We start from the raw sequence: 230,686 nt of genomic DNA on the forward strand, positions 1-230,686 counted from the left end.
TTATCCACTAGTTATTAACAGAGTTATTAACAATATAAATTTTAGTATTAATTTGGGAGTAAGTTTATAAAAAACATTTTATCTCCTTTAAAAATAACTATAAATTTATGAATTGAGCTGTGTGAATTGCGTGGAAAAAATCACTTTTTAATAAATAATTAATGTCATTCTATGGTGTGGATAATTATTATCCACAATGGGATAGATTTGTGCAATGAATAGGGTAACTTTTAAGCAATCTCTAATTTAGTATCAATTATGTTTGACTTATCCCCATATTTAAAAAATTTTCCACAGCCTTCTGTGAATAACTGTGTCTAATCCTCTTTGCCTACATTTAGTATCTGACGCTACTGGAGAAACTAATTATCAAATAGTCAGATCTTGTTTGGTTCAGTTTGAAAATATTAAAGTAAAAGAATATGTTTGGTCGCTTGTGCGTACTCATAATCATCTTGAGAAAGTAATTGCTGCAGTTAAAGAAAATCCTGGTCCTGTCTTATTTACTTTAGTAGATTCTTTTTTACGAGAACGGTTAGAGGGAGTTTGCCAAGCGCTTGATATACCTTGTTTGCCAGTGCTTGACCCAACGGTTAACGCTTTAGCTAAATATATAGGTAGAGATTTTCACCCTCGGCCTGGCCTTCAGCATAAAACGGATGCTGCATACTTTAATCGTATAGAAGCTATTAATTACACATTAGCTCATGATGACGGCAGAAATATTTACGATCTTGATAATGCAGATATAGTAATTATTGGTGTGTCGCGGACTTCTAAAACTCCGACTTCGTTATATCTTGCTAACCGTGGTTATAAAATTGCAAATATACCTATCGTTCCTAACGTTCCTCCGCCAGATGAATTGTTTCATTTGAAACAATCTTTTATAGTTGCTTTTACTGCCGATCCAATTCGTTTAGTGGAAATACGTCGCAATCGTATTTTAAGAACGAAGCATTGCAAGGAAATTGATTATTTAGCAATGGAGGAGGTTCGTAAAGAGGTTGCTTTAGTTCGACGAATGTTGGCAAGGAATAATTGGCCTATCATAGATATTACTCGGCGTTCGATAGAAGAGACTTCTGCAGCTGTATTGCAGCACTTAGATGCTTGGAAGAATAATCATGTTTAACACTAGAGCTATTTATCCTTTAGCTAATGAAAATTGTTTAGGATCAGTCATTTTAGCATCTAGTAGCAAGTCACGTGCAAGATTGTTATGTAATGCTGGTGTGCCTTTTAGTATAAAAGCACCAAATATTTCTGAAGAATCTTTGCTGAAATCTTTGCGAACAAAAGGGACAAAAACAGAAGAAGCTGCTATATTTTTAGCAGAAGTAAAGGCTATTCATGTTTCATATAAATATCCTAATGCTTTGGTTATTGGTTCTGATCAGATCTTGGATTGCCTTGGTTCGTGGTTTAGTAAACCACTTGATAGGGTTAATGCACGGGAAACTTTAAGATATTTGTCGGGTAAGAGCCATCGTTTAGTTACATCTGTTGTTGTTGCTAAAGCCGGTAAGAAAATTTGGCAAACGATTGATGTTGTTACTATGTCAATGCGAGAGATGTCAGAATCATTTATCGATACATACTTGGATGCTGTAGGCAATGAGATTTACAATTTTGTTGGCGTTTACAAGCTTGAGAGTTCTGGAATTCAACTTTTTACTAAATTGGATGGCGACTATTTTACGGCACTTGGCTTACCTTTGTTTCAAGTATTAGAGTTTTTGCGCGTTCAGGGGTTGCTGTTACGATGATCATTATTGGTTTAACCGGTTCCATAGGGATGGGAAAGACTACAACAGCTAGAATGTTTCGTCGATTTCGCATTCCAATACATGACTCCGATTTTGCAGTTCATAGTATGATGGGTCAGGATGGAGAGGCGGTAGCTTGTATTGAGCGAGCATTTCCTGGAGTGGTGAAAAATGGTGTTGTAAATCGCAATGTCTTAAGTTCTATTGTCTTTAAAAATCCTGAAGCTTTATTTTTGCTTGAATCTATAGTTCATCCAATAGTTGCCAATCAAATTATTCTCTTTTTAAGAAATTGTCAGCGTCTTCGTTGCCCGATTGTTGTGTTAGATGTTCCACTATTGTTGGAAAAAGATCTTCACTTCATTTGTGACTTGGTTGTAGTAGTTAGCGCACCTAGTTTTATTCAGCGGCAGCGTGTGTTGGCGCGTCCAGAGATTACACAGGAGCTTTTAGTAAAAATTTTATCGAAACAAATATCGGACTATAAAAAGCGTCAATTCTCTGATCAAATTATTTATACTGGACTTGGTAAAGCTTATGCTATGCGTTTAGTTAAGCAAAAATTGATTAGGATTTCGCAAAATAAGCGTAAAAGACAGCTTAGTAATTATAAGAGAAGTAAATGCGAGAAATTGTACTTGATACGGAAACAACGGGGTTAAACCCAGAAATTGGGGATCGAATCGTTGAGATAGGTTGTTTGGAGCTGATTAATCATATTCCTAGTGGACATACTTTACATTATTACTTTAATCCAGAACGTGATATTCCGGAGGAAACGTTTCGCGTTCATGGTTTATCTTCTGAATTTTTAATCGGATATCCAGTCTTTGCGGAATTAGCCGATAAAATTCTTGATTTTTTAGGTGATTCACCATTGATCATTCACAATGCAAGTTTTGATATGAAATTTTTAAACAATGAGTTACGGCTTATTGGTATTCCAGAAATACCAATAAGCCGAGCATTGGATACTTGTGCCATGGCTAGAAAAAAATATCCTGGAGCTCATGTTAGTTTAGATGCTTTGTGTCGTCGTTTTGACATCGATAATTCAAATCGTGATTTTCATGGCGCTTTAATTGATGCAAATCTTTTAGCTTCTATTTATTTAGAATTGATTGGTGGATGTCAGCCAGATTTAATTGAAAACTTATCTAATAAATCTAATAATTTATCTACCACTTCTAGTATTTCAGAAATTATTGAAAAAACGAACTTTGTGTATAGAAGTCCTCGTCCTCATACACCGAGTTCTGATGAGATAGCAGCGCATGATGCATTCTTACAGAAAATCAAAAATCCTATCTGGAAAAATTCATATCGTGATTAATAATTTGTTGATTTCAGGGAGATTGTATTTTTTGTTGATACATTGCACTAAAATCTATTGGTTGTATTACTAGCGGCGGAAAGCCACCATTAATTGTAGTATTAGCTAGGATTTCCCTTGCAAATGGGAACAGTAAACGAGGGCATTCTGTCAAGAGTAATGTTTTAGTATCCGTTTTCTCAATTTTTTGAAGTTTAAATATTCCAGCGTAAGATAGGTCAGCTAAAAATAAAGGACTTTCTAACGTTTTAGCGTTAGCTCTTATTTTTAAGATAACCTCAAATATTTCTTCATTATTGTAAATTTTATTAGCTTCTACATCAACATTTACTTTAATGCTCGGTTGTAAGTGTTGTAATTTTAAGCTAGTTGGCGCTCTGGGATTTTCAAAAGAAAAGTCTTTAATGTATTGTGCACTAATATTTAATTGTACTCCTTGATTAAGATGGATGAATGATTCAGACATTAAAAAATCCTTTTATATTAAAAAAATTATATAAATATTATTATTTCAAATAATTTTTTATTTAATGATTACTAGATAGTAAGTGTATAGTATGTGTTAAAAATTATGATCTATAATGGTAAGATTTAGTAGAATAAGGATCTATAGTATTTGCTAATGTTGTTTGGGATTTTATGCGATGAAGTAGGTTTATTATCGCTGACTCTGCTTTGATTACATTGGATCTAGCCTTTTATGAATAGGCATACTGTAATAATATTAGGAATAATTTTTATAAAAATATTTTTTTCCTTCAATATGCTATTAACCAATAGAGCATCATTGTTTTATACTTAAAAGCTATTAATGCTATACATTGTATATATAAATTATTTATTTTAATTTGCGAATAAAGTATCTTATGTTTTTAAAATAATTAGAGTATATTTTCATGTACTTTTTATTAATTTTTAATTCTTTTATAAAAGAATATTTTTAAGGGGATGAATTATCTAATGATTATTAGTCTTTGCTATACTAGTCTAATTTATTGTATATTCTATTGTTTTTTTATACCTGTATTTTACAAAAAGAATTTTTATATTAAAAGGTAGTATGTGCTTAATTTATAATGTTATTATTAATAGTGCAGTTTTATTGTGTAATATATACTTATGTTTTGTTTTTGCTTATAGAATTAGATCATTAAAATGATTTTTATTAATTATATGTTTTATTAACTAGGTTTTAATAAATAATACCTGATTAAACATTTAAAAATGTTTCAATTGAAAAAATCAAAGAAATTCAGTTTTGTAAAATGGATTATCCTAGCCTACGGATACAATATTTATTTTTAATCAATAACTAAGTTGATTAAGTACGACTTAGTCTTGTATAGGAGATTACGCTTGTAAGTATTATTACTATAACGATAAAAGTAATTTTCAGTAGTTTTATTTAAGCGATATTAGTTTTTATGGTATTTATTATTAAATATCAGGTTATTTTTTTTTAAAAGCAACAATAAAGTTAAAGTAGTTTTTTACTTTTTTTTAATTTAAATTAACATTGGTAATATCAGAGAAGAGGAAGTATTATGTTTATATCTAATTTAATATATAAAGTCGATAATATTTAAATATTATAAATTTTACTAAGATTATGCTTATGTGCTTAATATTACTTTTCGATTAATGTAAAAAGAATACTTTTTATTAATTGATTGATAATAAAGATTAGAAGGCATATAGCTTAGTGTATATAATATTTAGCAAAGCTTTGCTTTTTCTTTTTAGCTTATAGTACTCTTATTTCCTAATAATACAGCGGTATAGCACTGTATACAAGTATTGCATATTTAAATTTTACAAAGAATATCTTAATTATTCCTCTTAAAAATTAAATAAAATATTACTTAAGCAATATTTTATTTTTGCATAATAGTATTTTTATTTGTTAAATATTAAAGATATGCTTATATAACTTGGATTTAACTAATAATTTGTAAACAGTTAGATTGTAATCTTTGACTTCGGTGGATTGTTCATTTATTTGCCAATTATTGTTGTTAGGATATTCAACTAGAGTTACTGTTAAGGAGGGTAGATATTTCGGATTTTATTACGTCAGCAATTAGCCCTAGCAAAGGTTTATTGATCACAGCCTTAGCGGTAAAATTAGGCACCCCATTTTGGCTTTACGATGTATCTATCATAAAGCGTCAAATTCAACGTTTGCGAGGATTTGATATTATTCGTTATGCTCAAAAGGCTAATGGTAATATTAGTTTGCTACGAATTATTCGTCGCAGTGGAGTAAAAATTGATGCGGTCTCTGATGGAGAAATTGCTCGTGCTTTAGCTGCTGGTTATCGAGCAGGAGGTAACGATCTTGTTTTTGTATCTGATGTATTTGATAGAACAACTTTGGAGCGAGTGGTAGACCTCTGTATTCCGGTTAATTGCGGTTCAATTGACATGATAGATCAGCTTGCTAAGCTTAGCCCTGGTCATAAAATATGGTTAAGGATTAATCCTGGTTTTGGTCATGGGCATAGTAAAAAAACTAATACTGGTGGACCATTATCTAAGCATGGTATTTGGCACGACCAACTTTCAGAACTTGGTCCTAAAATTAAGGCAACTGAACTTAATTTAGTTGGATTACATATGCATATTGGGTCTGATGTAGAATATAAACATTTGGGGAAAGTATGTGATGCTATGATTGAGTCTTATATGAAGCTTGGTATGCAGGTTAGGGCAATATCTGCTGGTGGAGGCTTGTCAGTTCCTTATCAAAATGATTATCAAAATGCTGCCATAAATCACTATGTCCAGCAATGGAATGCTGCTCGTTTAAAAATTCAGGAAAGTCAAATGATACCGGTGCAAATTGAGATTGAGCCAGGGCGATTTTTAGTTGCTGCAGCAGGATGTTTGATTGCTGAAGTGCGAGCCGTTAAAAAAGTAGCAGAAAGGTATTTTGTTATAGTAGATGCTGGATTTAATGATTTAGTTCGCCCTGTGATGTACGGCAGTCATCATCACATTTGCTTCATTGATTCTGCTTCTAAGCTAGTTACTGGTGCGTCGCATCAGGTAGCAGTTGCTGGTCCTCTTTGTGAAGCTGGTGATGTTTTTACGCAAAACAAAAATGGCACGATTGAATTTGAAGCTTTACCACTGCCTAAGGTTGGTGATTTTTGCGTCTTTGCTGACGCTGGTGCCTATGGTTCAACAATGTCATCTAATTACAACTCTCGTACGCTAATTCCTGAAGTTATTATTGATGGTTCGGATGTTCATCTTGCTCGGCGACGACAAACTATTAAAGAAATGTTGTGCCTTGAAAATGATAATCATAGATATTTTTTAAATATTCACAAGGATAGCTAATAATTTATTATTTAAAAAAATAATAAATTATATAAAAGATCGTGTAATTAATTATTGATATAGGATATAGGTTATACTAATTTGTATTTTTGATATAAAATCTAGCAGTTAGTTAAAAGTACCAGGTAAAGTAATTAAAAAAACATACTATTCTATATCTTTATTTTGATAACTTTCAATCGGAGGACAGCAACAAGAAACGTTGCGATCACCATATACGTTATCAATTCGCGATACTGGTGGCCAATATTTAGAAACTTCCATTCCTTTTAACGGAAAGGCTGCTTCATGACGACTGTATGGTCTATTCCAGATATTATTCATCAAACTATAGCTAGTATGTGGTGCATGGCGTAAGGCTGAGGATTCTATATCCATAACACCTGCCTCGATTGCTTGAATTTCTTTACGTATTGCAATCATCGCATCACAGAAACGATCAATTTCTTCTTGGCTTTCGCTTTCAGTTGGTTCTATCATTAATGTGCCTTCTACCGGAAATTCTATAGTCGGAGCATGAAATCCGTAATCCATGAGTCTTTTAGCAACGTCATCAACGCTGACACCGCAGGTATTTTTAAAAGGACGCAAGTCTATAATACATTCATGGGCTACGAGTCCGTTAGGCCCAGAATAAAGTATTCTGTAATAATTAGATAGCACTTTTTTTATATAATTAGCGTTCAGAATAGCTACTTGAGTTGCTTTTTTTAACCCGTAAGCTCCCATCATGCGTATATATGCCCAACTGATTGGAAGAATACCAGCACTACCATACGGAGCAGATGAAACAGCACCGATAGATTCATCATTATGGTTATATTCTTTTGTAGTAGGCAAAAATTTGATTAGATGTTGAGCTACGCCAATTGGCCCAACCCCAGGCCCTCCTCCACCGTGCGGAATACAAAAAGTTTTGTGTAAGTTCATGTGACTAATATCAGAGCCAAATTCATGTGGCTTGCATAGCCCGAGAAGGGCATTTAGATTGGCACCGTCGGTATATACTTGACCTCCGTTTTCGTGAATAATTTGACAAATTTCCTTAATCTTAATTTCGAATACACCGTGAGTAGAGGGGTATGTTATCATTAAAGCAGCTAAATTGCTTGCATTGGCTTCTGCCTTATTTGTAAGATCATTAAGGTCGACATTCCCTTTATCATCACATGCAACTACAACTATACTCATGCCTGCCATTGCGGCTGAAGCGGGGTTAGTGCCGTGAGCAGAGGATGGTATTAAACATATGTTACGATGTGCTTCACCTCGCGAACGATGATAGGCGCGAATTACTAGCATGCCAGCATATTCTCCTTGAGCACCAGAATTAGGCTGAACGGAGACGCTTGAATATCCGGTTGCATTTGCAAGCATTTGCTCAAGTTCACCGATCAAACGCAAATATCCTTGTGTTTGATCGGAAGGAGCAAAAGGATGAATATTAGCAAATTCTGGCCAAGTAATTGCTGTCATTTCTGTGCTAGCATTTAGCTTCATGGTGCATGATCCGAGCGGAATCATTGAGCGATCGAGTGCAATGTCTTTATCTGATAGTTGACGCAAATAGCGCAACATCTTGGTTTCAGATCTGTATTTTTTAAATACCGAATGTGTCAAAAAATCTGATTCTCGGCGTAGTTCAACAGGAAGAGTATCTTTGCTAGTTGCATCGAGTTCATCAAACGTGAATTTAGTTTTGTAATTTTGATAAAAACAAGACCATATATGTTCGACTGTGTTTTGGTTTGAGGTTTCGTCTAAGCTAATTCCGATGGCGTTTTTCAATAAGCGTAGATTTAAAGCTTCAGATTTAGCCTTTTTCCAGATAGTAGTTGCTTGATGTTCTGTCGTATTAACTGCTACAGTGTCAAATAAATTATTGCTATCTAGTTTGCAGTCTAGCTGTTCAAGTCCTGCGACTAAAATTGCAGCAAGTCGATTTACTCGCTTAGCAATTCGAGTTAGACCTTCGGCACCATGATAAACCGCGTACATAGACGAAATAATTGCTAACAGCACTTGAGAGGTGCATATATTAGAGGTGGCCTTTTCTCGGCGTATGTGCTGCTCACGAGTTTGTAGAGTGAGGCGATATGCAGGATGACTAGTGGCATCTAGCGATACACCAACGAGACGTCCAGGCATTTTACGTTTATGAATATTCCGAGTAGCAAAATAAGCTGCATGCGGACCTCCAAAGCACATTGGTATTCCAAAACGCTGAGTGGTGCCGATTGTTATGTCGGCATGCCATTCCCCCGGCGGAGTAATTAAAGTTAAAGCTAGAAGATCGGCAGCAACTACTACAATAGCTTTTTGAGCATGAACTTGTTGGACAAATTCTCGGTAGTCTTCTATTACTCCACGTGTCGTCGGATATTGTAGCAAATAACCAAAGGCTTTAGAAGGTAATTCAGCGAATTCATTCCCAACTTCTATATTGATTCCGATTGGCTCAGCACGATTGCGAAGCACGGCAATAGTTTGTGGATGCACCCCGCTAGAGACAAAAAATACCTTGCTATGATGATTTATTGTTATTTTGCGTGCAAGCACCATGGCCTCTGCTGCTGCCGTACCTTCGTCGAGCAGAGAAGCATTCGCAATATCCATACCAGTAAGATCGGTTATCATGGTTTGGAAGTTTAGCAATGCTTCAAGTCGACCTTGGCTAATCTCTGCTTGGTATGGTGTATATGCAGTATACCAAGATGGATTTTCTAATACATTTCTCTTGATCACCTCGGGCATAATCGTATTGTAATATCCCATTCCGATCAATGAGGTCGAGATTTTGTTAAGCGATGCTATTTCGGCCAATTCGTTAATAGTTTCATACTCTCCCTTAGGTGAATCAAGGTCAAGAGATTTTGTTAAATGTATTGATTGAGGTAGAGCAGCAGCAGTCAATGAGTCCAGGCTATCATATCCTAGGAGTGCTAGCATCGTAGAGATCTCTTTTTTGCTCAGGCCGATATGCCGTCTAATGAAAGCATTGTGCTCATATAAATGGTCAATCTTTTCTCTGTAATGGTTCATGGTGCTCTTTGCGTTAATTTAGCTTGATGGAAGCAGATTAGCTTGTAAAATTTTTATAGGCAATTTCGTCCATTAGAGTGTTGATTTCTTCTGTATTGGATATTTTAATCTTAAATATCCAACCCTCGCAGAGCGGATCCGTGTTAATTACGCTTGGCGTATTGGTTAATAGATCATTGATCTGAATGATTTCACCGCTAAGTGGAGCATAGATTTCGCTAGCCGCTTTTACAGATTCAACCACGCAAGCTTCATCCCCCTTGCTAATTATCTTGTATAAATTAGGTAACTCTACAAAAACTACATCTCCCAAATGTTTTTGGGCATGATCAGTAATACCAACAGTGCCAATATCATTATTAATAGAAACCCACTCGTGGTCTTTACTATATTTTATAAACATAATACTTTGTCCTAAAAGGAATTTGTTTTAGCGTTTATATCCAGGAGTGATAAAAGGCATTTCAACTATAATTGCTGGAATTAAATTGTCTCGTATCATTAAGAATACGACTGTATTTATTGTCGCATATTCTCTAATAACATAACCCATGGCTATAGAGCTTTGGACGCTTGGGCCAAAGCAGCCGCTAGTTATTTTTCCTATAAGCTTGCCATTTTGATCAAGAATTTTGCAACCTCGACGAGCTAATGCACGGCCTTTCGTTTTTATACCAACTCTTTGGCGCGAGATACCTTCAGTAATTTCTTTTTGGATGCGATTTGCTCCAGGAAAATCAGCATTCTTGCGCCGACGTTTACTAATAGACCAAAGTAAAGCCGCTTCTACTGGCGAGGTGCTAATGTCGATATCTTGACCATAAAGACATAATCCTGCTTCCAGGCGTAAGGAATCTCGTGCGCCAAGCCCAACAGCTTCCACTTCGTGAGAAGTGAGTAATTTGCGCGCTAAGCATTCTGCATTTTCTGCCGGAACTGAGATTTCATATCCATCCTCTCCAGTATATCCTGAACGTGTTACAAAGCAATGAAATCCCCCTACCTCCATTGCTGCACCGGTCATAAATGTTAGGTTAGCAGCGCTTGGTGCTAACCTAACAAGCACATTGACAGCTACAGGTCCTTGAAGGGCTAATAACGCACGATCATCGAGTATTCTGAGCTCATTACCGAAAGCGGATTTCATAATTGCAATATCCTGTTCCTTACAGGCTGCATTAACTACAACGAATAGATGATCAACTGCATTGGTTACTATTAAATCATCAAGAATGCCTCCATCATCATTAGTAAATTGAGTATAACGCATACATCCTGTATCTAATCCTCTAATGTTACCTGGTACTAATCTCTCAAAAATTTTTGCTCCATCTTTTCCATAGATCTGCAGTTGTCCCATATGAGATACGTCAAACAAGCCAGCTTTTGTACGTGTGTGTCTATGCTCCTTAAGTATTCCCAGAGGAAATTGTATAGGCATATCATAGCCGACGAATGGCACCATTGTAGCACCAAGCTCATGATGGAGAGCGTTAAGGGGGGTGGTTTTTAGTGTAGCGTCGCTCATTCGATATTCCGTAAAGTAAGATTATGTGTTAGGCTTAGAAATTAGACTAAACCTCCATTTGCTATCTTTTAAGGTTTAAATTACTAAATCTGGATATAATGTCATTTTTTTAATCTTAGTGAAAGTAATTATTAAAAGCAATAGCAAGATTAGAGACATTTTCTGATAGTTTTTTTAATTTTAATATATAGAGTGTATAAAATACCTAAAGCAAATATTATTGTAAGCAAATCTGATTTATTTAAAATAATTCTTAAACATGAAAATAACATTATCGACTAGGGGCTCATTAAAACGTAATTTTTACTACTTAGGGGTCGTTATTTATAAAAAATCGCTATATACATCAAGAAGCTAGCTATATACACAAGAATAATTTCTTTTAATTGGGGTTGATTGCTTGATAGTCATTAATGGAGGTAGTTTTTTAGTGAGCAATGTAATTATTAATAGTTGCCATAGTTGGATTTTTTTACTAATTAGGTAATGGCTACAATTATTATTTTTTAAATAAGTTTTCTTTTTACTCGGGCGTGTGTAATTTCTGAGAATTAAGAATACCCTAATGTTACCGAAGTAATTTTTATTGTTTAAGCCTACAACACACTTAACTAGCGCGAAAATTATAGAGGAGCTTATTTTTGTTATTTAGAAAACTTGATGATACTACAGGAAAGACCAAACATGCTTACAGTATGTCCAAAACAACCAATAACTGTAGTGCTTGCGTCTCCCAGGGGTTTCTGTGCTGGTGTTGAGCGTGCGATTAATATTGTTCAGCAAGCTTTAGCTAAATGGGGTTCTCCGATCTATGTCCGCCATTGGATTGTGCATAATCAATGTGTGGTAGAAAGTCTAGAAGCTCAAGGAGCTGTCTTTGTTGAAGACCTGGATGAATGTCCTGTCGATCGACCAGTTATGTTTAGTGCTCACGGTGTACCGCAGTCGGTAATTTTTGAAGCAGAGCGTCGCCAGATCACATATATTGACGCTACTTGCCCGTTGGTAAGTAAGGTGCATCTAAAGGCCAAGCGCTATCATCGTTTAGGTAGTCACGTAATTTTAATTGGACATGCCGGGCACCCGGAGGTCATCGGAACCATCGGTCAGCTTCCTGACGGAGCAATTAGCTTACTAGAAAACGAAACACAAGCAAAGGCTTTTATTAAACCAAAGGGTAGTGATAGTCTCGCCTTAGTTACCCAAACTACTCTTTCGGTAGACCATACCGCTCGTCTTATCAGGATATTGCAGCAGCGTTTTCCAGAAATCGCTCTTCCTAAGAATGAAGATATTTGCTACGCAACCACCAATCGGCAGAATGTCGTGAAGTTAATCGCATCGACTTGTGATGCGGTTGTAGTAATCGGTGCGCAAAGCTCATCTAATTCTAGACGCTTAGTTGAAGTTGCTAAAGCATGCGGCTGTGAAAAATCTTTGTTGATTCAGAGAGCATCGGATTTAGACATAGGATGGTTGATTGGAGTGCGTCGACTTGGTCTTACTGCCGGTGCTTCCGCACCAGAGCATCTAGTGGATCAGCTGATTGCTGTTTGTCGTTTGCATTTTACCGTAACTTTGGAGGAGGTAGAGCTTGTGCGAGAAGACGTTCACTTTAGACTACCATCTTTGGTTGCTTAATGCTGCAAAATATATTACTTTAGCGTAATTTAGAGTTTATTGTATATAAATTAACAGCGTTTTTAACATAAACATATTAACTTGGAACATTGACTAATTTTAGCTTTTATAAAGCATTAATTTGATTGTTCTTGTTATTATAAAAATAGCAATATTCTTATTGTGGCATAACTTAATCAAGTTCATGCAACTTATAAAATATTTATAATATACCGCGGTTTATTTTCTTTGATTACCTTATATTGATATTTTCTTATTTTAAATTAGAATATTAACAATTCCTGCTGCTTTTTAATTTAAAACTAAACTTATTTAAAGATAAGTTTAGTTTTAAATTAAATGAGGTTTGTTTTTGTTTGTATTATCCTTATGTCCATGCGCTAATGATTCTTTGATGCTTTACAGATTTTTACGATTTACGATCCTGTATCATACAATATTGTAATCTGCTATTTTACAAAATAGCAGATTACAAATCTATGCTATATCATATAATAAAATTGAAGTTTATATTATTTTTTTTTGTAACTATAAATTTTTATTTATAAATACAAATCTTTATGACTTATCATTTTTTTTAATCAGTTGTTTTTAGATTTGAATTGAACGATTTCTTTAAGCGTTTCTTTCTTTCAGGTTAATTAAAAAATAATTAATTTTATAGATAAATTGTTTCTTTTAGTTATAAGAAATACAAGTATTCCCCAACTGTAGAATAAGCAGGATGATATTTATATTATTGCTGGTCTAATTGACTTCATATTGCCCTGAATGAGTATTCAAATAATAATGTAAATAATTTTTTAGTAGATGACAATGAGTTTTATTTTTATTTGAGGAATAAATATTTTGCTCGTTAGAGGCTTGTAATGAATGGAGAATAAAGTTGAAATGTTTACGGATGGCGCTTGTATTGGCAACCCAGGACCAGGAGGGTGGGCTGCTATTTTACGCTGGCGGGGCAAAGTAAAAGAGTTATCTGGGGCTGAAGTTAAAACTACTAACAATCGCATGGAATTGATGGCAGTAATTTCTGCTCTGGCAGCATTGAATAGGTGTATGGCAGTAGAACTAACTACAGATAGCATCTATGTCCGTGATGGAATTACTAAATGGATAAATCTTTGGAAACTTGGTGGTTGGAAAACGGTAAACCAAAGACCTGTAAAAAATCGTGATTTGTGGGAAATGCTCGATCTTGCCGTTCATCGTCACGCTATAAAATGGCATTGGGTTAAGGGTCATACTGGTTGTACGGAGAACGAACGTTGTGATGAGCTTGCTCGTGCAGCAATAAAGGATATAAGTTAGGAATAATCTTTAAAACAAAGCTTAACAGAGTTTTTGATATTTCTATAGTAAATAGAATAAAATTTAACAATTTTGTGCAACAAAATATAAATTAACGAATTGATTATTTTTTTTATTTGGAAATTTTGAATTTTGCTGTGTAGATTGTTTCCCACTATATTAGATGGAAAATTTTTCTGATGAAGAAAATAGTATTTTATTACATCTAGTAGTATACTAGTAATCTTATCTTAATTAAAAGTTTATTTTGTTCTAATTTGAATGCAGAGTACTCCTTAAATTCAAGGAAAAATTTTCTTGAAAAAATCTTTATAATAAAATGTATAAGCATTAGTTAAGTATTTCTTTTGTCGTTATATTTGCTTATTTATTGCGTTTTTATTAGTATCTTTAGGGTAACGAGATTTTTCTATACGATTAATCAAATTTTATACCAAATTCAATAAATGAATATGTAAGAAAATACATCTCGTTTTTTACAATTTGATGGCTTTGTAAGAGTAGATATCGCCGTAAATAGCAGTTTATATGTTTTAAGCTGCTTAAATTATGTGATTTCATTAAGATCCTTGGTTACATTTAGCATCTATGCTAAGAAGAAGTATTTCACCTCAATGTTAATTGATCGCATTGTTATGAATTATCAGTATGGAGTTAAGTTGATTATTTTTTAATTTCTATGTGCTAATAAATAGCCTAAATAATTTTTATTATGACATATTGAGAAAACAACAATGTTTGTTAGCTGTAAATTCTTAGCAAGAGATTAGGATAATATCGCATCTCTTGCTATAAAAATAATTATACTAACTATTTTAATTAATTTCTTGAGGCAATGAAGAGAGGAAGAATTGTCTATGTATGAAATTTTAATACGTCAATTTTTAAAAACTAATATTTACTTAAGTAAAAGATTAGCTCGCGGTAAACAATGCTGTTATGCTTTATCATAAAAGAGCGTTTGTGTATTTGTAATTAATTCTTAGTGTTTTTAACGAAAATTAACTAAGATTTTAACAATTAGGCTTTATCTCTTTTGCATTGTAGTGTATAATTGCTTTATTATTTAAAGTATTTCGCATAAAATAAAAATTTAATTACTAATGTATATCTTAACCATTATGTGACTCATTTGTTTTTTATGGTTGAGATTATATTCATTTGTATATTTAGGCTAATTTTATCTAATTATTTACTAATATTTTCAAAGCTACTTTTTATTTTATGTTAGTGGAGCATGAACTTTGTCAATATAATATATGAGATCAATATGAGAATAAAATCTCGCTTTATAAAAGTATTGTTACTAATTAACAATACTTTTGGTAGAATTAATTCTGAGATTAATTTTTCTGAGCCTTAATTTGATCATCTATAATAACAGTTGTTTTTATAGCTCCTTTCCATTTAGTAGCCTAGGGAGGGTACTAATGATACCCATAGCATGCAACATAGTAATATTTTTTAGTGGTTTAATATGATTCATAGCAGACAATCCAAAACAACGAATTCTTTTTAATGGAATAAAATCATTAGAGAATAGCCGAGTTAATAAATCAGTGGCAGCTCCCATGCTCATAATGTCAATTCGTCGATTACGCTGGTATTTTTCTAGAACTGGAATGCTACCGATGTCTAGTCCTAACCTTGCTGCATCCACAATTACTTCTGCGATTACAGCAATATCTCGTACGCTTATGTTGAAGCCTTGGCCTGCTATAGGATGTAAACAATGGAATGAATCACCAATGAGCGCTAATCTTTTGGAAATTCCTGACTGCGCTATAGTTATTGCTAGCGGATATACAGCTCTGGGTCCTATTGACTTTAAAATTCCTCTAGAATCACCTAATCGCTCTTTTAGCGCCAAAGAAAAAAATTCATCATCTAGATTAGCAATTTTTTCAGCTACGGCATTACGCTCAGACCAAACCATAGCAGAGTGATTTTCTTGTAACGGCAGCAAGGCTAAAGGGCCACCTGGAAGGAAACGTTCGTATGCTACATTATGATGTCTTTTTGAATGTTGGATGGTATCCACTATGGCGCTTTGATGGTAATCCAAAGTGGTATATCTTATCTCGGCTAAAGTTCTTACTCGTGAATTACGTCCGTCTGCAGCAATTACAAGCTTAGATGCAATGACTTTCCCGCCCTCAAGGGTGAGTAACACTTGTTCTTTTTTTATCTCTAATGCTATAACTGATCGGTTATCAACAAAACTCACAAAACTTGAGTGGTTTTCTAATTGAGTTAATAACGATTCTTTTAGAGTGCTATTATTAACGATATGACCCATTGGTTCGGAGCCGATAGTACGGTAATCGTAATGTAGAGTACTGCTCGATCCCGCTTCAGAAACCAATATATCATATATAGGGTAAGCACTATCGGCGATCTTTTGCCATACGTCTAGTACAGTGAATAAGCGTCGTGAAGATAAAGAGATAGCTGTGGTACGTATGTCGTTTTTGCTTGCTAGAGCTTCGTATGGATTAATTTTGTCAACTAGCAAGCTAGGCAATCCGGCTTTAGCTAAAGCTAAAGCCAAAGTTAGCCCGGACAACCCAGCTCCAACAATAGTTATATCCATAGTTTATTAATTTTGGTTGCTTAAATAGCAATTCATGACTGTTTCTATAAGATAAAGTTACATGTAAGCTTTCAAAAAAAATTTTTCTCTTAAAATTAAACATCTAAGCCGAGCTTCTATTTCTTGCATAGACTATAAATTATTATTTAATATTAGTTGATAGATTATTACCAGTATTCTGGTCTATAACTTTCATCGATGGTTTAACTTTGCCGCGATCCTCAAAGCAAATAACTTCAACTTGATTATTTCTTTAATTATTTCGAAAATAGTTTTATTTCTTTGAAATTTAAATTTCTATTATTATAAAAATCAAACAACAAATTATTTACATTTATTGTTATAATTAACTTTTCAAATTAATTAAAAATTAAGTGATATTCTATCAATAATCAATTTATAATCCCAAATTGGTTATATGTGTATTCTTTATAGAGAAAAGGTATAATTTTGCTATTGCAAAACTTTAACTTAACTAGTAAGTAACTTTAAGATCTAAATGCACTTTTATTATTTATTTTTTAATCTAATCAATAATTAATTATGAGCAATAAGGCTACTTTGTTATGAGATTAATTAACTAAAATATACTCGTAGATATATTCACATCTTCTTAAGATAACTCTAGATCAAAATCTGATTATTTGTTTTTTTTGATTATAAAAAGTGATCATTTTAATTTTTATATCATATAATCTTTCTTGCATCTTCTACTAGCATAATTGGAATACCATTCCGAATTGGAAAGGCAAGGCCTGCATGTTCGCTTATGAGTTCTTGCTTTGCTTTATCATATACTAAAGCTCGTTTTGTGACAGGGCATACAAGAATATCTAATAGCTTGTGATCAAGTTCTATGGTATCGTATTCATTGATTGATACTGGCATATCTGAGTTTTGCATAAATTTCTCCCCTCAAAAACTACACAGCAACTATAACGTAGTTAATTACCATAGGTCATGTTTACTATGATAATTCGTAATAATTTTCTTTTGACATAGTTTAATTAAATTATTATGTCATTAATTAATTATTATGTCATTAATTAAAAATATGTTTATGTATTCAGAATACATATATTATCGAGAAACTTTAAGTAGATAAATATTATAACTTTAGTCCAATCAGAAGCCATACCCTTTTGCGGAAAAGCATGGCCATTGTAGTGTAATCTTTACAATATTTATAAACGCATCACTCGTAAAAATTTTTTATTTACTAAATATCCTTGAATCAAAATATACTCGATAAATTTTTAATTTTTATTCTATAAAGTTATAGATTATTAAAAATCTCTCTATAAAGTTATAGATTATTAAATAATCTCATAGATTTGTATTATAGTACATAATTTAATGCATTAATTCAGGATTGTTAATTTAACAAATTAATATGTAAAAGAATTTAGCATTATTTGTATAATCTTAATTGTAGAATTATCTACTACTTATGAATTTTGCACGAAATGTTGTTGCTGTTGCTGGCTATACCATGATAAGCAGAGCAACAGGTTTTTTGCGCGACATGCTAATCGCTTCTATTGGAGGCGCTGGCCCGGCTGCGGACGCTTTCTTTGTAGCCTTTCAAATTCCAAATTTCTTTCGTCGTCTGACTGGCGAAGGTGCTTTAACAGTTGCTTTTGTCCCGATGTTTGCCGAAATGATTGAATCTCGAAACAACCAATTAGCTATTGCCTTTGCAGCTCAAGTACAATCTATATTGCTACTCTTTCTTTTAATTTTATTGGCATTGGCTGAATTTACTACGCCTAATCTGATTATTTTACTTGCTCCTGGTTTTGTTGGAGATGATAATCGTTGTGGCATGGCCATCGAATTAACTAAAATCATTTTTCCTTATTTGCTGTTAATTTCACTTGTGGCCTTGTGGGGTGGGATGTTGAACAGTATAGGTAAATTTTCAGTGATGGCAGCAGCACCTATACTACTAAATCTAATTATGATAGCTTCCCTAATATTTCCGCCTGGAATTTTGGAAACGCCAAACCATTCATTGGCTTGGTCTGTTACGATTGCTGGTTTTGTCCAAGCATTTTTTTTAGCTCTAGCCTGTCATCGAGAGAGTATATTACCACCATTGTTGCTTCCGCGCTTGACGCCTGAGGTAAAGCGATTATTAGTATTGATTATACCAGCTGCTCTTGGTGCGGGTATAGTCCAATTAAACGCTTTTATTGGCATCTGGCTAGCTTCATTATTACCAACTGGTTCCATTTCTTACATCTATTACGCAGATCGAGTTATGCAGCTTCCTTTGGGCGTTGTTGGTGTAGCGATTGGTACCGCCATATTGCCTATGCTGGCTCGCCAGGTACGTACCGAGAACACCCGGGGAGCTTTGCTAACTCAGAATAAAGCCATAGAAGTTGGACTACTCTTGACTGTACCCGTCGCTATGTTTCTCTATTTGCTCGCTGATCCATTAATAGCTTTACTATTTCAACGTGGTGCTTTTTCAGTCGTGGATAGCGATAAAACTGCTAGCATTCTTGCGATTTATGTGGCTGGTTTACCTGCTTTCGTACTAATCAAAATACTTCAACCAGGTTTTTTTGCTCGTCAAGATACTTCTACTCCTGTTAGGATCGGAATTGCGATTACATTTGTTAATGTTTTTTGTAACATTATGTTTATACGAATATTTAATCAAATTAGCATTGCTCTTGCGAGCGTAATATCTTCCTGGATAAACGTGATTATGCTTGCTACTTTGCTTTATAGGCGTAGACACATTTTGATAGATAAGTGTTTGTTTGTTAGGACGCTGCAAATATTACTATCATCTGTGACGACTGCTTCTATAGTTAGTTTTTTGATAAACAAAATTGATCATCTACTTATTGGCACTAAACTTGAGCAGGCCATAGCTATTATCAGTTTATTTCTATCTGGTACCGTAATATATATTATCCTTTGTCTGATGATGCATATAATCTATATAAGAAATTATTCTCTTATATGGCGTAATTGCAGATAATATGACTTATTTTGTGCCATGCTTGTTATCGAGCAAGAGTGTTTACTTTAAGTAAGTACAATAATATTAATTTTTATCTAAATTTTTTCATAAAGTTAGCCTATATCATTAATCACCACTCATGGGTGAATAATTAGTATAAACATTGCACTACTTAGTTGTACGCGCTAATAAACTATCTTTAATTTATATATTTGGTTTAATATCGATAGAGTCATAATTTTATTGATATTTTATTACTATACTAGGGAAGCTGCTAATCTTCTTAGGCGCCATAATAATAGATTATTATGGGATTATTATGGCTAATTTTTTAAAAAATTATTAGTTTTATACTTAGTAATTATCTTTAAAAATTCTCTTTGAGATTTTAGTTATGCTGAAATTTAAGTGATTAATTTCTATACGATTATAGTAAGCGAGGATTGCAAATAGGATCGCAAAGTCTAATATGTACTATTAGACTATTTTCAGCCAGTAAGCTTATTTTATTAACCAATAAACTAAATATAAATATTTGGAAAGCACAAGGGTAATTTGTAGATCAGTGTATTTTTAATTGCTTGTGCCTAAAATCCATAAACGCAGTATTTCTTATTGATGTTATTATTTTTTTATAATAGTAGAGGATTTTTTATATTTAGTTAATATAAATCCTAAGCTTAATTAGAATGACTAAGTAACATTTAATTAATTTATTAATATGTTGACAATTCAATTAACCATTTCCGGTTAGCTTGCTAAACATTTTTCTTAACTATTGGCATTTTAAGTAGATAGTTTTTACTTTCTTTCTTATTAAGCTAGTTAAAAATTTTGTCCGTTTGTTTTGTATGAGTGATTTTAATAATAATTTTCTATTATATAGCTCCATCAAGTTTATTTTGGTAAGTATATAAATCAATATTGGCATTTTAATTAGTTTATTATAGATTATTACGATTAATAGATTATTACGATTAATTGATAATTTTTATATGATTTAATAGGTTCAACAAATTCGTAAAAGCAATTTACGTCTTGTGCAGCTGATGTAGATTTAAACATTAATATTTTGCTTATGTATCTTTTTGTTAAGAGTGGAGATAAATTCAGTTTTAAAACTAATACAATGTAATCTCAATTACCTTAAAATTTTCGATTAATTATTATAAGTAATTTCAGTAAATTTTACGCTTATATTTGCTTAGATTAATTGCAAATTTTTCTTTTTTGTTGTTATATAGCGATTATGTTAAGAGTAGTGCTTTTTGAGTACAGTTTTGCCATTTAGTCAACAAATTCAATATACATTATTTTATAATGTATATTGAATTTGTTAGCGAGTAACGCTTTAGTTTATGAAACGTATATTCTCTGGTATCCAACCGACTGGAAATATAACTTTAGGCAATTATCTTGGGGCTATTCAAAACTGTGTAAAGCTCCAAAATGAGGCATCGTGTGACTGTATTTTTTGTGTGGTTGATCAGCATGCAATTACTGTTCGGCGTAATACAGGTGCATTAAAACGATCAACGCAGGAGACAGCAGCTTGCTTGATATCAGCCGGTATAGATCCAAAAAACAGTATTTTATTTAACCAATCGCAAGTTGAAGAGCATATAAAGCTTGCTTGGGTGCTTGGCTGCTTAACCAGAGTTGGTTGGTTGAATCGCATGATTCAGTTCAAAGATAAGGTTGGTAAGAGTAAGGATAACGCAAGTGCTGGTTTGTGGTGTTATCCTATTCTGATGGCTGCTGATATTTTGGCCTATAAAGCTACACATGTGCCAGTTGGCGATGACCAGAAACAGCACATAGAGCTTGCTAGAGATATAGCTCATTCTTATAACTTTGAGTTTGGCACTGAGTTTTTTCCTTTACCGAAAGCAGAAATTTTAAGTAAATCATTTCGTATAATGAGCTTGTGTGATGGGAGGAAGAAAATGAGTAAATCAGATTCTTCTGATATGTCACGCATTAATATAACTGATAATGTTGATACGATTGCTTATAAGATTAAAAAAGCTAAGACTGATTCATATTCCTTGCCAAGCGAGGCATCGGGCTTAACTGGAAGAGCTGAGGCGCAAAACTTGATTACTATTTACGCTGCTCTATCAAACAAAAGCTTGGATGCAGCCATATTAGAATATGGTGGGTGTGGTTTTGGCCGGTTGAAGCAGGACCTAACTGAATTAGCAATAGAGGTGATAAGACCGATAGGCCTGGAAATAAGTAGGCTTATGTCTAATACTGATTATATAGATAATGTACTTGAAAAGGGGAGCGTACGTGCTCGCGCACTTTCCAAACCAATTGTTAGGGAAGTTTATGATACTATTGGTTTTTTATCTACTTAGTTTTATCTATTTGCTTCGATGATTCTAGCATATACTGATCATTTTTAAATTTGAATAAAATTCCAGATTTATTTTTACTTAATTCTTTTTGAAGAAGCTTGTTTTATTATTAATGGACCGTACAAGCAACGCTTATATTTAACACTATTGCTGAGTGTATAACATGCATGTTGATCTGTCAAACAAAATCTTCCATGCTGACTAATGTAAACTTGTACCATCTGTGTATATATTATAAATTTCTAGTATGGAGAAATACGAGTATGATTTTTGTCCTCTAATAATAGGAAAATTACAAACAGCCCTAGTCTGTCAAATATTATTGATCAGTGATTGAGTATGGATAAGCGTCATTTTTATTGGTTTATGGTTGCTTCTACATTTATATTCGCTATAGTTTAGCATGTTTTAATTATTTAGGTTAATATCGGATCAGATTCACTTGATTACAAATCTGCGTTATTATACTAAGTTCAACTGCATGCTATAATTTTTTAAGTGTACATGGTAAATACTTGACTGAGTAGCAAATTTCTCTTGTTAGATGATACCACATTCTAAATAAATTATCTTAATTTTGATCAAACTTATGATGTTATTAACTTAATGAGATTAAGTTAAGGATATTAATGATGAGATAATGAATGGACAGAGATGGAACTTTAGAGTAAAAATATTATTTTACTTATTCTTTAATGTTTGATTGCTTTAAATGCTTCATTTAATACATTAAATATCATAGCTTTTGTTACGCAGTCTAGCTTTTTACTCAACATAATCTTATCGTTTCTAGACTACAGTTAATTTTATTAAATTTGTGGTTTTCAAATCAAAACGCTATCACTCATAAAAAGCTTAAAGCTCAGGCAAGTAATGATAATTGTAAGCTATTTTAATTTGCTTGCGCGAGTAATTAACGTTTAATTAAACATAGCACAAAGCATGCTTGTTAATATAAAAGTTATATATTAATTGTGATATTGATCAGCAAGTTAAAGTTTACTTTTTGTTGTAAGCAATCTCAAGATAATTAATGGTAGTTTGATAAAAATTTTTACAAATGAAGACCAAATAAAGTTATTTATACATTATTACTAAAGTATAAGCTTGGAGCGGTAATCTTTATTTAGTTTAAAGCGTTGTCAATATTGTATGTAAGTTATTATATTTGATTACATAATTATAATAGCCTCGAAGTGCTATATTTCGCTATATATGAGATATTAAAGAATATTCAAATATATTATTTATTATAGTTGATAATATAAACACGAGTAAAGCTAAACTAGTATTTATAAAAACTTAGTGTGTATTTAGTAACTTTTCATTAATTCGATAGATGTCATAATTACTCGATACTTATCTACAAACTTATTCTTGAAGAGCAATCCATATTATATGATGATTATAATAAGCATAACTTCATTATAGTTAATTAGGTGTGATGCCTGTAATTCATAGTTTTGCTTTTGTCATTAATAAGGGTTATTAATTAATTGAAATTATTGTGTATATAGTTAGGTATGCGAGGTTTTATGAACCATATACTCAATCTCCTCTCCGGGGAAGAGATTACTATTATCGTTTTTGCGATTGTTCTTATTGTTTTAGTAATTAAAGGTATTAGAATTGTACCGCAAGGCGAGCAGTGGACGGTAGAGAGGTTTGGTCGGTATGTATATACTTTAGAACCAGGGCTGAGTTTAATCAATCCATTGTTTAGTCGAATCGGTAATAAAGTTAATATGATGGAAAATGTACTTGACATTCCTGAACAAGATGTAATTACTCAAGACAACGCACCTTGTCGGGTTGATGCTATTGTTTTCTATCAAGTAATAGAGGCTCGTAGGGCAGTTTATGAAGTCAGGCATTTAGAATCAGCGTTGGTAAATTTAGCTCTGACTAACATCCGATCAGTGCTCGGAAGCACTGATCTTGATGCGGCTTTGTCTTCGCGCGATGAGATTAATAGTCATATTTTGAAGGTGATGGATGCGGCTACCGATCCTTGGGGGACAAAGATAACAAGAGTAGAAATTAAAGATATTGCTCCACCCAAGGATTTGCTAGATGCAATGGCTAGTCAGATGAAAGCAGAACGTGAGAAAAGAGCACAGATATTAGACGCGGAGGGCTATCGAGCTGCTGCTATTCAACGCGCTGAGGGTAAAAAGCAGTCTGAAATTTTGAATGCTGAAGGTGAACTAGTTGCTGCTCAGCGACAAGCAGAAGCGAGAGAGAGATTAGCTAGAGCTGAAGCTGAAGCTACTAAATTTGTGGCTGAAGCAATTGGTTCAACTGGCACTAATGCCGTAAAATATTTTATCGCTCAGAAATATATTGAGGCTTTGTCTAATTTTGCTAATTCACCAAATCAAAAAACTGTCTTTGTTCCTATCGAAATGTCTTCAATCGTTGCTTCTATTGGCGGTATTAAGGAATTGTTAAATACAGTTTCTACTGGAACTGAATTGTCAGCTACTCCTCCTATATCTAACGAACTCCACCCAAAATGAGTAGTTAATCTTTGGATCATGTGTGCTCGATGATAAATCCGGAAGCGTGGCATTGGACTACCTTAGGCTTTTTGCTAATGGCTTTAGAGATGCTTCTGCCAGGTAGTTTACTTTTATGGTTTGGTTTGTCAGGTCTTGTTCTAGGGTTTGTTCTGTCTGCAGTTGATATGATTTTTTCTTATCAGGTTGCTTTGTTTGCTTTGTTTGCTTTGTTTGCTTATTGGCCAATAAGAGTTTTTACTACTGCTCACCGATCGTGTAGTGAATTGGCAACGGTTGCAGAACTAAATCAGCGTGGTTATTCCTTGATTGGTCATCGTATAACTGTAACCGAAGCAGTGATTAATGGTTTTGGTGCTGCTAGAGTAGGTGATTTACGTTGGCGAATTGCTTGTGAAGAAAATCTTGAAGTTGGATCATTCGTTAAGGTGATCGCAGTTATTGGTATAACTTTACAAGTACATCGACTTTCTTCTGTAATTGATGAATCTTTTAAGGCTCGATGAATTTATGTTGCAAAAGAATCTTTGATTGTTTTGATTTTATAGATTAATTTGATTTTATTTACGCTCTTTCTTGATGTGAATTAATTCTATTAAGCATAAAAAAATAATATTAAATTGTTTATGTCAATTTAATATTATGAATCTTAGACTATCTTTGTTTAATTTTTGATTATTAATCTATAAAATTAATAGTAAACAAACTTAATCTATAAATATAAGCCTTTTCATTTAGATCCGATAGATCAATCTATTCTATTTCCTCGTCTGGTTTAGCTAGGCTATAAAGATCAAACTTGCTAGAAAAATATATTTCATACAAACTTTAGCAAATAATTTATTCTAAAAATCTTAATTTATTTTTTTAACATATGAACTTGTTGCATTAATGCTCGGCTAAGATATAATAAATTGATTATCTATGTAATATTATTTTGTAATTAATATTGAAATCAGAGTAAGACGCTGACTAATGTAGATATATTTTTAATCTTATAGATGTTTAAGCATGAGATATTAAATAAATCGGCTGAATCCTGTAGGCAATAGGCAGTATTATTTAATATTTATAAAAATCAACAATTTATAATATTATTACTGCTTATTTAAGCAATAAGAAAAATGAGTTATCGCACTGCTTGCCCTCCTTCTGATATACTTAATCATCCTACTTTTAAGATAGGTCTTATTGGGGTTCTATTAGTTAATCTTGGTACTCCAGAATCAACTGACATCATTGATGTGCGCCGCTATTTAGCTCAATTTTTGTCAGATCGTCGTGTAATTGAACTTAACCCTATTTTATGGCAGATGATTTTGTATTGCTTTATTCTTCGCACACGTCCACAGAAAACTTCTAAAGCTTATCGCGCTATTTGGATGAAGGAAAGCAATGAATCTCCCTTACGTCATTATACTCGTAAAGGGGCACTTAGGTTAAAACAACGACTTGATCCGACAGAAACAACGTTAATTGTTGATTGGGCTATGCGTTACGGAAAACCTTCTATCGGGGATCGTATGCGTGCCTTACAGGAAGAAGGATGTGATCGAATGTTGATTGTGCCGCTTTATCCACAGTATTCTGCTTCCACAACTGGAACAGTTATTGATGAAGTTGCTCGTGAGTTACTAACCATGCGATGGCAGCCAGCAATTCGTACTCAACCTGCTTTTTATGATGATCCAGCTTATGTCGAAGCAATTGCTATGTGTATTGAAAAACATTTATCTACTTTAGACTGGCAACCTGAGGTCATTCTAGCTTCTTTTCATGGATTACCTAAAAGGTATCTGCTATCTGGTGATCCGTATCATTGTCATTGTTTAAAAACTGGGCGCTTATTGCGAGAAAGATTAGGATTAAACACAAATACATTCCGTCTGGCATTTCAGTCCAGGTTTGGCAAAGAAGAATGGTTACAACCCTATACCGACGAGGTCATTGCTGCTCTATCACACAATGATGGATTTAAACGTCTTGTCGTAGTTATGCCAGGTTTTGTTGCAGATTGTGTTGAGACTTTAGAGGAGATTGGTATGCAGGGTTGCGAAACTTTTAAAAGAGCTGGCGGTACTCATTTTTCTGTTGTTCCTTGTGTTAATTATAGTGAAGCTGCGATCAATATGTTAGAAACTCTCATTATTAGAGAATTATGCGGCTGGTGGAATAAATGTTAAATATATTAGCTTAGATAAACTGATATCTTAGATATCAGTTTATCTTTAATTGATATAAAAAACAATTTTAAAAGTAATACCATGATACTTTAGGATCTAAGTGATTCTTTGTGTATTTAAATCTGCTATTACGCTAGAATAAGAGAATGACTTGTTCGTCTTGAACATTGTAATACTCTGAAGTTTATTACAAATATAGTTTGCTGATGAAATATTTTATTTTCGTTACAATCTGATCTTAGTTAAATCGCAAAAACACCTTAGTATACATTACAATCGTTATAAGCTTAGTATGATATTAAGTATACTTAATATCAATTTTTCTTATTGAACAAATCAAAAATATCATGGTTGATAAGTGCTAGGAATATTAAGTAAACATCTAGCTACTTATAGTATCGCTGTATTTTATTTATAAAACAAGGTGGTTAATTGATGCTAATTCTAAAAAACACATGAATTTTACTCAGCTAAACTTGAATAAAATTCATGTGTTTTTTATTTATTGAAATGTTTAATAGCAAATTGCTCAAGAAACACTAATTTTAAGTAATTATCTAACAACGTTTATAGATGGAAAGAGCATGTTTGTTATTCAAAATATATTATTGATTAGTGGATGCTATATTTTAATTAAAAAAACTATAATAAACTTCTTCTAAAAAGAGATAATCTGCTGTCTGTTTATTTTCAATAAACAGACATTGTATATTTTTATTCTTTAGCCTGAAATAAAGTAAGAGCTACTTAATTAATAGCTTTGACAAGTAGTTTGGGTTTTTAAATAAATTTAACCTGCATTAAGAAAATACGAGAATGATTTTATGACTAACTAAGTGATTAGCTTTTTTATTTAAGCTGTTTTATTTTTGCATTTATTGCGCCTGCAAGTAAGCATTAATATTAGTTATATGCAACAATATAATTATCTTTTATTTGTATCTTTGTTTGATTAAAGCGTTAATTAATTTGAGGATAAATGCAACGAGTAATGAATCCTCTTATTAATGATAATCAAGCTAGATTGAATAATCTTTATTGATAATTGGAACTTAAGTACAAATTATTTTTACATTAGATTTATTTTTTGCTCGTATAATTAACGTAAATTAATTCAAAAATATTAATATATTTTATCAAAAGATTTCTTTTACTCAAAATTAGATTAATAATATTTAAATTACTAAACTAATTTTTAATGATCTGTAATAGCAGAAATGGTTGTGTATTATAATTTATTATTCAGTTAATATTTAATGATTTTGCTATTTAACCAATGAACTTTATTCATTGGTACTTCTAGCTTATAACTATTTACACCTATAAAAGACAATTAGTTTCTAGAACAGGGATAGTTTAATTGTCAAGTGACTTTTGATACAATTTACATTTGCTTCTTAATAGGAATAAAGAAAATTCATAGACTATATTACTAGTGTTATTACAATTAACATAGAAGTTTTAGTTTAGTTTTGTATATCGTTGTGTCATTAATTTTTTTACTGTTATTAATGTTTTGATTGTTGTTTACCAAGCAAATGGTGCTTGTGTCTAATTAGGTTATTTTTAATAAAACTGTTGAATTTGATTTTATAAGAATTTTTATTAAATTACTTATGCTGTTGCGTTGATTTTTTTAAATATCCTAATTTACTTTTTAGGTAAATTAGGATATTTATTATTGTTTTTCTCTTAACAATTCCAAACAATTAATAACTTTGAATGCAAAGAATTGCTCAAGTTAAACGTATTACAAATGAGACCAGTATTTTTGTATGTGTAAATTTAGAAGGTTCTGGGTCTTATGATGTGTCAACGGGAATTGGGCTACTTGATCACATGCTAGAGCAGCTATCTTGTCATTCTTTGATTGATTTAACTGTGAATGGATGTGGCGATCTACATGTTGATGATCATCATACGATTGAGGATTCTGGTTATGCAGTCGGCTCTGCTGTTTCTCAAGCACTTGGGGAACGACGCGGTATTACTCGTTATGGTTATTGTATATTACCAATGGATGATGCGCTAACTCGTGTAGCTATCGACTTATCGGGTCGATCTTTCTTATCTTGGAATGTTAAATTACCAACACAAAAAATTGGTACTTTAGATACAGAACTGTTTAAAGAGTGGTTTCGAGCATTTACGCAAAATGTTGGCGCTACTGTACACATAGACAATCTTAAAGGCGAAAACAGCCATCATATAGTGGAAACTTGTTTTAAAGGTCTTGCTTACGCTATGCGAGCTGCAGTAGAAATTAATTTACGCAAGTCTAATTCTTTGGCATCGACCAAGGGTAACTTAAAGATAGGTTAAAGAATTTAATGCATACTGTTGCTATCATTGATTATGGTGCTGGTAATTTGCATTCAGTAGCTAAAGCTTTTGAACGATCTTCTCGAGATTGCGGTATATTAATTAATATTCAAGTGACTAGCGATGTTGATATCATTGCTAAAGCTGATCGGATTGTTTTGCCTGGTGTAGGAGCGTTTCCGGAGTGTAGGGCAGGGATTGACCAAGTGCATGGATTGTATGATGTCTTAGAGAGGCGAGTAATTCACGATGCAATACCATTTCTTGGTATTTGTGTGGGTATGCAGCTGATGGCTAAAGTTGGATTTGAACATACAATTACTAAGGGATTGTCATGGATTGACGGGGAGGTATATCGGATAATTCCGGTAGGCGAAGAAAGAAATCAACTTTACAAACTACCATTTATGGGTTGGAGTGCGCTTAAATTTTGTACTAGTTGTCACCCAGTTCTATTAGGGTTAAGAGATGGAGATCATGCATATTTTCTTCACTCTTATGCTATAAGCCTGCAAGCTGCTGATCAGCAGCTTGCAATTACTCATTATGGGGGCCCTGTATCTGCAATTGTTGGCCGGAACAACATGATCGGGACGCAGTTTCATCCGGAAAAAAGCCAGGTAATTGGGCTACGTCTTCTCGCTAACTTTATCAAATGGTCTCCATAAAAGATAATTTTATGTGGTTTATAATATTTAATCAATATATTAATATGCTGAATTTGGTAATTCATAGAATGATTTGCTAGCTTTGAAAATTATATAAAAGTTATAGCAGAAATTCAATAATTATTACGATTAGCATATTTAGAGCATATTAAGTAAAAGTATGGTTTTTTATTTGATTACTAGTTTATTTTTAATTATTAAATTTAATTAGGTCCTTGGATTTTATCCAAGTAAGAAATAACGGTGAAATGATTTGGTTTAATCTGTCACTAGAATAGATAGTTTTTTTTGTTTATTAAAGTAATTACATATCGTCTATTGATCAATAATCCCTTTATATTGCTTCTATTTTAGTGCAACTCAATTCAGCAAGCATTATTCTTAGTTAATGTTTCTAACAATAGCAAATAATCTGTAACTTATTAGTCATAGGATATATTATTTATATAATATTTAATCTATGATTTACATAACAGCTTTTAACTTGGCTTGATAATGTTTAATCATAGCTTGATTTTGGCTTTTAAGCTGTAAAACTTTAAGAAGTGCTTTGACTACGCAGGATAAAAACGATACATGTTATTCTTTTAGAATAATAAAATAATAGGGGGTGTGATTACTTAGTGCGTTATTATTACTTAAATTTTCTAGTATTTTATTGGTGATTATTAGCTTTATGTCAATCAAGCTATTCTTGTATTTTGCTATTTTAGTATTAAATTGTATTGTAAGATAATAGATGGATTTTAATTAAGTTATCGTAATTGCATTTGCAGTCTAGATAAACTAATTAATAAGGCTGATAATTATTTAGATAATATCCTTGTCAGGTATATTCCACCCTCGATTGGAGGGGTGGCCGAGAGGCTGAAGGCGACGGTTTGCTAAACCGTTTTAGGATTTAACTCCTAACGTGGGTTCGAATCCCATCCCCTCCGCCATCTTTGATGGGTTGTATACTAATAAATCTTTTTGTTTTGATTTTAGATTGTTTCATGCTATACATCAACCATTGCTATTAGATTTATTCTAATAGCAATGGTTGATGTATAGCATCATTGATAATACAGCATATAATATAGTTTTAGGCAATTTGTTTATTTTTTGATTATATTTTAAAATAAACTAGAAGATATTTCTCAACACTGTCTCCAATACTAAATATTGATTTCAACTAAAATTGAAATTGATCTATTGTAATAAAAATAAGGATAATAGATCAAACTATATTTTAAGTTAAGCATAATTGTAGATTCAAACAATATAAAATCATCATAATTGTTTTGCGTAAACAGCAAATCTGCCATAAGTTTCGATTGAAATAATCTGAAGGAAGTATTTTATACTATATGCTGTATTCTTGTTGTTTATTAGCGCATAAGCCTTTACTCATATATTAAACCGAAAATAAAATATATCCCCTTCTTGTACGATGTATTCAAAACCTTCAATTCGCATTTTTCCTGCTTCTTTAGCCGCTCGTTCTCCACCTGTTTCTACGAAGTCAGCGAAAGATATTGTTTCTGCACGGATAAAACCACGCCGGAAATCGCTATGAATTTTACCAGCTGCTTCTGATACATTAGTACCTTGTCTTAGAGTCCATGCACGTACTTCTTTAGATCCTACCGTAAAGAATGTTAGCAAATTTAACAGCTTATAACAACTGCGAATTACCTTAGTTAAACGAAATTCATCGAGATTTAGACTATATAAAAAGTCTTTTTTTTCCTCTGCATTAGAGATCTGTGCAATCTCCGCTTCAATAGCAGCCGAAATTACGAGAGATTTAACATTTTCATCTGCAGCCTTATCTGCCATTCTAGTCGATAGTAGATTACCAGATACAGCATTATCCTCTTCTACATTACATAAGTAAAGCATTGGCTTAGCAGTAAGAAGCTGCAATTGTTTAAGGAGGATGCTTTCTTCATTGTTTAGTGTGGAAAGGATTGATCTAATTGCTTTTCCCTCACGGATGATATTGAGCAATTTTTGCATAAGTGCCATCATTTGAATACTATTCTTATCTTTGCTTCGCATGGCAGATTCAAGTATTAAAATGCGTTTTTCCAGGTTGTTTAGATCAGCTAGCATTAGCTCAGTGTTCACTATTTCTGCATCCCGAATAGGATCAACTGATCCATCAACATGAGTAATTTCACCTTCAAAACATCGCAGTACGTGAATAATCGCATGAGTATTACGAATATTATCAAGAAACTGGTTGCCAAGACCTGCACCACGAAAAGCACCTTTGACTAACCCAGCTATGTCAATAAATTCAACCCTGGCAGGTAAAATTTTAGAAGAATTTGCAATATTAGCCAGGATATCTAAACGTGGGTCGCTTATGGCTATGCTAGCTGTGTTAGGTTTGATCGTACAGAATGGGTAATTTGCAACTTCTGCAGCAGCAGTGGAGGTTAGCGCATTAAACAGCGTTGACTTACCAACATTTGGCAATCCAATTATGCCACAGCTAAATCCCATTTTTATGCTCAATTTATTAAATCAAATGTCTTTTTGGTTAATTACTAACTTACTTGATTCTAAAATCAGTTAGCTTTATTAGCCGAGAAAATACTGCATTAGAGACTTTATTCATAAAGTTAATTTCTTCATCACGCATAAGCATGTCTATTTCATTAGCCACAGTATCAACAAGGGTAGTTAACCAGGCATTTTTTTCTTCTTTGGAGAAGTTCGATAAAACATAATTGTTAACTTTGTTCTTATCACCAGGATGTCCAATACCAAGCCGAATTCGGCGATAGTTGTTTTTAATGTGCTGATTTATATTACTAATGCCCTTGTGCCCGCCGCTGCCACCTCCGCGCTTTAGTCGTACTTTTCCTGGGGATAAATCTAATTCGTCATAAAAAACTGAAACGTCCTCTGAAAATAAATTAAAGTACCTAACAGCCTTGCTAAGTGAATAGCCGCTTTGATTCATAAATGTCATTGGTTTTAAAATTATTATCTGTTTACCGGCAATTATACCTTCGCTGATAATACTTGGGTAATGCGTTTCCCATGGACTAAAGTGATAGAGATCGAAAATCTTGTCAATTACCATAAACCCAATGTTATGGCGATTGCACTGAAACTGTAAACCAGGATTGCCTAAACCTACAAATAGCATCATTGTTAATAGCATATTTTAAATACATGGTATAAATTGTATACGATAGACTAAACATTCTTGTCAATGATTGATGATTATGGGCATATGTCTGTAAATTTTTATCTTACTAGGAGAGTCCAATTTAGCTTTTTTTATTTTCTTCTTGAAGATCTTCTACATTAATATCAGTGAGTAAGATTGGTGGAACAATGGTTGCGATGCTAAAGTAGGGATCGTTGATCGTGTGCTTTACGTTATTAGGGAGAGAAATTAAGGAAATATGTATAGAATCACCAAGTTTAACATTACCTAAGTCAACGGTAAGCTTATCTGGGATATTTTCTGCCTGGCAGCAAACTTCAATTGAATGGCGCGTAATGTTTAGCACTCCACCACTTTTTATACCAGGAGATATGTTTTTATTGATAAATTCTATCGGCACTGCAACTGTTAGAACAGCGGTAGCTGAGACGCGTAAAAAATCTATATTCCATGGCAAATCGCTGACTGGATGTCTTTGCAGATCACGTAGCAAAACACGATAATCTTCTGCACCAACTTTTAAGCAAATCAAGCGCGAAAAAAATCCAGGCTTATTCAAAATTTTATCAAGCTCCTTCCGAAGCACTTGGACTGCAATTGGATTTTTTTTTTCACCATAAATAATAGCTGGTACAAATCCTTGGCGACGTGCTGCACGAGCTGATCCTGTACCGACTCTTTCTCGTAAGCTAGCATTTAAAATGGCTACTTTTCTCATTTGCTGTTCCTCTAAGTAAAAGAATTCAATTTCTAAATAAAGCACGCTAAAACTAAAATTAAATTTATAAAAATTATTCTTCTATTGCCATAGAATTTTAGGTGGTCAACGACTTCATACTACTTGAATAAGCTGGATACTGAGCGTTCTTCGCTAATACGATGGATTGCTTCACCAAGCAGTGGAGCAATTGTCAATTGGCGTATGTTTTGCGTTACTCGAATTACTTCAGTAGCTTGTATAGAATCTGTGGTGAGAAGAGATCTTAGTGGTGATGATGTTACGCGTGCTATAGCACCACCAGACAGCACACCATGAGTAATGTACGCGTCGACGGAGATTGCACCTGCATCCATTAGCGCTTCTGCCGCTTTGCAAAGTGTGCAACCGCTATCGACAATGTCATCAACCAGTAGGCAGCGGCGATTATTCACTTTCCCTATAATCTGTATAACCTCAGATATGCCAGCGCGTTCGCGGCGTTTGTCTATAATAGCAAGATCTGCATGGATTTGTTGAGCGATTGCGCGCGCACGTACCACACCACCGACATCTGGAGATACGACGATTAAAGGATCATTCTTTTCGTAGCGTGTCTTAATGTTATCGATAAATACTGGAGCTGCGAATAGATTATCTGTTGGGATATCAAAGAAGCCTTGTATTTGCCCAGCATGTAGGTCGATAGTGAGGATGCGATCAGAGCCCGCTCTAGTAATAAGGTTTGCAACTAGTTTAGCTGAGATAGGTGTACGAGAACCAGACTTGCGATCTTGACGGGCGTAACCATAATAAGGAATGACTGAAGTGATACGACGAGCTGAGCTACGGCGCAAAGCGTCTAAAGTAACTAACAATTCCATTAAGTTATCATTAGCTGGATAACTAGTAGACTGTATTACAAATACATCCTTACCACGTATATTCTCTTGAATTTCAACAAAAACTTCCATATCGGGGAAGCGTAATATGTTAGCTTTAATTAAAGGTAGATTTAAATAAACAGAAATTGCTTCAGCTAGTGGTAGATTAGAGTTACAGGCTAAGATTTTCATAGAAGATTTAGACATGAAATCACCCAAAATAACAAACAAACAACCATAAGGTTAAAAAGTTCTAGTATAGATAATAATTTTATTATCTATACTGGTTTAAGTTTTTATTAAACTAGCATTTTAATTTTTTTTGTAAGAATAATAATTGATTTGTTAAACTATTTAGATTAATTAGCTATCCAAAATTTCAAATGCTGGAGCAATAACTAACCTTAATTCTAATATCTTGAAACCTCTGTCAATCAACAAAAAGATTTTTAATAATTAATTTTAAAACTAAACATGAATTGCCATGTAGTATTAAGGCAACGATTGCTGCTAGTTTAAATTATCGCATTATATCAGAATCAATATATAACTTAAAATCAAGAGGCCGACGTATCCAAGATAAAAAACTTAACATATTATCCTAATAATCAAGAATTTTTGAGCGTGCAGTAGCTGCAGCGATAGCAGTGTTGAAAATGGGCTGAATGCCTGTGAGATCGGCCATTAATATTTTTAAGGCTTCTGCTGTCGTGCCGCCTGGACTAGTGACGTTAAGACGTAATTGTGAAACTTCTTGAGAGGACTCTCGTATCAATAACTCACAAGAGCCGATAACTGTCGTGCGCGCTAATTGCATAGCCATTTTCTCTGGTAAGCCTGATTTCACACCGGCTTTTGCAAGGGTTTCGATTAACAAAAAGACATAGGCTGGTCCACCACCCGAAAGAGCAGTGACAGCATTAATTTGCTCTTCGTTATTAACTTCGATCGCTTCACCGACTGTTTCAAGCAATTGTCTTATTTGGATTTTTTGATTACTTGCGACATTACAATTAGCAAAATAGGCTGTTATTCCACGCCCAATCGTAGACGCAATATTTGGCATTGCACGCACAATCGGTATAGTATTGCCAAGTTTATTTTCAAAATAACTGATGGTTTTACCTGCTGCTACGGAAAGAAAACAGGCTCCTAAATGGGTAAATTTCACCAATGACACTATTGCTTTGTTCATCATTTGTGGTTTCACGGCCATGATCACGAGAGCTGGTACAAAATGTTCCGGTATTTCTTCAACTCGAGGATAAATTTTGACGCTGTAGCGCTGAGATAGAATCTCTAAATCTTGAGTATTAGGATCCACGATATGAATATTATCAGCTGTTAGACCTTTTTCTAGCAATCCAGTCAACAATGCTTTACCCATTCTGCCGCAGCCTATTAGTAATAGTGAATTAAATATTTTATTTATTGAGCGCATAAGTAAAACTATTTTGTAATAGACTTAAATATATAAAAAGCAATAAAGCTATCAGTTTATTTTGATTAAAATTAGTAAATTATAGTTCTTTTAGTTGCCTTTTGTTACTTTGCAATCTTGATAAATTTGATTTAGTTAAATATTTAATTTGTAGGCTAGATTGGATTTTAACAAAAAAACTATGAGTTTAGTAATTAACGTGACTAGTGAGAATAGTTTGTGGATTATTAGCGCTATATTTCAATGTATTGCAAGTAAAAATCATTTTGGTGATTTAACTCTGATTGTCGGTAAAAGAACAAGGTTAGCCTTCTATAAATAAAAAACCGTAAAATTAATTTTAGCGCGACGTTACTATAAATATCGATTTAGATTCAATAAAGTGCTTCTTGCATCATATTGTTTTATATTACTAATTGGCGATAGCTTAAAGTATCTCTTAACACTTTAAGCAAAATGCTGTAATCATCACCGTGAGTTTAAGGACAGCTAGATATTTCTAGCTAATTAATAGTTTATTTGGATAAACTATTAGGATTTAATTTGGATTCTACTATAGTCGTAGAATTACAATTGCAGATTCTTTATTAAACACAAAAGAAAATGAATTATGCAACAAATTATTAATTAAACTTAATTCTATTATACAAAATTATGATGTTTTTATGTAATGTTACCGATAAAAGTGTAATGTCTTATGCAAGTAGGGCTTTTTAATCGTGAGAATAAATAGCAATTTTAATGAGTGTATCGGCAGTAAAGTTAATCAGCGTTGAGCCATGGTTGCTTATCAAACTGATGGTTATTCTAACATTAAGATAAAATCTTCTTTATGAGCTTCCTCAAAAACCAATTTATTTGTTCGCTTGCTGATCGATTGCGTCCAAAACAACTAGATGAAGTGGTCGGTCAGGATCATCTACTGGGTCAATCAGGCCTAATTAGCGGTATGCTAGCCAAAGGACGTTTGGCCTCAATGATTATGTGGGGTCCGCCCGGATGTGGAAAAACCACAATCGGTTTGTTGCTTTCAAAAGAAGTTGGATTGGAATTTATGTCACTGTCAGCTGTGTTTTCTGGTATTTCCGACATAAAGAAAGTGTTTACAAAAGCTCGAGATTTGCGTGCTTCTGGGAACAAAGGTATTTTGTTATTTATTGATGAGATTCACCGTTTTAATAGAGTTCAGCAGGACTCTTTGCTTCCCGTAATAGAGGATGGTGTAGTTACCCTAGTTGGGGCTACAACAGAAAATCCTAGTTTTGAACTCAGCGCAGCGCTTCTTTCTCGCGTTCAAGTTTTTGTACTTCATCAACTTGATGATGCTGCTTTAGATTTATTGCTCAGTCGTGCTGTTCAAGACGAGGGAAGAAAACTACCTGTAACTGAGGATGGTAAAGCCGCTTTGCGAGCAATCTCTAATGGCGATGGCCGTTGTTTATTGAACATGATTGAAGAAGTATTTGAGCTTTCTCCGAATCAGCCGTTAGATTCCTCTGGAATTATATCAAGGCTACAATCTCATGTTTCAGTCGGCTGTAAAAAAAACCGAGAAGAGCGGTACAATTTGATCAGCGCGTTGCATAAGTCAATGCGTGGATCAGATCCAAATGCGGCATTGTATTGGTTAGCACGTATGCTTAGAAATGGCAAGGATGCAGCATATATTTTGCGTAGACTTACGCGCTTTGCTGTGGAGGATGTAGGTATGGCCGATCCCACAGCTATCACCACTGCTATTGCTTGCTGGGATGCCTATAATCGACTTGGTTCACCAGAAGGTGATCTAGTGATTAGTTATCTTGTTGTACATCTTGCGACCGCAATTAAATCAAATGCTACGTATAAAGCTCACGAAGCTGCTAAGCACTCAGCACAACAAACACATTCGCTAATGCCTCCAAAGCATATTCTTAATTCATCTACTAGATTAAAGAGAGAATTGTCGTATGGGGTAGGTTGCTCTTACGATCATGACGTAGAGAATGCTTTTTCTGGTCAGAATTACTTTCCAGATGGAATGGTTCGTCAGCGTTTTTATAATCCTGTAAAAGTTGGCTTCGAGCTAGAGATCAGCAATAGATTAGCTTATTTTGATAACTTGCGTTGCAAACGCCAGAATAAGTGACCTTAATAACCTGTTACTTTAAACAAACAGACTAATACTATTAAACCCCTCCTTTTGGAGGGGTTTAATAGTATTAGTAATGACTAGAAGCTGCATAGTCAATGAAGTCAATAGCGCAAGATCTATCTAGATATACAAGTGGAATATATGATTGCTTTGTTGCTTTTATGGCCTAATCGGTCTGCTACTGTTCTAATTATTTATGTTTTGTCATTGATAATATTCAGAATTCCTTGCAAAAAATCATTTTATTAAAAACATTAAATTTATAGATTAATTAATATTATTGCGTGTTAATTAAACTTATTACTTCATGTGAACAATTTAGCGATAAAACTTTTATCGGGTTAAGTTGTTGTAGAAATAATTGTCGATTAAAATAAAAAATTATAAGATAAAGTTACTGTATCTTAGCAGACTAGATAAATACAACTCTTGTATCTAAAATATTAAAATACGTAAAGTAGCGCTACTGAATAATAATGGTAGTTATTCTTGCGTTCTGCGTGATTTTTTATGCAATAGCATTTTGTGTTAAGTAAGCCAATCTAATGTATTAGTTATTTTACACCTTGATAAATTAACTTTTAAGTTAAGCATAGTAAAGCGAAACATTTTTATGAGTTGGTATATAGAAATTCGTACGGTGACGATTGATGAAGTCGATCAGCGGTTAGACCGCTGGTTTAGTAAACATTTTCCCACTATTCCACACGGTAAAATCTCTAAACTATTGCGTACAGGTCAAATCCGTGTTGATGGCAGGCGCGCGAAAGTAAACTATCGCTTGATGCTAGGCCAAACAATACGTATACCTTCATTATTTAATGGAGTAATATATGAAAGTCACTCTACTAAACCATTTCAACAAGATGTTATGACTGGAGATAAACTAGTTAAATCTGTGCTGTATCGTGATGAAGAAATAATTGCAATTAATAAACCAGCCGGGCTTGCAGTGCAGGGTGGTTCAGGGCTTACTAAGCATGTGGATGGAGCACTTGACATGCTTCGTTTCGAAGCAAATGAAAGGCCAAGACTAGTGCATCGTTTAGATAAGTACACCTCAGGTGTACTTATCTTAGCTCGTCAACGCAGTGCTGCTCGACGCTTGATTAATGTTTTTCGTGCCAAATCGGCGATAAAGATTTATTTAGCATTAGTAATGGGAGAGCCCCAGCCTACATTTGGTCGGATCAATCTGCCTATTGCTAAAGTACTTAACAAGGTACGTGAAAAGATGATGATAGTTCAAGAGAATGGCAAATCCGCCTTTACTCGTTATGTTACTCTAGAAAAGTTATCCTGCCACGTAACTCTTGTCGCTCTTTTCCCTGTTACAGGTCGCACTCATCAGCTTAGAGTGCATATGGCGGCTATAGGCACACCTATTCTTGGAGATCGTAAGTATGGAGGTGCAAAAGCTTTCTTGAGGAATGACTTAGTTAGTAAAAATATACACCTACATGCCTGGGCTATTCGTATTCCGAGTTATGGTGGAGGTAAGCTAGAAGTAACTGCTCCTTTGCGAGATCACATGATGAGGTCTTTGCACTTTTTTGGGGTAAAACCAGAGAGATATAAATTACCATTCAGCTTTTTTGGTTGTTGATTGTATTTGGTTTATAGGTTTGTGTTTTTTATTAACATAGCATGAATATATAGTTATTAGTATTGTGATATTGTTTCGATCAATCTGAGATTTCATATCAGATTGATAATATTTGTCAATGAATAGAAATATTATGCTAAACTCATAGTCTTTCATCCTTAATAATAATTTAAGCTTGTTGTTATATAACAATATTCAAGTTTTGAATCTGAGTAGTGTCGAATACTTACACGCTTATTAAACGGAGTTATTGTTCAGATATTACAATGATATAAAATGTTTTTATAGTATCTTATACTCATAAGTTTAATGAATGCTAAAATAATTATTTGGGTTATTTCAAAATACAATTACTGAGTGTAAATAATTAATACAAGTGATGGGGTATATTTTACAATAATGTTAATAAGCAAATATATATAATAATAATAAAATATTTTTTGTTTATTGTAAGTAAGAATTTTAATATTTTTTAGATGATTTTTATCTTTAGCTTTAGACAACTTTAATTACTACTAAGTAATTTTTAGTAATGTACTTCAGCAAGGGTTAACACAGAATATTAATACTTACCGAATACGCTTTGTTAGACTCAATATATGTAGTTTCTATATGGTGCCTTTAAAATAAAGTATTTTATTTTCCTCTAGTAATAATCGTGCCGTAGCTACCTATTCAAGGCAATGAGCGTTTGTTAAGATTTAAAAGGTGATTTTAAAAATTTACATTAAAAATTGCTATTAGCTATATATTCATTAGTTATAAATTATATATTTTAATAGCTATCATTTAAGCTATAAATTTAGTTGTAGAATATAGCAAGAATTACTATAAGTTTATTTTAGCGAAGATTGGTAGAAATATCTTTATAGTAATTAGTGAATACAAAATGATTATTTTGATTGGTGGATTAATTATTACTATTATGCTGTTTATTGGACTTATAAAAATGATAACGAAAAATTGAAGGTATCGTTGTGCTATTAATTCAATAAGATTTGGTTTATTTGAATAAAAAATACCGCAATAATTGATTCGATGAATAATCCTAGGCTATATTAGAATATAGCCTAGGATTATTATTTGCAGAGTTGCAAGCTTTTCTAAAACTTAGATTTTCTTCACAAAGAAGAAGAATTAAATTAGCAGATATTTAATATCACTGCTATCTTGCTAATTATAGCAAGATAGCAGTGATATTTTTTGGAGTTAGCATGATTGCACTTAGTGTTAATCTTAACAAGGTAGCTACTCTTCGTAATACTCGTACATATAATTACCCATCTGTAGTGCGTGCAGCTCGTACAGTGCTAGATGCAGGGGCTGCTGGTATTACTATCCATCCACGGCCTGATGCACGCCATATTCGTGAGCAAGATGTGTTAGATTTGGCTGAGTTAATGGAAGAAGCAAACTACAACAAAAAGGAGTTTAACATAGAGGGATATCCGAATGCACGTTTTTTAAGTCTTGTTAAACGAATTAAACCAAATCAGGTAACTTTGGTGCCTGATTCACCAGATCAACTAACATCAGATCATGGCTGGAATTTACTAAATCAAAATAGTTTTCTCTTTCCTATAGTTACTGAGCTAAAAAATATAGGTTGTCGAGTTTCATTATTTTCTGATGCTGTGCCAAATTTTGTTGAGGAAATAGCTAAAATAGGTTCTGATCGGATCGAGATTTATACTGGTTATTATTTTAATACGTTTCGTACGCCACAAAATGCATCAGTTCTTAAGACAATTGTCGATACTGCCAAGGCTGCGCGTAATTGCGGTCTTGGTGTTAATGCTGGGCATGATCTAACGCTAAAAAATTTGCCTACTTTAGTAAAATCTGTACCCTGGCTAGACGAAGTTTCTATAGGGCACCACTTTATTGGTGAAGCATTATGGATGGGTCTAGAAGAGGTTGTACAAGCTTATAAGGATAGACTTGTACTAGCAAATACCATATCGTAAAGCTATTTAATTAAATATATTTTAAGTAAGTCATTTATTTGATGAATATCATCAGGACTATTTTATTCTAAATTATTATCAAGAGATCCTCTTAAAGCAATAATTGTAAATTCAAAAAAAACATGTTTCAGTTCGTGTACGCTTTATTTACTTTAGATTATTTTTCGTTGTAATTCTAACAGAATAGTTCTATGCAAAAAAAAAATCATAGCAAAATTGCTATATTGACTAATTTCCAGTAAAGAAATTAGATTTCATCGTAGTGTTTTTATAGAGATACTCAACTTTTATAAATATAATAAAATCATTTTTAGTATTGATTATAACTATCATTAAATTCAAAAACTATTTGACCGATCGCCGAAGAGCTACTTTGATCTTTGTTGTTTATTTAGGAATAAATATCCAGAAAAACAAAAATATCTGAAGATAGAGCAAAACAGCTAACTAATGTCAATGTTATATAGTAGAAAAATTAAATAATATATAATTTTTTAGATGTACTTAAATTATTGTTCACCCACTGTTCTGTTTTTGCTAAAGTGTAAGAGTATATTTTTGCGTAAATTATGAAACTATATCTAGATTTTTTTAGATTAAATTCGTGCTAATTATATTGTAGATAATAGCAAAGTTATTGGATATGTTTGTTAATCTAACATTATAGCACCTTAATAATTTGATCTCTTGGGTATTGCATACACGGATGAGATCACATATTAGTAAATAAAACATAAATAACTTGCTTTTTAATTAAAGCTACTGAAGGTTAAGTGGATTGTTCTATATTAATCATAATATGTTTTTATTTTATCTACAATTTTCCCTTTATGGGCGAAGCATTTCAAATACTTCAGTGATTGTAGCATAATCGTAGTAACCTAGTCGCGAAATTGGTTGCCACAAAGTTACATCTGCTTTGCCATTGACGATTACCTCCTCAGAAACATGAATACCGATTACTGTCCCGATCAACGCGTAGTTTTTTTGCGTACTATCCCAGCTTTCCATGTCAATTGTTTGGCGATAAACGCACTCAAATGCGATCGGCGCTTTAGCAACCCAAAGCGGCTTTACAAGGTGCGAAGCTGCACCCTCTATTCCAATCGATTCAAATTCGCTTTCGCCGTAAGGCAGGGCAATAGAAGTAGCATTCATGTCTTCTTTAAGTGCATGGCCAACAATACTAAGAGTAAACTGACCTGTATCTTCTATATTGCGCTGACTGTCTTTTTTACTTCCATCCCGCCGACTACCACTTCCAAATATTATTTGAGGAGGATTCGAAGCCATAGCATTAAAAAAGCTGTATGGGGCAAGATTTGTACGACGATGATTATCGATCGAACCAATCCATCCAATTGGTCGTGGACTGCAGAAAGCTTTAAATGGATCTTGACTAAATCCGTGTTCTTTGTGTTGTCCGGGTTCGTAAAAAATCATGTTTTTTCCTAGCGTAATCTATACTGACGGTTTGCTGGCTATTCACTATATCTTATTCGATAATGAGAGAGTAAAAATAATTTTTAAATATATTGAGTGATCATCATAAATGTGATACAAACTACTTATAGCTAAGGAGTGGCTATTATATACACTTAAAAGTCATTTTATTTCTAGTTTGTGTATGTCAAGAATTCTTTATTTATTCTCTTTTTATGCGCTAGTATAATTCATCCCATCATTCAATAAGCTTACTAGTGTAGTACGAATTGAGTGGTATGTGCCTGTGTATAATGAAGTTAAGGCAAAATACCTTGATTTTTAAGGTGTTTATCTCATAGATTTTTTTTATATACATCGACTTTCCTGCTACTCTAATCGCTGATTTATAATAACAAATATTGCTCTTACATTAAGAGCAATATTTGTTATTATCGTAGCGAAGATATAGCTTTTATAAACTAGATGGATCTTACGTGCCGCGATTATTATATAAGTATATTACCGAAGAACAATTAGCATAAGTATATTACCGAAGAACAATTAGTTTACCACTGTAAATTTATTTTTATTCATCTTCTTGATAAACCTATTAACTTATAGACAAAATTAAACTAATGATCTGATAAAGATAATTAAAAACCGTTAAAATTTAATACAATCAAATCAGATAATATCTTTTGATATAATGAATATTTTTCATAATTCTAAATTTTATTTACCTGACAGGTCTTAACTTCGTAAGTAGTGGTAGGTAACTAATTATTTGTATACTTATTTTTATAGTAAAAATGCTAGCCTAGGTTTATGAATTTAGAAAGCTATACATGCTAGCTCTAAGATAAAACACATCATATGAGAGTAATATTAGGAAGCCTCCTAATTACTAAAAAGTTTAATTTAGCTCTTTTGTAGAGTAAATCAACTAAGATATTAATGAAAACGATGTGACAGATGTAATTGCAGAAGAATCATTAGTGTTGTATATTAATACTAATGGATTTTGCATTGTTTAGTCTTGTTGAACTCTAAGAGAATAATTAGTAATCTATGCTAAATCTAAATAGCACTTTCTAGTTAGCTATAATCATGGGTTTAAAAATTATATTAATGTATTACAGTGCAGTTCATCTAGGTGTATTTGTTACTTATTAAGTGAGTCGTTTTAAATTATCGCATCGTTATTTTTACGCCACTATAAAACTTAATTTCAGCAATTTCGTTCCGCTTTATGTTCTGCAATAGAAGCGACCGAACGCAATTTGAGGAGAATTGCTTATGCTCATCTCGACAGCTTACGCGCATTCTTTCGACGGTAGTATTGCATATGTTATCCAAATTCTACCTCTAATTCTTATTTTTGCGGTATTTTATTTCCTATTGATTCGTCCGCAGCAAAAACGCATTAAACAGCATAAGGCAATGGTCGCGAATGTACATCGAGGAGATCAAGTGATTAGTAACGGTGGTTTGATTGGTATAGTTACTAAGGCTAATATCACAAGTGATATGTTAACTGTTGAGATTGCTCATGGTGTGCGTGTACAGATTTTACGTTCAATGCTGGCAGAAGTTAGAGGAAGAAACGAGTTGGCGGATGTTTATCCTAATAAAGATGAAATCAATGCTAGAACTACAACAAAAATAACTGAAGCTGATTCACTTTCGGCAATGATTGATGGAAATAAAATTTAAAATTTTTTGATTTGCCAGGTGTTGTACATCAATAAAAGATTATCGTAGAATTTACTCATGATGCAGTTTAAAGCTTGGAATGCGATCATTGCTATGTTTGTTTGCTTGATTGGGATCGTGTATGCAATGCCTAACCTCATGGATAGAAAAATTGGTGCTGGATTGCCAATAGGTTTTCCAGGCAAGCAGATTAACCTTGGACTTGATCTTCGGGGTGGAGTCCACTTGTTATTGGAGGTTGATGCTAATGTTCTCATTCAAGAGCGATTAGAATCTATCTTGGGATCTGTTCGTCAAGTTTTACGTGATGCAAAAGTTGGCTATGTTGGTTTAGGAATACGTGACAATGTTATTAGGTTCACTTTGCTTAGTCAGATAGATAAAACAGTTGTGCAAAAAATTACCAATAGTCTTAGTAGTGACTTGATAATTGATAAGAATAGTAATAACATTTTACTATCGATACAGAAGAAAACAATTCGCCAAATTAAGATTAACGCGACGCAGAAATCCATCGAGATTTTGCGTCGTCGAATAGATGAAACAGGTACGCGTGAGCCTTTAATCCAGCGTCAGGGCATCAATAGAATACTTATTCAAGTTCCTGGTGTCAATGAACCAGAAACGGTCAAGAACTTAATCGGTAAAACTGCTAAACTGACTTTTCATTTAGTTGCTATCGGCCGTGAAGCTAATCAGCAATTTTCGAGTATACTTACTCTGCCTATGTTAAAGGGTGGTAATATTGCGATAGATCGTCGAGTGTTGGTTAGCGGTGAAAATTTACTAGATGCTAAACCTTCCTTTGATCAAAATCATCAGTCCACAGTTACTATCCGTTTTGATAGTTCTGGCAGTTATAATTTTGCAAGGGCAACCACAGAAAATGTAGGAAAGCCATTTGCTATAGTACTAGATCGAAAAGTGATTTCTGCTCCGGTGATACGCGAACCGATTCTTGGTGGTTCTGCCCAAATCAGTGGAGATTTTACTGTTCAGGAAGCAAATGAACTTGCCTTGTTGTTACGTGCGGGTGCGTTACCTGCACCACTAAAAGTATTAGAAGAGCGCTCGATCGGTCCTGGCTTGGGTCTGGATTCAGTTAATGCAGGTAGGACAGCAGCTGTAATTAGTCTAATTTTAATTGTTACTTTTATGATAGGTTTTTACGGTTTGTTTGGACTATTTGCTAATGTTGCTCTATTTTTTAATATTATTTTAATTTTTGGTGCATTGTCAGCTTTACAGTCTACTCTGACGCTGCCTGGTATAGTAGGTATTGTGTTGACTATTGGCATGGCAGTAGATGCTAATGTGCTTATTTTTGAGCGAATGCGCGATGAAAATAAAGCTGGTAGCCAGCATCTTCTCCAAGTTTTAGATGCTGGCTACAGGCGTGCTTTAAAAGCTATTGTAGACAGCAATGTAACAACTTTATTGGCTGCTCTGTTTCTTTTTGCACTTGGATCAGGTACAATAAGGGGATTTGCCGTAACTTTAAGTATCGGTATCGTTACATCTATGTTTACAGCTATTATGATTACGCGAATGTTCATTGTTGGCTGGGTGCGATATTGTAGGCCGACTAGGCTACCTATTTAACTCTAGATGAAGCTGCTTCGTATCGTTCCTTCGAACTCAAATATTCCATTTATTAAATACCATTTAGTCACTTTTTTACTGTCGGCTATGATGTTAATAGGCTCGATTTTTGCGATATTTAGCATTGGGCTGAGTTTTGGCATCGACTTCAAGGGTGGATTAGTAGTCGAAGTAGAAATTAACGATTCAACTGATATCGCTCAGCTTCGTTCAGACTTAAATAAACTTGGATTAGGTGGAGTTATTTTGCAGGAGTTCAGTGCAGAGCGCGCGATATTGATTCGTGTCCCTTATCAAGGAAGCGATAAAAATGAACAAACCAATACTATTAAGAAGATACGGCAGGTGATGCCGTCCAATATTAAGTTTCGCAGAACTGAGTTTGTCGGTCCAACTGTTGGCAGAGAGATGATTAATGCTGCTGTATTGGCTATAGTCTTGGCTTTATTGTCAATCATGATTTATATATGGTTTTGCTTTGAATGGCAATTTGGCTTATGCGCTATTTTAGCACTGGTTCATGATATAATTTTGACTATAGGTTTATTTTCTCTGATCGAACACGAATTTAATACATCAACGGTTGCTGCATTGTTGGCGATAGCTGGTTCATCTATCAATGATACTGTAGTGATCTATGACCGAGTGCGAGAAAACCTACAGCTGTACAAAAATATGTCACTATCTAAGCTGTTAGAATTATCTATTAATGAAACATTATCGCGAACTACTACAACTTCATTTACTACATTATTAGCGCTAGCCAGCGTGTATTTTTTTGGAGGTGCTGGATTAACAGATTTTGCACTTGCAATGATTTGGGGGATATCTGTAGGTACTTATTCATCCATCTTCATAGCCGCGCCACTACTTTTATACACTGGTGTGTGTGATAAAAGGATAGCCAGTAGCTAGAGCTAATAGTAAAAGGAAAGAAGATAATGATTAACGTCACGCCCATGCTAACTGATAACATGCACATTATTCATTGTTGTGCTGAAGATAAGTTCACTATTAAAAATACTAACTACACTGGACCTATCCTAGTATCTCGGGAGAATATTCAGCAATGGGACATAGAAAGTGATGTTTTATGGTCAAAGTTTGATCTTTTAACTTTGGCTCCAGTTTTTGCGGTTGAACAAAAATATGATATTCTTCTCATCGGTACTGGAAGCAGACAGGTTTTTTTCCCACCTTCTTTGCTCTGGCGTATTCGAGAGCAAGGTCCTGTTGCGGAAGTGATGAGCACGGATGCAGCTTGTCGTACTTTTTCATTATTGTTGGCTGAAGGCCGACGAGTGGCGGCAGCTTTATTGCCAATTGGTTGGCTAACAAAGGTTTAAGCATTTAAAGTCATTAGCGATTTGTTCATAGCTAGATGAATTTTTAATTTACTTACTAATTGATTTAACTAAATAAATAGTTATTAGTTTATAGATTAATAACTGTAATCTTGGCAGATTATCCTTTTTATAGTCTTTTTTTTGGGAAAATGGTAACTTTCAATGTAACTACAATCAATCATAATTTAACCTCACAAATTTTTACGTGCTAGGAAACTTGACCAAGTATAATTATCAGACTCACTTCTGCTGGAGCAAACCAACAAGCGGTATTATGCCATATCAGGAGATTAAGCGAATGATTAAAGGCGGTCAAATCAAGTGCGCTATCCCTTTTGATTCTTCACAAATTCAGCCAGCTAGCTTAGATTTACGTCTTGGCAGATTAGCCTATCAAGTACGTGCAAGCTTTTTGCCCGGTTTAAGCGCTGCGGTCATGGACAAAATTGCTCAACTAGACGGAGGAGATCCAGTACTGGATTTGCTTAAGGGCGCTGTGCTAAAACGTGGTTGTGTTTATATTATTGAAATATTAGAAACGCTCAATTTGCCACATGATGTGGAGGCGTTGGCTAATACCAAAAGCTCGATTGGCCGCCTTGACATATTGACACGCTTAATTACTGATGGATGTATAGCTTTTGATCGAATTGATAAAGGCTATAAAGGTAGGCTATTTTTGGAGATACTATCATTATCATTCAATGTAGTTGTTAGTTATGGATCTCGCTTAAATCAGCTACGTTTTCAGCGTGGTGTAAGCAAGATTTCCTCTAAGGAGGTGCGCAAGCGTCACGCTCTTGGTCATTTTGCTAAGGTTGATGCTGGAGATATACTAATATCGCCGCGCGGTACACTATTGCCATGTTCGATCGACTTGCAAGGAGCGGGGAAAGGAACGATAGTAGGATATAAAGCTAGGAAAAATACTTGTGTCATTGATGTTGATCGTAAGTATACTTATCCCGCTAGTAAATTTTGGGAGCAGCTTTATTGGGATCATGGGCAATTGATATTAGAAAAGGATGAGTTTTATATTCTTGGTACACGTGAAGAATTAGCTGTACCGCCTGATTTAGCTGCTGAAATGCTTCCCTTTAACAATCAATTTGGCGAGTTTCGTGTTCATTACGCCGGCTTTTTTGACCCCGGTTTTGGTTGGGCCAATGGTCAAGCTCAAGGAAGTCGAGCTGTACTTGAGGTTCGATCTTATGGTGCACCTTTTGCATTAGAGCATGGACAAATCGTTAGCTGCTTAGATTATCGTCGTATTGCTAGCGGTAAAACTAAAATCATTTATGGTACAGCATTGAAGTCTAATTATCAAGGTCAAAAAATGACGCTTGCTAAACATTTTGTCATCGATATTTAAAGATTAATTTTGATTTAATATTTTAAAGGACTGTCGAGTTTATCGTGAGGCAGAGTACAGAATGTGCAAGAATTGTGCGATGCTATGACCGCGAGCGGTATCTTGTATCTCTTTTCGCCCAACCGGAGATGTGTGAAGATTTATTTACTTTACTCGCTGTTAATCATGAGATAGCTAAAATTGCTGATATAGTAAGTGATCCAGCAATTGGCTTTATTCGTTTGCAGTGGTGGCAAGAATCATTTGACGCGATTGAATCGGGTATTCCTAGTTCTTATGGAGTACTCTTGTCATTAGCTAGATTAGCTGAACGCTATCCGATCGTCTTGGATGATTTGCGTAGAGTTGTTAGTGCGTATGAAGAAGATTTATCAGAAAGATTAATACCAGATCTGGAATCACTTGAACATTATGCTGCTATGACGGGAGGAGAAATAACTAATGCCATGGCGCGTATTCTTGGAGTTAAATTAGAAAATGCTAAAGAGCTTGGTACTTCTTGGTCTCTTATTAATTTAGTGCGCGCGATGCCAACAAAAAATAAAGTAAGAAAAGTTATGATACCAGAATCGATCCTTGATAAAAACCGCATTAAAGCCTGCAGTTTAACAGATCATCCTTTATCAGTTAATTTTATCTCGCTATGTCAGCCAATCATTGAATGTAGCAAAATTCATTTGAATGCTGCATTGTCAGGTACTGCGTTAATGCACAAATCAGCACTTGTAATGTGGCTGCTAGCAGCACGAGCAGATGATATATCGCGTGCCATTGAACGTGCATACTATAATCCGCGAATTTTTCCTGTCGCTAAGATTCCTACAGGTCTTATTTGGCGCCATGTTTTGCGATCAGTTTGGTTTTGTTTGCGTTCGCAGTTTTAATAATCGATATAGGATATTCTGCTTTAATCAGCAATTATTTAAGCAAACAACATAATAATTATAACTATAGGTAAGTATTTTGTGCTTATCTTAACTTAGCCAATTATTTTTATATTTATTAATATGGCTTTATTTTGTAAGCAATTGTTTTATTAAGCATAATTAAATTATTAACAAAAATTAATCTAGCGTATAAAGCTCTATATCTTTATTTTGTTTGCTAAAAATAAAGATATAGAGCTTTATCGAAGGCAATCATAATTTTGGTAACTTAAATACTTTTATCAAAGTAAATATCTGTATGTATAAACATAATGTAGATATTCTTCTAATAGAATAGTCTTTTTATATGATATTTAAAAGCCGAATTCAGCTGCGAATGTAAATTTTACTACTTATGCTAAAGGTTAAATTTAGTTGTAGAACTTACTATGTCTGTTTAAGCTTTAATAACGATAAAGTCTCTATTTTGCATCTCGAGCGGATAATATTTTGAGTGAATCGAGATTTGACTTAACTTGAATTTGCGGATAGAACACTTGTTATTCCTATTATACAGCGAATGATTTTGTTACTTTTATATTTATTAATATAAGGGCATTTTAGCTGATTATGTATGTTAGATGAAGTCTTAATTGCTTGATTAATAATACTGTCTAGTGCTTTTACATGACGCTCATCATTAACTTACCTTTAAGGTAAACGAGGAAATTATTTTTATAAAATTTCTTCCTAATCTTATTAATCTTTTAAGTAGTCGCAAAATTCAGCAATAATAGCGTTGGTTTTATTTAGAGCAATCATTAGTATTTTTATTCTAACAAAATGGATGGTAGTAAAATTAGCACATACAATATAAGAGCTTTAGTATGCGGACTATTTCGTGTTAATCATAAAATATTCTATGTTTTATAACAAGCGCAATAATTCAGTATATTCTCATACTGGAGGGCATAGTCTATAACACGCAAGAAAATCTTTAAATTATATATAGATAACCTAGCAGATTTGCTATTGTAGTGTATTATGTAGTTTATAAAATTCATTATTAATTGAATCCGATTTTGTTTATAAATTATCCCTGCACAATAGCTATAAAGCAAAATTCTTTTATTTCTCGTGTACTAGTAACTCTACTTCTACTGCAGAGATCGGTATTGCTATCTCATAGCAGGCTATCTCTACGTGTTTTGTAGTGTTAAGTTGTTTAAACTTTGCTCATTTACGAATTTTTAAATTAAATATCTTTAACGATTAATATACAATATTTTGGGCAATAAATTATTATCTTTTATTTATTATTCGTCAATACTAATCTTGGGAAAATTTTTTAATAAGTAAACTTAGTCTGTTGCTGAATTGATTTATGTGATGGTATATTTATTGTACTAAAATTAAATTAAGAATTATTATTCATCAATTTTGCGTTTTTATTTAGTAGAATATACTAATAAATGTTTTTTATCTTTATTAGAAGATTTTTAATCTTTTTAAATTTCATTACTAAAAGTTTATTTTTATCTAAATTTGTATTTATTTTCTAAATCATGCTCTTGATCAAAAAATTATTGGTTTTAAGCTAGGAGTTGCTCGTTTATATTTTATATATATTTGTAATATTTTAGAGGATTAAAGTGCATGGCATGTGTGTCTTGCAACAATAGTAAAGCAATATTTTGCGTTTTACATTGTAAGGTACAGTGCTATATACATGCGAAGAGCAAGTCTGCAATTTGAATTTGACTGATGAGCTAGGTATTATTACCACTGTAATAATACCTAGCTCATCAGTCAACAATACTAATCGAGCTGAGAAGATTTATCAGCATCGTGATTATACTACTCCTATAGATAAGTAGATTAACGGACCTACTATCTATGAAGTAGCAAGTGCTTACCTTTTGTCATTTCTCCCTTCTACTGCACGGTATCGTATCTTTTAGATTAAGTATGTGAAAGAAAAATATTGATTTTAGTTTGCTAATACGTTGTAAAAGCGTACTAGAAGTAAAGTAGATGAAGAATAATCTTTACTTCTAAGAAAGGAGAACAAAATACACGCTCTGGTTGATCAAGTCTCTCAATTTGTCATATCCGCTTAATTGATTAGAAAAAATATCAAATATTTTTTAGCACTTATAAGGTGAAGCAGATAACTTGTTAATGCTTCTCAAAATTTATCACAAATAAGAAAATAAAGTATGAAAATAATGTAATTTTGCTGAGTCCTTATTGGTTGATTCTTGTATCAATTGTACTACGATAAAGTAGGCTTTGGAGCAGTTTTTATCATTTCATATAAAGTAAATCTACTATTGTACGAAACTATCGCGTATTATAGAGCTATCTAAATTATATTACTCACTTCGTAAGCTTGGTTTCATTTAGCGTTGATGTAATTGCAGACTGCAAGATAGTGGTATTAAAATACTAAACCTTCAACGTAAAAATATATATATTTTCAATATGTTATAGAATCCAGGCTATGCAATCATCAGCATACAACTTGCCTATCGCGCTTGGTAAGGATATAGAATGGAGCTAATAGTATTTGCTCTTATTACTATACCAGATCTTTTTATGTGTAGACTACCGGATCAAAAAAATCTATATTATTTTCTCAGAATGATATTTGCACTACTTTACAAATTTATCTCTTGAGTGCTACCGTTGATCATGATTGATTCAAAAATGCTGGAATTATTAGTCTATGAAGGTATGCCTTATCTTTTATAATGGGTTCTTTATGAAGTCTCATAAAAAGGAATTGTTAGATTAAAATGGGGGATTTAAAAGATAAAGAATCGATAAGTTATTATGCTCCAATCTTGATATTAGGAACATCGAGGTTATAATGCCTTAATTAATTGAGGATAAAAAGATTATGCATTAAAGCGTTTTACGTAAGCACGATTGGACGTAGATAGTAATAAATCAAACCTACCGCCTTGGTAACGCTCTCTTAATATTGTTCTCATTTTCACAAAGATCACTCATCTACTGATAATTGCTGGGAAAGCGATTAAGGTTGCTGTTTAACGCCTTACTCAAACGATAGCATGATTTTCTTAGTGTATTTAGCTTATTAGAGCAAATTAAGTTCCATCGTTTGATGTAATTATCGTTTTTATTAAAAATAAGGATAATTTTTTTGTTCGTATTTTATTTTCTTTTGCTTAAAAATTGATAGCCGGAACATTTTTGTGATATGAGGCAATAACAGCTTTTGTGAATAAGCGATATGCTTGACATCTAGTGTGTGGATAAATTACTTAAAGTGGATGGTGCATTTTGTTCCGATAAAGAATATAAAAGAGATAGTGCGTTAGGTAAAGCTGATGCTGGTAGTTTTTAGATACGCAAAAATTTATCAATTAGTATAGTTTATCATAGGATGTATAGACTTATTTGAAGATAGAGAATTTAATTGGATGAATACTATTGTATGTTTAGGTTATTGCCATTGTTTTAGGTAATAGTGAATTATAGAATAGCTTAATACAACGCTGCCTAAAAATTATTTATTGTCGAGCAACTGTATTTATCAAATAAATGAAGTATAAAGGAGTAATCAACACAAGTAATCATGTAGGCAAACTTGAGTTTTTAGTTGATAAAGCATTGCCTTATTAAAATTAGAGATACTGAGTAGTATACGCTCTGTGTTGTAAATAGTAAATTTGTTATAAACATTCTTAGTTAGAGTTCACCGTTGGGGTAAAATTTAATAAATTTTTATGCTAAATAAATTTTATTGGTTTTTTGTTATTTTTTTTATTGCATTGACAAGAACTGCTGCTTCTGCTCTTGGTGAAACTATGACGGCAAAACAGACGCAGGAGATTAAGCGTATCGAAAATTATTTTAATCAGCTTACTACTATGCATTCAGATTTTTTACAAATTAACTCTAGCGGTTCAATTGCTCGTGGCGTGGTATGGATTGAGCGGCCAGGTAAAATGCGTCTTGAATATGATCCGCCCTCTCCAGTACTGATTACCTCTGATGGTGGTTGGGTCAATTACCAAGATAATGAACTGAAACAAAGCACTCAAATTCCTTTAATAAGTTCACCACTCTCTGTTTTACTTTCTAAATACATTAGCTTTGCAGACGATTTGGTGATAGAAGATGTGCACAAAAGTTGTAATATGATTTCTTTACAGCTTTATCAACGGGGTGATTCAGGACAAGTTAAGATAATATTTGCCTTTCAAGCTAATCCTTTATTGTTGAAACAATGGAGTATCATTGATAATAACGGTTCAGAAATTAGAATTGTGTTGCTTAATCCTGTCTTTGGTATAAGTTTACCTTCTAAGCTTTGGCTTCCGAAAGATTTTGGTCAAAAATTTGGTAGACCGGAAGACTGAAAGATAAATATGTTATTTTAATTTAACGTTTATATATTTAAATATAAAATAATACTCACAATATTCCACTATACTATTTTTATAGATTATCATTTTATTTATTAGCTTGAATATAAAATTTTGTAGTATTTATCTTGTGGCTAAATTAATGATTATAAATAAAATATTTAATGCATTATATTCATACAAATCAAAGCCTAACACTAAAACAACGCACTAAAATTATTTTTATTGACTTTACTTAAGTAAAAATATTATTTCTGCTACATTTAATTAGAATGTATCCTACATATAAATCTTTATATTGTTTTTTATTTTAATTTACTATTATCTAATCTTAGTGGATATTTAGAATTAAGTTTAAAATTCATCTTAACATAATATTTCATTATATTTTATATTCTTTTCAATTAAAAATGAAATCAATCTATTATAAAAATTAGTCTATGATATCTAACGGATGATTATATAACATTATAATCTATTGATATTATACGAAAATATATTGACAAAATTTTTGATGATAATCGATCAATAGTTGATTGATACAATTTGTGTTATATGTAAAGTATAAATTCTTATTACAGCAAATCGTTAGTTGTCTTTATTAATTTTTATAACATATTTATTAAATAATATTTGAGTTATGCATAACTCAAATAGCTGTTTGAGGAGTTTTTGCGGATAATTAGTTTGTTGATAGATGCTCTTAGCTTTCGTTGGTAGGGATTATAGCATATCATTTAACTCAATAATATTTGTTATGCAGATGATTGCATTTTTGATTACGTGCCCGTAATAATAAAAATTTTTATTATTACGTACTGCTTTAATTATTATTTTGATGAAGCACTTTGCATTTTATTATCATGGTATTAAAATACCAGTAGTATTTTAATTAATATTTTAATTAGGCTATTTTTTACTTATCGTATTATTTTATATAATAATAATTTATTTTCTTATGCTTATTGCTAATAAATATAAGCAAGATTCATTGTAAAATATTACAGCATCTTTGAGTAAAACCTAAAAATTACGGCGAGTATTTTTAATTATTGTACAGATAATATATTGCAAAATAGATGATGCACTTAAGTACTCAATGGCTATTTCTGATAGCTGTTTATTGCATAATAATTTGTTTTATAGGCTAACATAGATAAGGATTACCTGCATGATAGATTCTTTTAATCGCTTACTACAGATTTGTAAGTATTATATAGTTAAGATCATTGATCTGCTCTTTAGTTAGATTGATCTATTGCGTGTGGCTTTAATTGGTAAATGATAAATGTTTGATTGCTTATGAACTTAAGCGGCTAGCTGAATTATTCTTAACATTTAATAGGATAGCATAAAATTTAGCTCAGTCGTTGAACAAATATTATCCTAAGCATTTTCCCTCTGACTGAGGAGGCAGTGTTTTTAACAGTCGATGTTAATAGCTAATAATGCTATAGCATATTCTGATATATATTCGTTTACATTTTAGGTTTTATAAATTAAAACTAAGATAATAGTAATTTATTGACTATAGATTATCTAAATTATTATTATCTTAGTGGGCAATTTAATTGATCTAAACGCTATATTCTGTTTTTTATTTTTATAAAATATTATACTGAGAAAATGTTGTCTATGCAGAATAGATCTTCTACAACATTAATTGTGTGTTATTTGCGTATTGATTATTAGCAAGATATTATTTTATCTAATTAAAAAATTATATGAAGTGCAAAGACTTACCTGATTTTAGTTTATTGGCTTGCTATTAGTTTTTAAGCTATTTCTTGGCTTAATCAAAGAATAATAAATCTCATTTATCCTCTATATAAGCTAAAAATTAATTCTTCTCTTTCGTTATGCGATCATACAATCTATACTGCGCTAATATTGTTATTTGTTTTATATTTAATGTACAGAAAATATTAATTTTTTGCATAGTCTGTTTGATATAAACTTATAACCTCTTCGAGTTATATTCGATGTTTTTAAGATAGTATATATGAAATATAGTGTATTTTATATGATTTTGGTCTAAAGTAGTTATTTTTCGCTTATATACGTACAATGAGTTTAATGAATGGATTAAGATAATGCGCTAATGTGGTTACTTACTAGACTAATCATACTATTAATATAGTACTTATATAATTAGAGTCGTAGATAGGTTCATCTTGAACCATTGAGTGCGTTTTGCTGTTGTGATGTTTAAATTAAGCGTTGGGTAGGATAGCATTTTGAGTAAACTTTCTTTACCAAGCATGCATGTAACTACACTTGATAACAAACTGACTGTAGCTACCGATTCTATGGTATCTGTAGATACTGCGTCTGTCGGTTTATGGATTGGTGTAGGCACTCGTCATGAGAAATCTTCCGAAAATGGCTTAGCTCATTTAATTGAGCATATGTTATTTAAGGGTACAGTCAAGCGCGATGCGGTGACTATTGCTCGTGAGATTGAAAATGTTGGTGGTCATATAAACGCTTATACTTCGCGCGAGCAAACTGCCTACTATGCAAAAGTACTATCTGGTGATGTTCCGTTAGCAGTAGAGTTACTAGCCGATATAGTACAGAATTCTGTTTTTGATATATCGGAACTTGATTGCGAGCGATCAGTTGTTGTGCGGGAAATAGCTCAGATTAACGATACTCCTGATGATGTTATTTTTGATTATTTTCAGGCTGCAGCATTCCCCAATCAAAGTTTAGGACGTCCTGTGCTTGGTAGCGTGGAAGTAGTACGTTCAATAAAACGCCAATTGCTCCTAAATTACATAGCACGGATGTATGGGTCGGAATCTTGTGTTTTAGCGGTGGCTGGTCTAGTTGATCATGAAAGATTGGTTGATATAGCAGCAGAATGCTTTACTGCTTTACCAAAAATAACGACGAAAGCACTAGATTTTTGCCATTATGTTGGTGGCGAAATAAGAGTAGAACGTGAATTAGAACAGCTTCACATTATTCTTGGATTTAGAGGAACTTCTTTTTTTGATCCAGATTTTTATACTATTCAGCTTTTATCAGTAATTTATGGCGGTGGTATGTCTTCTCGTTTGTTTCAAGAAGTGAGAGAGAGGAGGGGTCTTGCCTACTCTATTTATTCTTTTACTTCTGCGTATTTAGACGATGGCTTACTTGGTGTTTATCTTGGGACTGGTGTTAAGGAAGTGGTTGATGCAATTCCAATAGTTTGTGATCAGCTTATGTCAATTCCAGATACTTTAAATGAAAGCGAGCTTGCTAGAGCAAAGGTTCAAATCAAGTCATCATTGCTAATGAGTCGGGAAAGTACTAACTCACGTAGTGAGCATTTAGCAAACTATTTTATTATACATGGCAAAGCTCCTAATTTAACAAATATTATAGATAATATTGAGGCGGTAGATCAATCTTCAATACGTCGAATGGTAAGGAGGTTGCTTAAAAATCCCCCAACGCTTACTTCAATTGGTCTTACAAAGACGCTTGAAAATTACGATAAGATTTGTGCGCGACTAAGTTAGTTTTTATATATGACATATTGTTTGTTTTATTATAATACGTTAAAGCTAATCTAGTAGTAGAAGCACGATTTATTTTGCTCTTTAATACAATTTTAGTGATTTATTAAAAATAATTCATCTGTTATGCCTAAAAGCTGATTTTTAAGTAATAGTGGTATTGTCATCTATTAAGCAATTTGTTTTTATGCATAGATAGTTATGCTATAATTATTTATGTTTTTTGATTACCTAAATAAACTAAATAGCCGAGCATTAGTGCTCGGTTAAAAATTAAAGCCGTAATAGTTTAAAATTTCTGCTATAATTAGTTTTTATGCAGTTAAATATAGGCTAGGGTTTTTATCTATTTCTTGACTATAGATCTTAGCCCAAGAAATAGTTGTTATTATTATCGATAATACCTGATAATTTGCTTATTTTATTATTGAGATAACTAATTCTAACTTGTTTTAGTCGACATATTAATCTACCTATTTATATTTCTTTAACGTAAAACTTACAATTAAGTTGGTAAATAGGGAAATATCTGATCTGTTGTTTCCTAGATTAATTTCTCTAAATGTTACATCTATAAAACTTTTGTACAATAGCGGTAGTTATTATATTCTTTAATTGCTAAATTATTCCTCTAAGGAAGGCTTAATTGAAACGAACTAAGGATTTTTTTTTAAAAAGTTAGCTGCCAGATTTTCAGCAATCTGAACGGCGTTTAGTGCAGCACCCTTTCGGAGGTTATCACTAACGCACCACAGCACTAAGCCATTATTTACAGTAGGATCTTTACGCAAGCGACTGACATAAACTGCATCCTTGCCTGCGCTATCTAGCGGCGTAGAATAGCTCGCTTCTGATGGGTTGTCAACTACTACTAAGCCAGGAAAAGATTGCATAGCTTGACGAGCTGATTCAGGATTAATTGGCTTTTTGGTTTCAATGAAAATTGCTTCGGAATGGCCAATAAAAACTGGAACACGTACGCAGTGAGCAACAACTTCAATATCTTGATCAAGGATTTTTTTTGTCTCAAACGTCATTTTCCATTCTTCTTTAGTGAATCCGTCATCCATAAAATTATCGATGTGAGGAATGACGTTGAAAGCAATTTTTTTAGTGAAAGTTTTGGATTTAATTGGGTTATTTAGATAGATTGAGTGAGATTGTTTAAATAATTCATCTATTCCGTCATTACCAGCGCCTGAGACTGATTGGTAAGTGGCAACAAGTACTCGTTTTACGCAAAAAGAGTCGTGTATTGGTTTGAGCGCCACGACCATTTGAGCTGTAGAACAATTTGGATTAGCTATTATATTCTTCTTGTCATAGTAAGACATTGCTTCCAAGTTTACTTCTGGTACTATTAGTGGTACTTCTGGGTCCGTGCGAAATGCAGAGCTGTTGTCAATTACAACGCAACCAGATTGACTAGCCTTTGGTGCATACTCAAGAGAAATGTTCTTACCTGCAGAGAACAATGCAATATCTATTTTAGAAAAGTCAAATTTTGCTAATTTTTCGACAACTAAAGTTTTATTCTCTCCATAGGATACTAGATTTCCAGCAGAATAGTCCGAAGCTAGGGCAATAACTTTGTTAGTGGGAAAATTACGCCTAGCTAGCGTGCTTAACATTTCACGACCAACAGCGCCCGTGGCCCCTACAACAGCAATTGTATAGTTCATTTTATTTCCTTTGGAATATCTGGTGCTGCTATTACGCAATGGTATTAGCTTTTTTTTGATTAACATACCTTGCAGCTGACATTGAAGCGGAGGAAAAATATTTTATTATTATAGGTGTTTCAGAACGGTAAGCGTAAAAATGTTGTTTGTTGAAATAAATAACACAAGAATTGAGTCATAAAAATTATTGTTTTAAATTAAGGAAATTGTAAGTAATATTTTACTACTTTAAAAGATTAATTTAATGAATAAATAACACGTTGTTTTAGTATTTACCTGTTAAAAATTACTAGCTAATACTTTTGATCTGAATTTGCTTACTTACTAAATGTGGTATATTGTAAAAGCCTAAATAGCTTAAATTAAACAAATATAAAGAATATTTTGTGACGCTAGTTTTTTGTTTAAGATATCTTAACATTAATCTTAATTGGGATTCATTATACACCTCTAATCAAACTGTTTATAAATACTGATAATGAATTATATTTCTGTGCACTAATTGACTAAGAAGATATTCTTCTTTGGTAAAAATACTACTTTAGCCTTTTTAAGTTGGAGGTGTTAGGATAATAGAATGGCGATATTCATAATCAGTCCATCGACTTATCAATCAAAAATGGATAGTGTCATATGTCATAGTTTATGCGATCAGTAAGTTAATGGTTAAATTAATTAATATTTTGTAACTTCTGATAAAGTTATCTTAAAACGTAGTAATTAGCATAATTTTTTTGATTAAATTTGTTAAAAGTTTTATTCAAATTAGCGAATTTTCAGTAATCTAATAGACGTGCGAAATAAATAAAGTTTTTTACTAATAAAATTAGCAAGAGGAACATTGCTAAATGTATGTTCTAAGCTAATACTAATCATTATGGTCAATTGTTAATAGTACAATATACTATTAAATTCAAGCTTACCGCCGTAGAAATTGGATTATTTAATGCCCTTTGATATTAATAATTTTATTTATTATTAATATCAATTTTTTCCTAAAAATATCCATAGATCTCATGGAGAGTTTTTATTGCTAGCAGATTTAATTCCATCGCTTATAAATTTAAAAGCCTCTTCTACTCCTTTCCAGCGATCGATGCGTACCCATTTCTCAGGTTCAAGATCTTTGTAGTGAGTAAAAAAATGCTTTATTTGTTCTGTTAAAATCGTTGGCAAGTCTGTCCATGAAATTACATTCGTGTAATAAGGATGTAATTTATCAGTCGGTACAGCAAGGATTTTTTCGTCCATGCCTTCCTGATCTTCCATGATTAATAGACCAATCGGGCGAACGTTAACTATTGCTTTTGGCATAATCGGGCTGTTAGTTACCACCATCACATCTATAGGATCTTTATCATTAGCCAGAGTGTGGGGTATAAAGCCATAATTACAAGGATAGGTCATTGCTGTGTGTAGGAAACGGTCAACGAATAAAGCTTGGCTTTCTTTATTAAATTCATATTTTATGGGATAGGAACCAAGAGATATCTCGATTAGTACATTTATGTCGTGAGGCGGGTTTTTACCAATAGGAATTTGAGATATACGCATAATTTAATTCTCCAAAATAAATCAGGATAGCTAGTAAAATATAGTACATAAAAACTATTGATCTGTTGGTCTAGAAAAGTATCCTCTCTCTTGTAGAGAGAACTATATAAATATAAATAGTCAATATACGTATAAGCTATAATGCATATTATTTTACTATAATTAATTTTTTGTAAAGACTGCAATGATAAAGATTAAAATAGTTGTTGTTATTTAATATCTTAAGAATTAATAATAAATTAGAAATTCAGTTATATTAAATCTTTTGATTTATATTGATATTAACGAGAATTATAGATTACAGAAAAATGTAGTTGCATTTTTATGCGACCATAGTAACTAGTAATATATTATAGATTGCAGCCCAAAATACCTAAAATCCGTAAAACACATTTTAGGTATTTACTAAAAACATGGATTAATAAGATGTATATATCTTAATATATAGGCAAATAAGCATATGCAAGCTATTCTTTGTATTATCTTTTGCCAGCGCATTTAACAATAGATTAAGCGACAAACTCAGTAAAATTAAACTACGATTAAGCTATAAGGGCTACTTTTGTAAAAATGATGCTTTACTACCACAGTGGGGCAATGTCCTATTATTTTAATGTCGCGCTTTCATTTCTTGTTATATTATAAATGATTATTTAATATTATCTGCTAAATCATTACCAGTATCCTGGTCTATAATTTTCATAGAAAGTTTAACTTTGCCGCGATCATCAAAGCCAATGACCTTAACTTTAACTTTGTCACCTTCTTTAACTACTTCGGAAACAGTCTCAGGACGCTTCCCTCGCGTTAGCTGACTGATATGAACAAGACCATCCTTTGAGCCAAAAAAGTTTACAAAAGCACCAAAATCAAGTGTTTTAACTACTTTACCGTCATAGACTTTACCTATCTCTGGCTCAGAGATGAGTGAATAAATCCAGTTATGCGCAGCCTCCAGTGCGATCTTATCTACTGCAACAATTTTAACGTTGCCATCGTCTTCAACATCAATTTTAGCACCGGTAGTTTCGCAAATTTCGCGAATTACTTTACCACGTGAACCAATGACATCGCGTATTTTATTTACTGGAATTTTAATCGATCTCATCTTTGGTGCCGTTTTTGATACATGTTCACGAGCAATCGGTAAAATCTTATTCATCTCGTTGAGGATGTCCAGCCTACCGTTCTTTGCCTGCTCTAGCGCAATCTTAATGATTTCGATTGTTATAGAGGTGATTTTGATGTCCATTTGTAGAGCAGTTATACCTTTGTTAGTGCCGGCAACTTTTAAATCCATATCACCCAATTCGTCTTCGTCACCTAATATGTCAGATAAAACAACGAATTCTTCACCTTTTTTTATTAGTCCCATAGCTATGCCAGCTACAGGACGAACTAAAGGCACACCAGCATCCATAAGAGATAAGGATGCGCCGCAGACAGTTGCCATCGAAGAAGAGCCGTTTGCTTCAGTAATTTCAGATACCACTCGTAAGGTGTACGGAAAATGCTCTTTGCTAGGTAATAAAGGTTTTAGAGAACGCCAGGCTAGTTTACCGTGACCAACTTCACGACGCCCAGGAGGGCCCATGCGCCCGACTTCGTTTACTGAAAACGCTGAGAAATTATAATGAAGTAAAAAGTGTTCTCGATATTCTCCTTCTAAGGCATCGACTATCTGTTCATCATGACTACTACCCAGGGTGGTAATCACCATAGCTTGTGTTTCACCGCGAGTAAAAAGAGCGGATCCATGAAGTCGTGGAAACAGCCCAATTTCAGCAGCTATTGGGCGAATAGTGGAGGTATTGCGCTCATCGATACGTTTACCGGTATTTAATATGCGACTGCGCACAATATCAGATTCTATATTTTTCAATAAAGTATTTGCTACTTCTTCTTCTAGCAAATCATCAATTGACTCAATAGCTTTTTTCTTAGCGTCTATAATTTTATTTTGTCGTTTAATCTTGTTAGGCTCGTCATAGGCAGTTTCCATCATAGCTTTACCAGAAGCTTCTAGTTTTCTTCGTATTGCCTTGATATCTAACTTAGTTTCTGGTAGATCCATAGGATCTTTTGCGCAAGCTTCAGCAAGTTCTATTATTGCGTCGATCATTGGCTGAAAACTTTTATGCCCAAAATTAATAGCATCGAGCATTACTTTTTCAGACAACTCATATGCCATAGATTCTACCATAAGCAGCCCTTCTTGAGTGCCGGCAAGTACTAAATCAAGCTCGCTTTTCTTAGCAGTATCTATCGTTGGGTTTAAAATATATTGACCATCACTGTAGCCGACACGGGCAGCTCCAATCGGGCCTAAAAACGGCGCGCCAGACAAACACAAAGCGGCAGAAGTGCCGAGCATTGCAACAATATCTGGATCATTTTTTAGATCATGAGCAAGCACTGTACAGATAACTTGCACTTCATTTTTAAATTCATTGACAAATAATGGACGTATCGGTCGGTCAATTAAGCGTGATGTGAGTGTTTCTTTCTCGTTTGGACGTGATTCTCGCTTGAAGAAGCCACCAGGAACTTTACCTGCGGCATAAGTTTTTTCCTGGTAATGCACTGATAACGGGAAAAAATCTATATCATGGCGTTGAGTTTTATTTATGACCACAGTGCATAGAACGGCAGTATTTCCATAGCGAGCAAGAACTGCACCATCTGCTTGGCGTGCAATTTTACCTGTCTCAAAGGAGAAGGTTCGATTACCCCATTCAATTTCCTTACGGTATACTTCAAACATATTTATTATCCTTTAGTTTCAAATATGAATATACAATATTTTTACCTCTTCTTACTAGTAAAACCGTATCGGAGGAATGCTAGTAAACGAAGTAGGCAACAAAATTTCACTGCATGCTACACATAGGTTAGCTAAAGGAAACTCGAGACTAAATTTGCGATGAAGAAAAAAGATAAACGCTTCTTGCACCATAATCCAGAAATTACAGATACGATTCTTGTATTTTAATTTATGCATGCGTATTTTGCAATGGATAGTAATTTAGTCAAGCGCATGCTAGGCTAGATAACAGCATAAATTTTTAATCATTATATGTTAGCCCAGACCTTAACTTTCTTGTGCTTTTAACCAACCCATCCACCTTAACATATCCCTTGTTGTATTAGCGTCTGAGGCCTAAGTTATTAATTAATGTTGAGTAACGATTCTTAGATTTTTCTTTCAGATAATTCAGCAGACGGCGACGCTTACCTACCATCATCATCAACCCACGGCGTGAGTGAAAATCGTGTTTATTCATTTTTATATGTTCGGTAAGATTAGGAATACGTTCACTTAGAATAGCTACTTGCACTTCCGGTGATCCGCTATCACCTTCTTTTTGTGCATATTTTTTGATCAGTTCGGCTTTACGTTCAGCTGTAATTGACAATCTCTTGCTCCTAAACCAGTTAGTATTTTTATAAATTTTTATCTAAATGCGATGTAATATTTTCCATATTTATCGCTAGATATTTATTGTTTTGTAATTAATTAGCTAATTAAATTTTAACGTATCTATTGGCCGCTAACCTGATCTATTGAATGTTTGCTGAGACAAGAGAGCACTATTAATAATTGAAGATCATGACGTAAGACGTCATACATCTTAAGATTAATTATTAGATTGATAATGAAATTAATGCAATGTAGTCCTTATTTTTTTTTAGAAAAAACTATTTAAAAACTAATTGTCTACAATATACTCTATCAAATTATATCAACAGTTTCGCCATACTATTAAATATTGACAATAAATGCAAGGCTATAGTTTGCGAATGTTATTAGAAATACGAACTTAATAGGGATTTAATAATATAAGTACATCATTATCAATGATTTAATAATATAAGTACATCTTTATCAATATTGATAAAGATGTACTTATATTATTAAAAATTATTTGAAATAATTTGTATTTTTAGTATTAAGCGATATTAGCTATCATTTATTCAATTATCATTTGGCGTACTCAAAACGCGTTTTGTGATATAGATATTTGCTGCTATTTACTACGTAGAATATTAGATTAAATTGGATTTTAGGTTGAAGATCTGTTTTCATTTTTTAATGATAAACTAATTTCCCTGCAATTATTTCTTTGTTAATATGAAAAACTCAAAAATATAATATAAAAATTTAGCTATGGCTTTAATAAGTTTGATTGAGAAATATTGCTGATGTTATTCAAGTTAATTTTAAATTACAGTAAAACTATTTATCTGCATACAACCTACTTTAAAAAAGAGTCCTGTTATTATAACACGGAGAAAAATAATTACTGTAAATCCTACTTTTTTTAAAGTAGGTTGTATGCAGAAGATAATATTACTTGCTTTATCATGATTTTTAACATATGACTAAAGTTTTAGTACTCTCACCGGGCGAACAGTACCGTCTTTAATTCGCGCTATAGCTATCGGTATTGTGTTGCTGATAACGTAAATTAGATCATTTTCCTGTAATTGATATAATTTGGAATAATCGGTCAAGGTATGAATTGGGATACCTTGACCGTTGCTTAGTCTTATAGCTTCAGCTGCTTGCAAAGCAAGCGACGGCATATTTTTTAAGGCAGTTTCAATTGGTAATAAATAATTGGAAGGGTGGATTTTGTTGATTGAATTTTTTATTTGATCGAGAGTGATCGCGTGATTCATGCAAAACGGCCCTACGCGTAGTCTGCGCAGATTGCGCATGTGTCCAACTGTTCCAAGAGCTTGAGCTAAATTACGTGCAAGTGAACGCATATATGCACCATTGCCCGAAGTGACTTGAAAACTAGCCTCATCACGAGTAGGTATGTCTAGTAAAACTAGGTCAATAATATTGATTGATCGGCATTTTAGATTAAATTCTTTGCCGGAACGAGCTAACTTGTATGCACGCTCTCCGTTTATCTTTATAGCAGAAAATTTCGGTGGCACTTGCTCTATGACACCAATAAAACGATTCATAATTTTTAATATAGCTGTAACATCTGGCCTTAATTCATTAGTTTCTACAATTTCGCCATCAGCATCATCCGTAGTGGTCGCTTCACCCCAGCGAACAGTTAAGGTATAGTCTTTGCTACTATTCATTGCGTAGGAAACAGTTTTAGTAGCTTCGCCTAGAGCTATAGGTAAGATTCCAGTTGCTAGAGGATCAAGAGTACCAGCATGGCCCGCTTTAACTCCGTTGAAGATTTCACGTACTGCGTACACTGCTTTTGCAGAAGTGATGTGGGTAGGTTTATCAAGCACCAACCAACCATGAAATGGTTCACCCCGTTTCTTATATGGCATAAATCGCTTTATCCGTTATTTCATTTAATAGCATTCTCCACATCTTGTCGAATTACTGGATCTTTTAGGATATCTGCCATACGCTGAGATGAGTCAAAAGCTGTGTCGCGTTTAAAGATCAATCTTGGAGTAAATTTCATGCGTACCGCACGAGCTACTTCACTAGAAAGTTGTCCAGAAGCTCGCTTAAGTATAGGTAAAATTTTTTCCGTCTGTTCATTGACTGATGGTATCACCCAAACCGTAGCATTGCGCATATCAGATGAGAGACTAACTTCAGAAAGTGTAATAGGTACGTTGGACAAAATCGGATCGTATAATTTACCGCTTTTTAAAACACTTGAAAGGACCCTACGAATACACTCACCAACACGCAATTGTCGGTAGTTTTGGCCATTGTAGTGATTGAGCTTGTAGTGATTGAGCATATAACTCCCCACGTTAATATTATCGGTTAAAGCATTATCAAGCAGATGTTTGCTGTTGAACTTGCTCCAAGGTTCGAGCAACCTCCTTTAAATCAAGGCATTGAATTTGATCGCCCTCTCGTATATCATCGTAACTCTCAAAAGCTATACCGCACTCATAGCCCTCACGAACCTCGCGAACTTCTTCTTTAAATCGCTTTAGCGTTTTCATAGATCCCTCGTGAATCACCACGTTATCACGGATCAGACGAACTATTTTACAGGCTCGTTTAATTACACCTTCTCTAACCATACAGCCTGCTACCTTACCGACTTTGGTAATGTCAAAAATTTGGCGAATCTCAGCATACCCTAAAAACTCTTCATTTAATTCTGGCGCCAACATGCCAGTTAACAGGGTTTTCATATCGTCAATCAAATCATAAATAATAGAGTAGTAGCGAAGCTCCATCCCGTCAAGACGCGCCATCTCTCTTGCTTGAGGATTAGCGCAGACGTTAAAGCCTACTACAATAGCACTTGAAGCACGAGCTAAAGACACGTCAGATTCGCTAATACCACCAACGGCGGCATGTAGAATTCTCGGCTTGACCAAGCGGTTTTCCATTTTTTCTATACTTGCCCGGATAGCTTCTAGTGATCCGTGTACATCAGCTTTGAGCACTAGTGGCAATTCCGCAGCTTCACTCGATTTAATAGCCGATAACATTTGCTCTACTGTGCTACGATTACCAACTGTAGCGCTTTTTTCACGCAGTCGCCGTCGTCGATAATTAGCAATCTCTCGAGCGCGATTTTCGTTTTCAACCACAACAAAATCATCACCAGCTATTGGGGTACCTTGTAATCCGAGAACTTCAACAGGATCGCTTGGAATAGCAATCTCTGCACTCTTACCACGATCGTTTATTAAGGCACGAACGCGACCCCATTCTGCACCAGCCACAAAAACATTCCCTGTTCTTAATGTACCACGTTGAACTAGTACAGTAGCGACGGAACCACGACCACGCTCTACCTTAGCTTCAATTACTATACCCGATGCAGCTCTGTTTGGGTTAGCCTTTAGTTCGAGTATTTCTGCTTGAACGATTATAGCCTCTAATAATACGCTTAGTCCATGTTTTGTCTGTGCTGAAACATCAACTGCTTGAACATCACCTCCCATATCCTCGACCACAATCGCATGTTGTAGCAGATCAGTACGCACACGTTCTGGATCAGCTTCTGGTTTGTCAATTTTATTAACTGCAACTATAATTGGAACATTGGCAGCTTTAGCGTGGCGTATTGCCTCGATAGTTTGAGCCATAATGCCGTCATCAGCTGCTACTACTAGCAAAACGATATCGGTTACATTAGCACCGCGGGCTCGCATCTCAGTAAAAGATTCATGTCCTGGTGTATCTATCCAAGTAATTTTATCTCTTGACGGTAGTTCAATTTGATGAGCGCCAATGTGCTGGGTGATACCTCCAGCCTCGCTGGAGGCTACATCCGCTTGACGAATAGCATCCAGTAAAGAGGTTTTGCCGTGATCAACGTGACCCATAACAGTTACTACAGGCGGACGTGGTTGCAGATCTGCGTAACTATCTTCTTCGCCAGCCATGCCAAGCTCTACGTCAGATTCTGCCACTCGGCGTACCTTATGTCCTAATGTTTGAGCCACTAGTTCCGCAGTATCGGCATCAAGCATCTGGTTAATAGTTGCTAAAAAGCCCATTTTCATAAGCGTTTTGATTACATCACCTCCGCGCTCAGCCATACGATTAGCTAATTCCTGGACTGTGATTGTTTCTGGTACGATTACATCACGTGACTGTCTGATCGATTCTCCCGGATTGCTACGGCCACGTTTACGCTCACGTTCGCGTGCACGACGAACTGAGGCAAGTGACCTCATACGCCAACTATCTTCGCTCAATGCATCAGTTATAGTAAGCTTACCCTGGCGTCGTCGAGATCGTTCAGCACCACCACTACGTGTTCGAGATGAAGAACGCTTGGTAGAGGATTCTTTATTACTACCACCACGTTTACGTTTGCTCTCATCATCTATCTCAGTAGCTACTGTAGTCTCGCGGTTTAGACGGGCAGTTGCACGTTCAGCTGCTGCTTTAGCTTGGCGATTAGCTTCCCCTTCTGCAATACGTGAAGTTTCAATAGCTCTTATTGCAGCTTCAGTGTCTTTAATCTTACGTAGTTCATCCATCTCAGTTTGACGACGACTTATCGGAGCAATATCTGACTGTGCTGTTACAATTTTTGAAGGCTTAGTTAGAATATTTACGTCTGGCTCTGTTGGCAATTTCACCTTGTTCACGACATCTAGTTGATTTTCTGGACGTTTTATTGTCGCTTGTTCAAGGATGCGAGATCTAACCTCGCGTTCCTCAGCAGTTAACTCGCGATCGCTTTGCCTACCTATTCTCGATTTACCCTTGTGAGGTGATGCAGAAGGTGTATTAAACATTCGACGTCGACGTACTTCAACTTGTACTGTCTTAGAGCGACCATGAGAGAAACTTTGCTTAACCTGAGCAGTTTCCATCGATTTGCCTATAGAGAGCGTTTCTTTGTTAGAAGCAAGGCTAAGCTTTTTGCGATCTTCTTCTTTGCTGCTAGACATATTGTCTTTTCGCACATCATCCATCCATCAACGAGTAGGCTATCATTACCTAAGAAACTTTCTATAAAAGTCTAAATATTACTTAAATTTTTATATTACTTAGATTTTTTTAAACGTACACCTTCAAGTCTCATAGTATCCCGGAGCAATTTGTTTGCTAAACAATTAACTGACGGAGTTGATTGAACGAAAGTGTATAGCACATGCTTTCGTCCAAATGTTTCAGTAATGTCTGCTTTCGTTAAGCAGGAAACTAGAGAATGTGAAGCAACTATAGCCCTTAGAGGTCTTCTAGCACACTCTGTACCATCCATTGCTTCTAACAACAAGCCTGGCGCTCCAGCTTCAATAATATCTCGTATTTTAGGATAACTAGTTATAGTCAAGCCCAAACGTTTGGCAAGGGATAAAGTCTTTAAGCAAAGTCGCTTAAGCGAAGATTCGACCATATTTAGCAGATTACTATCTACCTTCACTGGTTTTTTAGCAGCCCATGCAAAAAGCTTTTTTTCTATTGCACAACTAATCATCTCACGATCAGCAAAAATCCACATTCCTCGTCCGGGTAGCTTCTCTTCAATGTCCGGTAATATAAATTCACCGTATCCTATGACAAAGCGAATCATCGCATAACGTGACTGACATTTACGACTAACAAAACAAAAGCGGTTACTATACATCTTTCTGTTTTTGAATTTAACTTCTGGAATCAGAGCCATTATCCTTAACTACGACTTGCATCCCATTATTATGCACGCGTGTTAAATTTATCATTTTTCTTCATAAAACCAATGAGCGCGAGCGCTCATTATAATTTGATTAGCTGTGTTCTCATCAAATTCTGCATCAGGCAGAATTTCACGTAATTCGTCACTTGCTAGGTCACCAACATCATCCAGTGTTTTTATCCCATTTTCACCCAAGACTACTAGCATAGTCGGGGTAAACGCATTTAATTCTACAAGTTGATCAGTTACACCTAACTCACGACGGCGCTCATCATAACGACGACGTTCGGCTTCGATAAAATTAGATGCACGAGTATGCAGTTCTCTAGCAATATCTGCTTCAAATCCTTCTATTTCGGCAAGATTTTTTACTTCAGTAAAAGCAATTTCTTCTACTGAAGTAAATCCCTCAGTGACAAGCAAGCCAGCGATAACCTCATCAACATCTAGAGCACTAACGAAAGCTTCCGAGCGTTGACGAAATTCTTCTCGGCGCCGATCAGATTCTTCTTGATCAGTTAGGATGTCAATATCCCACCCAGTTAGCATGAATGCAAGACGAACGTTTTGGCCTCGACGACCAATGGCCAAAGAGAGTTGTTCATTTGGGACTACAACTTCGATACGGCCTTGATCTTCGTCAAGTACAACCTTAGATACTTCCGCCGGCGCTAAAGCATTTACCACAAACGTTGCAGGATCTTCAGAAAATGGAATAATATCAATTTTTTCACCATGTAGTTCTCCTACAACTGCTTGAACACGGGAGCCACGCATCCCTACACAAGCACCAACTGGATCGATTGAAGTATCATATGATTGTACCGCAATCTTAGCACGAGAACCAGGATCTCGTGCTACTGCCTTGATTTCAATAATACCATCGTATACTTCTGGTACTTCTTGACGAAATAGTTTACGCATGAATTCCGGATGGGTACGAGATAGGAAGATCTGTGGGCCTCTCTGCTCTTCTCTTACATTTTCAATATAAGCACGTATCCGATCTCCTTGACGAAAATTTTCTCTTGGCAACAGCCTATCGCGGCGTACCACAGCTTCAGCGCGTGGTATTTCAACTGTGACATTGCCATATTCTACACGTTTAACAACGCCGTTTATAATTTCACCAGCTTTGCTATTATATTCCTGAAATTGGCGCTTACGTTCAAACTCACGAACCTTTTGGACTATAACTTGTTTAGCAGTTTGAGCTGCTATACGACCAAAATCAATTGGCGGCAGCTGTTCTTCAATCACTGAGCCAATTTTTAATTCAGGATCAATCTTTTTAGCTTGATCTAGTGTTATCTCAGCTGATTCATCCTCGACCCCTCCATCTACTACCGTGGTACAGCGCTTCAGGGTTATGTCTCCAGTACGTCTGTCTATAGTTGCACGGATATCATGATCAGGGCCATATTTCGATCTACCGGCTTTTTGGGTTGCTTGCTCCATGGCGATTAAAACTTCTTCGCGATCAATTCCTTTGTCCCTGGCAACTACATCGGCGACTTGAATTAGTTCTAACTTGGGTGTCGTGGAGATATCCATAAGCTTGTCAATCCTTTGTCAACCCAGGAAACAATTAGCATATTTCAGGTTGCCCTAATTACACACTATACCTAAACACTATAAAAACTAGCCTTGCTTAGATGGGCAACTTGACTCGATGAGCTCATCTGTCAAAACCAGCTTAGCTCGTGCAATTTCTTCGAATGGTAGATCTACTGTGTGAGTATTATCTTTCAACTCAACTTGTACCCGACTGTAATTATCTATACCTTTTATTCGACCACTAAACCGCTTACATCCCTCGATTGAAGTCGACATATTAAAACAAGCATCAAATCCAATCCAGCGTTGAAAGTCTTTAAGCCTAGTCAGTGGTCGATCGATACCAGGTGAAGAAACTTCTAATCGATATTTTCCAGTGATCGGATCTTCCACATCAAGCAGAAGAGATAATGTGCGAATAATTGTAGTACAGTCATCGAGAGAAATCAATGTACCTTCATTGTGGTCTACCATGATCTGTAAAGTTGGTGTTTTACCACTTATAATAACTACTTGTAAAACATCAAAGCCCATGGCCTTGACAGAAGGAGTTATAATATCTTTTATGCGCTTAATATCTGCATTCACCTGAATATACTCAATAAATAAAATACTAACCAACTAATAAGTAAAACCGTTACTCCACTCATCCATTAGCTGGTTAAAAAACTCCTTAATGTATATCCAATTTATCCAAGTTGCAAGGTTAGCGTGGCATTGCACCTAAGCAAGCTTAGTGGTTTATTCAATTTGCTTCAACTGGTTTACAAAATTCGATATAAGTAGGAATACGTTTTTCTTTACGTCCTTTTGCTTCATAGCGGGTTTCTGGCCAGTCTTTTCGGCTTTGAGTAAAATCATCTATAGATCTTCCAGTCCAACGAAAATCTGCATGAGCAGTTATACGAGCTAAAATCCAAATAACATAGTCTGGCTGATCGGTTGACATGCGTAAAACTCCGCCAGGCTTTAATAAATTGTACAACTGATCAATAGTCTTATGTTGGATGATACGGCGATAGTGATGGCGTCGCTTTGGCCATGGGTCTGAGTGGAGAATAAAGATACGCTCCAGGCATTGATCTGGTAATAGGTCAAGCATATCACGGGCATCATCCGGATAGATACGTACCCTATCACCTTCAATTTTGCTAAGGTGACGTAGCAAGGATGCAATACCATTTAAAAATGGCTCACATCCGACCAAAGCAACAGTCGGATTTTTCATCGCTTGCCAAGCTAAATGCTCACCACCTCCAAAACCAATCTCTAACCAAACCGCGCTAGGTTTATTGGGGAACCATTCGCTAGGTTCAACAATAGCGACTGATGACTCGAAAACCGGAACCAAGCGACAAGGTAATTCTTGCTCAATTAGAAGCTTCATACTTGCACTCAAATTACGACCCTTACGTCTCCCAAATAACTGATGCCGTTTTTTAGACACAACATTTAACTCAAACATCGGTATGCTTTCAGCATAGCCAACAACCTAAAATCTAACTAACAAAAAACGATTTCCGTATTTTTAAAAAGCTCTTTTTAGTTCATCCACTAAATCAAGCTTTTCCCAAGTAAAGTGACCATCATTATCTGGATAACGGCCGAAGTGTCCGTACGCGGCAGTTGGTGAGTAAATCGGATTATTCAAGGCTAATCGCTCTCTGATTCCTCGTGGCGATAAGTCAATTATCTCTCTGATAACCTTAGAGAGCTTCTTTTCATCGACATTACTGGTACCGTATGTATCGATGAAAAGTGATAGCGGATGAGATACTCCGATTGCATAAGAAGCCTGTAGCACACATCTCTCTGCCAGTCCAGCAGCAACAACATTTTTTGCGATCCAACGAGCTGCATAAGCTGCTGAGCGGTCTACCTTAGTTGGATCTTTGCCAGAGAAAGCACCACCACCATGCGGTGCAGCACCGCCGTACGTGTCAACGATAATCTTGCGCCCAGTAATACCACAATCACCATCTGGGCCACCAATAACAAAACGTCCAGTGGGGTTTATATAGTATGATGTTTCATCGTTAATCCATTTATCTGGCATAACTTCTTTCACAAAAGGTAAAACCAAATTACTCACATCTTCTTGGGAAAGGTCAGGATCATGCTGGGTTGAAACAACGATTGAGGTGCAGTGCACAGGCTTGCCATTTTCGTATTGCAGTGTGACTTGGCTTTTACTGTCTGGACGGAGACCATTCATCAAGCCGTTTTTTCGGGCGATCGCCATTCTGTGTAATATTTCATGACTAAAATGGATTGGAGCAGGCATTAACACTTCCGTTTCAGTACAAGCATAACCAAACATAATACCCTGGTCACCGGCACCTTCTTCTTTATTGCTATCTGCATCAACTCCCACAGCGATGTCAACTGATTGTTCGTGCAATATGTTATCTAACCTAGCGTTTTTCCAGTGAAAGCCTTCTTGCTCATAACCTATATCTTTTACCGCAGCGCGTACAGCATCCTCAATAAGTGTAGGAGTGACGCTTGCTGGCCCCCGGACTTCACCAGCTAGTATAATTCTGTTTGTAGTTGCCATAGCTTCGCAGGCAACGCGACTGCATGAGTCGGCTTTTAGGTAAAGATCGACTACTGTGTCGGATACCCGATCACATACCTTATCAGGGTGCCCATCTGAGACGGACTCACTTGTGAATAGATATCTAGCCTTAGTCAACACATCCTCCAGTCATAGTCGATAATATTTTTGACAATTATTTATGTATAAATTTTTAATGCATTGGCGTCTAAGTATATGCCGTCTATAAAAAGTAATTTTATATCGATATCCCTAGTAAACTATATTCTCTACATCTTCAAGATAAAATTCCAAGCTTAGCCATAAAATTTTAGCTCTAGAATATGAAGAAATGCTAAATTAATCTCAAAAACCATCTTCATTATCATTAAAAATTTTATTGCTTTAGCTGACTTTTTAGAATTAGAAGATGATTTTTCTATACTAGTCAGTCATTCCGTGTAGGATATTATATGCACTTTCTAAGGAGGCTCTTGTTAAGATATATAAAGCACTTTCTAAGGAGGCTCTTGTAAAGAGGAAAATATAAAAAAATAATCATTGCAAGATATTTTCTGCCTTCCATTATAAGATAATTTATGAAATCAAGTTAATAAAAGCGGTGATTTGCATTTTGAACCAAAAAATTAATTTATCAATATCATGATTATTGGAAAAAGCCTAGATTACATAACTGGCTATATAACAAAAGTTAACTATAACAAAGTGTTTTATTACGCTATATCCACAATTATAAATACAAACTAACATTCCATAAACATATTGAATTAAATTTTTTAATGAGTGCTAACCAGCATTATGGTGGTTACCAAAGTTATTTTTTCTAATTCCCATAGGCGACTCTATAGTTATTCAGAATGGTTTAATGGGGCCTGTTCTTTGGTAGTCTCACTTTTAACATCAAGTAGCTCTCTTATCAGATCTTCAACGACAATTAGCCCATCAATACCACCATATTCGTCAACTACTAACGCCATATATTTTTGGGTTATGCGCATTTCCTGTAACAAATCTAGTGCACGTGAAGAAGGAGCTACGATCATAATATCGCGGACTAATGCTCCTGCGGATATATCGCAACCCTTGTTTATATTAGCTAATACGTCTTTTATATGTGCCATACCTATGACATCATCTAGAGAATCTCGATAAACTGGGATGCTACTATGAGTACTATCAATCATTTGTTGTAGTATAACCAATAAGTTAGTATTTTGATTAACGGCTAGTATATCAGCACGTGGTATCATAAGATCTTGCGCAGTAGTATCGCGCATGCCGATCAGATTGCGGATAATATTTATTTCATTCGAGTTAAGTGGTAATGCGCTTTCGCTAATTGATGCCATCAGCCCTTCTAGTGAGGAACTAACTGCTGAGATTTCATTGTGTCCAAGCCCGATCGAGCGCATAAGAGCAAACCATACTTCTGTAAGTGGCCCACGATATGAGCTGCTACTATTGCCGCATGCGGTATTTTCGCTCATGGAAGTATATCAAGTTTATTACAGACATAGGGATTGGCTATCCCGAGCTCATTTAAGATCTTTTGTTCTCGAGATTCCATTTTTTTCGCTGCTATCTCTTCTTGGTGATCGTAGCCGAGTAAATGGAGAGTGCCGTGAACTAGTAAATGGCTGGTATGGTGAATAAATGTCTTATTTTGTTCTGTTGCTTCTCGGTTTATTGTCTCAAATGCTAAAGAGATATCGCCAATAGGCCTTGGTTTTATGCGCTGAGGAAAACTGGTTGGAAAGGACAAAACGTTGGTTTCATTATTGTTACCACGATACTTGCGATTAAGTGCACGCTGTTCTTTATCGTTAGTTAGTAATAGTGAAACTTCCAGATCGTCGTCATCTTGAGTATGAATAATAGTCAAAAAAATAGCTTGTTTTGCAATTTTATATATATTGGCGATATGCAGGTTCCACTCGGGTGATGCAGTGGATAAGTAAAGTATAATTTTAGAATTCCTTGAAAACCAGGTATTTGATCGAGTAAAACTATCGTCCTCTGCAGAATAATTTTTCATATTCATAAATATGCTGTCTACTGATAGGGAAAATATCTATAATAAGAGATATTGTTGGTAAGATATTTTGCTTATGCAAAAATGCGATTAATTAAGAAAACGTATCACATCAATACTGTAATACTTGTAAAAATGATGAATTTTAACAAAGCAGACGTAACTGATATACATGATATTTTTTAAATATAGTTTTAGTAACTTGCATAGAGAGGTTTATAAAATGATGATAAAATCTAGCCTAAAAATTTTTAGCGGATATTAGGTGAATCTAAAATATTCATAAATCGATAATCATCGCATTATTTTATGGAACAATCAAGTATAAAGTTTGGCTAGATATAATAAGGAACGTTGTTTCACCTAAATGATATAAAGGTGATAAATAGCTAGCTCATTAAGAAGGTGATAAAGTTTTTCATAAGTATTACAAGTTAATCTAATGCTCAAAACACTACTTTACTTGAAAAGTATTATAAACCTTGGTTTAGCAGGAAATTACAGTGTTTAGCTAATTAACAGATTATAAATTAACACATTATAGATACAACTATGTTTTAATTCACTATTACTTTAAATATTAAAGAAAGCACCATGCTAGCTTTGTTAGGTGTTATTTTAATTTGCTAGGAAAAGAATTATTTTTAATCATTAAAATGTTTTACTGTTTATTGCTTATTGCGCTTGGTACAAGCTTTATTATTACAAAGTATTGTCGCTAAAGTAGACATGATATTGATTGATTCAATCCAGCAAATTTGCGTAAGCTATTAATGATTTATTGCCCTTGCTTTAAGCAAATTACGATTCTTACTTAAACGGATTTAGCTAAAAAATCATGTGAATGAAAAACTAACCTATGGTAATCTTTGTATTAAGCGTGGCAAAGTGCGTATAATAAATTTTGTGTTTAGTGGATACACTTTAAATTATTAACAAGAAAACTTTATACCTTAGAAAGATTGCAGATGAAATTTTACTTTTAATCATATATTATTTGAGAGGCTTATAGATATTATTTAGAGAGGCTTATAGAATCTTTAGCTTTATTGATATGCAATGTTCTTGAAAAATTTTGATGATTATGCACTTTTGTCTTGGCATTGTCATTAGTTACTTTTAATTATTCAAAGTCTCCTAAAGTACAGCTTGTACACAAAGTTTGATTTTAAAAGTTTTTTTATGCTACTATCGCGCACAGCAGATTTTTCTAATAACAACTAGATGGCATTGTCGTAAGTTTATTTTTAGCTAGGCTATAGAAACTATTTTTTGGTATCAAAAATTCTGTTATTTTCATTGGAACTTAGTCCATTATTGGATCTTAGTCCAGTTAAAAATAACAGCGTCCTATTTGATCCTCAAGGGCGTTTAGAATATGACTGCTACTCCTGCTACAGAGGCTTTGGAAGCTAGATTTCGTCGTATATCCGCGCTTGCAGGAATTACCAGTGTATTGATTTGGGACCAATGTGTATTAATGCCGTTTGGCGGACGTAATGCAAGGGCAGATCAACTTGCGACTCTATCAGTTTTGCGTCATGAACTTTTGACTGCACCAGAGGTTTCTGAACAACTGGCTGCTGCTGAGGAAGAAATGGTAGAAGGTTGGCGTGCTGCTAATTTATTAGAAATGCGTCGCCTACATTGTCATGCAATTGCTTTATCCTCAAAGCTAGTTGATGCTTTATCTCGCGCTAGTTTGCGCTGTGAAACTCTTTGGCGTGAAGCTCGCACTGAAGCTAATTTTTCTATTGTGCTAAAAGCATTAGCAGAGCTAGTTGCTCTGATTCAGGAAGAAGCTACGGCTAAAGCGGAAGCAATGAAAATTACTCCTTATGAAGCTTTGCTTCGAGGGTACGAGCCCGCATGTTCGATCAATAGTATCGAAAAATTGTTTTGCGAATTAGAAAACGAGTTGCCTTCTTTGCTTAATTGTGTACTAGAGCATCAAGCTACTAGAGGTGATCCATTACTACCGCAAGGCCCATTTCCTATCGCTCTCCAGCGAGAGTTGTCTCGAAGGGTAATGCGGGCAATTGGATTTAATTTTAATTATGGTCGGCTAGATGAATCTATGCACCCGTTTTGCGCTGGCGTACCCGACGATGTACGCATTACTAATCGTTACGAAGATAGCAGTTTTATCAATAGTATTATGGGTATTATCCACGAAACTGGCCATGCATTATATGAGCGTGGTTTACCTATTGCTTGGCGTACACAACCGGTAGGATCCGCTCGTGGCATGGTAATTCATGAAAGTCAGTCATTGCTTATGGAAATGCAGGCCTGTCGCTCGGAAGCTTTTCTTGATTTGCTATCATCCTGGGTATGTGCGGCTTTTAATATAAATTTGAAGCCAGAAAATTTATTTCGGATGTGTACTAAAGTAAAACGCGGTTGTATTCGCGTGGAAGCAGATGAAATAACTTATCCGCTACACGTGATTATGCGCACTAAGTTGGAACGAGCTATTCTATCGGGTGATTTGCAAGTCGCTTATTTGCCGTCAGCCTGGAATGCGGAAATGTATAATCTGATCGGAGTAACTCCGCACAATGATGCTGTTGGTTGCCTGCAAGACATTCATTGGTATGATGGGGCTTTTGGATATTTCCCAACATATACCTTGGGTGCGCTGACAGCAGCACAACTTTTCCAATCGGCAGTGCGTGATGAGCAATGTATTCCTGAAGCGATTGGGCGAGGCGATTTTAATCCTTTAGTAGGCTGGTTAAGCAAGAATGTCTATGAGTTAGCCAGCTTTAAGAGTACCGAAGAAATCATTAGTATGGCTACAGGATCAAATCTGAGTACTATACCATTCTTATTACATATCAGGAATCGATATCTTGAGTAATACTTTATATTAGGTCTTTTAAATCTATTTGCATTAAGCAATATTACTCATTTCTACATAAGCACCATTGATCGATTTATGCTTATGTTAAGTATTGTTATTTTGCGGCGGTTAGTTTTAGCTAACCGATGTTTTTATTGATTTTTGTTCGTAAAATGAAAAGCATAGCGGCTTTATTCTGGCATTTAAAAAAATGTTAATTCATATTATTCAAGAGATAATCGGATTATTTATTTGTTGGTCAATTTGGAATGCACCTTGCGGATTGGGGCAGTCGTTATTGATTTTCCCCTTTACTATAAGGATATGATACTACATGAAGTCTAGTTTTAAGGCTGTAATGTTTTTACGACTGCGGACTTATTTCTTGGCTGGAGTGGTAGTTACCGCGCCGATTGGCATTACCTTATACATCACCTGGTTGATCATTAATCTTATCGACGATCGGGTAACTCCTTTGATACCTGCTCGCTATAATCCAGAAACTTATCTACCTTTTGATATTCCTGGTTTTGGCGTTATAGTTGCTGTTTTAGCATTAACAATTATCGGTGCTTTTACGGCAGGACTAGTTGGTCGTTGGTTGGTTAGTCTTTCTGAACGATTAATGGCCCGCATGCCTTTAATTCGCAATATTCATAGTGCCTTAAAGCAGATTTTGGAAACTGTGCTTGCTCAACAGTCAAAAGCTTTTCGCCAGGTTGTGATGATTGAATATCCTCGCCGAGGTATTTGGGCAATCGGATTTTTGACTAGTGAGACTGTGGGCGAAGTACAAACTATAACAACAGCAGACGTCGTGAATGTATTTTTACCAACTACTCCTAATCCGACTTCGGGCTTTCTGTTATTTGTTCCACGCGGGGATTGCTATGTGCTTTCCATGACAGTAGAGGAGGGGATAAAGATGGTGGTATCAGGAGGTATCATTACACCACCAGATCGTAGTTCTAAAAAGAGATTGCGAGTTTGAGATGATTATTTTTTTAATTAAGATGGAAGATATAAGTTGGAGCTAACATTATAATTGATGTATATTATTATTAAATACTTTTTTAAACACGCTGACTAATTATTAGCTTGCTTAAAAATTTTAATCATTAAAATTTAAATCTATAATTTATCAAATTGAATACAACATCTAAATAAACTACGCTAATCTATCATAAGTTAAGGTAATTTATGCCATTGCTAAAAATCGAAACTCGATTTTTACTTAGTTAATTATCTTCGGTAATCGGAAAACAGCAAGCTCAAATTAGGTTTAGTTATGAATATTTGCAAAACAAACAAAAACCAGCAATTGCCTCCTAAAATACTACCCTGGTGGAGCCAAGGAGGCTCGAACTCCTGACCTCTACAATGCCATTGTAGCGCTCTCCCACCTGAGCTATGGCCCCCCTTTTCTCGCTATTAGCGAAGAATAAAGACACAAATATTTCAAGCTATTTTACAAAATTCTAAGAATTAATAAATCACTAATATAAAAAATTATCTTGGCTATTCTTCATTTAATTCCAGGTTGTCTTCATTGATTGAATTGATTCGATGCTCTTTATTGTTACCGTCATTTTCATCTTCTGCGATTAGAGCATTGTCATCAAGAAGATCAACATCATTCTCTTCACTAATAACATTATCGTTTTCATTTTCAAGCTGGTCAGACTCTTCATACAGCGAAAAGCTTTGGTTCTTTTCGCTCATAATAACACTTCGACTGCGACGACTTTTCAAAATTGCTTCTGGATCATATGAAGTATTGCAGGTAGGGCAGGTAATCGGCAAAAGATTAAGATCATAGTAGCGTGCCCCACAGGACTGACATATTCGCTTGATTCCCCATTCAGGCTTCGCCAAGGTTGACTCCACTTAGCTATAGCTACTTTAAACTAAAGACCAGACAGCAATCTTATTAGGTAGAGAAACTCAAAAAAACAAGCTGTCATGATGAATTAAAGCTCAACAAGACATTAAATTAAGTATCAGTGTAAATTTTATATCAATCGTTTATACTATAAAACAATATCTGAAAAGTATATCCAATAGTCTATATTTGATAATGTTGAAAAAATTAAAAACTAGGATTAACTTAACGAATCTTTTTCTTGAATCAAGTAGATTCTACCATTAATTCGAATATTTCGATTAACTAAGAAAGATATGTGATATGCTAATTGCTATCATGTGAAATTAAATTAATCACTTCTTAGGCTTGGCCGGCAAGCGCTCTTTAAAAGAAGAAATGTTTCGTCTTTATAGATAAACTACTAAAATTAAAAATTTTACCCCGATAAGGTTTTTATTGAAAATAAATTGTGTCTCTGTAACTATAATTAAAGGTATTGGATTTATTTGCTAATATTTTTTATTTATTTACTAATATTTTTAATACTAATATTTTTAATTAATTTGCTATCTGCAATAAATCATACAAAAATGTAAATTTTGTAACTAAAATATATAGTAATTTAATGTATATTATTAGCTATATATATGTCGCTATATGACGTCGCTATATGAACTTCGCTTTATCAAAAATGCTTCGTTACTAGCAATAAATTAATAATTGCACAATGAGTATACTTCTTTTAGCAGAAATTATAATCTATAAATAAAATTTGTAAGAAAAATATCGATAAATTATACTGTATTAACTATTCTTGTTTATCAACTCTTTGCGAAGAGTTACGCAGTATAGTGCAACAAAATGAATTGATCATAAAGACAAGTACTTGATTATTACTTATACAAAATAAAAACAGCTTATATTCCTGTATCATTAATATTAAGTTCATGCAATCTTTATTTTTAATTATGTATTGCTTTTAAGTTAAGTTTTTAAGGATAAATATTTAGTTAAATATAAAATGATAATATGTATTATTAAAAATAATTGACGCAATGAATAAACAGTTACGATATTTTATAGTTACGATATTTTATATAATATTATTCTACTGCATGTCACTGGTTCAATCCAGTCTATAAAATCAAGTCTATAATCTATAATAGTAGTGTTAATAGAGACTTTATATCTTGGATATCCAAAATTAACTAACAATTATTTTACTAATATTTGAGATGAAGACAATTAACTTTCTTAAGTTAAGCAGAAAGTTATGTTATTAAATATCTAAGTGAGTAACTTGAGTTAAACATAAAATATATAAATGCCAGTTAATTACAAATAATAATTGCTAATCTAGAATAGTTTAAAGATATAAAGCAGTGTTTATAATTATTAAAGATCCAATCTAATTATATTAATAAGGTAAATACTATTAATTATTATTAAGTAATTAAAATTGTAATAAAATACTGTTTGTAGTTAATTATTTTTTATTTCTTTTAGAAATAAAAAAATCCTTAAGCAAAAAAGATGCAGCAGTTTCTTCAACGCCACCAATAACTTCTGGCTGATGATGACAGGAAAGTTGGCTAAAGATACGTGCTCCATGTTCTACTCCACCATTATTTTGATTATAAGCACCAAAAATTAGTCGACGGATGCGTGCATGTGCGATTGCCTGTGCGCACATCGCACATGGTTCCAGTGTTACAATTAGATCGCATTGTATTAATCGAGGTGATCCAATTATTTTAGCAGCTGCTCGTAATGCTAAAATTTCAGCATGACCTACTGGATCAGGAGGGGTTTCCACCTGATTATGTGCTTGGGCGATTAGTCGTCCAGATTTGTCAATTATTACTGCACCTACTGGCACTTCACCGACTTCGGCAGCAATTTGGGCAAGATCAAGGGCTATAGCCATAGGAGAATTTAATGAAGTCTTACCTAATTTATATTTAAGCTGATTTATGCGCTTATTAAGCACTAGTTACTTATATCCGTTCGCAAGATGTTACGTTTTACTCCATGAAAATTTAATCAATATAGAATAGAATTTTAGTAAAATTAATCTTTTTGGCTATTGCTCTAATTATGAGTTAGCATTAAAATAAACATTTTAGGTCAAGCATTATTAATAATCTAGTCTAGTATTCAAATATATTCGGTATAAATTAAAACTTAATCATTGTTCTTTGCATTATATTTTTAGGATTTGAGATAGAAAAATCACTAAGATAGTGAAAGTTATCACTAAGATAGTGAAAGTTTCTGTAGTAAAGTAACGCTTAAAATATATGATCTAAATCTTGAGGGTAATTAGTATTTTCAATTTAAATTCAATCCTAGTTAATGATTAAAAATCACTAAATTAATAATTTGTAATGAATGTAATGAAAATACAAAGAGTTAAAAATTTTGTTTAAATTGATGCAACCAAAGTGTTGTTAGTGTAAACTATACAGCAAATGCTAATTTAAATAAATTATGTTGCGGTAAGAAAAGTAGTAATGTTCTGTTTAATTTTTAAACAATATAGTACGCGATGAATGTTTCATTTATACTTAGATTATCTAATTAATTAAGTTGCTGAAAATAATTAACGACCTCGATCACACCTTAATTAAAACACACCTTAATTAAAATCTAAATTCCTTACTAAAGAGAGCATTCTCAATCTTAAAAAATTATTTAAAAATTAAGTAAATTACTGGTGCGATATGTTTTAATTTGTATTTATAATTTGTATTTATTAGTAGTGATACAGTTCTTCTATGTGGTTTAAGTTAAAACACCTAATTTTCTAGCAATTCAGCATACATGCTCTTGTAAACTCTTGTAAAGCCAAATTTAAAATGTTTTATAATTACTAATAATACAATTCTTAGTAAGATGCAGGCAAGTTTTTTACATCTAACAGCTATAGTGCACTTAATTTAAAGTGGCATTACTTAAGCGCTAATATTTTATTCCTAGATATATCAAGTTCGATTAATAGCCAATTTATTGTTGGTTAGTTTTGCCGGATAGGCAATGCCTAAAAATTTTCCTAAATACTAGTGAAAATTACTTGCTAAGTAGTCTTAGTTACAAGCTTAATTTACTTAAGCTACTTAAAGTATTGTCGTGGAGTTAATACTAGTGTATTGCCGATGAAACGATGTTTAACTGGATTCGCATTTAAAGTATGAATAAGTTATTATCAGTAAGGTACGAATAAGTATTACAGATGGTATTGTTAACTCAACAATGAGCTTGATAAAGTTTTAAGTAATATTATATTTTCTTGGACGTTATTTGCTGATCACTGCTTAGTTCAAAGAAGTTTTGAAGCAGACTCAGCTAATTATTACATTTTTTGTGTTTTCTTTAGTATTGTACTGATTGGCTCCAGCAAATGCAGATTCTACGACAAGAAATGAAAAAAGCAGTGTGATTGTTGAGTAATAGCCAAAAGCGCAAACATACTGAAGTTTTAAGGTTTAATTGCTGTGATCTAAAGTTCCAACGGTGTTAATTTGTAGATACTAAATCTCTTGCTGTATAGTTTATTAACGGGGTGTAGCGCAGCCTGGTAGCGCATCTGCTTTGGGAGCAGGAAGTCGGCGGTTCGAATCCGTCCACCCCGATTAGGGCAATGGCTTGTTTTTGTGTGATGTTGTACAGCTTCTTAAATTTTAAGAGGTAATTTTATGATTGTTCGGATTTATAAACCCGGAAAAACTGCGCTGAACTCTGCTTGGGGGGAGAATAAAGCTTGGATATTGGAGTGCTGTCCGGACTCTCGTCGCATTCCTGAGCCGCTTATGGGTTGGGTATCAGCTAAAGATACTAATAATCAAATTCGCATTACTTTTGACAGTAAGGAAGAGGCTGTCGCATTTGCGCGTAGAAATGGATTAAATTTCAATTTGCAGGACTCGCGTGAGCACAAGCTAACTCCCAAATCCTACGCTCATAATTTTGCCTTTAATCGCCGTAGCCAATGGACTCACTGAACGTTGGTCGTTGTTCTCAATGCATTAATGGTGAAGCTATGTTTACGGGTGCCCATAGCTCAACTGGATAGAGCATCCGCCTTCTAAGCGAACGGTTGCAGGTTCGAGTCCTGCTGGGCACGCCAGCTGCTGGAGTTTAGTCAATTAGTATTGATTTGGGTTATTTTTTTTATCTAATTTTAAATTATTGTACATTGTAATACTTAGACAAAAGTCATAGTAATTGAATCTTGTTTTTAAGAAAAATCAGTATTATTTTGAATAATAATTATTTTATTTAATTCAATTAAATATTTCATTTAACTCAATTAACTTATAGTTAACACTTCATATAAGGTATGTCTAACCTGTAAGATTTTACATCTCTAAAAATTAATATTTATCGGCCTTTGTTTGAGTATTTAGCCAAGAATTTATTGGATAAATAATTTAAACCATATTTTTCACTGAAATGCATTAGATCGTGATTCGTATGGTTCTCTACAAAACAGAAAAATTTAAAAATATGCTTCAACAGATGAAAATTGACAAAGTATTAAGGAGTAAATAAGAGTAAATTTAATCGAATAACAGTGTTGTATTGATTTCTTCCCAATAAATATTTGGATTTATTCTGTTTAATAGTTTGCCTGCACTAGTGTTGCTGTTAAAGTTTTTGTAGTGTAGGATTATAGCAATGATTTATAATATTGATTATAGATCATTAGAATATTGATTATAGATCATTAGCTCCGAAGAAATTTTTTATAGTTTCGGTCTTTTGAAAAACCATGGTCTTGCTTGCTCAAGTTGCGATGCAAGGCGAAATAACATATCCTCACGACCAAAACCGGCACCCATATGTATACCAATAGGTAGGTTTTGGCTAGACCAGAAGAGAGGGACAGACATAGCAGGACAACCTGTCATGTTAAAAAATTGAGTAACTGGCATAGACTGCCAGCTTTCTTCAAGAAAGCTTTTTGCCGAAGTATACCCTGTATGAGCAGTATTGATTTTTATTAAAGGATTTGCGAGAACGGTAGATAGCAATATATCGTAGCCTTCAAAGAATTCTCCAAAACAACGGCTAAGCTGATGAAAGGCAAAGATAGCTTCTGCATAGTCGATTGCGGAGACTTTCGCAGCGTATTCGGCAAAAGCTATAGTGACTTCCTCTAGATCACCGTATTCTTGTTGGCGCCCCAGCTGGAAGTATCGTTTATTAAGCATTCGTTTTTGGTTGGTTGAAACTATGGTGAGCATTGCCTTACTTAATATTTCTGCATTTACCATGGGATATGCTTCTTCTATTTCGTGTCCCAAATCTTCCAACAAATTGACCGCGTCATATATAGCGGATTTATTTACTGAGTCTATTTGTTGCCCACCCAGGCCTATTGTGTGATAAGCAATACGTAATTTATCCGGCTTAGCTGTAACTTCTGCAAGAAAAGGTTGAATTGGTGAAGGACAGAAATATGGGTCACCTAACTCAAAACCATGAGTAACGTCTAATATCGCGGCACTATCCCGGACGCTGCGTGATATTACATGCTGGGTACCTAATCCAGCCCAGTCCTCACTTAATAATGGTCCCAGTGGGTTCCGTCCTCGCGTTGGCTTTAATCCAAATAGTCCGCATGTAGCAGCTGGAATGCGAATTGAACCACCAGCATCACTGGCATGTCCTACAGGTACAATCCCAGCAGCTACCGCTGCTGCAGTTCCTCCTGATGAACCTCCTGCTGAGTGATTAAGTTTCCAGGGGTTACGAGTCAAGCCGTAAACTTTAGTATCGGTAGAAATACTAAGCCCACACTCTGACGTGGTAGTACGAGCGATAGGAATCATCCCAGCTTTTTTTACTCGCTTAGTATAAGTAAAATCAATCGGAGCGATAAATCCTTGCCAAAGCTTAGAGCCATATTCCGCTAACCAGCCTTCTTGCCAGCAATCAAGATCCTTAAACACAAAAGGTACGCCAGCAAAGGGTTCATTTATTAATGGAGCGTATGATTGAGCAAGAGCGATATCATCGCGTCTTGAAACTATAGCATTAATTTTTGGATTGATGTCATCGGCTCGTGTTAGTGCAGCAAGGACTACTTCAGTGGCTGAAACTTCACCCTTCCGAATTAGTCTTGCCAGTCCAAGAGCATCTTGATCTTGATATTCATCGAAATACATACTCAGTCACTTATTCGATAAGTTTTTATATATTTGCCTGGCGAACAATCACCAAGCTTGATGTAATCGTGGTAGATAATTTAATTTACAATTAAGTAAAGCAAAGGATGTTGTAGACAATACATGGATTATATACATTTTAGAGTAATCATAGCTGTTAAGTTAACATTCTTAAATCAATTTTAGTGATATAAACATGTTAACGTAATTAATTTCTTCTTTAGTAGATTTGTTTTTTAGTGTGTAATGTGCATGAGTTGAGTAACATACAATAATACAATAGAATAAACTGGGTTTAGAGAATAAACTGGGTTTAGGGTTTGAATTTATAGTTGGAAATTTGTTTTGAACAAATAACACGAGGAAGAGGAAACGGATTATTTGTTTTAGCTTAATTAAAGAGAGCAATTTGCTCAATACTAGGAACATGCTGTTAACTTTTAGCAGAACTTTGTTAGTAAACTTTGGGGTTAAAAATAGTTGAAGCAAGTGCTTGCTGATCTTATTTCTATGTTCCGGAGTTACCCGGCATGCGCTGGGGTAGATTTATAATGAGGTTATTATATGAATTACGATCGTCAAACAATGTCTCGGTCACAAGCTGATGTCGCTGGATATGACGTTGGTCTGCGCCAGTACATGCTCGGCGTTTATAATCACATGGTTGCGGCCCTGATTTTAACTGGCGTTGTTGCCTCTGGCACTGCTATGTTATCATTCCAGGACGGATCTTTGACCTCTTTTGGTGAAGCGGTCTACATGTCAGAGTTGCGCTGGGTAATTATGCTAGCACCAATTGCTATGGTCCTCCTGATCTCCGCACGAGTCGCAAGCATGTCGCTTTCTTCTGCAAGGATCTTATTCTATGTTTTTTCTTCTTTGATGGGATTGTCTCTTGCATCGATATTCCTTGTCTATGCTGCTGAAAGCATCGCGCGAGTATTTTTTATCACTGCGGCAGCTTTTGCAGGTTTAAGCCTATATGGCTATACGACAAAGAAAATTCTTTCCGGCCTTGGTACTTTTGCAGTGATGGGATTGTTTGGAGTGATGCTGGCTAGTATTGTGAACATATTTTTGGCATCTTCCGCTTTGCAGTTTACAATATCGATTGCTGGTGTATTAGTATTTTCAATCCTAACTGCCTATGACACGCAGCGCATCAAGGAGATGTACAACGAGATAGACAGCTTTGGCGTTGTTACCAAAAAAACAATTATTGGCGCTCTAACTTTGTATCTCGATTTTATCAATCTGTTCTTGTTTTTGCTCCGACTCTTTGGCAATCGTGAGTGATTTTTACTGCGGGAGGAATTTGCTATAATTTGCTTATTCCTCTTCGCATTATATTAGATTAATGAGTTTTTTTACTATACCTTCTTTAGGACAATACTTTTATATCGTATCTTATATTCTTTATAGAGGATGTAATGCATTTTTGTGGTATTTTTAATATTTTGCTTTATAAGTTAAATGTATGGGTCTTTAAAGCACCCTATTATTAGGATAGATATTTCTCTATTTCTCTGCACACTAATAATTTAGTTTTATTTGTTTTAGAGGGCTTAAAGACGTTGTGATCAGTACAATTTAGATAGTTATTGTTGTTTTGCTGAATTTTAGCTTTTTTATTTGAATAATAAGATAGGCTGATAAGTGGTTTTTTTTTGATGAATTAGATTTATTGAATATTTTTTAGCCAATAATAATTTATTATTTCGATTGCTGCTTGGAGTCGAGATCAATAAGCTTATCTCTAATGAACTGTATATTGTTTATTTTTATGCTATTTTATCTTATAGGATAAAACCTCTGGTTTAAAATAGCCAAACTTAAGATGTTGATTCCTATTTATAATAAGATTATATGAGTAATATTTATGGCTATTGATAGCATTGCCTCATTAACTATTTTGACAATAGATCTATTAATAATATTTTATTAATTTAAAAATTTATTATTAAATAATTTTAGGTATCGCTAGTTATTTTTTTTGAGTGAATTGGCATAAATATTTAGCAAGCATAAGTTGTGGTTAAATTTTATACTAAATAGTAATGTTGTTTTTTAAAAAAAATCACTTCCTCTATACCAATAATTATTTTATTCCCTCTGTCCGACAATACTAAATAAAATTCAATAAAATATTTGAGTTTAGTATGTAGGTTGTAATGTATTATTTTTTATCTGAGCTGGACATTAGATTGTTTTTCTTGTAAAAATATTACCTATTAAAATTTATTATAAATCTTTAGCCATTTAATACTTACTTAATATATTATTTAATTTTTTTAATAATTTTGTTTAGAATAAGATTTTTTTGTAAAAAAATAAAATGTGGTTAATAATGCCATGAAAGGTTGAGTTATTCTTAGTTAATTTATTGAAATATAAGATTTAATTGGCAAACTTACAATAAAGTTAGTGGATTTATCTTTTAGCTAATATTGACTAGTTTACTTTGATAAAAATATGCTAGCTTTAATTATATTAAAGCATAGAGTCTTGGTAAGTGACTTATTTTTTGTTTATCTAGCAAAACTAGGCAAAGCATTAGTATTAATTTATTTGATATAATAAATTAATACTAATGCTAAGTACATTGGATAAAATGCTTTACTTGATTAAAAGTATTGAGTACGATAATTGTGCTACTTATATTGATATCTTTCCTAATTATAAAAAGTGTACTTATTACCGTTAATCGCAAAAGAGAATACCTAATCTGTATTTTCAGAAAAGTTGATTGTTTTTATTGGCGTTGATAGATCACCGAACAAGTTACTACTGTAAATTAATCAGCAAAGGAAGAGTTAGCTCTTTGTATTCTTAATTGAGCTATTATGAATTATATCATGTCAGCTATTATAATTAATAGCTGACATGATATAAGTATCGCTTGTTTTTTACAGTAGAGTAGTAGAATCACGTATAATATAATTAGCGATTATTATCTACTAATCCGTAGTGTTTTTCTTGATAAAGCGTGTTACACTAATCAAACAATATAAATTTATGATAGAACAATCAATAATTTTGAAACCTTGATAAAAACAATGCTGCTACCTTGTCCTACTTTATTTTCTTCCAAGTGGTATTAGCAGCTCCGTCTTCTAATTTTATCCCTCGTGCTTTAAATTTATCTCTAATTTTGTCAGCTTCTCTAAAGTTATGCGCTTTACGGGCAGCATTGCGGGCAGCAATTAATGCTTCGATTTCTTCGTCTTCTTTTCCATCTCCCTTAAACCAAGCTTTAAGATCGCTTTGGAGCAAGCCTAGTAATTTACTCCAGTCTAGTAATTTATACATTAGATCGGATATCTCCCAATCGCAGACCTTGTTGTTAAGAGCGATATTTATTTTTCGAGCAATTTGATGTAGAGCAGTTAGCGCTAAAGGCGTATTTAAGTCATCGCATAAAGCAGATAACACTAGATTATTGTCTTGAACTAGACTACACTGCGGGGTATATCCTGATTCTCGTGCTCGATTTATTGTACCATATAATTTGTTGAGCTGGGTTTTAGCTTCATACAGACCAGACTTAGAAAAATTTAATGGTTGGCGATAGTGAGTAGAGAGTAGCAAAAAGCGGATTGCTTCGCCTGGCCATCTAGAGAGTAAATCACGGATCGTGTAAAAGTTATGACGCGACTTTGACATTACTTTGCCTTCTACTGTCACGAAACCGTTATGCATCCAGTAATTGGCCATAGTGCCATGGCCAAAAGCACAGCTGGTCTGGGCGAGTTCATTCTCATGATGCGGAAATATCAAGTCAATTCCGCCACCATGGATATCAAATGTTTCACCTAAATTATCTGCAGCCATAGCTGAACATTCTACATGCCAACCTGGTCGCCCGTAACCCCATGGACTATCCCATCCTTGTTGGTCATTTGCGCTGGGCTTCCATAGAACGAAATCAGATGGGTTGCGTTTAAAGGATAGTACATCGATTCGTGATTCAGCAATAAAGTCTTTTTCGTAACGATGTGACAATTGACCGTAATTAGCTGTAGAACGCACATTGAATAGCACATGATTATTAGTAATATAAGCATGTCCGAGGTTAATCAATCTTTGTGTAAAAGCAATCATTGGTCCAATATATTCGGTAGCACGTGGTTGTACGTCAGGTTTTTTAACGCCAATCGCAGCCATATCTGTTTTATATATATTTATTATTTCTTTAGTCAGTGCCTCCATTGTTATGCATCGCTCCTTAGAACGATTAATAATTTTATCGTCAACATCGGTGATGTTAGTAACGTAAGTAACATGGGCATTGCCGTAAATATGACGCAACGCGCGGACTAAAACATCAAAAACTACAGCAGGCCGCGCATTACCTACATGAGCGTAGTCGTACACTGTCGGGCCGCAGACATATACACGCACATTTAATGGATCTATTGTGTGAAATACTTGCTTTTTGCGCATAAGGGTATTGGTAATCTTGAGCTTCATGTCTTGGATTCCGAAGGTATGTCTTTGTGTCTCAACAACAGCAGGCATGCTCAATAGTCAATTTTTACATTCAAATAAATTACAATAGCAATGGAACAAAGAACAAGGGTTTTAATCTTTCTATCTAAGCAATTTCTCCATGCAATCTAGCAATTATCTTTTTACGATTCATCATAGGCAAAATATCTTTAAGCTGCGGTCCATAATCTTTTGCCGTCAAAGCCTTGCGTAAAGTCATAAATAATGATTTACCATTTCGAGCAGTTTTTAATTTTATCGCAGTAATCCAAAGATCCCAAGTTTTGGCATTAGGCTCTTCGGCTGGTAACAAATCAGCAGCTGTAATACAGAATGCACTATCTTCTGCAGCAATTATAGGTTTGATTGGAGTGTTAAGCAGAAGCCACCATTCTTTGACTTCAGATAGTCTAGTTATATTGCCGCGTACAGCATTCCAAAATCTTGCTCCACCATTAACTTCTAGATCTAAAAGACGATCAGCAACGTCACTGTAAGATGTTTCTTGCAAAATTTTTTTATTAATTTGTATTAGGTTATCCAAGATAAAATGTGGATTTGCTCGGCTGTAGCGAGTGATATCGAAGTTTTCGACAATTTGGCCTAATGTGTTTGCAGGCACAATCTTGTTAGTACCTAGTCCAGATAAAAGAGAATTAATAGCCATTGCTTCTAACTTGTGCGTTTCTCTCAATTCTTCTAAGCTAATACTTCCAAGACGCTTGGATAAGCTAGAGCCATCCGCTCCTACAATTAATGAAGTATGTCCTAGCATTGGAGGTTGCGCTCCTAGTGCATGAAAAATTTGAATTTGGGTGGCGGAATTAGTTACGTGATCCTCACCGCGTATGATGTAAAGAATAGAAAAGTCAATATCATCGACTACTGAGGCCATAAAATAAGCTGGGCTACCATCGGTACGTATCATAATTGGATCGGATTGCAAAGCCATATCTCGTTCACTTTTACCGAGTATTATATCATTCCAAGTTACTATTTTATGATTTAGCTTAAATCGCCAGTATGGTAATATGCCTTTGGTTTTTTTTGCTGCTTTTTCATCATAACTTAAGGAAAGTGCAGATCGATCGTATATTGGTGGTTTGCCAGCAGATAGCTGTTTTTTTCGTTTTAGTGCTAGTTCTTCAGCGCTTTCATAGCACGGGTACAACCATCCCATTTGCTTTAGTCTTTCCGCTTCAGCAGCATAGCGTTTTAAACGGTCAGATTGTCGAGAGAATACATCCCAAGTAATGCCAAGCCAATTTAGATCTCGCTTTATCTTTTCTGCGAATTCAACTGTACTGCGTTTAGCATCGGTGTCATCAGAGCGCAACATAAAATTACCGCCATGGGCGCGGGCAAATAGCCAGTTGATTAACGCTTGACGGGTATTTCCAACATGCAGAAGCCCAGTTGGGCTTGGAGCAAAACGGACAAATACTGCCATAAAACCCCTTTTAATTGTCTAACAGTATAAAATTATAGTATTTGCTTGTCAAATATCCCTTAGCTTATATGTATCAGTAAATGCATTAGTGATTGGATAGCGTCTTTCTTTGCCGAAAGATCGACAAGTTAGTTTAACTCCTGGAGGGGATTGGTACCGCTTATATTCTGCTCGATTCAACATACGCCACACTTGTAGCACAGTGTCTTTATCATAACCATTAGCTATGATCTCAGCTAATGGTGTTTCTTTTTCGATTAGATGAATTAATATTTTATCTAGCACTGAATATATAGGTATGGTATCTATATCTTTTTGTCCTGGCTTTAATTCAGCAGAAGGCGGTTTACTAATGATGTGTGGAGGTATACATGTATCATTTGGTCCATAGCAATCGGTTGGTTTATTAGAATTACGCCAACGACAGAGCTTAAATACTGTACTCTTATATACATCTTTTAATACTGAATAGCCGCCGCACATATCACCGTATAAAGTCGTATATCCAATAGAAATTTCTGATTTGTTACTGGTAGATAGCACCATGTATCCAAACTTATTAGATAAAGCCATTAGGATGATGCCACGTAAACGGGCTTGTAGATTTTCTTCAGTGAGATCGTGCGATATAACACCTAAATGCTTAGTTAACATGCTCTCAAACGTTAGCATAGCTGAGCTAATACTAATATTAGTATGCTTAACTCCAAGCCGCTTAGCAACTTCTAACGCATCTTCTAAGCTATGATTGCTGGTATATGGAGATGGCATCATGACACAACGTACTTTGTCTGCGCCTAAAGCATCAACTGCTACGGTCGCAGACAGCGTGCTATCAATGCCGCCAGATATTCCTAAGATGATGCCAGGAAAACGATTTTTGGCTACGTAGTCACGTAAGCCTAGTACCATAGCACGATATATAGCTACTAGACCATATTTTGGTTTTATTGTGTTAGTCTGCGCGCAAGACCAACCTTCTAGTCCACGCGTCCAGGTTGTAGTAACTATCGATTCTTCCCAAGCAGGAAGATAGGCTGACACCTTTTGATCAGTGTTTAGAACAAATGATGCACCGTCAAATACTATTTCGTCTTGGCCACCAACTTGGTTTAAGTAAACCATTGGCAATTTGCTTTCAATTACACGTGATATGGCATTCTGTAAGCGATTATTCATTTTTTGATTATCAAATGGAGAACCATTAGAAACCAATAAAAATTCTCCACCGCCCGTTTTAATGTTCTTTACTACATCGGGTGTCCAAATATCTTCACAGATCGGAACGCCAAGACGCAAACCGCGTACTTCTATCGGGCTAGGGATTGGTCCACTGTTGAATACTCTTTTTTCGTCAAACACACCATAATTTGGTAGGTTTACTTTATATCGGACTGCTTGCAATTTACCTTTATCTAATAGCAACACGGCGTTGTACATTTTATCTTTTTCTATCCATGGAGCACCGAGCAGAATGGCTGGCCCACCATCGGCGGTTTCGATAAGCAATTTTTCGACCGCGTTACGTATTTCACTAATAAACATCGAATTAAGCACTAGATCTTCTGGTGGATAGCCAGAAATATAAAGTTCTGGTGTTAGAATGAGATCAGCGTTTTCGGTAGCAGCTTGAGCACGTACTTTGCGTAACTTATTTACGTTCGCATCAATATTACCGACGCAAGGATTGAGTTGCGCTAATGTAATGAGAAATCTTTTTTTCATAGCAAATTCATTAAGTGTTTTATAGTATGTAGCTGTTTATAGGCTAATTTACTAATTTTATAATACAATTCTATATATCATGTTCTTAATTATTAAAATTAGATAATTTACTATAAATTAGTTTAGGTAACTCGTGACATAGTAATTGTTTTGAATATTAATTAGGAAGATTGATTGGATATATAAACGATTTTTCTATATATACATTCAGAGTTAGCATATGCTTTTTAATGGAGAAATAGATGATAAACAATTTTCTATTAAGCTTTTTAGGTAGCTAAATAATTAATAGCAAGTTGCTTTTTAGAGCACAGTGGATACTACTATATTTTCAGCGTCAATTTTATACTATTTGCTATACACTTAATTTTTCTAGTCTAGAGATCTTTCTTGCGAAAAAAATTTAAATTAATAATTTTATCCATTAATTTTTGTATATATAAGAAAAATCTATTTTAGTGCATTAATTTATTAATGTTTCATTTTTCACATATGTTACTATAATTTTATAGAAATGTTAATTAATGTTTTTTTAGTAGAATGATTCAAATAATATTTTAATATACTGTACAGTACTCTGACTATAAATAAGAATAAAGCAAGTTATAGTAAAAATTAAGGAAGTTTGTTTAATAAAGGTATTTAATTTTTTAAATATCATATGATTACTGATTAATTGTTTAATGTCGCTGGTAATTATTAACAGTTTTAGTGTTGCTGTCTTCATCAGTTTTAGGCATGGCAATTAACTGCAAAATCGTTAGAGACCGATTGTGAATAAACAGTGTATTAGCTTCTGTTGTAATTAGATCACGGTATTTTTTAATACGATCGACAGCAATCAACTAAATAGAATGTTATATTTATGGTACTCTGTTATGTTGATTGCTGTCGATAAGATTATTAAACAAACTATTTGTTATATAAAAACTATTTGTTATATAAAACATATTAGAAATAATTTACCATTGATTGTTATATAAAACATATTAGAAATAATTTACCATTGAGTTTAACTTCAGCAAAAAATTCATTGAACAATTATTTTGATAATAACAAAAATAATTAAATACTTAGCAGTAATCATTTGATTAAAGTAATCCTTATTATCGAGGCAGTACAAGAATTTGTTTTATGAATATATTTTGGGCTATGTAATTTACTTTTTTGCAGGTAAGTAAACAATTATCATTGTTATTATAAATAATCTTGCTAAGATGTTGTAATTTAGTGTTACAAAAACATTTGTATATGTACAATATACTGTTATGTTTAAATAATACTTGTTTTGATAAAAATAATAATAATCTATAAAAAGAGCAGATATTACCTTGGTTTTATATTAGTCTGCCGGCTTAAGTAAAGTTTATTATTTTTAAAATTATTGTAATATTTATTTTTATAAATGATGCTATAATTAGATTTTATCTATTACGGTAGAATAATCATGCTTTTTATAAATTGTTGTTTATATTAACTGCTTATTATTTTTTTATTACAATTATAGCTTTTATTAGATTGGAAATATTTTAGATGAGTTATTACACTTAAATATGTTATTACACTTAAATATAATTTATTCTTGTTGATATTATAAAATAATTATTTTAGGAGCTATCACGAGTTTAAGATCTAGCAAAATAGATTGAGATGATTTTTTTAATTATCGCTTAATATTCAAGATAGCTGTTTATCATGTATAATAAACGATAAAATATCTATATCTATAGCAAAATTAAATAGATTATTGATAAACTTAGATAATTAATTTAGGCTTATATATAATAAATTTTTATAGAATAACTTTGGATGAATTCATCAGTAAATTAAGGATTGGAATATTTAGCAAATATTTTAAAGTATTGTTAAATAAGATCGATTAAAATTTACTTCGCAAATTTTAATTATTTAGTTTATTTTACTGAGAATAATGTAGAAATTTCAGTAGAAATATCATATTTTTTTGTATTGATTTTATTCTTTATATTAATGATATTTAGTACTTATTAAGTAGTAATACATTTTTCTATGACTGGATAGCGCTTTAAAATGAAGTACAGTGACGGTTTTTTATAAATTCAGTTAAAAGTATAATTATAAAGAATTTTTATACGAGAGTAATTCATTATTCTCTAATTATGGAAATTGCAGAAATGCTTAAATCGCTGATGTATAGCGCAAGAGATCATATTAAATATCGGTGTAATTAGTTAGATTCTATTTTTAGAATAAGGTTTAAAGATTCAATTAGACGAATAATAGTATTAATGGATAAAAATTAGTGGGAATTATCCTAAAAAATCAACGCAGTGCTTAATTTTTACCAAATATTATAATGATAATGTATTATTAAATTTTAATGATAGTAATAAATTACAATGTATATTTTTTGAATTAAACCTATAACTAAACGAATCAATCTAATATAATGCAAAAAATTACATGTATAAATAGATTCTATAATTGTAAAATGCGCTATAAATTTAATTGATTTATGAAGCATTATGTTGCTTCAATAAGTTGTAGCAAACATTCTTGCTTAAGCTATTATTCTATTTATAATAATAAATTTCATTAAAGATTTATTTTTAATTTTTTTTTATTTTAAGAGCAGTATGATTACAATTTATACATTTGATTGATTGTATACATCTTTATTAGATCTAAATTTTCTCTAATTAAATTTTGTATAAAGCACAACTAAGCTCTTATTAGGATGTTTGCGCAATATAGTTATCTAGATGGTTTAAATGATGATCAGCTTGTTGCAGTAAAAGCACTAGATGGCCCTGTATTGATATTGGCTGGTGCTGGTACTGGTAAGACTCGTGTGTTGGCAAGTCGCCTTACTCACATTTTGACCGTGGGGAATGTTGACCCAAGGAATATCCTAGCGGTTACATTCACAAACAAAGCAGCCCAGGAAATGAAAGAACGAGTTAACGCAGTTGTTGGCTCTGCGACAAAGCAAATCTGTTTAGGGACCTTTCATGCACTGTGCGCTAAGATTTTACGGAATCATGCTGAGCTGGTAGGGCTTAAATCAAATTTTTCTATATTGAACATCAATCAGCAAATCACTTTAATAAAGCAAATTCTACAGGATCTAAATATTGAAGAAAAGCATTGTTCTGCTCAATCTGTACTAGGTATTTTACAGCGTTGGAAAGATCGTGGCTTGACTTCCGATAAAATATATTCCACTAAATTTAGTAATATATCCGTAGGTAATCCAAAACAAATCTATCGGCATTATCAAGATAGGTTGATAAATATGAATGCAGTTGATTTTGGCGATCTTATTCTGCATTGCTTTACCTTATTCCAAACCAATGTTTGTGTACTACAACAGTACCAAAATCAATTCCGATATATAATGGTGGACGAATATCAAGATACTAATTTAGTTCAATATTTTTGGTTGCGTTTGCTGGCTCAAAATTATAAAAACATTTGCTGTGTAGGGGATGATGATCAGTCGGTTTATGGTTGGCGTGGAGCAGAAATTGGCAATATTATTAACTTTGAAAACGACTTTCCTGGGTCTAAAGTAGTCAGATTAGAACAAAATTATCGCTCTACTTCTCGCATCTTAGCTGTCGCCTCTAGTGTGATTGCGCGTAACAAAGGTCGTTTGGGTAAGATTTTGTGGACCAAAGGGAATGACGGCGAGCAAATCATTGTGCGCTGTGTGTCTGATAATTACATGGAAGCAAGAGTTATTTGCGAAAGAATTAAATATTATCATAAAACTAATGTGCCTTTGCGCGGAATAGCTGTGCTTGTACGTACTGGTTTTCAGATTCGCGCTTTTGAAGAGCAACTAGTGACTCTTGGTGTGCCTTATAAGACTATTGGCGCTGCACGTTTTTATGATAGTAAGGAGATACGCGATGTTATCTCATATTTGCAGGTAATCGCTCAGCCAAAAAATGATTTAGCCTTTGAAAGAATAATCAACGTTCCAGCTCGCCGTATCGGTAAGACGACAGAACGAATTTTATTTCAATATGCTCGAATAAACAACATTTGTCTCACAACGGCTGCGGAGCATATTGTGCAGGATGAAGTATTAAAACCGCCTGCAAGACAAGCAGTTAGCCTACTAATGCAAAATTTTGCACGCTGGCGCAAGGCATCACATAATGACTCCTTATCGACACTAACTAACAAGGTGATAAACGAAAGCGGTTATATTGCCTCTTTGCAGAAGGATGGTTCGCAAGAAGCCTTGGAAAGATTGAATAATATAAACGAGTTGATTACTACTTTAGAAAAGTTTATTAGTCTTGATAATTTTTTAGAACATATCTCTTTATTCGCAGAAGGAGTTGATTCTGTAAACTTTGAGCAAGTTAGTCTGATGACCTTGCATGCTGCTAAGGGGCTAGAGTTTGAAGTCGTCTTCCTTCCTGGTTGGGAGGAAGGAATATTTCCTAACCAGCGAGCTATTGATGAAAAAAGTGTTAGTGCTTTGGAGGAAGAGAGACGGCTTGCTTATGTCGGTTTAACTAGAGCACGCAAACATGTCGAGATCTTTTTTGCCACGAATCGCCATCTGCACGGGGTTTGGCGAAATGCAATTCCCTCACGCTTTATTTCTGAAATGCCAGTAGAGCATTTAGCGATGATCGGGAATGTTAGGGTTTATAATGCTAATACTATTCAGCGCCATTGTGATGACTTTAAGTATACTCATAAGAATAAATTTAGATTATCGTCCTTGGAAAGTTCTAGGCCGGTAAACAATTCGATAGTCCACAATTCAGATTACATTTATCAAAACCATGATATTGTCCGCAAAGACAATACGAAAATTAAAGGTAATCTATGTACGAATGAAATCTCTAGATTTGATAAGTCTACTTTAGAAGAGAGAGTTTTTCATAAAAAATTTGGTATGGGAACTATAATAAAAGCCGACAGCAAGGGCAAACTTGAAGTATTGTTTGATTGTGAAGGAACTAAAAAAGTCTTGGATACCTTTGTCTCTAGGTCAAAATAATATCTAGGATGTATATTATTTTTACGGCAATTATTATTAGCTTGCAGAAATACCTAATCCATATAGTATTAATTATTCTATAAGTTATTTTATATCGCCAACAATGTTTAAAAAAAGTATTTCAGAATAATATTTTATTGGCTAAAATACTCTATATATATTTTATATAGGCATCGCTCAGAGCAATTTTACTTTTATTGTGATATATTTATTGTTATTCCCTAAAATGCTTAATTAAAAATTAAATCAATTTTAGGATTGCTGTGCATTGATTTTGTTTGTTTCAATTATCAGTTAATTTTGTTAATAAACAAGCGAGTGTCTGTTACTTTTATTGGTATTAGTTATAACTAAAGAGAAATTATCTAATTCTAGCATTAATAACCTTAATGCTGCTGGGCTATCTTCTTTTAGTTAGATTTAGTTCGGAATAACAATATATTGCCATTGTAATACTTTTTGTGCATCTTATGTTTTTTGTTTTTATATTATGAACTTATTAATCAATAGCGATTTATTTGTAGAATAACTATTGGCTAGGTTTGTATATATCTTAGGGCTGGTTTTCTAGGCTTCGATGGAACCAATCTTATTTTTGACTTTTAATGATATAACTTATTCGGTCTAATATCGTATATTAGAAGCCTTTAATTTTTATATTAAATCTTAGTAATAGATCAACCAATTAAATCATAAAAATAGAATACATTAATACTTAATTGCTTTATAATTTAGATTTTGTAGATAGAAGCTGTAATAGAGTAAGCAATAAACTTAACTAGAAACATTTTTATCGATGATTTTTCTGACAATAGAAAAATATTCTTATTTTGGTTTAATATCAAAGCAATTATATTGCTTTTGCTCCTTGCAATAGATAGCAAGTAGGTTTTAATTAAACTATTTTATTATTTGATCTTCTCAGTATATACTAGCAATTTTAGCTATGATGATTTAGTTGATATTAGTAGTTTCATTGTCTAAATGGCGAGCATATAGTTTTTTTCAGCAGTAGCATTTTATTTGACATAAAATGCTACTGCTGAAAATTAGATTAATTGGATAATTTTTAATTACTTAATGATCATTATCTTTATTGAATTAGTAACTAAACAATAGTTACTAAACCTACTACATAATCACGTAGAAAACTTGCTTAATGTAGTAATATAAATTTTTATATTACAAAATATAATAATATAATTAAATCTGCAATTTGTTTAATTAGTAATAAAAATATTAAATAAAATTGATATATATAGTAGAATATTTTTTGATTATGAAATGCTTGTTCTATAACTTATAATCAAATAAGTTTTATCCGTATTTACTACACATTATCATTCACAACTATCCTGATTACTTAAAAAAATAATTGAAGAAATTTATAATCGATCCTTCTCGAGTGGCGATCAGGATTTAGCCATGTTTAAAGAGATTGATAATATCTGTTGCTTTCTAGCCGGATTAAGCTAACTATTCTTTAACATTTATTAAATGTTTTTTATATAAGGTCTAACCTTGCCGAGGGAAACAAGCGTAACTTTTTTGATGATATGGGAGAAGTTATAGATGCTTCAAAAACTGCCAATCGCCAACGATATTGACGCTTGTTTTATCCACAAAGTTGATGGTGGATTTTCGCCGAAAAAATTTAAGGAGATGGGAGAATTAGGCAGTATAGCGTTAGAGTTTATTCGAGCGCGTTTTGATGACGGTTCTCTTCCTATATTGACCTTGCCTTACCGTCGTGATGATATTGCTTCTTGGAAACCTATAGTGGATCGATATCATTCACTTTATAAAGACGTGGTAGTTCTTGGCATTGGTGGTTCTATTTTGGGTGGTGCAACTGTTTGTGCTCTGGTAGATGGTTCTCTTATTACTTCTCCGCGAATACACTTTCTTGATAATATTGACCCAATCACTTTTGATTCACGCTTATCTAGTTTTGATATGGATAAAACAGGCTTTTTAGCTATATCTAAATCTGGCAGTACGACTGAGACTTTAACAAAACTTTTAATCGTAATTGATAGATTAGGTAATAAAAATTTTAGCAAACAAATCACTTGTCTCACAGAACCAACCGATAATCCAATGCGTCGCATTGCTTCCACATATGGTTTTTTTTGCCTAGAATATGACCCTAAGGTTATAGGCCGATTTTCTGCTTTATCAACTGCTGGCCTGCTGCCTGCTGCTATTGCTGGTCTTAATGTCGAAAGAGTACGTCACGGAGCAGCCGCTGTGTTGGACGCAACTATTTCTGCTAAAAATCCGCTAGAGAATCCTGCTGTTGCTGGAGCTGCAATTAATGTGGCACTAGCTAGGAATCATGGGATTAATCAAACTGTTTTAATGCCTTACGTAGAAAGGCTTGAACGATTATCGATCTGGTTTCGCCAACTTTGGGCCGAGAGCTTAGGCAAAGAAGGGCATGGGACTACTCCAGTTAATGCACTTGGCGCAGTTGACCAGCATAGTCAGATGCAGCTTTATCTTGCTGGTCCAAAGGATAAGTTTTTCACTGTGATATGCAGCGATCCTCGCGGTTTAGGTGGTCGGGTACGCGCTGAACTTGCTGGTAGTGCTGCTGAATCTCTTAATTATTTGGTTGGACATACTATGGGTGATTTGATGGCAGCTGAGCAGCGAGCAACTATTGACTGTTTAATTCGTAATTCTTGCCCAACTCGGCTTATTAGTTTTAGTAATTTGAACGAGGAAGTGATGGGGGGGCTAATTATGCAATTTATTTTGGAGACTATCGCTGCTGCTCAGATCATGGGTATCAACGCTTTTGATCAACCTGTAGTTGAGGAAAATAAGTTACTGATCCGTCAATTTTTACAGGAAGAAACCTGATTGTAGATATAATGTGCAATGTGTGTTATTTTTTTTTAAACAGAAGCTACTTTAAGTTTATACACTGCTTTCAATAGTCATAGATTCTCGCTGGAGAACTGTTGATCATAGTAGTAGATCCTTGAATTCATTGGTGGAGAATGCGATAGATTCCTCTACGCGTCGATTGCTTTGTATTGTGAGTGGTGATTTTATTTTGATATTCAATATCGGAATGATAACTGGGGTAGTATTAGGTGCTGATACATTGACTATTCTGATAAAACGCTATTATAGCTCTAAGCTAACCTAGGATTGTATTTGCTAATATTTAGGATTGTGGATTTTTTTTAAGGGGCATTTCGTTAATCCGAGCTGAGTTCGATTGTGGATTATTTGCACTGGAATTAATACCGATTAAGTTTGGGCAATTGAGGTAAATAACAATTACTTTAGGCAATTGAAGCTAAATGGTGTTGAAAGTAGATATAAAGGAGAGCTAGATGACTTAATTTTTGCTACTCTACCCCAGATGATTAATATTTTGAAATCCTTGCGCATTGATCAAAGTTATTAGTAGAAGTTGTTCAGGGATTAGAAGACAGCTGATCTGAGCGTTGTTTTTGCTGATCATTGATATTAGCAATTCGCTTTAATTTAAAGGATAAGGAGTATAGATTGAGTGACTGCTTTTTGTTATAGAGAATGAATACGTTGCTATTATTGCTTAAGAGTTTCAGGAAACGCATTATCAGTTAATAGTCAGAATGCTAATTTTTTACTGAAATGCGAACCTGCGCACTTTGCACTCAGATATTTGACGCAAACAATTGCCCCTACTCGATAATATCCCAATTAATTGTTACAGGTTATGCTTTATTTTATAGCTTAAGGTCTGCATTTACATTTAAGGTTTTGCTTGCCAAAAGATAATTTAAATGTGACTTTTATTTATCTAGAAGTTGGGTATGATTGTGCGATTGTAGACTGCCAGATAGTTTATTGTTGTTAATGTTTTGTAAATAAATTATAAACAGAAATCGTTACATGTTGTCCGTTTCTCGATGATACTTTAAGAATGTTTTATTATCAAAAACAATCATAAATCCAACAAGAATAAGGGTGTGTTGATCAGTAATCTGCTACCTTATCTGCTACCTTATAATTTTTATTATAATCGAATTTTCTTACGAAATGAATTAATAAACTCATGTTGTATTCTCTCCTTGGGCTTCCCTGAAATTCAGATTGTTTCGGAAATTTTAAGTGACAATAGCGCACATCATTTAGGTTAACTAGATAACTAGGATTTTATAGAACAACTGAAAACAAAAGTGAGACGAATCAAGCAATGTTAATTGAGCAAGAGCATAAGGCCTTCCCACTCGAAGTGGCTAAAGTGCTTGCATTCATAGTAATTATATTGTTCCTGCAATATTGATTATTTATCAGTAAGCTGTTTATAGTGCTTGGTTTATGGATAAATAAAAATCTATAGATAATAGTGGTATAGCAATATCTCCTAATTATAACAGCGATGTTATAATTAGGAGATATTGTTGTTATTATACTAACTAATCGTGCCAATAGAATTGGAAGGTTTAAAATTGTTAACAGACAAATTAAGGCAAGGTATTGTGATTATAAGTGAGGTGTTTGTTATTTTTTAATCATCTCGATAAGTATTGCTTTGTTGTATAATCTAATATAAAGGAATTATGGAGAATGATCACACAATATTCCTTAAACTGTAGACTGGTTGGTATATTGCGATACTATAAGCTTTCTACAGTTTTGCTTCCTCCTGATCCAAAAATGAATATTTAATTGGATAAATGCTCCTTTTTCAGATGGAATATATCCCTATTAAGCTAACGCTCTATCGGATACGAGATTGTATTTCTTAGATAAGTTTAGCTTAAACTTGAGGATATCAAAGATTGTCCTAATATAAATTTTAATTATCATATTTTTTATAAAATGTTATACAAAAAAAATGTTATACAAAAATATACTTAATTATTTTCTAAATTAAATTAGCTTTTATTTTATTTATTGTTGTTTTTACAAGCGATAAGGAATATTAGCTAATGGTGTCATCTTTGGTTTTCCTAGTAAGCAATCAGCGTTTTATTTGCTGATAAGCTATTATTAATATAGATTAAAGTACTAATCAATTTGATTTTGTGCAAATTTTAACTTGGATAGTTTGTTCATTGCAACAAATAACGATAAACTTAATATCCGTAAAGCAAAATATTAAGTTTAGGTGCGTGAACCTATGGGCAAAGCTATAAATTTTGTCGTTTAAATCAAGAATGAGGTGGCTAATTTCAAGCAAGTTTTTATTGATTAATGTTTATGGAAATATTCTCAGCTATCTTTCCGCATGCTAAAGGAACAAATTTGTTTGCTAAGTTGAAAAAAATTTTCAGAAAAGATATGGGTTTGTCTATTCTTTTTAAGAAGAGCAATTAATTTTTATTTAAAATTAACCACTGTATGCGCCAATTTGCTTAACCTGCAAAGTAATTTATTAAACTAAGGTTACAATGATGTATACAAATTTATTACTTAAGATATACAATTGTAATAATTATAAAATTTATTTTTTAAAATAAAAGCAATGTTTATTAATCATAAATAATGAATACTTAAAAAGTGTATATTACAAATTACCTAGTTAAAAAAGATTAAAGCAAGATTATTCTTGAAGAGAGAAATTATAATATACCAAAAATTATCAAGTTTAATGTTAGCTAATTACAAATATTATTAGTATCTTTAATTAGCCAACATTAAACTTGATAGCAGCTTTACGTAAAATTTACGTTTTATTTTAAATGATTTTGGTCTCATTTATTGGAGTAGATTGTATGTTAGTATATGAATAAAATCAGGTGTTAGGTTAGGTAAAAATTATTCATTTATCTAGTAACGTTTATCTACAACTGCTTGCTTTGAAGCGCTAATCAACTACTGTGCCATTCTGGCAGTGATAGTCTAATGATTGAGAATTAGCAGCATTTTAGCAAAATCGTAGTATATTTTGTTTTAAAAATATAATTTTCTTATTTCGTAAAAATTTGATTGTTTATTCTTGATTTTAAAAATTACTCAAGCTATACCAATGAGATTGAAGTATGACTATCGTATAAAAATTTTTTTATTGACTTTGAACAACAACAATCTCTCTTATTTTAGAGATTTAAGAATCATGTAAGGATATTTTTTCTAGAATGATTTAGAACATTCACAAGCAGCAATCATTTTAACTATTTTATCAATTAGTATTTATTTAGTTAGCAGTCGCTAGTAATTTACGTCGAAAATAACTTCCTTGATTATTTATTAGGTTACAGTAATTTAATTGAATTATTTCGCTAGTATATTAATCAGAATAATAATTAATCAGAATAATATTCTATTAAATTTAACAATAAAGCCTTGTTAACGAACATTATGCTTGTGTTATAGTAGATTTTTAAGAAAACCTGCGCATAATGTCAGCCTTATCTAATTAGTAATTTTTAAACATTTTACTCTTCCTTATAATTATTGACAATAATTATAAGGAAGAGTAATGCGTAGCTTAATAAAATATCACGATTATTAACTGTCAGCGCGACACATAACATGCAGTCTCTTGATCAAGATATAGTATAAATATTACATCTTTTTGTGTTATCTTTAATATAAAAGAGTCTTTTAAGATCAGCAAGGCTTAACTAATTTATGCTATTAAGCTACCGACATTGTGTTAAAAATGACCTTAGTAAAATTGTTTTCTCGCACAATTATATAAAATATTTTAATGTTTGTATCTGCGTACAACTTTATCCAGAAGTTTCTGGATTATCGCTAAAAATATCTATATTTTTATGATCCGCGATGTAGGTTATGCTGATCGGTAGTGGGATTTAGCTTAATGTTATTAAGCGTAATTCTAGGAATGAAATGCAATGAGTTAATAAGTTATTCGCAAGCTTGGTATATTTTATCCGTTTTGGATGAAAAAATAGTTACAAAATTGTACGATTTAATGTGATGTACGATTTTATCTTTAAAACTTAACCTATAACGTTATTATTCTTGAAATAAAGCATTATTATGAAGTTTTGCAAATTAGTAATGCCTGTTCTTCGCAAGCGTAAGGTCGATTTAGTTTGTTTGGGATTAATTGAATATGGCGTGATACTCAGTTTGATTGCATTGCAAATATGGATGCCGTGTTTACGATAAGAGTGACGGACCAACGAACGGCGAGGCCGGTATTGGAACCAAAAAAGCGGAGTAGCTTTTCCTACAATGATCTTCTCGAATGCGCCCACGGACGTTTGTTTGGTCCTGGTAACGCTCGACTTCCACTACCCCCCATGCTTATGTTTGATCGCATTACTCATATCGCTGAAGTTGGTGGTGCTAACGACAAGGGTGAAGTAGAAGCTGAGCTTGATATCAGGCCTGATCTTTGGTTTTTTCTGTGCCATTTCGAAAATGATCCAGTAATGCCCGGATGTTTAGGCATGGATGCTCTCTGGCAATTGCTTGGCTTTATGCTGGGTTGGCTTGGTGGACATGGTGCTGGTCGAGCGATTTCAGCATGCGAGGTTAAATTTATTGGTCAAATTGTGCCCACAGCAAAAAAAGTTCGATATCATCTTGATCTAAAACGAATTATTAGTCGCAAGCTGTTTCTTGGTATAGCAGACGGATGGGTTGACTGTGATGATGTTCGGGTGTTTGAGGCTAAAGATATTCGTGTTGGTCTATTCGCTAATATAGCGGCCGCTGTAGCTTGACGGAGAACAGAATGCGACGCGTCGTGGTTACCGGTATCGGTGTAATTTCCCCGATTGGCAATGATAAGGCAGAGGTGGTTAAGTCTCTGAAAACAGGTCGCTCAGGAATCACTTTTGCTCCCGAGTATAAAGAGATAGGCTTTCGTAGCCATGTACACGGTTCGCTAAAAATTAATCTTGATGATCGAATTGATCGAAAACTTTTAAGATTTATGGGAGATGGAGTCGGATACAATTATCTTGCTATGGAAGAAGCTATCGCGGATAGTGGCTTAGAAAATGCTGACATATCTAATCCACGCACTGGGTTGGTAATGGGTTCTGGAGGTCCATCAACACGCAATATGATGAGAGCTTTTGATATTGCGAGAGAAAAAAGTCCAAAAAGAGTTGGGCCTTACATGGTCCCAAGAGTGATGTCTTCGACTAATTCTGCTAATTTATCGACAATTTATAAAATAAATGGATTAAGTTATTCGATAAGCTCAGCTTGCTCGACGAGCTCTCATTGTATTGGAAATGGCGTAGAGCTAATACAATATGGTAAACAGGATATTATTTTAGCTGGCGGCGGCGAGGAGTTACATTGGACCTTGTCGGTTTTATTTGATGCTATGGGTGCGTTGTCTTCTAAATACAATGATTCACCGGAGAAAGCTTCACGACCATATGATACAAGTCGTGATGGATTTGTGATTGCGGGTGGTGGCGGTGTAGTAGTGCTTGAGGAATTTACACATGCTAAAGCCCGCGGAGCAAATATTTACGGTGAAATTATTGGTTATGGCGCTACCTCGGACGGATCTGATATGGTAGCGCCTTCAGGCGAGGGTGGGTTACGTGCAATGCAGCTAGCCATGGCTAATGTGCATGATCCAGTAGACTACATCAATACTCATGGAACTTCCACACCGGTAGGTGATATGGTTGAGCTGATTTCAATCTCTGAGGCGTTTCGTAATCAAAATAAAATTCCATTAATTAGCTCTACTAAGTCAATGACTGGCCATAGCCAGGGCGCAGCTGGAGTGCATGAAGCGATTTACACATTGCTGATGATGAACGGTAATTTTATTGCTCCTTCGATTAATATTGAAGCAATAGAACCAGAAGCGGAGGCTATGCCAATTGTACGTGAGCCTATATTAGGCCAACACGTTAATATAGCGTTATCAAATAGTTTTGGATTTGGAGGTACCAATGCAGTTCTTGCCTTTCGGCGAGGAGACGTCTGAGAAGCTGGTCTGCGTGTTTTGTTTGTCTGGTAGACCAAGAAATTTCAATGAACCTGTCGCGTTGTCGAGACATTGAAAAAACAGGAGATCTATGTCGAATTCGCCCTCTCCCCTGCCGATTATGGCCGGTAAGCGCGGGCTTATTGTCGGAGTTGCTAATGATAGATCGATCGCTTGGGGGATTGCTGCTGTATTAGCAGAGCATGGTGCGGAGCTTGCGTTTACTTATCAGAACGAGAGTATTGAGCGGAGAGTAAAACCGTTAGCTAATTCTGTACAGGCTGATATTGTATTGCAATGTGACCTCACTGATTATAAATCGCTTGATTTGGTAGTCAAGCAAATTAAGGAGAGGTGGGGTAAGATTGACTTTTCTCTGCACGCCGTAGCCTATTCAGATAAAGCAGAACTTAAGGGCAAGTACTACGAGACATCTCGATCAAATTTCATTAATACTATGGATGTGTCTTGCTTTTCATTTACAGCGCTCGCACAACGTTTATCACCTTTGATGACTGATGGCGGTAGCTTATTAACCTTATCCTACCTTGGAGCCGAGCGTAGTACACCAAACTATAACGTTATGGGTGTAGCTAAAGCAGCGCTTGAAGCTAGTGTGAGATATCTTGCGGTTGATCTAGGTCCGAATGGTATCCGAGTGAACGCATTGTCAGCTGGTCCAATGCGCACTCTAGCAGGTTCAGCTATAGCTGACGCACGTTATACTTTTCGTTTTTCTAAGAACGTGGCACCATTAGGCCGCAATGCAGCTTTAGAGGAAGTTGGAAGAACTGGATTGTATTTATTGTCACATTTGTCTTCGGGTGTTACCGGGGAAATAGTTCATGTGGACGGTGGGTTTCATTCTGTTGGTATTCCACGTCCTAATCGCCAAGGATAAAATATTATTATATTTTATCCTTGGCGATTATTATAAATCTTATGTTCACCTTAAGTATTATTGTAATCTTACCGATTATTTAAAATTTTAGATTAATCCTTTTGTCCTTCTTGGAAAGGAATTTTTAAATTCAAATTACTATCTGCGATATATTTAAAAATTGTTTAAATTTAAAAAAACTTTTCTATGAATTACGTTAGTAAAGTATTAACTATTAGATTTATTGAATTGTCAATTACAAGCATTAAAAGTAACATTGTTAGTTTTTGAATAGCATAAATAAATTAGTCTAGCTATAATTTAATATTTCTATAAATGCGTTATTTGCTTTTTGAATTAAATTTATATTCCTTAATAAAAAACGTTTCGTTTTTTTATAAAATTTCAATAATTTTATTGAATTTTTCATTATACTTACAGCTAAATATACTGATATATCAGTATATTTAGCTGTAAGTATAATGAAAAATTGGTTGTATAGGGTTTGATGAAAAATGGTATTGAAACACGTTTGTATGTGGATTCTTCGCTAAATACAGGCGAGATGTTCTGTCTTAAGCAGAAGCAAGTTCATTATTTGAAAAATGTTTTAAGACTTGGTGCTGGTGATGAAGTAGCACTGTTTAACGGGTATGATGGTGAATGGAGGGCAAGGATCCTCACCGTTGCTAGGCAGTCAGTTGATCTTTGTATCTTGGAACAAACACGTCAGCAAAGCTATGAGCCAGATGTTTGGCTTGCCTTTGCACCGATCAAGCGTGATCGTATTAATTTCACAGTTCAAAAAGCAACGGAGCTTGGCGTTATGCTACTCTCGCCAGTGATAACGCGTTATACCATAGTTCAACGGGTTAATGTTAATCGTATGCGGGCTAATGTCATTGAAGCATCAGAACAGAGTAATCGCCTTACTGTTCCAAAAGTTTCTGAACTAGATAATCTTACTAATTTGATTGATTCCTGGCCGATTGATCGTACTATGATTGTAGCTAACGAAACTGCCAGTACACCAATCGTTGAGATTATACGTATGGAATTAGATTGTTCTGTCAAAAAAATAGGATTTTTGATTGGACCAGAAGGTGGATTTGACAAATTAGAACTCGCAATATTAAATAAACTGCCTTTTGCGAAACATGCTAGCTTAGGAAAGCGTTTATTATGCGCTGATACGGCTGCATTAGCAGTGCTTGCCATATGGCAAGCACTGCTGTGCTCTAGTTTTCATAGACATGATTAATTGAATCTTTATGCTTGAATATGTTTGTTTTCAAGTGTGTTGTTTGGTTTACTTAATTTTCTTTCTCAATAAGCGTATGTGAAACGAGAATGCTATTAGCGAAACAAATATTGAAGATGCCGTCACTAACAGCTCTTATGTTAAGATTTTTTTTTATCGCTTTAAGCATTCTTTTGTCTGCATGCGCTACAAAACATAATTCAGAGTATGTTGAACAAACTGTCGATGAGTTGTACAATAATGCCTATAGTGCGGTACTTTTGGGGAATTTTAAAAAAGCAGCTCCTCTATTTGATGAAGTTGAACGACAATATCCGTATTCTGTTTGGGCGAATCAAGCTCAGGTAATGTCTGCATATGCACTTTATCAATCCAATAAATATGACGACGCAGTGTTAGCACTAGATCGTTTTATTCAGCTTAATCCAGGTAACCACAATGTTGATTACGCACTTTATCTCAAAGGTTTGTGTTACTATGAACAAATTGTTGATGTGGAACGCGATCAGAAGTTAACTGGTGAGGCCCTTTTTTCCTTTAAAGCTTTAGTTAAGCGCTTTCCGTATTCAAAATACGCTCTTGATGCTAATTTCAAGATTGACCTGGTTTGTAACCATTTAGCTGGCCAAGAAATGAGTATTGGACGTTGGTACATGCGTCAAGGACAATATCTTGCTGCTATCAATCGTTTTCAGCATGTTGTTACAGAATTTGATACGACTGAACAGTTACCCGAAGCATTGATGCGCATGGCAGAGTGCTACATGACTTTAGGTTTGGTTGAGGAAGCTAAGCGTACTGTTTCAGTTCTTGGGTATAACGATCCTGGCTCGAGATGGTATGAACATGCTTATTCGTTAGTTAATACTGATTAAACACGGTCATAAGGATAAATAAAATAGATATTTCATTGAGCGAAAATGATTATTGTGAAATACTAATAAGTTTAGTAGTTTATTCAAGATCGAGTAAATTAGCTATTTATTGTGTAGTTTTGAGTAAAAGAAATTTATTTAACTAAGATAAAGAAATTATTTGGCACTTAAATCACTGATTAATCTATCACACTTTATTCAAGTAAATCTAATTGCCTTAATTACATTAAGATTGTTAATGTTTTGTTTTCATGAGTTGTCTGAATTTAGCTATTTGCAATGCAGCACTTCCATTAATGAAATAGGGCAACTGCCTATAAATATTTTTACATTACATTGTTCATTCTAGTGTTAAATCTAACTTCTTGAGTAGACTTGCTTAAATAGCTTTAAATAAAAGTTGATAAATAACTCTGCGTATTTTAGTTAATCGACAAATGTTTATTAATGCAATGATCATTTTGTCAGCGCTAAACTCGGAAAAGATCTATAGTCTCTATAGTAGAACTAGACGATAAATTCTTAATTATGCTGCTAGCAACCTTGCATAACTTAGGATAAGTTATGCAATTATTTAAAAGCTAATGTAAGCTCTAAATTTGTATTTCATGCAGTAATATTTAAAAAATATTATGAAAGCATGCTGACGGATAAAGCTTCAATCAGTTTAATTTATTTGCTCATTTATTTAATGTTATCATGCTTATTAAATATTTAAAAATGAATAGGACGCTTAATGTGATCCTGCTTACCATGGTTTGTGCTATAAACTTTTATTATATTGGATCTTGCGGATAATTTTTCTCTCTGTGCTTAGAGAATTACTAAAAGACAATACAAGTAAGGCAGAATAATTTGTGCTTTTGTCAAACCATAAAAGAATTATATTTTTATTAATTTAGTATTAAAGTAAATGATTTTATGAATTATGCTAAATATAAAGCCGTTGAAGAATTGACTGAAATCCAAGCGAAAGAAGAGCTAGCTCGTTTAGCTAAGATCATCGCTAAAGCAGACGTACTTTACTATCAAAAAAATGCGCCTAATCTGGATGACTCGGAGTATGATCAGCTTCGTTTGCGCAATAAAGCAATTGAGAAAAGATTTCCTAAATCGAAAAGATATGATAGCCCCAGCGAAATTGTAGCGCCTGGACCAGCGAAAGGTTTTAGCAAAGTTCGGCACGCTCTTCCAATGTTGTCATTAACCAATGCCTTTGATAGTAAAGATGTTAGAGAGTTTGTGCGCCGTGTACGTCGTTTTCTTAAGCTTCCGAATGGCACTCCTATTGCAATGATGACTGAGCCTAAAATTGATGGCTTATCACTTTCTTTACGCTACGAAAACAGAAAACTAGTTCAAGGAGCAACTCGTGGCGATGGTATTGAAGGTGAGAATATTACACGTAATCTTGAAAACATTAAAGAAATTCCTAAAATTTTGCCCAAAAATGTACCAGAAGTTATCGAGGTACGTGGTGAAATTTATATTAACAAGGAAGATTTTCTTGCTTTGAACGAGCGCCAAGCGAATGCTGGTGCGAAACTTTTTGCTAATCCACGCAATGCGGCTGCTGGCTCTCTGAGACAGTTAGATCCTCAAATTACTCGCACTAGGCCATTGCGATTTTTTGCCTATTCTTGGGGAGCAGTTAGTGATCTTTACACTGGTACTCAAGAAGAATGTCTTAAGGAGTTGCGGGAATGGAATTTTATTGTTAATCCGTTATCTGAGTTGCATGATAACTTAGAGGATATGCTTGAAGTTTATGCGAAGATTGCTTTAAAGCGCTACGATTTACCTTATGAAATTGACGGAGTAGTTTATAAAGTTAACAGAATGGATTGGCAGAATCAACTTGGCATGATCAGTCGCTCACCGCGTTGGGCTATTGCCCATAAATTTAAGACTGAGCAAGTTACTACTATTTTGCGTGAAATTGTTATTCAGGTTGGCCGTACAGGTACTTTAACTCCGGTTGCTCGATTGAAACCAGTAAAAATTTGTGGTGTGACTATTACTAACGCAAATTTGCATAACGAAGATGAAATCTACCGCAAAGACCTCCGGGTCGGAGATACTGTGATAATTCATCGTGCAGGTGATGTAATTCCTCAAGTTATTGGAGTTATTGATGATAAACGACCAAATGATTCACAGCAATACATATTTCCAGATTATTGCCCACGCTGCGGCTCCAAAGCAGTTCGGTTAGATGATCAATCCGTGCGCCGCTGCAGCGGTAATATAAAATGCTCTGCTCAGGCGATTGCCCAATTAAAACATTTTGTCAGTCGTGAAGCTTTTGATATTAGCGGCTTTGGCGTAAAGCAGATATCACAGTATTATTATTGGGGAATAATTGATACTCCAGCTAGCATTTTTCGGCTTAGCGAACATCGTAATAAGCTGATTGGTTACAAAGAAAGTAAGATAGTATCTACTGATAAATTGTTAGCAGCTATTGAGGGTAGACGAACAATAAGCTTAGAGCGGTTTATTTATTCTCTGGGAATTCGTCAAGTAGGCAAAAATATCTCTCGTTTGCTTGCCAATCACTACGGTAGTATAAATGCAATGCATTCTGCCATGATGCAAGCAGTTAATATGACAAATAATGCCTATGCTGAGCTGATCAGCATCAATCATATTGGAGATGCATTAGTTAATGAATTGGTTAATTTTTTCGCTAATTCTTACAACAGAAAATTGCTTGATGACTTAATCAAAGAGCTTACAATTGAAGAATTTAAGCCCTCTCAGGTATCTAATAATTGTATTGCTGGAAAAACCATGGTTTTTACAGGCACTTTGCAATGTATTCATCGCAATGATGCTAAATCATCACTAGAATCGCTTGGCGCTAAGGTTGTTGGATATGTATCAAAAAAAACAGATTATGTTGTAGTTGGAGCAGACCCAGGCTTTAAGGCGGTGAAGGCTAAAGCACTTGGTATCAAAATGATAAGTGAAGAGGAATTACTTACTTTGATTAAACATATTTTTTAGAAGATTACTTTTTTTAAGCAAGACAATCTCAATACAGCCATAGCTTACATTATGCGTAATATATCAAGCAGAGAATACCACACATTGCGCTTATCAGTTATAAAATATATCATAGCAGTATTTTACTTTGGATTTTTTTACAGATATTCATACTATCTTACATAAATAAACCTTGGTATAAAAGCTAGAAATTTTTAATCATATGAATAATTCCAAAACACTGAACATGCTGCTTTTTATCTATTTATCGGTAATAGTACTTGCAAAGCGTAGCTCAATGCTTTGATACTTGGTTTTAGTTTAGATATGAGTTGATCTTCAATAGCATTCTCTAGATCAGATATATTAGAATAATAAATTTATATGTTGTTGGCAGGGTCAAAGATTTTATTTGATCTATGCCTCGTTCCTTACTTACAGAGTATAATCTCTCCCTAAAGAACGCTCATGGAAAAGTATATAAAAAGCTCTAACGCAAAATAGATTTTTGGGTAGGATAAATTTAATACTTGTGAAGTCACAGCAGATATTTACGTTATACATTAGATATTTATGTCATAATATTTTTGTATTATTCAATCTTGCTTTAAGCAAGCAAGAGATCTTTTCCAAATAAATATAATTTATTCTAATTTATGATTTTTCCAGATTAAATACAAGTCAGTTATTTATTTAACTGCTAAACAATTTTTATTAAAATGTAAAATTTTATGATTTAGTAGTTATTTCTAAGGTAACTTAGAAACAATTTAATGAGTCATAATCAAAAAATCAGCTATTTCTAATTCAATAATAATTTTTGTTAATTAGCTGTAGCTAATTAAGTAAACCTTGCTCTTTAAACTTCATAAATGATTTATTTTATTTTTTTAGACTGTAATTACGCAATCTAACTTAACATTAAGTTGTTTTTATTATTCTCGAATTACAAACTATCCTATAGCATTATAAACTTTACTTAAATTATTAAACAGTTTGCATATGTTATGAGCTTAAATTTTTGTGTATCAAAAATCTTAATCTAGATCAAAAATCTTAATCTAGATCAAAAATCTTAATCTAGATAATTCACTATGATATTGAACAATATCATTAATATAAAAGTAATTTTACTGGGCAGAGGTTAATTTGAAATGAATTTAGAAAAAAATTTTAACGTGATTATGCTTTAATAATCCCCGCCGTTTCAGATATAAGTAATTATTAATATGATCAATTTTATCAGGCTTTCGGAATTAAGTTCGAGTTAACCTAATTCTATTCATTTCCCATAGCAGGTCTTTAGTTAATCTATGCAATTAATGTGCTTTTGGATATAGCATGATTAAATTAAAGGATCTTACTTAAAAGATGAATTATTGCTATAAGATAGATATTTATTCTAAAGTCTTTTAAAGATATTGAATGCCTATATCCTCAACAAAAAACCGTAAATGATTAATATGCTTTTATTGAGCGTAAATTTTGTTAGAATAATACTTAATAATCTTTAAATCCTGATTGATTTAAATGAATCAATTCTATAGATTTTAGTATAATAAATCTATGTTATGATCTTTTTCTAAACTAATCGATTTATTCTAAATCATCTTTTTTAGATGATATTATTTTGATAATGATATAATTGAAATAATTCATTTTAAATTTTTATTTTTGTATTCTTGTGACAATGGATTAAATGACAAATGAATGATTCTTTTGGTAAAGCATTGTTTAAGATTAGCTTAAATGAAGGAATTTCCCAAAATGCTTTTTTATACATCCCAGTAATTTCGATACATTGAAGGAAGATCTTTAACGAGAATACGTCTAAATTGTTAGTGAGTGAAAAATAATTTCATGGTCGAGCATTACTTTTAGAGCAGCTACTTGTTTTTTGGGGATAGTATAGCTATATCCGTACTTCTTCGCCGCGCATGATTTACGTTCATTTGCGATGGAGTTGAATAGCTTCTAGAATCGTTTTATTTACTGGTCCTGTTGCGTATTTTAGTTAATTTAAGTGCTTTTTGACATTGTTTGTGAAGATGAAAGGGATGCGCGGGCGGCGGTTCGTTGTTTTTACCAGATTACAATCAACTAAGCAAGAAATTGCTTAGCTTACTTGATTGATTTTTTGGCGTTTTGTAAATGCAGAATTGTCAGAAATTTCGCCTTCCACAGCATCCTTATTAATGCTCGTTTATAAATTATAAACCGTATGAGCACGTCAATTTGAATGTTTATGGATGGCTCTTGTTGAAGTTTGTTTTATATCTAAATAAAACAAACAATCAACCTGAGAGTTTGATCCTGGCTCAGAACGAACGCTGGCGGCATGCCTAACACATGCAAGTCGAACGGCTCTTTACAGAGTAGTGGCGCACGGGTGAGTAACGCGTGGGAACCTGCCTTAAGGTATGGAATAACGGCTGGAAACGGCCGCTAATACCATATAATCCCTAAGGGGTAAAGATTTTATCGCCTTAAGAGGGGCCCGCGTCCGATTAGCTTGTTGGTGAGGTAATGGCTCACCAAGGCTTTGATCGGTAGCTGGTCTGAGAGGATGATCAGCCACACTGGGACTGAGACACGGCCCAGATTCCTACGGGAAGCAGCAGTGAGGAATATTGGACAATGGGCGAAAGCCTGATCCAGCAATGCCGCGTGTGTGATGAAGGCCTTAGGGTTGTAAAGCACTTTCGCCGATGACGATGATGACGGTAGTCGGATAAGAAGTCCCGGCTAACTCCGTGCCAGCAGTCGCGGTAATACGGAGGGGGCAAGCGTTGTTCGGAATTACTGGGCGTAAAGGGCGCGTAGGCGGTTATGTAAGTTGGAAGTGAAAGCCCTGGGCTCAACCTAGGAACTGCTTTCAATACTGCGTAGCTCGAGAGCGGGAGAGGGTGGTGGAATTTCCAGTGTAGAGGTGAAATTCGTAGATATTGGAAAGAACGCCAGTGGCGAAGGCGGCTGCCTGGCCCGTTTGTCTGACGCTAAGGCGCGAAAGCGTGGGGAGCAAACAGGATTAGATACCCTGGTAGTCCACGCCGTAAACGATGAGTGCTAGACGTTGGAGGCTATGTCCTTCAGTGTCGTCGCTAACGCATTAAGCACTCCGCCTGGGGAGTACGGCCGCAAGGTTAAAACTCAAAGGAATTGACGGGGGCCCGCACAAGCGGTGGAGCATGTGGTTTAATTCGAAGCAACGCGCAGAACCTTACCAGCTCTTGACATGGAGGGTGTGGTTATTGGAGACAATAACCTTCAGTTCGGCTGGCCCTCACACAGGTGCTGCATGGCTGTCGTCAGCTCGTGTCGTGAGATGTTGGGTTAAGTCCCGCAACGAGCGCAACCCTTACTGCCAGTTGCCAGCGGTTAGGCCGGGCACTCTGGCGGAACTGCCTGTGAAAAGCAGGAGGAAGGTGGGGATGACGTCAAGTCCTCATGGCCCTTATGAGCTGGGCTACACACGTCCTACAATGGCGGTGACAATGGGCAGCAAAAGGGTGACCTAGAGCTAATCCTCAAAAGCCGTCTCAGTTCGGATTGCACTCTGCAACTCGAGTGCATGAAGGTGGAATCGCTAGTAATCGTGGATCAGAATGCCACGGTGAATACGTTCCCGGGCCTTGTACACACCGCCCGTCACACCATGGGAGTTGGTTTTACCCGAAAACGGTGAGCTAACCGAAAGGAGGCAGCCGATCACGGTAAGGTCAGCGACTGGGGTGAAGTCGTAACAAGGTAGCCGTAGGGGAACCTGCGGCTGGATCACCTCCTTTCTAAAAAAACTGGCTAAATTTAATAACCGCCGCCAGCGCATCTCTTTCGTCGAGGTCAGCTTACAAGAAAACCGTTTTACTTTTTGAGCTTTTATTTTATAGGTCTTTTAACGCACCCGGTAATTCGGGGGGGGCGTAGCTCAGTTGGGAGAGTGGCGGCTTTGCATGCCGCAGGTCGTCGGTTCGATTCCGTCCGCCTCCACCAATTGTTGTTTAGCTTGTAGTAAATTTAGTCTTTTATTACTTTTAATCTGGGCTAGTAGCTCAGTTGGTTAGAGCACACGCTTGATAAGCGTGGGGTCGGAAGTTCAAATCTTCCCTAGCCTACCAATTTCTCTAGTTAGTTGAGGTGGATAATTAAAGCGTAATCATAAAGCTGAGTCTCGTATGAAAGCGCATAAGTTACCCATATTATGATATGGGTTAGCCTGGATTATCAGGCGGGTTTTGTTTTTTAGACATGGTTAATAGAGTGTTAACCCAGTTTTTGAAATTAAAGTTTGCTACTACGAAAGTTGTTGAAGCTTTATAAAACTGGGTTGGTGCTGACTGTAATGCTGAGCGGTTCTGCTTAGATGGTATTCTGCTGGTTATATAGTAAAGTTTAATGGTTACTTATAAGCGCTGGGATTTTTTTTAAGGGTCCTAGATGGATAGTATTACTATTGCGGTAGCTTTTATAAGTTATTAACCATTAGCAAAAATATATAGCACGTATGTTGGCCGTTGGAGGTGGGATCGATCAAGCGTCTCAAGGGCGTTTAGTGGATGCCTTGGCATTGAGAGGCGATGAAGGACGTAATACGCTGCGAAAAGCTTTGGGGAGCTGCGAATAAGCTTTGATCCAGAGATTTCCGAATGGGGAAACCTGGCTCTTTAGGGCCATCGTTGTATGAATACATAAAGCAACGAAGCGAACCCGGTGAACTGAAATATCTAAGTAACCGGAGGAAAGGACATCAACCGAGACTCTGTTAGTAGTGACGAGCGAACGCGGACCAGGCCAGCGGCAATTGCRAGAGAACGGGAACTTTCTGGAAAGTTAGGCCATAGTAGGTGATAGCCCAGTACCGATAATGCTTGTTTTTGTCCATGAGTAGATCGGGGCACGTGAAACCTTGATTGAATATGGGGGGACCACCCTCCAAGCCTAAGTACTCCTCAATGACCGATAGTGAACTAGTACCGTGAGGGAAAGGTGAAAAATATCCCGATAAGGGAAGTGAAAGAGATCTGAAACTGAGCGCCTACAAGCAGTGGGAGCCTCTTTACGAGGTGACCGCGTACCTTTTGTATAATGGGTCAGCGAGTTAGTCTGACGAGCGAGCTTAAGCCGTTAGGTGAAGGCGTAGCGAAAGCGAGTCTTAATTAGGGCGTTGAGTTCGTTGGATTAGACCCGAAACTGAGTGATCTAGCTATGGGCAGGTTGAAGGTGCGGTAACACGCACTGGAGGACCGAACCCACGTCTGTTGAAAAAGGCGGGGATGACCTGTGGCTAGGGGTGAAAGGCCAATCAAACTCAGAAATAGCTGGTTCTCCGCGAAAGCTATTTAGGTAGCGCGTTGTGTGATTACCGTCGGGGGTAGAGCACTGGATAAGCTAGGGGGTGCGAACCTTACCAAACCTAACCAAACTCCGAATACCGACGAGTATAATACAGCAGACAGTCCATGGGTGCTAAGGTCCGTGGACAAGAGGGAAACAGCCCAGACCTCCAGCTAAGGCCCCTAAGTGGCAGCTAAGTGGGAAAGGATGTGGGAAGGCCAAGACAACCAGGAAGTTGGCTTAGAAGCAGCCATCCTTTAAAGAAAGCGTAATAGCTCACTGGTCTAAATAAGCCCGCCTGCGCCGAAGATGTATCGGGGCTCAAGCGGCCCGCCGAAGCTGAGGATTCAGTTAATAAAACAACTGGATGGTAGCGGAGCGTTCCGTAAGCCTGTGAAGGGATTTTGTAAAAAGTCCTGGAGGTATCGGAAGTGAGAATGCTGACATGAGTAGCGACAAAGAGTGTGAGAAACACTCTCGCCGTAAGTCCAAGGTTTCCTGCGCAAGGTTAATCCGCGCAGGGTTAGTCGGCCCCTAAGATGAGGGTGAAAGCCGTAATCGATGGGAATTAGGTTAATATTCCTAAACCTGGCGGTAGTGACGGATGCTGAAAATGGTTTTTTCTTATTGGATTGAGAAAGCTGTCTAAGTGTTCCAGGAAATAGCTCCGCCTCTAATAGACCGTACCCAAAACCGACACAGGTGGACTGGTAGAGAATACCGAGGCGCTTGAGAGAACTATGTTGAAGGAACTCGGCAAAATGCCCTCGTAACTTAGGGATAAGAGGGACCCTTTATTGGGCAACCAGTAGAGGGTGGCACAGAGTAGGGGGTAGCGACTGTTTACTAAAAACACAGGACTCTGCTAAGTCTTCCAGACGAAGTATAGGGTCTAACGCCTGCCCGGTGCCGGAAGGTTAAGAGGAGAGGTGCAAGCTTTGAATTGAAGCCCCGGTAAACGGCGGCCGTAACTATAACGGTCCTAAGGTAGCGAAATTCCTTGTCGGGTAAGTTCCGACCTGCACGAATGGCGTAACGACTTCCCCGCTGTCTCCAACATAGACTCAGCGAAATTGAATTCTCCGTGAAGATGCGGAGTACCCACGGTCAGACGGAAAGACCCCGTGCACCTTTACTACAGCTTTGTACTGAAATTAGATGATTAATGTGTAGGATAGGCGGGAGGCTATGAAGCACAGGCGCTAGTTAGTGTGGAGCCTACCTTGAAATACCGCCCTTTGATTTTTTGATTTCTAACCGAGATCCGTTATCCGGATCCGGGATCATGCATGGTGGGTAGTTTGACTGGGGCGGTCGCCTCCTAAAGAGTAACGGAGGCGCGCGATGGTAGGCTCAAGCTGGTCAGAAATCAGCTGTTGAGTGTAATGGCACAAGCCTGCCTGACTGCGAGGCTGACGGGCCGAGCAGAGACGAAAGTCGGTCATAGTGATCCGGTGGTACCGTGTGGAAGGGCCATCGCTCAACGGATAAAAGGTACGCCGGGGATAACAGGCTGATACCCCCCAAGAGTTCACATCGACGGGGGTGTTTGGCACCTCGATGTCGGCTCATCACATCCTGGGGCTGTAGCTGGTCCCAAGGGTTCGGCTGTTCGCCGATTAAAGTGGTACGTGTGCTGGGTTTAGAACGTCGTGAGACAGTTCGGTCCCTATCTGCCGTGGGTGTTCGAGACTTGAGAGGAGCTGTCCCTAGTACGAGAGGACCGGGATGGACACACCTCTGGTGGACCGGTTGTGGCGCCAGCCGCATCGCCGGGTAGCTATGTGTGGAAAGGATAACCGCTGAAAGCATCTAAGCGGGAAGCCTCCCTCAAAACTAGGTCTCGCTTAAGAACCGTGGAAGACTACCACGTAGATAGGCTGGGTGTGGAAGCGTGCTAACACGTGAAGCTAACCAGTACTAATAGTTCGATTGGCTTGATCGATCACATCCCAACTGAATTTATAATTAAATTTTTCTACCTACCTCCAACGACAAGCATATGGGTTATAATATACTAGCCAAACAGCATAACAGACAGCGTTTTAGTTAATTTTAGTGTTTAAGTTAACTTAGAGACATTGATTTATTAAGTTAAGTTAATATCTATTAGATTTCATGACCTGGTGGTTATAGCGAAAGCATTACACCCGATCCCATCTCGAACTCGGCCGTGAAAACTTTCAGCGCCGATGGTACTGCGTCTTAAGGCGTGGGAGAGTAGGTCACTGCCAGGTCTTGCAATCTAAAGATTGCAAACTATGCTTCTATTTTGTTGCACAGAAAGTAAAATGCTTTATATCCGCGGGGTAGAGCAGTCCGGTAGCTCGTCAGGCTCATAACCTGAAAGTCGCAGGTTCAAATCCTGCCCCCACAACCATTTACCCAATAAATTAGATCGACGGATTATTGGGAATTTTTCATGATTTATACTTTGATATTATTATATATAATTTAAGAATGTTCTTTCTAATTAACTCATGCGTCCTATAGATTAGTCTTTATACACCATGTTGAAGGATAACTTTTTAAGTTATGTATGGCAGATTATCCTTAAGATAGAGAAAGGTGAGAGAAGGTTTTTGTCTATTTTTATTTATTTATAAGTTTTTTATTAAGTTATAGGTAAGTGTTTTCTTGATCAAGATGCTAATCAATAGCTTTGCTTTTAAAGCAAGGTAAATTTTTATTTTTATATGTAATGAAAGTAACATGCATGTGATTTTTCTTAATTTTCCTTTTTATAATTAATTGTTTTTCTGTAAATTAGCTTAGATATTTTATGTGAAGATGTTTTATAAGTAAATTTTTTGATTTTATAAGTTATAATATTCTGCATTTGTTTTTATTTTTCAAAAATAAGGGAATTTATAGAAGTAATTTTTTGCAGTTTGTATGTGTAGTTTAGTTAATTAATAAAATATAGTTATTGTTATCTTTTAAGGTATTTTTTTTTTGGATGATATGATTGATTCAACGCTATTTGTCAGAAATTGCTCTAATAAGAAGCGTTTTTTAAATTAGTGCTTTACTGTCATTGGGTTTAATTTGCTGGATATTTTATTTTTTGCTTTGGATTGCGTAAGCTAGTTTAGCACTAACCAACTACCAATGCTTAAGCCACGCAGCATGAAAATTATCTTTTTCTAGATTTTATGCTACGTTGAAATAGAATATTTTTAATGCTTGACGTTAAGTTATCCCGGTTGCTATTTGAATTTTACTTAATTTGTTTTTACTCAATTTAATAATAATTAATTTAATTAGATATTTGACTAATTAATTTTATAGGGGTGTTTTTAATAGATAAATCAATAATCAAGATTATAAATATTTGGGTTATGTTTTAAAGAGAAGCACAGCTCTTAAAAATCATCTAAAATATAATAAATAATCGCTAAAATTGTTTAAATTATTTTGGTATGATTGATATGAGATGAAGATCTCTATGCTTATTGATTATGTTTACTATCGATTGCAATTTTTATATTATTGCATGAAGTTGTTTATTAATACTAGAAATTATGTTATATGATATTTATTGGGGGATCAGTTCATTGTTTGTATAATTAATTACTAGTAGTATTGCTGAAATAGAATAATTTTTAGCACTTCTATGTGCAGCAATAACTTATCTAAAAAAGAAGATAAATATGATGTTATTTTATGATATAAATGTTATCTAAGTGGTAAGAAAAAATCTTTCCCTACTATTTATTTTGGGTTCCTTAAGTTCATGATTAATCTTTTTTCGAGCTATTAATGCATAGTTCATTTGTAGATTGGTCGATATGGTAAAAGTTTTCTCAATTGGCTTAAATATAAAGCCGAGAGCTGGATTTACATCAAAACTGATTGTCTTTAGCATTGCTGTAAGTTCTGAAGGTGTTAAAAAATTATTCCATCTATGAGTACCCGGAGGAATCCAGCGTAGGATGTATTCTGCCCCTACGATTGCTTGTATATAAGAGCGGAAAGTTCGATTAATTGTGGTTATTATTATAATTCCCCCTGGCTTTAGTAGTGATGCTAAAGCATTTAAAAATAGCGATTTTGCACTCACATGCTCAATAACTTCGCTAGCTATGACTGCATCGAAGTACTGATCTTTTTCAACTAGATTTTCAGGTGCTGCAATCTGATAATCAATATTTAGTCCCATATTAAGCGCGTGATCGATAGCAACAGATATACCTGCAGAATCAGGATCTATTCCGGTTACTTTTGCTCCTAATCTAGCCATTGGCTCTGATAGCAATCCTCCTCCACACCCAACATCAAGTACTTTAAGACCAGCTAGTGCTTGAATTTTGCTAGTATTTTTTCCTACTGGTGCTAAACAATCTCTAATTAGTTGCATGCGTACGGGCACTAAACAGTGCAAAAGCCAGTGCTCCTTCTCTGGATTCCACCATTGTTCAGCGATTTTTGCAAAGTTATTTATAACATCTATATCGGATGTGTTATGTACAGTAGTATTGAGCGAAGCTTGGTTAGATTGAGCTTTGGTTATTAGCCGAAACAAAGATCTGAGCATGATGAATTTATCCATAAAAATTATATAGCTAACTCGCTTGCTTTTTAATTATATTATATATTACACATATATTAATAGTTATATAAATTTGTTATCGCAAGGAGTGCTAGATAGAGTGCTTAAAATAGATAAATCTATTATGCAAAAATAATTGGAGTTAATAAACGATGGCGCGCATCGTTATGAAGTTTGGCGGCACTTCTGTAAGTAATACAGATCGTATAAAAAATGTAGCGCGTCTCGTCAAAGCAGAAGTTGATCTTGGCAATGAAGTTGCGGTAGTGGTTTCTGCTATGTCTGGTACCACCGATCAGCTTGCTGCTTGGAGTAACGCTGTTGCACAACTGCAAAGAAGCGAAGAATATGATATAGTTGTTTCTTCAGGTGAGCAGATAACCGTTGGGTTGCTAGCCTTAGCACTGCAAAATTTAGGTCTCAAAGCTAGATCTTGGCTTGCTTGGCAGATTCCTATTTATACCGACTGCGTTCACGGTAACGCTCGTATTATCAGTATTGATAGCAGTATTATACTAAAAGAAATTGTCCAAGGTCAGATAGCTGTCGTTGCGGGCTTTCAGGGTATTGGACCTAATAAGCGTATTACTACGCTTGGGCGTGGTGGATCAGATACTTCTGCTGTAGCATTAGCTGCTTCATTGCAAGCTGATCGATGCGATATATATACTGACGTAGAAGGAGTTTACACAACTGATCCGCATCTGATCGCAAAGGCGCGCAAGATAGATTTTATTGCATATGAAGAGATGCTGGAACTAGCATCTCATGGTGCAAAGGTACTTCATAGTCGAGCGGTTATCATGGCTGCTCTTTATGCTTTGCCAGTCCAGGTTCTTTCTAGCTTAGATAAAAAACCAGGCACGTTGATAGTTAAAGAGGGAGGATTAGTGGAGAAGCAGGTTGTAACCAGTATTGCTTACAGCACTAACGAAGCTAAAGTAACTTTAATTGGATTAACTGATTGTCCAGGTGTAGCTGCTGCAATTTTTGAATCCTTAGCTAAAGCAGCTATCAACGTTGATATGATTGTTCAAAATGTTAGTCAAAATGGTGATTTTACAGATCTTACATTTACTGTCAATTCTAGTAATCTTAATCTTGCATGTAAGATGCTTAATGTTTTGAAGAAAGATCTTGGCTATGTAGATATTATTTCTAATGCAATGGTTTGCAAAATTTCAGTGGTCGGAGTCGGTATGCGCAGCCAACCAGGTGTAGCTAAAATAATGTTTCATACTCTGGCAAAATGCGGTATTAATATTCAATTAATCACGACTTCGGAGATCAGAATTAGTGTCTTGATCTCTTCTAAGTATCTTGATCTTGCTCTGCAAGCTCTTCATACTGCCTATGGTTTAGACACTGATGGGTGATTGTAAGTGTATTAAAGGTAATACCTGAAATTAATATAATTGCTCAATCATTAATTTAATAATGAGATCTATGCTTTTTATTCCGCTCGAATAGATATTTTGCTTAATCAATTATGAATAATTTTAAACTCAGTGCTGTTTTTGATTGAATTATAGCTCTCTATTAATTAGTTAAGGTGTGTAATTGTCTAGTCAAGATTTAGACTTGTGTGTTTTATGTATTATTAACAATTATTAAGCATTAGTGCTAGTAGATAGAAAAGATATAATATTTTTACTTAATTACAAATATTTATTGGTACACTTTGCAGTAAGTGTTTATTAGATATTAAATTTATATTACTTATAGTAAGATGCGAGTTATAATTATTAATCAACTAGATTTTAATAATTGATTACTTTTATCTGGCGAGAGAATTTTTAGATAAATTGTAATTCTATATTCGCGAATGAACAGTCTAGTGATCGTTATCAGCGAATAAGTTGATCTCATAATAAATTATGTTGCGGATAGTTACTTCTACATATCAAAAACTAAGAACCATAATTATTTTGACGTAATGTTGATACAATCTCTTCTTAAGGAGATATGTTGTATTAACTAGGTATATCTTATCCGAATGTTATATTCGTTTGTTTATAGGTATTTTATACAGAAGTATAGTAATTTAACCTTTGGCATTAGATTGTGTATTTATTGAGATCAATTGACGAAATTGAAGATATTTTAGCTTATAAATTAGTATTTATTGCGAAAGCAGTAGCTTGCTATTATATGTTATGATAATGTTATAGTTTACTATAATGATAAAATAAATAATTTATTGATTTGTTATAAGTTAACTTGTGTATATTATATACTTTTAGTAATTGTTATAATTTTTTAAGGAACGTTGCTCGCTGTATATCAAAATTGCGCGTTGCATCTAAAAATTAGGAAGAAAATCAAAAATCCTTTTATAGCTTATTCCTTTTTTTAGCGAGAAGTAAGATATTGAGGTACATTGTGCTGTAAAATTAGTCGGATAATGTTTCTGATTAGCTTAACAATCAGATTAGCTTTATGTTATAGCTCTTGTAAGATATGAAAGGAATATTTGTTTGACTAATTGTCCAAATATGAGCATCTAGGGTACATAAATAAAACAACTTAATAAGTAATAATATCGTTGTTGCACTGCACTTATCCGTTAAGTTCTCTGATGAGTATGTTTAAGCCTGGTAATAGTACTGAGGAATCAATTCTTGCGTAAGAAGAAATTAAACTTCTGCTTTTTGTTCAGATAATAGGTGTTTCTAGCTTGCTAGCTATTTTCATATAAATTACAAAAGTACAAAAGTAAATTAAATTTTTAAATTAGTTTCAGTATAGCTAGTCCGATAATTCATTTAAAGAACTACTAGTTTGAAAATAGTCATTGCCTGCTTTACAGCTATATGCATAATTGAGTAATTGTTCGATGGCTTATTGGGAAATTAAGTTTGAATTTATTATAGTAATAACTTGCATATTATTTGCAAGTTATTACTATAATCTCTGGATTAGATTGCGAGTGCGCAAGAATTATTATTAGGTAAGATTCTGACTAGCTGTATAAAATAGTTTTTCCTCTCCTAATATTTAGATAAGCTAATCTTTAGCTTTAAGATGAGATAATTCCCTATTGCTTGGTTTTTGTCTCTTATATTTAGTAGATCGTACTGCAATTATGATATCTAATATGGGATATGGCCCGTTTAATTTTCCTACCATCTTATTTTTATTCTATTCGGCGCTTAACTGTGTATTAATCGATGAGTCGACGTTAGCTTTCATAATACTTCGGCTTTGCTATCTACTGGTATCGTTTACAATTCTTTAGTCATAAACAGCAACAATATTGATATTGCTGTATTATCATTATTGCGTATTTATTTTCAAGAGTCGATTATAGTAAGTTATATTTGATTTTTATTAAAAGAACGTTGCAGAAGAATGCAAAATTCTTAAAGTGATTTTTGAGTAATTACTATATGAACAACGAACAGAAATTTTTAATAAAAATAACTAAAAGCTAAAGAGAAGTTTTTTAAGAGTATACAGATCTATTTATGTATAGAAACATTAACATTTATGTATTAAGCATCTCATATTTACTGAAAGTCTTTCCATTATAGCTGAATAATATATTATTCAAGCAATTAATTATAAAAAATAAGTAGAATTAATTAATTAATAATTAATCCATCATTAATTAATGATTATATATTATTATTTGATTACTCTATTTAATTAAATAATAACGCATTAAAAGAAATAATCTACAATTGCACTATTTCTTTATTCTAGAAAAACTATCAAGTTTTACCAAAGTAAAAATAGCTATGAGTAGCAACAATAGTTTTGCGTTTATCGGCTTATTCATTTGTTAGATTCTATATTATAATACCCAAAAATAATAAAAATTAATTAGCTTTATAAAATAAACTAATTAATTGCTTTACAATTGAAATTATTCATCTAATTCTATTTATAAACGAATGGTAGTGTTGCTCATTCATCTTAAAGACAAAGAGTAAATTAATGCGCATTGCGATGATCGGCGTAGGCTATGTCGGCTTAGTTACTGGCGCTTGTTTTTCTGAATTTGGCCTAGAAGTAGCTTGCATTGATAAAAATGCAGAAAAAATTCGCATGTTGCAAGCAGGTAAGATTCCAATCTTTGAACCCGGTCTAGATGATTTAGTATCCAATAACGTTAAGGCTTTACGCCTTTTTTTTACTACTGATATTGCAGAAGGAATGAGGGATTGTGATGCAGTTTTTATTACTGTTGGTACTCCTACTAATAGACTGAGCGGGGGGTATGCTGACCTCAGCTCAATCTATTCTGCTGTTACTGAAATTGCTGATAATATTGATGAATATATTGTTGTAGTTACTAAGTCAACTGTACCTGTAGGCACTAGTCGTGAAATTGAACATATTATTCGTGAGCGTTGTCCAGATCGTGATTTTGATATTTGTTCTAATCCAGAATTTTTGCGTGAAGGTACAGCAGTTAATGACTTTATGCGTCCTGATCGCATAGTGATTGGCTCGGATAATGATCGTTCACGCGCAATTATGCGTCAAATTTATCAACCTCTGCTATTGAATAAAACTCCATTTGTTTTCACCAAATTAGAAACAAGCGAAATGATTAAGTATGCATCTAATACTTTTTTGGCAACTAAGATTACGTTTATCAACGAGATTGCTGACTTGTGCGAGCGAATAGGAGCTGATGTTCATGAAGTTGCTCTAGGCCTCGGATTCGACGATCGGATTGGTCATAAATTTTTGCATCCTGGGCCTGGCTATGGTGGATCCTGCCTTCCTAAGGATGCTATGGCGCTAATTAAGACTGCTCAACATTATGGTTCCCCGTTGCGTATTATTGAAACTGTTGTGGATGTTAATAGTAAACGCAAAAAAGCAATGGCTGCTCGAATCGTTGAGGCGAGTGGTGGTTCGGTTGCTGGCAAAACTATAGCTTTGCTAGGTTTGACCTTTAAATCAAATACTGATGACCTGCGTAATAGTCCTGCGCTTGATATCGTGTCGGAATTGCTAAAGGATGGCGCTATTTTGCATGGATATGACCCTAAAGGTATGGAAAAAGCGGTCAAGCTGCTACCTGAAATAAAATACTATCAGAATCCCTACGCAGCTATGGAAGGAGCTGATGCTGTTGCAATCATCACTGATTGGAATGAGTTTCGCTTGCTTGATGTTTTCCACATGAAGTCTATCTTAAAAACACCAGTGATGGTTGATTTGCGTAATATATATGATCCGCAGGCAATAGAGGATGTTGGTATTACTTATACATGTATTGGTCGTACCCTACAATCTTTAGGTAATGTGAGTAGCACTTTTAATGAGACCTAGGCTTTGACTGATGTTCATCAATTCGATCCCACTATCCTACGCAGGTATGATGTGCGCGGTTTGGTTGGTAGCGAACTAAAAATGATTGATGCTTATGCGCTTGGAAGGGCTTTTGGGACGATTGTTACATCGCGTGGTGGTGTCGGTGTAGTGGTCGGTCGTGACGGTCGTGTTTCTTCATCAGAGATAGCAAACTATACAATTAAGGGGTTGGTAACTGCAGGGATAAACGTATTAGATGTAGGAGTCTGCCCCAGTCCAGCATTGTATTTTGGAATATATCATTTAGGCGTGGATGGCGGTATCATGATTACTGGTTCACATAATCCTCCAGAATATAATGGTTTTAAAATGATGTTGGGGACTGCACCTTTCTTTGGATCTGATATACAACTTATGAGCCAAATTGCTATGACAGGTAGCTATACTTCAGGTTTTGGATCAGTAAAAAGTGTGCCAGTCTTGGAAGCTTATATATCTCGCTTGCTAATGGATTATCGATTTGGCCGAGAGCTTTCAGTAGTTTGGGATTGTGGTAATGGCACAACTGGACCAGTAGTAAATGCCCTGGCTGATGCCTTACCTGGTAGTCATACAGTGCTTTATTCTGAGATAGACGGTACTTTTCCAAATCATCATCCAGATCCAACTCTACCAAATACCCTCGAAGGTTTACGAACTGCCGTATTATTGTCTAGGGCGGATTTAGGGGTAGCATTTGATGGTGATGGTGACCGAATTGGCTTAATTGATGAAAGTGGCCGAGTAATTTGGGGAGATCAACTTCTGGCTATTTACGCTAGTGAGGTTCTTGCTAAAAATCCAGGAGCCGCTGTCATAGCTGACGTAAAGACTAGTCAAGTCTTGTTTGATCATGTCAGTAAGTTGGGAGGATCACCTTTGATGTGGTGTACTGGTCATTCGCTAATTAAAAGTAAGATGATGAAAACTGGTGCTTTGCTAGCGGGAGAAAGAAGCGGGCATATTTTTTTTAAAGATTGTTATTATGGTTTTGATGACGCTCTTTACGCTGCTTTACGTATGTTATCTTTGCTATCAACATCCAATCGTTCACTTTCTGACTGGAATGATGATCTACCAAAGATGTTGAGCACACCAGAAATTCGATTTTCTTGTGCTAAAACACGAATATTGCCTATAATTGAAAATGTTAAATTATTGCTTAAGGGGCGTGATGATATCTCAGTAAGCGATATTGATGGAGTGCGGGTAAGCTCTAAGAACGGTTGGTGGTTATTGCGCGCTTCTAATACCCAAGACCTGTTAGTTGCACGTTGCGAGGCTAAAAGTTTAGATACGTTGGAATTGCTTAAAAAAGAACTTTTAGGTGTTATTCACAGTGTTGGTTTGGAAAATATTTCGATTTTTTGACGGACTATGTAATTAAAGTTTTAAAATCAATAATTTATATGCGTTAATTTTATTAAAGATGATAATTACGATAATAGTCCTTTAAAAAATGCTTATATTAGATAGCAATTATTTTAATTATTTAGCTTAACTCTAGCAACTAATTGTAAGTTGCTATTGTTGTGCTTTGCTTTATTAAGCAAGAAATTTATCGACTAACTAGTAAATATGCTATTGCTAAAATTTAATATGTAATTTAAACTTATGCTTGGTTTGATTATCGTTATAAAGCAAAATTTTCATGCATCGATTGGCAAATATTATAATTTAAAGTTCACGCTATGCCTAAGTAATATCGTTCACTATATTTAAAATTAATTCAACGAACTAGTCTGAAAGTGCTTTGTTGATTAATTTAAGATTTTTATTAGTAAATTAGATTTTACGATGCGTTTATTAGACGATTACTATGGTTCTAGTCTAGAGGAAAATGTTGTAATTAATAAATAATTATTTTATAAACCAACAATTACATTTTGCTTGATTTTCGTATAGTTGTAATCATCAGATAATTAAAAAAAGATAATAAAGATGTACCCTTTTATAAATCTTTGTAAAGATACCGTTACTTATTCACTAATAATTTCGCATTGCTTGATAAGCAACTTATTTACTAAATTTAGTTATTTTTATTGGTATTATGAATAATTTATCGCAAAAATCCGGATTAGATAAAAAGCATTAATCTATTTGTTAGAGCTAGATAAAATTTTTGTTATTTGTTGTTGATCTTATATTTTATATACAAGCGAGCAGTTATTTACAAATTATCAGTATATATAAAAAAATTATTTTATGGAAAAAACTAATGTTTTTATGCATTCCTGAATGCAATATCAAAAGATTATTAAATAAGTTATCTTAAATGTTTTTTAGAGAAAATATCGGGGAATTACTACCTATCTGACTGATATTTTACAGTAAAATAATATTTTTATATTAACAAGGATAAATCAATAAAACTTTGTATCTAAATTATTCTACTGTATGGATAACTAAAAATTTATTTTGCATAACATGCCCTTGGATATATACACTTTATTATTACCTATTACAATAGATAAGCAATTTATAAATAAAAACATTTAAGAGCCGTATAAAAGTTGGCCCTTGCGATCGATCAAAACATATAAATGAAGAAGGTTTTTTAATTTGAGATTACATTAGCTACTCAATTCAATAAATCTTTATAAAGCAATTACAACACTTGCTTGATATTATATCATTGAAAACATAACCTTTTAAATATCAACAACCTTAATTTGAATTAAAAACTTTATATTATAAACTTTCTAAATTAAGAGAAGCAAACAATATTTAGATACATAAAACGCCAACCTTGCGCTTTTGTTAAAGCGAAGTTCACGCATTAGTTAAATCAACAATATAAATTAGTCAAAATATATTATTTACAAATAAACTAGAAATAACTCCACCTTCAGCAAAACGTAAACTAAGAAAACAATATCAATAAAGTGGGTTATTTAGCCGAAGAAGAACGACGCTGAGACATAAACTGCTCAAATTCAGTACGATCTTTGGATTGGCGAAGCTGTTCGAGAAACTTCTTAAAATCTTGTTGTTCTTCTTCGAGCTGGCGAAGGGTTTCTGTTTTGTAAGCATCGAATGCAGTGTTACCGCTTGATCCGTTATCAGAATTTTTAAACTTAGACCATTGAGCATTGATAAAATTACAACAATTCATTCTTCCACTCCAAATCATATAGCAAAAAATTACTAACCCAATAGGCCATAAAAAAATAAAGCCGGCAAGCATCATTCCAATCAAAGGTAGTTTACCTATTTTATCTAGTTTATAAATCAGTCCCATAATAACATGTTCCATAGTAGTATATTTACCCCATAAAATTATCTATATCCAAGATTATAGAGTAATAAGAGAGGTGAATCACGTAAAAAAATAAAATAAACTCATCAACCGCGATTTTGAATAATAACCAAAAATTAACTAAAAACTTAGATTTTATATCACAACTAAAGAAATACTTTAGCTAAACTTAAAGCAGTAAAAATAAATTTTACTAAAAATCGCATCAATATAAAAAAGTATGAAAATAAAAGAGCCAAAATTAGTAAAAATAGATACAATATACGAAAATAGCTATACAAACAGTTGATCTGTAATTGTTTGTATAGCTACTAGTACAATAGACCTAAAATTAGGTAACTAATTTAATAGCTCTTTAGAAATCTTCTTTGTAAAGCTACTTACATAACACTACAAATACCGAATAGCCACCATAGTATCGCAGGAAGTATAACAACAACCTCTTGAAGCATAACAAACACCTATGAACAATTTAGTACTTAGAAATCTAAAGGCAAGCTAATAAGTGCCAAATAACCCCTATTATCAATAAATAGGACTTATTATCAACCAAAATAGTAAATCAGGTAATATCATAACAAACCCCCATGAACAACTTTTATCAACCACATTAGAGTTAATATCATAACAAACACCTATGAACAATTTAGTACTTAGAAATCTAAAGGCAAGCTAATAAGTGCCAAATAACCCCTATTATCAATAAATAGGACTTATTATCAACCAAAATAGTAAATCAGGTAATATCATAACAAACCCCCATGAACAATTTATTATTGAAAATCCTCTTTGTAAAGCTACTTACATAACACTACAAATACCGAATAGCCACCATAGTATCGCAGGAAGTATAACAACAACCTCTTGAAGCATGACAAACACCTATGAACAACAAGTTACAAAATCACAGTTAACGCTTCAAGCATGAAGCGCTACATCTATACAAAGACAAAGCCATACAAGCCAAACTGCAAGATATGCCATAAATTTATCACTCCAACAAAGAAAAAATACCACATTTACCTTAGTGCTTTTATCTTATTCAGAAGTATTATTTTTCTTATTCAGACGTTAAAAATACAGTTTCCTATATAACCTACAGCATACTATAATAGTTCCAAGCTAAAAATTCTAGTACTAACAACGTTTTTTTTAACGAAATACTCGAAAATGCTTTTATTTAACTTAGGATCATAACAGCAATAAATTTTAAATTTAGTTTAGAGGAGGCTTAGCCCATTATAATAGCTATAGTACAAAGATTAAGTTTATTTTTATAGTAATTCGACGACTTGAGTTTTTTGCTCGATCTCCCCTAGCATCAAAAATCATTTATTACTAACTTTTCGACCGTACAGCCTTTAAATTGCAGTAACCGACGAGTGTTATTCCAGAAATAATCCCATAAATATGTAATTTTTTGCTTAAGCTACATTTGAGTTACAGTAATATTATTGTATATATAAATTATTGTATAAAATCATATTTTAGCTAAGATATATTTTCATTAGGAAAATTTTTCTATGTTTGCTAACGCAAGACTCTTAAATGCCATCATTAGTAATACTTCTGTAGTCTCTACCATTTAAAGATCTGTTTTTGCTGAGTTTCTTAACCGCTTTATAGATTAAGCTTACTACTCATAAAAAACTACCTTAATTATACTTAACATTTATACTTAAGATTTATTTTTACCGATCACGCCGTCAACATATTTATTTTATATTTTAACAAGCTAATAAATCTACATTGTTGTAACACTTTGCAAAATCTTTTTCGCGCAATGTATTCAGCTGCTAGCATACACTAGCGTTTAAGAATTTTGGGCTAAAAGCAGTATTGTGTTATTTAAACAGTAGTAAGGAGGGTATTTCATGAGCGAAAGAATTGCAGCAATAGTCCTTGCAGCAGGCATGGGAACGCGCATGAAATCAGCCTTACCTAAAGTACTCCACCCAGTAGCAGGCAAGCCTATGCTTGAATGGGTACTGGATGCGGTCGTCAATATTAATGCTGATCCCATTATAGTAGTCACTTCTCCTGCTCATAAAATGGTGCGTAAGGCTGCATGCAACCGCGCTATTGTTGCTGTACAAAATTCACCTCTCGGGACTGGAGATGCTGTCCTTTCTACAGCTAAGGAGTTAGAAGATTGGTGTACTTACGGAGGTACTGTTTTGGTATGTTTTGGCGATACCCCGATGATCAGTTATCACTCTTTGTCTAATTTAATTACTGCGCGAAAAAAGATAAACAATCCAGCAGTAGTAGTTTTAGGTTTTGAACCAGATGATGCCGCACTTTACGGACGTCTTTTATTAGCTTCGGATGGAACGTTAGAACGAATAATTGAAGTGCGAGACGCTAATCCTCAGGTGCTATCGATCAAAAAATGTAACGGTGGAGCGATGGCAATCGATGCGTCAGTCATGTTTGACATGCTGCGGAAGATTGATGCTCAAACGGATAATTTCCACTTAACTGACTTAGTGCGTATTGCTCGCCTTTCTGGCCGATGTTGCGATGTTGTTAACTGTAATCCGGTAGAAACCCAAGGAGTTGATTGCCGTATTGCTCTTGCTCGGGCAGAAGATGCGATGCAAACTAAATTACGCGCATTAGCAATGGACGGCGGTGTAACTATGAATGCACCAGATACTGTCTTTTTTAGTCATGACACTAAGTTAGCACAAGATGTAACAGTTGGTCCTCATGTGGTGTTTGGATTAAAAGTAGTTGTGGAAAAGGGCGCGCAAATCTACGCTTTTAGTCATCTAGAGAATACACATGTTAGCGTTGGTGCATCAATTGGACCATATGCACGCTTACGATCTGGCACACGAATCGGCGCCGCAGCACATGTAGGTAATTTCGTAGAAGTAAAGAACGCTGAGATTGAGTCCTCAGCTAAAGCTAATCATTTAAGTTATATAGGTGATGCCCGGGTAGGTAATGCTGCCAATATTGGGGCTGGCACTATCACTTGTAATTACGATGGCATCAACAAGCAATATACTAATATTGGAGCTGAGTCTTTTATAGGTTCAAATACTGTACTAATAGCACCTTTAATGATTGGTGATGGAGCTGTAATTGGGGCGGGCTCTACCGTAACCACTAATGTGAATGACGATGACTTATTAGTGGTGCGTGGTAAAAGTAAGACTATTCCTGGCTGGGGAAAACGCTTGCGCAAAGGACATATTATTAACAAAAAAACGAAAGACTAAAAGATGTGCGGAATTTTTGGAGTATTGTCAGCTGATCCAGCTGTACCTTTGATGATGGATGCTTTAGGTCGTTTGGAATATAGGGGATATGATTCTGTAGGTTTAGCGACGGTATTTGAAGGCAAGTTATCCCGTCGTCGAGCAGCGGGTAAGCTCAGTGCCTTACAGAAGTTACTAGAGCGCGAACCTTTGCAAGGCCTATCTGGTATTGGGCATACTCGTTGGGCAACGCATGGCCCGCCAACTATAGAAAATTCTCATCCTCATGTCGCTGGGAGAGTTGCTGTTGTTCATAATGGTATTATAGAAAACCATGCTATTCTTAGAGCTGAATTGTCAGCAGCCGGCGTTACTTTTGAGAGTGCTACTGACACCGAAGTGGTAGCGCATTTACTGAACCGTGAGCTACTCGTTGGAGCTACACCGCATGAAGCTATGGCTCTGGTAATGCCTAGATTAATCGGGGCATTTGCTTTTGTTGTACTGATTGCCGGTGAGGAAGATTTACTATTGGCTGCTAGAAAAGCTTCGCCATTGGCTATCGGTATCGGTGATGGTGTCGCTTATGTAGGTTCTGATGCGGTAGCATTAGCACCGCTTACTCGACGAATTATTTATCTCGACGATGGCGACTGGGCTGAGCTGCTCCGTTCTAGGATATCAGTTTTTGATTGCCATGGTGTAGCGGTATCTAGGCCAGAATATCTCTCCACTGTTTCTAGCGGAATGATGGGTAAGGGCAATTTTCGGCATTTTATGGAAAAAGAGATTTATGATCAGCCAGAGGCAATCGCCCATACTTTGCATGCAGTAATTGATCCTGGTACTTGGATTGCGGCGTTACCTGCTCCGCTGGATAATGTGAATGCAGTATCAAAAATAACTATTTTAGCCGCCGGTACTAGCTTTTATGCTGCTTTAACAGCACGTTATTGGTTTGAAAGCATTGGCGGTGTAGCTTGTGAGGTTGATTTATCTTCTGAATTTAGGGAACGCAAAGCAGTTTTACCTGATGAGGGTGTTGTTATCGCTGTCTCTCAGTCAGGTGAAAGTCTCGATACTCTGCTGGCTTTGCGACACGGTAAAAGTTTTTACCAAAAAACACTTGCTTTAGTTAACGTGCCGGAAAGCAGTATTGCGCGGGAATCTGATGCTATATTATTGACGAGGGCTGGACCAGAGTTTGGAGTTGCTTCGACTAAAGCTTTTACCGCTCAGCTTACTGCACTTCTTGGTCTTGCAATTGCGTTTGGCTGGGCAAGAGGTAATATCAAGGATTGCGATGCATTGCGTTTAATAACAGCTTTGGAGGGTGTGCCAAGCAGGATAGCTAGGGCACTAAAGGATGTTAGTAAATATCAAAAGATTGTTCATGACTTGTTGCGGGTGCGAGATGTGTTTTATCTGGGACGCGGTCTATCCTATCCTATTGCCCTTGAAGGCGCGTTAAAGCTTAAGGAAATCACTTATATTCACGCTGAAGGTTATGCAGCTGGGGAGATGAAACATGGACCAATTGCTTTAATTGACGAACATGCATTGGTAATCTTGGTAGCTCCAAGCGATGGGTTGTTTGGGAAGATTGCTTCTAATATGTCTGAGGTACGTGCGCGTGGCGGAAGAGTGATTTTACTAACTGACGCAAAAGGTGCAGAAGAGTTGGGTACAGCTGCTGATCATTTAGTCGTACTACCTGATATACAGCCAGAAGTTTCGCCGATTTTATACGCGATACCAGTGCAGCTGTTAGCATATTTAACTGCGGTTGAAAAAGGCACTGACGTAGATCAGCCGCGCAACTTAGCTAAAAGCGTTACAGTTGAATGAGGATATATGTGCTTGAACAACAAAACGCTTTTATTCTTTATTGAAAATTCATCACTAAATAATTTAATTTTCTATTAATGATAGATTTTTTATGGATAAACAGGTTTATTTTGTTTTGAGATCTAAATTTTCGGGTTTGTTGATGGTAATTTGTCAAGAGGTTGTTTGATAAAATTATTACGCTTTTATGCAATAATACTAAGTGATCCGACAAGAATAGTAAATGTTTTTATTATTATTTGCTCAAATACCTTTTAGCTATTAAAATTTCTTCGATGATCGATATAAAACAATATCGTTGGTTTCAATTTAATAGTAGTTGAAGAATAGTACAGTAGATAGTACAATGTATAGTATTATCTTAGATAATGGTGCTATAGTATAATTAATTAATTATACTAATTTGTGTTTAATTATTGTCTTGATTTTTGTATTTGTATATTATTCATTTTTTTTAATCAGGTAATGGAATATATGCTTGCATAACAGTAGATTACAATTTTTATTCCACAATAAATAAATTATTTTAAATTTTACTTAGATTTTAGGAATTTTGGTGATTGATCAATGTATTTTACAAATGATACATTACAGCTCATTCAGTCTGAATGCATGATTTGTGAGTTATTTTTGTATTTATTTGTGGTAGTTTGCTGCCCTTTAGGTTTTGAATTTTTTAAGCGTTAATTTTACTGGCTAGTAAGGAATATTATTTTCGTTATTGCCGCCTGTAAACAATTTGTTTAGTTAGTTAATTTTACAATTAGCATTGCGCTATTTGTAAAATCAGATCGGAAATATGAACTTTATTTGAGTGCAAAATATCACTAAATTAGCTGAATTAATTATATGATTGCTTAACACATAGAATATAGAACAACTGGAAGACCAACCCCAAAGTGTTAGAAATAAATTACAATAAAAATTGTTAATAGTTAATGAGCATTTTTATAATAAACAACGAAGTTATTTTCTTCAGCAAATTTTTGGTAAGTAGTTAAATTATTTAGTTGAATAATCAATAAATAACAAAGCATTACAGTATAATTTTTATGTTTTGCCATAAGATTGCTTTAAATAATTTAAAAGACATAAGTAATTTATTACAATAAGTTTCTCTAAATTGTTAGAGTTTTTTCAATTACAGTATTATTTTAATCTGAATATATTATACCCAATATACATAATATTTAGTATATTACTATCAGTAACTTTCATAATATTCTTAGGTGAATACAATATTTTCTTAATGCATAGGCCAACATGGCAAACAGTCGCGTTAGGTACTATAGTGAACTTCTTGTATATAAGTTTTAATTTAAGAAAGTATTGATGAGTAAATTATAATTATTATTATCCGGCAAAAGGATCTTTGATAACAATTGTATCTTCGCGTGCTGGGGATGTAGAGAGAATTGTTATAGGAGAATCTATCAATTCTTCAACCCTTTTAATATATTTAATCGCTGCGGTTGGAAGTTGATTTAATGAACGAGCACCTTTGGTGCTTTTGTTCCAGCCGTTTATAATTTCGTAGATTGGCTCTACCTTATTTTGTCTTGATATCTCCATAGGGAAATATTTAATGACATTTCCGTTTAGTTTGTATCCTACGCATATTTTTAAATCATTAATGCCATCAAGCACGTCAAGCTTGGTTAAAGCAATGCTAGTTATACCTCCTATAATTATTGCCTGCCGCACCATAACAGCGTCAAACCAACCAAGCCGACGCGAGCGGCCAGTAACCACTCCAAATTCTTGCCCGCGTTCGCTCAGTAATTTACCTATTTCATCCGTCAATTCAGTAGGTAATGGACCTTCCCCAACTCGAGTAGTATATGCTTTAGCAATTCCTAGCACATTTTTGATCGAAGTAGGGCCAACACCCGAGCCTGTAGCAGCTTGACCTGCTACAGTATTAGATGAAGTAACGAACGGATAAGTACCATGATCAACATCAAGCATCACCGCTTGAGCACCTTCAAATAAGATACGTTTACCAGCGCGTTGAGCATGGTTTAGTTGTTCGAATACTCTGTAGGTATAAGGTAATATTTTTGGAGCAATGGCTATAAGATCGGAGACCAGCTTATCCTTATCGAGTTCTGGCTCGCTTAAGTAACGCAAATAAGGGTTGTAGTGCTCTGCAAGATATGCAATTTTGTTCTTTAAAGTTTCTAGTTCAGCTAAGTCACCCACACGTACTGCTCGGCGACCTACCTTGTCTTCATAAGCTGGGCCGATCCCGCGTCCTGTGGTTCCAATCTTGTTAGCTCCATCAGCACTTTTCTCGCGTGCTTGATCAAGTACTTGGTGCACCGGCAAAATTAAGGATGCGACCTCAGATATTTGCAAGTTTTGTGGTGTTAAAGTGATACCTTGCTGTTCGATTTTCTTTTTTTCGGAGATGAAGGCCCAAGGATCGAAAACGACCCCATTACCTATAACAGATATCTTATCCTTACGAATTACCCCAGACGGCAAAAGACTAAGCTTAAAAATTTGATTGTTGATTACTATGGTATGGCCAGCATTATGTCCACCTTGAAACCGCACGACAACGTCAGCTCTCTCCGAGAGTCTATCAACTATTTTTCCTTTACCTTCGTCACCCCATTGGACTCCGATTACCGCAATGTTGCTCATACCGCTATTCCTTAGTACTCGATATTGCAAGCGAATTAGGCTCAATATTAGCTCAGAGCTACCGTTTGTCCGTTGAGCAAAATAGACCTGCACCCCATACGTTTAGCTTCAGCGTAGTTATCAACGACTGGCGTTAGTCCAGCTACCGTAATTTGACCCCTCATACGTAAAGCCTTTGATTGCTCGTGGGGAGTACCATAAGGGATGTATACGGCTGGCTTTTGCTTATCCTCGGGTAAGATTTGGAGTACGCGCTCCAAATATATAGTAAAACCTGTTGCTGTGCTTTTGGGATCTTCATCAGATTGATAGCGTCCACCGCGCCCAATCTCATTTTTACCACCACGGGTAAAGAGACTGAAAGCAATGCCAGTGTGGTATTCAAAACCTCTGCTTTCTGCCGGATCGACAGTGACGGACAAGTTTGGCTCAAAATTTGTGATTAATTTAATTACCTCAGCTGGCCTAACTAAAAAATCCCGAGCTTTATCAGGTAAGTCAAGCTCTTCCAAATCCTGCATTGCCTCTGCATATGGACCAAAAATTTTAAGCAAACCCACTAATATAGATGATTTGCTATTAGCAAGCTTTTTCAATGTAGCCACATCTTTTTGATTTATTGCTTGTCTAATAACTGAGAAAATTTCTGCAGGCAGTTGCATATCAGCTAGTAACAACGGTACCAAAGCTGGAATCATTATGTCAACTGAAATCCATTTTACACCAACTGTACGCAATAATTCAATTGCTAATAAAATTACTTCGGCGTCTGCGTCGGCGGTTGAATTCCCAATCATCTCTGCACCAACTTGCACTAATTCACGCTCTGGATTAAGTTGATTTGTTGTGGTGTGCAAAACCCCACCTGCATAACAAAGTCTGACTGGGCGTGGAGCATCTATCATTGTTGTAGATGCGATGCGGGCTGCTTGCGTGGTCATATCAGCGCGCAACCCTATCACACGCTGTGATATAGGATCAATTAGTCGAAATACTTTTTCAGAGGTCGCTGCACCAGGACCTTTAAGTAGAGTGTTTTCAAATTCAATTAGCGTTGGCTTTACTCTTATGTAGCCGTGACTAATTGCGATTGACATCATAACATTAATCATTTTAGCTTCTGCATCGGCACGCGATGCTAAAATGTCACGAAACCCTATTGGTAGTGTAGTTATTTTTTCAGGATTTATTATAGGACCGTGATTCATAGCTACCACTTAACCTTCAATAAGTAATACATAGCTTATATGTAAACAATGTCCATTATTACATATAATAATCCTATTAAAATTGATAAAGTCTTTCTATCATTATTATACATTATATAATATACTTCTTTCTATCATTATTATAATATAATTTAATATATAGCTTATAATATACATATTAACTGATTGATTTATCAATATTTTTTAAATTTCTTTTATACTACGCTTAGATTACAGTGTCTTAATACTACGCTTAGACTACAATGTAGTGTATTTTTCTTTCATCTAATTATCTTCCTAGCAAGATACTCGTCAACTTAAATTGAAAGTACATGCCGATTGTAGCAATAGTTGACGCTCCGCAAGTGGACAGTCATTTTAACTTAATGGGTACCAGTATTTATAAAGTTCATATGTATGCAATAGCCTATTGAGGTTGTTCTGAGAATAGCTGATTTTAACTTATGTTAAGTTATTGGTATACACGATTCTATGAGCACTAACATATAGCTTATTAGCAAGTTTTATTAGATTGTGATTGGAATAGAATCGACTCAAAGTAATTTTATGATTGCGCGTTTAGTTTTTTTTATTCAGATATATTAAGGTAGGGATAATTGCCAGCCGATTTATTTTAGGCGATAATTTAATTTAGATTATCATTAAAAATATTACTTATCATTAGGTTGTTTTAGTGGCTACATTTTATTTTACTGTATTAGCTTGCGAAAGCAGGATTTTCTTGCATTCACCGACTAATCCAATTAAAAATTGGTATTTTATAACTGGAAACTTAAGTATTTTTTAATGCGGAGATTAGATCAATAATTATTAGTTAATATGCTGAGATTATTACTTTATTGCAAGAATACGAGAGTATTCTCCGTGGGTATTCAACGCTATGTATTTATACCAGATGCAACAGCGCAGTCGCAATTTTTTTTTGCTAGCTCAACCTTACAAATTGAAGGCAGTATTTATTAGAGAATAAAAATTATGCAAGAATTTTAATACTGTGAAATATTTTGTAGGCACTATACGACTTAATATTTGTATAATTAATTTGATAAATTCTTTACTGTTTTTATCCGGTGATCTATATCTTTGTATTTAACCAACTATAAGAAACAATTTGCTCTAGAAAGCCGAGTTGCGCTTATTTCTATAAGTATTTTATAATAATCTGTGATTATATTTTATAATTATTTTAAATATAAATTTACGGATTAGCAGGATAGCAGGATAAATGATTCTTAATAACGATAACAATATAATTTTAACGATACTATAACAATAGAATTTATTATTTTTTTTATTCAATTGATTTTGCTTTAAATGATATTAACAGCTAGTTTTCTATTTTTACAGTGTGTATTTAAAATTTTTTTGTGAGTAAAGGAGCTATGTATCACATGAATCAAGAGAAAAATATGCTTGATTCTGACTTGGGGAGCACTGTAGACCGGGTAAACAATCATTTTCAAGGCATCATTTTAACTCTTCAATCCTACTGGGCTAGTAAGGGGTGTATAGTCCTGCAGCCTTATGATATGGAAGTTGGGGCAGGCACATTGACCCCATTCACAACCCTGAGATCGCTTGCTCCGGATGAAGTATGGCGCGCTGTCTATGTTCAGCCTTCTCGTCGCCCTACAGATGGTCGATATGGAGAAAGCCCAAATCGCCTACAGCATTACTACCAATTCCAGGTTCTTCTAAAGCCTTCGCCAGTTGATAGCCAAGATCTTTATCTTGGCTCATTGTCTACCATTGGACTTAATCCAATGGCTCACGATATTCGTTTTGTTGAAGACGATTGGGAAAATCCAACAATTGGCGCTTGGGGACTTGGCTGGGAGGTTTGGTGTGACGGTATGGAGATCTCTCAATACACCTATTTTCAACAAATTGGTGGTATTGATTGTATGCCAATTAGTTTGGAAATATCCTATGGATTGGAACGTATAGCGATGTATCTTCAGGGGAAAGATAGCATATTCAATCTTGACTGGAATGGTATCCCACCTGAGGAGGGTGGTAAAACTTATGGCGATATCTACAAGCAAGCGGAGTTAGAGTTTTCAGCATATAATTTTAAATATGCCGATATTGATCATCTACTTCGACGATTTGTAGATTGTGAGCTTGATTGTCTCAATCTACTGAAAGTAGATCTGGCACTACCAGCTTATGATCAGTGTTTGAAGGCTGTACATGCATTTAATTTAATAGATGCACGTGGGGTAATCAGCGTCAATGAACGTCAAAGCTATATTAGTCGTATACGTAAATTAGCCAGGGCTTGCTGTGAAAATTGGATGAATAATAGCACATAGTTATAGAAAAATAAAGTTTAATTAAGCAATAAGGAGACAGTATTGGGTGAGTTGCTGTTAGAGTTCTTATCCGAGGAGATGCCTGCACGCATGCAAATGCGCGCGTCTCATGATCTGAAGTTGCTTTTAACAAGTAAGCTTAATGCTATTGGCCTAATTTTTTCTAGTGCTAACGTTTATGTAACGCCACGTCGATTAACTCTGGTAATTGATGGTTTGCCAAGGAGGCAGCCGAGTATCATAGAGGAACGCCGTGGACCACGTGTGGGTGCATCGGAAAAGGCAATTAATGGTTTTTTAACTTTTAGCGGATTGACTTTAGATCAATGTGAGCGGCGTTACACTAGTAATGGTGAGTTTTGGTTTGTAACAATCGAGAAAGGCGGTAAGACAACAGCCGATCTTTTACCTGATATAATTCTTTCTTCTATTTGTGAAATGCCTTGGAGTAAATCCATGCGCTGGGGGGAGAATAACTTTCGCTGGGTACGGCCACTGCACCATATTCTAGCTGTGTTTGATGGAAGAGTATTAAAAGGTACTCTAGATTTAGGGAAGACGAAACTTAATTTTACCGATTGCACTAGAGGTCATCGTTTCTTGGCACCTCACGTTCGAGTGGTTAACTCATTTCAAGAATATCGTACAGAACTACGTAATAGTTTTGTTATTCTCGAACGAGAATGCCGCAAAGATATTATTCTGAAAGATGCACGTTATTTGTGTGATTCCAATGGTTTCATTTTACGCGAAGATTCAGAACTTTTAGAGGAGGTCTGCGGTCTCGTTGAATGGCCTCTGGTTCTGATTGGTCGAATTGATGCTGAATTCATGTCTATGCCACCGGAAGTGCTAATTGCTGCAATGCGAAGACACCAAAAGTGTTTTGCAGTCAATAAAAAAAACGGCACTTTAGCAGATAGGTTCATTATTGTATCTAACATGTCTAGTGAAATAACTCGTAATGCCACTATTGTAGCTGGTAACGAGAGAGTTTTACGGGCAAGACTAAGTGATGCCCAATTCTTTTGGGAGAAAGACCGAGCAATTAATTTATCTGACAGGCGTAAAGCGCTACGTGAAGTGCAGTTTTACAACAAGCTTGGTACTTTGGCTGATAAAGTAGAGCGTTTTGCTATTCTAGCTGCCACAATTGCACCAATGGTTGGTGCTAATCCTGATAACGCTTATCATGCTGCTGTCTTGGCCAAGGCTGATTTAACGACTAACATGATTACCGAGTTTCCGGAATTGCAGGGGATAATGGGGCGTTATTACGCATTGGATGGAGGGGAAGATTTACATATAGCTGATGCTATTGCCGAGCACTATTGTCCTATTGGTCCTAGAGACGTATGTCCGACTGCTCCTATTTCCATCGCCCTATCTATAGCAGACAAGGTTGATACTTTGGTAGGATTTTTTATTATTGGCGAAATACCCACTGGTTCTAAAGATCCATTCGCTTTACGCCGAACTGCTCTTGGTGTAATTCGGATTATTATTGGAAATAACCTACGGATTAAACTTCTTCCACTCTTTGCACAAGTGCGTGATTTAATTGCTATCGCTGGTAGTGCAGCGGAAACCGATAACAAGTTGCTTCAATTTTTAATTGATCGATTGAAAAGTCATCTACGTAAAAAGATAATACGTCAAGATCTGATTACAGGTGTGTTCGATTCTGGTGAAGAGGATGATTTAGTACGCTTATTAAGCAGAGTAGATGTGTTAGGAGATTTTCTTGCCACTGACGATGGCGCTAAGTTGCTAATTTGTTATCGCCGAGTCTTAAACATTTTGCGTGCTGAAGAAAAAAATTGCATTCCTTGCTGTACTGATTATCATTTTGTCTTATCAAAACTGATCAATTCGTCGCGTTTAGTAAAAACGGAGGAAATTAACCTTTATGAGGCTTTACGAGACGTATCGAGTAAAATTAAAATTTATTTGTCTAGCGATGATTTCGTTAGTGCTACCGTTTCAGTATCTGCTTTGATAGATCCAATAAACGCTTTTTTTGATGCAGTTATGGTTAAGACAGATGATATGCTATTGAGAACCAATCGCCTCTGCTTACTCAATGCTACCAAAAAATTACTGGATAGTGTTGCTAATTTTTCGCTAATAAAAAATTGTTAGCTTTTTAGCAAGAGACTTAATCACAAATAATAGGTGCTATATTTTATTATTTTTATAATGCTGTTTTATTGTAGATTATTTGATTAATAATTATAGATTATATTGATATGAGTCATCCGATAGTTTTTTTGTTTGTATTGTATTAATATTATCTATTAACAACGAAGATCATGATATTGATATCGTACAGATTTTTTTGTAAAGCGTTGCAGGGTAGATAGCTTTATATTAGGGTATGATGCCTTGCCATTTATTAAAAAATTTTGTTTGCTTGATTAATTTTTTGAAAAAACTATTGCAGCTAATCTTAATACAGTTTACATGTATTGGCCAGCGTAGTTTATCCGGAATCCAAATTGTTAGTATTGCTTAATTGTGAATTAGTTGTACTTAGTTAGTTGTTTTTTTTGAAGCGGAAGTCTTGATGATATTATCAAATATTAGACTAAAACTAGGTCATCAATTGTAATTTATCTTTCTTGGCTTTATTAATTAAGTAATGAACTTTTTCAAACTTAAATCTTCAAAGGGATTATGGATAAGATGATTAATTACATAAAATTTTAATTTTGAATTAAAGTTAATTAAGTTTTGGTGTAGGTTAGCTAAAACATTTACAGATATTAGACGATAATTGTTAGTTGCTTTAGCTTCGCCACCGAATAACACTAGTAAAACTTATTTGAGTTTATTTTAAAAAACATTACTGTGGATGTATTAATTTATGAGAAAATATTGGTTGATTATTGATTCAGGTGCAATCAGTCAGTATTTAAAAATAATTTATTCTTTTCTTAAGCATCATAAGGAAAATAATTAACTCAAATTAAAAACTTTTAGTTCAATATGATCGTAAAAATTCAAAAATATACCATTATTTTAAGTATCAGTTTAATTAAAGGCTGGGTTTACTTTTAAATTACTGGTTATACTGATGTATTTAAAGTAAATTTGTATTTATCCTTCATGGATCTACCTTAATATTAAGCTGATTTCCTGCATATGACAGATTGTCATCTGTTGTATTAGATACGCGACTCTATAATAGTTATATTATAATTGTTTAGCAAACCAGATTTTTGCTAACTATATAATATGTTACCCATTATTATAGGCTTGTAGTAGTAATAACGCGATAAGCAATACTATCTACTTCATAGGTTAATGTATTGATTTCATGTTATAGCTCGATAAAGATTTGTTATAATTATTGAGTAATTTTATAATTTTCTGATAATATTATCATCGATGATATGCTAAACATCATTCAAGGAAAAAACATGGTAAAGTTGGTATATGTTTTTGGTGGAGGTAAAGCAGACGGGCGGTCTTATATGCGCAACTTACTTGGTAGTAAGGGGGCTAATTTGGCAGAAATGAGTATTATTGGGCTACCTGTACCGCCGGGATTCACAATTTCCACCGAAGTTTGTACCTACTACTATGAGCATGATAAAATTTATCCTGATGAGCTTTCAAGTGCTATTGAGGTAGCGATTAGAAAGATTGAAGATGAAGTTGGTACGGTTTTTGGTGATGCTGATAACCCACTTCTTTTATCTGTACGCTCTGGCGCAAGAGTTTCTATGCCGGGTATGATGGATACTGTCCTGAATCTTGGACTAAATGATAAGACCGTTAATGGACTAATCAAGCGCACTAGTAGCGAACGTTTCGCTTATGATAGCTATCGTATTTTTATTCAAATGTACGCCGACGTAGTTATGGGTCTCGATCGCGGTTATTTCGAAGAAATGCTTGATTTGGTTAAGGAGGAGAATGGTATTTCTATTGACGCTGAGCTTAGTGCGGAAGATATGAAAACACTTGTCTACCGTTTTAAGGCAAAAGTCAAGGAAGAGCTCAATAAGCCTTTTCCTGAAGATCCTTATGAACAACTTTGGGGCGCTATTTCAGCGGTGTTTGGCTCATGGAAAAATCATCGAGCTAACATTTATCGCAAATTGCATAGTATTCCAGATAACTGGGGTACAGCTGTTAATGTGCAGTCTATGGTGTTTGGCAATATGGGTGAGGATTGTGCTACTGGGGTAGCGTTTACTCGAGATCCATCAACTGGAGAAAACGTATTCTACGGTGAATTTTTAGTGAACGCTCAGGGAGAGGATGTGGTCGCAGGCATTCGCACTCCGCAGAGCTTGACTCTTGCAGGCAAAAGTAAACATGGCTCTGATCTACCAGCTATGGAAGAGCTTATGCCAGAAGTATTTCAACAGCTTAGTGATGTACGTCTTACGCTCGAGTCTCATTATTGCGATATGCAAGATATTGAGTTTACTGTGCAACAGAATAAGCTATATGTGTTGCAGACACGTAAGGGAAAACGCACGGTTCAGTCAGCTTTACGGATTGCTGTTGATATGTGTGATGAGGGCTTGATCACAGAACGTGAAGCGGTTTTGCGTATCAAACCACAAGAGATTATTCAGCTTCTGCATCCAACACTTGATCCTTTGGCTTACCGAAATATTATTGCTAAGGGCTTACCAGCTTCTCCCGGAGCTGTTTCTGGTAAGGTTGTATTCTCTGCCAATCATGCTGAGATTGCGGCCCGTAAGGGCGAGCGAGTAATTATGGTGCGTATTGATACAAGTCCTGATGACATTCACGGTATGCAATTTGCTGATGGTATCCTTACGACTCGTGGCGGAATGACTAGCCATGCAGCGGTAGTTGCTCGTGGCATGGGACGTCCCTGCGTATCGGGTGCTAATAATATTCGTGTAGATTACTTTAATAACAAGTTCTTTGTTGATGATTACGAAGTAAAGGCGGGTGATTGTATTACTATTGATGGTGGTTTAGGCGAAGTCATGCTGGGTGAAGTTCCCACCATTCAACCAAAATTTTCAAATAGTTTTGTTAGGATTATGGAATGGGCTGATTCTGCGCGCCGTATGAGAATACGAACTAATGCAGAAACTCTTTCTGATGCCCAAATCGCTCGTGATTTTTCTGCTGAAGGTATAGGTTTGTGTCGTACGGAGCATATGTTCTTTGAAGCTGAACGCATAGTAGCTATGCGTAAGATGATTATTTCTACAAATGAAACTGGCCGACGGGAAGCTTTATCTACACTATTACCGATGCAGCGTGCTGATTTTATTCAGCTATTTTATGCCATGGAAGGATTACCAGTTACTATCCGTTTACTTGATCCGCCTCTTCACGAGTTTTTGCCACATACAGAAGAAGAGATATCCGAAGTTGCTAAGGTTGTTGGAATGTCGGTAGAAATGGTGCAGCGTCGAGCGTCGGAACTAACAGAAAGTAATCCGATGTTAGGCCATCGCGGTTGTCGTTTAGCAATTAGCTATCCGGAAATTCCTGAGATGCAAGCTCGCTCAATCTTTGAGGCAGCGACTGAAGTTGCTAAATGCGGCAAACCACCGTTTCCTGAAATTATGATTCCGTTAGCCGCCACTGAGGTTGAGGTTCGTTTGATAAAGACAATTATCAACCGAGTAGCTGATGAAATAGCACAAGAAAGTAGCATTAAGGTGAACTATTTAGTTGGGAGCATGATCGAGTTACCGCGTGCTGCCCTACAGGCTGATAAGATTGCAGCGGAAGCTGAGTTTTTTAGTTTTGGTACTAATGACTTAACTCAGACTACCTATGGATTATCCCGTGACGATACTAGTAGCTTTATCCATTCTTACGAAGAAAAAGGAATTATCAAGGCTGATCCATTTATTAGTCTAGATCAACAGGGGGTAGGTGAATTGATAAAAATAGCTAGTAAGCGCGCTCGCTCTGTGCGACCTAATATTAAACTTGGTATTTGTGGCGAGCATGGTGGTGATCCTTCATCTATTAGTTTTTGTGAAGAAGTTGGTCTTGATTATGTAAGTTGTTCTCCATTTCGTGTGCCCATTGCGCGGCTGGCAGCAGCTCAAGCAACTATTACACGTGAGGATATGATGAATAAAATAAAAGATTAGCTGATTACATTTGTAAAAATTAGGTTTATTAGCGTGTTATCTTGTATTACAGATTAATTTCTCTATAAAGGAGACGGTGATGCACTGGTCAAGTTTTAATTTTTTAGGGAAAAGTTTTTTATAATTTTTAATTGCATTGCGGTTATTACTTGGCTTTAAAAATTATTCTGATGTACTTGCAGATTCCTTTCTCTATGTCCACATTTTTTATGTGGATGCCTCGAGTGTATTTTCTTTTTATCTATTGAAAGAGATAGCTTTTATGAGGTGTTTTAAGCCGTTAGTAAGACAAGCAATAGTAATATTTGCTGGTGAATTTTCTCATCCTATCTGATAAATGTCTAGTTAGACTTTGACATTTTTTATATAGATTATCTGGAAATAATTTTTACTTGGATGGCTTATATCGAATATCAGGCTTGATTTTGAGTAAATCACAACTGGATTAGTTTTACAGGTATGCTATTATTGAAAGAACATATGGATTATGTTTTTATTATGTAATGATAATAGCTAATCTTATTTTCTTTAAGCGATTATACTTTTGAAGTTATTTGCTAGTATATATTTATATAAGTAGTGTATATTTATATAAGTTCTTTTTTTTAGTTTATAACTAAATTATATATATAAAACATAAATTAGTTATCTTCTTTTAAAGATAAGAATGGATTTTTTTAAAGTAAAAGCTATATTATTTTGTATAATAGAAGAGGCGTATAGTTAATAAAGGTACTATTATTTTAATAAATTATCTAATAATTTTGCAAAGATTAAGTTGATTAAAGAAAGTAAGTAATTTATTCTTACAGTAAATTTAGTTTTTTTAATAAAAAAATTTGTTTAATAGTAGTTTGCAAAAGATTAATTAGCTATAATCTATTTGTGTTTTTTATTTTACCTATCTAATTTAATAAAATAACTAAGAAGATAATTTTCTTTTATAGTTTTCCTTGCTTACTTGATACATAACAGTATTTTATATTTTTAAAATGATTTCAAGGCACCCTTTTAATTGGCTTATTTGATCAGCGTGCTTAAATATAAAGTTGATTATTATTTTATTTGATTATATCAAAAATAGCATATCGGAGATACTATTATTTTAACTTTAATGCAATTAAGGCTTTTGAATTGTTCTGCTTCCTATCGAGGAAAACTAGAGATTTTATAATATTTATGGTATAAATTTTAGTTATTTACTAATAATTAATTTTTTAAAAAATCTCTTAAAGTTAGCAGATATAAATTTTATACAAGTAAATTTCATAGCTTTGAAAATTATAAAGAATAAAAACCTTGCTCGAAATATTTTTGATATTCAGTAATTGAATTATAGCATAAAATAAGATTAGTTTTATTATTTAATGATTAATTCTAATAAAACTTACTATTATAATTTATTTACGTAGCTGATTTGATTTATTATAGAGTTGAGACTGCACTAACGGGTAATTTATCTCAATGTAACAGCGGCATAAAATAAGATAAATGCTATACTATCAATAATAAAGTTTCTACTAACTTTAAGTTACCGAAGTGATAAATGGAATTTAAAAACATTATTTGATCATCTTCTCTGCTGTAATATGAAAGGTATTGATATGCTATAATAAATCGAATGAAGGTATTAAGTCTGCTAATTTTTATTTATGCTTAATACTTTGTATTTATGCTTAATACTTTGATTTATTACTTGGCAATAGGTTGATTATACGATGTTTGCTTGTTTGATATTATATATCAAGATCATACTTAAGTGCTAACTTATATAATAGTTAAGTAATGCATTTTATAGATAATGTACGATAAGTATAAGGAAATAAAAATATTAGCTGATGAATCGACTAGGTTCGAGAAAACTAAAGTAAAATTATTTTAATAAGAATTATTTTTATTTACAAAGTGTAATATTATAAATTAAAGTGTAATATTATAAATTGTTTAATTATCCTAAAATATTGAATTTTTATTCAGGAAATATTTGATTGTGCAATTTTATAATTTTTATAAAATTAATTGTTGTAAATGCAAAAATTATAGCAGTAAGCTTGTACTATCTGGAAAATAACCTGTTTTGCATTTAAGTTAAAGACTTATGATTATTAAGTAAGATTTAAGTGGGTTTTAATTTTGCATATGAATAATATGCCCTGCACAGGGCTTAGCTATTTTTTGTAAGATATTTTAATAGGGTTTCTGCTGTAAATTCTGGAAACGTCAAGGCAGGCAAATATGGGTGCGATTAACCTGCGCCATATCGCGGCGGCTAGAGATTTCCGTAAAAGGTATTACCGTCGCACACAGGTTGGGGCAACACCTGGTACAGTAGTGATGGATTCCAAAGCACAAATTTCTACTGTTTCTCTTGTTAGCTACGATGCTAAACAATTTTTTGAGAAGCGCGATCTGTCTGCAGAAGAGATTAGCGTATTGAAAGGTAGAGGCAAAAATTTATGGATTGAAGTAGTAGGCTTGGCAAATATTCCCATGATAAAGCAAATTTGTGCTCAGTTTGGGATACATAGCTTGGTTGTAGAAGATGTGATTAACAATCATCAACGGCCCAAAATGGAGGCCTATGATGATCAACTTTTTATCGTAACTCGTATTCCATCCTTGGCTAGTGGTATAAAATTAAGTCAGTTATCTATGTTATTAGGTAATAGTTTCATCATCTCTTTCAGAGATGATGGAGATGACTGTTTGAATCTCGTGCGGGATCGAATACGTTGGGAAGTTGAAGATTTTCGTCAGCATGGATTAGGGTATTTAGCATATACTTTAATTGATACAGTTATTGATAGCTATTTCCCGGTTGTTGAGGCTATTGGTGACGATTTGGAAAGGTTGGAAGAGGCAGTAATTTTGCATCCTCATGACGAACAGATATATGAAATTTATCGGTTGCGTTGCGATCTACTTGATCTCCGCCGCGTCATATTTCCTCAACGAGATATGGTAAATTTATTAATCAGTGACGATAGTCGATTAATTAGTGCTTGTACAAAGGTTTTCTTGCGTGATTGCTATGATCATTTAGCTCAGCTTGTCGACATTGTTGATGCTGAGATTGAAATTTCTTCAAGCCTACTGGAAGTTTGCCACTTTTTCATAAGTGCTAGAATGAACGATGTGATGAAAACACCGACTCTCATAGCTACGATATTTATGCCTCTGAGCTTCATTGCAAGTCTTTACGGTATGAATTTTGATCGATCTGTTTCAGCTTGGAATATGCCAGAACTAGGCTGGCGATATGGTTATCCTTTTTCGCTTGGTTTGATGGCGGTTTGTGGATTGGGGATGTTGGTTTATTTTTTATGTAAGCATTGGATTAAACCACCTAAAGTCAGGCGTCGGCGTTAGTTATTTTATTAACATTAAAAAAGAACACCAGTAGATTAATTTGTTATTTTTACTTATTAATTGATTTACATATTAAAAATATAAAGCATTAGTAATTAATTAAGACTATGATAATTATCACATACAATAGCATTTCATTTTTGGTAATGTATTTAAATTAGCTTAGTTTTTTTTGCATTCTGTTTCCTTTGCTTGATCAATCAATTTTGCTAAAAGTTTTAGTTGACTTGAATTTAAAACGCTTAGTTGATAATTCTATGTTATGTATTTTAAATATTGGTTAAATAAAGCAATTTTCATAAATGAATGCATTTACTATGCGTTTTGTTATATTTTATTTTTAATCTTTGCTGTATTGAGAATAGTCACAACGCTGAATCCATGTTAATATGCAATAATTGTTCAAATTATTATTGACTGATTGCTATCAAGCCGGTTGATGTTATAATGTTAACTTGATGTAGAATAAAGCTTTGTACTTAGGATTTTAAGTTTATAGATATATATTTGTTAGTTAAACTATCTATTAGATAGTTTAACTAATCTGTAATTGCTATTCTAGTTATTTAGTTCTATCATTAAATTAATAATACGCAGAATACTAGCTTCACTTAAATTATCGTTTGCTGTAATGCTTGCTTATAGCAATTAGTAATTTATAAGTTTTCTTGTATTCCTTATTAATGGATATGATTCTTTATTTATTTGATACTAAGAGTTTGTTTATATAAAAGATTAGTTTTATGTATAGATTTAATGGTTTTGCCTATTTTTAGAAAATTACTAGTGTAGTATTGTAAATACTCAGTTTATTTTAAAGCTTTATTAGGATAACAATTAACAGTAAAAATTTACTAATTATTACAATTATTTTTTATTAAAGTATAATTACTAATTCCTTTTATTTACTAGCGATTCTTTTCCTTATTCATTTACTGCAATACAGGTAGTAGATCTTAATATGGTAAATGTTGTTTGGGTAGAAGTTAATGATTCATTGTTTGAAATAAAAAATATTTTATCGTTGAATCCTATATTACCAAGGACAATTTAGTTATAAGGACTAGATCATCTCATTAAATTAGCTACCTAGTTAATAAAAGGGTATTAGCAATTATTTTATGCGTCTGCTTGTTGCGTATAAGTTTGATAAACCATTTTATCAACTATGAATAAAATTTCTATTGCAAATTACCAAATAACAGCCCTATTCACTTGTAGCTTAGATTCAGTAAGGAATTTGGATTTTAATGATTTAATAAGCTATTTGTTTTTTTTTTTTGATAATTAAGTCTCTGCAAACTATTATGCAGCATTAATTAGCGTATTAACTTTCGTTGGATTAGGACTAAGTTTAGCATAGAGCGATACTAGTCAATAAATTTAGCAGCAATTTTAGTTTTGGAGTTTGCAACAATTGTGATAAATTACTTTAATTTTTTATACTTAAAATGTTTAGCACAGAATTTTTTGATGCGTAAAATAATTATTCTTTATTGTCCCCTAGGACGATAAAACTATTTCATAAATAGCGAGTAGATAATACCTATACATGTTCATAAGACAATATTTTCTGCTTGGTGCTCCCGGCAACAGGTTTTACTTGCAACTATAGATTTATATCTAAAGAGATGTTAACTGTTGTTGATAAAGTCTTTGATTAAATACGTTGTAGAAAAAATGCGTGAAAGCTGATATTGAAGAACTAATATTTGTTACGGGATGAGGAAAAGTCCTATCGAGAATCATTTTGATGTCTCTTGATGAACTTCATAAGATGCTTTTTTTCAGAAAAAAAATAATGCCATTAAGCTTTTTGACTATAATGTATCTATAATCAAAAAGCATTGCTCTTGTTCAGCAGTAGGTTCGATTTGGTTTGTCAGGTACGCGATCTAGTGTGGCCGCAACTTTTTTCGGTTTTGAAATTGTTGTTGTTTTGCTCTTCGTTGACTTAATTTTACTGACGCCCGCCTCTTTAAAGTAGATGATCGATTTTTATGCTGCAAGTCTCGCAGGTAATACAATATCATTACTAGAAGTTGCAAGAACTCGATTTTCTCCCATGCTGTTGTTATTAAGCCTAACAAATGACCGGTAAGCTAATTAAAGTGTGTGAAATTATAATAGAAAAGCCAAAGGCAGAAAATGAACCGTTAAAATAGGTTTCAATTAGCCGCTATATATATTCAACCTCAGATTTTTCATTACTTGCCTATATGAAGAAGGGAACTTGTGGTGAAATTAAATTTACCGAAACTATTGTTTTATAGCTTCGGTTTTGCAACTTTTAAATGGACTGTTGTTTGATGAGAAGAGTTCTGCTGTAGCAATAAAACATGATTTATTGAAGTTAATCTAGCCTTATCGCTGTAAGATATACTAGATGATATTAAGATTTTTCTTAAGCATTTATTTCTATGACTTTTCACAAAAATAGTTAACAGAAGTTATTAGTTATCATAATTGTTTAAGTGTAGTTTGAGAGATACTATATAATCTAGTTGTTTTCTTATAAGAAAATATTTGCTCAATAAAAGGTAATAAAAGATAGATAACAGTAGATTGTTAACATATTAGCAAGCTACTTCAGTGTTTTTTAATTAACTTCCTTCGGTGCGCAATAACTAAGCTACATAATATAAAATAGAACGGTAGTAAAATCTATATAAATTATTTAATACTTTTGACTGCCAATAATTTAATTTTGAATAATAAGCCGCTTTAGATAAAAACTTGATCATAATAAGATAAAAAAGATTTTTTAATACAATACAATTTGCCTAGATCCAAGTGGTTATTTTTATGGTTCATTGACAGTGACTATATCCTCAATAAAAGTGATGTTGTAAAATCTATATTTTATGTTTATCGGGCTATCAATACCAATGATTGTATCATATTGTTGATTACTAGACGTTCAGTAAGTAAAAGTATTAATACAAATTACTTATACTGCTAATGATTTTTCCATATATAACGGAGGTTATACATGTTTTACATGTAGATTCTTTTGTTAAAGCTTTTGTTACTAACGTAGTGCACGCTAATTACGGTAGGCTTTGTAGTTAGCTTATTATTTTTGAGAGTTTTAACCGGTCTCAAAGATTGACTGTAAGCCAAAAATATTTCTCTTGACGCCAAGAGAAAATTTTCATTGCCTCTTATTCTTTATTAGTAAAAGAGTACTGCTTATTATAGCATAATATAATAACTCTAAATTAGAGTTTAAACTTTACTTATTTACAATATAAACTTACTAAGGTAGCAGAATATACTCACCAGTATAATTTTTATTTATAGTAAATAAAAATTATACTGGTGAGCGCGACAGGATTTGAACCTGTGACCGTCTGATTAAAAGTCAGATGCTCTACCGAGCTGAGCTACGCGCCCATTTTAGCATAAAGTAATTTTATGAAATACTTTTAATTGTATCAAGTAAAAGAAAAATAAATTATGCAGTATAATAGGTTGTTAGTTTATTTTTAGATGGTTGTAGCTAATTCTTTGTGAAACCTATGCGTTAATCTTTCAGCAACCCGAGCTGAAACAAATTCTGAGATTTCTCCGCCTAATCTACTTATCTCCTTAACAAAACGCGAGGAGATAAATTGGTGACGATCCGAGGCCATTAAAAAAGTAGTCTCAATCTTAGGGTTAAGACGAGCATTCATTCCAGCCATTTGGAATTCATACTCAAAATCAGAGATTGCTCGCAAACCACGTATTATTACGTTTGCTCCTCGAGATTCAGCAAAGTGTATTAGCAATGAGTCAAATGTTTTTGCCTCGATTGTTGTATAAAATTCATCTGCTTGATTAAGCAAAGTAATTTCATCAATTGCTTCGCGCACCATTGCGACTCGTTCTTGTAAATTGAACAGTGGCCCCTTGTCTGCATTGAGAGCAACAGCGATCAATAAATGATCTACTAGTTTGCTGGCACGGCGAATGATTTCGATATGACCATTAGTAATTGGATCAAAAGTACCAGGATAAATTCCTATGCGCATTATTTTATTAGTCATTATAGCGCCTATTTGTAATTATTTATTTTTTATGTCAGTGACATATTATCTAATATTTGATATTTCCGTTATTTATTTATTAAATAAAAATGCTTTTACTTACTTAAGTCATCATATACTATATTTTCCTCAGCAGTCTCGCCAACTAATGAGACAGATACAATATTTTCTTCTTTGGCTACCCGGAAGACATAAACTCCTTGAGTTTGACGTCTAGTTTCGCGGAGATCGCTAATGGGACAGCGAATTATTTGGCCTCTATCGGTAACTGCCATAATCTGATCTTTTTCGCGCACTGGAAAAGAACCGGCGACTAATCCTTTCTTGTCGGTAAGAGTGATATTAGAGATCCCTGTACCGCCTCGATTAGTAAGGCGGTAGTGGTTGATCAGAGTTCGTTTACCGAAGCCCTTAGTAGTAACTGTAAGAATGTGTTTGCGATAAACTTTATCTGTTTTTATGTTATCTTCTTTACCGCCAGCCTTACTGGCCTCAAAGCAAGGTAGTATTGACATAGATACAACTTTGTCTTTGCCAGTCAACTTGATTCCGCGTACACCTAAGGATGTGCGACTATGAAATATTCGCACATCCTTTACTCTAAAACGTATCGCTTTGCAGTGACTGGTTGCTAAGAATACATTATCGGCATCACTGCAAGGCATAACGCCAATAAGGCGATCGTTTTCTTTTAGCCGCATAGCAAGTTTTCCGCTCTTGCTTATATTAGTAAAATCACTGAGTGCATTACGACGCACGGTACCTGCTTCAGTAGCAAGCATTATGTAAAGCTTGTCCCAACTTTTTTTATTAGGCGGCATTGGCATAATAGTTTGTATCCACTCCCCATCTGCTAGAGGCAAGAGATTGATCATAGGTCGACCACGGGACTGTGGAGTACCTTCCGGTAGACGGTAGGCCTTAATTTGATATACCTGACCGAGGGATGTAAAAAATAAGATTGATGCGTGTGAATTAACTATAAACAATTGGCTCACTACATCTTCTTCTCGAGTTGACATTCCAGATCGTCCTTTGCCTCCGCGTTTTTGAGCTCGGTAAGTAACTAACGGAACACGCTTTATGTAGCCAGCATGACTGACAGTAACTACAATTTCCTCGCGTGGTATCAAATTCTCGACGTCGTGTTCGAATTCGTTTTCTTCGATCTTAGTGCGACGTGGATTAGACCAGTTTTTTTTGGATTGCATGAATTCTTGACGCATCAATTCTAACAATCGTTGACGAGATGTTAAAATATTTAAAAACTCATTAATTTTATAAGATGTTTCTTCTGCTTCTTTAATCATCTTGCTGCGTTCGAGCATGCTGAGACGTTGTAGACGTAGTTCGAGAATTGCAGGTGCTTGAATGTCAGATAGAATATATGTTCCATCGTCAAACACTTTGTGTTTCGGATCATCAATTAAATTTATGAATGAAGCGATATCACCTGCTGGCCAAGGCCGTTCACACAAGCGCCGACGAACTTCATCAGCATTGGCTGATAAGCGAATAAGCTCGATTATCGAATCTAGGTTTGTAATAGCGATCATTAAACCAGCTAAAATATGCGCTCGATCCCTAGCCTTGCGTAGTAGAAAGCGGGTTCGCCGCGTAATCATTTCTTCTCGAAACTGAACGAAGGTGTAGATCACATCACGAAGATTCATTTGTTCTGGACAGCCAGAATTTAGGGCTAACATATTTACACTAAAACTTGTTTGCAGTGGAGTAAAGCGGTATAGCTGATTAAGAACGACCTCAGGTATCGCGTCGCGTTTAAGCTCAATGACAACGCGTACTCCCTCGCGATCGCTCTCGTCGCGTAAAGCGGAGATTCCTTCAATTATTTTTTCTCGAACTATTTCGTGAATGCGCTCAATCATACGTGCTTTATTAACTTGATACTGGATTTCAGTAACGACGATAGCCATACGATCTTTGCGGATTTCTTGAATTTCTGCTTTTCCACGCAATACTATTGAGCCTCGGCCGGTATGGTAAGCATCTCTTATTCCAGCACGACCAAGAATCAAACCACCAGTAGGAAAATCTGGTCCAGGTAAATGCAACATAAGTTCATCTACAGTGATATCAGGATTGTCAACCATCGCTAAGCACGCGTCGATTACTTCACCTAGATTATGCGGGGGAATATTAGTAGCCATACCTACGGCAATTCCACCAGCACCATTTACCAGTAAGTTTGGGAATTCTGCCGAAAGTACCGAAGGTTCTTCTGTAGTATCGTCATAATTAGCGACAAAGTTAACAGTCTCTTTATCAATATCACGGAGCATGCCTTCGGCTGATTCAGCAAGACGCACTTCAGTATAGCGCATAGCTGCTGCTGGATCACCATCCATCGAGCCAAAATTACCTTGGCCGTCAATTAGTGGTAGACGCATGGAAAATTCTTGCACCATACGGACCATAGCATCGTAAATTGCACTATCGCCATGAGGATGGTACTTTCCCATTACCGCACCCACAATGTTTGCTGACTTGCGGTAGGGATGATTCCAATCGTATCCACCTACTTTCATAGTGTATAGAATACGGCGATGTACCGGTTTCAGACCGTCGCGAACGTCTGGTAACGCTCGAGCAACAATTACGCTCATAGCGTAATCAAGATACGAGCGTAGCATTTCGTCTTCGATAGAGACAGGTAGGACGCTATGCGGACCGGGAGTTGTGTAAGACAACCAATAAATTCCGATCTTAAGTTTCGATTGATGTCAATAAGTTATTAGAAAGAGATTAAAATCGCTGATACCGTACGTATAAAATTAATTTTTAATATCACAGTAACAGCGCAAATAAGAAAAACAAAAGTACTATAAATCGTTAGCTGTTTTAGTTAAAAATAATTGTACTTCCTTACCGGAAAAATCTACCAGCGATATGATAATAACTTAAGTTGATTATTTACTCTTCGTAAAGAGTTAATTTGAGAATACTCCTCAAGCTGAATATTTCCCGAGCCGAGCACAATTACAAATAATGTTTAGTTGACTAAGGCAATTAATTTTCTTTCTAAAACAGATTAATCTGCAATGATAATCACACTTTAATAAAAAGATTTACTAATTTGTAGCAGAATCATTTTTTTTTTATTTACTTTCTTGATTAGCATCATTAACAATAGTTAAGTACTATGTGCTTTCTAAGCAACAATAGGCTTGATGTCAACTACTTATTTTGTCTAATTTTTTTCTTATTAATATAGATTAATATTGTTTATCTTGAAGTTACTCTAGAATGTTATGAATAAAATTTTTTAGAATAAAAAAAACATTTTGCTGTAGTACATAATTTATTCTTTAACAACGTAAGAATTTACGATTATGTGGATGGCTAATAAAATTAACTTTATTTAAATTAATATTATAAAAATTAACAAAAATTTTTTATAATATTGATATTATAATCACGGGGCAGATGTATCTCGGCTTATTATGATAATTTGCTAAATTAATTTGAGATATTAATTTTTTTTTGAAAATGGATATTAATATTTATTAAATAATTAACAATTAATTAAAAATTACTTTATTTGTATGTTAATATTATTTTACAATCAATTTATTATTCATTACTAAATATTTATTTTTGAATATAATTCATTTTATAAATTTTTACTAATACAAGAATTAAGGAAATAAAGTTGAGAAAAAATCGTTGCTGGATATGTATCATAAAATTTTTATAGAATCCGCGAATAAACGCAAACATTCAAATTGATACTATAAAAACAATAACATAATTCTTAATTATTCGTACTGATCTAGGTAAATAGAAATTTATGATTTGCATGTTCTATATGCAGCGCTATCTATTAATCTCATATAGCGGTCGCGCATTACTCCCCAGAATTGCAAAAATTGATCAATATCGTTGCTAGTGGTATCCCAACCCAAGCTTATTCTAATTGCTTGACCGGCAATCGAATTGTTTGGATACATAGCGTTGAGAACGTGCGATCGCCTTACTTTACCTGAGGAACATGCTGATCCGGCGCTAACAGCTATGCCATCTAGGTCTAATGCTATTACCTGTTCTTCAGCAGCAACTCCAGGCAAAGCAATAGAAAGAGTGTTACAAAGACATTCGGCTCGAATTCCCATTAGCTGCACTTCTGGCGCGCGTTTTAACACCGCAGTTACAATTTTATTACGCATGTTTGTTAGACGAATCGTTTCTGTTGCTCTTTCCTCTTCTGCTACTGTTATAGCCCTAGCAAAACCTATAATGCCGATATTATTTTCAGTGCCTGCACGCCAGCCACGCTCTTGTCCTCCTCCGGTAATAATTGGAGAGAGAGTTAGTCCATTTTTGATCAAAAGGGCACCAATACCAGGTGGACCACCAATCTTATGAGCGGAGAGCGCTATAGAATCTGCTTCTGCGATAGCTATTGGGTCAAGCCGACCCACACCCTGAATTGCATCCACATGCAACAACCAACCAGCTTTATGAGCTAGACGAGCAATTTCATCTACTGGCTGAATTACACCAGTCTCATTATTAGCCCACATTACACAAACCAATCCATGCTTGTAAGTAGTCAATAGCTGTTTTAAAACTGCTAGATCGACAACGCCGTTTTTGCTAACGGGTATTTGCTTTGCGCAAGAAGCGGCAGCTAACACAGCATTGTGCTCAATAGCTGAAACTAATACATTATTTTGTTTAAGACCTCGAATTGCTAATGCGTCAGCTTCAGTTCCACTGGATGTAAAAATAAGGTTATCATTTGCTCTACCAATTATTGAAGCTATAGAGCTGCGAGCTGATTCTATAAGACTACGAACTTTTCGACCTGCAGCATGTACAGAAGATGGATTGCCGTGGATATATGCAGCTTCTATCATAGCGTCAATGACGCATGAACGCATGGGAGAGGTAGCGTTATAATCTAAATAACAAACCATGACGTAATTGAATTTAACTTATAATTTTAAGCATGTAATTTACTGATATTAAGTGTTAAGACTTTGATCTATTCCAGATTATTTGATTTTATGCGAGTAGTCAATAATGATATCCAATAAACTTATTGTAAATTAGTATTTAGCAAAGGTTAAGAAGATTGATAATTTGGTTACTTAGATGAGAATCATATTTTTCTTTAATTATAATCTGATTAAACGTTAAATATTTAATAAAATATGTTAGATGAAATACTTACTAATTGTATGGTTTAATCATGTTACTCGATTGGTGAATTAGTGATGTATTTTTAGATAAAGTCTTTAAATTATGAACTTGGTTTATTAATTTGATAAATTGGAAGTGTTTATCGTTTAGTATATTATACGCAATGATATTAGGTGAGATTAATAATTTAAATTAAATATTTTATGACATTTAAAAAAAGATATTGTTTTGTTATGACACCTGATCTCTCTTTTATTTGAATTAAGTTTTGCGGGATTATACTAATCGGAATATTTACGAAATTGTTTATTTGATTTAGAGCTAAGGCTAATAAAAAAACGAATAGAAATACGTTGTAGGAAATAGCAATGTTATGTACGTTTTAAGTATTTTTATCAATAAGTTTATAATCTAGTATTATTAAGGGGAGAACAGGTTATTTTACAAAGGGCATTTATTTTGCTATTAACCTTATATATAGAATGCTTTTTTGAGAAAATTATCGATGAGTAATATTACGTTGAGTAATATTACGTATCTTGCTTTAACTTTAAATGATTTGATCAAGACAGGTGTTTTAATTAAGATATTTTAAAGAATTATGAATTGATCATACATTTACCTATTTGACTTTAGGTTAATTGTGAACAATAAAAATTCTTAAGCACAGACTTAATGAATAAAAATAATTACCTTTTAAATATTTTCTGAGATCAAATAGTACTTACAACTGTATTACATTCGGCAATTTCTTTTCTTTAGAAACAAATAATCTTATCGATTATTCTTGTTGTTATATTTGTTAGCGAGTAGATCTAACTTAAAGAAGTTTTTATGATTTCATACAACGATTGCTATCGCAGCATATTTTGCTAACTCGCTTGGATAATCAAGTATTTTTACGAGGTATTCCGCTTATGATTGCCTTATAGATAAGTATATGATTGCCTTATAGATAAGTATGCTTCGATAATTAATGACTAAAAACTTAATAAAAATCTCTTAATAAGTTGTTTTGTTATTCAAAAGCCTGCTAGTCGACTGTCTTTGAGCGAATATTTAATTGTAAGCGTAAAATTATTGTTGCATTTTATGCTGGCCTATACAAATCATATTAAATGTACGTTAAGTTCTATCCTTATAAATTTTTTATTATCTTACTTATCATATATTTTTGTGTAATTCGTAATACAAATTGTACAATCAAAATAACAACAATATACTGAGGTATATAGGAGGGTATTGTGTTAAACAAAAAATGATTAATAATTTAAAATGTGATTTTATATATAATAAGAATGTTTAGTTTTTGTGTCTATTTTTATTTAAGAAGATAAATTAACCAAATTTTAGATTAAGAATACTATCTTTTATTTTAAAAATATTATACGCAGCGTCTCATGAAAACATCAATAATTACTTTATGAGCTTTGATTTTAAGCTTTGTAGCCCGAAAGAGGTGATGAGAAATGCCTGAGATCATGATCAAGGGCCCGAAAGGTCAAATCGAAGCGCGTTATTCAAATTGTAAAAAAAAAGATTCACCGGTTGCCCTGATTTTACATCCGCATCCGCAGTATGGAGGTACAATGAATAATAAGGTAGTATATTCCTTATATAAGACCTTTGCTGCGCGTGAATTTTCTACTCTAAGATTCAATTTTCGGGGAGTTGGTCGATCGCATGGTGTTTATGCAGGCGGAGATGGTGAATTATTTGATGCAGCTTCCGCTTTAGATTGGTTGCAAAGCAATAATCCAAATTTTCGATCTTGCTGGATCGCTGGCTTTTCATTTGGAGCTTGGATTGCAATGAGACTATTAATGCGATATTCAAAAATCAACCGTTTTGTGCTGATTGCCCCACCTGTCAATCTGTTTGACTTTACCTTCCTTACTCCATGTCCAATATCAGGATTGGTAATTAACGGAGATAAAGACGATATAGTATCCGCTGATTTGGTAAAGAAGTTAGTGGATAAACTTTCAATGCAAAGAGACATAAAAATCAGTCATAGAGTGATAAAAGGTGCTAATCACTTTTTTGATTCGCAGATATCTAATGTTACTCAGACAGTTAATTCTTATCTTGATAAGAATATTAGAGAAATATCTACTTAATATTTAACTATTATATTTTAATTCTTGGTTTATATATATTTTTACTCTATAAGACAACGATATAGCTAAGACTAAAGCAGGGAATCTAAATTATTATAGCACGTTATGTTTCACACTTAAAATTTAGAGCTAGTTAAATTGATTAGAGCATATTACCGAGAAGGAATTTTATGCGTTATTTTTTCCTAATCTTCAGGTTTATATTCATATAAAAAAAATAACGCAATACTCGTACTTTTGCTGCCTTGAGCAATAATTATAACGACACTTTTAGAAATGGTTTTTGTATAATGCTGATATATTTTTCGTAATTATTGCATAATAATTAATCTATTTTTAGCTAATTATCTTGTAGAAAATTAATTGATGTGTTGGAATAATTGATTTATTTTTAGTTAAGATACATTAGCCTAACTGATTACAACAATCGTATTTTTGCAAGTAGTCTTTTTTTATTATCTATTTGGCTTAAACTAAGCAATCTGGGGACTTTATAGGCATTTATAAGTATAAATTATAACATATTCATGCAAATATCTATAGTTATAGATTAATGATTTTAATTAAAAATTAATTAGTTAGATCGAATAAATATTTTACTACTCTCCCTACAATTATCCCACTACATTAAGTGCAAAACTAAGTTTTTAAAAAAATTATTTAATTATTTGTTCTTTAGTTTGAATATAATAATGGCATAAGTTATAATTATGTGTATTGGTTTTAATAGAAATATCTTGCAACTAATATATCCTAGTTTTGTCAGTCGTAGTGCAGCGATTTCCTTAATAAACTAATGAAAAATCAGGATTTAACTATGCCTGTACCTAAATCAGATTATCTGAATGTGCTTATGGAGCGTGGATTGCTTTACCAATGCACTAATCTAGAAGCTCTTGATCAAGCACTAACAGGCAGTAGAATTGCAGCTTATATTGGCTTTGATTGCACATCCAATAGTTTGCATATTGGCTCGCTGCTACAGATTATAATGCTACGTTGGCTGCAAAAAACTGGGAATAAACCAATTGTATTGATTGGAGGAGGTACTTCAAAAATAGGTGATCCCTCTTTTAAGTTTAATAAACGCAAGCTGCTGAGCGAAGAAGAAATATGCAATAACAAATTAAATATAAAAAATATACTTAATAAGTATCTCAGCTTAAGTGCAGCCTCCCATAATCTTATTATGGTTGATAATGCGGAATGGCTTGATAAGCTGGAGTATATTAAGTTTTTACGCGACTATGGATCTTATATATCTGTGAATCAAATGCTTGGATTTGAATCCGTTAAGCTTCGATTAGATCGTGAATATTCGCTAAGTTTTCTTGAGTTTAATTACAGTATCTTACAAGCTTATGATTTTTTAGAATTATATCGGCGATATGGTTGTGTGTTGCAGATGGGAGGATCTGATCAGTGGGGTAATATTGTTCATGGTGTTAAGTTGATTCGTCGAGTTAACGATAATAAGGTGTATGGACTTACCTCACCTCTAATTAGCAGCTCTTCTGGAGCAAAAATGGGAAAAACTACGAAAGGTGCTGTTTGGCTAAACGAGGAAAAACTTAGTGTATATAATTTTTGGCAATATTGGCGCAACATAAAAGATGCTGACGTTATTCGGTTCCTAAAACTTTTTACGGAAATACCGCTAGATGAAGTATCAAGGTTAGCGGTTTTGGGGGGAGCAGAGATTAACGAAGCTAAGAAAATACTGGCTAATGAAGTAACTAGAATGTGTCATGGTCAGATAGCCGCTAATGCGGCTGCTGAAATCTCTCACTGTACTTTTGACGTTGGAGCTATTAGTGAAGGACTACCAAAAGTGGATATTGATCGCAGGAAAATAGAAGCAGGTTTATCTGTTGTTAATGCTATAGTTTACGCTGGATTAGCTAGTTCCAAGAGTGCAGCTCGAAGATTAATTCGTGCTGGTGGCGCTCGTATCAATAATGCGACGATATTAAACGAATCGGCTATAATAGCGGGTAAGGAAATTAATAATGCAGGATTTGTTAAAATATCTGCTGGGAAGAAGCTTCATGCGCTATTGCAGGCGGTATAATTAAAATATAGAATATAGCCTTCACATTTAGTTTAGCATCTTAGCAAAAGAAGGTAAAGAAATTCAACAAGCTGATATTTTGACAATTTTAGCATATTATGTAAAACTTTTGAAGTTAACGCAAAAGGAGTATTAATATTTGTTTTTGGATTTTCCAGATTACCTGTCACAATGAAGTGTGTTTCTAGCATACTATTACCTATTGCTACTAGTCTACCAATTAGTGGTATTTTTTTAACTACTTTAGATATTGAATAGGATGGAGATATCAGGCCTGCTATATCTATAACCTTGCTTGGCCAGTAAATTGAGCCATTAATCTCTATCTTGAATCCAGATCCGCAAGCACTTGCATTCTTAATTTGAATCTTATTCAATGTAAGCAATACATGCGCTGTAGTTTCAGCAAAACGTATACCATTTCCTGATATTGTATCGAGCAATCCACTGAAGGATCCTAAGGACAAAAGTTGGGTAAAAAATGGAGGGTTAACGATATAGAAATTATCAATTCGCATAATTAAATCCATTTCATTGTCCTGTGCTTCCTTAATAATTATACCATTGATTCTTAATTGGCCGCCTTTAATTGATTGAGTAATACCTATTGCATTAAAAAATCTACCTATATTATTAGTTTTTGCTGTCAAAAGTTGATTGCCATGTTTCTTTTCTATTACAAGATGCACTGGATTGCTATTAATGTCTCCCATCAAGCTAAGATTATCTATACTAACTCCATTGTGCTTTATTGCTAGTACTCCTGGCATTAATTTAATGTCTTTAATTAGATAAATTTTATTAGCAGCAAGCGTTGCTTCTACTTTTTGTCCATTAAAGTTTAATATATTATGTTGGCTATGTTTTATTTTTAAGATTGGTAGCAAGTCAATGCTTGGACCTTTGAGAAAAATTTTCAAATTACCGTTTGATTGGCGTTCTATTTCGCCTGTCACTTTTGTACGACCTAAGCAAAATGCTGACAGCACAGTGTTTATTTTGCCATCGCTATAAAAGGCAACCTTGCCAGCTACATATAAATTATGTGCGCGAAACTCAAATCTAGGAATATTTAATATGCCATTTTTCTTGCGCGTGACAGATATTTGAAAGCTTCCTTTGGAATCAATTGGTTTTGACCAGGCAAGTTCAGAAGCGACAATTGAGGTTGATTGTAAATTACCTTCAATTGTCGCTGTGACATTGTCAGATGAATCCTTTAATATTAAAGCATTTAGAGATATAGGGCCAGTAGCATAAGTGCTTAGATCTAGACCAAATGTGGTAAAACTGGATGCATCAGTAATGGCACTTATATAAGAACGAGATCGAAATGAGCTTTTTGACTGAAATAGCTCATGATGTTTCAGTACAACTGGGATTTTGCCGATTTTTGCTTTCCCTGTAATGCACATACCAGCACGATCAAGATTTAACTCTAAATCACCTTCCGATAACGGTTTACCGTTTAGAATATTAGGGATCATAACTTTTTTTAGGTTGGCAGATACAACAAGGCCTACGTTATTTATATTTATATTATTTATCAAAGGAATATCTAGTTTTATCTTAGCGATAAAAGTACCTTCATTTTTTTGTGTATCTTTACCAATTTTATTAGGGTATGCTAAAGCCAGCAATCTTAAAGCTTCTCGAATATGCCCTTGGACAGTCGCATCAACATGAGCAAATTCTTTTTTGTTTTGGTTTAGGTTAAGTATAGCAATATTAAAGGATTTCAATGAAAAGTTTTCCAAATGCCCACTTTGAAGATTAACTATTATGCTGTTGGCGTCAAATTTTGCTGAACCTTCTGTGTTAATGATTGGCGGTAATGGACGACAATAGTAAATATCTACTCCTTGAAATTGTATTTTTCCATACATGATCTTTAATCTATGCAAACTGGGCTTAGTACTATCGATCCAGCCTCTAGCGAACACATTGGCATTTGTAATTTTACCATTGACGAGATTGTCAGTAATCCATTTACGGGATTTGTCAGGCAGTTGAAATAGGCAAAAATCTTTAATCAGACTAATAGCAAAATTAGATATCGCTGTGTTTATAATTATTGCGTAACCAGAATGATCTCGAATTGCCTGTGTTTTGATTGTCAGCAATGCTTTTTTGATCTCTAGAAAAAGATAAGCGTAGATTTGTTTAGCGTTTGGCGTGATTTTTAGAGTAAGGCTACCTCCTGAAAAATCTAGCGGAAGCGGATTTATTTCAAAAACATTTATCTTGCCTGCGCCAAAGTTGAGGTTAGCGTTGATTGCTGGAGTGCTGCTATTTACCGCGAAATTCGCTTTTACTGTACCCGAAATTGGCAGAACTATCCAGGATATTTCTCTTAGTTGAGGCTTAAATCTCCCTAAGTTTACTGCTGATACTATTCCGAACTGCAGTTTAGCAGCGACAAAGTTATTTTTTGGTTGATAGCTCCCAGACAATAAAATTGGACTAGTCGTTGAATTAGACCATTTTGTATACCCTTTTACGTGAAAGCATGCACGATTGGAAAACAATTTAATATTGCCAGATATTTTGGCTAGGATTTCAGTTTGCGTAAGTGGATCATTTACTAATCGAATATGAGCGCAGCTAAATCTCGCTTCTCTTAAAAAATAAAGCATCCCTGTAGCTGATCGTTGCCCTAGTATCAATTTAAGAATAGTATTTAAATTCAACGAGTCACTTGACTTACAAGCATGGAGTTTGTTGTTTATTAGGCTAAGATTTTTATTGGTTTTTTTTACTATATCAATAGTTGGATTAATTATGTTAATGTATTTAGGCCTTATACGTCCCGCCAATAATGCTTCAGAATTGAATCCGATCGAAATACTTCTGATTAGTGTGCGTACTAGACCATCATATCCTAAAACTACTATATCTTTGACAATTAGATCGGCAGTTCTTTCCTGAATATTAACTTGTATACTAGCTTTCTTGATTTGTGCTGTGATTCCACAGCATGTACCGCTCAGAGCATTTTCTAGATAGGTTCGCACCCAATTAATCTCAATTTCTCGGTTAGAGAAAAACCAAACAAATGCATAAATCCCAATTGCTAATGAAATAAATAGATTAATAAAAAGTTCTATAATAAAAATCATTGATTTTTAAACAGAATCTACTTGATTTTTTCTGGACTCAATATTTTAATTAATTCACGTATTGATTTATTATGGTGAATAAAGCTGGATGGGTTACAAGCTATGTTGTATTATCTCAGCCAAGAAGTTTAGCATGCATGGCCTTCAAGGATGAAATAGCATCGCTCTGCAAATAGAAAAATATAGCTAATAAAAATAGAATGACATCTGTAAGATGTAGCAAGTATATACTATTTCAGTAGTATATACTTGCTACATCTTAGTAATACAATATATATATCTTTATTTAAATTTTAGAGTATGCTGCTCTTGACAATCAATTAGCGTTTTAATTTTAAACTCTTTAAATATTCAAAGAATGTGGGCCTGAACAGTAAAATTGCTGAAGGTTAACGAAACATTATTAGCTAGTTTAGTTTGTCTTTAATAATAGTGTAAATTAGCAGGTCAATAAATTTTGATATATGTCTTAATTAATTAATATAGTATTATATTTAAGCTAGTAAATTTATTTTTATCATTAAGCCACAATATTAATGTAGGATACTAAAATAACAGATTGTTAATCTCTATTGTGTTAAAAATTAATTTATTTTGGTATTTTGTAGTCAGGTAGATAAAGTTATTAATATTGATTATGCTATTGTTAAAATAATTTTGGATGCTGTTGTATCTTTCTTATTATAGTAAGTAAGCATATTATCAACGGAGCAATTTTATAGTATTTCTTTTTTTTGTTTAAAATCTAGGAATGGATATCATATGTCTTGTATATTGATAATATCACTACAGAAATAATTTGTGTGTGCATGATCTTGCGCTTATCGTTTTTAACTAAAGCACCTATTCAAGTAATTTTGTATTTAGTTACTGACTCGATGAGTGTAGCATAGATATTGCTATCTAGTGTAAATATCTATACTATGACTTGCTCAAGAAAACTTTTAAATTTGCAAGCATATATCAAATTAATCTAGTCTTGAGCAGAAATTAAAATTCCAGAAGGTGATATGTAAATATTGCCAAGGATTAAATTTATTATTTAGTTGTTTAAGCTTTGATTTATTTATACTTTTCTTAAAATAATATCAATATTTTATTGATATTTGATATCATAAGTGCCAGTAATTCTTTTAAGGTGTGTAATATATTATTATCCTAGTTGAGCACACTTATGGTGGTGCAATATTTTATTAAATAATTTTACTTCTGACTGTAGCAGAATGATGCATTTTAGCATAGAAATTCTTCATAAGATCTAAGACTGCTTCAGCTAAGTAACTTATGGTAGAAGTTTTTACACTTAAAATAGTTAATCTAAAATATCAAGAGACTTATTACTACAATCTGTAAACGATACCATCAAGTCATTAAAATAAGATTTTTTTAGATCATTTAGTGTATCAGGAATAATTAAGTTTTTAGGTGGTTATTAGCTTTAATCATAATTAATTAGAATGAATTTAGCATATTGTTAGGTATTTTTATCTTGATATGATCCACTAGAAATCAAAGTGATAATTATTTATGGCGATAAATTAACAATAATACTTAGAGTATTATTGCATTTACTATAATAAAACTATAATATGGAAGTATTAATGATAAGTTTTACAGTATTTATGGAATCTATTAATTAAATACCGATTAGTCTAATCGGTATTGCGTTCACATTGCAGGCATTAATCATAATATTGCTTATGTAATCATGCATTTTATTAAATCAAATATTCATTCTTTATAATGAATATTTGATTTATGATAAGTCCATTGCGCGATTTTGCTTTGTAGAGAATCTATGTAAAAAATTTACTCTAACAATCAATATATCAGTTAGTATTAGAGTAATAAGATTAATCAAACACTCACTAATAACCTAGTTAAGGCTTATTGGAGATAATTGTTTGATATTAAATATGAATATTTTTGATGTTTTTAATTTAGCATTATAGCTGCTACCATTTATCGATATCATGAATGCAAACTTCTTTTTAAGTCGAGTATTTTTTTAAAAAATCACCTTGCATATCATATAACTTATATAATTTTAAGTGATTATATAGAATGTGAGTAGTAGGATATCTACCGTAGTATCACTTTAATGATAAGTGTAATAAAGAATTTTATGCGGACCTTGCATATAGACTCGGGTATTAATTTTTGGAATAATTTCAATCTCTCTCTAGAAAGATTGAAATTATAGAGCAGAATAGAGGTGTTATGTTCGCCGAATGGATAATTAGTATACTATATTAATATAAATTATAGGCATTTAACTTCTCTTTTTTTTCTTTATCAAAAAAAATAATCTTTGTCATTACATTAAGTAAATATAGGATATGTACAATAAAAATTATTTATTGGTATAATACCAATTACCGTTAAAAAAATTACATCATTTTTATTTAATATTTATGCTATGGATATTTATGATTAATTTCTTTTATAAGATGAGTATTTTACTATATATTTGATATCAGCAATATAACATGATAGGCAATTGACTTTTATAGCCAAAATAAATAACAGACTTTTTTATTATGCAAGCAATTAGTTGTATGCTTAAAGAGATATCTTAAAATACTAAAAATGTAATAAAAGCTAAACTAAGACCAAAGTTTACGCTATTGATCATATAAAACTTGACAAATTTATCTTTTATCTTGTAGGTGTATGATCCTTTGGCGGAGTAGCTCAGTTGGTCAGAGCAGCGGAATCATAATTCGCGTGGCGGGGGTTCAAATCCCTCCTCCGCTAATAGTTTTAGGATTGTAATAAAATTAGATAATAAGCTTGTTTTATTCTTAAAATATAAGATTTTTAAAGTATTATATTTTACACATTAGTTGCTATCATGGTTGCGTTCAATATGAAGCTAGTTTGTAATATACACTAGTTATTTATAAAACTTTCTACTTAAAATGGTTTTATTAAAAGTGTTACGCGCGTATGGCTATGCAAACTGCTTGTATAATGATCGAAGAAGATCAAACAGGCAACCTTTCTTGCAGGAAAATTGGTAGATTTATGTTGCTGTAAAAGATGCTAACGCTTCTTTGGCAGAAGATAAATGTTAAGGTTGCTTTGTTTACTCTTCATATTTAGTTAAATGTATATAGCTAAAGCAATCCAAAAGTTATGTATTAAAAACGCAAGATTTTTCTTGTTGAGACCAGGATCTAATTTTTACTAAAGCTTGCTTATTGTATACGTTGTATTTTTACTGGAACTAATTTAAGTTCTATGTGTTACATTAAAATTTAGAATAATGAATTTTCGACAGCATGACACTTAATATAGTGTGAATAATTTGCTAGCCGCTTTAATTTTCAAGAATATACACTATTCAACTCAACATATTTAATAAGTTATAAATAAACTAAGTTAAGTTGTGTTATGAATAAATTTACAATAAAAAAATAATTTTAATAAAAATCAATATTATTTGAGCGTATTATCTATTAATCATTAACTGTTTCTTTGTCTTTTCTTATCCAAGGATTGATAATCCGCGGTGGGATTGCCCATGTAGGAGTTTCATTATCTAGGCTGAGATTAGGATTAAAATATGGATCAGCATCAAGTATTTTACCCCATCGATTTTGCATCCATCGTATTTCGCTAGAAAAACGGTTTTTTTTCGTCACATTGTCCTCAAAACCACGTGACGCGGATTCGTGATGATATAGTTCAGCATAAGGGGTAACTACGATACGATACCCAACAGAGCGGATTTTTAGACATAAATCCACGTCATTGAAGGCTATCTTTAAGTCATTCTCGTTCATTCCACCGATTTGCTTATATATACTATGAGTTGTTAATAAACATGCTCCTGTAACGGCAGTAACATTATGAATGATTCGGGCCCTATTGAAATAGCCTGACGCTGCGCGCGGCAAATGCTTATTGAAATGTCCCGCTACACCACCAATACCAGTAATTATGCCGACATGTTGTATTGTGTCATCGGGATAGTAGAGCTTAGCTCCAACTGCACCAATATCAGGTAGTTGAATTTGTCTAATCATTTCTTCTAACCAATCCTTGTTTATTGGCTCGACGTCATTATTCATCAGTAATATCAGCGGGCCTTTCGATTTGCTTACTGCTAGGTTGTTCAAACGCGAGAAATTAAATGGTTCTTCATTTTGAAGGATAGTTATTCGCGTATCTTTTTTTATCTTAGCTAAATATCGAAGTGTACTTTTCTGCCGAGAGTTATTACTAACAATAATTAGATCCCAATTTCTATAACTAGTTTTATTTAGCAGACCTGCTATTAATACGCGCATCATATCTATTTTATCGCGAGTCAGAACAATAATGGTTATATGTGGTTTCTTGGTAGGTAAGGCCGGAACCACACGATTACTGAGTCCATCAATACCGGTAATTACTTTCGCTTTTATATTGCAGCGTTCCATATGCTCGATAACCGCTTTGCGAGCAGCTTTGCAGTGATATGGCTTCGCTTCGCTATTCAATGCTACACTGCCTTTAATTGCGCGCCAGTGATATAAGACTATCGGAATGTGCCGTATTCTATTCGTATTAGTTAATTCTAGCACTCTAAATGCCATATCGTAGTCCTGGCTGCCCTCGAAGCCTTCACGAAACTTTCCAGCTTTTTGCATCAATGATCGGCGATAAGCTGCTAAATGATTAATCATGTTTTGCGAGAGGAACAGCTCAGGCGACCATTCAGGTTTAAAATATGGATCAAACACTTGCCCATTTTCATCGATCTTATCCTCGTCTGAATAGATAACATCGGCTTTTGGATCGTCCTCCAGGCTGGCTGCTATCCGATATAGCGCATCAATAGTTAGCTCGTCATCGTGATCCAGCAGGACTATCCATTCGCCAGTAGCTAAAGCTAAAGCGGAATTACTCGCTGCCGATATATTACCATTAATTTCGCGAAAGGTAATTTTGATACGTTGATCCTTAGCAGCATATTGTTTTAATATCGATTTAATTTCTGGGTTTTTAGAAGCATCGTCAGCTATGCAAAGTTCCCAGTCCTCATAAAGTTGTGCTTTTACGCTGTTAATCGCTTTTTTCAGTAGTGCTGATGGAGTATCGTATGTTGGCATTATTATTGAAAAAATTGGTTTATCTTTCATACGCAAAATATGAGCGTGGATCGCCGTTTTTTCAGATTCTGTTAAATTATAGAATTTGTTACGCCAAGCGGAATATGTCATGCTGGGAGTTAGTAGTTTTTTTAGGTATTTTTTTAATTCTAATATGTTTATGTCTTGTACTTGTTGAATAATTTTTCGAATGCCGTGGGAAGAATAGCCCTTGTACGCTACTACCAGTAAAAGTTCCAAACGGCTAATTTCACGGGCTGTAATTGCGCTCTTTACGAAAGGCTCTTTTCCGTTCATCGGATTAATACTCAAATTTTTCACTTTATCTGGTAGGCGTACAAAGTATGTAATATGCTTATTAGTACAGGATATTAACAAATTCCTGCAGTTAATTTTCGATATGCTAGAGCAACCATCCGCGACTAAATACGGAGTGAAAAAATTTTCATCATTCTCAATTTCGTAGGTTATTTTTACCCAGCCAGCAGGCATTCGCTTTTTGTTAGAGCGCAACGTTATCATTGGAAAACCATTTGTTAAAGCCCATACATCTCCATCTGAGTGCTTGACTTTGCAGTTATTTTCCGGGGTCAGCGTATACGTTGTTTGAGATATACATTGAGCGATCAATATTTTCGCTTCATTCAATATAAGCGAAAGAGTTTGTCTGCCTAGTAACATTATTTATTTTTAGAGCATATAGTCAGTTTATAATAAAATTTACGAAGTATAAGCATTACGTTTTTTAGATAAATTCTAAAATTGAATCTATAGCTTTTACGAATTTTATATTTTGCTTAATTGATTTATCTTGTTGCGCTCTGAGATTGTTAACTATTATTAATCGAATTCACTGCATAATTAGTTGTTCGTTAAACAGATACTATTGCTGCATTCATAAGTACAATGAGTAAAATTAGCAGAAGTCTTCTTATTGCCTAACTATAATAAAGAGTATTAGAAATTCCTATTTCTAATACTCTTTATTATCAACCATTCGTTGTTGAAGGTTAAAAAACGGATAAATGTATCGTCAAAATAGTAAGCTAGCACAATTTTATTTCCTTTTGGATTTTTTTAATACTTGTTAAGTAACTGATACTGTTATTGTTATTTGTCAGCATTACAGCATTATGTAATTTTTTAATCCAGTTAACGAACTGGAGTTCGATGTTTAACTCTTTATCATCTATAATATGATGGCGCAGCTTTTTATCAAGAAAACTTTCTATTTTATCTGTTGCGTTATGCATTTGGTGAACTAAACCCAAATTTAACTCGCTATCAATTCGCCTAATTTCATCACGCCAATTAGCTAGTATCTGATCAAAACTAGTCCAAGATTGCCTTATTCCTTTGCTTCCGCACACTGCTTCAGTTTGATATCTTAATAACAGCATTAACGCTTGTTCGGATGACATCTTATCACGGCATTTAAGCGAGCAGGCAATTTCTAATGGATGACGAAGCATGTGTAAAACTGTCACTCTCATTTTGAATGCAGCTAATATTTTACGCCATAATGGCAATAAGCGGCACATGCGTGGATCTTTTATTCCCCATAAAGTAGCTGTATTAAACTCATCATATATAATTGATTGCAGATCATTGAGCGCATCATAAGTAGCAGAATACTCAAGCCAACCCGATGGCATTTTTCTTATATCGTTCCAGCTCATGCCAAGATCGCTGAACAGTTGCTCATGACGATTGACTATTTTTCTATGCTCCCAAAAACCACGCTCGTTGTTATCTTTAGCACCTTCCATTAGGTCCGTACCGAGATCAACCCCAAGGAGATTGATAATGCGTGCGAGAGCCGATGTCCCGCTGCGATGCATGCCGAGTATAATAACAGCGGTTTGTTGTGGTTCGGATTTTAGACGAAAATTTGTATTTTTTTTGTTAACCTGAAGGTAATAATTTGTTTTAGGCATCTTCTATCCAAAACGTGCTTTAAATTTATTTATTATCTGTGATTGATCATGCATAAAATTTTTTTTTATTTTGCTTTATAGTTTTGCGTTAATTACTGAATAATTAAAATTATTAATAGAATTACTTCTCATAGACGATGTAATTAGTATAAATGTAAGATTATTTGGATAATCAATTCAAAAAAACTTTTTATATTCAGTAAGAGTTTTTAAGGTTTATGCTGTTTAGCGAATTTATAGCACTTAAAGATTTAATTTAATTTTAGCTTTGGTATTATGCACATAATGGAATGCTTTACGAGTGGCTTAACATTTTAAGCAATTCCATTATCGATAAGTATATCATATTAAAAAGTATTTAGTGCATTACTGGGTTTTTAATTTTTATGAATATTACAATTCAGTACGTTTAAGTAGACTATAATTTATTATAAGATTAAGTTGGCATACTTGCTATTCTTTAGGTTATCCCAATAGCGGTACGCTGTTTGTTATTTGATAGGTTATTGTAATAGTTTATTCATCAGTATTTTAGACTTGATTTAGATAATTTAAAAGTGTAGTGATACTTAAAACTAAATTTTATTTGTCAATTTTATTTTTAAATACGTAATTGTTCGCTATCATTTGTCAATGCTTGTGAAATATAGCAATTTCATTATAATTAAGAGTTGAATTATTGTATTTTCCTGCGATTCAGCTTACAAGGTTTTTATTATCTTCATTTGTTTTTTAAGCTAGGCATAGAAATTCTACTAATTATTATTAGACGGAGGATTTTTATTGTAGCTGTATTTTAAAGAGTAATTTGCTTCGATAAATGCCTTGTCTTTGCTAATTTACTTTATGTTTTTTTGATTACCCCTAGTTTGTGTAACTAATATGCGTTTTATGCACGGAATTATTGCTGAACATAAATTAGTTTAGATATGAAGCTTTAGTCATTATCTTTAAATGTAAACCCTTACGCTCAATCTGAGCACGGTTGTTTTATTTGCTAGTTTTTAATGATTATACTATCGGGTGTTATCGAGATTATGAGAAATTTTTGTTTTATTTTCTGTAAATTGTAAAGCTTGTTGTATGAAAATTAAGAAAAGCAAAGATAACCGCAAATTAGTTGACTGCTGGTTTTATTACAGTTTTTGATGAAATTGAGTTTATTTGATCTGCGTCTGTTTATGATCTTTATCACTAGGCGGATATTATTTGAATCGCTGCAAAATCTATGCATACTACCAATTGATAATATAACGTCATAAATAGAGGCATTAGAGCATCGTTTTATGCTGAGTTAAGGAAAGATCTTTTGTGCTATAGCAGTACAAATCAATTGTATTCTCAGAAGATAATAGTTACTCTGACTATAATCTTCTGAGAATCTCTGTGCAATACCCGAAAAATGAGTAGATAGTTAAGCATTGCTTTTTATGTTGCCTATTATGATTTGTATTGGGTAGCATTTAGAGGCGTTAGCAGTTGTTTGGTCCTTGCAATTAGAGCAGTTGGATAAGCTTATGTTATAGATAATAAAATATTTATTATTAAAACTTCTCTAAATTATCCTCAAAAACAATACTATCTATCATCTAATATGATGATAGATAGTATAAGATCTTTTATTTACCTTCAGGTGATTGTTCTGCATTATAATTTAGAGTAATATTTGTTACTTTATTGTGTTGATGATTTTTCTTATGTGATATTTTGCTATTATGCCCTTCAGCATCTGCTTATTTATCAACTACTGCTCAATGAATTATTCAATTTATTGTTAACGTATTATGTATAGTTCGAATAATTGCTATAAGCAAATAGCTTTACTTTTCGAGTACTTGTTTGGTGATTTGTTTTATATCTTTGATATTTGATTATTATTATGTATGACTAAATAGATTTTTATTCCGGGTTTAGTGAGTTTCTGTTATTTTGCATGTAGAATATCAAATCTAAGCTAAATCAGTACTATTAAGAGGATTCTAGTGAATGTAAAATTACGCATTACAAAGTTTCAAAGCCTAAAGATAATTATACAAATGTCTTTGTTTTACAAAATGTAATTGCTAGTGCGCACAGTATTCGCGATGATAGCGAATAGTTTGCTAATTTTTGGAAGAAGAAGTCATTACAAGTTAGCAGTTTAATTAATTAAAAATTATCAATAATGAGAAAAAACAAGTCTAGATTTAGCCACAAATTGATCAAAACAAGAGTAGAGCACGCACTTATTTATTTCATCCTTTAAATTTTGATACCAGCCAAATCCCAAGCTTTTTAGTATGACCAAGTCTGGTGATAGATATTCTGCGAATATCTTTTTTTATTTCAAAAGAGTTGAGGATCGGACTAATATCTTTCCGATTAGTTAATATTAGCATTAGGTTTGTTGTTGCCGGAATATAAGATGCTATTAATTCATAGTGATTGTCTGGATGATGATTCCAATCCCATATGTATACTGCTCGCTTACCGGGTTTTGATTTACCAACAACAAGCTGATCGCGCATGTAGTACAGAAGTGATGCCATGGTCATTTGATCAGTCATAAGAATTGGTAAATCTGGATTAGTAAGAATATCTAAACGCGACGTCGCTGCTATCTGTTCCCAACCACTTAAACGTAAAAAATATCGATCTGTAAGCGAAATACGTACCTTTGGCCAATTAGCTATCATTATTGCTAAGGTAAGGCTAATAAATAGATGAGGTATTATTAGTAAGTAGCGAATATAGCGCTTTGATGAAGATACTAGCCAGAGTGCTACAAGAACTGTGGCTGTCGGATATGTTGTTACTGCCCAGTTAGCGTTAACTCGAAATAGACATGCCTGTACTGTAATTATCACCAGCGGTGGTATGCTTAAAGATATAAGGAATTGTTCTTCTTTGCTAAGTTTTACACGAGCCCATAGGATAATTTGATAGGCAAATGCTGCAAAAGATATAGGGCCAAATATAGCAATCTGTTCGACTATACATTGAAGCAAATTAGAGGCTTGGAATTTTTGTGACGGACCGGTATTTAGATTGGCATTATCGTTAATATGGACGATGCTAGCAAAATGGTTGGTTAGGTTCCAGTGAATATTGGGCGATAAGATCAGCAATGCTAGTACTATAATCACTAGACCACGTAAGTTAAACAAGATCCATCGATCGCGTGAACTTAGAGTTAAATGTATAGCAATACCCAAAAATATGTAAATCATATGATATTTCGCTAGCATACCAACACCAATTGACAAACCGGTAGCGATTGCGAAGTGCCACGCTCGATTGTTGAGTAAACAGCGATAAAATGTTACTGCTAGTGTCCAACAGAACAAAAGAGGTACATCGTTAGAAAAAATTAAGCTGGAAAATCCGATATATGGTAATGTGATCCAAATTATTGCAGACCACATAGCTACTCTGTTATTTGCTACCGTTTGCCCAAGCCAGAAGAGTGCTAGTGCAGTACCAGCGTGTAGTATCGGGGATAGTATTCGTACGCATGATTCACTGTCTCCGCAAACACCAGTGCTGGCCGCAACAAGCCATGCGATTAGTGGAGGATTGGCGAAATAACCAAAATCCAAATCTTGCGCCCAGGTCCAATACTGCGCTTCATCGCTATAAAGCTCTAGGCTAGTAAATGCATCTGCATACAGTCTTATAACGGTTAGGCTGACAACGCAGATTAGTGCCTTTTGTAAGCATGTTAATTCTCTGGATAATAGTTTGATGGTTGCTATCATTACTTCAAGTAATTATAAGCATTAATTATTTTTTAGTAGCAAATGATTTGAAATGGTAAACAAAATAAAATTGTGCGTTACACGACTGTACTTCTAGGTAAGGTATTGGAATAAATTTTAATTTTTCTACACTAGGTATATAGATCAATATTACAGATAGACTATTTAACAAATTTTTATTATTTCGCTTGGCTTAAGTATTATATGTGTTGTAGTAAAACTATAGTAATTTATTCAATATATGTTGAAAACTATGAATGCTGAATTTCATTCTCCTAGGTACTGTATTTTTAATTAGTATTGATTGAAAGGTGCAACTTTACTAATTGTAAATTTATGCAAAAGAATATCTCGATCACAGCAAAAAATTATATTTTGTGACATTAGAAGTTTTTAGCTTAGGCTTAAAATTTTATTAGTAGGTCGCAAATATGTTACTACCTCCAAATTTCTCTGCGACGAATTATGATTAAAATTTTTTCATTCTACAGCTTGTTATCAAGTAAAAGTCTTGTGCACTTCATTGTACTACTTTTATCTTCCACGTAGATAATTTTTTATTAAAAACAGTTTGTTATTGAAATTTAAATTCCATTCAACTTTTAGCGTAAAATAATTATTTATATAATTTAATTGTGATGATAGTTTATATCATTTTGTACACCTGACAAGATTAGTTGAATGATCTTTTAAAGTATAAGAAAGTTCATTTTTATTGTCTGTGTACTTACAAAAAGAAGATAATTATTAATATACTAAATCATATCTATAATTGTTTAATATTTTGCATACCTCGTCTAACATCGAGTGTATTTCTTTCTAAATCACAATGTAGCCGGATGAAAGGAAACTCTGTTTTGACTGCTTTATGGAAATGATGAGCAATAGAGCGAAGGTTGGAGTGTACAGTTTTACTTGAACGTAATTCTGCTACGTATATCATCTGTCGTAGATCATAAACTATTCGACATGGAACTAATAAGCCGAGCGGGAGATAGTTTTGGCGTTCTTCTTCGGTAGTTTCCAGTTTATTTGAAGCTTTGCGCAGATTTATTATACGCGGAGCGATTGATATCATGGTAGATTCTGGTATATTGTTTATATACCATGGGTGAAAGCCGTACAACCAAGTTAGTAGAGGCATCTCACAATAACCGTTACGATGACGCTGGATATCTCGGAAAGACCCAAAATCGAGTAAAAATCGGCATTCAAATGATGCATATGACCCTACTATCCTTGGGAGTTGTTCGTATTTTGGCCTATCCGTAAAAATCCTTGGGTCCAATAAATCAATAGCACTACGATCAGCATCGCATATATACTCAAAATTTGGATAATTTTCTTGTTGTGTATGATAATAAGTTTTTAGTTTAGAGATTATCGCCCGATATGCAGATTGTTCTGGTCGATATTTCTGACTAAACGATACTGGGTATTTTTTCTTTAGTTTTGTAAGAATTATTGCCGCTGTTTCACGGGTTTCAGTTAGGGGATGTAGAGAAAGAGTTCGTAAGTGGTCTGCAGCCTGGCGCAAGTTAGTTGTCCATGAAAGTTGGGATTTTACTCCGGCAGGCAGAAATCCTCGAGAAATATCAAATGCTCTTGCTTCAAGGGTTTTTGCCCATATTTCTGCTTTAATACCATCCGGGCAGGGATAAGCGAGAGTTAACTTTGATAGGATAGCGGAATGAACTTTGGTATAAATCTCAATCCATTCGCATATAATTGCTTTTGACTTTGTTGTACCGACCGGGTCGGTGTATCCATTATTGGAGAAATTAATGTAGCGAGTAGATGTCTCTTGGCCAAAATACAGTGGAGTATTTTGCAGTGCTTTGCAGGTTAGAATAGAAACTTCTTCTATAAAGATTGTTGTGAAGCCACAATCTCCGATTGATTCATGACCATACTCTACATAATATTTTTCCATAAACTTCTCAAATCCACGATCTTCGACATTGGAAAGGTGATCGATGATACTCGATGCTGATCGGCTATATAGTGCTTGAAGCATGGAATTTGCTTCTGGTTTTAGGCCGTCTTCGATCAAGATTCGCATTATTTAGCCCCTCTATCTTTCCATATTTTTCTGAATTTTGTTACTTGGATAACTAAATATCAAATGCATTCATAAAGTTTTAGATGTTTTTATAGAAAACTTATTTAAATTTTTTCATAAACGGCTGTTGCTTATAAGCAGTAAATTTTAATCACAGCAGTTTATCATTTATTCCTTGTCTACTTTTTAATGAGATATCAGTTTAAAATTTAGTTCATTAATCAGAATTTTTTAATTCTGTAGCGGGATATAAAATATTGTGTTGTTCGTATTAGTAATGTACTAATTTATTTATATTTTAGGTAAAATCTTCTCATCGGTACTACTTGAAATTTACTTGCTGGATTTACAAAAGCAATAAATAAAATCTTAGCTGTTGTACTCAAGTTAATTTTTATGATTGACAGGTAAAATCATAAAGTGTCCTTTTTTGAAAAATTCTCGCTATTCATAAAGCAGTTTTTACTTCAAGAAAAAATTTTTTGCTTCTTGATTTTAATTACCGCGAATTTTATGAAGATTTTTGTTTTATTTATAGTGATTTTTATATAAAAAAATTGTTCTGTAGTTAATTTATACGGTTAATCATTACGCTTTTATTACATAACACTTATGTAAAATGTTTATTGATGGTTTGTTTAAATGAGAAAAATATTTTTATGGAGTTAAGTTTATTATTAAATAATTAACTATGTAATGTTATAGTTAATTATGATATTTCGTGTTCAATTGTATTTTTATTTCTAACAAATAGTTTTAATCTAGGCGGATGAGTAAAAACTCATTTTATAAGAATACTGTTGCTTGTTTTCAACTATTTTAGCTCATCTGTAAGCATTAAGTTTTAAACACTCTTTTGTGTTAAGATCTTGATAAGTTTTGAAATATGAATTCCTTAGTTTCTGATTGCTGCTCGTTTGAGCAAATGCTTCTAGGAATTTTGCATTCATGCTACGCGTTGTCTTTTTTAAACGGAATTATAGATATTCTCGGATATTCGGATTTTTATGTATTTAGAATTAATTGCTTAGATGGATATTTTATTAATCAATAAGTGGAGAATATTCTTACTGTGATTCTTTATCCGGCAATTGACATAAATGGTGGAAAATGTGTTCGTTTGCTTCGTGGTGAAAGGAGTAGCGCTACAATATATGCCATTGATCCTGCTGCCCAAGCCAAGTATTTCCAGGATGCTGGTTGTACATACATTCACGTGGTGGATCTGGAAGGGGCTTTTTCTGGTAAAGTAGTGAACGTAGCAGCCGTGCGTTCCATATTATCAATCGTGGATATTCCTGTGCAGTTTGGGGGTGGTATTCGAAATCGTACCCATATTGATGCTTGGATTAATGCTGGAATTAGTCGTGTTATATTAGGTACATTGGCTGTATCTAATCCAGACTTGGTAGCAGCTGCTTGTCGCGATTATCCAGGCATGATCAGTGTTAGTATCGATGTTCGCGGTGGCAAAGCGGCAATTCAGGGATGGACTAAAACCTCTAAACTAACTGCTAGAGATCTGGCATTAAAATTTGAGGATGCTGGTGTTGCTTCTATTGTTTTTACTGATATTGACCGAGATGGCACTATGAAAGGGCCGAATTTTAAAGAAACTAAAATATTAGCTCAGGTATTATCAATACCGGTTATCGTTTCAGGTGGAGTGTCTTCTATTAAGGATTTATCGAAGTTAACCAAACTGAATAGCGATGGTGTAGAAGGAGTTATTGTCGGCAGAGCACTATATGATGGCAGGATTAATTTGAATAATGCACTACGTGTACTTGCTGGAGATAATATTTTATGCTAAATGTGCGCGTTATTCCCTGTCTAGATGTTAAGGCTGGTCGCTTAATTAAGGGGGTAAAATTTGTTGACCTGATCGATGCCGGTAGCCCGGTAACGCAGGCTAAGTTTTATAATGCCGAAGGAGCAGATGAGCTATGCTTTTTGGATGTTGTTGCTAGCCAGGAAGGTCAGCGTACGATATTTGATGTAATTGGTCTTGTTGCTGAAGAGTGCTTTATGCCGCTAATGGTGGGTGGTGGGGTGCGCAACATTGAGGATATACGCAAGCTTTTACTCATTGGAGCTGACAAGGTTGTCATTAATACTGCAGCGGTGAACAATCCAGAGCTTGTTCGCCGCGCAGCAAACAAGTTTGGCAGCCAGTGCATTACAGTTGCCATTGATGCTAAGCGCACGATTGGTGGTAGGTTTAGTGTTTTTACGCACTCCGGCCATCAGCCTACTGGTTTAGATGCTGTTGTATGGGCGCAGCAAATGGTCGAATATGGTGCAGGTGAGATTATGTTGACATCTATTGATCGCGATGGCACCAAACAAGGATTTGATATATCATTAACTAGGAGTGTCTCTGATTCTGTACAAGTACCAGTCATTGCTTCGGGGGGGGTTGGTACACTGGATCATTTGGTGGAAGGAGTTTTTGCTGGTCATGCCAGTGCAGTGCTATCTGCTTCTATTTTTCATTCAGGTACTTACCGAATTAGCGAGGTAAAAAAAGCAATGTTTGCTGCTGGTATTGCTGTTAGACAGAGCGATTGAGTATAGTATGAGTAGTAGTCATGTTCTTGATCGTCTTGTTAGCACTATAGCATCGCGTCGAAACGATAACTTAGAGACGAGTTATACTGCCAGGTTATTATCAAGTGGCCCGTTGAGATCTGCGCAGAAAGTTGGAGAAGAAGCCGTTGAGGTAGCTATTGAGGCAACGTTAGGTAATAATGATACTTTGATTTCAGAAAGTGCTGATTTACTATATCACCTATTGGTATTATGGGTCTCCATGGGAGTAAGCTCAGATGAAGTTTGGGCTAAATTAGAAGAACGCGAGAAAATTTGAATTAAATTCGATAAAATTGCTGTTAGCCTATCAGATAAAAGATAATTACTTGGAAATTTTTAAATGTGTTACGATAAAAATAATACCTTTGCTAAGATTTTGCGTGGTGATATTCCAAGCAATACTATTTATGAGGACTATTACACTCTTGCATTTAAGGATATTGATCCATGTACCCCGTTTCATGTTTTAATTGTACCTAAAGGGGATTATGTTTCTTTATCAGATTTTTCTCAGAAAGCAAGCGATTCAGAAATACTTGGTTTTGTTCGCGCCATCGGTAATATAATCTATCAATTTAATCTTGCAGAGAAAGGCTATCGTATAGTGGCCAATAGCGGCTCTGATGCCAATCAAGAAGTGTTACATTTTCATTTACATATGCTTGCCGGTAGAAAGCTTGGAAGTATGTGTAAATGAAGGTATCTCTTATCTGCACTAAAATACTGTAAGGGTCGATATAGCATTTCGTAATTAATAAGGTTTAGCTTGCTAGATTATATATAAAAAACTCTTGTTAGTAAGAGTAGATTAAGGAGAGCAAAATTAGTAACAGTAAAAATTTTCTTTTCCCCATAGTCTAAAAATTATTTGATGTCCAGTGATGAGGATATTAAAAGAAATTGTGTTTAACAAGACAAGTAAATTAGATTGTACTGAATCTGCTTAAAGTAGATTAAGGCAAATGATACTATTTTTAATATATTAAAAATTATTTGCTGCTATGTTCTATACACTCATATATGCTGTTAATGATTGAAGCTATAATAATTAATTATATATTCGTATTTTCCTAATTTTTATTGTAAAATGCTACGGAATCATAATAAGATATTAAATTTAATATAATGGTGTACGGTAATTTTTTTATTAAACCAGTATTATAATACAAATTGTATTGTATCTTAGAAAAATATTTTACTATCGAGTAGTATATAATATTTAATGAAAAATGAAAAAATCTATATATTTTGATTTTTAAAACTTATCCAAATTATTTTGATAATCTGCATTTATACAAATGTTATACTTAACTTTTATAAGATTATTCTAAGACGCTATAAAGTTAAGTCTTTGTAAAACTATAACTAAAGTATAAGCTAACCTTAGCATGTTGTAGTTTGCATTTTTTCACTTACTGTAGTAAGCAAGAAAATGCAAAGAAAATAATAAATTAAGCTTTTTAATGAAATATTAACATTACTTCAGCTAAGTAAGTCTTACTTCTTTATAGTTTGTAACTTAAACTACTATGTGTGGATAAATTTATTCTAGCTATTTGCGTTCAATTGAGCGCTTAATAATCTATATTAGCCTCATTAATCTCAATTAATTATTAATAGTTTAACTAATATAAATTAATTTTATAACGCACAATTTTAAGCCATAAAACGATTCATCGATTTGTTCTGCTGTCTGTGATCAGTTGATCTATTATGATGCATGAATAATTATTCATGCGGCTGTTTTTATTTAGCCAGTAAGCTCATTTGTTATATTTTATGTTATTAATTTTATTATTTGCATTATGACGTAAGATACTTGTTATTATGAATCTATTTATTGTGTAATTCTATTACACAAAGTTTCTGTAATAAATTAGCAACCAGCAAAAATTTTTTTTAATTTTATCACTTCAAAAGTATTGTTAATCCATTTAGATTTGAAATGATGATATAGCAATCTGTACTTAACTTTTTTTGTAAAAGTAATAGAATATATGATCTAATTATTGATTTACCCAAGGAAGGTATTGCTTTAAAATTTAAGTTAAGAACGATTATTTTTTATTATCTTTAATTTAAGCAAGACTAATTCTTTACTCGAGGAATAAGACTGATTAGAAATCAAATTATATGTTTTTTCTATTATTTGAATTTCCAATGATTGACCCTGTTGCAATCACTATGGGTCCATTATCCATACGTTGGTATGCGCTTGCATATATCGCTGGAATAATTATCGGTTGGCAATATGTACTCTATCTGATTAAAAGTTATTCTATTGTATTCGAGACTAAGTTGCTCGATAGTCTTCTGTTCTACGTTACTTACGGTGTTATTTTAGGCGGTAGGATTGGTTATGTTTTATTGTATAATTTAAATTATTACTATTCTAATCCAGAAGAGATCTTTATGGTTTGGCGAGGAGGTATGTCTTTTCATGGAGGGGTTCTTGGTGTTGTTTTAGCTATTATACTTTTTGCTCGCAAGGCTAAAATCTCTATTTTTATTATTGGTGATTTAGTAGCTTCTGCTACACCAATTGGTTTATTCTTTGGTCGCATTGCTAACTTTATAAATGGCGAATTATTTGGTCGCGTAGCACCTGATTTACCTTGGGCAATGATTTTTCCTATTGCCGGCGATATTCCACGACATCCTTCCCAAATATATGAAGCCATTTTGGAGGGAATAGTGCTATTTATTCTTGTTCGAGGAGTGAAGATCAGAAAACAAAATCCTGGAATGACTATGGCTTCTTTTTTTATTGGTTATGGCTTTGTTCGTACTATTTGTGAATTTTTTCGTGCTCCAGACGTGCAGCTTGGCTTTGTTGTATCGAATATGACCATGGGACAACTCCTTAGTTTGCCGATGATATTAATTGGAGGTATTGTAATGTGTTGTGTTTCGCGGAAGGATCATTTGGACTGCAATTGACGATCCTTGATTATATGAGACAAAGAGTAGAGGCTGATGGTCCAATGGCTTTGTCTGAGGTTATGAAATGTACTTTAACCCATCCGTGCTTTGGCTATTACGCAACACGTAATCCATTGGGTGCTTTAGGTGATTTTGTTACTGCACCAGAAATTAGCCAAATGTTTGGTGAGCTGATAGGTCTTTGGGCTGTAGTAAGTTGGCAGCAAATTGGATCGCCTAGAAGGTTTAATTTTATTGAACTTGGTCCAGGTAGTGGCATGATGATGAATGATGCACTACGAGCTAGTCAGTTGGTACCGGATTTTCATGTTGCTTTAGATTTGCATCTAGTTGAAGCTAGCTTAGCCTTGCGTAAGATTCAGAAGAATTCGTTAGCTGGATATGCTCCTACGTGGCATAATGATGTGTACAGTTTACCTTGCGGACCATCTATTATCATTGCGAATGAGTTTTTTGACGCTATGCCTATTACTCAGCTTGTCCGTGGTAGCTTAGGATGGCATGAAAGGCGTTTATCTTTTGATCAACAGACTAAGATGCCTATTTGGACCGTAATGGCCGAAACAAGCCACTTGGCTAGTTTGCTTCATCCAAAAGTATTGACTACGGGGCAGGTAGGAGAAATAGCTGAGGTATCATCTTTTTCTTTATCAATAGCAGATGCTTTAGCTCGACGCTTGGTAAGCGAAGGCGGAGTAGCTTTGGTGATTGATTACGGTTATTGCAATAGTGCATTAGGCGATACTTTGCAAGCAGTTAAAAAGCATAAATTTGTTGATGTATTAGAAAATTTGGGCCAGTCAGATTTGACGGCGCATGTTGATTTTGCTGCTTTGTCTGCTGCAGTCAATAAAGCAGGTGCAATTGCTTATGGCCCGATAACACAGAGTGCTTTTTTGTTATCTTTAGGGATTATTCAACGAACGTATAATCTAATGAAAAAATCTAATTATAAGCAAGCTCGTAGCATTGAAGCAGCAATGGTTCGTTTGATCGATTCTAAGGCAATGGGTAGCCTTTTTAAAGTCTCAGCATGGTCTGGTCGCGAGGTCAACTTGCTGCCTGGATTATGAATTTACCTCTTTTAGTCCAAAATATCATTTAACACAATAAATCAATTATTGTTGTGTATCAATATATTAGGTAAAAATCTTCACATAACTGTTATCATAATTAAAGCATTGTAAAAATTGCGTTTAAAGTAAAGTTTTGCTTGTTAAAGTTAGTTTAGATATTTTTTAGTTATTTGATACAACCAAAACTAGAAATATTCTTTTATTTTAATAAATATTCTTTCAATACTTTTTATTTAAATGATTATGTTTAAATTTGGTCTTTTGGCTTTCGCTAACGCAAAACATAAAGTAATTGATAATTACTTCACAATTTTTTACTTAGTTTTATTTAATTAACTTTTAGTCCTATCGCAACAGTAATCATGATTTAATTTTATTAAAATTAAAAAACGGTTTTTAATTATCACTTCCTTTAGGTATCCATTAATATAGAATTAAATATTTTATTGTATAGCTTATACAAGTTAGTAAGCGAATATAATCATGGATATCATGAATTTATTGTAATATATCTGATATCATAAATTTACTGTAATATATCTATAATTAGCTGTTAATTTTTTGAACTATATTCCAATACCGTATTGACCTATTATAGTTATTTATTTTCAATTTTGGTAAGCATATTTCTTACTTTTGCAATAGATTAATGTTTTAAAAATATTATGGTAATTGATTATCGTCTAGGCTGGGGATGTAAGCAAGAGTAGAACATAGAATTTCTATTAATTTTTCTTTTTTTTTAGGGGCATAGTACATTTAAAATATTATTACTTGGTTATTGTATTTCATTTCTATTTGCGAAGATTATTCAAATCTGAGCAATAACAAGCTTCTACTTTAGTTAGAACTGAACAAATATCTATTTACGCTATTTGAGAAAGTGCATTACCGGCGCGACTGGGGTTAACTTTTAATATGCATAGCCGCAAAATTCTAAAGCATAATTTGCTTTATTTTATTAAATAGAAGCAGAGCACTACAAGAGTGTAGCAAATCTTCTTGATTATACAATCGCTTTTTATTTGTTAAAATATAATTTAAATTGTATTTTATATAGAAATTGTATACGATGCGCTAAATTAGATGGATGGCGGAGTTAGCTATATTATTTGCTTTAGCTTATAAAATAACGATTGTATTAAAGTAATAATGCTTTTACTTATAATGCAGTAATCATAGTATTTCATGATGCCATTCGATATCTAAAATAATTATCTTACATTATCGTTGATATTTTGCGCTATTTTTATTAGTCCAATAGCTTTTAGATTATCGGTAGTAACTTTCGACAAGCAAATATTATTCCGACGTGCAACTAAGTTGCAGTAGCTTACAATAGCATTAAAGTCGTTTATAGAATTATCTAAGTATAGCTCTTTACCATTGCCAGCTATTTTTAGCTCCAAATAACCAGAATTTTTATTATATCTAGTAGAAAAATAGTGTAACTTCATCGTATCAAGCTTTTCCCAAGGAATCTCTGTATCCATGTAGCCTGTGCGTCGAATTACTTTATCTTCTATTTCGATAACTTGATAAGCGCGTAAGTAAGTACGGATTAAGTAAAGCCCAAACAGCATTGCTAAGCTACCGAATATGATTTCAAGAATAGTTGTAAGCGGTATCATCATTAGTGGTACGCCTGTAACAATGAAACCGCTAGCTCCTCGGAGCATATCCCAGAAAATCGCTTTGCTGTTATAGCGATGCTTAGTTACTAGCACATTATTTTCTCCATTGAGTATATCTACCTACTACTTACAATGTTTGCTTTCTCTCAACAATATGTTTGTATTTGAATTAGTTATTGGAGTGATACTTAATTAAGTAGTATATAGATATACTAGGAAAATGGTATTATCGGATACGCTGTTCTAGCAAGAAGAATTGTTGCGTAAACTAACTTTAAAAACTATCTCTATTATATAATACCTTCTTTTTATCGAGATCTTATCAATGGATAATAAATCCAATAGGTTAAATAGCAATTCTATTGCCTGATTATTCTCAATCTTGAAAATGTTATAATATTTTATTTTTTTATTCTACATAATTGTGTTATTCAATATCAGGTATATTTAACGTCAAATATATACATTTTAATTAGCTAAAACTAGAAATTATTTTTTAGCCACAATCGACAGCATGCAAAGTTATATATTTTTGGATATTATTTTAATTTTCAGAAATAGGAAATTAGTATAGTGTTATCAGTCTCGTATCCTTTTATTATAGCTAATCGTAAGATAATTGATTATTCTTATAATTTTACCCTACAACAATTTCACCCAAATCAACCAGCAACATTCTTATGTGATGAGGTATTATCTAATTTAATGCACTTTAAATAAGTCATTCTAACTATTGCTTATTATCCCCCCTCTCTCGGAGAGGGTTGCGGCTAGGCTCGTGGTAGGTAGCGCTTTAGATAGTGGGTAGTGTAGCTATTTTTTGCTGTTACTATCTCTTCGGGAGTCCCTTGTGCAACGATTTTACCACCAGCTTCACCGCCTTCTGGACCAAGATCAATTACGTAATCTGCAGTCTTAATAATTTCTAAATTATGTTCGATAACGATAACAGTATTACCCTTATTAACTAGCGATTGGAGTACTTCTAATAGCTTACGTATGTCTTCAAAATGTAAACCGGTTGTCGGTTCATCCATAATATAGACAGTTTTCCCAGTTGTGCGACGTGATAATTCTTTAGCTAACTTCATCCTTTGTGCCTCGCCACCAGATAAGGTATTGGTTTGTTGGCCGATTTTTATATAGCTAAGACCTACTTGTTTTAAAGTTTCTAGTTTGTCGAGGATTGATGGAACAGCTTTGAAAAAAATAGCGACTTCTTCCACTGTCATATCAAGAACATCAGATATAGATTGATTGCGAAACTTGATTTCCAATATTTCTCGATTATAGCGTTTACCTTTGCAACTGTCGCAAATTACATCCATCGGCGGCAGAAAATGCATATCCACTTTGATTATACCATCTCCCCCGCAAGCTTCGCAGCGTCCACCCCGCAAGTTGAACGAGAATCGACTAGCAGTATATCCTCTAGCTTGTGCTTCGGGCAGATTAGCGAACCAATCTCTTATGGAGGAAAATATACCAGAATAGGTAGCCGGACTTGAGCGTGGGGTATGACTGATCGGTATCTGATCAACATCTATTACTTTATCGATGTTCTCTATTCCTTTTAATTGTTTAAAAGGAGCAGGATGTTCGCGGTTGTTGTGTAATCGTGATGCAAGCGCTTTCCATAGAGTCTCTATTATTAAAGTAGATTTGCCACTACCGGATACACCAGAAATGCAAGTGAATGTACTTAGCGGGATACTTATATTTATATTTTTTAGATTATTGCCAGTAGCACCAATTAAAGTTATTTGCTTGTTATTCTTTGCTTTGCGCCGCATAGCTGGAACTTCAATTTGCTTAACTCCTGTAAGATATTTTCCTGTCATGCTCGCTGAATTAGCCATTATTTCTCTTGGTGTTCCAGCGGAAGTTACAGAACCACCGTTTATCCCTGCACCTGGTCCCATATCTACTACGTAATCGGCCTTTCTAATTGTGTCTTCGTCATGCTCAACGACAATTACTGTGTTGCCAACATCACGTAAATGCTGGATAGTGGCGAAAAGTCGATCATTATCGCGTTGATGCAAGCCAATTGACGGTTCGTCCATTACGTAGATGACTCCTGTTAGAGTGGTGCCAATTTGTGATGCTAGGCGAATGCGCTGTTGTTCACCAGCCGATAGTGTGCTAGACGAGCGCGATAAGGTAAGATAGTTAAGTCCGACATTTTTTAGGAAGCTAAGTCGCTCTTGAATTGTCGGCAAGATTATTTCGATAATTTTTTTTTGTTTATTGCTGATATTATTTGATAGCTCTTTAACCCAACAAGCTGCTTTATTTATAGAAAAATTAGCTACATCATTAATGTTTAGGCCGTCAATTTTAACCGCTAAAGCTTCTGGCCTTAAACGTTTACCTTTACATTCTTCACAAGGGGAAAAAGATCGAAATCTACTAAGATCTTGACGAATCAAGGGGCTTTTGGTTTCCTTCCACTGCTGTTCCATATGGGGAATTATACCATCGAATAATTTTTTTGACTGATCGTTATGCGAGGAATCGGTTGAGGATGTGCTAGTTGAAGTATTATTAACGCCAAGTAGAATACTTGTACGGATTGTTTCTGGTAGTTTCTCAAATGGGATATCATTGAAAATGTTAAAATTTTTTAATAGACTACGGAGCAATAGAGGGTAGTATTTTTTAGATTGTTTTTCTAAAGGAGCGATAGCGCCGTTTTTCAAGCTTAGTTTTGGATTGGGTACTATAAGTTGTTCGTCAAAATATGTATAATTACCAATACCGTTACATGCTTGACATGAACCAAAAGGACTATTAAACGAAAATAGTCGCGGTTCGATTTCCTGCACAGTAAAACCAGTAACTGGACAAGCACATTTGGTCGAAAAAGTATGATAACGCTGCCCGCTATTTGCATCATCTATAAAAATCTGTCCGGAGGATAATTCTAATGCAGTTTCTACTGAATCAGCTAACCTGATCTTGATCCCATCACGCACAACAATTCGGTCAACCAATACTTCAATGTTATGCTGATATTCTTCGTTAAAATTTGGCAGATCTTTAGTTTCATATAGATGGCCATCGATACGCACGCGCGGAAAGCCAAGTTTACGTATTTCTAGTAATCTATTAAGACACTCGTCTTTCTGTGTATTTCGGATTGGTGCTAAAAGGTATATGCGGGTTCCATGGCTAATAGAACAGATTTGATCAACTATCTGGCTTACTGTTTGGCTCTCTATCGGCAAACCAGTAGTAGGTGAGTAAGGAATTCCGATACGCGCAAATAGCAAGCGCAGATAATCGTAAATCCCTGTTATAGTTCCTACTGTTGAGCGTGGGTTATTTGATGTTATCTTTTGTTTAATAGATATTGCCGGCGATAGGCCCTCAACCAAGTCTACATCTGGTTTTTTCATCAACTCTAGAAATTGGCGTGCATAAGCAGATAAACTTTCTACATAGCGGCGCTGGCCCTCCGCGTATATTGTGTTAAATGCTAGCGATGACTTACCAGAGCCACTAATTCCTGTTATTACGATAAGACTATTGCGTGGTAAATCAATATCTAGATTTCTTAAGTTGTTTTCACGCGCTCCGCGTACGCGGATCAGCCGCGATTTTACTGCAGCATTACAGTTAAAATACGATCCAATGGTCATTTTTTATTAAAAGACTGATATTAATAATATTACTATTGTAATAGCATCAGCTTTAGTCATATCGCAAAACATTGATACTATTTTATTTATCGTTGAATAAAGTGCTTTTATATAAAAAAAATATTGATAATCAAAAAGAAAGTAGTATAGCTAATTTACAGCAGCATTACTACTGTTTTTAGGCAAGGCTTTGAAACTGCTAGGAATAATTTTATTTCAATAGCTAATTAATTTTATTATGAGGAATAAACTAAGTTAACTTTATATTCAGGCTAATCATTAACTTATTAATAATATATCTTATTTTGCTAACTTTATGTTACATTGTTTATTTAATTAATCGATTAATATTATTTTTATGTCTGTGCACATTTAGAGTATGAATTTTGTTTATATTAAATTTAAAATTAAATCAATTTACTTCCTATTTAATCCTACTATTGTTAATTCTTTTATCTTGATGAAGCTGAATAGTTGTTTAGTAGCGAGTTCAGTTAAAGAGAAAATGATACCTAAATTATCGCTTGCATATTGTCTGGAGATAACTATTTCTGACGTATTTGTTTTAAACTGGTAAATCGCAAGTATTTTTGATAGTTGTTAGATTTCAATTTGATTGTTGTTAATCCTAATGAAAATTAAACTAGAATTGTGTTAATGATCGTTGCGTAAAAATAATTCACCTAAGCAAACCTCAAATACAAACAACGTATTTATTGCTAGGTTATAGAATCCTGCGATGGCGTAATCTATGCTATTTCAATTACAATTAATTATTAGTCAATTGTTTTAAAAAATATTTTGATACAAATCAATAAAATTAAAATTTACTCAAAAAAAATATTAGAACAGCTAAAAATTCTATTTAATAGCAAAAATTATGCTTATGCGAGACGATTGACTATAAAATAATTTTATTAAATGATGCTCTTCCTAAGAGGGATTAAGATAATTAATGGCAAAAAGAATTTTTTGCTAGTAAAAGTAATTTATAGATTTTGCAGATATTTTATTGATTATTTGAAATACTCGTGATATAATTTGGCATGTAGTTGTTTATACAAATTAACTACATATTAAAGTTTTTAAGATGGCTGCTTTGATGTAAGAGTGTTATACCCTTTCCGACTAACTGGAAAAGTTGAGCCTTTGGAGATGATGATTTTTTTGGGCAGATCTTGCGTATTGTTTTTATTACTAAGAGTGTCAGATGCACTATTATATTTTTATTGAATTCTGGCCGTAAGCTTAAAAAATAAAGAAAGTTAGAGGTAATGTCAGGTAGTATTAACAAGGCAATTTTAATCGGTAATCTTGGTCGTGATCCGGAAGTAAGATTTACTCAAGACGGAGTTAAAGTGATTAATCTTGCTATAGCTACATCTGATCGATGGCGTGATAAAAACTCAGGTGAGCAACGTGAGCGTACTGAATGGCATCGCGTTGTTATATTTAACGAAAATCTTGCACGACTTGCCGAACAATATTTACGTAAAGGTAGCTTGATTTATATAGAAGGCCAGCTGCAAACTAGAAAATGGTCGGATCAGAGTGGCCAGGAGCGTTATTCTACCGATATAGTCTTACAACGTTATCGCGGTCAGTTAGCTATGTTAGGTAGCGGTAGTCGTCGTGATTCTAATGCTATAGATAACAGCACTGATGGGAGATTATCAACTGGTTATAGCGGCGATTCCTTTGATCTTAGCAATGAAGCCCACCTTGATGGCTTGAACGATTTGGAAGATGAAATCCCGTTTTAGGCGAATCTATTCGTTAAATAGATTATAGCTTATTATAATGTCCTAATGATGCAATGAATCGAGCCATTGATTGATATGTAGATCGATAGCTAATTTATAAATTACAGTAATTTTTGTATTATTTAGATTAATTTAGTATGATAAATAATATTTATTTATCATACGTGCCCTTCATGACATTGCTTGATTAATCAATTTTTGCTATAAATAAACAACATCTAAATAAATTTTGATTGGAACTAGAGATTCTTTATCTAGTTATCATGTTTATAATGCTTAACCAGATGTTGTAATCTAGTCTAGCACATTATTAGTTGATTTTTAAAATTTTTCTATCTAATGTGCTGATAAAAAAGTTTATAGCAATTGATATTAGTAGCTGTTTAAGTTTTTTTATATAGGCCTTCATTATAGTGTGTTGTTTTACGCTTTCCTTCTTTCATCAAAGCGGATGGCTTATTGCTTGTTGTTATCAAACTATAATCATTAAAGGTTTGCGATCAATATTGTTTTTTTAAAATAGCCGCTATATTAGCAATAGCTGCTACTCTAATATCTTTTTAAATTTTTAGACAAGAAAGCATTAAATAAAGCTTACCTTATAGTTTTTATAGTTTAAAATGTATATCAAAAATCTTTATCTGCTCGATTTAATGCAAAATCAATATAATAAGTGATGTATCGTTTATTTATGCTTTTATTGTTAATGAATCATTTCCTAAAGCATAAATTGTAGCAAATCTTGCCAAACATTGTAAATATTAAGTTTTAATTGTAACTATTATTTTGGTATTACGTACTTGAAAAATCAATGTAAAATATAGTATCTTAGTCTACCAGCAAAAGATAGGGCAAAATGATTAAAAGAAGGATTCGATAATACAAAAATGATATTATCTTTTTCTTCATAATTTTGAAAATTATTCAATTATTTTTTTTGTGGTTTAAAAGAAACATTATGCTTTATCCGCAGAGCAATAAGATGATTTAATGTTTAGGTCGACAATGCCTGAAATACTATCATCATGGTTTGGTAAAACTTGGAACATCATAGCATCCAATATACGATGGATGGGTTGGCGTACACCATTTATCAACCCATTTACCCCGGCGTTAGCGAAATATATTCCTGGCATTAGTCTGCAAGTGAAATTAAATAAAACTGATATACGCTCTCCTATATTAAAATCTGGTAGATTATCACTTAAGCGATTTGTAGCACGACCACCAATTTCAACGCCAGATTTTGTCTTGAAAAGAGTAGCAAATCTGACCTTTTGGCAAGGAGTGAGAAAAGTAACCTCGTAGCGCAAGACATATGATTTACCATGAGTTAGCAAATTAGCTGGGCAGCCATTGCTTGTTTCAATTCTTGGATTAGAAATTTTTGCAAGGTTACCACCATGTTCAACTCGACTTTCTGTAAAAAAGGTTAGATCTATCGTAGGATCCAAGTATTGGGTTTTTAGTGACTTATTTTTGTCGCTACTTAAAATCTCGGCACGAATATGCTCACGATCAATGATTGGAGCTTGAGTTAAGCGATAATAGTTAGAGGCGATATCTTTAGGAGTACCGTCAAGCAATATTTCACCACGATCCATTAACACTGCTCTATCACAAAGTTGAGTAATCATATCAATAGCATGACTAACAAAAAGAATAGTAACCCCAGCATCACGCATTTCTTCAATGCGAGCAATGCATTTGCGCTGGAATCCATTATCACCTACAGCTAATGCCTCGTCGATAATTAAAATATCAGGATTAACGCTAAGTGCTATAGAGAAGGCTAGGCGAACATACATTCCACTAGAATAAGTGTTTACAGCTCGATCGATAAAATTGTGCAGGCCAGAAAAGTCCAATATATGAGATAGACGCTCATCAATTTCTCGTTGAGTTAATCCGAGTATCGCTGCGTTCAAGTAGATATTTTCTCTTCCAGTAAATTCTGGATTAAATCCAGCACCTAGCTCTAGAAGTGCAGCTGAGCGACCATTTACTTTTACGTATCCATTGTTAGGTTGTAGTAACCCAGCAATAATTTGCAACAAAGTAGATTTACCAGAACCATTAGGTCCAACAATACCTACGGTTTCATAACGGTTTATGATTAGAGATACTTGGTTTAGTGCTATAAAGATCTCACAATAAGGCTTTTCTCTCATGGAAAACATCTGTAGTAGTTTATCTACTGGACGTTTGAAGATCGAGAAGGATTTTGAGATATTATTGATGACAATAGCCGGTTTGTCATCATTCTGTTTGACGATTGCGGATGTATACGCATTAGATGACATCCGCAAATCCCCTTTTTGTACGTGTAAACCAGAAAGCACTAAACCATAAGAATATTATTGCAAATCCAGTGTAAATTGTCAGATAATTTAGATTAGGAATTAGCCCCCAAAGAGCTAGATTACGGGTTGCATGAACAGGTACCGACAGTGGATTAAACAAAATTAATATTTTTAAAAAATTTGGTAGATTATTTGCAGGGAAAAGTATTGTGCTACCGAACAATAGTAATGTAGAAAATAATCCTACTACATGGACGATATCTCTCAAGAATACTCCAAGTGATGATAATACCCAAGAAATTCCCGCAACCACAGCAAAAAATGGGATCCAAACCAGCGGTACTAAGATAATGGTTGGCTGTACAGTCCCGTTGAATAGAAAGATGGCCCCTACTAAAATTAGGTAATTTAGGCTGAGAGGAACCATAGCTGAACCTATAGCTACTAGTGATAATATCTCTAATGGGAATACTACTTTCTTGACGAAATTGACATTTTCTAGCACCAGCACTGGGGATCGGTTCAATACTTCTGTAAGAAATAAATGCAGCATTATTCCGGAAAAAAGAATTATGCCGTAATTGTAATTAATATTTGGTACTGGGGAGGTAAAGCGAACCCTTAATATATTACTAAATACGTAGAAATAGACAACAAAAGTCAGCATTGGTGTTAGCAAAGCCCAAAGTATACCCAAATAAGATTTGCGGTAGCGCGCTAAAATATCTCGTCGAATAAGTTGGCAAAGGATTAGACGATGAGTAACTAGCGAGTGATAAATATCAGCTGGCGTAGTAAGAAATCTATATGCGAGCTTTGTTACTTTACGTCCTGTGTACTCAAGATTCACGAACTTTTATCCAGTCCTTTTATCAGCATCAGTAAAATTATATCGAAAAACAGTATTATTATAACCGCGTAATTTCTGCTAGAAAATTGGCTTATTATTGCATGAAATTGTTAAGGTTTACAGAAAAAATATATCTATTAAACTTTTGATAATTTAACACTATGGAATTAATCTATTAATTAAAAATAAAGTGTTATACTAAGATGAATTTGTAGTAGTAAAATTCATCTTAGTATAAATGGTTCTCTCTATGAGGATTATTATAAATTAAGTTTAATACAGGAAGTATAACTAGAAATTAGTACATTAATTTACTTAATCTAACAGATTAGTGGTTTGTCTTTTTAAATAAATATCTAAGTACAATATATCATAATTATCTTAATCAAATTGTAAATTGCGTTGTTATCGAAATTTATTATAGTACAATTGGAGCTGTACTTATAATACATTAAAAGTCGTTGAATTTCAACAAACAGACAAAAATTATTGTAATCATATTTGTAAAATTGTACAATGTAAGTAGCATAAATGATTTAATTAATGATAATTCCTTATCCTAGTAGTTAAGATTTAAACTTAATCTATTAACTCGCCTATAATAAATTGATTTGTGTATTGCCATCTTAAAAAAGACAGACTATTATCTTCGAGATATATTATTAAAATTACGACACACTTTTTATACCTATTTGATTTATAATTTGCATTGTAACGCTAAAAATTACTATTCTAAATAGATCTAGTATTACAATAAACTAATCTTGTTATAGTTATTATAGAATAATGCAATAGAATGCGATCTATTACCTCTATAGAATTTAATAAATTGTATTTTTGAGGTTATATAAAAATATCTTAATGTATAATGAAAATTATTTTCAATGATCACTTTTGATCTGCGAATAATCTTTACATGACTACAAAAATTCTTGCTTTATAGGTAAACAATTTATTTTGCAATCAAGCTATGAGGTATTGCATTGTTTGTAGTATTAAGTCATATTTTATCTATGACTGCTGGTTTCTTGGCGGTAAAATTGACAATCCACATTGCCAGTTTTACTTAATTTTTGAAAATTAAGTAAAACTCTTATTTATTATTTGTTTAGATTTCTTGCTTTGAGCCTCTATACTATTTTATGGAGTATTTATAATGAAAATTAGCTGTTATAATAACAAAACTATTGCTAAGTCTAATTAATTTGCTATCAAGATTTAAGTGTTAATTGATGGGATGGAGATAGAATAATCTTTTTAGAATAAGATCTTTTTGATAAAAAATGTGTATTTAGAATTACCTTGGCTAAATTGTAGCTTAATGAGATTTAGTGAGTTATTTTTTTTTGCTAGAGTATTAGGACAATGATTGATAACTTTAACCTAAATAATAGAAATCAGCTAATGTCGGTTTCCCACAAATAAAATACAGATAATTTTAGCAAATTAATCTTAGTGTTTTTAATCTCCTTCGATGTTCTTGATTACCTAAGAACTTTTAGAACAAAAACTGATTAACTATTGCTATTCAAGGGCCGCTACTAATAAAAGTTACTGCTTAATATTTCATTCATAGATAAATAAAACTATCCTGGATAGAATAAGTTTAATTTGCGGATCGTACCCCCCCAATTATATTGTACCTGATTTGTGGCAGCATAGATAATCCAAAATAATCTTGCTGATAGCACACACCAATGATATTAAGATATCTCATTGGTTAGAGATTGTCAAGAGACGCTTTGAGCTCTGGTAGTACTTTAAAAAGGTCCCCGACAAGACAATAATCGGCAATCTTAAATATTGGAGCATCTTCATCGTTGTTAATGGCTACTATGACTTTGCTGTTCTTCATTCCTGCTAGGTGTTGAATAGCACCAGAAATTCCAACAGCAATATATAGATCAGGAGCTACTACCTTGCCAGTCTGACCAATTTGGTATTCGTTTGACAAGAAACCTGCATCGACAGCGGCACGTGTAGCACCTACAGCACCACCAAGCTTATCGGCAATCTCTTCCAGCATCTTAAAGTTTGCGCCATTCTGCATTCCTCGACCCCCAGAAACAATAACTTTGGCTGATAATAAATCTGGACGATCTACATTTGATTGTTGCGTGCTGACAAATTTAGATAATCCAGTATCACCTTCTCCATTGTTATTTTCTATTTTTGCGGAACCACCTGTAGTAGCAACGGCGTCAAAATTAGTACTACGTACGGTAACTACTTTAATCGCATCTAAGGATTGTACTGTAGCTAAGGCGTTACCGGCATAGATAGGGCGTACAAAAGTATTTTCATTTATAACTTCAACTATCTCTGAAACCTGAGCGACGTCCAGTAGAGCCGCTACGCGTGGCATAATATTCTTACCCATACTAGTTGCGGCTGCCAGCACGTGACTATAACTGTTAGCTGCTATCCTTGCAATTAGGATTGCCAAGTTTTCAGGCATTAAATGCTCGTATTCTTTGCTGTCAATCTTAATAACCTTAGAGACGTAGGGAACTTTCGCTGCTGCTTCTGCAGCCGGTGTACAGCTAGAGCCAGCAATTAAAGCCACCACATCACCTCCGATTTGCTTTGCAGCAGTAACCGCATGAAGGCTAGCTATGGAAATATTATCATTTTTATGTTCGAAGAATATAAGCGTGCTCATTTTTCATATAACTTTTGCCTCATTTTTCAGCTTTGAAAGTAGCTCACATACATTAGCTACCTTAATGCCACTTTTACGTTCTGGTGGCTCTACAACCTTAATAGTTTTTAGGTGTGAGGATAGATTAATACCAAGATCAGATAGCATTATCTGATCAATTGTTTTCTTTTTAGCTTTAATTATGTTGGGTAAAGACACAAAGCGCGGTTCGTTTAGACGCAAGTCAGTTGTTATTACGACCGGAGTATTAACTTTGATAGTTTCCAAACCGCCATCGATCTCACGATTAACAGTCACTTCGTTATCATTAATCTCTATTCGAGATACAAAGGTTGCTTGGCTCCAACCTAGTAGCGCAGAGAGCATTTGGCCGGTTTGGTTACAATCATCATCAATTGCTTGTTTACCGAAAAAACATATAGTTGAATTTATTTTTTCTACAATACTTTTTAGTATCTTTGCAATAGTTATTGGCTCAATTTCAATATCATTAATCACATGAATACCTCTATCAGCACCCATTGCTAGTGCAGTGCGGATAGTTTCTTGAGCTTGTATAGGGCCTATTGAAACGGCTATAATTTCGCTTGCCTTACCTGCTTCTTTTAGACGTATCGCCTCTTCAACAGCAATTTCGTCAAACGGATTCATTGACATTTTAACATTAGTAAGATCGACACCACTTTGATCAGCTTTAATGCGGATTTTAACGTTGTGGTTAACTACTCTTTTAACTGAGACGATTACCTTCATATTTACCTCTTAGTAACCGTTCTTCAAAACAAGTTAGTACAAAGTTTTGATAGATTGAATTGATATTAACTAACTGCTTAAAAATTATCTAGTTATTTTATTTATTTAATTATTTGTTTGCTCCGGGCGTCCAAAGTACATCTGTTGCTCCTTTGTCGTTGACCCAACGAGCTAGTACAAATAGATGATCCGATAGTCTATTCATATACTTGATAACTTCGCCATTTATCGTTTCGACACTAGCAATTAAAGTAATTTCTCTTTCAGCACGACGGGCGATAGTACGAGCCAATTGAAGATATGCGGCCGTGATCTTACCGCCTGGAATGATAAAAGAATTTATCGGCTGCAGATCGTTGTTCATTTTATCAATTTCTCTTTCCAAGCGCAGCACTTGATTGGGAGTTATGCGTAAAGAGGGATGGTTTAAATTTTTTTGCTCAGGATTGGATAGATCGGCACCTAAGTCAAACAAATCATTTTGTATGCGGGCTAACATATAGTCAACTTGTTCCCCTCCATCATTTATAGCATTTAGTCTAGCAATACCAATTGCTGCGTTAGTTTCATCTACAGTGCCGTAGGCATTTGGTCTAAGGGCATGCTTAACTATACGTGTCCCATCTCCTAGTGAGGTTTGTCCTGAATCTCCAGCACGAGTATAGCTATTAGTAAGCTTTACCATTTTTGTGAATATATTTCACCTTTCCAAAAATTAATCACTACCAGCATTATAAGATATTTATAATATGATAAATATATGAAATTGATATAAAATAAGCTACCAGATTTGATATATTATTATATTTTAAAGGTAATTACCGTTAAAATATAATAATATATCAAATTAAATTTTAAGATTTAGTCGGCAATAGCATTTTTCTAAAATCTATTGATGTGATTTACTTTAAAGGAGGCGTTTTCATAGAATTACATGAACAGTTGTAAATAATTACAAAGCATTATTTACAAGTAATAATAGGAATATGATAAGATAAATCGTATCTTATTGAGACTTAATTATTAAAATTAATAAAAATTACTCTTATGCATATTAAATTCCACTTTATTTATAAATGAAATGGCTTTACTAAGATCTTGTTAAGATTGGTTAATCTATAAATCAAGGTTCCATAACTGTAAGCAAAAAGCTAATACGCGGATCAAGTAACTTTTATGAACAATTATTAGAGTTATGCCCACGAGCAGCTTCGTCGCGATCAACTAACTCTATCACTGCCATCGGAGCAGCATCGCCATGACGAAATCCAGCCTTTATTATACGTATATATCCACCATTACGCTTTTTATAACGATTAGCTATAAAATTAAACAGTTTGCGGGTCATTGCATCGTCGTGTATTCGACTTGTTACAAGTCGACGAGCGTGTAGGTCACCGCGCTTTGCTAAAGTAATTATCTTTTCGACAATTGGCCGTAATTCTTTTGCCTTGGGTAAGGTGGTAATGATTTGTTCATGCTTAATTAGTGCTACTGCCATGTTTTTAAACATGGCTTTACGGTGAGAAGATGTACGGTTAAGTTTGCGACCATTATTGCTGTGACGCATAATACCAAACTCCTTATGTGCCGCGTCTTGTACGCTAAGGATGTAAGGAGAATCAGAATGTTTCTTCCAATCGCTTAGCTAGTTCATCTATATTGTCTGGAGGCCAAGCAGTAATTTTCATACCAAGTGAAAGACCAAGAGAGTTGAGCACTTCCTTAATCTCATTGAGAGACTTACGACCAAAATTTGGAGTACGAAGTAGTCCTGATTCAGTTGTTTGAACTAATTCACCAATATAAACGATATTATCATTTTTCAGGCAATTTGCCGAGCGGACTGAAAGCTCTAATTCTTCTACCTTACGTAACAGGTTTTTGTTAAATGGCAGATCGTTAGTTTCTTCGGTTTTGCCACGTTGAGCTGGCTCTTCGAAGTTTATAAAAAGTTGTAGTTGATCTTGCAAGATACGAGCAGCATAAGCTATAGAATCATCTGGAGTTAAAGAGCCATCAGTTTCAACTGTAATAGACAGTTTATCATAGTCTGTTACTTGACCTACACGAGTATTTTCTACTTTGTAAGCTACTTGACGAATTGGGCTGAAAATAGCATCAATTGGTATTAATCCAATTTGTGTATCTTCATGACGACTAGCCGAAGCAGGAACATATCCTCTGCCATTCGTTACAGTTAATTCCATAGACAAAGAAGCATTACGATCTAAAGTGCAGATTGCATGATCAGGATTCATAATCTCAATGTCTGATATCGCGTCAATATGACCTGCTTTCACTTCTCCTGGTCCTTTAACGTTTAGACGCATCTTTTTTTGGCTTTCACCATACATACGGATAGCAATTGCTTTAATATTTAAAATTATATCGGTTACGTCTTCACGGACACCAGGTATACTAGAAAACTCTTGAAGTACACCGTCAATCTGGACTGCAGTTATTGCGGCTCCTTGTAAAGACGAAAGAAGCACTCGACGCAAAGCGTTACCAAGCGTTAAACCAAATCCACGCTCTAACGGTTCTGCAACAATAGTTTTTTTGCGTTTAGCATCGTAACTCGCTTGAACATCAAGCTTCTTGGGCTTAATCAACGTCAGCCAATTTTTTTGTATCACAGCTCAACCTTTAATGTCAGTATATTTACACTGAACAATTAACGTAACAAACCCAGCTAAATTCAAATTAGCCAGAATGTTGACATCTTCTTTCATACTCGCCTACGTTTGCGCGGACGACAACCATTATGGGGGATTGGTGTGACATCGCGAATTGATATGACCTGAAAACCAACTGATTGCAATGCGCGTAAAGCAGATTCACGTCCCGATCCTGGCCCACTAACCTCGACATCTAGTGTTTTCATGCCATGCTCAACTGCTTTGCGACCAGCGCCTTCAGCAGCGATTTGAGCAGCGTAGGGGGTAGATTTGCGCGAGCCTTTAAATCCCATCTGACCGGCAGATGACCAAGAAATAGTATTTCCTTGAGCATCTGTAATAGTAATTATAGTATTGTTAAAAGAAGCATTTACATGTGCAACACCAGCAGTAATATTCTTTTTTTCTCGTCGACGAACACGTCCTTGAAGTGTTTGTTTTATCATTAACTTCCCTATCTCCTTAATATGATAATTTGGCCGATAAATTTATGCAAGAGTGAATTATTTCTTTTTACCGGCAATTGTTCTTGCCGGTCCTTTACGAGTTCGAGCGTTTGTGTGAGTACGTTGACCGCGGACAGGAAGACCCTTGCGGTGTCGAAGTCCACGATAGCAACCCAAATCCATTAATCTCTTTATGCTCATTGAGGTCAGTCTGCGTAAATCTCCTTCGACTACTAAATCACTATCAATGATTTCTCGCAATCGCAATAGTTCATCCTCAAAGATTTCTCGAACCCTTCGTTTGGCAGGTATACCAATCTGCGCACATAACTTTTGAGCAGTCGTGCGTCCAATGCCATGAACATAAGTTAACGCAATAACAACACGTTTCTGCGTAGGAATGTTTACACCAGCTATTCGAGCCATATTTGCTCTCCTTAGTCAAAATTCAAAGTTATTAAAACACAAAAATATCCGCGGGGGAAATTCCTAATTCTTATAAAGATACATAATTAATCAAAAACAATTAATCTATACTAATGTATAATTAGGTAAATTAATCTTTTAAACAGCAAGGATTTTTTCTATCTGATCGGCAACATCATTAATTGGTTTCATACCATCTATAACATTTAAGACGACTCTGTCTTGGTAATATTGCAATATCGAAGAAGTCTGCTGATGATAAACATCCATTCGCTTACGTATGGTATCTTCGTTGTCATCGCTGCGGCTTTCTTCAGTCGCACGCTTACAAATACGCTTAATCATCTGTTCCTTGTCAACACAAAACTCTATTAGGTGATCTATTCGGAGGCTTTTTTGTGACAACAGATGCTCTAAAGCATCTGCTTGAGCGATGTTACGTGGGAAACCATCGAGAATAAATCCTTTTGAGCAGTCAGGATCATCAATACGCTCAGATATCATTTGCATAATTATATTATCTGATACTAAATTGCCAGCATCTATAACTGCTTTGATTTCATGCCCTATATTCGAAGCAGAAGAAATTGTTCTTCGTAACATATCGCCGGTAGATAAGTGTTTTATTCTCAAGTTTTTTTCAAGCCGCTTTGCTTGAGTACCCTTGCCTGCACCAGGTGGACCCAAAAAGATTAGGTTCATATGCGTTTACCCCTAAATCTTGATTTTTTAATTAGTTTCTCGTACTGATGAGTTAACAAATGCGACTGAATTTGACTTACTGTATCTATGGTAACAGTAACGATGATAAGTAAACTAGTACCACCAAAATAGAAAGGTACTGAAAACTGACTGATTAATAATTCTGGTAGAACACACACGAAGGATAAATAAGCAGCACCAATGACAGTCAATCGGGTTAATACAAAATTAAGATAATTAGAGGTGTTTTTACCTGGTCGGATACCTGGTAAAAAACCACTATATTTTCGCAGATTCTCGGCAGTTTCTTCTGGATTGAATACAATTGCAGTGTAAAAGAAAGAAAAAAATACAATTAAGCATACGTAAATTGCTATGTAAAGCGGATTGCCGTGGCCAAGTAAAGTAGTGACTTTTGATAACCAATCACTTGGTGCATTGTTTTTACCTGCTGATAAGCTTGCGACGGTAATTGGCATCAATAGTAGAGAACTGGCAAAAATTGGCGGTATTACGCCAGATACATTGATCTTTAAGGGCAGATGCGAGCTATCGCCACTAGTCATGCGATTGCCAAGTTGACGTTTTGGATATTGCACAAGAATTTTGCGTTGAGAGCGTTCGATAAAACAGATAAAAGCGATTACAGCCCAACCCATGATCAAAAGAATCGGGATGCCAATGGCCGGCAGTGCTCCTGTACGACCTAGCTCAAACAAGTTGGCTATAGCGGAGGGTAGATTGGCAACAATGCCAGAGAATATGATGAGTGAGACACCATTGCCTATACCACGAGCAGTAATTTGCTCTCCTAGCCACATTAGAAAAATAGTACCACCAACCAATGTGATTAGCGTAGTTGTGCGGAAAAATGTACCAGGATTTAGAACAGCCCCCCATTCACCAAAGCCAGATAGCGATTCAAGACCAACAGCAATTCCATAGGATTGAAAAGATGCTAAAATAACGGTCAGATAGCGTGTGTATTGATTAATCCTTTTACGACCAATTTCACCTTCTTTTTTTATGGATTCCAGAGCAGGAATAACAGACGCCATAAGCTGCATAATGATAGCAGCCGAGATGTAGGGCATAATATTAAGTGCAAAAATTGTCATACGACTTAATGCACCGCCGGAAAACATGTTAAAGATATCCAACATGTCGCCTTGAGTATTATGAAATATTTGTTTTAGAACTTCTGGATCGATCCCAGGTACAGGAATGTATGTACCAAGCCTGTATAGTATTAGGGCACCTAGCGTAAACCAGATACGCTTCTTTAATTCCGTTGCCCTTGAAAAGGCGCTAAAGCTTAGCTGTGAGCTGATATGGTCAACATTAGTAGCCATGATGACTTCTTCCTGTTGTCCTAAGCAGATTCCGACCCAGAAATAGGGTAGAGACAGAAAAATATGGCATATAAAAGATAGTTTACTTTGACATAGACCTTGCTTTTTTAGCAAGGTCTATGTCAATTGAACCGCCGATTTTTTCTATGGCGCTGATCGCAGCTTTAGAAGCGGCAGTAACTTTGAAATTAACCTTTGAGATTATTCTACCATTCGCTAAGAGTCGTACTCCATTCTTAGAATGGCCAGCGAGACCAATATCTTTAAGCAATATCTCATCTATTTCTTGGGCTGTATTTATCTTGCCAGCATCGATTGCAGATTGTACGCTACCTAGGTTAATTAAATAAAAATCTTTAGTAAAGTTATAATTATTGAAGCCACGCTTAGGCAGACGTCGATAAATTGGCATTTGGCCGCCTTCAAAACCATCAATAGATACACCGCAACGCGCTTTTTGACCTTTGTGTCCTTTACAGCAAGTTTTACCCATACCAGAGCCGATACCTCGACCGATCCGTTTGCGTGGTCGAGTCGATCCATTATTATCTTTAATCTCGTTTAATTGCACCATTCAATTCTCGTCTAAGTATTCTCAATCAAAAATATAAAAGGAATATTCCTGACAGAAGTCAGCGACATAGCTAGTCAATCAATGTTAATAATTTCAATTAGGTGTTTAACTTTGCCAATCATTCCTTGCACTTCGGGGGTATTATCAAGCCTACTTTCACGCCTAAGCTTACCAAGGCCAAGGCCTTTTAGAGTTGCTATTTGACTTTTTTTACGACCTAAACCACTACGAATCTGTCGCACTTTAATTATTGTTTTATCTAGCATCATTAGGTTTCTATTATTTTGTACTAGCAGAATATACTGCACTGCTTTGCTGCCTATCGCGATGAAAAATTTCTGCTACTTTTTTGCCTCTCCTAGCGGCGACAAATCTTGGCGGATGAATGTTACATAAGGCTCCAAATGTTGCCTTAATAATATTGTGCGGGTTTGATGTACCAATCGATTTAGCAACAATGTCCTGCACGCCAAGTATTTCAAAAATAGCTCGCATCGGCCCACCAGCAATTATACCAGTACCCGCCGGTGCTGCGCGTAATACGACACGACCTGCTCCAAAACGACCGCTAATATCGTGGTGTAAGGTACGCCCCTCACGTAATGGGACCCTAATCATTGAGCGTTTAGCTTGCTCTGCTGCTTTACGAATGGCCTCAGGAACTTCACGCGCTTTACCAGATCCATGACCAACTCGTCCGCGCTTATCCCCTACTATAACAATAGCGGCAAAACCAAAACGACGACCACCCTTGACAACCTTAGCCACACGATTGATACCTACCAATTTTTCAGTCAGATCGCTTTCTTGTCGATCACGATCTCTATTGCGATCTTTTTTGTCATGACGTGCCATCTATTACTCTTTCTTAGAACCTAAGGCCGAATTTGCGTGCTGCGTCAGCAAGCGATTTAACACGACCGTGATACATATATCCTCCTCGATCAAACACTACTTTATGCAGCCCTTTTTCGATCCCACGTAACGCTAATAACCTACCAACGGCTTGAGCTGCAGCTTTATCCGCGCCTGTCTTCAAGGAGCTCTTTAGCTCTTTATCAATAGAAGAAGCTGATACAACCGTATTACCATCGACTAAATTAATGATTTGAGCATAAATATTTTTAGATGATCTAAATACTGACAATCGTTTACGATCGCCAGCACTACGATTAATTTTCGCACGATTTCGCATCTTACGACGCTTAAACATTTCAGTAGCTGAAAGCATCAGAAAACTCCTATTTCTTTTTACCTTCCTTAATAAGGATAATCTCATTAGCGTATTTGATGCCCTTACCTTTAAAAGGTTCTGGCGGACGGAATGCTCGAATTTCTGCTGCAAGTTGACCAACCCGTTGTTTGTCTGCTCCTTTTATAGAAATCGTGGTCGTACGTTCGCATTTTATTGTGATCCCCTTAGGAATAAATAATCTCACAGGATGACTAAAACCCAGTGCTAATTCCAGATTAGCATCCACAATTGCAGCACGATAACCTACACCGCTAATCTCAAGATCAATAGTATAACCAATTGAAACACCGATGATAATATTGTTAATCAGAGATCTGGTAGTACCCCACATAGCTCGCGCTTGTTTAGTATTACGTTTTGGAGTAAGCTTTATAAGATCACCTTCTTGCACGACATTAACTTGTGGTAATATTGGTGCCGATAAAGCTCCAAGTATGCCGACTGCTTTAACTTCTTTATTAGCAATTTCAATTTTTACATTATTTGGAACTGCTATTGGATATTTACCGACACGTGACATGATATATTCCTAATCAGAATACCCGACAAAGGATTTCGCCGCCGACATTAAATACACGAGCCTCATGATCAGACATTACACCACGCGGTGTCGATAAAATTGCAATCCCAAGACCGTTATAAACGCGTTGCAAGTTCCTTATTTTGGAATAGACTCGAAGACCGGGAGTAGATACCCGCGCAATTTTTCTTATTACTGGCTCACCTTCAAAATATTTTAATTCGATTTCAATGTTAGTGACGCCACTGCGAATATTATCTTGCGAATAAGTATTTATATATCCTTCACGCTGTAAAACATCGAGCACATTTTTGCGCAAACGCGAAGCTGGTGTAACAACGACTGACTTACGTGCATTCTGACCGTTGCGAATCCTTGTCAGCATATCACCAAGAGGATCACTCATGGACATTTATCGCCTGCCTTTACCAACTTGACTTGATCAAGCCTGGAATTTGACCAGTAGAACCCAAAGCGCGTAGCGCAATCCTTGAAAGCTTGAATTTGCGATATACGCCTCTTGGGCGCCCTGTAAGTTCACAACGATTACGAATACGTTCTTTAGCGCCATTTTTAGTAAGCCTTTGCATTCTAAGTTGTGCTGCAAAACGTTCTTCAATGGGCGTTGAGCGATTCATTACAATCGCCTTTAAACGTGCACGCTTTGTGGCTTGCTGCAGATGTAGCCTGCGATTAGAATTGTTCCTTTCAATAGCGCTTTTCTTAGCCATATGATCCTCTAAATTTGATTAATTAATGAACGGAAAATGAAAATTTTTAAGTAATTCACGTGCTTCGTTATCAGTATTAGCACTAGTAACTACAATAATATCCATGCCCTTAATGCTATCAACTTTATCATAGTCAATTTCCGGAAACACAATTTGCTCTCTAATGCCCATAGAATAGTTACCACGACCATCAAAGCTTTTTGGGTTTAGTCCTCGAAAATCTCTCACTCTTGGTAGGGCAATATTTATTAAGCGATCTAAAAATTCATACATTCTATCACGACGTAATGTTACTTTTACGCCGATTGGCGTATTGGCACGCAACTTGAAGCTTGCAATAGACTTTTTAGCGCGTGTCACTACTGGTTTTTGTCCAGCGATTAAAGCAACCTCATTAATGGCCGCCTGAATTTTTTTGCTATCTCTAACAGCTTCGCCGACGCTCATATTTAAGATTACTTTAAGTACCTTAGGAATCTGATGTACATTGTTGTAGCCAAACGTGAACTGCAAATTTGGGCGTATTCGCTCAATGTATTCTTTGTATAAACGAGTCATCAAGCTTTACCTTGCAAGCAAGTATGTATTAATCAATTGGCCAGATCGTTTAGCAAGGCGAACCTTCTTTCCATCTCTTTCTTCGAAACGAATACGAGTAGACTTACCTGACTGAGGATCTACATGCATGACGTTAGATATATCTAATGTAGCTTCACGTTTAATAATACCCCCAGGTGAATTTTGGCTCGGACGTTTATGACGTTTGATGATATTTATACCTTCTACAACTAAACGATTGTCTGAGGGTATTACTCGCAATACTTTACCAGCTTTACCTTTGTCGCGACCGGTGATAACTACTACCCAATCTCCTTTTCTAATACGCGCTGACATTATAAAACCTCCGGAGCCAATGAAATAATCTTCATAAACTTCTTAGCACGAAGCTCGCGGGTTACCGGACCAAATATTCTAGTACCGATCGGCTCTCCTTGCTTGTTAATCAGCACGGCAGCATTTTTGTCAAATCGTATAGTAGTTCCATCTTTACGACGAATTTCTTTAGCGGTGCGAACAATGACCGCACGATGCACATCGCCCTTTTTTACGCGTCCTAGAGGAATTGCTTCCTTAACAGATACGACGATGATATCGGCAATCGAAGCAAACTTACGCTTTGAACCACCGAGTACCTTAATACATTGCAAGCTTCGAGCACCAGAATTATCCGCCACTTGAAGATTCGTCTGCATTTGAATCATGACCTGCTATCCTTTAATTATTACGGTTTACTTCAGGCCCCACAGTACGATCGTATAAAACTGCAAATTTTTTATTTTTTGAAATTGGAGCACACTCCATTATACGCACCGCATCTCCTTGTTTAAAGCAATTCTTAGGATCATGAGCAGAAAATCTATGTGAACGTGTTATAAACTTTTTATATAGTGGATGCATAACCCGCCTCTGGACATTCACAATTATAGTTTTATCGCTTTTGCTGTTTACGACTATACCTTGAAGAATGCGCTTTGGCATTGCTTTTCTCCCAACCTTTTAGTCATACTTACTTTAAAGGCATTGCTTGAGCCTTTTCGCTAATAATTGTCTTCACCTGAGCAATTTCACGTCGGACTAAGCGTGCACGATTAAAGTCTTTAATCTGTGCATTTGCTTTTTGAAAGCGTAGATTAAATGCTTCTTTACGCAATTGCAGGAGATGTTCTTTTAATTGGTCCGGCGACCTTGTTCTAAGATTGTTAAGAGCCTTAGTCTTATTCACCATAATGTAATTTGCTCCTAATTACTCACTTAAACGCACTACAAATCGAGTATCAACCGGGAGCTTCATAGAAGCAAGGCAAAATGCCTCCTTGGCTAGGTCTTTTGATACACCATCTAATTCAAACATAATCCTACCAGGCTTTATACGACAGACCCAAAACTCGGGAGAGCCTTTGCCCTTACCCATACGGACTTCAGCTGGTTTACTCGATACCGGTATGTCTGGAAAAATTCTGATCCATAATCGACCTGTACGGCGAATATGACGTGTTATTGCGCGGCGAGCAGATTCAATCTGACGCGCCGTTACACGTTCTGGTGTAATAGCTTTAAGGCCGTATGCGCCAAAATTTAGCAACGTGCCACTCTTTGATAAACCATGAATGCGTCCCTTATGAGCTTTACGGAACTTCGTACGTTTGGGGAAAAGCATTTATTTTCACCTTTCGCTGAACGGTCAACGGCGATCACCAACAGAATTTATATGCTGCTCAGCTAAGCGTTTATCTTGTGCCATAGGATCATGAACTAGCACTTCACCCTTAAATACCCACACCTTTACACCACAACTACCGTAGGTAGTGTAAGCAGTAGCTTCACCATAATCGATTTCTGCTCTTAATGTGTGAAGGGATACTCTTCCTTCGCGATACCACTCGGTACGCGCGATTTCTGCTCCACCTAGACGGCCACTACAATTAATTCGAATTCCCATTGCACCAAGGCGCATTGCCGATTGGACGGCTCTCTTCATTGCGCGACGAAAAGCTACCCGTCGCTCAAGCTGTTGAGCAATATTTTCCGCAACAAGATGAGCGTCGATCTCGGGTTTGCGTATCTCCACTATATTCAGTGCGACATCTGTATCGGTTAGTTTGGATAAGTATTGACGAAGCTTTTCTATATCAGTACCCTTCTTACCGATTACGACGCCCGGACGAGCCGAATATATAGTAATACGAGCGCGTTTAGCTGGACGTTCGATAACAATGCGGCTAACACCAGATTGACGCAAACGCTCCGTCAAGTATTGACGGAGCTTGATGTCTTGATGTAGTAGCTCAGCATAACCTTTACTAGCAAACCAGCGTGAATCCCAGGTACGATTAATACCGAGACGCAGCCCTATGGGATTAACTTTATGACCCATTAGGTTGCTCCCTGAGCTCACTTACGATTACGGTGATGTGGCTAAATGGCCTTTTAATTCGACCTAACAACCCACGTGCTCTAGGGCGAAAGCGCTTCATTGTTATACTCTTGCCTACAAAAGCCTCTTTAACAAAAAGTCTATCGACGTCAAGTTGGTGGTTATTCTCAGCGTTGGCAATAGCAGATTCCAGAAGCTTCTTCACGTCATGTGCAATCTGGCGCTTGGAAAAAGCTAAAGTAGCTAAAGCATGATTTGCACGTTGACCGCGAATCATTTGTGCAACCAGATTTAGTTTTTGTACACTGACACGTACATTACGTAGTATAGCCTTAGCTTCTCTATTATCAAGTCGTTTTCCAAACATTCTTTTACCCACTGCCCGCTCCTTTTAGTCTTATCGACGTGATTTCTTATCTGCAGCATGACCGTAATAAGTGCGTGTTGGCGAGAATTCACCAAACTTATGCCCTACCATGTTTTCGCTAACAAGAACCGGAATAAATTTACGGCCATTGTGTACGCCAAAAGTTAGTCCGACAAACTGCGGCATAATGGTCGAACGTCGCGACCAAGTTTTGATAACTTCATTTCGACCGGATTTGCGGGACTTTTCAGCCTTCTTTAGCAAATAACCATCGACGAAGGGTCCCTTCCAAACGGATCTAGCCACTAAAAACTTCTCCTTACTTCCGACGACGGCGAACAATAAACTTATCAGTTGCCTTATTGTTACGCGTCTTCTTGCCCTTAGTTGATTTACCCCACGGGGTGACTGGATGACGACCACCTGAGGTCCTACCTTCACCACCACCATGCGGATGATCGACTGGATTCATGGCAACACCGCGCACAGTTGGACGTCTTCCTAACCAGCGATTTCGGCCAGCCTTACCTAATTTAATGTTTTGCTGTTCAGGGTTTGATACAGCACCTATAGTAGCCTTACATTCAGCGCGCACCATGCGAATCTCACCCGAGCTCAAACGAAGTAGAGCGTAGCCAGAATCACGACCGACAATTTGGACATAAGTACCAGCAGAACGAGCAAGTTGACCGCCTTTTTTAGGCTTTAACTCAACATTGTGGACTATAGTACCGATCGGTATGCTGCTCAATTGCATAGAATTGCCTGGTTTTACATCTACGCGTTCACCGGCAATAATTTTATCTCCGATATTAAGACGCTGCGGAGCTAAAATATAATTTTGTTCTCCGTCTTCGTAATTGACAAGAGCAATAAAAGCTGTCCGATTCGGATCGTATTCAATACGCTCTACAGTGGCGGTTACATTTAACTTAGAACGTTTAAAATCAACAATTCTGTAGGTCCTCTTGTGACCTCCTCCCCGGTGGCGAACAGTTATACGGCCGGTATTATTACGACCAGATTTTTTGCCAATACCTCTGGTTAGCTTTTTAATTGGTTTACCAGACCACAGCTCCGAGCGATCAATACTAATTAGCTGACGCCGCGATGGAGTAGTTGGATTAAATGACCTTAAAGTCATAAATTTATATTCCTACCATCAAATCAATCTTCTGCCCTTTGGCTAGAATAATAATAGCCTTCTTGTAGTTAGAACGACGACCCAATCTCCCTCGATAACGTTTTATCTTACCTTTAATCAATAGAGTATTAATTGAACTTACTTTTACATTAAATAAATCTTCAACAGCCTGCTTAATTTCTGGTTTGGCTGATTTAACAGGAACCTCAAACGTTACTTGACCGAAATTAGATCCAGCAGTCGACTTTTCAGTTACTATTGGACGACGAAGCAATTCATAAGCTCGCTCACTGCTTACATTACTAAATTTTGGTTTGTATGGAGTGACAGTCATCTCAAGCGAATCTCCAGTTGTTCGACAGCAACTTTGGTTAAAACTAAAGTTTCACGACGGAGAATATCGTAGACATTAGCGCCTTGCTGTGGCAACAGATCCACTAACGGAATGTTACGCACGGCGTAGGCAAAATTTTTATTCAATACTCCTCCGTCAATAACCAGCACTGACAGCCAGCCAAGTAATTTAAATCTTGCTGCTAGTGGTTTTGTTTTGGGCCTATCGGCACTTGCTTCATCGATAACAACCAGTTTGCCATCCTTAAATTTCGTTGATAGCGCAATTTTTAAGCCCAGTTTCCGAAATTTTTTAGTAAGTTGGTATTTATGACTACGAACAACTGGTCCATGGACTGTTTGTCCGCCACGAAAATGAGTTGTCCTCATTGAACCTTGACGAGCGCGACCAGTACCTTTTTGACGAAATGGCTTTTTAGTTGTTCCAGATATTTCTGAGATACCCTTGGTTTTATGATTACCACTACGACGCTTGGCCAGTTGCCAATTTATTACTCGGGCTAAAATATCCTTACGTGTTTCAAGGCCAAATATCGACTTATCAAGATAAATCTCGCCGGTCTTCTTTGCGTCAAGATTAACGGTGTCAATTTTCATGACTTCAACTATTCTCCTCAGCGTTTTTCATCGTGACAGATTGTATTTAAGGAATTGTCAACAGAACCGTTTACTGCTTCTGAGAAAATAAACTACTATAAAGCTCCTTGATCATTTTTACGTCTATTTTTTTAGCCCAGCTGGATATGGAGCATTTTTTGGCATACCAATTTTTACTGAGTCTCTGAGCAACACACAACTTCCCTTAGAACCAGGCACGGATCCTTGTACAAGGATCAAGCCACGGGAAGGACTAGTAGAAACAATAGTCAGGTTTTGAACAGTAATCCGCTCGTTACCCATGTGACCAGCCATTTTTTTTCCAGGAAATACTCGGCCAGGATCTTGATTGTTTCCGGTAGAGCCGTGGGAGCGATGTGATAATGAAACTCCGTGTGACGCTCTTAAACCACCAAAATTATGCCTCTTCATTACACCAGCGAAACCTTTACCAATGGAAACACCTATCGCATCAACTTTTTGTCCTACAATAAAATGTTCAACGGATAATTCGGAACCAATTTCGATAAGAGCATCATCAGAAATACGAAACTCAGCTAACTTACGTTTGGGATTAACTCCTGCTTTGGCAAAATGACCACGCATTGGCAGGGTAGTACTACTGATCTTTTTGCATCCAACTCCTAATTGCAATGCGCTGTACCCATCTTTTTCCTTAGTTCGTTGAGCAATGACTCGACAATCCTCAATTATTAATACAGTAACTGGAATATGCTTACCTTCTTTAGTAAGAAGTCGCGTCATGCCAAGTTTATAAGAAATTAGTCCTGAACGCATCGTGCTGACTACCTCAGAGTTTAATCTCGACATCCACACCAGAAGCTAAATCAAGCTTCATTAATGCATCTACGGTTTGTGGAGTTGGATCAACTATATCAAGAACTCTTTTGTGAGTTTTAATTTCAAACTGCTCCCGACTTTTTTTGTCGATATGTGGACCTCGTAGTACAGTAAAACGCTCGATACGAGTCGGGAGAGGAATAGGACCACGCACGCTTGCTCCAGTGCGCTTAGCTGTGTTTACAATTTCACAGGTCGACTGGTCAAGGACTCGGTGATCAAATGCCTTCAGACGGATGCGAATGTTTTGACTGTCCATCTTTCCGCTACTTTCAATCGCGTTGAATAACTAAGCCGTTGTCATCGCGCAAAAAAAAAATGCGAAAGCCTATAAAAGCGCTTTTGCTTCTGGCCACTTAAATATTGTGCTGCCCTAAAACACGAAAAAGGTATCCAATCAGTTAAAAGTTAACTAAATCACAGCTAATCGAGAGAGTACTAAGCAAACTGTTAGTCCTAAAAGGCATCGTCAAGTAGCAACTTTAGATTTATAGAGAGATAATACTCATTTCTAACACCAAGGCAAAGGCTAATCTGGATAAAAAATTAATTATTCTAAAAATAAACGATATACTGTAAATTCTTACAAGAAGATAACTAAGGAACAAATCTTAATAAAATCTGGATTATCAATCTCGCAAGTAGACAATGGCAAATATTAAAATAATTTATGCTATTTTTTACATATTTCATCAGTTATAGTCTTAGGGACAGGCTTATAATGGTCAAATTGCATACTATACTGAGCTCGACCTTGACTCATAGAGCGAAGAGTATTGACGTATCCAAACATGTTTGCTAAAGGCACCATGGCATCGATAACACGAGCATTGCTGCGATGTCCCATTCCATTAACATGGCCGCGACGGCTACTCAAGTCTCCTATAATGTCACCCATATAATCTTCAGGAGTGATAATCTCAACCTTCATAATTGGTTCTAATAAAATCGGAGCAGCTTTTGCCATTCCTTCATTCAAAGCAGCGCGAGAAGCTATTTCAAATGCTAATACACTGGAGTCTACATCGTGATAGGCTCCATCTGTTAAAGTAATCTTCATGTCAACAACAGGAAAGCCATCAAGTACCCCAGTAGTCAAAGCTGAATTTAGACCTTTTTCAACACCAGGTATATACTCACGTGGTACTGATCCACCAAATATGGCGTTTTCGAAAAGAAAACCCTTCCCTCTTTCTTGGGGAGAAAGAGTCAGTTTAACGCGAGCAAACTGGCCAGCACCGCCAGTTTGCTTTTTATGAGTATAATCAATCTCAACTGTTTTGGTAATTGATTCACGATAAGCTACTTGGGGTGCACCCACATTAGCTTCAACTTTAAATTCGCGACGCATACGATCGATTAAAATATCCAAATGAAGTTCACCCATACCTTTAATAACCGTTTGTCCACTTTCAGGATCAGAAGTAACGCGAAAAGAAGGATCCTCTGTGGCTAAACGACTAAGGGCAACCCCCATCTTTTCCTGATCTCCCTTAGTTTTTGGTTCTACTGCAACTTCAATAACTGGATTGGGAAATTCCATTCGCTCTAAAATTACTGGTTTTAGCTGATCACACAGTGTATCGCCAGTAGTCGTATGTTTAATACCTGCTAAAGCTACTATATCGCCAGCACGTGCTTCTTTTATATCCTCACGATTATTTGAATGCATAAGAAGCATACGACCGACACGTTCACGCTTATTTTTAATAGTATTCATTATTGAGCAACCAGTTGCTAAAACACCAGAATAAATGCGGGCAAACGTCAGTGAACCAACAAAAGGATCGTTCATAATCTTAAATGCTAATGCGGCAAATGGTTCTTCATCAGAGGATTTACGTATTATTTCGGTTTTACCGTCAATGGATATCCCCTTTATGGCTTTAACATCCATTGGAGAAGGCAGATAGTCAATCACAGCATCAAGCAGCGGCTGAACGCCTTTATTTTTAAAAGCTGAACCCAAAAACACAGGAACGAAACTACCATCCAATACTCCCTTGCGGATGCATGCACGAAGCATTTTTTCTGTCAATTCATTACCATCTAGATAAGCCTCCATAGCAGCGTCATCCGCTTCAATAGCTAACTCAATCATTCTTTGGCGATAATCAGCTGCTTTACTAGCTAAATGCAGTGGTATTTCATCAATCTCAAAGTTTGCGCCTAATGATTCATCCATCCAGCGCACAGATTTCATAGCTACAAGATCAACAATACCGACGAAATTAGATTCTACACCAATCGGCAATTGCATAATTATTGGCGTAGCACCTAGACGCTCCACAATCATATTTACGCAGCGAAAAAAGTCAGCACCTATACGATCCATCTTGTTGACAAAACAGATACGTGGCACACTGTACTTATCGGCTTGGCGCCAGACAGTTTCAGACTGTGGCTCAACACCAGCAACACTATCAAATACAGCAATAGCACCATCTAATACACGCAAAGAACGTTCTACCTCAATTGTAAAGTCAACATGACCTGGGGTGTCAATAAGATTAATACGACATTCGCGCCAAAAGCAGGTAGTTGCAGCTGAAGTTATTGTGATGCCGCGCTCCTGCTCTTGTTCCATCCAATCCATAGTTGCATTACCGTCATGAACTTCGCCGATCTTGTAGGAACGACCAGTATAGTATAGAATTCTTTCAGTTGTTGTCGTTTTGCCAGCGTCGATGTGGGCCATGATACCAATATTGCGATACATTTCTAGTGGATGAGTACGATACATTGAGCGTGTCACTAAAATTTAAAGTTTTGGGCGTTAAAGAAAAAAAACAACAAATATTTGAATAAAAGAAGTTTAGTTTTAATTGCTAGCGGCAATTACCAACGATAATGAGAAAAAGCTTTATTAGCATCAGCCATCCGATGAGTATCTTCACGTTTCTTAACTGCTGAGCCACGGTTTTGAGCTGCATCCCTTAATTCAGCAGATAACTTTTGCATCATGGTTTTTTCAGAGCGCTTGCGGGCAGCATTAATCAACCAGCGAATGGCTAACGCTTGAGCGCGCTCAGGGCGAACCTCAATGGGAACTTGATAAGTAGCTCCACCGACACGACGAGAACGAACCTCCACACGGGGCTTTACATTGTCTAAGGCCTCATGAAACGTTCGAATCGCCGTAACTCCAATTCGTCCTTCAAGAATATCAAATGCACCATAAACTATAGCCTCAGCTACTGAGCGTTTACCGTCGTACATCAAACAGCTCATAAATTTAGAAACGACTGGGTCACCAAAATGAGCATCTGGCAATATATGGCGCTTTACTGCGCGATGGCGACGCGACACGATATAATCTCCTTACTTTGGACGTTTCGCGCCGTACTTTGAACGACGTTGACGACGATCCTTAACACCTTGCGTATCAAGTGCGCCACGAATAATATGATAGCGAACGCCCGGAAGGTCTTTTACACGACCGCCACGAATCATGACAACTGAATGTTCTTGAAGATTATGACCTTCTCCCGGAATATAGCTGATAACCTCAAATCCATTGGTTAAACGAATGCGAGCTACTTTACGCAAGGCAGAATTTGGTTTTTTTGGTGTAGTCGTGTAAACACGTGTGCAAACACCACGTTTTTGCGGACATGACTGCAGAGCAGGAACTTTATTACGGGCTACTGGCACCCTACGGCCGTAACGAATTAGCTGATTAATTGTTGGCATAATTAAAATCTCATAAAAAATAAAAACTATTATTTATATTGAATTAAAAATATCTACTATTAATGCATACAAAACTATCTCGTAATAACAATTTGCATCTGCTGCAAGTCAATCAACTAGAAAAACACAGTAACACTCAGTTAGGAGAAATAATATTAAAATTCTTTCTTATAGTCAAGACAATTATATGCAAACTAAAAATTAACACATATATTCTTACACACTAGACACTTGAGCGATAAAATGTAATTAAAATATTGAACTAATCGTAATCTACATAGTGATTATTTCCTAAACTTAGATGACAGATTAATTAATTTTTTGCTACTAAGGGCATCGAGGACTAATCATTGATCACGATCTGCAGCTACTCTACGCAGACGGCTCATAACACTCCCCGTGCCTGCAGGTATAAGGTGACCGACAATGACGTTTTCCTTTAGTCCGTCTAGACCATCTTCTTTTCCGGAAACAGCAGCTTCAGTTAAAACACGAGTAGTTTCTTGAAAAGACGCTGCAGAGATAAAAGACTTTGTTTGAAGTGAGGCTTTAGTGATACCCTGAAGTACCGGCTTAGCTACAGCTGGGTGCAAATCACTCGCTAAGGCTTTATCATTAGCTTTCTTGTATTCGTCACGGTCAATGTTTTCGCCTAAAAGTAAAGTTGTATCGCCAGTTTTGATTACTTCAACTTTTTGTAACATCTGGCGAACAATTACTTCGATATGCTTATCGTTAATCTTAACCCCTTGCAAACGATAAACTTCTTGAATTTCATTAATAAGATAGTCAGCTAGAGCTTCAATACCCATAATGCCTAGAATATCATGCGGAACTCGTGCTCCATCAAGTAACATATCACCTTTTTGTACAAAATCTCCTTCTTGAACAGCTAAATGCTTGCCTTTTGGGATCATATACTCTATCGGAGTAGCGTTTTTTTCCACTGGACGTACTATAACCCGACGTTTGGTTTTATAATCTTTACCAAACTCTATTTTACCGGCAGTTTCTGTAATTACAGCAAAGTCCTTTGGACGACGAGCTTCGAAGAGTTCAGCCACGCGTGGTAAACCACCAGTGATGTCACGAGTTTTTGAGGATTCACGCGGGATACGTGCTAGAACGTCGCCGGCTTTTACTTGCGAACCATTATCAACGGATAATACAGCATCGACTGACATGAAATAGCGAGCTTCCAAGCCGTTAGAAAGTTGGATTAACTCACCTGAGGTATTACGTAAAGTTATGCGTGGCTTTAACTCGCTTCCTTTGGCCTGCTGCTTCCAGTCAATCACTACACGAGACGAGATACCAGTAGCTTCATCTGTTACCTCGCGCATGGACAAGCCTTCTACCAAGTCGACGTAATGAGTAATACCTTCACGCTCAGTGATAATGGGGATGGTATAAGGATCCCATTCTGCCATCTTGTAGCCAGACTCGACAACAACACCGTCATCGACAAATAATTTAGCTCCGTAAGGTACGCGATGACGTGCTCGCTCACGTCCTTGCTCGTCAAGCAAAATGATTTCAGTGTTACGATTCATTACTATTAATACTCCATCAGAGTTAGTAACAACACTGCGATTATGTAACTGTACAATTGTACCAAAAGTAGCCTCAACAGTAGATTGCTCAGCACCGCGTTGAGCAGCACCACCTATATGGAATGTTCTCATAGTTAGCTGTGTCCCAGGCTCACCGATTGATTGAGCGGCAATTACACCAACTGCCTCGCCAATGTTTACCAGTGTACCACGAGCCAAATCACGGCCATAACAGACAGCACAGACACCAGGATGTGTTCTACATGTTAGAACCGAGCGTATCAAAACCGAATCAATATTTGCGCGTTCAATTTCCTCAACCATTGTTTCGTCTATAGTTTGGCCCTTTTTAATAATTACTGCACCATTAACTGGATCTAGCACTTCATTCACTGTAGTACGACCGAGGATACGGTCTCCTAAAGGTTCTATTACTTCACCTCCGTCTATCACTGGTTTTACGGTTATACCGTTTGAGGTACCACAATCAACTTCTGTAACAATACAATCCTGAGCAACGTCGACCAAACGACGGGTTAAATAACCTGAATTTGCTGTCTTGAGCGCAGTGTCAGCTAGCCCCTTACGGGCACCATGAGTTGAATTAAAGTACTCAAGGACAGTTAAACCTTCTTTAAAGTTAGAAATGATAGGAGTTTCAATGATTTCGCCGGATGGCTTAGCCATCAGGCCGCGCATACCGGCTAGTTGTTTAATTTGATTAGCAGAACCACGTGCACCGGAATGTGCCATCATCCATACGGCATTTACAGGATTTACGCCGTCATCCTCCTTAATTACTGACATCATTCTATCGGCTACTTGATCTGTGCAACGGGACCACACATCAACTACCTTGTTGTATTTTTCACCTTGAGTAATCAGACCATCAAGATATTGCTGCTCAAGTTGCTTGACTTCCTCATTAGCACTCTCAACTAAACTTTGTTTAGCATCCGGAATTACTAAGTCATCTTTACCAAAGGAAATGCTTGCACGACAAGCATGACTAAACCCTAAACTCATTAAACGATCTGCAAAAACTACTGTCTCTTTTTGTCCACAGTGACGATACACCATGTCAATAATGTTAGATACTTCCTTTTTTGTCATCAGGCAGTTAATCATTTCGAAGCCTAATTTTGGACTATCCGGGAGCAGCAAAGATAACTTAAGTCTGCCAGGTGTGGTTTTTACACGCCTAACTACCTTGTTGCCATTTACATCATATGTAGCTATGCGAGCTTGTATTTTTGTATACAAAGTTACTATACCGTTATCAATGGCATGATCAACTTCGTATGGATCAGCAAATATCATACCTTCGCCTGGTTGATTTTCGCGCTCCATAGTTAAGTGGTAGAGTCCCAGGATAATGTCTTGTGATGGAACAATGATTGGCTTTCCGTTGGCTGGACTTAAAATATTGTTGGTTGACATCATAAGCACACGAGCTTCCAGTTGAGCCTCCAAAGATAACGGTACGTGAACTGCCATTTGGTCGCCGTCAAAATCAGCATTGAACGCTGTACAAACTAGCGGATGAAGTTGAATTGCTTTGCCTTCAACAAGCTTTGGCTCAAATGCTTGAATGCCAAGACGATGCAAGGTAGGTGCACGATTTAACATAACTGGGTGTTCGCGAATCACCTCTTCCAAAATATCCCAAACCTCAGGGCGCTCTTTTTCAACCATACGCTTTGCAGCCTTTATGGTGCTGGCCATACCGTAAAGCTCAAGCTTTGAATAGATAAACGGCTTAAACAACTCCAATGCCATTTTTTTTGGCAGCCCACACTGATGTAATAGTAGATCTGGACCCACTACTATAACAGAACGGCCCGAATAGTCGACACGCTTACCTAATAAATTTTGACGAAAGCGACCCTGTTTCCCCTTTAGCATCCCACTAAGCGACTTTAATGGCCGCTTATTGGCACCTGTGATAACGCGTCCGCGACGGCCATTGTCAAACAAAGCATCAACTGCTTCTTGCAGCATTCTCTTCTCATTGCGTACAATGATATCTGGCGCACGAAGTTCTATCAAACGCTTTAAACGGTTGTTGCGATTAATCACACGGCGATACAGGTCGTTTAAATCGGATGTAGCAAAGCGACCACCATCCAATGGCACCAGGGGACGCAACTCAGGTGGAATCACTGGGATTACATCCATGATCATCCATTCTGGGCGAGAGTCAGATTCTTGAAATGCTTCAATTATTTTTAAGCGCTTAACTAGTTTTTTACGCCTAGCTTCAGAACCAGTTTCGCGTAATTCTACGCTAATTGCACTACGTGTAGCCTCCATGTCTAAGCGAGAAAGAATGGTTTTCAGAGCTTCAGCACCCATTTGGGCGACGAAAGCGTTATTACCATATTCATCTTGTGCTTGATAATACTCTTCTTCGCTGAGAAGCTGCTTGTCTTTCAATGGAGATAACAGAGGGTCAGTAACCATAAAGTTCTCAAAGTACAAAACTTTTTCTAGATCTTTTAGAGTCATATCTAGCAGAAGACCGATGCGACTAGGTAGTGATTTAAGAAACCAAATATGCACGACAGGTGAAGCCAGATCAATATGACCCATTCGCTCACGGCGTACCTTTGAAAGTGTAACCTCCACACCACATTTCTCACAGGTGATACCGCGATACTTCATACGTTTGTATTTGCCACATAAACACTCGTAATCCTTAATAGGACCGAAGATTCTAGCACAAAACAAACCGTCGCGCTCAGGTTTAAAAGTTCGGTAATTAATAGTCTCTGGTTTTTTAATTTCACCAAAAGACCATGATTTCATGCGATCTTGGCTAGCAATTGAGATTTGGATAGTGTCAAATCTTTGTAGTCCGCTCGGCCGACCAAAAATGTTCACTAACTCGTTCAATCCAAGCACTCCTAGCGCTACTGCCTTGTTTGTAGGTCATGTTGTTGCTTCAATATTGCTCTGTTTTTACGATAGCTATTTCATTAGCTAACTGGCTAAAGGCATCTAACTTTTGCCATTTTCCGTTACTGATTTTCTTGATTCAGCTGGACATTAAGCCCGAGTGAACGCAGTTCTTTTACCAAAACATTAAAAGATTCCGGAATACCTGCTTCAAAGTTGTCTTCTCCGCGAACTATAGATTCGTATACTTTAGTACGACCAGATACGTCATCAGATTTAACAGTAAGCATTTCTTGCAGAGTATATGCTGCTCCGTAGGCTTCAAGGGCCCAGACCTCCATTTCACCGAAACGCTGGCCGCCAAATTGCGCTTTGCCGCCCAATGGCTGTTGAGTTACAAGACTGTATGGACCTATGGAACGTGCATGAATTTTATCATCCACTAAATGATGTAGCTTAAGCATATAAATATACCCGACTGTTACTCTGCGATCAAACTTTTCTCCAGTGCGACCATCCCATAAATCTACCTGACCGCTCGAATCGAGCCCTGCAATTTGTAGCATATTAACGATATCTTCTTCACTGGCACCATCAAAAACCGGAGTCGCCATCGGTACTCCGTGTTGAAGATTGCGGGACATTTCGACAATCTCTTTGTCATCTAAACAAGCAATCTTTTGATTGTATTCGTTGCTAGAGTATATTTTTTTAAGCTTATCACGCAGAGCAGATATTCTAACATCTTGATCAAGTGTTTCAATAAGTTCACGAATTTGACGTCCTAGATTAGCTGCAGCCCATCCAAGGTGAGTTTCTAAGATTTGCCCAACATTCATTCTAGAAGGTACACCTAGTGGATTTAGTACTATATCTACTGGGGTACCGTCTTCTAAGTATGGCATGTCCTCTATAGGGTTAATTTTTGAAATGACGCCTTTGTTACCATGACGACCAGCCATTTTATCGCCTGGCTGTAGCTTGCGCTTAGCCGCAATAAATACCTTAACCATTTTCATTACGCCGGGTGGAAGCTCGTCGCCACTGTGTAGTTTATTTGCTTTATTATCAAATATATTATTAAGTTGCTCAATTGATTTGTCAAAATTTTCTTTCATGCTCTCTAGATGGTCCATAAGTTGGTTGTCTTCGACAACCAACTGACGCCACTGGCCAGGAGTGTATTTAGCAAAAACTTCCTCTGTTAGAGGACCTATCTTAAATCCTCTTGGACCGCTGATTCCGATTTTACCTAATAGCAATTTCTTTAGACGGTCAAAAAAACCACGTTCTAATATCGCACGCTCGTCGTCACGGTCTTTAGCGAGACGTTCAATTTCCAAACGCTCAATAGCTTGGCTACGTTCATCTTTTTCAATACCTCGACGAGAAAATGCTCTAACCTCAACGACAGTGCCAGTTACTCCAGGAGGTACCTTTAGGGAAGTATCACGCACGTCGGAGGCTTTTTCACCAAAGATTGCACGTAGTAATTTTTCTTCGGGTGTTATTGGAGATTCACCCTTCGGAGTTACCTTGCCGACTAATATATCGCCTGGATTAACTTCGGCACCTATATAGACTATGCCAGCCTCGTCTAGATTTCTTAAAGTTTCTTCACCAACGTTTGGGATATCTCTGGTAATTTCTTCCTGACCTAGTTTAGTATCGCGAGCCATAACCTCAAATTCCTCTATGTGGATTGAGGTGAACAAATCATCTCGGACAATGCGTTCGGAGATCAGAATGGAATCTTCGAAATTATACCCGTTCCACGGCATAAAAGCGACAAGCACATTTTTACCAAGCGCAAGTTCGCCCATCTCAGTAGATGGGCCATCAGCTATTATGTCACCACATTTAACGGTCTCGCCGACGGATACCAGCGGCTGTTGAGTTATACAGGTGCTCTGATTAGAACGTTGAAACTTCAGTAATTGGTAAATATCAACATTCGAAGCCGTACCTTCTAGATTTTCATTAGCTAGGATAACGATGCGTTGCGCATCTACTTGGTCGATTACTCCAGACCTTTTGGCTATAATAGCTACACCACTATCGCGAGCCACAATCGCTTCCATGCCAGTACCTACATACGGTGCTTCAGCCTGAAGGAGTGGAACAGCTTGACGTTGCATGTTTGACCCCATCAGTGCGCGATTAGCATCATCATTTTCTAAAAAAGGAATTAGCGCGGCGGCTACAGATACAAGCTGTTTTGGAGACACATCAAGCATATCAATATCTTCTGGGCGAGCAAAACCAAAGTCACCGCGACGGCGAACCGGTACCAATTCTTCGTTAAACTTGCCATCATCATCAACCTCAGTGTTTGCTTGAGCAATCGTGTAACGTCCTTCTTCCATAGCGGAAATATAGCACACTTCGTTGGTTACTAAACCATCCTTTACCTTACGGTATGGAGTTTCGATAAAGCCGTATTGATTAATTTTCGCATAAGTGGCTAAAGAATTTATTAGACCGATATTTGGGCCTTCCGGCGTCTCTATTGGACAAATTCTCCCATAATGAGTGGGATGTACATCACGAACTTCGAAACCGGCACGCTCACGAGTTAACCCACCAGGACCAAGCGCTGAAAGGCGACGTTTGTGAGTGATTTCAGATAAGGGGTTGGTCTGATCCATAAATTGAGAAAGTTGCGATGAACCAAAAAATTCGCGAACTGCCGCTACTGCTGGCTTAGCATTAATTAAGTCGTGCGGCATAGCAGTATCGATATCTATCGAGCTCATTCGCTCGCGGATTGCACGTTCCATGCGCAGCAATCCCAGACGGTATTGGTTTTCCATAAGCTCACCTACTGATCTTACCCGGCGATTACCAAGGTGATCAATATCGTCAATTTCTCCTTTACCGTCCTTTAAATCAACCAATACTTTAAGAATGGCCAATATATCTTCTTTGCGGAGAACACGAAGCTGATCATCAGTTTCCATTAGAAGACGAGCGTTCATTTTTACTCGACCCACTGCAGACAGATCGTAACGTTCGGCATCAAAGAATAGACCGGTAAAAAGCGCTTCAGCAGTTTCAAGTGTTGGTGGCTCACCTGGACGCATAACTCTATAGATGTCGACTAAAGCTTCTTCGCGAGTGGTATTTTTGTCGACAGCTAAAGTATTCCTTATATAAGCGCCAAAATTCATATGGTCGATTGCTAGGACTGTTAGCTCAGTAACACCAATGGAATATAATACTTCGAGTAGATCGTTGGTAATTTCCTCGCCGGCATCGCAATGTACTAGACCGGAATTCTCATCAATCATATCGGCGCCAATATATTGGCCTATTAGCTGTTCACTTGGAACAAAGATGTTTTTCAAGCCGTTTTCAAGTAATTTACGTATAGTCCTCGGGGTGATTTTATCACCGGCCTCAGCTACTACTTCACCTGTATCAGCATCAATTAAGTCATCAGTCAATTTCTTACTCTTCATGCGATTAGCGTCAAAGGGTAGTCGCCAGCCATCACCATCTCTAACATAGTTTATTTTATCATAGAAGACACTAAGAATATCCTCGGCACTCATACCCACAACCTTCGCCCGCTGCACCTCGCTTCCTGTTGCATGACAATTCTTAATATAAGCCTCACTCTGATCAGACAAAAGAGCAAATAGGAGCGTTGTAGCGGGCAATTTACGACGGCGATCAATACGAACATAAGCTATGTCTTTGGCGTCAAATTCGAAGTCCAGCCAGGAACCGCGATATGGAATCACTCTTGCAGCAAACAAATGCTTTCCGGAGCTATGGGTTTTACCTTTGTCATGATCAAAGAATACACCAGGAGAGCGATGCATTTGACTGACTATTACACGCTCAGTACCGTTGATTATAAAGGTTCCATTATTTGTCATTAAAGGCATATCACCCATGTAGACATCTTGCTCTTTAATATCCTTTATCGACTTGAAAGCAGTTTCTTCGTCCATGTGCCAAACCACTAAACGCAAGGTTATCTTTAGCGGAGCAGAGAAGGTTAAGCCGCGCTGTTGACATTCTTCAACATCATATTTGGGATCCTCTAAAGTATAGCGTACGAATTCCAGCATGGATTGCTCTGAAAAGTTGCGAATTGGAAATATTGACTTGAAAACTTCTTGCAAACCAATATTACTTCGATTTTCCCCAGAAACGCCCATCTGGAGAAAAGCCTCATAAGAGCTTTTCTGAATTTCTATGAGATTTGG

The 230,686-nt window shown here is 35.0% G+C and carries 140 protein-coding genes, 9 tRNA genes and 3 rRNA genes (1 of these 152 cut by a window edge); 67 read left to right on the forward strand and 85 right to left on the reverse strand.

What is annotated here, in order from left to right; translation table 11 throughout:
• Positions 1 to 313 precede the first annotated feature (313 nt).
• Genes P856_RS00005 through dnaQ form a run of 4 tightly spaced genes read left to right on the forward strand, consistent with a single transcriptional unit; the run spans position 314 to position 3,102 of the window.
• On the forward strand, positions 314 to 1,135 hold the full coding sequence (locus tag P856_RS00005) for a pyruvate, water dikinase regulatory protein (protein WP_025300141.1): 822 nt from the start codon (positions 314 to 316) through the stop codon (positions 1,133 to 1,135).
• Positions 1,128 to 1,769, forward strand: a complete 642-nt coding sequence (locus P856_RS00010) for a Maf family protein (protein ID WP_025300142.1) — start codon at positions 1,128 to 1,130, stop codon at positions 1,767 to 1,769. The genes P856_RS00005 and P856_RS00010 overlap by 8 nt, the downstream gene beginning before the upstream one ends.
• Positions 1,766 to 2,431, forward strand: coding sequence for a dephospho-CoA kinase (gene coaE / locus P856_RS00015; RefSeq protein ID WP_025300143.1), 666 nt, complete (start codon positions 1,766 to 1,768; stop codon positions 2,429 to 2,431). The genes P856_RS00010 and coaE overlap by 4 nt, the downstream gene beginning before the upstream one ends.
• On the forward strand, positions 2,392 to 3,102 hold the full coding sequence (gene dnaQ, locus P856_RS00020; RefSeq protein WP_025300144.1) for a DNA polymerase III subunit epsilon: 711 nt from the start codon (positions 2,392 to 2,394) through the stop codon (positions 3,100 to 3,102). Before coaE ends, dnaQ begins: the two co-directional genes overlap by 40 nt.
• A gap of 13 nt (positions 3,103 to 3,115) precedes the next feature.
• On the opposite strand, the gene secB is transcribed toward dnaQ, so the two are convergent.
• A complete protein-coding gene (gene secB / locus P856_RS00025) occupies positions 3,116 to 3,568 on the reverse strand; it encodes a protein-export chaperone SecB (RefSeq protein ID WP_044214799.1) in 453 nt (150 codons plus the stop codon).
• A gap of 1,634 nt (positions 3,569 to 5,202) precedes the next feature.
• Between secB and lysA the strand changes: the two genes are divergently transcribed.
• A complete protein-coding gene (lysA, locus tag P856_RS00030) occupies positions 5,203 to 6,447 on the forward strand; it encodes a diaminopimelate decarboxylase (RefSeq protein WP_025300145.1) in 1,245 nt (414 codons plus the stop codon).
• 147 nt (positions 6,448 to 6,594) lie between these two features.
• Here lysA and gcvP read toward each other — a convergent pair whose 3' ends face one another.
• The 3 genes from gcvP to gcvT are packed head-to-tail and all read right to left on the reverse strand — an operon-like array spanning position 6,595 to position 11,017.
• Complete coding sequence (gene gcvP / locus P856_RS00035) at positions 6,595 to 9,489, reverse strand: aminomethyl-transferring glycine dehydrogenase (protein WP_025300146.1); 2,895 nt, start codon at positions 9,487 to 9,489, stop codon at positions 6,595 to 6,597.
• A 37-nt stretch (positions 9,490 to 9,526) separates the two neighbouring features.
• On the reverse strand, positions 9,527 to 9,895 hold the full coding sequence (gene gcvH, locus P856_RS00040) for a glycine cleavage system protein GcvH (protein ID WP_227028701.1): 369 nt from the start codon (positions 9,893 to 9,895) through the stop codon (positions 9,527 to 9,529).
• Between the two features lie 24 nt (positions 9,896 to 9,919).
• Complete coding sequence (gene gcvT / locus P856_RS00045) at positions 9,920 to 11,017, reverse strand: glycine cleavage system aminomethyltransferase GcvT (protein ID WP_025300148.1); 1,098 nt, start codon at positions 11,015 to 11,017, stop codon at positions 9,920 to 9,922.
• A gap of 660 nt (positions 11,018 to 11,677) precedes the next feature.
• On the opposite strand from gcvT, the gene ispH reads away from it, so the two are divergent.
• Complete coding sequence (gene ispH / locus P856_RS00050) at positions 11,678 to 12,658, forward strand: 4-hydroxy-3-methylbut-2-enyl diphosphate reductase (RefSeq protein ID WP_227028669.1); 981 nt, start codon at positions 11,678 to 11,680, stop codon at positions 12,656 to 12,658.
• A gap of 873 nt (positions 12,659 to 13,531) precedes the next feature.
• Positions 13,532 to 13,969, forward strand: coding sequence for a ribonuclease HI (gene rnhA, locus P856_RS00055; protein ID WP_025300150.1), 438 nt, complete (start codon positions 13,532 to 13,534; stop codon positions 13,967 to 13,969).
• 1,390 nt (positions 13,970 to 15,359) lie between these two features.
• Here rnhA and P856_RS00060 read toward each other — a convergent pair.
• The gene (locus P856_RS00060; RefSeq protein WP_025300151.1) at positions 15,360 to 16,562 is read right to left on the reverse strand and encodes a UbiH/UbiF/VisC/COQ6 family ubiquinone biosynthesis hydroxylase; all 1,203 of its coding nucleotides are present in this window, start codon (positions 16,560 to 16,562) and stop codon (positions 15,360 to 15,362) included.
• Between the two features lie 687 nt (positions 16,563 to 17,249).
• A complete protein-coding gene (locus P856_RS00065) occupies positions 17,250 to 17,465 on the reverse strand; it encodes a Trm112 family protein (RefSeq protein WP_044214802.1) in 216 nt (71 codons plus the stop codon).
• A 547-nt stretch (positions 17,466 to 18,012) separates the two neighbouring features.
• On the opposite strand from P856_RS00065, the gene murJ reads away from it, so the two are divergent.
• The 8 genes from murJ (at position 18,013) to P856_RS00105 (ending at position 30,538) form a co-directional block, all read left to right on the forward strand.
• Positions 18,013 to 19,560, forward strand: coding sequence for a murein biosynthesis integral membrane protein MurJ (gene murJ, locus P856_RS00070; RefSeq protein ID WP_025300153.1), 1,548 nt, complete (start codon positions 18,013 to 18,015; stop codon positions 19,558 to 19,560).
• A gap of 1,340 nt (positions 19,561 to 20,900) precedes the next feature.
• A complete protein-coding gene (gene trpS / locus P856_RS00075) occupies positions 20,901 to 21,905 on the forward strand; it encodes a tryptophan--tRNA ligase (protein WP_025300154.1) in 1,005 nt (334 codons plus the stop codon).
• A 1,535-nt stretch (positions 21,906 to 23,440) separates the two neighbouring features.
• Positions 23,441 to 24,424, forward strand: coding sequence for an SPFH domain-containing protein (locus P856_RS00080; protein ID WP_025300155.1), 984 nt, complete (start codon positions 23,441 to 23,443; stop codon positions 24,422 to 24,424).
• Positions 24,425 to 24,453: 29 nt separating this feature from the next.
• A complete protein-coding gene (locus tag P856_RS00085; RefSeq protein ID WP_044214804.1) occupies positions 24,454 to 24,930 on the forward strand; it encodes an NfeD family protein in 477 nt (158 codons plus the stop codon).
• Between the two features lie 618 nt (positions 24,931 to 25,548).
• A complete protein-coding gene (hemH, locus tag P856_RS00090; RefSeq protein WP_025300157.1) occupies positions 25,549 to 26,607 on the forward strand; it encodes a ferrochelatase in 1,059 nt (352 codons plus the stop codon).
• 1,722 nt (positions 26,608 to 28,329) lie between these two features.
• A complete protein-coding gene (hisB, locus tag P856_RS00095) occupies positions 28,330 to 28,929 on the forward strand; it encodes an imidazoleglycerol-phosphate dehydratase HisB (RefSeq protein ID WP_025300158.1) in 600 nt (199 codons plus the stop codon).
• Between the two features lie 8 nt (positions 28,930 to 28,937).
• A complete protein-coding gene (gene hisH / locus P856_RS00100) occupies positions 28,938 to 29,597 on the forward strand; it encodes an imidazole glycerol phosphate synthase subunit HisH (protein WP_025300159.1) in 660 nt (219 codons plus the stop codon).
• A gap of 849 nt (positions 29,598 to 30,446) precedes the next feature.
• Positions 30,447 to 30,538: transfer RNA gene (locus P856_RS00105), tRNA-Ser, on the forward strand.
• 448 nt (positions 30,539 to 30,986) lie between these two features.
• Here the strand turns inward: P856_RS00105 and ychF are convergent.
• The 5 genes from ychF to proC form a co-directional block, all read right to left on the reverse strand.
• Positions 30,987 to 32,090, reverse strand: a complete 1,104-nt coding sequence (gene ychF / locus P856_RS00110) for a redox-regulated ATPase YchF (RefSeq protein ID WP_025300160.1) — start codon at positions 32,088 to 32,090, stop codon at positions 30,987 to 30,989.
• A 49-nt stretch (positions 32,091 to 32,139) separates the two neighbouring features.
• On the reverse strand, positions 32,140 to 32,757 hold the full coding sequence (gene pth / locus P856_RS00115) for an aminoacyl-tRNA hydrolase (protein WP_052323017.1): 618 nt from the start codon (positions 32,755 to 32,757) through the stop codon (positions 32,140 to 32,142).
• 109 nt (positions 32,758 to 32,866) lie between these two features.
• Entirely contained in the window at positions 32,867 to 33,484 is a 618-nt protein-coding gene (locus tag P856_RS00120) for a 50S ribosomal protein L25/general stress protein Ctc (RefSeq protein WP_025300162.1), read from the reverse strand.
• Between the two features lie 119 nt (positions 33,485 to 33,603).
• Positions 33,604 to 34,539 carry a ribose-phosphate pyrophosphokinase gene (locus P856_RS00125; protein ID WP_025300163.1) on the reverse strand — a complete coding sequence of 312 codons (936 nt, stop codon included), beginning with the start codon at positions 34,537 to 34,539 and terminating at the stop codon, positions 33,604 to 33,606.
• 409 nt (positions 34,540 to 34,948) lie between these two features.
• A complete protein-coding gene (gene proC, locus P856_RS00130) occupies positions 34,949 to 35,788 on the reverse strand; it encodes a pyrroline-5-carboxylate reductase (protein ID WP_025300164.1) in 840 nt (279 codons plus the stop codon).
• A gap of 832 nt (positions 35,789 to 36,620) precedes the next feature.
• Between proC and P856_RS00135 the strand changes: the two genes are divergently transcribed.
• The 3 genes from P856_RS00135 (at position 36,621) to P856_RS00145 (ending at position 41,495) form a co-directional block, all read left to right on the forward strand.
• Positions 36,621 to 37,916, forward strand: a complete 1,296-nt coding sequence (locus P856_RS00135; protein WP_025300165.1) for a replication-associated recombination protein A — start codon at positions 36,621 to 36,623, stop codon at positions 37,914 to 37,916.
• Between the two features lie 619 nt (positions 37,917 to 38,535).
• Positions 38,536 to 39,528 (forward strand): RluA family pseudouridine synthase, encoded by a 993-nt coding sequence (locus P856_RS00140; protein WP_025300166.1) that lies wholly within the window; start codon positions 38,536 to 38,538, stop codon positions 39,526 to 39,528.
• Between the two features lie 1,214 nt (positions 39,529 to 40,742).
• Positions 40,743 to 41,495 (forward strand): pyridoxine 5'-phosphate synthase, encoded by a 753-nt coding sequence (locus P856_RS00145; RefSeq protein WP_025300167.1) that lies wholly within the window; start codon positions 40,743 to 40,745, stop codon positions 41,493 to 41,495.
• 828 nt (positions 41,496 to 42,323) lie between these two features.
• On the opposite strand, the gene P856_RS00150 is transcribed toward P856_RS00145, so the two are convergent.
• The gene (locus tag P856_RS00150; protein WP_052323018.1) at positions 42,324 to 42,938 is read right to left on the reverse strand and encodes a flavin reductase family protein; all 615 of its coding nucleotides are present in this window, start codon (positions 42,936 to 42,938) and stop codon (positions 42,324 to 42,326) included.
• A 1,278-nt stretch (positions 42,939 to 44,216) separates the two neighbouring features.
• Between P856_RS00150 and yajC the strand changes: the two genes are divergently transcribed.
• The 9 genes from yajC to P856_RS00190 all read left to right on the forward strand — a co-directional run bounded on the left by yajC (position 44,217) and on the right by P856_RS00190 (position 57,728).
• Entirely contained in the window at positions 44,217 to 44,633 is a 417-nt protein-coding gene (yajC, locus tag P856_RS00155; RefSeq protein WP_025300169.1) for a preprotein translocase subunit YajC, read from the forward strand.
• Positions 44,634 to 44,690: 57 nt separating this feature from the next.
• Positions 44,691 to 46,235: a protein translocase subunit SecD gene (gene secD, locus P856_RS00160; RefSeq protein ID WP_025300170.1), complete on the forward strand. Its 1,545-nt coding sequence runs from the start codon at positions 44,691 to 44,693 to the stop codon at positions 46,233 to 46,235.
• Between the two features lie 6 nt (positions 46,236 to 46,241).
• Entirely contained in the window at positions 46,242 to 47,150 is a 909-nt protein-coding gene (gene secF, locus P856_RS00165; RefSeq protein ID WP_025300171.1) for a protein translocase subunit SecF, read from the forward strand.
• Between the two features lie 26 nt (positions 47,151 to 47,176).
• Positions 47,177 to 47,581 carry an Mth938-like domain-containing protein gene (locus tag P856_RS00170; protein ID WP_044214809.1) on the forward strand — a complete coding sequence of 135 codons (405 nt, stop codon included), beginning with the start codon at positions 47,177 to 47,179 and terminating at the stop codon, positions 47,579 to 47,581.
• Positions 47,582 to 47,786: 205 nt separating this feature from the next.
• Positions 47,787 to 48,953 carry a 2'-deoxycytidine 5'-triphosphate deaminase gene (locus tag P856_RS00175; protein ID WP_264357528.1) on the forward strand — a complete coding sequence of 389 codons (1,167 nt, stop codon included), beginning with the start codon at positions 47,787 to 47,789 and terminating at the stop codon, positions 48,951 to 48,953.
• A 44-nt stretch (positions 48,954 to 48,997) separates the two neighbouring features.
• Entirely contained in the window at positions 48,998 to 49,837 is an 840-nt protein-coding gene (locus P856_RS00180) for a phytoene/squalene synthase family protein (RefSeq protein WP_158380562.1), read from the forward strand.
• A 1,700-nt stretch (positions 49,838 to 51,537) separates the two neighbouring features.
• The gene (locus P856_RS04445) at positions 51,538 to 51,696 is read left to right on the forward strand and encodes a hypothetical protein (RefSeq protein ID WP_158380563.1); all 159 of its coding nucleotides are present in this window, start codon (positions 51,538 to 51,540) and stop codon (positions 51,694 to 51,696) included.
• 1,923 nt (positions 51,697 to 53,619) lie between these two features.
• On the forward strand, positions 53,620 to 54,210 hold the full coding sequence (locus P856_RS00185; RefSeq protein WP_227028670.1) for a LolA family protein: 591 nt from the start codon (positions 53,620 to 53,622) through the stop codon (positions 54,208 to 54,210).
• A 2,243-nt stretch (positions 54,211 to 56,453) separates the two neighbouring features.
• Entirely contained in the window at positions 56,454 to 57,728 is a 1,275-nt protein-coding gene (locus tag P856_RS00190; RefSeq protein ID WP_227028671.1) for a M16 family metallopeptidase, read from the forward strand.
• Positions 57,729 to 58,381: 653 nt separating this feature from the next.
• On the opposite strand, the gene P856_RS00195 is transcribed toward P856_RS00190, so the two are convergent.
• The 14 genes from P856_RS00195 to ybeY form a co-directional block, all read right to left on the reverse strand.
• Positions 58,382 to 59,407, reverse strand: a complete 1,026-nt coding sequence (locus P856_RS00195) for an aspartate-semialdehyde dehydrogenase (RefSeq protein WP_025300177.1) — start codon at positions 59,405 to 59,407, stop codon at positions 58,382 to 58,384.
• A gap of 1,014 nt (positions 59,408 to 60,421) precedes the next feature.
• A complete protein-coding gene (ppa, locus tag P856_RS00200; RefSeq protein ID WP_025300178.1) occupies positions 60,422 to 60,961 on the reverse strand; it encodes an inorganic diphosphatase in 540 nt (179 codons plus the stop codon).
• Between the two features lie 649 nt (positions 60,962 to 61,610).
• Complete coding sequence (pnp, locus tag P856_RS00205; protein ID WP_044214815.1) at positions 61,611 to 63,731, reverse strand: polyribonucleotide nucleotidyltransferase; 2,121 nt, start codon at positions 63,729 to 63,731, stop codon at positions 61,611 to 61,613.
• A gap of 376 nt (positions 63,732 to 64,107) precedes the next feature.
• Positions 64,108 to 64,377 carry a 30S ribosomal protein S15 gene (gene rpsO, locus P856_RS00210; protein ID WP_025300180.1) on the reverse strand — a complete coding sequence of 90 codons (270 nt, stop codon included), beginning with the start codon at positions 64,375 to 64,377 and terminating at the stop codon, positions 64,108 to 64,110.
• A gap of 967 nt (positions 64,378 to 65,344) precedes the next feature.
• Positions 65,345 to 66,271: a tRNA pseudouridine(55) synthase TruB gene (gene truB / locus P856_RS00215; protein ID WP_025300181.1), complete on the reverse strand. Its 927-nt coding sequence runs from the start codon at positions 66,269 to 66,271 to the stop codon at positions 65,345 to 65,347.
• 20 nt (positions 66,272 to 66,291) lie between these two features.
• A complete protein-coding gene (rbfA, locus tag P856_RS00220) occupies positions 66,292 to 66,780 on the reverse strand; it encodes a 30S ribosome-binding factor RbfA (protein WP_144079710.1) in 489 nt (162 codons plus the stop codon).
• The gene (infB, locus tag P856_RS00225; RefSeq protein ID WP_420885839.1) at positions 66,737 to 69,355 is read right to left on the reverse strand and encodes a translation initiation factor IF-2; all 2,619 of its coding nucleotides are present in this window, start codon (positions 69,353 to 69,355) and stop codon (positions 66,737 to 66,739) included. Before infB ends, rbfA begins: the two co-directional genes overlap by 44 nt.
• Before the next feature lie 71 nt (positions 69,356 to 69,426).
• Positions 69,427 to 70,011 carry a DUF448 domain-containing protein gene (locus P856_RS04135; protein ID WP_158380564.1) on the reverse strand — a complete coding sequence of 195 codons (585 nt, stop codon included), beginning with the start codon at positions 70,009 to 70,011 and terminating at the stop codon, positions 69,427 to 69,429.
• Between the two features lie 90 nt (positions 70,012 to 70,101).
• A complete protein-coding gene (gene nusA, locus P856_RS00235) occupies positions 70,102 to 71,613 on the reverse strand; it encodes a transcription termination factor NusA (protein ID WP_025300185.1) in 1,512 nt (503 codons plus the stop codon).
• An 87-nt stretch (positions 71,614 to 71,700) separates the two neighbouring features.
• A complete protein-coding gene (gene rimP / locus P856_RS00240; RefSeq protein WP_025300186.1) occupies positions 71,701 to 72,204 on the reverse strand; it encodes a ribosome maturation factor RimP in 504 nt (167 codons plus the stop codon).
• A 157-nt stretch (positions 72,205 to 72,361) separates the two neighbouring features.
• The gene (trmB, locus tag P856_RS00245) at positions 72,362 to 73,063 is read right to left on the reverse strand and encodes a tRNA (guanine(46)-N(7))-methyltransferase TrmB (RefSeq protein WP_227028672.1); all 702 of its coding nucleotides are present in this window, start codon (positions 73,061 to 73,063) and stop codon (positions 72,362 to 72,364) included.
• A gap of 81 nt (positions 73,064 to 73,144) precedes the next feature.
• On the reverse strand, positions 73,145 to 74,311 hold the full coding sequence (metK, locus tag P856_RS00250) for a methionine adenosyltransferase (RefSeq protein WP_025300188.1): 1,167 nt from the start codon (positions 74,309 to 74,311) through the stop codon (positions 73,145 to 73,147).
• A gap of 710 nt (positions 74,312 to 75,021) precedes the next feature.
• Positions 75,022 to 75,660: a CBS domain-containing protein gene (locus tag P856_RS00255; RefSeq protein ID WP_025300189.1), complete on the reverse strand. Its 639-nt coding sequence runs from the start codon at positions 75,658 to 75,660 to the stop codon at positions 75,022 to 75,024.
• Entirely contained in the window at positions 75,657 to 76,214 is a 558-nt protein-coding gene (gene ybeY / locus P856_RS00260) for an rRNA maturation RNase YbeY (RefSeq protein ID WP_081713418.1), read from the reverse strand. Before ybeY ends, P856_RS00255 begins: the two co-directional genes overlap by 4 nt.
• 1,369 nt (positions 76,215 to 77,583) lie before the next feature.
• On the opposite strand from ybeY, the gene P856_RS00265 reads away from it, so the two are divergent.
• A complete protein-coding gene (locus P856_RS00265; protein WP_025300191.1) occupies positions 77,584 to 79,068 on the forward strand; it encodes a carboxypeptidase M32 in 1,485 nt (494 codons plus the stop codon).
• 316 nt (positions 79,069 to 79,384) lie between these two features.
• Positions 79,385 to 80,041 (forward strand): DUF502 domain-containing protein, encoded by a 657-nt coding sequence (locus P856_RS00270; protein ID WP_025300192.1) that lies wholly within the window; start codon positions 79,385 to 79,387, stop codon positions 80,039 to 80,041.
• A gap of 351 nt (positions 80,042 to 80,392) precedes the next feature.
• Here the strand turns inward: P856_RS00270 and P856_RS00275 are convergent.
• The 3 genes from P856_RS00275 to P856_RS00285 all read right to left on the reverse strand — a co-directional run bounded on the left by P856_RS00275 (position 80,393) and on the right by P856_RS00285 (position 82,841).
• A tRNA-Ala gene (locus tag P856_RS00275) sits at positions 80,393 to 80,468 on the reverse strand.
• A gap of 100 nt (positions 80,469 to 80,568) precedes the next feature.
• Complete coding sequence (locus P856_RS00280; protein ID WP_144079711.1) at positions 80,569 to 80,925, reverse strand: TIGR02300 family protein; 357 nt, start codon at positions 80,923 to 80,925, stop codon at positions 80,569 to 80,571.
• A gap of 1,475 nt (positions 80,926 to 82,400) precedes the next feature.
• Positions 82,401 to 82,841 carry a nucleoside deaminase gene (locus P856_RS00285; RefSeq protein WP_025300194.1) on the reverse strand — a complete coding sequence of 147 codons (441 nt, stop codon included), beginning with the start codon at positions 82,839 to 82,841 and terminating at the stop codon, positions 82,401 to 82,403.
• 1,631 nt (positions 82,842 to 84,472) lie between these two features.
• Between P856_RS00285 and P856_RS00290 the strand changes: the two genes are divergently transcribed.
• The 3 genes from P856_RS00290 (at position 84,473) to P856_RS00300 (ending at position 85,040) form a co-directional block, all read left to right on the forward strand.
• Positions 84,473 to 84,546, forward strand: a tRNA-Pro gene (locus P856_RS00290).
• 63 nt (positions 84,547 to 84,609) lie between these two features.
• Positions 84,610 to 84,915, forward strand: coding sequence for an NADH dehydrogenase ubiquinone Fe-S protein 4 (locus tag P856_RS00295; RefSeq protein ID WP_025300195.1), 306 nt, complete (start codon positions 84,610 to 84,612; stop codon positions 84,913 to 84,915).
• Positions 84,916 to 84,963: 48 nt separating this feature from the next.
• A tRNA-Arg gene (locus tag P856_RS00300) sits at positions 84,964 to 85,040 on the forward strand.
• 619 nt (positions 85,041 to 85,659) lie between these two features.
• On the opposite strand, the gene P856_RS00305 is transcribed toward P856_RS00300, so the two are convergent.
• The gene (locus P856_RS00305) at positions 85,660 to 87,084 is read right to left on the reverse strand and encodes an amidase (protein WP_025300196.1); all 1,425 of its coding nucleotides are present in this window, start codon (positions 87,082 to 87,084) and stop codon (positions 85,660 to 85,662) included.
• Between the two features lie 564 nt (positions 87,085 to 87,648).
• Here P856_RS00305 and P856_RS00310 point away from each other — a divergent pair.
• Complete coding sequence (locus tag P856_RS00310) at positions 87,649 to 88,380, forward strand: Bax inhibitor-1/YccA family protein (protein WP_025300197.1); 732 nt, start codon at positions 87,649 to 87,651, stop codon at positions 88,378 to 88,380.
• 1,776 nt (positions 88,381 to 90,156) lie between these two features.
• On the opposite strand, the gene cysS is transcribed toward P856_RS00310, so the two are convergent.
• From cysS to P856_RS00325, 3 genes are all read right to left on the reverse strand, one after another.
• Positions 90,157 to 91,554, reverse strand: coding sequence for a cysteine--tRNA ligase (gene cysS / locus P856_RS00315; RefSeq protein WP_025300198.1), 1,398 nt, complete (start codon positions 91,552 to 91,554; stop codon positions 90,157 to 90,159).
• A gap of 124 nt (positions 91,555 to 91,678) precedes the next feature.
• Positions 91,679 to 93,022, reverse strand: coding sequence for a glutamate--tRNA ligase (locus P856_RS00320; protein ID WP_025300199.1), 1,344 nt, complete (start codon positions 93,020 to 93,022; stop codon positions 91,679 to 91,681).
• Positions 93,023 to 93,070: 48 nt separating this feature from the next.
• Positions 93,071 to 94,747, reverse strand: coding sequence for an NAD+ synthase (locus P856_RS00325; protein ID WP_025300200.1), 1,677 nt, complete (start codon positions 94,745 to 94,747; stop codon positions 93,071 to 93,073).
• Positions 94,748 to 97,463: 2,716 nt separating this feature from the next.
• Here P856_RS00325 and P856_RS00330 point away from each other — a divergent pair.
• The 15 genes from P856_RS00330 to P856_RS00395 all read left to right on the forward strand — a co-directional run bounded on the left by P856_RS00330 (position 97,464) and on the right by P856_RS00395 (position 122,351).
• On the forward strand, positions 97,464 to 99,752 hold the full coding sequence (locus P856_RS00330) for an ATP-dependent helicase (RefSeq protein ID WP_025300201.1): 2,289 nt from the start codon (positions 97,464 to 97,466) through the stop codon (positions 99,750 to 99,752).
• A gap of 1,572 nt (positions 99,753 to 101,324) precedes the next feature.
• Positions 101,325 to 102,620 (forward strand): glucose-6-phosphate isomerase, encoded by a 1,296-nt coding sequence (locus P856_RS00335; RefSeq protein ID WP_025300202.1) that lies wholly within the window; start codon positions 101,325 to 101,327, stop codon positions 102,618 to 102,620.
• A gap of 121 nt (positions 102,621 to 102,741) precedes the next feature.
• Positions 102,742 to 102,912: a hypothetical protein gene (locus P856_RS04450; RefSeq protein ID WP_158380565.1), complete on the forward strand. Its 171-nt coding sequence runs from the start codon at positions 102,742 to 102,744 to the stop codon at positions 102,910 to 102,912.
• 3,907 nt (positions 102,913 to 106,819) lie between these two features.
• The gene (gene fabA / locus P856_RS00340; RefSeq protein WP_025300203.1) at positions 106,820 to 107,401 is read left to right on the forward strand and encodes a bifunctional 3-hydroxydecanoyl-ACP dehydratase/trans-2-decenoyl-ACP isomerase; all 582 of its coding nucleotides are present in this window, start codon (positions 106,820 to 106,822) and stop codon (positions 107,399 to 107,401) included.
• Between the two features lie 11 nt (positions 107,402 to 107,412).
• On the forward strand, positions 107,413 to 108,636 hold the full coding sequence (fabB, locus tag P856_RS00345) for a beta-ketoacyl-ACP synthase I (protein WP_025300204.1): 1,224 nt from the start codon (positions 107,413 to 107,415) through the stop codon (positions 108,634 to 108,636).
• 91 nt (positions 108,637 to 108,727) lie between these two features.
• A complete protein-coding gene (locus tag P856_RS00350) occupies positions 108,728 to 109,537 on the forward strand; it encodes an enoyl-ACP reductase FabI (protein ID WP_044214816.1) in 810 nt (269 codons plus the stop codon).
• A 487-nt stretch (positions 109,538 to 110,024) separates the two neighbouring features.
• On the forward strand, positions 110,025 to 110,777 hold the full coding sequence (locus tag P856_RS00355; RefSeq protein ID WP_025300206.1) for a 16S rRNA (uracil(1498)-N(3))-methyltransferase: 753 nt from the start codon (positions 110,025 to 110,027) through the stop codon (positions 110,775 to 110,777).
• 89 nt (positions 110,778 to 110,866) lie between these two features.
• On the forward strand, positions 110,867 to 111,652 hold the full coding sequence (locus tag P856_RS00360) for an outer membrane protein assembly factor BamD (RefSeq protein ID WP_025300207.1): 786 nt from the start codon (positions 110,867 to 110,869) through the stop codon (positions 111,650 to 111,652).
• 921 nt (positions 111,653 to 112,573) lie between these two features.
• Positions 112,574 to 114,661 (forward strand): NAD-dependent DNA ligase LigA, encoded by a 2,088-nt coding sequence (ligA, locus tag P856_RS00365; protein ID WP_025300208.1) that lies wholly within the window; start codon positions 112,574 to 112,576, stop codon positions 114,659 to 114,661.
• Between the two features lie 2,274 nt (positions 114,662 to 116,935).
• Positions 116,936 to 118,425: ribosomal RNA gene (locus P856_RS00370) — 16S ribosomal RNA — on the forward strand.
• Positions 118,426 to 118,554: 129 nt separating this feature from the next.
• A tRNA-Ala gene (locus P856_RS00375) sits at positions 118,555 to 118,630 on the forward strand.
• A gap of 48 nt (positions 118,631 to 118,678) precedes the next feature.
• Positions 118,679 to 118,755, forward strand: a tRNA-Ile gene (locus P856_RS00380).
• A 410-nt stretch (positions 118,756 to 119,165) separates the two neighbouring features.
• Positions 119,166 to 121,916 (forward strand): 23S ribosomal RNA (locus P856_RS00385).
• A gap of 177 nt (positions 121,917 to 122,093) precedes the next feature.
• A 5S ribosomal RNA gene (rrf, locus tag P856_RS00390) occupies positions 122,094 to 122,208 on the forward strand.
• Together the 16S, 23S and 5S rRNA genes with 3 tRNA genes alongside form the textbook arrangement of a ribosomal RNA operon.
• 66 nt (positions 122,209 to 122,274) lie before the next feature.
• Positions 122,275 to 122,351, forward strand: a tRNA-Met gene (locus tag P856_RS00395).
• A 1,302-nt stretch (positions 122,352 to 123,653) separates the two neighbouring features.
• Here P856_RS00395 and ubiG read toward each other — a convergent pair.
• Positions 123,654 to 124,508 (reverse strand): bifunctional 2-polyprenyl-6-hydroxyphenol methylase/3-demethylubiquinol 3-O-methyltransferase UbiG, encoded by an 855-nt coding sequence (gene ubiG / locus P856_RS00400; RefSeq protein ID WP_081713447.1) that lies wholly within the window; start codon positions 124,506 to 124,508, stop codon positions 123,654 to 123,656.
• A 167-nt stretch (positions 124,509 to 124,675) separates the two neighbouring features.
• Here ubiG and P856_RS00405 point away from each other — a divergent pair, with 167 nt between their 5' ends.
• From P856_RS00405 to pgmG, 3 genes are all read left to right on the forward strand, one after another.
• A complete protein-coding gene (locus P856_RS00405; RefSeq protein WP_025300210.1) occupies positions 124,676 to 125,899 on the forward strand; it encodes an aspartate kinase in 1,224 nt (407 codons plus the stop codon).
• 2,563 nt (positions 125,900 to 128,462) lie between these two features.
• On the forward strand, positions 128,463 to 129,812 hold the full coding sequence (locus tag P856_RS00410) for a UDP-glucose dehydrogenase family protein (protein WP_025300211.1): 1,350 nt from the start codon (positions 128,463 to 128,465) through the stop codon (positions 129,810 to 129,812).
• A 3-nt stretch (positions 129,813 to 129,815) separates the two neighbouring features.
• Entirely contained in the window at positions 129,816 to 131,204 is a 1,389-nt protein-coding gene (gene pgmG / locus P856_RS00415; protein ID WP_025300212.1) for a phosphoglucomutase/phosphomannomutase PgmG, read from the forward strand.
• Between the two features lie 1,519 nt (positions 131,205 to 132,723).
• Here pgmG and P856_RS00420 read toward each other — a convergent pair.
• Positions 132,724 to 133,089 carry a DUF2852 domain-containing protein gene (locus P856_RS00420; protein ID WP_025300213.1) on the reverse strand — a complete coding sequence of 122 codons (366 nt, stop codon included), beginning with the start codon at positions 133,087 to 133,089 and terminating at the stop codon, positions 132,724 to 132,726.
• Between the two features lie 1,877 nt (positions 133,090 to 134,966).
• On the opposite strand from P856_RS00420, the gene glmU reads away from it, so the two are divergent.
• Together glmU and glmS are read left to right on the forward strand one after the other, a co-directional pair.
• A complete protein-coding gene (glmU, locus tag P856_RS00425) occupies positions 134,967 to 136,322 on the forward strand; it encodes a bifunctional UDP-N-acetylglucosamine diphosphorylase/glucosamine-1-phosphate N-acetyltransferase GlmU (protein ID WP_025300214.1) in 1,356 nt (451 codons plus the stop codon).
• Positions 136,323 to 136,325: 3 nt separating this feature from the next.
• Entirely contained in the window at positions 136,326 to 138,149 is a 1,824-nt protein-coding gene (gene glmS, locus P856_RS00430; RefSeq protein ID WP_025300215.1) for a glutamine--fructose-6-phosphate transaminase (isomerizing), read from the forward strand.
• A gap of 1,353 nt (positions 138,150 to 139,502) precedes the next feature.
• On the opposite strand, the gene P856_RS00435 is transcribed toward glmS, so the two are convergent.
• Together P856_RS00435 and P856_RS00440 are read right to left on the reverse strand one after the other, a co-directional pair.
• Positions 139,503 to 140,798, reverse strand: coding sequence for an adenylosuccinate synthase (locus tag P856_RS00435; RefSeq protein ID WP_025300216.1), 1,296 nt, complete (start codon positions 140,796 to 140,798; stop codon positions 139,503 to 139,505).
• Between the two features lie 47 nt (positions 140,799 to 140,845).
• Positions 140,846 to 142,006: an ATP phosphoribosyltransferase regulatory subunit gene (locus P856_RS00440; protein ID WP_025300217.1), complete on the reverse strand. Its 1,161-nt coding sequence runs from the start codon at positions 142,004 to 142,006 to the stop codon at positions 140,846 to 140,848.
• 1,430 nt (positions 142,007 to 143,436) lie between these two features.
• Between P856_RS00440 and P856_RS00445 the strand changes: the two genes are divergently transcribed.
• The 4 genes from P856_RS00445 (at position 143,437) to corA (ending at position 153,818) form a co-directional block, all read left to right on the forward strand.
• On the forward strand, positions 143,437 to 144,342 hold the full coding sequence (locus tag P856_RS00445) for a glycine--tRNA ligase subunit alpha (protein WP_044214947.1): 906 nt from the start codon (positions 143,437 to 143,439) through the stop codon (positions 144,340 to 144,342).
• A gap of 42 nt (positions 144,343 to 144,384) precedes the next feature.
• Positions 144,385 to 146,484 (forward strand): glycine--tRNA ligase subunit beta, encoded by a 2,100-nt coding sequence (gene glyS, locus P856_RS00450; protein ID WP_025300219.1) that lies wholly within the window; start codon positions 144,385 to 144,387, stop codon positions 146,482 to 146,484.
• Positions 146,485 to 147,764: 1,280 nt separating this feature from the next.
• On the forward strand, positions 147,765 to 150,449 hold the full coding sequence (gene ppdK / locus P856_RS00455; protein WP_025300220.1) for a pyruvate, phosphate dikinase: 2,685 nt from the start codon (positions 147,765 to 147,767) through the stop codon (positions 150,447 to 150,449).
• Between the two features lie 2,235 nt (positions 150,450 to 152,684).
• Positions 152,685 to 153,818, forward strand: coding sequence for a magnesium/cobalt transporter CorA (gene corA / locus P856_RS00460; RefSeq protein ID WP_025300221.1), 1,134 nt, complete (start codon positions 152,685 to 152,687; stop codon positions 153,816 to 153,818).
• A 3,319-nt stretch (positions 153,819 to 157,137) separates the two neighbouring features.
• Here the strand turns inward: corA and P856_RS00465 are convergent.
• The 4 genes from P856_RS00465 to P856_RS00480 all read right to left on the reverse strand — a co-directional run bounded on the left by P856_RS00465 (position 157,138) and on the right by P856_RS00480 (position 162,789).
• A tRNA-Lys gene (locus P856_RS00465) sits at positions 157,138 to 157,214 on the reverse strand.
• Positions 157,215 to 157,306: 92 nt separating this feature from the next.
• Positions 157,307 to 157,849, reverse strand: coding sequence for a pantetheine-phosphate adenylyltransferase (coaD, locus tag P856_RS00470; RefSeq protein WP_025300222.1), 543 nt, complete (start codon positions 157,847 to 157,849; stop codon positions 157,307 to 157,309).
• A 95-nt stretch (positions 157,850 to 157,944) separates the two neighbouring features.
• Positions 157,945 to 160,560, reverse strand: a complete 2,616-nt coding sequence (gene gyrA / locus P856_RS00475) for a DNA gyrase subunit A (protein WP_025300223.1) — start codon at positions 160,558 to 160,560, stop codon at positions 157,945 to 157,947.
• Positions 160,561 to 161,658: 1,098 nt separating this feature from the next.
• On the reverse strand, positions 161,659 to 162,789 hold the full coding sequence (locus P856_RS00480) for a cysteine desulfurase family protein (protein WP_025300224.1): 1,131 nt from the start codon (positions 162,787 to 162,789) through the stop codon (positions 161,659 to 161,661).
• 1,695 nt (positions 162,790 to 164,484) lie between these two features.
• Here P856_RS00480 and P856_RS00485 point away from each other — a divergent pair.
• Positions 164,485 to 165,135: an alpha/beta hydrolase gene (locus tag P856_RS00485; protein WP_025300225.1), complete on the forward strand. Its 651-nt coding sequence runs from the start codon at positions 164,485 to 164,487 to the stop codon at positions 165,133 to 165,135.
• An 817-nt stretch (positions 165,136 to 165,952) separates the two neighbouring features.
• Complete coding sequence (gene tyrS, locus P856_RS00490) at positions 165,953 to 167,206, forward strand: tyrosine--tRNA ligase (RefSeq protein WP_025300226.1); 1,254 nt, start codon at positions 165,953 to 165,955, stop codon at positions 167,204 to 167,206.
• 32 nt (positions 167,207 to 167,238) lie between these two features.
• Here tyrS and P856_RS00495 read toward each other — a convergent pair whose 3' ends face one another.
• Positions 167,239 to 170,325 (reverse strand): YhdP family protein, encoded by a 3,087-nt coding sequence (locus P856_RS00495; RefSeq protein ID WP_025300227.1) that lies wholly within the window; start codon positions 170,323 to 170,325, stop codon positions 167,239 to 167,241.
• A gap of 2,683 nt (positions 170,326 to 173,008) precedes the next feature.
• Here P856_RS00495 and P856_RS00500 point away from each other — a divergent pair.
• Positions 173,009 to 173,082 (forward strand) — tRNA-Met (locus P856_RS00500).
• Positions 173,083 to 173,786: 704 nt separating this feature from the next.
• Here the strand turns inward: P856_RS00500 and P856_RS00505 are convergent.
• From P856_RS00505 to P856_RS00520, 4 genes are all read right to left on the reverse strand, one after another.
• Complete coding sequence (locus P856_RS00505) at positions 173,787 to 176,072, reverse strand: glycosyltransferase family 2 protein (RefSeq protein WP_227028673.1); 2,286 nt, start codon at positions 176,070 to 176,072, stop codon at positions 173,787 to 173,789.
• A 398-nt stretch (positions 176,073 to 176,470) separates the two neighbouring features.
• A complete protein-coding gene (locus P856_RS00510; protein ID WP_025300229.1) occupies positions 176,471 to 177,361 on the reverse strand; it encodes a sulfotransferase family protein in 891 nt (296 codons plus the stop codon).
• Between the two features lie 2,234 nt (positions 177,362 to 179,595).
• Positions 179,596 to 181,098: an ArnT family glycosyltransferase gene (locus P856_RS00515; protein ID WP_025300230.1), complete on the reverse strand. Its 1,503-nt coding sequence runs from the start codon at positions 181,096 to 181,098 to the stop codon at positions 179,596 to 179,598.
• 766 nt (positions 181,099 to 181,864) lie between these two features.
• On the reverse strand, positions 181,865 to 183,160 hold the full coding sequence (locus tag P856_RS00520) for an FAD-dependent thymidylate synthase (protein WP_025300231.1): 1,296 nt from the start codon (positions 183,158 to 183,160) through the stop codon (positions 181,865 to 181,867).
• A 1,072-nt stretch (positions 183,161 to 184,232) separates the two neighbouring features.
• Between P856_RS00520 and hisA the strand changes: the two genes are divergently transcribed.
• From hisA to P856_RS00550, 6 genes are all read left to right on the forward strand, one after another.
• On the forward strand, positions 184,233 to 184,973 hold the full coding sequence (gene hisA / locus P856_RS00525; RefSeq protein ID WP_025300232.1) for a 1-(5-phosphoribosyl)-5-[(5-phosphoribosylamino)methylideneamino]imidazole-4-carboxamide isomerase: 741 nt from the start codon (positions 184,233 to 184,235) through the stop codon (positions 184,971 to 184,973).
• On the forward strand, positions 184,967 to 185,731 hold the full coding sequence (gene hisF, locus P856_RS00530) for an imidazole glycerol phosphate synthase subunit HisF (protein ID WP_025300233.1): 765 nt from the start codon (positions 184,967 to 184,969) through the stop codon (positions 185,729 to 185,731). The genes hisA and hisF overlap by 7 nt, the downstream gene beginning before the upstream one ends.
• 7 nt (positions 185,732 to 185,738) lie before the next feature.
• Positions 185,739 to 186,029 carry a phosphoribosyl-ATP diphosphatase gene (hisE, locus tag P856_RS00535; RefSeq protein ID WP_044214823.1) on the forward strand — a complete coding sequence of 97 codons (291 nt, stop codon included), beginning with the start codon at positions 185,739 to 185,741 and terminating at the stop codon, positions 186,027 to 186,029.
• Positions 186,030 to 186,092: 63 nt separating this feature from the next.
• Entirely contained in the window at positions 186,093 to 186,449 is a 357-nt protein-coding gene (locus P856_RS00540) for an HIT domain-containing protein (protein ID WP_025300234.1), read from the forward strand.
• A gap of 1,436 nt (positions 186,450 to 187,885) precedes the next feature.
• Positions 187,886 to 188,692, forward strand: coding sequence for a prolipoprotein diacylglyceryl transferase (gene lgt / locus P856_RS00545; protein WP_025300235.1), 807 nt, complete (start codon positions 187,886 to 187,888; stop codon positions 188,690 to 188,692).
• The gene (locus P856_RS00550; RefSeq protein WP_227028674.1) at positions 188,653 to 189,768 is read left to right on the forward strand and encodes a class I SAM-dependent methyltransferase; all 1,116 of its coding nucleotides are present in this window, start codon (positions 188,653 to 188,655) and stop codon (positions 189,766 to 189,768) included. Before lgt ends, P856_RS00550 begins: the two co-directional genes overlap by 40 nt.
• A gap of 1,217 nt (positions 189,769 to 190,985) precedes the next feature.
• Here P856_RS00550 and P856_RS00555 read toward each other — a convergent pair.
• Positions 190,986 to 191,498, reverse strand: coding sequence for a hypothetical protein (locus tag P856_RS00555; RefSeq protein ID WP_025300237.1), 513 nt, complete (start codon positions 191,496 to 191,498; stop codon positions 190,986 to 190,988).
• Positions 191,499 to 192,175: 677 nt separating this feature from the next.
• Entirely contained in the window at positions 192,176 to 195,049 is a 2,874-nt protein-coding gene (gene uvrA / locus P856_RS00560) for an excinuclease ABC subunit UvrA (RefSeq protein WP_025300238.1), read from the reverse strand.
• 1,274 nt (positions 195,050 to 196,323) lie between these two features.
• On the opposite strand from uvrA, the gene ssb reads away from it, so the two are divergent.
• Positions 196,324 to 196,812 carry a single-stranded DNA-binding protein gene (ssb, locus tag P856_RS00565; RefSeq protein ID WP_025300239.1) on the forward strand — a complete coding sequence of 163 codons (489 nt, stop codon included), beginning with the start codon at positions 196,324 to 196,326 and terminating at the stop codon, positions 196,810 to 196,812.
• A 956-nt stretch (positions 196,813 to 197,768) separates the two neighbouring features.
• On the opposite strand, the gene P856_RS00570 is transcribed toward ssb, so the two are convergent.
• The 37 genes from P856_RS00570 to rpoB all read right to left on the reverse strand — a co-directional run.
• Entirely contained in the window at positions 197,769 to 199,154 is a 1,386-nt protein-coding gene (locus P856_RS00570; protein WP_227028675.1) for an ABC transporter ATP-binding protein, read from the reverse strand.
• Positions 199,105 to 199,965, reverse strand: coding sequence for an ABC transporter permease (locus P856_RS00575; protein WP_025300241.1), 861 nt, complete (start codon positions 199,963 to 199,965; stop codon positions 199,105 to 199,107). The genes P856_RS00570 and P856_RS00575 overlap by 50 nt, the downstream gene beginning before the upstream one ends.
• Before the next feature lie 1,720 nt (positions 199,966 to 201,685).
• Positions 201,686 to 202,627: an electron transfer flavoprotein subunit alpha/FixB family protein gene (locus P856_RS00580; RefSeq protein ID WP_025300242.1), complete on the reverse strand. Its 942-nt coding sequence runs from the start codon at positions 202,625 to 202,627 to the stop codon at positions 201,686 to 201,688.
• Positions 202,628 to 202,630: 3 nt separating this feature from the next.
• Positions 202,631 to 203,380, reverse strand: coding sequence for an electron transfer flavoprotein subunit beta/FixA family protein (locus tag P856_RS00585; protein WP_025300243.1), 750 nt, complete (start codon positions 203,378 to 203,380; stop codon positions 202,631 to 202,633).
• Between the two features lie 109 nt (positions 203,381 to 203,489).
• Entirely contained in the window at positions 203,490 to 204,065 is a 576-nt protein-coding gene (locus P856_RS00590) for a cob(I)yrinic acid a,c-diamide adenosyltransferase (protein WP_025300244.1), read from the reverse strand.
• Between the two features lie 489 nt (positions 204,066 to 204,554).
• Positions 204,555 to 204,950, reverse strand: coding sequence for a 50S ribosomal protein L17 (gene rplQ, locus P856_RS00595; protein WP_025300245.1), 396 nt, complete (start codon positions 204,948 to 204,950; stop codon positions 204,555 to 204,557).
• A 52-nt stretch (positions 204,951 to 205,002) separates the two neighbouring features.
• Positions 205,003 to 206,019, reverse strand: coding sequence for a DNA-directed RNA polymerase subunit alpha (locus P856_RS00600; protein ID WP_025300246.1), 1,017 nt, complete (start codon positions 206,017 to 206,019; stop codon positions 205,003 to 205,005).
• Positions 206,020 to 206,111: 92 nt separating this feature from the next.
• Positions 206,112 to 206,507, reverse strand: coding sequence for a 30S ribosomal protein S11 (gene rpsK / locus P856_RS00605; protein ID WP_025300247.1), 396 nt, complete (start codon positions 206,505 to 206,507; stop codon positions 206,112 to 206,114).
• Between the two features lie 57 nt (positions 206,508 to 206,564).
• Entirely contained in the window at positions 206,565 to 206,933 is a 369-nt protein-coding gene (gene rpsM / locus P856_RS00610) for a 30S ribosomal protein S13 (protein ID WP_025300248.1), read from the reverse strand.
• A 138-nt stretch (positions 206,934 to 207,071) separates the two neighbouring features.
• A complete protein-coding gene (locus P856_RS00615) occupies positions 207,072 to 207,635 on the reverse strand; it encodes an adenylate kinase (protein ID WP_025300249.1) in 564 nt (187 codons plus the stop codon).
• Positions 207,632 to 208,987: a preprotein translocase subunit SecY gene (gene secY, locus P856_RS00620; RefSeq protein ID WP_025300250.1), complete on the reverse strand. Its 1,356-nt coding sequence runs from the start codon at positions 208,985 to 208,987 to the stop codon at positions 207,632 to 207,634. Before secY ends, P856_RS00615 begins: the two co-directional genes overlap by 4 nt.
• A gap of 82 nt (positions 208,988 to 209,069) precedes the next feature.
• Positions 209,070 to 209,561 carry a 50S ribosomal protein L15 gene (gene rplO, locus P856_RS00625; protein ID WP_144079713.1) on the reverse strand — a complete coding sequence of 164 codons (492 nt, stop codon included), beginning with the start codon at positions 209,559 to 209,561 and terminating at the stop codon, positions 209,070 to 209,072.
• 74 nt (positions 209,562 to 209,635) lie between these two features.
• A complete protein-coding gene (gene rpmD / locus P856_RS00630; protein WP_081713419.1) occupies positions 209,636 to 209,830 on the reverse strand; it encodes a 50S ribosomal protein L30 in 195 nt (64 codons plus the stop codon).
• Between the two features lie 10 nt (positions 209,831 to 209,840).
• Entirely contained in the window at positions 209,841 to 210,416 is a 576-nt protein-coding gene (gene rpsE, locus P856_RS00635; protein WP_025300253.1) for a 30S ribosomal protein S5, read from the reverse strand.
• Positions 210,417 to 210,429: 13 nt separating this feature from the next.
• Positions 210,430 to 210,792: a 50S ribosomal protein L18 gene (gene rplR / locus P856_RS00640; protein ID WP_025300254.1), complete on the reverse strand. Its 363-nt coding sequence runs from the start codon at positions 210,790 to 210,792 to the stop codon at positions 210,430 to 210,432.
• Between the two features lie 10 nt (positions 210,793 to 210,802).
• The gene (rplF, locus tag P856_RS00645) at positions 210,803 to 211,336 is read right to left on the reverse strand and encodes a 50S ribosomal protein L6 (protein ID WP_025300255.1); all 534 of its coding nucleotides are present in this window, start codon (positions 211,334 to 211,336) and stop codon (positions 210,803 to 210,805) included.
• 13 nt (positions 211,337 to 211,349) lie between these two features.
• Entirely contained in the window at positions 211,350 to 211,748 is a 399-nt protein-coding gene (rpsH, locus tag P856_RS00650; RefSeq protein ID WP_025300256.1) for a 30S ribosomal protein S8, read from the reverse strand.
• Positions 211,749 to 211,761: 13 nt separating this feature from the next.
• Positions 211,762 to 212,067 (reverse strand): 30S ribosomal protein S14, encoded by a 306-nt coding sequence (rpsN, locus tag P856_RS00655; RefSeq protein WP_025300257.1) that lies wholly within the window; start codon positions 212,065 to 212,067, stop codon positions 211,762 to 211,764.
• Between the two features lie 18 nt (positions 212,068 to 212,085).
• Positions 212,086 to 212,625 (reverse strand): 50S ribosomal protein L5, encoded by a 540-nt coding sequence (rplE, locus tag P856_RS00660; RefSeq protein ID WP_025300258.1) that lies wholly within the window; start codon positions 212,623 to 212,625, stop codon positions 212,086 to 212,088.
• Positions 212,626 to 212,631: 6 nt separating this feature from the next.
• Positions 212,632 to 212,964, reverse strand: coding sequence for a 50S ribosomal protein L24 (rplX, locus tag P856_RS00665; RefSeq protein ID WP_420885841.1), 333 nt, complete (start codon positions 212,962 to 212,964; stop codon positions 212,632 to 212,634).
• Positions 212,961 to 213,329 (reverse strand): 50S ribosomal protein L14, encoded by a 369-nt coding sequence (gene rplN / locus P856_RS00670; protein WP_025300260.1) that lies wholly within the window; start codon positions 213,327 to 213,329, stop codon positions 212,961 to 212,963. The genes rplX and rplN overlap by 4 nt, the downstream gene beginning before the upstream one ends.
• Before the next feature lie 13 nt (positions 213,330 to 213,342).
• Entirely contained in the window at positions 213,343 to 213,606 is a 264-nt protein-coding gene (gene rpsQ / locus P856_RS00675; RefSeq protein ID WP_025300261.1) for a 30S ribosomal protein S17, read from the reverse strand.
• Positions 213,607 to 213,634: 28 nt separating this feature from the next.
• Positions 213,635 to 213,853 (reverse strand): 50S ribosomal protein L29, encoded by a 219-nt coding sequence (gene rpmC / locus P856_RS00680; protein ID WP_025300262.1) that lies wholly within the window; start codon positions 213,851 to 213,853, stop codon positions 213,635 to 213,637.
• Positions 213,854 to 213,871: 18 nt separating this feature from the next.
• Complete coding sequence (rplP, locus tag P856_RS00685; protein ID WP_025300263.1) at positions 213,872 to 214,285, reverse strand: 50S ribosomal protein L16; 414 nt, start codon at positions 214,283 to 214,285, stop codon at positions 213,872 to 213,874.
• 24 nt (positions 214,286 to 214,309) lie between these two features.
• The gene (gene rpsC / locus P856_RS00690; protein WP_025300264.1) at positions 214,310 to 215,002 is read right to left on the reverse strand and encodes a 30S ribosomal protein S3; all 693 of its coding nucleotides are present in this window, start codon (positions 215,000 to 215,002) and stop codon (positions 214,310 to 214,312) included.
• Complete coding sequence (rplV, locus tag P856_RS00695; RefSeq protein WP_025300265.1) at positions 214,992 to 215,381, reverse strand: 50S ribosomal protein L22; 390 nt, start codon at positions 215,379 to 215,381, stop codon at positions 214,992 to 214,994. Before rplV ends, rpsC begins: the two co-directional genes overlap by 11 nt.
• Positions 215,382 to 215,399: 18 nt before the next feature.
• Positions 215,400 to 215,675, reverse strand: a complete 276-nt coding sequence (rpsS, locus tag P856_RS00700; protein ID WP_025300266.1) for a 30S ribosomal protein S19 — start codon at positions 215,673 to 215,675, stop codon at positions 215,400 to 215,402.
• Positions 215,676 to 215,688: 13 nt separating this feature from the next.
• The gene (rplB, locus tag P856_RS00705; RefSeq protein WP_025300267.1) at positions 215,689 to 216,513 is read right to left on the reverse strand and encodes a 50S ribosomal protein L2; all 825 of its coding nucleotides are present in this window, start codon (positions 216,511 to 216,513) and stop codon (positions 215,689 to 215,691) included.
• A gap of 4 nt (positions 216,514 to 216,517) precedes the next feature.
• Positions 216,518 to 216,847, reverse strand: a complete 330-nt coding sequence (locus P856_RS00710) for a 50S ribosomal protein L23 (RefSeq protein WP_025300268.1) — start codon at positions 216,845 to 216,847, stop codon at positions 216,518 to 216,520.
• Positions 216,844 to 217,464, reverse strand: coding sequence for a 50S ribosomal protein L4 (gene rplD, locus P856_RS00715; RefSeq protein ID WP_025300269.1), 621 nt, complete (start codon positions 217,462 to 217,464; stop codon positions 216,844 to 216,846). Before rplD ends, P856_RS00710 begins: the two co-directional genes overlap by 4 nt.
• A 123-nt stretch (positions 217,465 to 217,587) precedes the next feature.
• Positions 217,588 to 218,262 (reverse strand): 50S ribosomal protein L3, encoded by a 675-nt coding sequence (gene rplC, locus P856_RS00720; RefSeq protein WP_025300270.1) that lies wholly within the window; start codon positions 218,260 to 218,262, stop codon positions 217,588 to 217,590.
• 13 nt (positions 218,263 to 218,275) lie between these two features.
• Positions 218,276 to 218,584 carry a 30S ribosomal protein S10 gene (rpsJ, locus tag P856_RS00725; protein ID WP_025300271.1) on the reverse strand — a complete coding sequence of 103 codons (309 nt, stop codon included), beginning with the start codon at positions 218,582 to 218,584 and terminating at the stop codon, positions 218,276 to 218,278.
• A 414-nt stretch (positions 218,585 to 218,998) separates the two neighbouring features.
• Positions 218,999 to 221,068: an elongation factor G gene (gene fusA / locus P856_RS00730; RefSeq protein ID WP_025300272.1), complete on the reverse strand. Its 2,070-nt coding sequence runs from the start codon at positions 221,066 to 221,068 to the stop codon at positions 218,999 to 219,001.
• Positions 221,069 to 221,163: 95 nt separating this feature from the next.
• Positions 221,164 to 221,634 (reverse strand): 30S ribosomal protein S7, encoded by a 471-nt coding sequence (gene rpsG / locus P856_RS00735; RefSeq protein WP_025300273.1) that lies wholly within the window; start codon positions 221,632 to 221,634, stop codon positions 221,164 to 221,166.
• 12 nt (positions 221,635 to 221,646) lie between these two features.
• Entirely contained in the window at positions 221,647 to 222,018 is a 372-nt protein-coding gene (rpsL, locus tag P856_RS00740; protein ID WP_025300274.1) for a 30S ribosomal protein S12, read from the reverse strand.
• A gap of 347 nt (positions 222,019 to 222,365) precedes the next feature.
• Positions 222,366 to 226,466, reverse strand: coding sequence for a DNA-directed RNA polymerase subunit beta' (rpoC, locus tag P856_RS00745; RefSeq protein WP_044214954.1), 4,101 nt, complete (start codon positions 226,464 to 226,466; stop codon positions 222,366 to 222,368).
• Between the two features lie 125 nt (positions 226,467 to 226,591).
• On the reverse strand, positions 226,592 to 230,686 hold the 3' portion of the coding sequence (gene rpoB / locus P856_RS00750; protein ID WP_025300275.1) for a DNA-directed RNA polymerase subunit beta. The gene runs 84 nt beyond the window's last position; only the last 4,095 of its 4,179 coding nucleotides appear in the window; the start codon falls outside the window, past its right edge — the gene reads right to left on this strand; it ends in the stop codon at positions 226,592 to 226,594.

The organism is Candidatus Endolissoclinum faulkneri L5 (assembly GCF_000510265.1).
Taxonomy (GTDB): Bacteria; Pseudomonadota; Alphaproteobacteria; order Thalassobaculales; family Thalassobaculaceae; genus Thalassobaculum; species Thalassobaculum faulkneri_A.

Bases quoted from the DNA above. Each gene is read 5' to 3' on its own strand.
- ssb (WP_025300239.1), top strand. From the start codon at position 196,324: ATGTCAGGTAGTATTAACAAGGCAATTTTAATCGGTAATCTTGGTCGT.
- proC (WP_025300164.1), bottom strand. From the start codon at position 35,788: ATGCGCTCAATAAATAAAATATTTAATTCACTATTACTAATAGGCTGC.
- coaE (WP_025300143.1), top strand. From the start codon at position 1,766: ATGATCATTATTGGTTTAACCGGTTCCATAGGGATGGGAAAGACTACA.
- P856_RS00350 (WP_044214816.1), top strand. From the start codon at position 108,728: ATGTCGAATTCGCCCTCTCCCCTGCCGATTATGGCCGGTAAGCGCGGG.
- P856_RS00120 (WP_025300162.1), bottom strand. From the start codon at position 33,484: ATGAGAAAAGTAGCCATTTTAAATGCTAGCTTACGAGAAAGAGTCGGT.
- trpS (WP_025300154.1), top strand. From the start codon at position 20,901: ATGAAACGTATATTCTCTGGTATCCAACCGACTGGAAATATAACTTTA.
- rplC (WP_025300270.1), bottom strand. From the start codon at position 218,262: ATGCGTTCAGGACTAATTTCTTATAAACTTGGCATGACGCGACTTCTT.
- glmU (WP_025300214.1), top strand. From the start codon at position 134,967: ATGAGCGAAAGAATTGCAGCAATAGTCCTTGCAGCAGGCATGGGAACG.
- gcvT (WP_025300148.1), bottom strand. From the start codon at position 11,017: ATGAGCGACGCTACACTAAAAACCACCCCCCTTAACGCTCTCCATCAT.
- ybeY (WP_081713418.1), bottom strand. From the start codon at position 76,214: ATGAATATGAAAAATTATTCTGCAGAGGACGATAGTTTTACTCGATCA.
- hemH (WP_025300157.1), top strand. From the start codon at position 25,549: ATGAGTTATCGCACTGCTTGCCCTCCTTCTGATATACTTAATCATCCT.
- P856_RS00010 (WP_025300142.1), top strand. From the start codon at position 1,128: ATGTTTAACACTAGAGCTATTTATCCTTTAGCTAATGAAAATTGTTTA.
- P856_RS00295 (WP_025300195.1), top strand. From the start codon at position 84,610: ATGATTGTTCGGATTTATAAACCCGGAAAAACTGCGCTGAACTCTGCT.
- secB (WP_044214799.1), bottom strand. From the start codon at position 3,568: ATGTCTGAATCATTCATCCATCTTAATCAAGGAGTACAATTAAATATT.
- rpsQ (WP_025300261.1), bottom strand. From the start codon at position 213,606: ATGCCAAAGCGCATTCTTCAAGGTATAGTCGTAAACAGCAAAAGCGAT.
- rplQ (WP_025300245.1), bottom strand. From the start codon at position 204,950: ATGCGTCACAGCAATAATGGTCGCAAACTTAACCGTACATCTTCTCAC.
- P856_RS00445 (WP_044214947.1), top strand. From the start codon at position 143,437: ATGCTTGATTCTGACTTGGGGAGCACTGTAGACCGGGTAAACAATCAT.
- P856_RS00085 (WP_044214804.1), top strand. From the start codon at position 24,454: ATGATAAATCCGGAAGCGTGGCATTGGACTACCTTAGGCTTTTTGCTA.
- secD (WP_025300170.1), top strand. From the start codon at position 44,691: ATGATGCAGTTTAAAGCTTGGAATGCGATCATTGCTATGTTTGTTTGC.
- ispH (WP_227028669.1), top strand. From the start codon at position 11,678: ATGATACTACAGGAAAGACCAAACATGCTTACAGTATGTCCAAAACAA.
- P856_RS00495 (WP_025300227.1), bottom strand. From the start codon at position 170,325: ATGATTTTTATTATAGAACTTTTTATTAATCTATTTATTTCATTAGCA.
- P856_RS00440 (WP_025300217.1), bottom strand. From the start codon at position 142,006: ATGAATCACGGTCCTATAATAAATCCTGAAAAAATAACTACACTACCA.
- hisH (WP_025300159.1), top strand. From the start codon at position 28,938: ATGCATACTGTTGCTATCATTGATTATGGTGCTGGTAATTTGCATTCA.
- P856_RS00080 (WP_025300155.1), top strand. From the start codon at position 23,441: ATGAACCATATACTCAATCTCCTCTCCGGGGAAGAGATTACTATTATC.
- P856_RS00540 (WP_025300234.1), top strand. From the start codon at position 186,093: ATGTGTTACGATAAAAATAATACCTTTGCTAAGATTTTGCGTGGTGAT.
- ubiG (WP_081713447.1), bottom strand. From the start codon at position 124,508: ATGCTCAGATCTTTGTTTCGGCTAATAACCAAAGCTCAATCTAACCAA.
- secF (WP_025300171.1), top strand. From the start codon at position 46,242: ATGAAGCTGCTTCGTATCGTTCCTTCGAACTCAAATATTCCATTTATT.
- P856_RS00510 (WP_025300229.1), bottom strand. From the start codon at position 177,361: ATGCCTAAAACAAATTATTACCTTCAGGTTAACAAAAAAAATACAAAT.
- fabA (WP_025300203.1), top strand. From the start codon at position 106,820: ATGGATGCCGTGTTTACGATAAGAGTGACGGACCAACGAACGGCGAGG.
- P856_RS00060 (WP_025300151.1), bottom strand. From the start codon at position 16,562: ATGGATATAACTATTGTTGGAGCTGGGTTGTCCGGGCTAACTTTGGCT.
- rplD (WP_025300269.1), bottom strand. From the start codon at position 217,464: ATGAAAATTGACACCGTTAATCTTGACGCAAAGAAGACCGGCGAGATT.
- corA (WP_025300221.1), top strand. From the start codon at position 152,685: ATGGGTGCGATTAACCTGCGCCATATCGCGGCGGCTAGAGATTTCCGT.
- ppdK (WP_025300220.1), top strand. From the start codon at position 147,765: ATGGTAAAGTTGGTATATGTTTTTGGTGGAGGTAAAGCAGACGGGCGG.
- gcvP (WP_025300146.1), bottom strand. From the start codon at position 9,489: ATGAACCATTACAGAGAAAAGATTGACCATTTATATGAGCACAATGCT.
- rpmD (WP_081713419.1), bottom strand. From the start codon at position 209,830: ATGATGCTAGATAAAACAATAATTAAAGTGCGACAGATTCGTAGTGGT.
- P856_RS00615 (WP_025300249.1), bottom strand. From the start codon at position 207,635: ATGAACCTAATCTTTTTGGGTCCACCTGGTGCAGGCAAGGGTACTCAA.
- dnaQ (WP_025300144.1), top strand. From the start codon at position 2,392: ATGCGAGAAATTGTACTTGATACGGAAACAACGGGGTTAAACCCAGAA.
- ligA (WP_025300208.1), top strand. From the start codon at position 112,574: ATGAATTATGCTAAATATAAAGCCGTTGAAGAATTGACTGAAATCCAA.
- tyrS (WP_025300226.1), top strand. From the start codon at position 165,953: ATGCCTGTACCTAAATCAGATTATCTGAATGTGCTTATGGAGCGTGGA.
- P856_RS00480 (WP_025300224.1), bottom strand. From the start codon at position 162,789: ATGGTTTGTTATTTAGATTATAACGCTACCTCTCCCATGCGTTCATGC.
- rnhA (WP_025300150.1), top strand. From the start codon at position 13,532: ATGGAGAATAAAGTTGAAATGTTTACGGATGGCGCTTGTATTGGCAAC.
- P856_RS00325 (WP_025300200.1), bottom strand. From the start codon at position 94,747: ATGAAAAAAAGATTTCTCATTACATTAGCGCAACTCAATCCTTGCGTC.
- truB (WP_025300181.1), bottom strand. From the start codon at position 66,271: ATGCCATATAAGAAACGGGGTGAACCATTTCATGGTTGGTTGGTGCTT.
- coaD (WP_025300222.1), bottom strand. From the start codon at position 157,849: ATGACTAATAAAATAATGCGCATAGGAATTTATCCTGGTACTTTTGAT.
- P856_RS00145 (WP_025300167.1), top strand. From the start codon at position 40,743: ATGATTGCACTTAGTGTTAATCTTAACAAGGTAGCTACTCTTCGTAAT.
- P856_RS00320 (WP_025300199.1), bottom strand. From the start codon at position 93,022: ATGGCAGTATTTGTCCGTTTTGCTCCAAGCCCAACTGGGCTTCTGCAT.
- P856_RS00135 (WP_025300165.1), top strand. From the start codon at position 36,621: ATGAGCTTCCTCAAAAACCAATTTATTTGTTCGCTTGCTGATCGATTG.
- P856_RS00580 (WP_025300242.1), bottom strand. From the start codon at position 202,627: ATGAGCACGCTTATATTCTTCGAACATAAAAATGATAATATTTCCATA.
- rpsC (WP_025300264.1), bottom strand. From the start codon at position 215,002: ATGGGTCATAAAGTTAATCCCATAGGGCTGCGTCTCGGTATTAATCGT.
- rpsM (WP_025300248.1), bottom strand. From the start codon at position 206,933: ATGGCTCGAATAGCTGGTGTAAACATTCCTACGCAGAAACGTGTTGTT.
- P856_RS00270 (WP_025300192.1), top strand. From the start codon at position 79,385: ATGAAGTCTAGTTTTAAGGCTGTAATGTTTTTACGACTGCGGACTTAT.
- cysS (WP_025300198.1), bottom strand. From the start codon at position 91,554: ATGAAGCTCAAGATTACCAATACCCTTATGCGCAAAAAGCAAGTATTT.
- P856_RS00310 (WP_025300197.1), top strand. From the start codon at position 87,649: ATGAATTACGATCGTCAAACAATGTCTCGGTCACAAGCTGATGTCGCT.
- P856_RS00585 (WP_025300243.1), bottom strand. From the start codon at position 203,380: ATGAAGGTAATCGTCTCAGTTAAAAGAGTAGTTAACCACAACGTTAAA.
- rplN (WP_025300260.1), bottom strand. From the start codon at position 213,329: ATGATTCAAATGCAGACGAATCTTCAAGTGGCGGATAATTCTGGTGCT.
- hisE (WP_044214823.1), top strand. From the start codon at position 185,739: ATGAGTAGTAGTCATGTTCTTGATCGTCTTGTTAGCACTATAGCATCG.
- nusA (WP_025300185.1), bottom strand. From the start codon at position 71,613: ATGGATATCTCCACGACACCCAAGTTAGAACTAATTCAAGTCGCCGAT.
- lgt (WP_025300235.1), top strand. From the start codon at position 187,886: ATGTTTTTTCTATTATTTGAATTTCCAATGATTGACCCTGTTGCAATC.
- P856_RS00125 (WP_025300163.1), bottom strand. From the start codon at position 34,539: ATGAAAATCTTAGCCTGTAACTCTAATCTACCACTAGCTGAAGCAATT.
- P856_RS00435 (WP_025300216.1), bottom strand. From the start codon at position 140,798: ATGAGCAACATTGCGGTAATCGGAGTCCAATGGGGTGACGAAGGTAAA.
- glmS (WP_025300215.1), top strand. From the start codon at position 136,326: ATGTGCGGAATTTTTGGAGTATTGTCAGCTGATCCAGCTGTACCTTTG.
- fabB (WP_025300204.1), top strand. From the start codon at position 107,413: ATGCGACGCGTCGTGGTTACCGGTATCGGTGTAATTTCCCCGATTGGC.
- P856_RS00330 (WP_025300201.1), top strand. From the start codon at position 97,464: ATGTTTGCGCAATATAGTTATCTAGATGGTTTAAATGATGATCAGCTT.
- ppa (WP_025300178.1), bottom strand. From the start codon at position 60,961: ATGCGTATATCTCAAATTCCTATTGGTAAAAACCCGCCTCACGACATA.
- P856_RS00355 (WP_025300206.1), top strand. From the start codon at position 110,025: ATGAAAAATGGTATTGAAACACGTTTGTATGTGGATTCTTCGCTAAAT.
- P856_RS00420 (WP_025300213.1), bottom strand. From the start codon at position 133,089: ATGGAACATGTTATTATGGGACTGATTTATAAACTAGATAAAATAGGT.
- P856_RS00065 (WP_044214802.1), bottom strand. From the start codon at position 17,465: ATGCAAAACTCAGATATGCCAGTATCAATCAATGAATACGATACCATA.
- P856_RS00305 (WP_025300196.1), bottom strand. From the start codon at position 87,084: ATGTATTTCGATGAATATCAAGATCAAGATGCTCTTGGACTGGCAAGA.
- uvrA (WP_025300238.1), bottom strand. From the start codon at position 195,049: ATGACCATTGGATCGTATTTTAACTGTAATGCTGCAGTAAAATCGCGG.
- rplF (WP_025300255.1), bottom strand. From the start codon at position 211,336: ATGTCACGTGTCGGTAAATATCCAATAGCAGTTCCAAATAATGTAAAA.
- P856_RS00285 (WP_025300194.1), bottom strand. From the start codon at position 82,841: ATGGCTATAGCCCTTGATCTTGCCCAAATTGCTGCCGAAGTCGGTGAA.
- P856_RS00150 (WP_052323018.1), bottom strand. From the start codon at position 42,938: ATGATTTTTTACGAACCCGGACAACACAAAGAACACGGATTTAGTCAA.
- rplE (WP_025300258.1), bottom strand. From the start codon at position 212,625: ATGACTCGTTTATACAAAGAATACATTGAGCGAATACGCCCAAATTTG.
- P856_RS00140 (WP_025300166.1), top strand. From the start codon at position 38,536: ATGAGTTGGTATATAGAAATTCGTACGGTGACGATTGATGAAGTCGAT.
- rplB (WP_025300267.1), bottom strand. From the start codon at position 216,513: ATGACTTTAAGGTCATTTAATCCAACTACTCCATCGCGGCGTCAGCTA.
- P856_RS00170 (WP_044214809.1), top strand. From the start codon at position 47,177: ATGATTAACGTCACGCCCATGCTAACTGATAACATGCACATTATTCAT.
- P856_RS00520 (WP_025300231.1), bottom strand. From the start codon at position 183,160: ATGCGAATCTTGATCGAAGACGGCCTAAAACCAGAAGCAAATTCCATG.
- murJ (WP_025300153.1), top strand. From the start codon at position 18,013: ATGAATTTTGCACGAAATGTTGTTGCTGTTGCTGGCTATACCATGATA.
- P856_RS00195 (WP_025300177.1), bottom strand. From the start codon at position 59,407: ATGAACTATACAATTGCTGTTGTAGGGGCCACGGGCGCTGTTGGTCGT.
- fusA (WP_025300272.1), bottom strand. From the start codon at position 221,068: ATGTATCGTACTCATCCACTAGAAATGTATCGCAATATTGGTATCATG.
- hisB (WP_025300158.1), top strand. From the start codon at position 28,330: ATGCAAAGAATTGCTCAAGTTAAACGTATTACAAATGAGACCAGTATT.
- P856_RS04135 (WP_158380564.1), bottom strand. From the start codon at position 70,011: ATGTATAGTAACCGCTTTTGTTTTGTTAGTCGTAAATGTCAGTCACGT.
- hisF (WP_025300233.1), top strand. From the start codon at position 184,967: ATGCTAAATGTGCGCGTTATTCCCTGTCTAGATGTTAAGGCTGGTCGC.
- P856_RS00335 (WP_025300202.1), top strand. From the start codon at position 101,325: ATGCTTCAAAAACTGCCAATCGCCAACGATATTGACGCTTGTTTTATC.
- rpsE (WP_025300253.1), bottom strand. From the start codon at position 210,416: ATGGCACGTCATGACAAAAAAGATCGCAATAGAGATCGTGATCGACAA.
- secY (WP_025300250.1), bottom strand. From the start codon at position 208,987: ATGGCTACTAATGTTGACCATATCAGCTCACAGCTAAGCTTTAGCGCC.
- P856_RS00710 (WP_025300268.1), bottom strand. From the start codon at position 216,847: ATGACTGTCACTCCATACAAACCAAAATTTAGTAATGTAAGCAGTGAG.
- P856_RS00360 (WP_025300207.1), top strand. From the start codon at position 110,867: ATGCTATTAGCGAAACAAATATTGAAGATGCCGTCACTAACAGCTCTT.
- P856_RS00485 (WP_025300225.1), top strand. From the start codon at position 164,485: ATGCCTGAGATCATGATCAAGGGCCCGAAAGGTCAAATCGAAGCGCGT.
- pth (WP_052323017.1), bottom strand. From the start codon at position 32,757: ATGCTATTAACAATGATGCTATTTGTAGGTTTAGGCAATCCTGGTTTA.
- yajC (WP_025300169.1), top strand. From the start codon at position 44,217: ATGCTCATCTCGACAGCTTACGCGCATTCTTTCGACGGTAGTATTGCA.
- rpsJ (WP_025300271.1), bottom strand. From the start codon at position 218,584: ATGGACAGTCAAAACATTCGCATCCGTCTGAAGGCATTTGATCACCGA.
- P856_RS00515 (WP_025300230.1), bottom strand. From the start codon at position 181,098: ATGATAGCAACCATCAAACTATTATCCAGAGAATTAACATGCTTACAA.
- rpmC (WP_025300262.1), bottom strand. From the start codon at position 213,853: ATGGTGAATAAGACTAAGGCTCTTAACAATCTTAGAACAAGGTCGCCG.
- P856_RS00590 (WP_025300244.1), bottom strand. From the start codon at position 204,065: ATGGTAAAGCTTACTAATAGCTATACTCGTGCTGGAGATTCAGGACAA.
- rplR (WP_025300254.1), bottom strand. From the start codon at position 210,792: ATGCTTTCAGCTACTGAAATGTTTAAGCGTCGTAAGATGCGAAATCGT.
- rpsN (WP_025300257.1), bottom strand. From the start codon at position 212,067: ATGGCTAAGAAAAGCGCTATTGAAAGGAACAATTCTAATCGCAGGCTA.
- rpsL (WP_025300274.1), bottom strand. From the start codon at position 222,018: ATGCCAACAATTAATCAGCTAATTCGTTACGGCCGTAGGGTGCCAGTA.
- rplO (WP_144079713.1), bottom strand. From the start codon at position 209,561: ATGGTGCAATTAAACGAGATTAAAGATAATAATGGATCGACTCGACCA.
- ychF (WP_025300160.1), bottom strand. From the start codon at position 32,090: ATGGGATTTAGCTGTGGCATAATTGGATTGCCAAATGTTGGTAAGTCA.
- P856_RS00405 (WP_025300210.1), top strand. From the start codon at position 124,676: ATGGCGCGCATCGTTATGAAGTTTGGCGGCACTTCTGTAAGTAATACA.
- rplP (WP_025300263.1), bottom strand. From the start codon at position 214,285: ATGCTTTTCCCCAAACGTACGAAGTTCCGTAAAGCTCATAAGGGACGC.
- P856_RS00410 (WP_025300211.1), top strand. From the start codon at position 128,463: ATGCGCATTGCGATGATCGGCGTAGGCTATGTCGGCTTAGTTACTGGC.
- rpsH (WP_025300256.1), bottom strand. From the start codon at position 211,748: ATGTCCATGAGTGATCCTCTTGGTGATATGCTGACAAGGATTCGCAAC.
- P856_RS00255 (WP_025300189.1), bottom strand. From the start codon at position 75,660: ATGAGCGAAAATACCGCATGCGGCAATAGTAGCAGCTCATATCGTGGG.
- infB (WP_420885839.1), bottom strand. From the start codon at position 69,355: ATGGATGATGTGCGAAAAGACAATATGTCTAGCAGCAAAGAAGAAGAT.
- P856_RS00265 (WP_025300191.1), top strand. From the start codon at position 77,584: ATGACTGCTACTCCTGCTACAGAGGCTTTGGAAGCTAGATTTCGTCGT.
- rpsK (WP_025300247.1), bottom strand. From the start codon at position 206,507: ATGATAAAACAAACACTTCAAGGACGTGTTCGTCGACGAGAAAAAAAG.